Origin of the sequence: Streptomyces sp. VRA16 Mangrove soil, assembly GCF_017377775.1 — a bacterium.
In the GTDB taxonomy this organism is placed as follows: Bacteria; Actinomycetota; Actinomycetes; order Streptomycetales; family Streptomycetaceae; genus Streptomyces.
On sequence record NZ_JAFVLN010000009.1, the window covers coordinates 114,349 to 342,392 of the forward strand.

203 protein-coding genes and 1 pseudogene (2 of these 204 only partly in view) are annotated in these 228,044 nt (G+C 72.6%); 96 read left to right on the forward strand and 108 right to left on the reverse strand.

The window, feature by feature from the left end:
* A protein-coding gene (locus tag J3486_RS45005; protein WP_307804920.1) for a restriction endonuclease crosses the window boundary here: on the forward strand, positions 1-953 show its 3' portion. 631 nt of this gene lie to the left of the window's left edge; the window shows 953 of its 1,584 coding nt (coding positions 632-1,584); its start codon lies off the left edge, out of view; it ends in the stop codon at positions 951-953.
* A 1,151-nt stretch (positions 954-2,104) separates the two neighbouring features.
* Here J3486_RS45005 and J3486_RS24490 read toward each other — a convergent pair.
* The 6 genes from J3486_RS24490 to J3486_RS24515 all read right to left on the reverse strand — a co-directional run bounded on the left by J3486_RS24490 (position 2,105) and on the right by J3486_RS24515 (position 7,909).
* Positions 2,105-2,584, reverse strand: a complete 480-nt coding sequence (locus J3486_RS24490; RefSeq protein WP_307804921.1) for a DUF4238 domain-containing protein — start codon at positions 2,582-2,584, stop codon at positions 2,105-2,107.
* A complete protein-coding gene (locus J3486_RS24495) occupies positions 2,494-3,144 on the reverse strand; it encodes a DUF4238 domain-containing protein (RefSeq protein ID WP_207823755.1) in 651 nt (216 codons plus the stop codon). Before J3486_RS24495 ends, J3486_RS24490 begins: the two co-directional genes overlap by 91 nt.
* A 567-nt stretch (positions 3,145-3,711) precedes the next feature.
* Positions 3,712-4,194, reverse strand: coding sequence for an NUDIX domain-containing protein (locus tag J3486_RS24500; RefSeq protein WP_207823757.1), 483 nt, complete (start codon positions 4,192-4,194; stop codon positions 3,712-3,714).
* Between the two features lie 39 nt (positions 4,195-4,233).
* Positions 4,234-5,838 (reverse strand): apolipoprotein N-acyltransferase, encoded by a 1,605-nt coding sequence (gene lnt / locus J3486_RS24505; RefSeq protein ID WP_207823759.1) that lies wholly within the window; start codon positions 5,836-5,838, stop codon positions 4,234-4,236.
* Between the two features lie 45 nt (positions 5,839-5,883).
* Positions 5,884-7,533 carry a multicopper oxidase family protein gene (locus J3486_RS24510; protein ID WP_207823761.1) on the reverse strand — a complete coding sequence of 550 codons (1,650 nt, stop codon included), beginning with the start codon at positions 7,531-7,533 and terminating at the stop codon, positions 5,884-5,886.
* Positions 7,526-7,909, reverse strand: a complete 384-nt coding sequence (locus J3486_RS24515) for a hypothetical protein (protein WP_207823763.1) — start codon at positions 7,907-7,909, stop codon at positions 7,526-7,528. Before J3486_RS24515 ends, J3486_RS24510 begins: the two co-directional genes overlap by 8 nt.
* Before the next feature lie 167 nt (positions 7,910-8,076).
* Between J3486_RS24515 and J3486_RS24520 the strand changes: the two genes are divergently transcribed.
* On the forward strand, positions 8,077-8,958 hold the full coding sequence (locus J3486_RS24520; RefSeq protein WP_207823765.1) for a LysR family transcriptional regulator: 882 nt from the start codon (positions 8,077-8,079) through the stop codon (positions 8,956-8,958).
* Here J3486_RS24520 and J3486_RS24525 read toward each other — a convergent pair.
* The 11 genes from J3486_RS24525 to J3486_RS24575 form a co-directional block, all read right to left on the reverse strand.
* On the reverse strand, positions 8,955-9,632 hold the full coding sequence (locus tag J3486_RS24525) for a response regulator transcription factor (RefSeq protein WP_207823767.1): 678 nt from the start codon (positions 9,630-9,632) through the stop codon (positions 8,955-8,957). The genes J3486_RS24520 and J3486_RS24525 overlap by 4 nt on opposite strands.
* A 22-nt stretch (positions 9,633-9,654) precedes the next feature.
* A complete protein-coding gene (hypE, locus tag J3486_RS24530) occupies positions 9,655-10,689 on the reverse strand; it encodes a hydrogenase expression/formation protein HypE (protein ID WP_207823769.1) in 1,035 nt (344 codons plus the stop codon).
* The gene (hypD, locus tag J3486_RS24535) at positions 10,686-11,801 is read right to left on the reverse strand and encodes a hydrogenase formation protein HypD (protein WP_207823771.1); all 1,116 of its coding nucleotides are present in this window, start codon (positions 11,799-11,801) and stop codon (positions 10,686-10,688) included. The genes hypE and hypD overlap by 4 nt, the downstream gene beginning before the upstream one ends.
* Positions 11,798-12,436, reverse strand: a complete 639-nt coding sequence (locus J3486_RS24540; RefSeq protein WP_207823773.1) for a CBS domain-containing protein — start codon at positions 12,434-12,436, stop codon at positions 11,798-11,800. Before J3486_RS24540 ends, hypD begins: the two co-directional genes overlap by 4 nt.
* Positions 12,433-13,779, reverse strand: coding sequence for a Ni/Fe hydrogenase subunit alpha (locus tag J3486_RS24545; protein ID WP_207823775.1), 1,347 nt, complete (start codon positions 13,777-13,779; stop codon positions 12,433-12,435). The genes J3486_RS24540 and J3486_RS24545 overlap by 4 nt, the downstream gene beginning before the upstream one ends.
* Positions 13,776-14,555 carry an oxidoreductase gene (locus tag J3486_RS24550; protein ID WP_207823777.1) on the reverse strand — a complete coding sequence of 260 codons (780 nt, stop codon included), beginning with the start codon at positions 14,553-14,555 and terminating at the stop codon, positions 13,776-13,778. The genes J3486_RS24545 and J3486_RS24550 overlap by 4 nt, the downstream gene beginning before the upstream one ends.
* A gap of 5 nt (positions 14,556-14,560) precedes the next feature.
* Entirely contained in the window at positions 14,561-15,370 is an 810-nt protein-coding gene (locus J3486_RS24555; protein WP_207823779.1) for an FAD/NAD(P)-binding protein, read from the reverse strand.
* A complete protein-coding gene (locus J3486_RS24560; RefSeq protein WP_207823781.1) occupies positions 15,367-15,831 on the reverse strand; it encodes a Crp/Fnr family transcriptional regulator in 465 nt (154 codons plus the stop codon). Before J3486_RS24560 ends, J3486_RS24555 begins: the two co-directional genes overlap by 4 nt.
* The gene (locus J3486_RS24565) at positions 15,828-16,985 is read right to left on the reverse strand and encodes a 4Fe-4S dicluster domain-containing protein (protein WP_229378519.1); all 1,158 of its coding nucleotides are present in this window, start codon (positions 16,983-16,985) and stop codon (positions 15,828-15,830) included. The genes J3486_RS24560 and J3486_RS24565 overlap by 4 nt, the downstream gene beginning before the upstream one ends.
* A gap of 144 nt (positions 16,986-17,129) precedes the next feature.
* On the reverse strand, positions 17,130-17,501 hold the full coding sequence (locus tag J3486_RS24570; RefSeq protein WP_207823783.1) for a hypothetical protein: 372 nt from the start codon (positions 17,499-17,501) through the stop codon (positions 17,130-17,132).
* Positions 17,502-17,522: 21 nt separating this feature from the next.
* Positions 17,523-17,753, reverse strand: coding sequence for a hypothetical protein (locus tag J3486_RS24575; RefSeq protein ID WP_207823785.1), 231 nt, complete (start codon positions 17,751-17,753; stop codon positions 17,523-17,525).
* Between the two features lie 190 nt (positions 17,754-17,943).
* On the opposite strand from J3486_RS24575, the gene J3486_RS24580 reads away from it, so the two are divergent.
* The 5 genes from J3486_RS24580 (at position 17,944) to J3486_RS24600 (ending at position 23,800) form a co-directional block, all read left to right on the forward strand.
* The gene (locus J3486_RS24580) at positions 17,944-18,819 is read left to right on the forward strand and encodes a universal stress protein (protein WP_207823787.1); all 876 of its coding nucleotides are present in this window, start codon (positions 17,944-17,946) and stop codon (positions 18,817-18,819) included.
* Positions 18,820-18,861: 42 nt separating this feature from the next.
* Positions 18,862-19,608, forward strand: coding sequence for an HAD family phosphatase (locus J3486_RS24585; protein ID WP_207823789.1), 747 nt, complete (start codon positions 18,862-18,864; stop codon positions 19,606-19,608).
* A complete protein-coding gene (locus J3486_RS24590; protein WP_207823791.1) occupies positions 19,605-22,013 on the forward strand; it encodes a glycoside hydrolase family 65 protein in 2,409 nt (802 codons plus the stop codon). Before J3486_RS24585 ends, J3486_RS24590 begins: the two co-directional genes overlap by 4 nt.
* A 98-nt stretch (positions 22,014-22,111) precedes the next feature.
* A complete protein-coding gene (locus J3486_RS24595; protein WP_207823793.1) occupies positions 22,112-22,723 on the forward strand; it encodes a universal stress protein in 612 nt (203 codons plus the stop codon).
* A gap of 63 nt (positions 22,724-22,786) precedes the next feature.
* Complete coding sequence (locus tag J3486_RS24600) at positions 22,787-23,800, forward strand: nitroreductase (RefSeq protein ID WP_207823795.1); 1,014 nt, start codon at positions 22,787-22,789, stop codon at positions 23,798-23,800.
* A 36-nt stretch (positions 23,801-23,836) separates the two neighbouring features.
* Here the strand turns inward: J3486_RS24600 and J3486_RS24605 are convergent, their stop codons facing one another.
* From J3486_RS24605 to J3486_RS24635, 7 genes are read right to left on the reverse strand one after another with little or no spacing between them, the layout of a single operon-like run.
* Positions 23,837-24,400 (reverse strand): hypothetical protein, encoded by a 564-nt coding sequence (locus J3486_RS24605; RefSeq protein WP_207823797.1) that lies wholly within the window; start codon positions 24,398-24,400, stop codon positions 23,837-23,839.
* A 4-nt stretch (positions 24,401-24,404) separates the two neighbouring features.
* Complete coding sequence (locus tag J3486_RS24610) at positions 24,405-24,983, reverse strand: flavodoxin domain-containing protein (protein ID WP_207823799.1); 579 nt, start codon at positions 24,981-24,983, stop codon at positions 24,405-24,407.
* A gap of 28 nt (positions 24,984-25,011) precedes the next feature.
* The gene (locus J3486_RS24615; RefSeq protein ID WP_207823800.1) at positions 25,012-25,746 is read right to left on the reverse strand and encodes a CBS domain-containing protein; all 735 of its coding nucleotides are present in this window, start codon (positions 25,744-25,746) and stop codon (positions 25,012-25,014) included.
* A 43-nt stretch (positions 25,747-25,789) separates the two neighbouring features.
* The gene (locus tag J3486_RS24620; protein ID WP_207823802.1) at positions 25,790-28,495 is read right to left on the reverse strand and encodes a GNAT family N-acetyltransferase; all 2,706 of its coding nucleotides are present in this window, start codon (positions 28,493-28,495) and stop codon (positions 25,790-25,792) included.
* Between the two features lie 50 nt (positions 28,496-28,545).
* Entirely contained in the window at positions 28,546-28,896 is a 351-nt protein-coding gene (locus tag J3486_RS24625; protein WP_207823804.1) for a HypC/HybG/HupF family hydrogenase formation chaperone, read from the reverse strand.
* Positions 28,897-28,919: 23 nt separating this feature from the next.
* Positions 28,920-31,217, reverse strand: a complete 2,298-nt coding sequence (gene hypF / locus J3486_RS24630) for a carbamoyltransferase HypF (RefSeq protein ID WP_207823806.1) — start codon at positions 31,215-31,217, stop codon at positions 28,920-28,922.
* Positions 31,218-31,221: 4 nt separating this feature from the next.
* Positions 31,222-31,722: a hydrogenase maturation protease gene (locus J3486_RS24635; RefSeq protein WP_207823808.1), complete on the reverse strand. Its 501-nt coding sequence runs from the start codon at positions 31,720-31,722 to the stop codon at positions 31,222-31,224.
* A 170-nt stretch (positions 31,723-31,892) separates the two neighbouring features.
* Between J3486_RS24635 and J3486_RS24640 the strand changes: the two genes are divergently transcribed.
* From J3486_RS24640 to J3486_RS24650, 3 genes are all read left to right on the forward strand, one after another.
* Positions 31,893-32,756: a universal stress protein gene (locus tag J3486_RS24640; RefSeq protein ID WP_207823810.1), complete on the forward strand. Its 864-nt coding sequence runs from the start codon at positions 31,893-31,895 to the stop codon at positions 32,754-32,756.
* A gap of 257 nt (positions 32,757-33,013) precedes the next feature.
* Positions 33,014-35,377, forward strand: coding sequence for a phosphoketolase (locus J3486_RS24645; protein ID WP_207823812.1), 2,364 nt, complete (start codon positions 33,014-33,016; stop codon positions 35,375-35,377).
* Positions 35,378-35,400: 23 nt separating this feature from the next.
* Entirely contained in the window at positions 35,401-36,279 is an 879-nt protein-coding gene (locus J3486_RS24650) for a universal stress protein (RefSeq protein WP_207823813.1), read from the forward strand.
* A gap of 16 nt (positions 36,280-36,295) precedes the next feature.
* Here J3486_RS24650 and J3486_RS24655 read toward each other — a convergent pair whose 3' ends face one another.
* On the reverse strand, positions 36,296-36,577 hold the full coding sequence (locus tag J3486_RS24655; RefSeq protein WP_207824100.1) for an SHOCT domain-containing protein: 282 nt from the start codon (positions 36,575-36,577) through the stop codon (positions 36,296-36,298).
* A 186-nt stretch (positions 36,578-36,763) separates the two neighbouring features.
* On the opposite strand from J3486_RS24655, the gene J3486_RS24660 reads away from it, so the two are divergent.
* Both J3486_RS24660 and J3486_RS24665 read left to right on the forward strand, forming a co-directional pair.
* Positions 36,764-37,267 carry a MaoC family dehydratase gene (locus tag J3486_RS24660; RefSeq protein ID WP_207823815.1) on the forward strand — a complete coding sequence of 168 codons (504 nt, stop codon included), beginning with the start codon at positions 36,764-36,766 and terminating at the stop codon, positions 37,265-37,267.
* Positions 37,268-37,422: 155 nt separating this feature from the next.
* The gene (locus J3486_RS24665) at positions 37,423-38,505 is read left to right on the forward strand and encodes an O-antigen ligase (RefSeq protein ID WP_207823817.1); all 1,083 of its coding nucleotides are present in this window, start codon (positions 37,423-37,425) and stop codon (positions 38,503-38,505) included.
* Between the two features lie 141 nt (positions 38,506-38,646).
* On the opposite strand, the gene J3486_RS24670 is transcribed toward J3486_RS24665, so the two are convergent.
* Together J3486_RS24670 and J3486_RS24675 are read right to left on the reverse strand one after the other, a co-directional pair.
* A complete protein-coding gene (locus J3486_RS24670) occupies positions 38,647-39,210 on the reverse strand; it encodes a hypothetical protein (RefSeq protein WP_207823819.1) in 564 nt (187 codons plus the stop codon).
* A 76-nt stretch (positions 39,211-39,286) separates the two neighbouring features.
* The gene (locus J3486_RS24675) at positions 39,287-40,069 is read right to left on the reverse strand and encodes a glutamate racemase (protein ID WP_207823821.1); all 783 of its coding nucleotides are present in this window, start codon (positions 40,067-40,069) and stop codon (positions 39,287-39,289) included.
* 58 nt (positions 40,070-40,127) lie between these two features.
* Here J3486_RS24675 and J3486_RS24680 point away from each other — a divergent pair, with 58 nt between their 5' ends.
* Positions 40,128-41,294 carry a glycosyltransferase gene (locus J3486_RS24680; RefSeq protein WP_207823822.1) on the forward strand — a complete coding sequence of 389 codons (1,167 nt, stop codon included), beginning with the start codon at positions 40,128-40,130 and terminating at the stop codon, positions 41,292-41,294.
* A gap of 14 nt (positions 41,295-41,308) precedes the next feature.
* Here J3486_RS24680 and J3486_RS24685 read toward each other — a convergent pair whose 3' ends face one another.
* On the reverse strand, positions 41,309-42,598 hold the full coding sequence (locus J3486_RS24685; RefSeq protein ID WP_207823823.1) for a TerD family protein: 1,290 nt from the start codon (positions 42,596-42,598) through the stop codon (positions 41,309-41,311).
* Positions 42,599-42,864: 266 nt separating this feature from the next.
* On the opposite strand from J3486_RS24685, the gene J3486_RS24690 reads away from it, so the two are divergent.
* From J3486_RS24690 to J3486_RS24705, 4 genes are all read left to right on the forward strand, one after another.
* Positions 42,865-43,299, forward strand: coding sequence for a DUF6643 family protein (locus J3486_RS24690; RefSeq protein ID WP_207823824.1), 435 nt, complete (start codon positions 42,865-42,867; stop codon positions 43,297-43,299).
* Between the two features lie 75 nt (positions 43,300-43,374).
* On the forward strand, positions 43,375-44,202 hold the full coding sequence (locus tag J3486_RS24695; protein WP_207823825.1) for an MOSC domain-containing protein: 828 nt from the start codon (positions 43,375-43,377) through the stop codon (positions 44,200-44,202).
* 102 nt (positions 44,203-44,304) lie between these two features.
* Positions 44,305-44,910, forward strand: coding sequence for a hypothetical protein (locus tag J3486_RS24700; protein ID WP_207823826.1), 606 nt, complete (start codon positions 44,305-44,307; stop codon positions 44,908-44,910).
* A 127-nt stretch (positions 44,911-45,037) separates the two neighbouring features.
* Positions 45,038-47,449 carry a right-handed parallel beta-helix repeat-containing protein gene (locus J3486_RS24705; protein WP_207823827.1) on the forward strand — a complete coding sequence of 804 codons (2,412 nt, stop codon included), beginning with the start codon at positions 45,038-45,040 and terminating at the stop codon, positions 47,447-47,449.
* On the opposite strand, the gene J3486_RS24710 is transcribed toward J3486_RS24705, so the two are convergent.
* Positions 47,419-49,755, reverse strand: a complete 2,337-nt coding sequence (locus tag J3486_RS24710; RefSeq protein ID WP_207823829.1) for a hypothetical protein — start codon at positions 49,753-49,755, stop codon at positions 47,419-47,421. The genes J3486_RS24705 and J3486_RS24710 overlap by 31 nt on opposite strands.
* 227 nt (positions 49,756-49,982) lie before the next feature.
* On the opposite strand from J3486_RS24710, the gene J3486_RS24715 reads away from it, so the two are divergent.
* A complete protein-coding gene (locus J3486_RS24715) occupies positions 49,983-50,819 on the forward strand; it encodes a DeoR/GlpR family DNA-binding transcription regulator (RefSeq protein ID WP_207823831.1) in 837 nt (278 codons plus the stop codon).
* Positions 50,820-50,916: 97 nt separating this feature from the next.
* Positions 50,917-51,405: an SRPBCC family protein gene (locus J3486_RS24720; RefSeq protein ID WP_207823832.1), complete on the forward strand. Its 489-nt coding sequence runs from the start codon at positions 50,917-50,919 to the stop codon at positions 51,403-51,405.
* A 73-nt stretch (positions 51,406-51,478) separates the two neighbouring features.
* Here the strand turns inward: J3486_RS24720 and J3486_RS24725 are convergent, their stop codons facing one another.
* The gene (locus J3486_RS24725) at positions 51,479-52,576 is read right to left on the reverse strand and encodes a PLP-dependent cysteine synthase family protein (protein WP_207824102.1); all 1,098 of its coding nucleotides are present in this window, start codon (positions 52,574-52,576) and stop codon (positions 51,479-51,481) included.
* A gap of 318 nt (positions 52,577-52,894) precedes the next feature.
* Here J3486_RS24725 and J3486_RS24730 point away from each other — a divergent pair, with 318 nt between their 5' ends.
* Positions 52,895-53,212, forward strand: coding sequence for a hypothetical protein (locus tag J3486_RS24730; RefSeq protein WP_207823834.1), 318 nt, complete (start codon positions 52,895-52,897; stop codon positions 53,210-53,212).
* 226 nt (positions 53,213-53,438) lie between these two features.
* The gene (locus tag J3486_RS24735) at positions 53,439-53,936 is read left to right on the forward strand and encodes an ATP-binding protein (protein ID WP_207823836.1); all 498 of its coding nucleotides are present in this window, start codon (positions 53,439-53,441) and stop codon (positions 53,934-53,936) included.
* 32 nt (positions 53,937-53,968) lie between these two features.
* Here J3486_RS24735 and J3486_RS24740 read toward each other — a convergent pair whose 3' ends face one another.
* Genes J3486_RS24740 through J3486_RS24750 form a run of 3 tightly spaced genes read right to left on the reverse strand, consistent with a single transcriptional unit; the run spans position 53,969 to position 57,587 of the window.
* A complete protein-coding gene (locus J3486_RS24740; protein ID WP_207823838.1) occupies positions 53,969-56,530 on the reverse strand; it encodes an ABC transporter permease in 2,562 nt (853 codons plus the stop codon).
* Complete coding sequence (locus J3486_RS24745; protein WP_207823840.1) at positions 56,527-57,291, reverse strand: ABC transporter ATP-binding protein; 765 nt, start codon at positions 57,289-57,291, stop codon at positions 56,527-56,529. The genes J3486_RS24740 and J3486_RS24745 overlap by 4 nt, the downstream gene beginning before the upstream one ends.
* Complete coding sequence (locus tag J3486_RS24750) at positions 57,288-57,587, reverse strand: SHOCT domain-containing protein (RefSeq protein ID WP_207823842.1); 300 nt, start codon at positions 57,585-57,587, stop codon at positions 57,288-57,290. The genes J3486_RS24745 and J3486_RS24750 overlap by 4 nt, the downstream gene beginning before the upstream one ends.
* Positions 57,588-57,764: 177 nt before the next feature.
* On the opposite strand from J3486_RS24750, the gene J3486_RS24755 reads away from it, so the two are divergent.
* The 5 genes from J3486_RS24755 to J3486_RS24775 are packed head-to-tail and all read left to right on the forward strand — an operon-like array spanning position 57,765 to position 60,722.
* Positions 57,765-58,334 (forward strand): TetR/AcrR family transcriptional regulator, encoded by a 570-nt coding sequence (locus J3486_RS24755; RefSeq protein ID WP_207823844.1) that lies wholly within the window; start codon positions 57,765-57,767, stop codon positions 58,332-58,334.
* 49 nt (positions 58,335-58,383) lie between these two features.
* The gene (locus tag J3486_RS24760; RefSeq protein ID WP_207823846.1) at positions 58,384-58,785 is read left to right on the forward strand and encodes a cupin domain-containing protein; all 402 of its coding nucleotides are present in this window, start codon (positions 58,384-58,386) and stop codon (positions 58,783-58,785) included.
* 20 nt (positions 58,786-58,805) lie between these two features.
* On the forward strand, positions 58,806-59,390 hold the full coding sequence (locus tag J3486_RS24765) for a DUF4865 family protein (protein WP_207823848.1): 585 nt from the start codon (positions 58,806-58,808) through the stop codon (positions 59,388-59,390).
* A complete protein-coding gene (locus tag J3486_RS24770) occupies positions 59,387-60,307 on the forward strand; it encodes a phosphotriesterase (RefSeq protein ID WP_207823851.1) in 921 nt (306 codons plus the stop codon). The genes J3486_RS24765 and J3486_RS24770 overlap by 4 nt, the downstream gene beginning before the upstream one ends.
* Positions 60,308-60,353: 46 nt before the next feature.
* The gene (locus J3486_RS24775) at positions 60,354-60,722 is read left to right on the forward strand and encodes a hypothetical protein (protein WP_207823853.1); all 369 of its coding nucleotides are present in this window, start codon (positions 60,354-60,356) and stop codon (positions 60,720-60,722) included.
* A 25-nt stretch (positions 60,723-60,747) separates the two neighbouring features.
* Here J3486_RS24775 and J3486_RS24780 read toward each other — a convergent pair whose 3' ends face one another.
* The 11 genes and pseudogenes from J3486_RS24780 to J3486_RS24830 all read right to left on the reverse strand — a co-directional run bounded on the left by J3486_RS24780 (position 60,748) and on the right by J3486_RS24830 (position 83,031).
* Positions 60,748-62,004: an ROK family protein gene (locus tag J3486_RS24780; protein WP_229378521.1), complete on the reverse strand. Its 1,257-nt coding sequence runs from the start codon at positions 62,002-62,004 to the stop codon at positions 60,748-60,750.
* 69 nt (positions 62,005-62,073) lie between these two features.
* On the reverse strand, positions 62,074-62,718 hold the full coding sequence (locus tag J3486_RS24785) for an alpha-ketoglutarate-dependent dioxygenase AlkB (RefSeq protein ID WP_207824106.1): 645 nt from the start codon (positions 62,716-62,718) through the stop codon (positions 62,074-62,076).
* 83 nt (positions 62,719-62,801) lie between these two features.
* Entirely contained in the window at positions 62,802-65,801 is a 3,000-nt protein-coding gene (locus J3486_RS24790; protein WP_207823854.1) for a carbohydrate binding domain-containing protein, read from the reverse strand.
* 108 nt (positions 65,802-65,909) lie between these two features.
* Positions 65,910-71,252: a pullulanase-type alpha-1,6-glucosidase gene (pulA, locus tag J3486_RS24795; RefSeq protein WP_207823856.1), complete on the reverse strand. Its 5,343-nt coding sequence runs from the start codon at positions 71,250-71,252 to the stop codon at positions 65,910-65,912.
* A gap of 29 nt (positions 71,253-71,281) precedes the next feature.
* Positions 71,282-74,398, reverse strand: a pseudogene (locus J3486_RS24800) (alpha-amylase family glycosyl hydrolase); the annotation flags it as partial.
* 81 nt (positions 74,399-74,479) lie between these two features.
* Positions 74,480-76,192: a carbohydrate-binding module family 20 domain-containing protein gene (locus J3486_RS24805; RefSeq protein WP_207823860.1), complete on the reverse strand. Its 1,713-nt coding sequence runs from the start codon at positions 76,190-76,192 to the stop codon at positions 74,480-74,482.
* Between the two features lie 725 nt (positions 76,193-76,917).
* Entirely contained in the window at positions 76,918-77,979 is a 1,062-nt protein-coding gene (locus tag J3486_RS24810; protein ID WP_374194765.1) for a LacI family DNA-binding transcriptional regulator, read from the reverse strand.
* Positions 77,976-79,637 carry a glycoside hydrolase family 13 protein gene (locus J3486_RS24815; RefSeq protein ID WP_207823864.1) on the reverse strand — a complete coding sequence of 554 codons (1,662 nt, stop codon included), beginning with the start codon at positions 79,635-79,637 and terminating at the stop codon, positions 77,976-77,978. The genes J3486_RS24810 and J3486_RS24815 overlap by 4 nt, the downstream gene beginning before the upstream one ends.
* A 54-nt stretch (positions 79,638-79,691) precedes the next feature.
* Complete coding sequence (locus tag J3486_RS24820) at positions 79,692-80,603, reverse strand: sugar ABC transporter permease (RefSeq protein ID WP_207823866.1); 912 nt, start codon at positions 80,601-80,603, stop codon at positions 79,692-79,694.
* Between the two features lie 22 nt (positions 80,604-80,625).
* The gene (locus J3486_RS24825) at positions 80,626-81,633 is read right to left on the reverse strand and encodes a carbohydrate ABC transporter permease (protein ID WP_207823867.1); all 1,008 of its coding nucleotides are present in this window, start codon (positions 81,631-81,633) and stop codon (positions 80,626-80,628) included.
* Positions 81,634-81,753: 120 nt separating this feature from the next.
* Positions 81,754-83,031, reverse strand: a complete 1,278-nt coding sequence (locus tag J3486_RS24830; RefSeq protein WP_207823869.1) for an extracellular solute-binding protein — start codon at positions 83,029-83,031, stop codon at positions 81,754-81,756.
* Positions 83,032-83,429: 398 nt separating this feature from the next.
* On the opposite strand from J3486_RS24830, the gene J3486_RS24835 reads away from it, so the two are divergent.
* The gene (locus tag J3486_RS24835; RefSeq protein ID WP_207823871.1) at positions 83,430-84,461 is read left to right on the forward strand and encodes a LacI family DNA-binding transcriptional regulator; all 1,032 of its coding nucleotides are present in this window, start codon (positions 83,430-83,432) and stop codon (positions 84,459-84,461) included.
* Positions 84,462-84,482: 21 nt separating this feature from the next.
* On the opposite strand, the gene rfbB is transcribed toward J3486_RS24835, so the two are convergent.
* Both rfbB and J3486_RS24845 read right to left on the reverse strand, forming a co-directional pair.
* Positions 84,483-85,460: a dTDP-glucose 4,6-dehydratase gene (gene rfbB / locus J3486_RS24840; protein WP_207823873.1), complete on the reverse strand. Its 978-nt coding sequence runs from the start codon at positions 85,458-85,460 to the stop codon at positions 84,483-84,485.
* A gap of 67 nt (positions 85,461-85,527) precedes the next feature.
* Positions 85,528-86,601: a glucose-1-phosphate thymidylyltransferase gene (locus J3486_RS24845; protein ID WP_207823876.1), complete on the reverse strand. Its 1,074-nt coding sequence runs from the start codon at positions 86,599-86,601 to the stop codon at positions 85,528-85,530.
* A gap of 288 nt (positions 86,602-86,889) precedes the next feature.
* Between J3486_RS24845 and J3486_RS24850 the strand changes: the two genes are divergently transcribed.
* The 14 genes from J3486_RS24850 to J3486_RS24915 are packed head-to-tail and all read left to right on the forward strand — an operon-like array spanning position 86,890 to position 105,373.
* On the forward strand, positions 86,890-88,188 hold the full coding sequence (locus tag J3486_RS24850; RefSeq protein ID WP_207823877.1) for an aspartate aminotransferase family protein: 1,299 nt from the start codon (positions 86,890-86,892) through the stop codon (positions 88,186-88,188).
* Positions 88,185-89,210: an ATP-binding cassette domain-containing protein gene (locus J3486_RS24855; protein ID WP_207823879.1), complete on the forward strand. Its 1,026-nt coding sequence runs from the start codon at positions 88,185-88,187 to the stop codon at positions 89,208-89,210. Before J3486_RS24850 ends, J3486_RS24855 begins: the two co-directional genes overlap by 4 nt.
* Positions 89,207-90,022, forward strand: coding sequence for an ABC-2 family transporter protein (locus J3486_RS24860; protein WP_207823881.1), 816 nt, complete (start codon positions 89,207-89,209; stop codon positions 90,020-90,022). The genes J3486_RS24855 and J3486_RS24860 overlap by 4 nt, the downstream gene beginning before the upstream one ends.
* Positions 90,019-90,825, forward strand: coding sequence for an ABC transporter permease (locus J3486_RS24865; RefSeq protein WP_207823883.1), 807 nt, complete (start codon positions 90,019-90,021; stop codon positions 90,823-90,825). Before J3486_RS24860 ends, J3486_RS24865 begins: the two co-directional genes overlap by 4 nt.
* 6 nt (positions 90,826-90,831) lie before the next feature.
* Positions 90,832-92,274 carry a hypothetical protein gene (locus tag J3486_RS24870; RefSeq protein ID WP_207823885.1) on the forward strand — a complete coding sequence of 481 codons (1,443 nt, stop codon included), beginning with the start codon at positions 90,832-90,834 and terminating at the stop codon, positions 92,272-92,274.
* A 2-nt stretch (positions 92,275-92,276) separates the two neighbouring features.
* Complete coding sequence (locus J3486_RS24875) at positions 92,277-94,349, forward strand: glycosyltransferase (RefSeq protein WP_207823887.1); 2,073 nt, start codon at positions 92,277-92,279, stop codon at positions 94,347-94,349.
* The gene (locus J3486_RS24880) at positions 94,342-95,487 is read left to right on the forward strand and encodes a sugar phosphate nucleotidyltransferase (RefSeq protein WP_207823889.1); all 1,146 of its coding nucleotides are present in this window, start codon (positions 94,342-94,344) and stop codon (positions 95,485-95,487) included. The genes J3486_RS24875 and J3486_RS24880 overlap by 8 nt, the downstream gene beginning before the upstream one ends.
* Positions 95,484-96,413, forward strand: a complete 930-nt coding sequence (locus J3486_RS24885; RefSeq protein ID WP_207823890.1) for a carbohydrate kinase family protein — start codon at positions 95,484-95,486, stop codon at positions 96,411-96,413. The genes J3486_RS24880 and J3486_RS24885 overlap by 4 nt, the downstream gene beginning before the upstream one ends.
* 19 nt (positions 96,414-96,432) lie before the next feature.
* Positions 96,433-99,438 carry a Cof-type HAD-IIB family hydrolase gene (locus J3486_RS45010; protein WP_207823892.1) on the forward strand — a complete coding sequence of 1,002 codons (3,006 nt, stop codon included), beginning with the start codon at positions 96,433-96,435 and terminating at the stop codon, positions 99,436-99,438.
* Between the two features lie 43 nt (positions 99,439-99,481).
* Positions 99,482-101,659 (forward strand): 4-alpha-glucanotransferase, encoded by a 2,178-nt coding sequence (gene malQ, locus J3486_RS24895; protein ID WP_207823894.1) that lies wholly within the window; start codon positions 99,482-99,484, stop codon positions 101,657-101,659.
* Positions 101,640-102,845 carry a sedoheptulose 7-phosphate cyclase gene (locus J3486_RS24900; RefSeq protein ID WP_207823896.1) on the forward strand — a complete coding sequence of 402 codons (1,206 nt, stop codon included), beginning with the start codon at positions 101,640-101,642 and terminating at the stop codon, positions 102,843-102,845. The genes malQ and J3486_RS24900 overlap by 20 nt, the downstream gene beginning before the upstream one ends.
* The gene (locus J3486_RS44750; RefSeq protein ID WP_307804922.1) at positions 102,838-103,377 is read left to right on the forward strand and encodes a cupin domain-containing protein; all 540 of its coding nucleotides are present in this window, start codon (positions 102,838-102,840) and stop codon (positions 103,375-103,377) included. Before J3486_RS24900 ends, J3486_RS44750 begins: the two co-directional genes overlap by 8 nt.
* The gene (locus tag J3486_RS24910; RefSeq protein WP_207823897.1) at positions 103,374-104,429 is read left to right on the forward strand and encodes an ROK family protein; all 1,056 of its coding nucleotides are present in this window, start codon (positions 103,374-103,376) and stop codon (positions 104,427-104,429) included. The genes J3486_RS44750 and J3486_RS24910 overlap by 4 nt, the downstream gene beginning before the upstream one ends.
* Positions 104,426-105,373 (forward strand): sugar nucleotide-binding protein, encoded by a 948-nt coding sequence (locus J3486_RS24915; protein WP_207823899.1) that lies wholly within the window; start codon positions 104,426-104,428, stop codon positions 105,371-105,373. The genes J3486_RS24910 and J3486_RS24915 overlap by 4 nt, the downstream gene beginning before the upstream one ends.
* Here the strand turns inward: J3486_RS24915 and J3486_RS24920 are convergent.
* The 3 genes from J3486_RS24920 to J3486_RS24930 all read right to left on the reverse strand — a co-directional run bounded on the left by J3486_RS24920 (position 105,336) and on the right by J3486_RS24930 (position 108,653).
* Positions 105,336-106,706 carry a serine hydrolase gene (locus tag J3486_RS24920; protein WP_207823900.1) on the reverse strand — a complete coding sequence of 457 codons (1,371 nt, stop codon included), beginning with the start codon at positions 106,704-106,706 and terminating at the stop codon, positions 105,336-105,338. The genes J3486_RS24915 and J3486_RS24920 overlap by 38 nt on opposite strands.
* A gap of 167 nt (positions 106,707-106,873) precedes the next feature.
* Positions 106,874-107,734: a class II fructose-bisphosphate aldolase gene (locus J3486_RS24925; protein ID WP_207823901.1), complete on the reverse strand. Its 861-nt coding sequence runs from the start codon at positions 107,732-107,734 to the stop codon at positions 106,874-106,876.
* Positions 107,735-107,768: 34 nt separating this feature from the next.
* On the reverse strand, positions 107,769-108,653 hold the full coding sequence (locus J3486_RS24930) for an SIS domain-containing protein (RefSeq protein ID WP_207823903.1): 885 nt from the start codon (positions 108,651-108,653) through the stop codon (positions 107,769-107,771).
* Between the two features lie 135 nt (positions 108,654-108,788).
* Here J3486_RS24930 and J3486_RS24935 point away from each other — a divergent pair, with 135 nt between their 5' ends.
* The 4 genes from J3486_RS24935 to J3486_RS24950 all read left to right on the forward strand — a co-directional run bounded on the left by J3486_RS24935 (position 108,789) and on the right by J3486_RS24950 (position 112,381).
* A complete protein-coding gene (locus J3486_RS24935) occupies positions 108,789-109,568 on the forward strand; it encodes a DeoR/GlpR family DNA-binding transcription regulator (protein ID WP_207823905.1) in 780 nt (259 codons plus the stop codon).
* A gap of 25 nt (positions 109,569-109,593) precedes the next feature.
* Positions 109,594-110,121: a hypothetical protein gene (locus J3486_RS24940; RefSeq protein WP_229378522.1), complete on the forward strand. Its 528-nt coding sequence runs from the start codon at positions 109,594-109,596 to the stop codon at positions 110,119-110,121.
* An 81-nt stretch (positions 110,122-110,202) separates the two neighbouring features.
* A complete protein-coding gene (locus tag J3486_RS24945; protein ID WP_207823906.1) occupies positions 110,203-111,411 on the forward strand; it encodes an MFS transporter in 1,209 nt (402 codons plus the stop codon).
* A 226-nt stretch (positions 111,412-111,637) separates the two neighbouring features.
* On the forward strand, positions 111,638-112,381 hold the full coding sequence (locus tag J3486_RS24950) for a maleylpyruvate isomerase family mycothiol-dependent enzyme (protein WP_207823908.1): 744 nt from the start codon (positions 111,638-111,640) through the stop codon (positions 112,379-112,381).
* Positions 112,382-112,421: 40 nt separating this feature from the next.
* Here the strand turns inward: J3486_RS24950 and J3486_RS24955 are convergent, their stop codons facing one another.
* Entirely contained in the window at positions 112,422-112,838 is a 417-nt protein-coding gene (locus J3486_RS24955) for a MarR family winged helix-turn-helix transcriptional regulator (RefSeq protein WP_229378523.1), read from the reverse strand.
* 87 nt (positions 112,839-112,925) lie between these two features.
* On the opposite strand from J3486_RS24955, the gene J3486_RS24960 reads away from it, so the two are divergent.
* The 3 genes from J3486_RS24960 to J3486_RS24970 all read left to right on the forward strand — a co-directional run bounded on the left by J3486_RS24960 (position 112,926) and on the right by J3486_RS24970 (position 115,209).
* Positions 112,926-114,431 (forward strand): MFS transporter, encoded by a 1,506-nt coding sequence (locus J3486_RS24960; protein WP_207823910.1) that lies wholly within the window; start codon positions 112,926-112,928, stop codon positions 114,429-114,431.
* A 110-nt stretch (positions 114,432-114,541) separates the two neighbouring features.
* Complete coding sequence (locus J3486_RS24965) at positions 114,542-114,799, forward strand: DUF6332 family protein (RefSeq protein ID WP_207823912.1); 258 nt, start codon at positions 114,542-114,544, stop codon at positions 114,797-114,799.
* A gap of 23 nt (positions 114,800-114,822) precedes the next feature.
* On the forward strand, positions 114,823-115,209 hold the full coding sequence (locus J3486_RS24970; RefSeq protein WP_207823914.1) for a hypothetical protein: 387 nt from the start codon (positions 114,823-114,825) through the stop codon (positions 115,207-115,209).
* Here J3486_RS24970 and J3486_RS24975 read toward each other — a convergent pair.
* The 3 genes from J3486_RS24975 to J3486_RS24985 all read right to left on the reverse strand — a co-directional run bounded on the left by J3486_RS24975 (position 115,170) and on the right by J3486_RS24985 (position 117,919).
* Positions 115,170-115,835 carry a response regulator transcription factor gene (locus J3486_RS24975; protein WP_207823916.1) on the reverse strand — a complete coding sequence of 222 codons (666 nt, stop codon included), beginning with the start codon at positions 115,833-115,835 and terminating at the stop codon, positions 115,170-115,172. The two genes, J3486_RS24970 and J3486_RS24975, sit on opposite strands and share 40 nt — an antisense overlap.
* Positions 115,832-117,115, reverse strand: a complete 1,284-nt coding sequence (locus J3486_RS24980) for a sensor histidine kinase (protein WP_207823918.1) — start codon at positions 117,113-117,115, stop codon at positions 115,832-115,834. The genes J3486_RS24975 and J3486_RS24980 overlap by 4 nt, the downstream gene beginning before the upstream one ends.
* Positions 117,116-117,214: 99 nt before the next feature.
* A complete protein-coding gene (locus J3486_RS24985; RefSeq protein ID WP_207823919.1) occupies positions 117,215-117,919 on the reverse strand; it encodes a TetR/AcrR family transcriptional regulator in 705 nt (234 codons plus the stop codon).
* A 145-nt stretch (positions 117,920-118,064) separates the two neighbouring features.
* On the opposite strand from J3486_RS24985, the gene J3486_RS24990 reads away from it, so the two are divergent.
* Entirely contained in the window at positions 118,065-118,517 is a 453-nt protein-coding gene (locus tag J3486_RS24990) for a nitroreductase family deazaflavin-dependent oxidoreductase (protein WP_207823921.1), read from the forward strand.
* A gap of 20 nt (positions 118,518-118,537) precedes the next feature.
* On the opposite strand, the gene J3486_RS24995 is transcribed toward J3486_RS24990, so the two are convergent.
* The 3 genes from J3486_RS24995 to J3486_RS25005 all read right to left on the reverse strand — a co-directional run bounded on the left by J3486_RS24995 (position 118,538) and on the right by J3486_RS25005 (position 120,908).
* The gene (locus J3486_RS24995; RefSeq protein WP_207823924.1) at positions 118,538-119,179 is read right to left on the reverse strand and encodes a class F sortase; all 642 of its coding nucleotides are present in this window, start codon (positions 119,177-119,179) and stop codon (positions 118,538-118,540) included.
* Positions 119,180-119,192: 13 nt separating this feature from the next.
* Positions 119,193-119,612: an excalibur calcium-binding domain-containing protein gene (locus J3486_RS25000; protein WP_229378524.1), complete on the reverse strand. Its 420-nt coding sequence runs from the start codon at positions 119,610-119,612 to the stop codon at positions 119,193-119,195.
* A gap of 105 nt (positions 119,613-119,717) precedes the next feature.
* Complete coding sequence (locus J3486_RS25005) at positions 119,718-120,908, reverse strand: geranylgeranyl reductase family protein (RefSeq protein WP_207824114.1); 1,191 nt, start codon at positions 120,906-120,908, stop codon at positions 119,718-119,720.
* A gap of 172 nt (positions 120,909-121,080) precedes the next feature.
* Between J3486_RS25005 and J3486_RS25010 the strand changes: the two genes are divergently transcribed.
* Complete coding sequence (locus tag J3486_RS25010; protein WP_207823927.1) at positions 121,081-122,442, forward strand: dipeptidase; 1,362 nt, start codon at positions 121,081-121,083, stop codon at positions 122,440-122,442.
* A gap of 4 nt (positions 122,443-122,446) precedes the next feature.
* Here the strand turns inward: J3486_RS25010 and J3486_RS25015 are convergent, their stop codons facing one another.
* Complete coding sequence (locus tag J3486_RS25015) at positions 122,447-123,559, reverse strand: P1 family peptidase (RefSeq protein ID WP_207823929.1); 1,113 nt, start codon at positions 123,557-123,559, stop codon at positions 122,447-122,449.
* Between the two features lie 117 nt (positions 123,560-123,676).
* Between J3486_RS25015 and J3486_RS25020 the strand changes: the two genes are divergently transcribed.
* On the forward strand, positions 123,677-124,396 hold the full coding sequence (locus J3486_RS25020) for an MBL fold metallo-hydrolase (protein ID WP_207824116.1): 720 nt from the start codon (positions 123,677-123,679) through the stop codon (positions 124,394-124,396).
* Positions 124,397-124,399: 3 nt separating this feature from the next.
* Here the strand turns inward: J3486_RS25020 and J3486_RS25025 are convergent, their stop codons facing one another.
* The 7 genes from J3486_RS25025 to J3486_RS25055 all read right to left on the reverse strand — a co-directional run bounded on the left by J3486_RS25025 (position 124,400) and on the right by J3486_RS25055 (position 132,284).
* A complete protein-coding gene (locus tag J3486_RS25025; RefSeq protein ID WP_207823930.1) occupies positions 124,400-125,425 on the reverse strand; it encodes an ABC transporter ATP-binding protein in 1,026 nt (341 codons plus the stop codon).
* Positions 125,422-126,573, reverse strand: coding sequence for an ABC transporter ATP-binding protein (locus J3486_RS25030; protein ID WP_229378526.1), 1,152 nt, complete (start codon positions 126,571-126,573; stop codon positions 125,422-125,424). The genes J3486_RS25025 and J3486_RS25030 overlap by 4 nt, the downstream gene beginning before the upstream one ends.
* Entirely contained in the window at positions 126,570-127,493 is a 924-nt protein-coding gene (locus J3486_RS25035; RefSeq protein ID WP_207823932.1) for an ABC transporter permease, read from the reverse strand. The genes J3486_RS25030 and J3486_RS25035 overlap by 4 nt, the downstream gene beginning before the upstream one ends.
* A complete protein-coding gene (locus J3486_RS25040) occupies positions 127,486-128,472 on the reverse strand; it encodes an ABC transporter permease (RefSeq protein WP_207823933.1) in 987 nt (328 codons plus the stop codon). Before J3486_RS25040 ends, J3486_RS25035 begins: the two co-directional genes overlap by 8 nt.
* An 88-nt stretch (positions 128,473-128,560) precedes the next feature.
* Positions 128,561-130,384 carry an ABC transporter family substrate-binding protein gene (locus tag J3486_RS25045; protein ID WP_207823934.1) on the reverse strand — a complete coding sequence of 608 codons (1,824 nt, stop codon included), beginning with the start codon at positions 130,382-130,384 and terminating at the stop codon, positions 128,561-128,563.
* A 199-nt stretch (positions 130,385-130,583) separates the two neighbouring features.
* Positions 130,584-131,579, reverse strand: coding sequence for an NUDIX hydrolase (locus J3486_RS25050; protein WP_207823935.1), 996 nt, complete (start codon positions 131,577-131,579; stop codon positions 130,584-130,586).
* 90 nt (positions 131,580-131,669) lie between these two features.
* Positions 131,670-132,284, reverse strand: coding sequence for a TOPRIM nucleotidyl transferase/hydrolase domain-containing protein (locus J3486_RS25055; protein WP_207823936.1), 615 nt, complete (start codon positions 132,282-132,284; stop codon positions 131,670-131,672).
* Positions 132,285-132,474: 190 nt separating this feature from the next.
* Here J3486_RS25055 and J3486_RS25060 point away from each other — a divergent pair, with 190 nt between their 5' ends.
* Positions 132,475-133,674, forward strand: coding sequence for an MFS transporter (locus J3486_RS25060; RefSeq protein WP_207823937.1), 1,200 nt, complete (start codon positions 132,475-132,477; stop codon positions 133,672-133,674).
* Between the two features lie 373 nt (positions 133,675-134,047).
* On the opposite strand, the gene J3486_RS25065 is transcribed toward J3486_RS25060, so the two are convergent.
* Complete coding sequence (locus J3486_RS25065; protein WP_307804923.1) at positions 134,048-135,019, reverse strand: aminoglycoside phosphotransferase family protein; 972 nt, start codon at positions 135,017-135,019, stop codon at positions 134,048-134,050.
* 336 nt (positions 135,020-135,355) lie between these two features.
* Here J3486_RS25065 and J3486_RS25070 point away from each other — a divergent pair, with 336 nt between their 5' ends.
* On the forward strand, positions 135,356-135,799 hold the full coding sequence (locus J3486_RS25070; RefSeq protein ID WP_207823938.1) for an STAS domain-containing protein: 444 nt from the start codon (positions 135,356-135,358) through the stop codon (positions 135,797-135,799).
* Positions 135,800-136,022: 223 nt separating this feature from the next.
* Here the strand turns inward: J3486_RS25070 and J3486_RS25075 are convergent, their stop codons facing one another.
* The gene (locus J3486_RS25075; protein ID WP_207823939.1) at positions 136,023-136,664 is read right to left on the reverse strand and encodes a carbonic anhydrase; all 642 of its coding nucleotides are present in this window, start codon (positions 136,662-136,664) and stop codon (positions 136,023-136,025) included.
* A 291-nt stretch (positions 136,665-136,955) separates the two neighbouring features.
* Here J3486_RS25075 and J3486_RS25080 point away from each other — a divergent pair, with 291 nt between their 5' ends.
* The gene (locus tag J3486_RS25080) at positions 136,956-138,155 is read left to right on the forward strand and encodes a MalY/PatB family protein (protein ID WP_307804924.1); all 1,200 of its coding nucleotides are present in this window, start codon (positions 136,956-136,958) and stop codon (positions 138,153-138,155) included.
* A 10-nt stretch (positions 138,156-138,165) separates the two neighbouring features.
* On the opposite strand, the gene J3486_RS25085 is transcribed toward J3486_RS25080, so the two are convergent.
* On the reverse strand, positions 138,166-139,347 hold the full coding sequence (locus J3486_RS25085) for an epoxide hydrolase (protein WP_307804925.1): 1,182 nt from the start codon (positions 139,345-139,347) through the stop codon (positions 138,166-138,168).
* Between the two features lie 153 nt (positions 139,348-139,500).
* On the opposite strand from J3486_RS25085, the gene J3486_RS25090 reads away from it, so the two are divergent.
* Positions 139,501-140,088: an ABATE domain-containing protein gene (locus tag J3486_RS25090; RefSeq protein ID WP_207823943.1), complete on the forward strand. Its 588-nt coding sequence runs from the start codon at positions 139,501-139,503 to the stop codon at positions 140,086-140,088.
* Positions 140,089-140,242: 154 nt separating this feature from the next.
* Positions 140,243-141,130, forward strand: a complete 888-nt coding sequence (locus tag J3486_RS25095; protein WP_207823945.1) for an ATP-grasp domain-containing protein — start codon at positions 140,243-140,245, stop codon at positions 141,128-141,130.
* A gap of 14 nt (positions 141,131-141,144) precedes the next feature.
* Here the strand turns inward: J3486_RS25095 and J3486_RS25100 are convergent, their stop codons facing one another.
* A complete protein-coding gene (locus J3486_RS25100; RefSeq protein WP_207823947.1) occupies positions 141,145-142,098 on the reverse strand; it encodes an aldo/keto reductase in 954 nt (317 codons plus the stop codon).
* 83 nt (positions 142,099-142,181) lie between these two features.
* On the opposite strand from J3486_RS25100, the gene J3486_RS25105 reads away from it, so the two are divergent.
* The gene (locus J3486_RS25105; protein WP_229378527.1) at positions 142,182-142,787 is read left to right on the forward strand and encodes a TetR/AcrR family transcriptional regulator; all 606 of its coding nucleotides are present in this window, start codon (positions 142,182-142,184) and stop codon (positions 142,785-142,787) included.
* Between the two features lie 189 nt (positions 142,788-142,976).
* Positions 142,977-143,735: a polysaccharide deacetylase family protein gene (locus tag J3486_RS25110; protein ID WP_207823951.1), complete on the forward strand. Its 759-nt coding sequence runs from the start codon at positions 142,977-142,979 to the stop codon at positions 143,733-143,735.
* Here the strand turns inward: J3486_RS25110 and J3486_RS25115 are convergent.
* Entirely contained in the window at positions 143,695-144,750 is a 1,056-nt protein-coding gene (locus J3486_RS25115; protein ID WP_207823953.1) for an AraC family transcriptional regulator, read from the reverse strand. The genes J3486_RS25110 and J3486_RS25115 overlap by 41 nt on opposite strands.
* A 177-nt stretch (positions 144,751-144,927) precedes the next feature.
* Between J3486_RS25115 and J3486_RS25120 the strand changes: the two genes are divergently transcribed.
* Positions 144,928-146,418, forward strand: a complete 1,491-nt coding sequence (locus J3486_RS25120) for a long-chain fatty acid--CoA ligase (protein ID WP_207824124.1) — start codon at positions 144,928-144,930, stop codon at positions 146,416-146,418.
* Positions 146,419-146,454: 36 nt separating this feature from the next.
* Here J3486_RS25120 and J3486_RS25125 read toward each other — a convergent pair whose 3' ends face one another.
* Positions 146,455-147,918: a catalase gene (locus J3486_RS25125; RefSeq protein ID WP_207823955.1), complete on the reverse strand. Its 1,464-nt coding sequence runs from the start codon at positions 147,916-147,918 to the stop codon at positions 146,455-146,457.
* A 451-nt stretch (positions 147,919-148,369) separates the two neighbouring features.
* Here J3486_RS25125 and J3486_RS44350 point away from each other — a divergent pair, with 451 nt between their 5' ends.
* From J3486_RS44350 to J3486_RS25140, 3 genes are all read left to right on the forward strand, one after another.
* Positions 148,370-148,807, forward strand: a complete 438-nt coding sequence (locus J3486_RS44350; protein ID WP_374194766.1) for a phage holin family protein — start codon at positions 148,370-148,372, stop codon at positions 148,805-148,807.
* A complete protein-coding gene (locus tag J3486_RS25135; protein WP_207823957.1) occupies positions 148,804-149,100 on the forward strand; it encodes a DUF3618 domain-containing protein in 297 nt (98 codons plus the stop codon). Before J3486_RS44350 ends, J3486_RS25135 begins: the two co-directional genes overlap by 4 nt.
* 96 nt (positions 149,101-149,196) lie before the next feature.
* Positions 149,197-149,484, forward strand: a complete 288-nt coding sequence (locus J3486_RS25140) for a DUF4190 domain-containing protein (protein ID WP_207823958.1) — start codon at positions 149,197-149,199, stop codon at positions 149,482-149,484.
* 120 nt (positions 149,485-149,604) lie between these two features.
* Here J3486_RS25140 and J3486_RS25145 read toward each other — a convergent pair whose 3' ends face one another.
* Positions 149,605-150,267, reverse strand: a complete 663-nt coding sequence (locus J3486_RS25145; protein WP_207823959.1) for a class I SAM-dependent methyltransferase — start codon at positions 150,265-150,267, stop codon at positions 149,605-149,607.
* An 89-nt stretch (positions 150,268-150,356) separates the two neighbouring features.
* On the opposite strand from J3486_RS25145, the gene J3486_RS25150 reads away from it, so the two are divergent.
* The 3 genes from J3486_RS25150 to J3486_RS25160 all read left to right on the forward strand — a co-directional run bounded on the left by J3486_RS25150 (position 150,357) and on the right by J3486_RS25160 (position 152,982).
* A complete protein-coding gene (locus J3486_RS25150) occupies positions 150,357-151,085 on the forward strand; it encodes a TetR/AcrR family transcriptional regulator (RefSeq protein ID WP_207823960.1) in 729 nt (242 codons plus the stop codon).
* Positions 151,072-151,953, forward strand: a complete 882-nt coding sequence (locus J3486_RS25155; RefSeq protein ID WP_207823961.1) for an alpha/beta fold hydrolase — start codon at positions 151,072-151,074, stop codon at positions 151,951-151,953. The genes J3486_RS25150 and J3486_RS25155 overlap by 14 nt, the downstream gene beginning before the upstream one ends.
* Before the next feature lie 111 nt (positions 151,954-152,064).
* The gene (locus J3486_RS25160) at positions 152,065-152,982 is read left to right on the forward strand and encodes a helix-turn-helix domain-containing GNAT family N-acetyltransferase (protein WP_207823962.1); all 918 of its coding nucleotides are present in this window, start codon (positions 152,065-152,067) and stop codon (positions 152,980-152,982) included.
* A gap of 25 nt (positions 152,983-153,007) precedes the next feature.
* On the opposite strand, the gene J3486_RS25165 is transcribed toward J3486_RS25160, so the two are convergent.
* Both J3486_RS25165 and J3486_RS25170 read right to left on the reverse strand, forming a co-directional pair.
* Positions 153,008-154,150 (reverse strand): P1 family peptidase, encoded by a 1,143-nt coding sequence (locus J3486_RS25165; protein WP_207823964.1) that lies wholly within the window; start codon positions 154,148-154,150, stop codon positions 153,008-153,010.
* Positions 154,147-154,869 (reverse strand): GntR family transcriptional regulator, encoded by a 723-nt coding sequence (locus tag J3486_RS25170; RefSeq protein ID WP_207823966.1) that lies wholly within the window; start codon positions 154,867-154,869, stop codon positions 154,147-154,149. Before J3486_RS25170 ends, J3486_RS25165 begins: the two co-directional genes overlap by 4 nt.
* Positions 154,870-154,990: 121 nt before the next feature.
* Here J3486_RS25170 and J3486_RS25175 point away from each other — a divergent pair, with 121 nt between their 5' ends.
* Positions 154,991-155,986 carry an asparaginase gene (locus J3486_RS25175; RefSeq protein WP_207823968.1) on the forward strand — a complete coding sequence of 332 codons (996 nt, stop codon included), beginning with the start codon at positions 154,991-154,993 and terminating at the stop codon, positions 155,984-155,986.
* 10 nt (positions 155,987-155,996) lie between these two features.
* On the opposite strand, the gene ppdK is transcribed toward J3486_RS25175, so the two are convergent.
* From ppdK to J3486_RS25190, 3 genes are all read right to left on the reverse strand, one after another.
* Positions 155,997-158,684 carry a pyruvate, phosphate dikinase gene (gene ppdK / locus J3486_RS25180; protein ID WP_207823970.1) on the reverse strand — a complete coding sequence of 896 codons (2,688 nt, stop codon included), beginning with the start codon at positions 158,682-158,684 and terminating at the stop codon, positions 155,997-155,999.
* A 22-nt stretch (positions 158,685-158,706) separates the two neighbouring features.
* Entirely contained in the window at positions 158,707-159,579 is an 873-nt protein-coding gene (locus J3486_RS25185) for a universal stress protein (RefSeq protein ID WP_207823972.1), read from the reverse strand.
* 132 nt (positions 159,580-159,711) lie between these two features.
* Positions 159,712-160,524: a universal stress protein gene (locus tag J3486_RS25190; protein ID WP_207823974.1), complete on the reverse strand. Its 813-nt coding sequence runs from the start codon at positions 160,522-160,524 to the stop codon at positions 159,712-159,714.
* Positions 160,525-160,766: 242 nt separating this feature from the next.
* On the opposite strand from J3486_RS25190, the gene J3486_RS25195 reads away from it, so the two are divergent.
* Together J3486_RS25195 and J3486_RS25200 are read left to right on the forward strand one after the other, a co-directional pair.
* Positions 160,767-161,747: a hypothetical protein gene (locus J3486_RS25195; protein WP_207823976.1), complete on the forward strand. Its 981-nt coding sequence runs from the start codon at positions 160,767-160,769 to the stop codon at positions 161,745-161,747.
* Between the two features lie 85 nt (positions 161,748-161,832).
* Positions 161,833-163,056 (forward strand): hypothetical protein, encoded by a 1,224-nt coding sequence (locus tag J3486_RS25200; RefSeq protein WP_207823977.1) that lies wholly within the window; start codon positions 161,833-161,835, stop codon positions 163,054-163,056.
* 74 nt (positions 163,057-163,130) lie between these two features.
* Here the strand turns inward: J3486_RS25200 and J3486_RS25205 are convergent, their stop codons facing one another.
* The gene (locus tag J3486_RS25205; RefSeq protein ID WP_207823979.1) at positions 163,131-164,153 is read right to left on the reverse strand and encodes a LacI family DNA-binding transcriptional regulator; all 1,023 of its coding nucleotides are present in this window, start codon (positions 164,151-164,153) and stop codon (positions 163,131-163,133) included.
* Between the two features lie 175 nt (positions 164,154-164,328).
* Here J3486_RS25205 and J3486_RS25210 point away from each other — a divergent pair, with 175 nt between their 5' ends.
* The 5 genes from J3486_RS25210 to J3486_RS25230 all read left to right on the forward strand — a co-directional run bounded on the left by J3486_RS25210 (position 164,329) and on the right by J3486_RS25230 (position 171,003).
* Entirely contained in the window at positions 164,329-166,137 is a 1,809-nt protein-coding gene (locus J3486_RS25210) for a glycoside hydrolase family 2 protein (RefSeq protein ID WP_207823981.1), read from the forward strand.
* Between the two features lie 88 nt (positions 166,138-166,225).
* The gene (locus tag J3486_RS25215) at positions 166,226-167,569 is read left to right on the forward strand and encodes an ABC transporter substrate-binding protein (protein WP_207823983.1); all 1,344 of its coding nucleotides are present in this window, start codon (positions 166,226-166,228) and stop codon (positions 167,567-167,569) included.
* Positions 167,570-167,599: 30 nt separating this feature from the next.
* Complete coding sequence (locus J3486_RS25220) at positions 167,600-168,505, forward strand: carbohydrate ABC transporter permease (protein WP_207823985.1); 906 nt, start codon at positions 167,600-167,602, stop codon at positions 168,503-168,505.
* 1 nt (position 168,506) lies between these two features.
* Positions 168,507-169,448 (forward strand): carbohydrate ABC transporter permease, encoded by a 942-nt coding sequence (locus J3486_RS25225; RefSeq protein WP_207823987.1) that lies wholly within the window; start codon positions 168,507-168,509, stop codon positions 169,446-169,448.
* Positions 169,449-169,560: 112 nt separating this feature from the next.
* The gene (locus tag J3486_RS25230; RefSeq protein WP_207823988.1) at positions 169,561-171,003 is read left to right on the forward strand and encodes a family 43 glycosylhydrolase; all 1,443 of its coding nucleotides are present in this window, start codon (positions 169,561-169,563) and stop codon (positions 171,001-171,003) included.
* Positions 171,004-171,017: 14 nt separating this feature from the next.
* Here J3486_RS25230 and J3486_RS25235 read toward each other — a convergent pair whose 3' ends face one another.
* The 3 genes from J3486_RS25235 to J3486_RS25245 all read right to left on the reverse strand — a co-directional run bounded on the left by J3486_RS25235 (position 171,018) and on the right by J3486_RS25245 (position 172,742).
* Complete coding sequence (locus J3486_RS25235) at positions 171,018-171,236, reverse strand: hypothetical protein (protein WP_207823990.1); 219 nt, start codon at positions 171,234-171,236, stop codon at positions 171,018-171,020.
* Positions 171,237-171,365: 129 nt separating this feature from the next.
* A complete protein-coding gene (locus J3486_RS25240; RefSeq protein WP_307804926.1) occupies positions 171,366-171,812 on the reverse strand; it encodes a pyridoxamine 5'-phosphate oxidase family protein in 447 nt (148 codons plus the stop codon).
* Between the two features lie 120 nt (positions 171,813-171,932).
* Entirely contained in the window at positions 171,933-172,742 is an 810-nt protein-coding gene (locus J3486_RS25245; RefSeq protein ID WP_229378530.1) for a class I SAM-dependent methyltransferase, read from the reverse strand.
* A gap of 78 nt (positions 172,743-172,820) precedes the next feature.
* Between J3486_RS25245 and J3486_RS25250 the strand changes: the two genes are divergently transcribed.
* The 3 genes from J3486_RS25250 to J3486_RS25260 are packed head-to-tail and all read left to right on the forward strand — an operon-like array spanning position 172,821 to position 173,782.
* Complete coding sequence (locus J3486_RS25250; protein WP_207823992.1) at positions 172,821-173,411, forward strand: TetR/AcrR family transcriptional regulator; 591 nt, start codon at positions 172,821-172,823, stop codon at positions 173,409-173,411.
* A complete protein-coding gene (locus J3486_RS25255) occupies positions 173,408-173,545 on the forward strand; it encodes a hypothetical protein (protein WP_207823994.1) in 138 nt (45 codons plus the stop codon). Before J3486_RS25250 ends, J3486_RS25255 begins: the two co-directional genes overlap by 4 nt.
* A gap of 24 nt (positions 173,546-173,569) precedes the next feature.
* Positions 173,570-173,782, forward strand: coding sequence for a hypothetical protein (locus J3486_RS25260; protein ID WP_207823996.1), 213 nt, complete (start codon positions 173,570-173,572; stop codon positions 173,780-173,782).
* Between the two features lie 36 nt (positions 173,783-173,818).
* Here the strand turns inward: J3486_RS25260 and J3486_RS25265 are convergent, their stop codons facing one another.
* Positions 173,819-176,026 (reverse strand): MMPL family transporter, encoded by a 2,208-nt coding sequence (locus J3486_RS25265; RefSeq protein WP_207823998.1) that lies wholly within the window; start codon positions 176,024-176,026, stop codon positions 173,819-173,821.
* A gap of 780 nt (positions 176,027-176,806) precedes the next feature.
* On the opposite strand from J3486_RS25265, the gene J3486_RS25270 reads away from it, so the two are divergent.
* Complete coding sequence (locus J3486_RS25270; RefSeq protein WP_207824000.1) at positions 176,807-177,970, forward strand: alpha-hydroxy-acid oxidizing protein; 1,164 nt, start codon at positions 176,807-176,809, stop codon at positions 177,968-177,970.
* Positions 177,971-178,021: 51 nt separating this feature from the next.
* On the opposite strand, the gene J3486_RS25275 is transcribed toward J3486_RS25270, so the two are convergent.
* Both J3486_RS25275 and J3486_RS25280 read right to left on the reverse strand, forming a co-directional pair.
* Positions 178,022-178,801: an SGNH/GDSL hydrolase family protein gene (locus J3486_RS25275; RefSeq protein ID WP_207824002.1), complete on the reverse strand. Its 780-nt coding sequence runs from the start codon at positions 178,799-178,801 to the stop codon at positions 178,022-178,024.
* Positions 178,798-179,364 (reverse strand): PadR family transcriptional regulator, encoded by a 567-nt coding sequence (locus J3486_RS25280; RefSeq protein WP_207824004.1) that lies wholly within the window; start codon positions 179,362-179,364, stop codon positions 178,798-178,800. Before J3486_RS25280 ends, J3486_RS25275 begins: the two co-directional genes overlap by 4 nt.
* A 74-nt stretch (positions 179,365-179,438) precedes the next feature.
* Between J3486_RS25280 and J3486_RS25285 the strand changes: the two genes are divergently transcribed.
* Positions 179,439-179,834 (forward strand): nuclear transport factor 2 family protein, encoded by a 396-nt coding sequence (locus J3486_RS25285; RefSeq protein ID WP_207824006.1) that lies wholly within the window; start codon positions 179,439-179,441, stop codon positions 179,832-179,834.
* A 24-nt stretch (positions 179,835-179,858) separates the two neighbouring features.
* Here the strand turns inward: J3486_RS25285 and J3486_RS25290 are convergent, their stop codons facing one another.
* The 5 genes from J3486_RS25290 to J3486_RS25310 all read right to left on the reverse strand — a co-directional run bounded on the left by J3486_RS25290 (position 179,859) and on the right by J3486_RS25310 (position 188,783).
* On the reverse strand, positions 179,859-180,380 hold the full coding sequence (locus J3486_RS25290) for a flavoprotein (protein ID WP_207824008.1): 522 nt from the start codon (positions 180,378-180,380) through the stop codon (positions 179,859-179,861).
* The gene (locus J3486_RS25295; RefSeq protein ID WP_207824010.1) at positions 180,377-181,201 is read right to left on the reverse strand and encodes an N-formylglutamate amidohydrolase; all 825 of its coding nucleotides are present in this window, start codon (positions 181,199-181,201) and stop codon (positions 180,377-180,379) included. Before J3486_RS25295 ends, J3486_RS25290 begins: the two co-directional genes overlap by 4 nt.
* A 473-nt stretch (positions 181,202-181,674) precedes the next feature.
* Positions 181,675-184,182, reverse strand: a complete 2,508-nt coding sequence (locus J3486_RS25300; protein ID WP_307804927.1) for a fibronectin type III domain-containing protein — start codon at positions 184,180-184,182, stop codon at positions 181,675-181,677.
* Positions 184,183-184,474: 292 nt separating this feature from the next.
* Positions 184,475-187,669 (reverse strand): amidohydrolase family protein, encoded by a 3,195-nt coding sequence (locus J3486_RS25305; RefSeq protein WP_207824013.1) that lies wholly within the window; start codon positions 187,667-187,669, stop codon positions 184,475-184,477.
* A 154-nt stretch (positions 187,670-187,823) separates the two neighbouring features.
* Positions 187,824-188,783, reverse strand: coding sequence for a triacylglycerol lipase (locus J3486_RS25310; protein ID WP_207824014.1), 960 nt, complete (start codon positions 188,781-188,783; stop codon positions 187,824-187,826).
* Between the two features lie 333 nt (positions 188,784-189,116).
* On the opposite strand from J3486_RS25310, the gene J3486_RS25315 reads away from it, so the two are divergent.
* The 3 genes from J3486_RS25315 (at position 189,117) to J3486_RS25325 (ending at position 192,083) form a co-directional block, all read left to right on the forward strand.
* Entirely contained in the window at positions 189,117-190,352 is a 1,236-nt protein-coding gene (locus tag J3486_RS25315; RefSeq protein WP_207824015.1) for a helix-turn-helix domain-containing protein, read from the forward strand.
* Positions 190,353-190,445: 93 nt separating this feature from the next.
* Entirely contained in the window at positions 190,446-190,793 is a 348-nt protein-coding gene (locus J3486_RS25320) for a M48 family metallopeptidase (RefSeq protein ID WP_207824130.1), read from the forward strand.
* Positions 190,794-190,904: 111 nt separating this feature from the next.
* Positions 190,905-192,083, forward strand: coding sequence for a methyltransferase (locus J3486_RS25325; protein WP_207824128.1), 1,179 nt, complete (start codon positions 190,905-190,907; stop codon positions 192,081-192,083).
* Here J3486_RS25325 and J3486_RS25330 read toward each other — a convergent pair.
* The 3 genes from J3486_RS25330 to J3486_RS25340 all read right to left on the reverse strand — a co-directional run bounded on the left by J3486_RS25330 (position 192,051) and on the right by J3486_RS25340 (position 195,002).
* Positions 192,051-193,274, reverse strand: coding sequence for an MFS transporter (locus J3486_RS25330; RefSeq protein WP_307804928.1), 1,224 nt, complete (start codon positions 193,272-193,274; stop codon positions 192,051-192,053). The genes J3486_RS25325 and J3486_RS25330 overlap by 33 nt on opposite strands.
* Positions 193,271-193,864 (reverse strand): helix-turn-helix domain-containing protein, encoded by a 594-nt coding sequence (locus J3486_RS25335; RefSeq protein WP_207824016.1) that lies wholly within the window; start codon positions 193,862-193,864, stop codon positions 193,271-193,273. The genes J3486_RS25330 and J3486_RS25335 overlap by 4 nt, the downstream gene beginning before the upstream one ends.
* Before the next feature lie 82 nt (positions 193,865-193,946).
* Positions 193,947-195,002, reverse strand: a complete 1,056-nt coding sequence (locus J3486_RS25340; RefSeq protein WP_307804929.1) for an LD-carboxypeptidase — start codon at positions 195,000-195,002, stop codon at positions 193,947-193,949.
* A 106-nt stretch (positions 195,003-195,108) separates the two neighbouring features.
* Between J3486_RS25340 and J3486_RS25345 the strand changes: the two genes are divergently transcribed.
* Positions 195,109-195,786 (forward strand): AIM24 family protein, encoded by a 678-nt coding sequence (locus tag J3486_RS25345; RefSeq protein WP_207824017.1) that lies wholly within the window; start codon positions 195,109-195,111, stop codon positions 195,784-195,786.
* On the opposite strand, the gene J3486_RS25350 is transcribed toward J3486_RS25345, so the two are convergent.
* The 3 genes from J3486_RS25350 to J3486_RS25360 form a co-directional block, all read right to left on the reverse strand.
* Positions 195,758-196,243: an SRPBCC family protein gene (locus tag J3486_RS25350; protein ID WP_207824137.1), complete on the reverse strand. Its 486-nt coding sequence runs from the start codon at positions 196,241-196,243 to the stop codon at positions 195,758-195,760. The two genes, J3486_RS25345 and J3486_RS25350, sit on opposite strands and share 29 nt — an antisense overlap.
* 75 nt (positions 196,244-196,318) lie before the next feature.
* A complete protein-coding gene (locus J3486_RS25355; RefSeq protein WP_207824018.1) occupies positions 196,319-197,419 on the reverse strand; it encodes a Gfo/Idh/MocA family protein in 1,101 nt (366 codons plus the stop codon).
* Between the two features lie 138 nt (positions 197,420-197,557).
* Positions 197,558-198,784 (reverse strand): ROK family protein, encoded by a 1,227-nt coding sequence (locus J3486_RS25360; RefSeq protein WP_207824019.1) that lies wholly within the window; start codon positions 198,782-198,784, stop codon positions 197,558-197,560.
* 163 nt (positions 198,785-198,947) lie between these two features.
* Here J3486_RS25360 and J3486_RS25365 point away from each other — a divergent pair, with 163 nt between their 5' ends.
* From J3486_RS25365 to J3486_RS25380, 4 genes are all read left to right on the forward strand, one after another.
* A complete protein-coding gene (locus J3486_RS25365; protein ID WP_207824021.1) occupies positions 198,948-200,120 on the forward strand; it encodes a Gfo/Idh/MocA family protein in 1,173 nt (390 codons plus the stop codon).
* A complete protein-coding gene (locus J3486_RS25370) occupies positions 200,117-201,037 on the forward strand; it encodes a sugar phosphate isomerase/epimerase (RefSeq protein ID WP_207824022.1) in 921 nt (306 codons plus the stop codon). The genes J3486_RS25365 and J3486_RS25370 overlap by 4 nt, the downstream gene beginning before the upstream one ends.
* Before the next feature lie 71 nt (positions 201,038-201,108).
* Entirely contained in the window at positions 201,109-201,909 is an 801-nt protein-coding gene (locus tag J3486_RS25375; RefSeq protein ID WP_207824023.1) for a sugar phosphate isomerase/epimerase, read from the forward strand.
* Positions 201,910-202,151: 242 nt separating this feature from the next.
* Positions 202,152-202,841: a ThuA domain-containing protein gene (locus tag J3486_RS25380; RefSeq protein WP_207824024.1), complete on the forward strand. Its 690-nt coding sequence runs from the start codon at positions 202,152-202,154 to the stop codon at positions 202,839-202,841.
* Here J3486_RS25380 and J3486_RS25385 read toward each other — a convergent pair.
* Positions 202,838-204,280, reverse strand: a complete 1,443-nt coding sequence (locus tag J3486_RS25385; RefSeq protein ID WP_207824025.1) for an NAD(P)/FAD-dependent oxidoreductase — start codon at positions 204,278-204,280, stop codon at positions 202,838-202,840. The two genes, J3486_RS25380 and J3486_RS25385, sit on opposite strands and share 4 nt — an antisense overlap.
* 143 nt (positions 204,281-204,423) lie before the next feature.
* On the opposite strand from J3486_RS25385, the gene trxA reads away from it, so the two are divergent.
* Positions 204,424-204,819, forward strand: coding sequence for a thioredoxin (gene trxA, locus J3486_RS25390; protein WP_207824026.1), 396 nt, complete (start codon positions 204,424-204,426; stop codon positions 204,817-204,819).
* A gap of 22 nt (positions 204,820-204,841) precedes the next feature.
* Here the strand turns inward: trxA and J3486_RS25395 are convergent, their stop codons facing one another.
* The gene (locus J3486_RS25395) at positions 204,842-205,894 is read right to left on the reverse strand and encodes a LacI family DNA-binding transcriptional regulator (protein WP_207824027.1); all 1,053 of its coding nucleotides are present in this window, start codon (positions 205,892-205,894) and stop codon (positions 204,842-204,844) included.
* Between the two features lie 50 nt (positions 205,895-205,944).
* Positions 205,945-207,000 (reverse strand): glycosyl hydrolase family 18 protein, encoded by a 1,056-nt coding sequence (locus J3486_RS25400; protein ID WP_207824029.1) that lies wholly within the window; start codon positions 206,998-207,000, stop codon positions 205,945-205,947.
* 71 nt (positions 207,001-207,071) lie between these two features.
* Here J3486_RS25400 and J3486_RS25405 point away from each other — a divergent pair, with 71 nt between their 5' ends.
* On the forward strand, positions 207,072-207,527 hold the full coding sequence (locus J3486_RS25405; protein WP_207824031.1) for a type II toxin-antitoxin system PemK/MazF family toxin: 456 nt from the start codon (positions 207,072-207,074) through the stop codon (positions 207,525-207,527).
* Positions 207,528-207,558: 31 nt separating this feature from the next.
* Here J3486_RS25405 and J3486_RS25410 read toward each other — a convergent pair whose 3' ends face one another.
* Complete coding sequence (locus J3486_RS25410; protein WP_207824033.1) at positions 207,559-208,416, reverse strand: TIGR02452 family protein; 858 nt, start codon at positions 208,414-208,416, stop codon at positions 207,559-207,561.
* Positions 208,417-208,641: 225 nt separating this feature from the next.
* Between J3486_RS25410 and egtA the strand changes: the two genes are divergently transcribed.
* From egtA to egtD, 4 genes are read left to right on the forward strand one after another with little or no spacing between them, the layout of a single operon-like run.
* Positions 208,642-209,967, forward strand: a complete 1,326-nt coding sequence (egtA, locus tag J3486_RS25415; protein WP_207824035.1) for an ergothioneine biosynthesis glutamate--cysteine ligase EgtA — start codon at positions 208,642-208,644, stop codon at positions 209,965-209,967.
* The gene (egtB, locus tag J3486_RS25420; protein WP_207824037.1) at positions 209,964-211,331 is read left to right on the forward strand and encodes an ergothioneine biosynthesis protein EgtB; all 1,368 of its coding nucleotides are present in this window, start codon (positions 209,964-209,966) and stop codon (positions 211,329-211,331) included. Before egtA ends, egtB begins: the two co-directional genes overlap by 4 nt.
* Positions 211,331-212,086, forward strand: coding sequence for an ergothioneine biosynthesis protein EgtC (gene egtC / locus J3486_RS25425; protein ID WP_207824038.1), 756 nt, complete (start codon positions 211,331-211,333; stop codon positions 212,084-212,086). The genes egtB and egtC overlap by 1 nt, the downstream gene beginning before the upstream one ends.
* Positions 212,083-213,066, forward strand: coding sequence for an L-histidine N(alpha)-methyltransferase (gene egtD, locus J3486_RS25430; protein ID WP_207824040.1), 984 nt, complete (start codon positions 212,083-212,085; stop codon positions 213,064-213,066). The genes egtC and egtD overlap by 4 nt, the downstream gene beginning before the upstream one ends.
* A 17-nt stretch (positions 213,067-213,083) precedes the next feature.
* On the opposite strand, the gene J3486_RS25435 is transcribed toward egtD, so the two are convergent.
* Entirely contained in the window at positions 213,084-214,385 is a 1,302-nt protein-coding gene (locus J3486_RS25435) for an extracellular solute-binding protein (protein ID WP_207824044.1), read from the reverse strand.
* A gap of 167 nt (positions 214,386-214,552) precedes the next feature.
* Between J3486_RS25435 and J3486_RS25440 the strand changes: the two genes are divergently transcribed.
* The gene (locus J3486_RS25440) at positions 214,553-214,780 is read left to right on the forward strand and encodes a dodecin (RefSeq protein ID WP_207824046.1); all 228 of its coding nucleotides are present in this window, start codon (positions 214,553-214,555) and stop codon (positions 214,778-214,780) included.
* A gap of 23 nt (positions 214,781-214,803) precedes the next feature.
* Here J3486_RS25440 and J3486_RS25445 read toward each other — a convergent pair whose 3' ends face one another.
* Complete coding sequence (locus J3486_RS25445; protein ID WP_207824048.1) at positions 214,804-215,292, reverse strand: hypothetical protein; 489 nt, start codon at positions 215,290-215,292, stop codon at positions 214,804-214,806.
* Between the two features lie 64 nt (positions 215,293-215,356).
* Between J3486_RS25445 and J3486_RS25450 the strand changes: the two genes are divergently transcribed.
* Entirely contained in the window at positions 215,357-216,373 is a 1,017-nt protein-coding gene (locus tag J3486_RS25450) for an LLM class flavin-dependent oxidoreductase (RefSeq protein WP_207824050.1), read from the forward strand.
* Here the strand turns inward: J3486_RS25450 and J3486_RS25455 are convergent.
* From J3486_RS25455 to J3486_RS25465, 3 genes are all read right to left on the reverse strand, one after another.
* Positions 216,350-217,336 (reverse strand): alpha/beta hydrolase family protein, encoded by a 987-nt coding sequence (locus tag J3486_RS25455; protein ID WP_207824052.1) that lies wholly within the window; start codon positions 217,334-217,336, stop codon positions 216,350-216,352. The genes J3486_RS25450 and J3486_RS25455 overlap by 24 nt on opposite strands.
* A 30-nt stretch (positions 217,337-217,366) precedes the next feature.
* The gene (locus J3486_RS25460) at positions 217,367-219,013 is read right to left on the reverse strand and encodes a phosphodiester glycosidase family protein (RefSeq protein WP_207824054.1); all 1,647 of its coding nucleotides are present in this window, start codon (positions 219,011-219,013) and stop codon (positions 217,367-217,369) included.
* Positions 219,014-219,092: 79 nt separating this feature from the next.
* Complete coding sequence (locus J3486_RS25465) at positions 219,093-219,599, reverse strand: Rrf2 family transcriptional regulator (protein ID WP_207824056.1); 507 nt, start codon at positions 219,597-219,599, stop codon at positions 219,093-219,095.
* 131 nt (positions 219,600-219,730) lie between these two features.
* Here J3486_RS25465 and J3486_RS25470 point away from each other — a divergent pair, with 131 nt between their 5' ends.
* Positions 219,731-220,477, forward strand: coding sequence for an SDR family oxidoreductase (locus J3486_RS25470; RefSeq protein ID WP_207824058.1), 747 nt, complete (start codon positions 219,731-219,733; stop codon positions 220,475-220,477).
* A gap of 74 nt (positions 220,478-220,551) precedes the next feature.
* Positions 220,552-222,939 carry an excinuclease ABC subunit UvrA gene (locus tag J3486_RS25475; protein WP_207824061.1) on the forward strand — a complete coding sequence of 796 codons (2,388 nt, stop codon included), beginning with the start codon at positions 220,552-220,554 and terminating at the stop codon, positions 222,937-222,939.
* Here J3486_RS25475 and J3486_RS25480 read toward each other — a convergent pair.
* The 5 genes from J3486_RS25480 to J3486_RS25500 all read right to left on the reverse strand — a co-directional run.
* Positions 222,916-224,433, reverse strand: coding sequence for an acyl-CoA synthetase (locus J3486_RS25480; RefSeq protein ID WP_207824064.1), 1,518 nt, complete (start codon positions 224,431-224,433; stop codon positions 222,916-222,918). The two genes, J3486_RS25475 and J3486_RS25480, sit on opposite strands and share 24 nt — an antisense overlap.
* Before the next feature lie 44 nt (positions 224,434-224,477).
* Complete coding sequence (locus tag J3486_RS25485; RefSeq protein WP_207824065.1) at positions 224,478-225,803, reverse strand: nucleotidyl transferase AbiEii/AbiGii toxin family protein; 1,326 nt, start codon at positions 225,801-225,803, stop codon at positions 224,478-224,480.
* Positions 225,800-226,486 carry a hypothetical protein gene (locus J3486_RS25490; RefSeq protein ID WP_307804930.1) on the reverse strand — a complete coding sequence of 229 codons (687 nt, stop codon included), beginning with the start codon at positions 226,484-226,486 and terminating at the stop codon, positions 225,800-225,802. Before J3486_RS25490 ends, J3486_RS25485 begins: the two co-directional genes overlap by 4 nt.
* Entirely contained in the window at positions 226,444-227,481 is a 1,038-nt protein-coding gene (locus J3486_RS25495) for a hypothetical protein (RefSeq protein ID WP_207824067.1), read from the reverse strand. The genes J3486_RS25490 and J3486_RS25495 overlap by 43 nt, the downstream gene beginning before the upstream one ends.
* A gap of 118 nt (positions 227,482-227,599) precedes the next feature.
* Positions 227,600-228,044, reverse strand: the 3' portion of a protein-coding gene (locus J3486_RS25500; protein ID WP_207824069.1) for a succinate dehydrogenase/fumarate reductase iron-sulfur subunit. Its footprint extends 302 nt past the window's final position; the window shows 445 of its 747 coding nt (coding positions 303-747); its start codon lies beyond the right edge, outside the window; it ends in the stop codon at positions 227,600-227,602.

Here is a 228,044-nt window from a genome sequence, read left to right on the forward strand (position 1 = left end):
CCGCGTCCAAGTACCCGCATGGCTTCCCCAAGGCGCATCGGGTCTCGTATCAAGCAGACACAGGCGACCTGCTGGTCGAGATCGACCTCCCGCTGGAAGACGTCATTCCCGAGGCACGCGCGTACCGATACGTGAAATCCCGCGACGAGATGAATCCTGTGCCGCGCCCCGACAAGGAGCGCAAGGAGCTCTACGCCTCCGTCCTCGCCCAGACCGCGCTGCGCACCGTGCACGAACTGTTCGCCGCCGACACCGAGGGCGCCGTCAAATCCATCGCTCTCAATGGACATGTGGCCACCATCGACCGCGCCACCGGGCGCGAGGTGCACCCCTGCCTGATCACCCTCCAGACAGACCGGGAGGAGTTCGCGCAGCTCGTCCTGACCCAGGTGGACCCACGCGCCTGCCTGAAGCGGTTGCGCTCACTGATCTCGCCGAACCCGTACGAACTGGAGCCAGTGCGGCCTCTGGTCACCTTTGACCTCAGCAAGTTCCGGCTCATGGACAGCCTGGACGTTGTGGCAGGGCTGGACAGCCGCCCTGTGCTCATGGACCTGACGCCCACAGAGTTCGAGCACCTGATCCGGCAGCTGTTCGAGGCCATCGGCCTGGACAGCGTGAACACCCAGCCCTCCAAGGACGAGGGTGTCGACGCCATCGCGATGAACACCGACCCGGTGATGAAGGGACTGTGCGTCATCCAGGCCAAGCGCACCAAGAACGTGGTGCCGTTCGAGACTGTCTCGGCCCTGGCCGGTGTCGTGGAACACAAGCGGGCGGCCAAGGGCATCCTCGTGACGACCTCATGGTTCGGTCGGGCCAGCGAGGCGTTCGCCAACGAGCACGGACGTCTTGAACTGCTCGACGGCGCCAACCTGGTCCACCTGTTCAAGGAGCACCTGAACCTCGACGTGATCCCAGGACCGGTGCCGCCGAAGCGCCGGCCCCAATAAGCGGGGTGCCACGAAAGTCGTGCGGTGCCCCGCCTATCGCCGGTTGAGCACTACGCGACACACAGCACAGACCATGCCCGCGTCCCTGCCGTATCGCCTCATCAGCTGCCCGCATTCCGCACAGGGACCTGACGAACCAGCCCTCCTCTCCGGCACGGCAGGTCCGGTCGATCTCCTGGTCGGCGAATGTGGTCTCGTCGCCCTCTTCCTACTCTGGCACGGGAAGAGGCTTCTTCTCGCCGACGAGCTCCTTCCAGAGGTCACGATCGGTCGCAGTCACCCACATGTGCCTCCCTGCCCGCCCCCTGCCGCGGTTTGGCACATAGACCGGAACGCTTTCCCCTGTTGCACTCGACACGACGAGACCCTCAAGGTGCACAGGCTTCCTTTCCGACTGGCACAGGGCCAGCCGGAACCAGTCCGCGTGCATCCCGCCACAGTGACCGGCACCCTCACTCAATAGGCAATGACGGTCACTGCTGGACGCACCTCCAGACCTCAAGGTGGCGGTAGCCACCACGAATCACCATCTCCCTGCCGCTGGCGATGCCTTTCCACGGCATGTCGTCCACGCGTGCCCAGGGGCGCGGTCGATCAGTGAGGCAGTACGGTCCTTCGCGACCCAGAGCGGGGTGATACCGCTGTCCACCGCCGAGACGGAACGACGGTGCACGCTGCTCGGGGTGCTGTGGTGGTACTGGATCTCCCAACCAACGCGTATGCCGTCAGGCCCGGTCACCAACGCATCGCAAATACTCCGGCGCCCGACTGTCGGCACTTCGGGCTCCGCTCCAAGACCGCATCGCGCAGCTTCTCGTACGACGCGTTCCTTGGTGGCCTTCTGCTGCACGTTCTCCGCAGGAGTCGCACTGTGGGTCACGGGCAGATGAGAGGCCACCAGTGGCCGACGACCACCGATTCGACCTCGCCGGACAAACATCCACGGCGACTTGCCGCCGGACTCTGAAAGGCATTCCCTGCCCTCATGATGTGCCAGGCATTCAAGCAGCTGCGGGTTTCGCTCTGAGACGCTCGTCATGATCTCGTCCATCAGGCCGGGTCGGTCCGCGCGCCCTGGATCCGGTCTCGACAGATTGATCTCTATGCCGTATTCGGTGTGACAAACCCTGGCGGCCTCATCAAGCCGCCAGTCATCCGGTCCCGAACCGAGGTGGCTTGGCCCCTGGAGGCAGCTCGGGGATGTCGCTCATCGCGCGCTTGAAGGCGTCCGGGGGGCCATCGGGCATCAGAAACTTGCTAGGCGGTTGGCTGATCCGGATCTCACTGTTCCTCGGAGACGGCAGCTCGGCTCCCTCCAGGGGGTCGTCATCGGGGTGATGGAACAGCTCCCTGCGCGCGTTGAACGCAAAGCGCTGGTTCAGCTCCTTGGCCAGCTTGGTGTGCGTCCGTACGCAGAAGTCATCGTCGTCAGACGGGACCATCATGATGGCCACCCGCCGGTCGATCGGCATGAGGATCGCGCCCGCGGTCCCGATACCCACGCCGCGCCATGCAGGCGTATCTTCATCGCGCACCAGCGTCACCGGATGATCCGGAATGAGCAGGGCGCGGCGCTCGAACTTGATGAGACCCCATGCACGAGCCATGAACTCCGAGTACGCCGTCGCCATGGCGTTCCCATCGACACCATGTGACCGTTGACCGACATCTCGGCGTAGTAGCCGTCGAAGTCAGTCAACTCTGCCCACGCCGCGTCGACTTCCTCATCGGAGACAGGCCCTGTGGCCACCGCTTCAAGTCGTCTGCGAATCCCAGGCTTTCCCTCCATAGCGGTCATGATCTTTCCGCAGTAATCCCCGATCTCATTGCTGGCCTTGCGGGCAGCTGGGATTCGCGCGTACTGGGCTGCAATCCACTCGGCGTGTACCGCTCGTTGTTCCAACGGCAGGGGCCACACCCCGTCATCGACGGCCTTGCGGATGACCGCGGCCGACTTGCCCTCCAGCTCGGCAAGCAAGCTCTCCACGCTGTCGTCGAGTTGACCGTTCTCGCCCCGCATCGAGTAGAAGTCGTTATGAACGGTTACGTCCGCGATCCCCACCAGACGCTGTGCGTCGCCGTCAAGAGGCACGGGTAGGAGGCGCTTCCCGTCAGCGAAGCGTCGCAGCAGCAGGCGCGGCACGGTGTGATGCCGACGCTTCAGCTTCGGGTCGCCAGAGGACTTGCCCATGTCATGACGGTACGGCCACCCCTGGCATCACGCTGGCTATTTCTTTCCTGATCGGCAGCGTTCGTATCCCCCGATCAGGGTGCCGTACGCACCTCTCAAGCACCGGCGAGAGGGTCAGTGGCGCGATGTGCCGATTCCGTCCTTTCTCGAAGAGTTCACGGATCGACTGCCGATTTCTCAACGAGCAAGGAGGCCTACCCCACAGCGGCCTCGTGCGGAAATCCTGGTTCCGCGCCATCGAGCGGCTCGGTATGCCCCGATACAAGCCGCACGATCTCCGGCACAAATGGGCCATCCTCGTTCTGACCCAGGTGGCTTCGCTTCATGAAACCGCACGATGGTTGAGACACACGGCGATCAGTGTGACCGCAGCGACCTATGGCCATCTCACGCAGGACGGCCGCGAGCGTTGTCAGCAGATCCTCCACGCGACCTACGGGCCGTACGCGCCGAGCAGCACCACGAACGCGTGCTGACTCCGTGCTGACTCCAGCCTGCAACCCCCAGCATCCGTCACTGAGGGTGATCGATTTGGTCTCCCCGCCATGAGGCGCCCGGGACCGCCCCTCAGCCCGCCGAGCCGCCCTCGAACCAAGCCGGCCCGTCCTGCATGGCCTGCTTGATCCTGAACAGACCGTGCTCGTCCAGCGGCGGCAGCGCGTCCAGGTCGAACCAGCCGACCTCCAGCGACTCGTCGTCGTTGACCCGGGCCTCACCGCCGACGGCCCGGCACCGGAACGTGATGTCCATGAACTGGCACTGATCCCCGTTGGGATAGGTGATCGCCTTCTTGGTGGCCTGGACGAGGACGACGCGCTCGGCGACGCACTCGACGCCGGTCTCCTCGAACACCTCGCGGGTGGCGACGTCGGCGGGCTGCTCCCCCGGCTCGGCGATCCCCGCGGGCACGGCCCACTTCCCGGTGTCGGCGCGGCGGCCGAGCAGCACCCGGCCCTCGTCGTCGAAGACGACGGCGGTGACGCCCGGCAGGTAGAGGAGCTGGTGGCCCGCGGTGGCGCGGATCGCGCGGATGTAGTCGGGAGTAGCCATACGCGCGACCCTAACCGTTCGACCGGCCGAACCCGAAGGTCAGGCCGTGGTCCGCCGCCCGCGACGGGACCGTACGACGGCCCACGCCAGGCCGCCGACGCCGATGCCGACGAGCAGCGCCTCGGGCCAGACACCCGCGCGCGTGGCGAGCGTCTTGGTGGTGCGCCGGGGTACGTCGGCGAGGAGGGTGTCGGCCTCGAACATGCCGGTCTTCTGGGCGATGGACCCGTCGGGCCGGATGACGGCGCTGACGCCGCTGGTGACCGGGACCATCACGGCCCGGCCGTGCTCGACGGCGCGCACCCGGTCCATGGCGAGCTGCTGGTAGGTCATCTGGCTGCGCTCGAAGGTCGCGTTGTTGCTGGGCACGGACAGGATCTGGGCGCCCGCGTCGACCTGGTCGCGCACGACGTCGTCGAACGCGGCCTCGTAGCAGGTGACGTTGCCGACCTTGGTGCCCGCCATGTCGAAGACGACGGCCTTGGTGCCGGGCTTGAAGTTGCCCGCCCGGTCGACGTCCTTGCTGAAGATGCGGAAGAAGCCGCGGTACGGCATGTACTCGCCGAAGGGCTGCAGGTGCCGCTTGTTGTACGTGGCGCCGGGGCCCGTCTTCGGGTCCCACAGGATCAGCTGGTTGCGCTCGTCGCCGTTCTTGTCGGTGACGACGGCGCCCACCGAGATCGGGGCGCCGACCGCCTCGGCGGCCTTCTGGATCTCCTGGTAGGCGTCGATGTTCACGTACGGGTCGATGTCGGAGGAGTTCTCCGGCCACAGGACGAGGTCGGGCTTCTTGACCTTGCCTGTCTTGATCTTCGCGGCGAGCTTCATGGTCTCGCGCACGTGGTAGTCCAGCACGGCCCGCCGCTGGGCGTTGAAGTCGAGGCCCATGCGCGGCACGTTGCCCTGGATGAGCGCCACGCGCGCGGTGCCGGCCTCGGCGGAGGTGGCGACCAGCGGCATCGCGGCCGCTCCGGCGAGCACGGGCGCGACGGTGAAGGCGGCCGCGGCGACGACGCCCCGGTCGCGCAGCAGCCGTACGTCGGCACGGCCGCGGACCTTCTTGACGCGCAGCGCCAGTGCGCCGAGCCCGAATCCGCACAGCACCACGGCGAAGCCGAGCAGCGGGGTGCCGCCCAGCGAGGCCAGCGGCAGGAACACCCCGCTGGGCTGGCCGAAGGCCACCTTGCCCCACGGGAACCCGCCGAAGGGGAAGCGGGCGCGCAGCGCCTCGTCGGCGATCCACACGCCGCTCGCCCACAGCGGCCACAGCGGCAGCCGCGACACATAGGCGATGCCCATCCCGGCGAACGCGACGACGAGCGCCTCGGCGACGGCGAGCGCCAGCCACGGCAGCGGCCCGACGTCGACGCCCGTCCACGACAGCAGCGGCACCAGGTACGCGAGCCCGAAGACGAGGCCGAGCCCGAAACCGGCCCGCAGCCGTCGCCCGTGCACGGCGATGCCGAACAGCGCGAAGGAGAGCGGCGCCAGCCACGGCAGTTCGCGCGGCGGGAAGGTGACGTACAGGAGGAGTCCGGCCGCTCCCGCGAGGAGGAGGGGCGCGAACCGTCGCAGGTGGAAGCGGCGTACGGGCTGCGCTGCGGGCTCGTCCGACGGGGCGACGGGAGGTGCGGTGGCGGTCACCCGGGGAGTGTACGGCGCGCCTCTGTCAGCGCGGCAGGCCGGGCTTCAGGTGATCCGGAGGTTGGCCATCATGCCCATGTCCTCGTGCTCGGCGTTGTGGCAGTGGAAGAGATAGCGGCCGCGGTAGCCGTCGAAGCGGGTGATGATCTCCGCGGACTCGCCGGGTCGCAGCGAGACGGTGTCCTTGAGGCCCGCGTCGTGCGGCAGCGGCGCCTTCCCGCCGCGCGAGAGGATCTGGAAGCCGACCAGGTGGAGATGGACCGGGTGGTGGACGTCGGCGACGAACCGCCAGATCTCCAGGGCGCCGAGCCGGGTCGTGACGTCGGTGCGCTCCGGGTCGAAGGCCCGTCCGCCGATGAGCCAGCCGCGCCCGTGCTCCATGTGTCCGGCGCGGAAGGCGAACTCGCGCACGGCGGTGGCGTCCTCGCGGCGCCAGTCGGGCAGATCGTCGGCGAGGGTCTTCGGGACGTGGCTGTCGTCGCGGGCCGTGCGGGCGACGCGGAAGGCCATGACGTCGCGGGTGCGTCCGGAGCCGAGCTGGTTGCGCAGCCGCACCAGGCTGCCGACGGGCAGTCCGGCGAAGTCGATGATCACGTCGTACCGTTCCGCGGGTGCCAGCGGCAGCGAGGTGTGCGTGACCGGTGCCGCGAGCAGGCCCTGGTCGGCGCCGATCTGGACGAGGTCGAGGCGGCGTCCGTCCTCGGTGACGGCCTCCAGGTCGTAGTGGCGGGCGTTGGACGCGTTGAGCAGTCGCAGCCGGTGGCGGACGGCGTCGACCTCGTGGACGGGCCAGGGGGCGCCGTTGACCAGGATCACGTCGCCGAGGACCCCGGCCGCGTACGCGCCGCGCACCCCGGGGCGCTCGCGCAGGGTCGGATCGAGCGCGGGGTAGATCAGCGAGCCGTCGGCGGCGAACGCGCGGTCGGCGATCATCAGCGGCAGTTCGCGGGCGCCGCCGGGCAGGTCGAGGGCGTCCTCGACGGCGTCGCGGACGAGGTGCAGGCCGGCCAGGCCGCGCCAGATCGCCGGGGCGGTGAAGTCCATGCGGTGGTCGTGGTACCAGAGCAGGGTGGCGCGCTGGTCGAGCGGGAAGGTGTAGGTCCGCTCCAGGCGCGAGGTGACGGCGTGCGGGTCGCGCATCCCGCTCATGGCGGCCATGCCCGTCATGGACGCGGTACCGCTCGTCGTGGGGGCGCCGTGGTGCGGGTGCGCGGACGGCTCCGGCCAGCCGTCCGGCAGGACCAGATCGGTCGGGTAGCCGTCGGAGTCGGCCGGGGTGCGGCCGCCGTGGAGGTGCACGACGGTCGGCACGGGCAGTTCGTTGCGGTGGGTGACATGGACCGTGCGGCCGCGCCGGGATTCGACGGTGGGTCCGGGGAAGGTGCCGTTGTACGTCCACAGGCGTGTCCGGGTCCCCGGCAGCACCTCCGCGTCGACCTCGCGCTGGGTGATCTCGTACCGGTCGCCGCCCGCACGGCTCGCCGCAGGTCTCAGGACGGGCGGGATCGGGAGCGGCACGGTGTACGGGTCGGGCAGTGGCGCGGTACTGCGCAGTTGGCCGCCGGTGCGGGTCGGGTGCTGTGCCATGGCGCCGGACAGGGCCAGGCTGCCGGCGGCGAGCAGGCCGAGGCCGCCGCCGACGGCGAGGACGCGGCGCCGGGACAGCTCGGGGGCGGTGCCGCAACGGTCAGCCATCCGTGCCGTCCCGGTGTGCGCGCGGCAGCGGCCGCGTCCAGACGGTGACGCACAGGACGGTGAGCCCGGCGAGCAGGGCCACCCCGAGCGGGATGTGCAGCCACAGTGCGCCCGCGAGGCCCGCCGCGTACTGCCCGGACTCGGCGATCAGGATCAGGACCGAGGCGACCGCAGGCCACCACCGGCGCGAGCGCCGTGCGGCGACGACGCCGATCACGGCCTGGACGATGCCGAGGGAGAACGTCACGTCGGCGCCACGGGCGTGCCAGTCGAGGCCGCCGATGTCACCGCTCAAATAGGCTCCGGCGAAGGCCGGTTGGCCGAACGCGACGGCGGTGTGCACGGTGACGGCGAGCCGCAGAATCCGCGCGCTCACATCAAACGACTTGCCCGTTAGGGCAGTTGAGAGACGTTCGGAGGTGGACAGGGTTGTCATGCCCTCCACGGTCATGCCTCGCACGGCATCGGGTCAAAGATCAATATTGCTAACCTGTTATGCCTTCGGCGTTATGAGACCTGGTACGGGCCGCGGTGGGAGTCGCAATGGATCTGCACACGCTGGAACAGTTCCTCGTGGTCGCTCGGCTGGAGCACCTCAGCCGCGCCGCGACCGAACTCCGGGTGGCGCAGCCGTCGTTGAGCCGGACGGTCGCCCGGCTGGAGGCGGAGCTCGGCACTCCGCTCTTCGACCGCTGCGGCCGGATGCGGCTCAACGCCGCGGGGCGGCTCTTCCGCGACCACGTGGAGCGGGCCCTGGGTGAACTGAACGCGGGGCGGCGGGCCGTCGCCGAGGCGACCTGCAACGGCGTCGGCGGGGTCCGGCTCGCCGCGGAGACGTTCCTGACGGTCACCGGCCCGCTGACCGCGTTCAAGCGCGCCCACCCCGACGTCGACGTCGAACTGCACCAGATGGCGGCCACCGACATGCACCGGGCGCTGCGGGCCCACGAGGTCGACCTGTGCGTCGCCTCTCAGCCGATCCCCGGTGCCGGCCTGGACAGCGTCCATCTGCACGACGAGCCCGTCTGGCTGGCCGTGCCGCCCGAGCACCCGCTGACCTCGCGCGCCTCGGTGCGCATCGACGAGCTGCGGGACGAGCCGTTCGTGATCTCCCGTCCGGGGCACTGGCAGCGCCGGCTGCTGGACCAGCTCTTCGCCGCCCGGAACCTGAGCCCGCGCATCGTCTGCGAGGGCGACGAGCCCGCCGCGACGTCGATGCTGGTGAGCGCCGGCATGGGGCTGTCGCTCGTGCCGGACGTCGCCCGTCTGGCCGACGTGTCCGCGCCGGGGTCCTGGCTGCGCGTCGAGGACCCCGGCTGTGTCCGCACCCTCACCCTGCATCGCGCCGCGGGCAGCCGGTGGCCGTCCGCGGTCCGGCTGATGCACACCGCGCTGACCACCTGGGCGTGGGGCGGAACGTCCTAGCCCGGCTCCGGCTTGCCGTGGGTGGCGATCACGGCCGCCTGGATGCGGCGCTCGACTCCGAGCTTGGCGAGGATCCGCGAGATGTGGTTCTTCACGGTCTTCTCCGACAGGTACAGGCGCCGTCCGATCTGTCGGTTGGTGAGGCCCTCCCCGATCAGGTCGAGGATCTCCCGCTCCCGCACCGCGAGCCGGGCGAGCCGCGGGTCCTGTGCGGGTTCGGCAGGTGGCGGTTCGCGCAGGCTGCGCATGAGGCGGGCGGTGGTCTCCGGGTCGAGCATGGACTGCCCGGACGCCACCGTACGGATCGCGGCGAGCAGCTCCTCCCCCTTGACCTGTTTCAGTACGTAGCCCGAGGCGCCCGCCATGATCGAGTCGAGCAGCGCGTCGTCGTCGTCGAACGAGGTCAGCATCAGACAGGCCAACGTGTCGATCCGGGAGCGCAGTTCACGGCAGACGGTGATGCCGTCGATGTCCGGGACGCGGACGTCGAGCACCGCCACGTCGGGGCGGACGGCGGGCCCGCGCGCCAGGGCCTGTTCACCGGTCGCGGCCTCGGCCACCACGGTCAGGTCCGGTTCGCCGTCGAGCAGGTCCCGCAGCCCGCGCCGGACGAGTTCGTGGTCGTCGAGGAGCAGGATACGAATGGGGGCGGTGCTCGTGTCGGACGTGCTCATCACGCCTCCTCACCTTCAACCCTCAGCAGATACGGGGCAGTTGCTCCCCCATCGGCATCTCCACGATGCGCCCCGCACCGACCAGCGTACGCAGCTCGACCCGTCCGGGCGTCCCCTCGACGGCGGTTCCCAGACGCACCGCTTCGGCGCCCTCGGGCAGCGCACGGAGCGCGTCGAGGGCGGCATCCGCGGCGTCCGGGGCGACGAAGGCCACCATGCAGCCCTCGTTGGCGACGACGAGCGGGTCGAGGCCGAGCAGATCACAGGCGGCGCCCACGACTTCGGGCACCGGAAGGGCGCGTTCCTCGATCGTGACGCCGATCCGGGCGTCGCGTGCGATCTCGTTCAGCGCCGCCGCGAGTCCGCCGCGAGTGGGGTCACGCAGGGTGTGCACGGCCTCCCCGCAGCCCGCGAGCGCGCTGACGAGCCGGTGCAGGGGGCGGGTGTCGGAGGCGATGCCCGCTTCGAAGCCGAGACCTTCGCGGGTGGAGAGGATGGTGGTGCCGTGCAGGCCGATCGGTCCGGAGAGCAGGATCGCGTCACCGGGGCGAGCGCGGGTGACGGACGGGGTGAGGCCGGGGATGCGCCGGCCGACGCCCGTCGTGGTGAGGAAGAGCCGGTCGGCGGCGCCGCGCCCGACGACCTTGGTGTCCCCGGTGAGGACGGGGACGCCGACGTCGCGGGCCGCCTTGCCCGCGGACTCCAGGGCGGTGCGCAGCTCGTCGAGGGGCAGCCCTTCCTCGGCGATGACGGCGAGGGAGAGGGCGACGGGCAGGGCGCCGCGCATGGCGAGGTCGTTGACGGTGCCGTGCACGGCGAGGCAGCCGATGTCGCCGCCGGGGAACACCAGCGGGTCCACGACGAACGCGTCGGTGGACAGGGCGAGTTCACTGTCTCCGGGCAGCAGTGCCGCGTCCTCCAGGACACTGTCGGGCGGCGCGCCGAACGCGGGCAGGACGAGGTCGTGGAGGAGTTCGGCGGACAGGCGGCCGCCCGCGCCGTGGCCGAGGAGCAGGGTCTCCCGGTCGTGGTGCGGGGTCGGGCAGGCGAGCGTCATGGCGTGGTCCTCCGGGGGGTGACGGTGCGGGGGCGGCCCGCCGAGTGGAAGGCCGCGCAGGTGCCCTCGGTGGAGACCATGGGCGCGCCGAGCGGGGTGCGGGGGGTGCAGCGGGTGCCGTAGGCGGTGCAGTCGGTGGGCAGCGCGGCGCCGGTGAGGATGGCGCCCGCGATGCACTCGGGGTCCTCGACGGAGCGCAGTCCGGCGATGTCGAAGCGGCGTACGGCGTCGAACGTCGCGTACTCCGGGGCGAGTTCGAGGCCGCTGGCCGGGAGGATGCCGATGCCGCGCCAGGCCCGGTCCGTGACGCGGAAGACCCGCTCCAGGGCGCTCTGCGCCTCGGTGTTGCCGTCGCGGCGCACGGCCCGCGCGTACTGGTTCTCGACGGTGTGCCGCCCGCTCTCCAGCTGCCGTACGGCCATCAGGACGCCTTCGAGCAGGTCGAGCGGTTCGAACCCGGTGACGACGATGGGGACTCGGTACCGCTCGGCGATGGGTTCGTAGGCGCGCCAGCCCATGACCGCGCACACGTGTCCTGCGGCGAGGAACGCCTCGACCTCGCAGTCCGGGTCGTCGAGGAGCGCGGTCATGGCGGGCGGGACGAGGACGTGGCTGACGAGGACCGAGAAGTTGGTGAGGCCGAGCCGCGCCGCGTGCCGTACGGCCATCGCGTTGGCGGGGGCGGTGGTCTCGAAGCCGACGGCGAGGAACACGACCTGCCGGTCGGGCAGTCGCGTGGCGATGCGGACGGCGTCCATGGGGGTGTAGACGACGCGTACGTCGGCGCCGCGGGCGCGCAGGGTCAGCAGGTCGGTGCGGGATCCGGGCACGCGCAGCATGTCGCCGAAGCTGGTGAACACGGTGCCGGGGGTGGCGGCGATCGCCATGGCCCGGTCGAGCGTCTCCAGCGGGGTGACGCAGACCGGGCAGCCGGGGCCGTGGATCATGCGGATCCCGGCGGGCAGGAGTTCGTCGATGCCCTGGCGGACCAGGGTGTGCGTCTGTCCGCCGCACACCTCCATGATCCGCCAGGGCCGGGCGGCCGTGGCCGTCAGCTCGGCGAGCAGGCGGCGGGCCAGGACGGGGTCGCGGTACTCGTCGAGGTACTTCATGCCGCGGTGAAGTCCATCCGGATGTCGACGACGCCCTCGACGGCGCGCGCGAGCCGGGCCGCGACCGGCACCAGGTTGCGGTTGCGCAGGGTGCCGCCGAAGGTGACGACGCCGTCGGTGACGGCGACCGTGACGTGCTGGTCGGGGAAGAGGTAGGCGGCCACGGTGCGCCGCACCTCCTCGGCGATCTCCTCGTCGGTGCGCAGGAACACCTTCAGCAGGTCGGAGCGGCTGACGATGCCTTCGAGCATGCCCTCGGCGTTGACGACGGGCAGCCGCTTGACCTTGCGGTGGGCCATGATGCGGGCGGCCTCGGCGAGGGTGGCGTCGGGGCGTACGCAGACGGCGGGGGTGGTCATGAGCTCGCCCGCGCTGACCGCGCCGGCCTTGACGAGGTCGGTGAGGCGGCGCATCTGGTCGCGCCGGTCGGGGTCCATGTCGCGGAACTCCTCCTTGGGCAGCAGGTCCGCCTCGGAGACGATGCCGACGACGCGGCTCTCGCCCTCCAGGACGGGCACGGCGCTGACCTTCCACTGCTCCATGAGTTCCACGATGTCCTTGAACGGGGCGTCGCGGCCGACGGCCACGACGGTGTGGGTCATGACGTCACTGACGATGTGCGGGCTGACGCTCACGGCAGCCTCCTCCGGGCCGGTGGGACGTGTTCGACGGTGAGGTCGAGGAAGTGGGTGGAGCACGAGATGCACGGGTCGTGGTTGCGGATGGCCCGTTCGCACAGGTGGGTCAACTCGGTGTCGGTCACGTCCGGTTCGCGCAGTGCTGCCTCGGCCAGGCGGCGCAGGTCCTCCTCGATGGCGCCCTGGTTCTGTGCGGTGGGCGGGACGAGGCGGGCGTCGGTGACGGTGCCGTCGGCGTCCAGGACATAGCGGTGGTAGAGGGTGCCGCGCGGCGCCTCGGTGGCGCCGTGGCCGACGCCGGCGCGCGGGGGCACGTCCACGAAGGGCCGGTCGGGCGGCTCGTAGGCGTCGATGATGCGCAGCGCCTCCTCGACGGCGTACACGGTCTCGACGGCACGCACGAGGATGCTGCGGAAGGGGTTGCGGCACACGGCGTCGCCGAGTCCGGCCTCGTCGGCGGCCTGCCGGGCGACGGCCGACAGGCCGCCGCGGTTGATCGCGTAGCGGGCGAGCGAGCCGGTGAGGTGGCGGCGGCCGCGCAGGGTCGCCTGCAGGGCGGTGGAGTGCGGGACCTGGTGCTCGACGACCTCGTCGGTGAAGTCGGCGAGCGGGAACCGCCGCACGCCGTTGCCCTGTCGGGACAGGACGGTGGGAGTGCCGCTCTCGATGGCGTAGGTGCCCGGCTCGGACAGGGCGAGCAGGTCGTGGTCGCAGTCGGCGTCCGGGAAGTCGAAGTCGGCCACCCAGCGCACGGTGGCCCAGGCGTCGTCGAGGGCCCGTTTCAACCGGTCGGCGAGTGGACGGAGTTCAGCCTTCGCGGGAGCGCGGTGGAAGCCGCCGACGCGGACGTTGACGGGGTGGATGGCACGCCCGCCGAGCTGGTCGAGCAGGAGGTTCCCGGCCTGCTTGAGGCGCAGTCCGCGCTCCACGTCGGCGCGGTGGGTGCGGGCGAGGTCGATGGCGCCATCGCGGCCGAGGAAGTCGGGTGCGTGCAGCAGGTAGATGTGCAGGGTCTGGCTCTCGATCCACTCCCCGCAGTACAGCAGCCGCCGCAACTGCCGTATCTCGTAGGGTACTTGGACCTCGCACGCGTCCTCGATCGCGGCGCAGGCGCTCATCTGGTAGGCGACGGGGCAGATCCCGCAGACCCGGGCGGTGATGTCGGGCGGTTCGGTGTGGGCGCGGCCGCGCAGGAACGCCTCGAAGAACCGCGGCGGCTCGTAGATCTGCAGCCGGGCGGCGGTGACGTCGACGCCGTCCACGGTCAGGTGCAGGGCACCCTCGCCCTCCACGCGGGCCAGCGAGCCGACGTGCAGGACACGGGTTCCGCGGTGCGTCACGACCGGGGCTCCTTCGCGAAGGCGGCGGCGTTGAACGTGGACAGGAAGCGTTCGGTGGCAGGGTCGTCGAGGCCGTCGCGGTGAAGTACGGGGATCAGCGCGGGCAGGTTCACCGACCCCGAGGGGCCGAAGCAGCCGTAGCAGCCACGCCCGTACGCGGGACAGAGCGCCCCGCACCCGGCGTGCGTGACCGGGCCGAGGCAGGGGGCGCCGTGGGCGACGGTGACGCAGACGGTGCTACGGCGTTTGCACTCGAAGCAGACGCTGTGGTCCGGGATGTCGGGCTTGCGTCCGGCGAGGAACCCGGTGATCACTTCGAGGAGTTGACGCCGGTCGATGGGGCAGCCGCGCAGCTCGAAGTCGACGTCGACGTGCGCGGAGACCGGGGTGGAGGTGGCGAGGGTGTCGAGGTACTCGGGGCGGGCGTACACCACCCGCCGGAACTCCTCGACGTCCGCGAAGTTGCGCAGCGCCTGGATGCCGCCGGCGGTGGCGCAGGCCCCGATCGTCACGAGGTGGCGGGAGGCGGCGCGGATGTCGCGGATGCGGGCCGCGTCCGCCGATGTCGTCACGGAGCCCTCGACGAGGGTGAGGTCGTAGGGGCCGGGGAGCACCGCGCTGGACGCCTCCAGGAAGTGCGCGATCCGCACCTTCCCGGCCAGGGCGAGGAGTTCGTCCTCGCAGTCGAGCAGGGTGAGCTGGCAGCCGTCGCAGGAGGCCAGTTTGAAGACGGCCAGCGACGGCGTGGTCGTGGTCGTCGCGGCCCTCGTGGTCATGGTGGTCACAACTCCCTTACGGACATGAGGGGTTCGGCCCGGTCGAAGCCGATGACGGGGCCGTCGCGGCAGAGCAGGACGGGCCCGAGCTGGCAGTGCCCGCAGTGGGCGGTGGCGCAGCGCATGTTGCGTTCGAGGGAGACCCGGATGCGGTCGGCGGGCACGCCCCGGTGGACGAGGTCGCGGGCGGTGGCGCGGATCATCGGTTCGGGCCCGCAGACGAAGGCCGTGGTGCGGGCGGGTTCGAAGTGCGCGCCGTCGAGCAGCCGGGTGACGAGGCCGATCTCGCCGCGCCAGTCCGCGTCGGGGTGGTCGACGGTGACGCCGGTGTACGCGGTGGCCCAACTCCGGCTCTCGACGCGGGAGATGAGGTCGGCCGGGGTGCGGGCTCCGACCAGCACGTTGATCCGGCCGTACTCCTGCGGAGCGGCGACGGCGCGGCGGATCAGCGGCCGCAGCGGGGCGAGGCCGATGCCGCCGGCGACGACGAGCAGATCGCGCCCGCGCGCCCCGGCGAGCCCCCAGTCGGTGCCGAACGGGCCGCGCAGCCCGACCGTGTCGCCGATCCGCTTGCCGCACAGGGCGGCCGAAACCGCGCCGACCGCGCGCACGGTGTGGGCGAGTCCGCGTCCGGTGGTCGGGATCGAGCTGACCGACACCGGGATCTCCCCCACCCCGAACGCGTAGACCATCGAGAACTGCCCGGGCGTGAACGGCGGGAGCGGCCCGTCGGCCGGTTCGAGGCGCAGGGTGACGGTGTCGTGGGTCTCGTCCCAGCGGTCCACGACGCGGTACGGGACGGGGAGAGCCGTCATCGGGGCAGTCCGCTGCCGTGCGGCGCGTACAGGTCGAGGAGGCGGATGCGGGCCGCGAGCAGCCGGTGGGCGAGGACCGCGCCGACCCAGCGGCCGACCGCGCGGCCGAACTCCGCGTCGCTGTCGCACATCTCGCGCACTCGGGCCGCGTCGAACTCGTGGGCCCGCACCGGGCTCACCGTCTCGGCGCCGAGCTGCCACCGATACGGGACGAACAGCCAGGACCAGCCGACGAGTTCACCGAAGCCGAGAGTCTCGATGACGGCGGGCCTGCGCCCGGGGACGTGCATGTCGAGGGCGACGGTGCCGGTGCGCACGATCCAGAAGCGGTCGGCGCGCCCGCCCTCCTCGAACAGCCGGGTCCCTTCGTCGAAGTTGACCGGCTTCGCGCCGTTCATCAGCCGTTCTCGGTGCTCTGCGGGGAGTGCCTGTCCCAGGCGTGGCGTACTGGTCGCGATCATCGCCCTGCCTCCTTCGCGATGGCGGTGACTTCCTCGGTGATGTCGATGCCGACGGGGCACCACGTGATGCAGCGGCCGCAGCCGACACAGCCGGTCGAGTCGAACTGGTCGTGCCAGGTGGAGAGTTTGTGGGTGAGCCACTGCCGGTAGCGGCTGCGCGGGGTGGCGCGCACCGGCCCGCCGTGCAGATACGAGAAGTCGAGGTCGAAGCAGGAGTCCCAGCGCTGCCAGCGCTCGGCGTGGTCCCCGGTGAGGTCGGTGACCTCCTCGGTGGTGGTGCAGAAGCAGGTGGGACAGACCATGGTGCAGTTGCCGCAGGTCAGACAGCGGTCGGCGACATCGTCCCAGCGGTCGGCGTCCGGGTTCGCGGCGAGCAGGGCGCGCAGGTCGAGCGGGGGCATGGCGCGGCCCATCCGGTCGCGGGCCGCGTCGACGGCCGTCCCGGCCCGCTCCACGGTGGCCGGATCCCCTTTTTCGTGCGGGAGTCGGTCCAGGATCCGGGCGCCGTCCGGGCTTCCCGCGCGGGTCAGGTAACGGGGGCCCGCGGCGTCCGCGAGTTCGGTCAGCGCGAGATCGAAGCCCGCGTCCGCCGCGGGGCCGCTCCCCATCGACACGCAGAAGCAGGTCGCCCCCGGTTCGGTGCACTCGACGACGACGAGGAACGCTCCCCTCCTGCGTTCGGCGTAGCCGTCGTCCTTGAAGTGTCCGCCGGCCAGGACTCGGTCCTGAAGGGCGATGGCCCGCGCGTCGCAGGGGCGTACACCGAAGAACGCGTAGGACGGCTGCGTTCCCCGGGCGGCGGTGACGGTCAGGGAGCCGTCCGCCTCGTGTGTGGCGTCCCAGACCTTCTCCCGCTGCGGATGCAGGAAGTTCTTCCAGGACTGCGGTCCCGCGGTGTGGGCGAAGGCGGCGGCGTCGTCGCGGCGCACCAACCGGTAGCGTCCCGCTTCGAGTTCGGTGCCCCAGCCCCAGGGCAGGTCGGCGGCGCCGTCGAGGGGGGCGAGGACCACCGCGCCGTCACGGACGGTCGGTCCGACGACGGTGCGGCCTTCGGCGGCCAGGGCCGCGACGAGGGCGTCGATCCCGGACCGGTCGAGCACCACCGGTTCCTGTCCGGTCCGCTCCATGGCCTCGCGCTCCCCGGGAACCCGCATGGTCGTCTCCCTCGTCCGCAGTGTCGGGGCGTCACTTCCACCGTCGGCGTCCACGGCGCCGCACGGCAGGGGCCGACCGGTCCCTGCCGTGGCCCGGTCGTCGCGGGCCCGACGCCGTCCGGCCCGAGGGGCGCGGTATGCGGATCAGTACAGCGATCCGGGCCAGCCGGTGGCCACGGCGACGAGCACGCCCACGTCCAGGAGCAGCCCGACGACCAGCCACCGGTTGAACCAGAACGTCTTGAGCACGACCCCGATCAGGGCCGCGCCCACGGCCGCCGTCGCCCAGTCGGTGAGCCCGGCGAGGACGGCGGACCCGGCGATGCCGTACAGCGCGGCCGTGGTGCAGGCCAGCAGCACGGCGGCGGCGCCCGCCCGTGCCTGGGGCAGGCCCGCCGCGTGCAGCGCCCACGACCGGCGCGGGTCGAAGGAGCCCGCCCCGGAGGGCGCCAGCCACACCGGCAGATGCACGAGTCCGTGCAGGAGCAATGCCGCGACGACGAGTGAGGTGATCATGTCGCGCCCCCGGCCGGGCTCTCAACCCCGGTAGTGGGGGTCGTCACGGCGCTCACGACCGCCGATGTAGTGCCGCTCCTCCACGACGGTCTCCTGTTCGCCCGGCAGCCGGCGCGGCGTACGGCGCGAGATCGTGCTGAGTCCGACGATGCCGCCGATCAGCAGGACCAGTCCGACGACCTCGACGTGGAACCCGAACAGCAGGCCGGCTCCGAGGACGAGCGCGCCCAGCGACAGGATCGTGACGAACATGGTTGCCTCCTCACCTCGGGACGAGGGTGACGGCCCTCGGTCCTCGGATCCGAGCCTGCTCCCGCGCCGGACCGCGCGGCGCGGGGCCGAACGTCCTCGACAAGGGCCACTGTGGCCCTGCCGTCCAGCCGTGCGCGGTGTCACCGTGAAAGCGGGGCTCCGACGGCTTTTCCGAGAGGCGGTGCGCGCGATGGACCTTCCACTGGTCGTGGGTGTCGACGGTTCGGAGTCGAGCCTGCGCGCGGTCGACTGGGCCGCCGAGGAAGCGGCCCGCCGCTCGCTCGCGCTGTGTCTGGTCCACGCGTCGCTGTGGGAGCGCTACGAGGACGCCGAGCCGGCCGCCGAGCCGGGCGGCGACACGCGCGGCATCGCCGAGCGGATCCTGGACACCGCCCGCGACCGCGCGCACGCCCGCCGTCCCGAGGTGAAGGCCTCCGTCACGGTGGTCCCCGACGAGCCACCGGAGGCACTGCTGCGCGCGGCCCGCAACGCCTGGGCGGTCGTCACCGGGCAGCGCGGCCGCGGCCCCGTGCGCGAACTGCTGCTCGGCTCGGTCAGTCTGACGGTCGCGGCGCACGCGGCCTGCCCGGTGATCGTGGTGCGCGGCGACGCGGCCGCGCTGTCCGGGGCGCACGACCGGGTCCTGCTCGGCGTGGGCGCCCCGGACTCCGGCGGCTCCGCGCTCCGGTTCGCCTTCGAGGAGGCGGCGGTGCGCGGCAGTGTGCTGGACGCGGTACGCGCCTGGCGCGCCCCCGCGCACGAGACGACGGACCATCTGCTGCCGGCCGGTGAGTCGTCCAGCGGACAGCGCCGGCACGCGGTCCTGCTGCTCGCGGACGCGCTGCGCTCCCCGGCCCGCGCGCATCCGGACGTCTTCGTCCGCACCGACGTCGTGGAGGGTCCGGCGCGCCGGGTGCTCATCGACCGGTCGGCCGCGGCCGATCTGCTGGTGATCGGCGCCCGGCGGCGGCACGGCCATGTCGGGCTCCAGCTGGGCCGGGTGGGGCACGCGGTCCTGCACCACGCGCTGTGTCCGGTGGCCCTGGTGCCGCAGCACGGGGAGTGAGCCCCGGACCGGCAACTCCCCCAGTCAGGAAGGAGTGGACCCGTGAGCGAGATCGCCGCACCGCTGCGGAACGTACGGGCCGTGGTGCTCGACACCGACGGTGTGATCACCGATTCGGCGCATCTGCACGCGTCGTCCTGGAAGTGGGCGTTCGACGCGTTCCTGCGCGCGCATCCGCCGGAATCGGCTCAGGACCGGCGGCCGTTCGACGTCTACGTCGACTATCCGCTGTACGTGGACGGCAAGGCGCGGCGCGACGGCGCGGCCGCGTTCCTCGCCTCACGCGGGGTGCGTCCCGCACCGGCGGTGATCGAGGCGATCGCCACGGCGAAGGACCGTGCCTACTGTGAGCGGCTGCGGCTCGGCGCCCCGGTGCCCGCTTTCCGCGGCACCGTCGCACTGCTGCACGCGCTGCTGTCCGAGGGGGTGCTGCTGGCGGCCGCTTCGGCGTCCCGGCACGCCAGGGAGCTCCTGGAACGCGCCCATGTCCTGGACCTGTTCGACGCGGTGGTCGACGGCAACGAGGCGGCGCGGCTCGGGCTGCGCGGCAAGCCGCACCCCGATCTGTTCCTGGAGGCGGCCCGCAGGCTGCGGACCGATCCGGCGCGCACCGCGGTCGTCGAGGACGCGCTGTCCGGCGCGGAGGCGGCCCGGCGGGGCGGCTTCGCGCTCGTCATCGGTGTCGACCGCGTCGGCGCGCACGGGCACCACGATCAACTCCTCGCGGCGGGCGCCGACGTGGTCGTGTCCGACCTGGGCGAACTGGTCACGGAAGGCGCCGTCCGGTGACGTCGGGCGCGGAGGGCACCTGGTCGTACGAGGGGTACGTCCCCGGCGACGAGCATCTGCGGGAGGCCCTGTGCACGCTCGGCAACGGCGTCTTCGCCACACGCGGCGCGCTGCCCGAGTGCACGGCGGACGAGGTGCACTACCCGGGCACGTACGCCGCGGGCTGCTACGACCGGCTGACCTCGCACGTCGCGGGCCGCGACGTGGAGAACGAGGACCTGGTCAACCTGCCGAACTGGCTGACGCTGCGCTTCCGCCCCCGTGACCACCGGGGCCCGGCCGACTGGCTCCACCCGGACCAGGACCGGGTGCTGGAGCATCGCACGACCCTGTTCCTGGACAGCGGGATTCTGGAGCGCAGCACCCGGTACCAGGATCCGCAGGACCGCAGGACCGCCGTGCGTCAGCTGCGCCTGGTCCACATGGCGGAGCCCCAACTGGCCGCGCTGCGCTCGGAGTTCACCGCAGAGAACTGGTCGGGCGAGCTGGACGTGGAGTCGGCGCTCGACGGCACCGTGCGCAACGCGGGAGTACCGCGCTACCGCGATCTGAACGGCTCCCACCTCGTCGACGTGCATCCGGGGTTCGCCGCCCCGCGCCACATCACCCTGCGCTGCCGCACCCGCACCTCGGACCTGCGGATCGCGCTCGCCGCCCGCACCACGTCACCCGACCCGGTGCGCGCGCAGGTCGTCGACCACCACACGGGCCGCGCCGCCCATCTGCTGCATCTGCCGCTGACCCAGGGGCGGACGGTCACCGTGGACAAGACCGTGGCCCTGTACACGTCCCGGTCCACCGCGATCAGTGATCCGCTGTGGGCGGCCGTCGACGCGGTGGGCCGGGCTCCCGGCTTCGACGAACTGCTCGCCTCCCATCTGACGGCGTGGACCCAGCTGTGGCGGCGCGCCGAACTCGACGTGCCGGACGAGGCGGGCCACATCCTGCGGCTGCACCTCTTCCACGTCCTGCAGACGCTGTCGCCGCACACCGCGGAACTGGACGTCGGCGTACCGGCGCGCGGACTGCACGGCGAGGCCTACCGGGGCCACGTCTTCTGGGACGAGCTCTTCGTCCTCCCCTATCTGAACCTGCACTTCCCCGAGGTGTCCCGGGCCCTGCTCACCTACCGCCACCGCCGCCTGGGCGCCGCCTGCCGGGCCGCCCACGACGCCGGCCACGTGGGCGCGATGTACCCCTGGCAGAGCGGCAGCGACGGCCGCGAGGAGACCCAGCGGCTGCACCTCAACCCGCGTTCCGGGCGCTGGCTGCCCGACCACACGCATCTGCAGCACCATGTCGGCTCGGCGATCGCGTACAACATCTGGCGGTACGCGGAGGCCACGGGCGACGCCGAGTTCCTGCACACCAAGGGCGCCGAGACGGTGCTGCAGATCGCCCGGTTCTGGGCGGACCGCGCGGTCCACGACGAGGATCTGGGCCGCTACCGGATCCGCGGGGTGGTCGGCCCCGACGAGTACCACGACGCCTACCCCGGCGCCGACCGCCCCGGTGTCGACGACAACGCGTACACCAATGTCACGGCCGCCTGGGTGCTGGCCCGCGCCCTCGATCTGCTCGACACGCTGCCCGCGCCGCGCCGGGTCGAGCTCGCCGAGCGCATCGGGTTCGACGGCGGCGAGGCCGAGGCCTGGGGGGACATCGCGCGCCGGCTGTACGTACCGTTCCACGACGGCGTCATCAGCCAGTTCGAGGGGTACGAGGAGCTGGCGGAGCTGGACTGGGATGCGTACCGCAAGCGGTACGACGACATCCGGCGCCTGGACCGGATCCTGGAGGCGGAGGGCGACAGCGTCAACCGCTACCGGGCGTCGAAGCAGGCGGACGTGCTGATGCTCGGCCACCTCTTCCCACCGTCCGAACTGGGCGCGCTCATGCGCGGGTTGGGCTACGAGCTGGACGACACGATCTGGCGGCGCACGGTCGACCACTATCTGCGGCGCACCAGCCACGGCTCCACCCTCAGCGGGCTGGTGCACGGCTGGGTGCTGGCGCGGGCCCGGCGCGCGGAGGCCTGGAACTTCGTCCACGAGGCGCTGATCGGCGACATCGCCGACGTGCAGGGCGGCACCACCGGTGAGGGGATCCATCTCGGCGCCATGGCGGGCACCCTCGATCTGGTGCAGCGCGGTCTCACCGGGCTGCAGACCCGCGACGAGGCGCTGTGGCTGGATCCGGCGCCACTGCCCGAACTCACCGGATCCGGCTACGGGTTCACGATCCGCTACCGCGGCCACTGGGGCGTACGGCTGCGCCTGGGGCCGGGACGGGTGCATCTCACGGTGCCCGCGTCCGACCGGGTGCCGATCCTGCTGGAGCTGCCGGACCGGGCCGTCTCGGTGCGGCCGGGCGAATCGTGCGACCTGCTGCTGCCCCGCGGTTGAGGGTCTGCCCGATCGGCCTCCCCGACAGGGCCCCTCGGACTCTGCACCCCGGTCGCACACCGGCGCACCCTGGAGGCAACGAGAGGGGAGCGGCCACCATGTCCTCCGGACGCGGAACTCTGATCGTGGGCGTCGACGGTTCGCGCGGCGCCCTGGCGGCACTGCGCTGGGCCGTCGCCCAGGCGCGTCCGATGTACGCGGACGTGGTCGCCGTGCACGTCTGGCAGCCGAGCGCCCGGTACCGGGCCCCCTACGCCCCGGTGGACGGTCTCGCCTCACCCTCCGACGACCGCCGCAGGGCCCACCGCATCCTGGACGACACGGTGGCCCGGGTCCTCGCGTGGGAGCCGGGCGCCCGGCTGCGTCCGCTGCTGACCGAAGGGCCGACCGTTCCCGTGCTCGTGGCCCATTCGGACCGGGCCCAACTGCTGGTCCTGGGGCGCCGATCGAGCGAGGACCCTGCCCTCCCGGCGCTCGGCGCGGTGGCCCGCGCCTGCATCCGCAGGGCACGCTGCCCCGTGGTCACCGTGCCGGAGGCCGAGGCCGACGCGCCGCGCCCCACCGCCCCCGCTCTCCTCGTCCCGCACCGGACGGCAGCCGAAGGAGCGCCTTCCCGCACGCTCCTGAACCGGCGCGCGGACGACCCATGCGAGACCGCCACAGGCGCCGAGCGGCCGTCTCGCAACCGCGGCCACCGCCGGCCCTTCTGAACGGGCCGACGGTGGCCGCCTGACACACCGTCACGGCCCCACCCACCGCCGGAGGTGATCCCCGTGCACGTCCACCCCGAGCCCGAGACGGTCACCGCGCTCGTCCGCGACGCGATCACGGCTCCCTCGCTGCACAACTCCCAGCCCTGGGCGTTCCGTTACGTCCGTGACATCGGCACGCTCGAACTGCGCGCGGACCCGGACCGGGGCCATCCGGTGGTCGACCCGGCCGGCCGCGCCCTCCATCTCGGCTGCGGGGCCTGCCTGTTCGCGCTGGACATCGCCGCGCTGCACCGCAACCTGGATCCCGACGTGACCCTCCTGCCCGACCTCGAACAGCCCGAACTCGTCGCGTCCGCCCGGTTCCTGAGGCCACCGACGGCCGAGCGAATGCGGCTCGCCGCGCTCCAACCGATGCTGCGACAGCGGCACAGCAGCCGCTTCCCCTACGCGGACGCACCCGTCGATCCGCGGATCTGCGCCCTGCTCAGCGAGGCCGCCGCGCGGGAGGGTGCGACCCTGGACTTCCCGGGACCGCAGGCCACGGACACCCTGCTCGACCTGACCGAGGAGGCGTGGTGGCGGGACGCGCTCGATACGGAACGCGCCGTCGAACTGCGCCGCTGGACCCGGATCGGGCCGCGGGCGAGTGACACGGCGACCGACGGCGTCCCCGACTTCGCGTTCGGGCCGCGCAGGCGGTTCGGGCGGGCCCCGGTGCGCGACTTCGCCGCAGGGCGCCGGCTGCCGGGGCGGGCCACGGCGGACTTCGAGTCCGCTCCCCTGCTCGCCGTGCTGCTGACGGCGCACGACACCCGTGCCGACTGGTTGCGCGCGGGCCGTGCCCTGCACCGGGTCCTGCTCGTGGCGACCCTGTGGGACCTGGTGGCGTCGCTCGGCACCGAGGTGCTCGAACAGCCCGATCTACGGCATGAGCTGCTCAAGTCCATCGCCGGTCCGGGGCGTCCGGGCCCGGCGCGGACGATGTGGCCGCAGGCCGTGGTCCGGCTCGGCCACGGCCCGCGCGGTCCCGACTCGCCACGACGCCCCGTGCAGGACGTGCTGACCGTCGAGTGAGCCCGGGAGTGCGCCCGGGGCGGCGCCGCACGGGCCTCACACCCAGGCGGCCCACTCCCGGTCCCATTGCGCGAGCCGCTCGCGGTCCAGGCGGCGGCGCACCGACCAGCCCGCCAGCAGGGCCACGGTGGTGACACCGCCCGCGGCCGCCGCGCCGACCGACGCCCCGCGCAACCAGATGTCGGACTCGTCCAGCGGGGCCCCGGCGATCCGGCCGGCGTCGTCCAGCCAGATCCGGGCGCTCTCACCGCGCCGGGTGCCGGCCGGCACGCGCGCGATGCCGGAGTGCGTGACGCCGTCGGCCGTCGTCCAGCGCACCGGCACCTGGTAAAGAGTCCTGACCGAGCCCGAGCTGCCGGCCCAGGTCGCCATCGGCGGCGCGTCCTTGAGCAGACGGGCGCTCGCCGTGTGACGGTTCTCGTGCTGCGCGCGGGACTCCGCGCGCGCCGCGGCGACGGTCGGCGCCCCCACGGCGAGGGCGGCGGCCGGCGCGCCGACGGCCACGGCCGCGGTCACACACAGCACCGTCCACGCCTCGACGACGTCGGAACGGCGCCGCAGCGGGTTGTCGCGCAGGCGCAGGCGCCAACCGAAGCGCATGACGTCACTCCCCTTCCGTCACATCCGTCACATCCATCACATCCGTCGCATCCCCCGTCGCCCGCTCGCCGCCCCGGGCGGCGAGCAGTTCGCGGGCGATCCGCTCGGCCCAGCCGGTGATCTGTGCGATGTCCCGGAAGTCGCCGCCCTTTCCGGAGTCGACGAGCATCCGGGCCATCCGGCCGCGGGCGTGCTCGTCGAGCCGGCCGCCGAATGTGATGTGGCCGTTGGCGTCGAGCCGGTCCGCGATCCTGCGCACGCCCGGCACCGGCGGGATGTCGCGCTCGGCAGCCGACGGGTCGAGAGGTCCGCTGCTGAACAGCCACACCGGGCGGCTGCCCAGGGCGCGCCGGGCCCGCCGGGCGAAGCGGCGGGCGTCGCGGTGCCAGTGGCCCGCGTACAGGGCGCCGCCGAGCACCACGGCGTCGTACGCGGACACGTCCTGGACCGCCTCACGCGCGGGGCACACCGCGGTGGCACAGCCTGACTTGCTCAGCACGTCGCCGATCCGGTCGGCGATCTCCGCCGTGGAGCCGTACTTCGACCCGTAGGCGACCAGCACCCGGGGTTCCCTGCGATCCATGGCCGTGCGCCTCCTTCGGGCCGACAGGTCAGAGCTTGCGCAGCCAGTCGTCGGCGACCCCGTGCACCGCCGGTTCGTCGGGGCGCAGATGAGAGTCGTCGAGCCGGTAGGTCAACTTGTCGACGACACCGATCACGCCGTCGATGTGGGCGGTCATCCGCCCTGCGATGTCCTTCTCGCTGCGCCGCTCCATCTGCCCTTCGAGGGTGACGACGCCCTCGTGGACCTGGACGGAGACGACACCCGGGGTCAGCCAGAGGCTGCGTACGAGGACCTCGTCGACGACCTCGCGGCGGATCTCCTCGTCGGGCCGCAGGAACACCTGGAGCAGATCGCGGCGGGTGACGATGCCGACGAGCCGTTCCTCCTCGTCGATGACGGGCAGCCGTTCCACCTTGTGGTGGGCCATCACGCGGGCGGCCTCGGCGATCGTGTCCTCGGCGTGCACGGTGACCGGCGGCGCGGACATCAGCTGTCCGGCCGTGCGGGCCTGCCCCTTGCGGCGTTCGGTGCGCCCGGCGCGCCCCCAGGACCCGGGCCGGTGCGGCCGGCGCGCGTGGCCGAAGCGGTCCTCGGTCTGTGTCTCGCGGGTCAGCAGGTCCGTCTCGGAGATCACCCCGACGACCCGTTCGTTCTCGTCGACGACGGGCAGGCCGCTGATGCGGTGCCGGTTCAGCAGCCGCGCCACCTCCTTGAACGGTGTGCCGTCCTGTACGCGGATGACGTCGCCCACCATCACCGATCCGACCTTGCTGTGCTTCATCGCTCGTTCCTTCCTCTGTGGGCGGTGCAGGGGCTCACCGGGCTCAGCGCAGACGCCGCAGATGCGGGTCCTGGGCGCGGGCGGGCGTCAGCCGTACCCGTGCGTCGACGGCCGCGACCCCGTCGGGCCAGGCGAGGACCGGGTTGAGGTCGGCCTCGGCCAGTTGGGGCAGCTCGCTCGCCATCCGGGACAGCCGCAGCAGCAGCTGTTCGAGGCCCGCCAGGTCGACCGGTCCTGTGCCGCCCTCGCCGAAGAGCAGCGGGGCGCAGCGCGGCGCGGTGATCAGGTCGTGCACGTCGTGGTCGGTGAGCGGGGCGAGACGCGCGGCCCGGTCGGCGAGCACATCGGTGGCGGTGCCGCCGAGGCCGAACAGAACCAGCGGCCCGAACACGGCGTCCTGGACGACGCCGGCGAGCAGTTCGATGCCGCGCCGGGCGAGCGGCTGCACGACGACGCCGGTGAGCCGGCCGCTGAACCGGGTCTCGAAGTCGCGCCAGGCGGCCCGCACCTGGCTGTTGCCCCGCAGGTCGAGGTGGACGGCGTGCTGCTGGGTCTTGTGCAGCAGACCCGGCCAGTACGCCTTCATCACGGTCAGGCCGTCGGGCCCCTGGAGGCGTTCGGCGGCGATGACGGCCTCGTCCTCGGTCTCGGCCCAGGCCCAGGGGAGTTGGGGGATGCCGTAGCAGTCCAGGAGCGCGGCGCCGGTGCGCGGGTCGAGCCAGCCGCCGCTCTCGTGGGTGGCGAGCCAGCGGGCGACGAGGTCGTGGGCGCGGGCGCTGTCGATGTCGTCGAGGTCGGGCACGGTGCCGGCCGGGCGGGCCAGCCAGGTCGCGCGGGCCACCGCGTGGGCGAGAGCGCGGGCGGCGGCCTGCGGGTCGGCGTAGGCCGGGACGTGTCCCGCGCCGGAGGGCAGCAGGCGTACGGGTTCGGCCTGGTCGAGGAGGACCGCGGCGACGGTTCGGGTGCGCCTTGAGGAAGGGGGCCCGGGGGCGTGGGTGACGGATCGGACGAGGTCGTCGCCGGTCGCCGCGGAGACCGCGGTGGGCACGAGGGCGACCAGGACCGCGTCGACGGCGCCGGTGGCCGTCAACCGGTCGATGCAGGCCCTGAGTTCGCTTTCGGTGACGGCGGCGGTGGCGTCCACCGGGTTGGCGGCACTCGCGCCCTCGGGGAGCACGGCGAGCAGCTCTCCGGCGAGCGTGGCGTCGAACGCGGGCACGGTGAGTCCCGCCTCGGCGCAGGCGTCGGCGGCGAGGACTCCGGCGCCGCCCGCGTTGGTGACGACGGCGACGCGCGGGCCGGGGGGCAGCGGCTGGGCGTGCAACAGGGCCGCGGTGTCGAGGAGTTCGGGGATGGTGCGGGTCGCGGTGACACCGGCCTGGGTGAACAGGGCCTGCCGGGTCATGGTGCGGGTCGCGGCGGCCGCGGTGTGCGAGGCCGCCGCCCGTCGCCCGGCCTCGGTACGGCCCGCGTCCACGGTGAGCACGGGCATCCGGCGCGTGACGCGACGGGCGGTGCGGGAGAAGGCGCGCGGGTTGCCGAACGACTCCAGGTGCAGCAGGGCCAGGTCGGTCGAGCCGTCGCTCTCCCACCACTGGAGGAGGTCGTTGCCGCTGACGTCGTACTTGTCGCCGAGCGAGACGAACCCGGAGACGCCGATGCCGAGCCGGGCGAGCCCGCCGAGGAGGGCGATGCCGACACCGCCGGACTGCACGGCGACCCCGCAGGTGCCGGGCCTGGGGTGGGCGGCGGCGAAGGTGGCGTCGAGGCGGACGGCGTCCTCGGTGTTGGCGAGGCCGAGGCAGTTGGGGCCGACGAGCCGCATGCCGTGGCTGCGGCAGGTGGTGAGCAGCCCGGCGGCCTGGTCGGCGTCGAGCCCCGCGGTGACGACGAGCAGCGCGTGCACACCGGCCTTGCCGCACTCGGTGGCGACGGCGCCGATCTCGGCGGCGGGCACCGCGACGACCACCAGGTCGGGGGTCTGCGGCAGCGCGGTCACGGACGGGTAGGCGTGCACGCCGAGGATCGCGGTGGCCTTCGGGTGGACGGCGTACAGGCGGCCGGTGTACCCGCCGCCGCACAGGTTGCGCAGGATGGCGCGGCCGACCGAGCCCGGCTTGCGTCCGGCGCCGACCACGGCGACGGAGCGGGGGCGCAGGACGGGAACGAGGCTGGCGACGTCGGAGGCACGTCCACGCTCCTCGACGGCCGTCAAGTAGGTTTCGTCCTCGGTGAGTTGGACGGTGCAGTGGACCTCGGGTCCGTCGAACCGGCGGGCGGTGCGCAGCCCGAGGTCCGCGAAGACCTTGAGGACCTCGTGGTTCTCCGACAGGGCGTCGGCGGTGAACGCGGTGATGCCGGCGGCGCGGGCCGCGGAGACGAGGTGTTCGAGCAGGAGGGTGCCCAGGCCCCGGTGGTGCCAGTTGTCGCCGACGGCCAGCGCGATCTCGGCGAGTTCGCTCCCGTCGGCCCGCTCGTACTCGGCGAGGCCGACGAGCTGCCCGCCGATCTCGGCGACGAGGCCGTGGTAGCCGGCCGGGGCCGGGGCCTTGCACATCCGGTCGGCGGCCAGGCGGGCGGAGCCGCGGCTGACGCCGAAGAAGCGCAGTCGCAGGTTCTGCGGTGACATCTCCTCGTAGAACGCGCGCACCCGGGCGTGATCGGCGGGGACCGCCGGCCGGATGTGCGCCGTGGTGCCGTCGGTGAGCAGTGCGTGGACCGTGCGGATCGCCTTGGCCGTGTCCGACATGGCGGCTGCCCCTTCTGTCTGCGGCCGTCGTCCGGGCGGCCGTGGCCCTCTCATCCAGCGTCCGGCGGACGCCCGCCGGCCGTGAGGGGCTGCCCGGGCACGGGGGCGGGGCCGGGTGGCCCAGCGGGCTTGCCGTCCGGCCCGGGCGGCAGGGGCTCGCCGAGCTCGCTCTCGACGGCATCGGCCATGGCGCGCAGCACGTCGAGGGTGCGACGGGCCTCGGCCTCGTCCACGGTGGTGATGGCGAAGCCCACGTGGACGACGACGTACGTCCCCTCGGCCGCGTCGGGGGTGTACTCCAGACAGACCTCACGGCGCACGCCGCCGAAGTCGACGGTGGCCATGCGCAGGCCCCCGCTGTCGTGAACTTCCGTGATCCGGCCGGGAATTCCGAGACACATGGGCTCTCCCTACGTCGGTTGCGTCAGGCTCGTCCGTGGGTGGTGCGGGTGAGCCGTGCGGCGGCGACGGCGGCCTGTCCGTAGGCGATGCCGCCGTCGCCGACGGGCACGTCGCGTCCCACGAGGACGCGCAGTCCCCGGGCGCGCAGCAGGCGCCGTACGTCGGCGAGCAGCCGCCGGTTGACGAAGCAGCCGCCCGCCAGGCAGACGGTGCGGGGCGCTCCCGCGTCGACGGCGCGGGCGACGAGTTCGGCGGTGACGTCGGCCAGGGTGCGGTGGAAGGCCGCGGCGAGCTCCGCGACCGGTTCCCCGTCCGCCTGCCGGCGCAGCAGGTCGGCGAGGGTCGGGACGGGGTCGTACACCCACATCTGACCGTGCTCGACGATGCGTTGGACGAGCGGCACGCCCCGCCGGCGCCCGGCGGCCACTTCGAGGCGGACGGCCGCCTCTCCCTCGTACGTGACCTCGTCGGCGAGCCCGAGCAGGGCGGCGACGGCGTCGAAGAGGCGTCCCGCGCTGGAGACCCGCGGGCAGTTGACGTCCCGCGCGATCATGGCGCGTATCGCGGTCCGCGCTGCCGGGTCGAGGCGCTCGGCGAACCGGTCCGTCAACTCCCGCTCCGGGGGCGGGGATCCGAGGGGCTCGGCGCCGTGGAGGTAGCCGAGCGCGGTGCGCCAGGGGTGGCGTACGGCGGCGTCCCCACCGGGCAGCGCGGCGGTGCCGAATCGGGCGACGCGCCGGTAGCCGGCGAGGTCGGCGACCATCACCTCGCCGCCCCACAGCGTCCCGTCGTCGCCGAGGCCGAGGCCGTCGTAGGCGACACCGGTGAACGGGCGGGTCAGTCCGTGCTCGGCGGCGCAGGCGGCGAGATGGGCGTGGTGGTGCTGGACGGCGACGCGGGGCAGCGGCCGGGCGCGGGCCCACTGGGTGGACAGGTATCCGGGGTGCAGGTCGTGGGCGACGGCGCGCGGCTCGATGCCGACGAGGGGGCGCAGCAGGTCGTAGCCGGACAGGAAGGCGTCGTACGTGGCCGTGGACGCCAAGTCCCCGGTGTGCGGGGAGAGATGGACCCGGTCGGCCTCGGCGAGCGCGAAGGTGTGCTTGAGCTGGGCGCCGGCCGCGACGAGCGGGACGGGGGCGGGCCGGGGCAGCGGCAGCGCCGCGGGGGCGAGGCCGCGGGCCCGGCGGATCGTCATCAGGCCGCGTCCGGTGGGCTGCACCACGGAGTCGTCGTGGCGAGCGCGGATGGGCCGGTCGTGGTCGAGGAAGCCGTCGGCGACGGTGTCGAGGCAGTGGTGGGCGGCCTGCTCGTCGACGGCGATCGGTTCGCCGCCGGTGTTGCCGCTGGTGACGACGAGCGGCCGGTCGAGGGCGTGCAACAGCAGGTGGTGCAGTCCCGTGGTGGGCAGGAACAGGCCGATGCGGTCGCTGCCGGGATGGACGTCGGCGGGCAGCGGGCGCGGGCCCGCGGCCACCAGCACCACGGGCCGCACGGACGTGCTCAGCGCCCCGGCCGCGACCGATCCGACCCGGCCGACGCGGCGGGCCGCGGCGAGGTCGGACACCATCACGGCGAACGGTTTCGTGGGCCGGTGCTTGCGCGCCCGCAGTGCGGCCACGGCGCCCGCGTCGGTCGCGTCGCACACCAGTTGGTAGCCGCCGAGTCCCTTGACCGCGACGATGCCGCCCGATTCCACGGTCTTCACGGCGGCCCGCAGGGCGTCGTCGCCGTACAGGCCGTCCCAGGACAGGCGGGGGCCGCAGGCGGGGCAGGCGATCGGTTCGGCGTGGAAGCGGCGGTCGGCGGGGTCCGCGTACTCGGCGGCGCACGCGGCGCACATCGGGAAGCGGCGCATGGTGGTGCGGACCCGGTCGTAGGGCAGTGCCTCGACGATGGTGGCGCGCGGGCCGCAGCCGGTGCAGTTGATGAACGGGTAACGGTGGCGCCGGTCGTGCGGGTCGAACAGTTCGGCCAGGCATGCCTCGCAGGTCGCGGCGTCCGGCGGGATCTCGCGCGGCCCGGTGCGGGCGCCCTCGCTGCGCCGCACGGTGAAGCCGCTGCCGCGGGCCGGGGCCCGGCCTCGTACGGCGCGCAGCGCGACGCGGCGGACGCGGGCGAGCGGCGGGGCCTCGCCGCTCAGGCATCGCGCGAACGCGTCGACGTCCCCCTCCTCGCCGGCCACGGCCCCGTGGACGCTCCCGTCGACGTTCGCCACCCAGCCGTCGAGGCCGAGCCGGGCCGCCGTGCGGTGCACGAACGGCCGGAACCCCACGCCCTGGACGATGCCGGTGACCGCGAACTCCCGTGCGGTGCGGGCCACGTGGTCACCCCTGGGCGGCGGCCGCACGGTGCCGCACGATCTCGTCCTCCACCGTCCGCGCGAGGTGCTCGACGCTCGCCGCCACGTCGGGCGTCATCTGCGTACCGAGGGAACTGTCGGCGCCCTCGACGGCGTACACGACGAGCCGGCCGGGCAACCGGCCGAGGACGCGGGCGAGTTCGACGGCCTCGCCGAGGCCGAGGCCGTGCGAGCCGGCCTCGGGCGGCCGGTTCAGGCGTACGGCGTCCAGCTCGATGCGATGGACCCGTCCCGGTGTGCCGGGGTGTGCGTGCGCGGCGTCCAGGACGACCGCGAGTTCCGCGCCCTCCCACAGGCCGATCAGCCGTCCGGGGTCCCCGTCGCAGGTGGCGAGACGGGTGCCCGGCGGCAGTGGCCGCTGCCTGGCCCGCTCGGCCAGCAGGGCGACGGCGGCCCAGCCGACCCCGTCGTCACGCCGGAACTCGTTGCCCACTCCGATCACCGCGATGCGCGTGTGTCCCGCCATGGACGGCTCCCTCCGCTCCCTCTCACTGTCCGGCGCGTCCGACCCCTGGCACATGGGCCGAACGACCCATGCGGCGGGACCGGTTCGCCCCTCCACCGGGTGCGCCGCCGGTGCCAGCGTGAACACGGCGGCCCCCGTTGCCGGGGCCTGCCCGAAAGGAGGCGGGAACAGTGGAAGGTCCGCTGATCGTGGGGATCGACGGCTCGGAACCGAGCCTGCAGGCACTGGACTGGGCGGTCGACGAGGCCGTTCGCCGGGCGACCGCGCTGCTGGTGGTGCACGCCTCCCGCTGGGAGCGCTACGAGGGCCACCACCCGTCGTTCGGCCGGGACCGCGGCGCGGTGCAGCAGTACGCGGAGCACATCGCGGCGCAGGGCGCCGAGCGGGCCCGCAAGCGCGCCCCGGAGCTCAAGATCAGCACCGAGGTGGTGCCGCACGACCCGGCGGCCGCGCTGGTCGAGGCGTCGCGCGACGCCGGCGTCCTCGTCGTCGGCAGCCGCGGCCACGGCACGTTCGCCGGGCTGCTGCTCGGCGGGGTGAGTCTGCCGGTGGCCGCGCACGCGCAGTGCCCCGTCGTCGTTGTGCGCGGCAACGACAAGAACGTACAGGGCGGTCTCGGCCAGGTGACGCTCGGTGTCGGCGCTCCCGAACGGGCCTCCGCGGCGGCCGGGTTCGCGTTCCGCGCCGCGCAGACGCGCGACGCGACGCTCGTCGCACTGCGCGCCTGGCGCTGCCCGGCCCATGAGCTGCCCGACTATCCGACGGAGGACAGCGAGGCTCATGTGGTGCGCGCCGAGAACGAGTTGACGTCCGTTTTGCACGACCCGGTCGCGCGGTTCACGTCGGTGCCGGTGAGTGCCGTGCCGCAGGAAGGGCGGGCCCGTGACGTCCTGGTGGAGGCCTCGGCCCTGTCCGATCTGCTGGTCGTCGGTGCCCGCCGCCGCAGGACCGGCGTCGGCCTGCAACTGGGCCCGGTCGGCCACGCGGTCCTCCACCACTCCGCGTGCCCGGTCGCGGTCGTCCCGCACGACTGACGGTGCCGCGTGTGAGGGGGCTCGGGCGGCCCGGGTCGGCCGGCCCCGAGCAGCGCAGGGGCGGTTCGTCCGGGGGCTCGATCCGTGACGACCCGGGCCGTGGTCCGCCCATGGCGGATCACGTGTCGCGGGCCGCCGGCCGCCGATCGCCCGCGACACATCCCGCCCGGCCCACAGGCGCCCGACGACTGACGGCCTCTGAGCCGGACACCCGCACCCGTGTGTCCCCCGACACCCCCATCCCCTGGAGGAGCCCGATGGCGAAGGATCTGACGAAGCACCAGCTGGCCGCGCTCGACGCGCACTGGCGTGCCGCCAACTACCTTGCGGTGGGCCAGATCTATCTGCTCGACAACCCGCTGCTCACCGAGCCGTTGACCGCAGAGCACATCAAGCCGCGCCTGCTCGGGCACTGGGGCACCTCGCCCGGCCTCAACCTCGTGCACACCCATCTGAACCGGGTCGTCAAGGAGCGCGGTCTCGACGCGATCTGCATCTGGGGACCCGGGCACGGCGGCCCCGCCGTGCTGGCCAACTCCTGGCTGGAGGGCAGCTATTCACAGACCTACCCGGACGTGACGCGCGACGCCGCCGGGATGGCGCGGCTGTTCCGCCAGTTCTCCTTCCCGGGCGGCGTGCCGAGCCATGTCGCGCCGGAGACGCCGGGCTCCATCCACGAGGGCGGCGAGCTCGGCTACTCCCTGGCGCACGCCTACGGGGCGGCGTTCGACAACCCGGACCTGCTGGTGACCTGCGTGATCGGCGACGGCGAGGCGGAGACAGGACCGCTCGCCGCGTCGTGGCACGCGACCAAGTTCCTCGACCCGGTGCACGACGGCGCGGTCCTGCCGGTCCTCCACCTCAACGGCTACAAGATCGCCAACCCCACCGTCCTGTCCCGCCTCCCCGAGGCCGAGCTCGACGACCTGCTGCGCGGCTACGGGTACGAGCCGGTACACGTCGGCGGCCACGAACCCGGGCGCGTGCACCGGGAGTTGGCCCGTGCCATGGACCGCTGCCTGGACCGGATCGCCCGGATCCAGCACGAGGCCCGTACCGCGGGCACCACCGCGCGTCCGCGCTGGCCGGTGATCGTGCTGCGCACTCCCAAGGGTTGGACGGGCCCGCGGACGGTGGACGGCGACCCGGTGGAGAACACCTGGCGCGCGCACCAGGTGCCGCTCGCGAACGTGCGGGAGAACCCGGAGCACCTGGGCCAGTTGGAGAAGTGGCTGCGCTCGTACCGTCCCGGTGAGCTCTTCGACGCGCAGGGCCGGCCCACTCCCCTGGTCCTGGAACACGTCCCCGAGGGCACCCAGCGTCTGGGCGCGAACCCACACGCCAACGGGGGCCTGCTGACGCGTCGGCTGCCGATCGACCCGCTGGAGACGTTCGCCGTCCCCGTCGACAAGCCGGGCGCGACGCTCCACGAACCCACCCGCGTCCTCGGCGATCTGCTCGCCCAGGTCATGCGGGACACCGCGGAGCGCCGCGACTTCCGGGTGGTCGGCCCGGACGAGACGGCGTCCAACCGGCTGCAGGCCCTCTTCGACGTCACCGGCAAGGCCTGGCAGGCCGGGACGCTGCCGACCGACGAGCATCTGACGCGCGACGGCCGCGTGATGGAGATCCTCTCCGAACACGTCTGCCAAGGCTGGCTGGAGGGCTATCTGCTCACCGGACGGCACGGACTCTTCTCCTGCTACGAGGCGTTCGTGCACATCGTCGACTCGATGGTCAACCAGCACATCAAGTGGCTCAAGACGTCACGGCAGTTGCCGTGGCGGGCACCGATCCCCTCGCTCAACTACCTGCTCACGTCGCACGTGTGGCGCCAGGACCACAACGGCTTCTCGCACCAGGACCCCGGGTTCGTCGACCACATCCTCAACAAGAGCCCCGACGTCGTCCGGGTCTATCTGCCGCCGGACGCCAACACCCTGCTCTCCGTCGCCGAACACGTCCTGCACAGCCGCGACTACGTCAATGTGGTCGTCGCCGGCAAGCAGCCCGGCTTCGACTGGCTCTCCCTGGACGAGGCCCGCGCCCACTGCGCGCGCGGCGCCGGCATCTGGGAGTGGGCCGGCACGGAGGACGGCACCGGGGAGCCGGACGTCGTCCTCGCCTGCGCGGGCGACGTGCCCACCCAGGAGATCCTCGCCGCCGCGGGCCTGCTGCGGCAGCACCTGCCGGAGCTGACGGTCCGCGTCGTGAACGTCGTCGACATGACCCGGCTGCTACCCCGGGAGGAACACCCGCACGGCATGGCCGACTTCGAGTACGACGCGCTGTTCACCACGGACAAGCCGGTGGTCTTCGCCTACCACGGCTACCCGTGGCTGATCCACCGGCTCGCCTACCGCCGCACCGGCCACGCCCATCTCCATGTGCGCGGCTACAAGGAGTCGGGGACCACGACCACGCCGTTCGACATGGTCGTGCGCAACGACCTGGACCGCTACCGCCTGGTCATGGACGTCATCGACCGTGTGCCGGGACTCGCCGTCCGCGCGGGCGCGGTCCGCCAGGCGATGGCCGACACCCGCACCCGGCACCACGCCTGGATCCGCGAGCACGGCACCGATCTGCCCGACGTCGCAGCCTGGTCCTGGACCGGCTGACCCGCATCCCTGGAGGCCGACCCATGTCCACCCGTCATGTCACCGTCGGGGTCGACGGCTCCCCGCAGAGCGTCGACGCCGCCGACTGGGCCGCACGCGAAGCCGTGCGGCGCGGTCGGCCGCTGCGCCTGCTGTACGCGGGCCCCGCGGCCGAAGGCCCCGCGTCGCACCTGCCGGAGCTGGACGCCCCCGCCGAGCGCACGGCCGCGGCCCTGCACGACCTGCCGCGCCAACTCGCGTACGCGCACCCGTCGTTGGAGATCCGCTTCGACCACCTGGCCGGAGCTCCGGTGCCCGCGCTGCTCGCGGCGGCCGCCGAGTCGACCCTGCTGGTGCTCGGCTCGCGCGGCCTGTCCGGGCTGACCGGGTTCCTCGTCGGCTCGGTGGCGGCCGCGGTCTGCGCCCATACAGCCGGATCCGTGGTCCTGGTCAGGGCCGGGCAGCGACCCGAGGACGACCGTACGGGGCCGGGCAGCGCCCCGTACCGGCCGGTCCTGCTCGGCCTCGATCTGGGGCACCCGAGCGACGATCTGCTGACGCACGCCTTCGAGGCGGCGGCGGTGCGCGGCGCGGCGCTTCAGGTGCTGCACGCCTGGACGCTGCCGGTGCTCACGGACTACGCGCCCGGCGTGGTCCCGCTCGGTGACGCGCCGGGGCTGGAGGCGGACCGGCTGCGGACGCTGCACTCGACGCTGCAGCCCTGGCAGCACAAGTTCCCGGAGACACGGGTGGTGGAGCGCCTCGAGTACGGGCATCCGAGCCACCATCTCCTCAAGGCGGCCACAGAGGCGGGACTCCTGGTCATCGGGCGGCGGACGGCGGAAGGGCCGCACCTGGGGCACGTCACGCACGCGCTGATCCACCGCGCGACGTGCCCGGTGCTCGTGGTGCCGCACGCCTGACATCCGCCCGGGACCGTCACCTCTTGCGCAACCGTCCGGCATCGCCGGGCCCTGCCGTCCTCGTGGCCAGGACCTCCCGGCGGCGCCGGTACTCGTCCTCGTCGATGTCGCCGCGCGCGAACCGTTCGTCGAGCAGCTGCTCGGGGCCCGCACCGCGCGGCGGCAGCGTGCGCTCCGTACGGGACAGCGCGCGGAAGGCCAGCACCGCGGCGAGCCCGATCAGCAGCCAGAACAGCAGCATCCCGGCGGACATCGCGAACCAGCCCCAGCCACCGCCGTCGTGGTCGTACCAATACATCACGGTCGCTCACTCCCTCACGGGCTCACGGCACGAGAGGCCGGGCGCCCCTGCGCTGCCTGCGCCTCGCTCCCACCGTGGCCCCGGCCCCGGGCCCCGTCATGGGCCGAAGAGGGCAACGCCCCCGCCGACCGGCCCCGTCCGCGCGTCCACCGGCCGGGTGGACCCATCGGATACGGTGCGCCGATGACGACGACACCAGCCACCTCCGCCATCGGTCCGGACTTCAACACCCCCGTCGAGAAGCGGTACTTCGAGGACTACGTCCCCGGCGAGAGCCACCGCTACGGCAGCATCACCGTGACCGAGGCGGACATCCTCAGGTTCGCGGCCGAGTTCGACCCGCAGAGCATCCACACCGACCCGGTCGCGGCGGAGCAGGGCCCGTTCGAGGGGCTGATCGCCAGTGGCTGGCACACCGCGTCGGTGATGATGCGGCTCTACGCCGACCATTACGTCAGCAGCATCGCCAGCCTCGCCTCGCCGGGCATCGACGAGCTGCGCTGGACCCGCCCGGTCCGGCCCGGCGACAGCCTGTCGATCCGGACCACCGTGCGCGCGGCCCGCCCGTCCCGCTCGAAGCCGGACCGCGGGCTCGTGCACACCGCCGTCGAAGTGCTCAACCAGCGCGACGAGACCGTGCTCACGCTCACCGCGATGAACCTGCTGCGCCGCCGCGACGCCGCCTGACGGACGACACGACGCGTACGAGAACGCGTCAGGAACGTTCCTGCGCATCCGGGGCCCAAAGCGCCGCACCAGCCGTTACCGTGTGCCTCAGTCCCCGACGTACGGCCGGAACCGGCCATCGCGTCCGGGGCCCGTCACAGTCGGGGGGCGACGGGATGGGTTCGACGGGGTGGTCTTCGCGTTCGGAACCGGGAGCGGGCAGACGGCGGCGCGGTCTGTCCGACGTCGCGGGCATCGCGGTCCTGGGCGGCTGCGCGGCATGGGCCCTGATCACGGCAACCGCCCGCGCGGGCCGGCCCGAAGGGGTGCTGCTCGCCGTGCTGGCCGTCGCCGCGGGGTACGCGGGCGGCCGAATCGGCGGCGCGCTGGTCCCGGTCGCCACGTCCTGCACGGTCGCGGCCGGGGGCCTGTGCCTGGTCTTCGCGTCCCCGCAGGCGGTGCCCGCGCCGAACACCACGACGCCGCTGGGCGGCGCGGGTGCGACGGCCGCCCTGCTGGCGCTGTCGACCGGCGCCGCGTGCTGCGCGGCGTGGGCGGCGCGGCCCGGCGGCCTGCGCATCGCCCTGCATCTGTTGTCCGCCGGTACCGTCGCCGCCGCGGTGGTGGCGGGTTCGGGGGCCGGGGCAGCCGCGTGCGCGGGTGTCGTGCTCTGTTCCCTGGCGGCGGCCCGGCTGCGGCGCCGGGCGATCGGTCTCGCGGCGCTCGGCCTGGGCACCGTGCTGGTCGCCGGGCTCGGCGTCGCGCTCGCCCAGGGCGCCCTGCCGTCCGGGCTGGCCTCGTGCCTGGAGGGGCAGCTGTCCCAGCGCCGCGTCCTGCTGTGGCACCAGGCGCTCGATCTGGCCGAAGCCGACCCGGTGCTCGGCGCGGGCCCCGGCCGCTTCGAGGACTACAGCAGCCTGCCGACGCCGTACCCGCTCCCGGACGGCAGACCGCACTCGGCGGTGCTCCAGGTCGTCGCCGAACAGGGGGTGATCGGGCTCGCGCTGCTCGCGGCCGCGTACTGCTGGCTGCTCCACGTCCTGTGGCGCTCGGGCCGCTCGACCCAGGTGGTGCTGGCCGCGGGCGCGGCCCTGACGACGGTGGCGGTCCTCGCGACGGTCGGCAACGCGCTCAGCTTCACGACCGTCACGGCCGGGGCCGGGCTGCTGGCGGGCATCGCCACCGCGCAGCCGATGGGCGAGGAGCCGCCGGACGGCGACGCGGCCGCCCCGGCACGGGTCCGGGGCGGCCGCGAGTGAATCGTGGTCGGCGGGGCCGTCAGAGCCTGTCTTTGAACCCCCGTCGTCCGCCCGGAGGGCCGGCGCAGCGGCGGTCGGTGCGTGCGATCGTCGTGCGTCGTGCCGGGCGTCGGGCGCAGGCGGCGGTTCAAAGACAGGCTCTCAGAGGGCGGGCCCCGCGGCGGTCGGCTTCAGCCGGTCGCGGATGTGGCGCACCGCGCTCTCCGCGTCGTCGACGGTCACCGTGAACTTCCGGCCGTCCCCGAGGCTGAGCACGACGCCTTCGCCGCGCCGCACGACGACGGCGGTGCCGATCTCCGGCCGCCAGCGGTAGCCCCAGCCGCCCCACTGGCGGGGAGTGACACGCGGCGCGAAGTCGGCGTCGACGACGTGGGAGAGCGGGATGCGGCGGCGCGGCAGTCCTACATGGCCGCAGCGCACTTCGAGGTGGTCCTTGTCGACCTTCACGGCGACGTGCAGGAACGCGAGGGTGCCGAACAGGACGAGCAGTCCTACGGCGATCAGTCCGACCACGGACATCGCCAGGGCGGCGATACCGGTCGCCCAGGAGTTGTCCACGGCGAGCTCGATACCCAGGGCCAGACAGGCGAAGCCGCCCATGGCGAGCAGCCACTGCACACGGTTGTGCGCGCGGCCCGTCCAGATCTCGGTCACCGGGGCGGATTTGCGTCGCCCGGGGTGCGCGTCGGCGGCGTCGTCCCTCATGCACACGAGACTACTCAGGTTCCGCCACTCAGGCATCGCCTCGCGGGGAGTGACTGCTCCGGACCGGTGGCGTCGCTCACCCGGCGTGGCTGACGACCTGCAGGGCCCGGCCCTCGGCGTAGGTGAGCGCCGCCTGCGGAAGCGATTCCTCACGGCCGCTGAGGATCACGGTGAGGCCGCCTCGTCCGGTCGCGGCACGGGCCCGCTCGCCGGCCCTGCGCAGCGCCTGCGCGGCGACGGCGCCCGCGCTGCCGTGGAACACGGGCGGCTCGACGCCGGGCTGCCGCAGCGCCGCACGGATACGCTCCGCGACCAGCTCGTAGTGGGTGCAGCCGAGGACGACGGCCCGTACGTCACGCGGGGTGAGCGCGGCGGCGGCCGCGACGGCCCGGTCGATGGCGTCCTCGTCGGCCCACTGCACCGCGTCGGCCAGGCCGGGGCAGGGCACCTCCGTCACTTCGGCGCCGGCCGCGAAGTCGCGGATCAGGCCGCGCTGGTACGGGCTGCCGGTCGTGGCGGGCGTGGCCCAGATCGCGACGGGCCCGCCGGCCGAGGCCGCGGGCTTGATCGCCGGGACGGTGCCGATGACGGGGATCTCCGGCTCCAGGCGGGCGCGGACCGCGGGGAGGGCGTGCACGGACGCCGTGTTGCAGGCGATGATCAGGGCGTCGGGGCGGTGCGCGGCGGCGGCCTCGCAGACGGCCAGGGCGCGCTCGACGATGTCCTCGGTGGTGCGCGGGCCCCACGGCATGCCGTCCGGGTCCGAGGAGAGCACGAGATCGGCGTCGGGCCGCAGGGTCCGTACCGCGGCGGCGGCCGCGAGCAGTCCGATTCCCGAGTCCATGAGCGCGATCTTCACCCGGAAACCATAGACGATCGGTCCGACAGCGCCGCGCCGGTGGGGCAGACTGCGGCGGATGGACGTCGTTGTGTGGATCACCGCGGCCTCGCTCGCCGCATGGCTGTGGCTGCTGCTGTGCCAGGGTTACTTCTGGCGTACCGACCTGCGGCTGCCGCCGCGCACGGACCCGGCGCACTGGCCGGACGTGTGCGTGGTGGTCCCGGCCCGCGACGAGGCGGCCGTCCTCCCCGACAGCCTGCCCTCGCTGCTCGCCCAGGACTATCCGGGCCGGGCGGAGATCTTCCTGGTGGACGACGGGAGCACGGACGGCACCGGCGATCTGGCGCGCGCCCTGTCGGAGCGCAACGGTGGCCTTCCGCTGACCGTCGACTCCCCCGGCGAGCCGCCCGCGGGCTGGACGGGGAAGCTGTGGGCGGTGCGGCACGGCATCGCGCTGGCACGCACGCGTGGCCCGGAGTTCCTGCTGCTCACCGACGCGGACATCGCGCACGAGCCGGGGAGTCTGCGGGAGCTGGTGGCGGCCGCGCAGACGGGCGGTTTCGACCTGGTGTCGCAGATGGCGCGGCTGCGGGTGGCGAGCGTCTGGGAGCGGCTGGTCGTGCCGGCGTTCGTGTATTTCTTCGCGCAGCTCTATCCGTTCCGGTGGATCGCGAAGCGGGGATCGCGCACGGCCGCGGCGGCGGGCGGCTGTGTCCTGCTGCGCACCGATGCGGCCGAGCGCGCCGGGATCCCCGACGCGATCCGGCAGGCGGTGATCGACGACGTGTCGCTGGCGCGGGCCGTGAAGCGCTCGGGCGGCCACATCTGGCTCGGTCTCGCCGAGCACGTGGACAGCGTGCGGCCCTATCCGTATCTCGGGGACCTGTGGCGCATGGTGTCGCGCAGCGCGTACGCGCAGTTGCGGCACAACCCGCTGGTCCTGCTCGGCACCGTGCTGGGCCTCGCGCTCGTGTACCTGGTGCCGCCCGTCGCCCTGTTCGCGGGGCTGGTCACGGAGAACGCCGCCGTGGCCCTGCTGGGCGGTCTCGCGTGGGCGGTGATGACGGCGACGTACGTCCCGATGCTGCGCTACTACCGGCAGACCCTGTGGCTGGCCCCGCTGCTGCCGTTCACCGCGCTCCTGTACCTCCTGATGACGGTGGACTCGGCGGTGCAGCACTACAGGGGCCGGGGCGCGGCATGGAAGGGGCGCACGTACGCCCGTCCCGATGCCACGCACTAGACGGACCGCGTGGGCTACTTCCGGCCAGGTGTCCAGTTCATGCCCCACCCATAGGCGTGGTCCACGGTGCGCTGCGGGCTCACGCCCCGGCCGGGCACGAGGTAGCGGGCCTCACGCTGGACGGTGAGATCGCCGCCGTCGTGGGTGATGAGGGCGAGCGCGCACACGGTGGACGGAACGGTGCACTCGTCGAGGGAGAAGTCGATCGGCGCCCCGTGCAGGGGTGTCAGCGTGACCGTGGCGTGGAGGTCGGCGAAGCTGCGCGCGCCTTCGTAGATGGTCACGAAGATGAGGATGCGGCGGAACGCGTCCTTGTGGTCGAGATTGATGGTGAGGTTCTCGCCGGTGGCCACGCCTCCGGTGCGGTCGTCGCCGTCGAGATGGATGTACGGCGCCTGGTGCAGCGCCCCGAAGGCGTTGCCCAGCGCCTGGACGACTCCCTTGCGGCCGTCGGCCAGTTCGTACAGGGCGCACAGGTCGAGGTCGAGGTCCCGGTGCATCGCGGTCGCGCGGCCGCGCTTGCTGCCCCAGCCGCTGAACTGCTTGCGCACCTCCCAGTTGAGGTTCACCCGCATCGCGCCCGCGGTGCCGCCCTGCTTGGCCAGGGAGACCGAGGGCGCGGACTTGGTGAGCGTGATCTTGCTGAGGCGGACGGGCGCGGTGGCGGGCGGCGGCGTCGCGGGCATCGGCGGCGCAGTGGCGCGCTGCGGCGCCGGGGCGGTCGGCGGGTATGCGACCGGGGCCGGCGGCGTGTACTGCGGCGCGGTCGCCGGGGCCGTGCGCTGCGGCTCGTCGACCGTGATGCCGTAGTCCGTGGCCAGCCCCTCCAGGCCGCTGTCGTAGCCCTGGCCGACCGCGCGGAACTTCCAGGCGCCCTGCCTGCGGTACAGCTCCCCCAGCACGAAGGCCGTCTCCACGGTGGCGTCCGTGCTGTCGAAGCGGGCGAGTTCGGCACCGGAGGACGCGTCCAGGACCCGGACATACAGGCCGGGCACCCGGCCGAACGCGCCGCCGTCCGCCGACGCGGCGAGCACCACGCGCTCGATGGCCGGCTCCACGCGCGCGAGATCGACGAAAAGCGTGTCCGTCACGTCACTGCCGGTGTTCTTCTTTCCTTCGTGCCGCACCGCCCCGGAGGCGTGCGCGGGCTGGTTGTAGAACACGAAGTCCGCGTCGGAACGGACCTTTCCGGAGACGAGCAGGAGAGCGGAGGCATCCGCGTCGGGGACACCGGGCCCGCCGCGCCACCCCAATTCGACGCGCACCGCCGGAGCCGGCACCGCCACATTCGATCCTTTGGCCATTGTCATGTCTGCCCCCAACAGTCGTCTCCGGCTTCTCCGTCAACCTATTCCCCGCCCACGACGGAACCACAGAGGCACGTTCGAAGATCACTGGCCAACCCCCGGTAACCCACCGAGAACTCGGCCTTTACACGAATCCAGCGCGGCGTGACGACCGTTTTTGACGAGTTCGCTCGCATTGGGGACGCACGGTCACACCCGACACGCCAAAGAACCCTCTTATCGGGCTACCCCATCGACCACATCGTGGGCTTAACTTATGTGTCATGACCTCCCCCCGCTCCACCTATGGCGGCGGTTACTACTCCGCGCCGTCCTTCCCGGACACCCCGATCTACGACTCCCTTGTCGCCGAGCGGGGCACACCCCAGATCGCGCCGATCCGGGTGCCCTCCCCGTACGACACCGGAAGTCATCTCCCCGCGCTCCCGGCCGCGTTGCCCGCCCTGCCGTCGGGCCCGTCCGCGCCGGCGCCGCAGTACGGGTATCCGCCCCAGCAGCCCGCGCAGATGCAGCCGGCCCCGACCGCCTACATCCCGCAGCAGGCGACCGCCCCGCGCGGCTACCCGGGCCCGCAGGCCCCGCAGCAGCCCCGCCCGGCCGTGGGCACCGGGTACGAGGCGATGCGCCCGGCCGCCCCGCGGCCCGCGCCCGCCCCGTACGAGGACCCGTACAACCGCCAGCAGTACCGCGGCTACTGACGGACGCCCCACGCTCACGGACCACGCGTCCGGCCCCGGCATGGGGTCGTCACCGCCTGCTGGCAGGATGACCCCATGTCGCAGCATCCTGAGCTCAGTTCGATCCATGTCTACCCGCTGAAGGCGGTTCGGGGGCACGCACCGCGCACGGCGGTCGTGGAACCGTGGGGGCTCGCCGGGGACCGCCGCTGGGTTCTGGTCGACTCCGCGAACAAGATCGTCACGCAACGCCTGCATCCGCGCCTGGCGTTGGCCGCCGCCGAGCTGCTGCCCGGCGGCGGCGTTCTGCTGTCCGGGCCCGGCACCGAGCCCCTGGAGGTCGAGGTGCCCCGGCCGGAGCGGACGGGCACCGTCGAGGTGTGGGGCGACAAGGTGGAGGCCGTGCCCGCCGCCGACGCCGCGCACGCCTGGTGGAGCACGTACCTGGAGTGCGAGGTCCGCCTCATGCACCTCGACGACCCCGCGACCCGGCGCCCGATCGACCCGGAGTACGCGCGCCCCGGCGAGACGGTGAGCTTCGCCGACGGCTATCCGCTGCTGCTCACGACGCTCTCCTCCCTCGACGCCCTCAACTCCTTGATCGCGCAGGGTGATCACGCGGACGAGGGCCCGCTGCCCATGAACCGGTTCCGGCCGAGTGTGGTCGTCTCCGGCACCGCGCCCTGGGCCGAGGACGACTGGACCCGGATCGCGATCGGCGAGGTCACCTTCCGCATCACCAAGAAGTGCGGCCGCTGCGTCGTGACCACCACGAACCAGGACACGGCGGAGCGCGGCAAGGAGCCGCTGCGCACCCTCGCCCGGCACCGCCGCTTCGGCGACCAGCTCTGCTTCGGCACGAACCTGGTGCCCGAGTCGCCCGGATCCGTCCGGATCGGGGATCCGCTCACGATCCTCGAATAACGGTCACCCGGTCGGGGAACCCGGCAGCGCGGCACGCTCGTTGAGAGACAATGGCGGTGCCGGAACCACCGGTAGCGGGGGACGCGGAAGGGGGTGCAGATCGTGCGTGCGATCACCGGACTCTGGCGGTGGCGGCACAATCCACTGCGCCGCGGGACCGACCTGGCCGAGGCATGGGTGGCGCTGGTCGCGCTCGTCCTCGTCGTCGTCGCCGCGCCCGTGGTCGGCGTGGTGGCCGGGTCCCTCTCCCGTGACGCGCTGTACCGGTCCGTGGACCAGCAGCACCGGCACCGGCACGAGATCACGGCGACCGTGGTGCGCAAGCTGCCGCAGCCGCCGCTCGACCCCGACCCGGAGACCTCGACCGCCAGGGACGCGCACAGCCGCGTCATCGCCACCTGGACGGCGACGGACGGCACCGCGCACCGCGACCGCGTCGTCGCCGCGCTCAAGTCCCCGCACCAGGGCGACACGTTCCCGCTGTGGACCGACGACCGGGGCGAGGTCGCGGGCCGCCCGCTCGACCGTGCCACGGCGGCGACGCACGCGGTGCTCGCCGGATTCGGCGCGGCCGTCGCGCTCGGCGGGCTGGTCGAGGGCACCCGCCGCTTCATCGTGTGGCGCATGGTCCGTCGCCGGTACGCACGCTGGGACCGCGCCTGGGACATAGCGGGCCCCGATTGGGGCAGGACCGGCGCGGGCAGCTGACGGGGTCTCCACTCCGGTCAACTGCCGTGCTCCGCGCGCGCTACGGTGGACCCACCTTAGGCAGCAGCAGCCCCCGTCGGGGCGACAGCACGACCCGCGTACGACGAGGTGGGGACAGAACACCGCTATGGCACAGGGCACGGTCCAGGTGACGCACACCGGTACATCGCGGTGGCGGCGCCGCACAGGGGAGTACGCGTCGCTGGCCGCCGCCCTCGAAGCGGCCGGCGACGGGGACGTGCTCACCGTCGCCCCGGGCACGTACCGGGAGAATCTCGTGGTGCAGCGCGCGGTGACGCTGCGCGGCCCCGAGGGCTCCCCCGGTTCGGTGCGCATCGCCCCGGCCGACGGGGTGCCGCTGACCGTCCGGGCCTCGGCGACGGTGCAGGACCTGCACGTGGAGGGCCAGGACGCGGCGGCGCCCGCGCTCCTCGTGGAGGAAGGCGCTCCGGAGCTGATCGACGTCCGGGTCATGACGCGCTCCGCCTCCGGCATCGAGGTGCGCGGCGGGGCCCGTCCCACCGTGCGGCGCTGCACCGTCGACAACCCCGCGGGCATCGGGATCGCCGTCCTGGACGGCGGGGGCGGCGTCTTCGAGGAGTGCGAGGTCGTCGCCGCCGGTCAGGCCGGGGTCGCGGTGCGCGGCGGCGCGCACCCGCGCCTGGAGCGCTGCCGGGTGCACCACGCCTCCGGTTCCGGGCTCTCGGTGACCGGCGAGCACACCGGTCTGGAGGCCGTGGGCTGCGAGGTCTACGAGATCAAGGGCTCGGGGGTGCAGATCACCGGGCGGGCCGCCGCGCATCTGACGGACTGCGACGTGCACCGCACGACGGCCGACGGCGTGACCCTCGACACGGACGCGGTGCTCACCCTCGCGGACTGCCGCATCCACGACATCCCGGAGAACGCGGTGGATCTGCGCTCCCGGTCGGTGCTGACGCTGACCCGTTCCACGGTGCGCCGGTTCGGGCGCAACGGCCTGTCGGTGTGGGACCCGGGCACGCGCGTGGACGCCAATCAGTGCGAGATCCACGACAGTACGGGCGACTACCCGGCGGTGTGGGTCAGCGACGGGGCGACCGCGGTCCTGGAGGCGTGCCGGGTGCACGACGTGCCGGACGCGCTGTTCGTGCTCGACCGCGGCTCGCGCGTGGACGTCGTCGACAGCGACCTGTCGCAGGTGCGCAACACGGCGGTGTCGGTGAGCGACGGGGCCACCGCGCAGTTGGACGACTGCCGGATCCGGGAGGCCGCGACCGGCGCCTGGTTCCGCGACCACGGCAGCGGCGGCACACTCGCCAACTGCACGGTGGACGCCACACAGACGGGTGTGATCGTCACCAAGGGCGCCGATCCCACGATCGAGCGCTGCACGGTCACCTCACCCTCCGAAGCGGGTTTCTACGTGTCGGCGGGCGGCCGGGGCACCTTCCAGGGCTGCCGCGTGGCGGGCAGTGACGGCTACGGCTTCCATGTGATGGACGGCTGCCGCACGACGCTCAGGAAGTGCCGTACGGAACGGTGCTCCCGCGGCGGCTACGAGTTCGCGGAGGACGGTCCGGTCGTCGAGGAGTGCACCAGCGACGAGAGCGGCGGTGTGCGGCCCGGGGCGACCGCCGCGCCGGAGCCGGTCGTGCAGACGCAGACCGCGCCGCGGACCGTGGGCCTGCTGGGCGGTGTCCCCGAGCAGCGGGCCGTGCCGGAGCCGCCCGAGCCGCAGCCCGAGTCGCGCACGTCGAAGGCCGTGCTCGGTGAACTCGACGCGCTGGTGGGCCTGGAGAGCGTCAAGCGCGAGGTGCGGGCGCTCACCGACATGATCGAGGTGGGGCGCAGGCGGCAGCAGGCCGGTCTCAAGGCGGCGTCCGTACGGCGGCACCTGGTGTTCACGGGCTCCCCCGGCACCGGCAAGACGACGGTGGCCCGCCTGTACGGCGAGATCCTGGCGTCCCTGGGCGTCCTGGAGAAGGGGCATCTCGTCGAGGTGTCCCGGGTCGATCTGGTCGGCGAGCACATCGGCTCGACCGCGATCCGCACCCAGGAAGCCTTCCAACGGGCCCAGGGCGGCGTCCTGTTCATCGACGAGGCGTACGCCCTCTCCCCCGAGGACTCGGGCCGCGACTTCGGCCGTGAGGCGATCGACACGCTGGTGAAGCTGATGGAGGACCAGCGGGACTCGGTCGTCGTAATCGTCGCCGGGTACACGACGGAGATGGAGCGGTTCCTCACCGTCAACCCCGGTGTCGCGTCCCGCTTCTCACGGACCATCACCTTCTCCGACTACCTCCCCGAGGAGCTGCTGCGGATCGTGGAGCAGCAGACGGAGGAGCACGAGTACCGGCTCGCCCCCGGGACGCCGGAAGCACTCCTGAAGCACTTCACGGCGATCCCGAAGGGCCCGGCGTTCGGCAACGGCCGCACGGCGCGGCAGACGTTCGAGTCGATGGTGGAGCGGCACGCGGGGCGGGTCGCCCAGCTCGACGAGCCGAGCACGGACGACCTCACGCTCCTCTACCCGGACGACCTGCCCGAACTGCCCTGAGCCCGCGGGGTCGGCACCCCGTGCCCCAGCCGCGCCAGCAGGCGGGCCCGCTCCTCGGCGAAGACCGGGTCGGCCTGGTAGTCGCTGTGGCCGAGGATCGGCGCGGGCAGCGGGTGCCGCTCGGTGCGGCCGTAGGCGAGCGGGTCCAGGAGGGCGTCGTGGTCGACCTGGGGTCCGCAGTCGCCGGGCAGGTTGATCGGGCCGCCGATGGGGTCGGTCCCGCGGTGCAGATTGCGCCAGCAGTCGACCTGGCGGTGCAGCGACATCAGCGCGGCGGGCCCGAACTGGGCGGGGAACCACCGCCCGTACAGCCGCTCCAGCGGTGAACCGTAGGTGAGCAGTCCGACGCGGCGCCGCACGGACGGCGGCAGCTGCCAGGCTGCGGCCGCCGCGAGGACACTGCCCTGCGAGTGTCCGGACAGGATCAGCCGGCCGCCGGTGGCCCGGGTCCAGGTGGCCATGCGCCAGGTCAGGTCGGGCACGGCACGCTCCGCGTAGCACGGCGGCGCGAAGGGGTGTGCGGCGCGCGGCCAGAACGTGCCGACGTCCCACAGGATGCCGATGGTGCGGCGGGCGGACGGGTCCTTGTAGGCGCGCCGCCCCCAGGTGACGAAGAGTATGAAGCCGGCGCCGATCAGCCAGGAGCCGAGCGCCTGTGCGGTGTCCGCGGCGCCTTCCAGGAGCGGGAAGGTGCCCTCGGCCGCGGTCCCCGGGACCTTGCCGGTGGCCCAGGCCCCGGCGACGGCGAGGCCGCCGAGCAGCAGTGTCACGGACGAGATCACGCCGATCATCGCGGGCGCCCGGTCGGTGAGGGCGGCACGCGCGCGCGTGCCCGCGATCGCGGACGTCCGCGCGTGGTCGGGGCGCTCCCCCTCCGCATGCTCGCCCAGGTGGTAGTCGGTGACGACCCGGGCGGTCTCGGCCTTCTTCCTGCGGGCGGTGCGCACGCCGAGCACGGCGCACATGACGGCGAGGACGACCAGCAGCGGCGGGATGACGGAGGCCTGCCAGGACAGCAGCACCGGCGGGCCCTTGATCAGCCCGCCGGTCCCGTCCAGCCAGTCGGCGACGCGCTGCGCGATGCCGCCGGTCATCACGCCGCCCAGGGCGAAGGAGAGCATCGCCGTGGCGGGTCCGCCGAGGCCGCGCAGCGCGGTGCGGCGGTCGACGGCCGTGCGGTAGATCGCCTTCGCGACCACGGCCAGGGCGAGCACCAGGGCGCCCTGCACCAGGGCGATCCCGCCGAACGTCGTGTCGCCGGGCAGCCGCCCCGAGGAGTGCCAGTGCGGCCGCGACCAGCCCGCGTACACCATGACCAGGACGAGAAGCGCCAGCGCGCCGTAGGGCAGGACGCGCACCAGGACGCGGTCGACGACGAGGTCGATGCGCTCCTCGCTGCGCCCGCGGCTGACCACGACGACGAGCACGAAGACCATGCCCGCGGCCAGGGCGGCGACGAGGCCCCAGCCCAGCACGTCGAGCAGCGCGGCCCCACCGGGGCGCCGGTCGTAGCGGGCCGCCGCCGTGCCGACGGCCGCGGCCACGGTCAGCAGTCCCGCCGCGGTGTGCGCGGCGCGCAGCCGGGACACCAGACGCCGCCCGTACCAGAAGCCGGGCCTGGCCAGCGCGTTGCCCTCCGAGCCGTCGGTGCCGTCGGGGTCGAGGCCGTGGGTCGGCGGGCGCTGGGACTCGTACGCGCTCCACGTGCGGTGGGAGAGGTACCAGAGCAGGACGGTCAGCGCGGTCGGTACGACGGCGGCGAGCGCGAGCCGACGTCCGGGCTGGCTCCACCAGCCGTCGGCGAGGAAGCCGAGCCAGGACCTGCGGTCGGCGCAGGCCGGGGTGCCGGCGCACTGCCAGGCCGTCAGATCGAGCGCGACCTCGCAGGCACCGGCCACGAGCAGCACGGTGAGCGTGAGCCCGGCGAGCCTGACCAGCAGCCCGTACAGCCGCACGGTGCGGGTCCTGCGGCGGGCGTTGGGGCGCATCCAGTGCGCCAGATTGACGACCATGAAGGGCAGCAGCACGAGCCACAGCGCCCGTGAGCCGTTGCCCGACGTGAGGTTGCACCACACGTACGCCTCGGGCACGGGTCTGCCCCGGTAGTCGTCGGGTCGCGATTCCGCGTCGACGTCCTCGGCGCGGCGGAAGACGGCCGCCGTCGCGTCGCCCGACACGCGTACCGTGCGCGGGTCGTCGAGCATCTCCTGCGGTGTGGTGCCGCCCACTCCGTGGACGAGCAGTTCCAGTGCGGTCTCGTCGGTGCCGGCGTTCGTGTCGCCGTGGTGCTGTCGCGCCGTGTCCATCTGTGTGTCCCCCGTTCCTGACGGACACCAGGATTCCGGCTGTGGGCCCCCTCGCGCACCCCTCACGCACCCCTCGTCACGGAATCTCCCCCGACCCGTTCGTGTCCCCCGCCCAGGTGGCGTGTGCGGGCGGTGCCACGGGTGTCGGTGCCGCGTGCGAGGATGACCAGGACTTCGGCCGGACGGCCGTGGGGTCACGGTGACGAAGCGAAGGGACCCGACGGGACGTGAGCGAGAATCAGAACCTCCTCGCGGAGCAGCGCCGCGCCCTGATCCTCGACGAGGTCCGGCGCCGCGGCGGCGTCCGTGTCAACGAACTGACCAGGAAGCTCGGCGTCTCCGACATGACGGTACGGCGCGATCTGGACGCGCTGGCGCGGCAGGGTGTGCTGGAGAAGGTGCACGGCGGCGCGGTCCCCGTGGTCGAGGCGAGCAGCCACGAGCCGGGTTTCGAGGCCAAGTCGGGCCTGGAGCTCACCGCCAAGGAGGACATCGCGCGCGCGGCGGCCCCGCTGGCCGCGCCGGGCACGGCGATCGCCCTGTCCGGGGGGACGACGACGTACGCGCTGGCGCAGCAGCTGCTGGACGTGGCGGACCTGACGGTGGTGACCAACTCGGTGCGGGTGGCCGATGTGTTCCACACCGCGCAGCGCTCCGCGGGGACCCGGCAGGGCGCGGCCACGGTGGTACTGACCGGCGGTGTGCGCACGCCGTCGGACTCGCTGGTGGGCCCGGTCGCCGACCAGGCCATCGCGGCGCTCCACTTCGACGTGCTCTTCCTCGGCGTGCACGGGATCAGCCCGGAGGCGGGCCTGTCGACGCCGAACCTGGCGGAGGCGGAGACCAACAGACGCCTGGTGCAGTCCGCGCGGCGGGTGGTCGTCGTCGCCGACCACACCAAGTGGGGGACGGTGGGCCTGAGTTCGTTCGCCGCGCTGGACCAGGTGGACACGCTGGTGACGGATGCGGGGCTGCCGGTGGAGGCCCGTGCGGAGATCTCCGAGCACATGCGGCTCGTGGTCGCCGGGGAGGCCGATTCCGGTTCGGCCGGTGCAGACATCTGACGGGTCGACAGCTATGGTGACCGTGCCCGGTCGGCCGGCGTGCTACGGCTGCCGGTCGAGCGCCTGACCCGTCGTCCTGTCTGGGGGCTGAACGTTCATGGCACGCCGTCTTCTCCCTGTGGGCCTCGACTTCGTCGAGACCGCTCCGCTGCGGCTCGTGTTCGCCCGTGAGGTGTCCGCCTCGCCGGAGGCGGTGTACGCCGCGCTCGCCGACGACGTGGCCGGGTGGCCGCAGTGGTTCTCCGCCGTGACGCTGGCGCGGCCTGTTGAGGACGGGGCGGACGGCCCGCGGCGCGAGGTGCGGCTCAAGGGCGGCACGCGGTTCGTCGAGACGATCGTGGCCGCGGAGCCGGGCCAGGTGTACGCGTACCGGGTCGACGAGTCCAACGCCCCTGGTGTGCGGGCCCTGTTGGAGGAGTGGCGGATCACCGCGGTGCCCGGTGGGGCGCGGGTGCAGTGGACGTTCGCGGCCGACGGCGCCGCACCGTTCCGGATCGGCCTGAAGGTCGGCCGGGCCGGGTTCGGGCGGGCGTTCCGGGACGCCGTCGGGGCGCTGGAGCGGCGCCTGACCGCCGCCCGCACGTGACCTCACCCGACTGAACTCGGCGCCCGGCGACAGGAGTTGGCGTCGAGCGTCGCTCCTCGGTCGCCGCAGCGGGTCAGTCCCCCCACTCCCCCGTCGCCAGCAACCGCGTGACGGCCGCCGCGTACGGAGTGATGTCCAGGCCCTGCTGCGCCAGCCACTCGTCGGAGTAGTACTTGTCGAGGTAGCGGTCGCCCGGGTCGCACAGCAGCGTGACGACGCTCCCCTTGCGGCCCTGCGCCACCATCTCCGCGACGATCTTCAGGGCGCTCCACAGGCCCGTGCCGGTCGAACCGCCCGCCCTGCGGCCGATGGCGCCCTCCAGGGCGCGCACGGCCGCGACGCTCGCCGCATCGGGGACCTTCATCATGCGGTCGATGGCGCCGGGCACGAAGCTGGGCTCCATGCGGGGGCGGCCGATGCCCTCAATACGGGAGCCGCAGTCGCTCGTCGCGCCCGGGTTGTTCGTCGTCCAGCCCTCGAAGAAGCAGGAGTTCTCCGGGTCGGCGACGCAGATGCGGGTGTCGTGCTGCATGTAGTGGACGTAGCGGGCGAGGGTCGCCGAGGTGCCGCCGGTGCCGGCCGTGGCCACGATCCAGGTCGGACAGGGGTAGCGCTCCAGCTCCATCTGCCGGTAGATCGACTCGGCGATGTTGTTGTTGCCCCGCCAGTCCGTGGCCCGCTCCGCATAGGTGAACTGGTCCATGTAGTGGCCGCCGGTGCGTGCCGCGAGGGCCGCCGACTCCTCGTACATCTTTCGGGAGTCGTCGACGAAGTGGCACTGGCCGCCGTGGAATTCGATCAGTCGGCACTTCTCGGCGCTCGTCGTACGCGGCATCACCGCGATGAAGGGGACGCCGATCAGCTTCGCGAAGTACGCCTCGGAGACCGCTGTCGAGCCGCTGGACGCCTCGATCACCGGGCGTCCCGGTCGGATCCATCCGTTGCACAGGGCGTACAGGAACAGCGAGCGGGCCAGGCGGTGCTTGAGGCTGCCGGTGGGATGCGTCGACTCGTCCTTCAGGTACAGGTCGATGCCCCAGTGCTCGGGGAGGGGGAAACGCAGCAGGTGGGTGTCGGCCGAGCGGTTGCTGTCGGCCTGCACTTTGCGGACGGCTTCTTTGAGCCAGGTTCGATAGTCGGGGTCCGTGTGGTCGACATCGAGCGTCGGCATCGGCTCCACGGCCGCGCCCCCGCCCACCGGGCGGCCTTGTTCAATGGTGCTCACCGCGCGACTCCTTCGCGTCGTTCCGTCAGTCGAGAACTGACCGGACGCCTCGATCATAGACACCTTCCACACGCTTCTCACCTGCATAAACGCACCTTTGAGCACCTCAAAGGCACGCCTGGCGACACGGGGAACGCGCGTACGAGGGGGGCGCGAATTCCGTTTGCGCCCGCTGCTTCACACCACGTCCACATGCAGACTGGTGCTCCTGGCCAGGTGCGTGCAGACTGCACCGCACACAGGCACTCGAGGGGGCGAAGCGGCATGGCGGAGCCGGAGTTCACGGCGACGGGCGTGCAGATAGGGCGGCGACTGCGCTCGCTGACCCGGGCCGGACAGATCCGGATCACGGGCGGCAGGCTCGAACTGCTCACGAGTTACGGCAGTGAGATCGACAGCGCGCCACTGGGTGAAGTCCGTGCGGGCAAGCCCTGGTTCGGCTCCGACGACCGCGCGACCGCCGAGGTCGACGGCAGGCGATATCTGCTGCGCCTCGGCGGGGGTGAGAGCGGGGACGCGGGACCACCGGCGGCCCGCCGGTTCATCGACGCCGTGCGCAAGGCGGCGGCGCGCGCCACGTAGCGCCCCTTGATCGTTCGTACGCGGCCCCAGTACCGGGAGCGATCGCCGAAGTTGCACGCCCGCACCCCCTGGGTCACTCTGGTCACACATCACTACTCAGGGTTTACCGGCGATGACGCTGCGAACCAGCCCGCCGGACACTGCAGCGGGCGGTCCCGTCACAGCGCGGTCGCTCCGCTCGATCCGTACTCGTTCTCTTCCGGACTCAATTCGGGGAGTCGCAGCCGTGATCAGCCAGCCGAGCAGGCATTGCACGGTGGAGCTCCAAGCCCTGCCGTCGCGGATCGGACAGGTCCGCAGAATCGTATCGGCGCAATTGCGTTACTGGCATCTCGATCCGTTGATCGAGTTGGCCGCGCTCGGGGTGACCGAGCTGCTCACCAACGTCCATCGGCACGCCGAGCCGGACAAGATGTGCACCGTGGAGATCGAACTGCTGCGCGGCGCGCTCACCGTGTCGGTCCAGGACCACGACCCGCGGTTCCCGGTGGTGCGCGACGCGGATCCGCTCGCGACGTGCGGGCGCGGACTGGCGATGGTCGCCGCGGTGAGCGAGAGCTGGGGGGTGCGACCGCACGGTGAGAGCGGCAAGGTCGTCTGGTTCACCCTGACGGTGCCGTCGCCCGCGGTGGCCCTGTCGCCGCTGCCGGTGTACGGATCCGCGGCGGCGCTCCGTGCGGAGACGCCCCGACATGCTCCCGCCCGGTCGGCCGTCGCAGGCTGACCGGGCGGTGATCCTCGTCGTCGGGGCGTACGTCACTCGGTGGCGATGGCGCGCAGTACGTCCAGACGTGCCGCCCTGCGGGCCGGGCGCAGTCCCGCGAGGGCTCCGGCACTCACTCCGACCAGTGCGACCATCAGCAGTTTGACCGGTGGCAGTGCGAACGCGAACGCGGTGTCACCGGCCCCGTCGGAGGCCTCGACCAGGACCCAGCCGAGGAATCCGCCGAGCACGAGCCCGCCGGCCGTGCCGAAGGCGGCGACGAGCACCGACTCCCAGCGGACCATGGCCCGCAGTTGCGGCCTGGTCTGGCCCACGGCGCGCAGCAGACCCAGTTCCCTGGTGCGTTCGTGGACCGCGAGGGTGAGCGTGTTGGCGATGCCCAGCAGGGCGATCAGGACCGCGAGGGCGAGCAGCGCGTAGACGAGGGTCAGCATCATGTCGATGCCGCCGGCCGAGGACTGCGCGTAGTCGTCCCGGGTCTGCACCGACGGGTCGCCGTACGCCGCGGCGGTCTTCTCCACGGCGGCCTTGCCGTCGGACGTGGAGACGCCGTCCTTGAAGGTGACGGAGATCAGCGTGTCGGAGTCCTGGCCGCGGTGCGGGGCCCAGGCCTGGCGCGTGATCACGTAGTCGCCGACGAGTTCGGACTGCCCGTAGACGGCGCGCACGGTGAAGGGTTCCTTCGTGCCGTCGGTGAAGGCGAGCGTGGCCGTGTCGCCGACCGCGAGGTGCTGTTCGTCGGCCTCGGCGCGGGTGAGTGCGATGCCGTCCCCGCCGAGGTTCTTCAGGGAGCCCCGGACCGTGCCGAGGTCGAAGGTCCTGGAGAGGGCGGCAGGGTCGGTGACGGTGAGGGCACGGCCCTTGCCGTCGACGTCCGCGACGCCCTTGCCCAGACCGACCGCGGTGTCCACCTGGGGCAGTTGCGCGAGGGCCGGGGCCAGCTTCGGGCTGAGGCCGCTGCCGCCCGCGCCGAAGGACGGCGTGGACACGGCGACGTCACCGGCGAAGGACCGGTCCACGGTCTGGTTCATGGTGGCCTTGAGCGAGGCGCCGAAGACCGTGAACAGCGAGACCACCGCGACACCGATCATCAGCGCGCCGGCCGTGGCCGCGGTGCGCTTCGGGCTGCGCATCGCGTTGCGCCGGGCGAGGCGTCCGCTCATGCCGCGCAGTTTGTCGAGCGGGTCGCCGAGGGCGCGTACGGCCGAGGTCGAGGCGACCGGGCCCAGCACCACGAACGCGACGAGGGCCAGGACGGCGCCGATGCCCGCGAGCATGAGCGACGGGGAGACCCGGACGCCGACGAAGGTGGCGGTGAGGGCGGCCGCGCCGAGCACGGTGCCGATGACGGCGCGGCGCCGCGAGGCACCGGAGTCGTCGACGGCGGTCTCGCGCAGGGCGGCCAGCGGTGCGGTGCGTCCGGCGCGCAGGGCGGGCAGCAGGGCCGAGCCGAGGCAGACCACGACGCCGACCGCGAGCGGCAGCACCATGGACAGCGCGCTGACGACCAGGTTCCCGTCGGGGAACGGGAAGCCGATGGCGGGGAAGAGCGCCTGCAGTCCGGCCGCCACCCCGATGCCGCCCGCGAGGCCCGCCGCCGACGCGAGGACGGCGACGGCGCTCGCCTCGACGAGGGTGGTCGTGGTGACCTGGCGGCGGGAGGCGCCGATGGCGCGCAGCAGGGCGTTCTCACGGGTGCGCTGGGCGACGACGATCGCGAAGGTGTTGTGGATCGAGAACGTCGCGACGAGCAGTGCGATGCCGGAGAACACCAGCAGGAAGGTCGTGAAGAGGGTCAGGAACTGGCCGGAGATCATGTCGGTGTTCTCCTGGGCCGACGCCTGGCCCGTGATGGCCTCGACGCCCTTGGGCAGGTGGGGCGTCAGGGTGTCGACCAGCCGCTGCTGGCTGACGCCGGGCCCGGCCCGCACGGCGATGGAGGATGCCTGCCCCGCCTTCGGCGTGAGGTACTTCTCGGCGTCGGCGCGGGTCATGCCGGTGAAGGTCACCTGGGCCATGCCGTCCTCGCCGCCGAAGGTCGCGAGCCCGACGACGGTGACCTCGACCGGGTTCGGTGTGCGCAGCGTCGTGGTGTCGCCGATCTTCAGGTCGCCCTTCTCGGCGGCGCCCCGGTTGACGACGACCTCCCCGCTCTTGGCGGGGGCGCGGCCCTCGGCGAGCCGGTACGGGTTCAGCTTCGGGTCGGTGATCCAGTTTCCGGCGAGCGTGGGCGGTCCCTTGCCGCCGATGGGCTCGCCGTCGGCGCCGAGCAGCTGGCCGGCGCCCTGGATGCTGGGCACGGCCGCGGCGACGCCGGGCTGCCGGGCGAGCTCGTCGGCGAGCGAGCTCCGCACCGGCTGCCGCGTGCCCTGGCTCTCGCCGGGCGTGGTGATGACGTTCGTGCTGCGCACGACGGCGTCGGTGCCACTGGCGGCGCCCGCGAACATCGAGTCGAAGCTCGCGCGCAGCGTGTCGCCCATGACGAGGGTGCCCGCGAGGAAGGCAACGCCGAGCAGCACCGCGGTGAACGTGCCCGCGAAGCGCCGCTTGTGCGCGAGCAGCGACTTCAGGCTCAGGCGTACGGAGGTGTTCATGACGGTCGCGCCTCCTGCCCGGTGTCGAAGGCCTTCATACGGTCGAGGACCTTCTCGGCGGTCGGGTGCTCCATGCGGCCCGCGAGCCGTCCGTCGGCGAGGAAGACGACCTCGTCGGCGTGGGCGGCGGCGACCGGGTCGTGAGTGACCATGACGACGGTGCGGGAGGTGCGGCGCACGGTGTCGCCGAGCAGTCCGAGCACCTCCCCGCCGGAGCGCGAGTCGAGGTTGCCGGTCGGCTCGTCGGCGAAGACGACGTCGGGCCGGCCCGCGAACGCCCGTGCCACGGCGACGCGTTGCTGTTGTCCGCCGGAGAGTTCGGCGGGCCGGTGGTGCAGCCGGTCGCGCAGCCCCACCACGTCGACGAGGGCGTCCAGCCACTCCCGTTCGGGCCGCCGCCCGGCGAGATCGAGCGGCAGCGTGATGTTCTCGGCCACGGTCAGCGTCGGTACGAGGTTGAACGCCTGGAAGACGAACCCGATCCGGTCGCGGCGCAGCAGGGTCAGGCGCTTGTCGTCGAGGGCGCTCAGATCGGTGTCGCCGATGTACGCGGAGCCCTCGGTGAGGGTGTCGAGCCCCGCCGCACAGTGCATCAGGGTCGACTTGCCGGAGCCCGAGGGCCCCATGATCGCGGTGAACCGTCCGGCGCGGAAGTCGACGCTCACGCCGTCGAGGGCACGGACGGCGGTGTCGCCGGAGCCGTACACCTTGACGGCGTGCGCGACACGCGCCGCGGTGGCGGTGAGCGTCGCGGTGGTCACGCCGCACCGCCCTTGCCGCCACCGGCGTACTTCCCGAACTCCTCGTTCAGGACGGACAGCCGGCGCCAGTACTCGTCCTCGTCGATCTCACCGGCGGCGAACCGGCGGCCGAGGACGGCGATCGGCGACCGCTCGTCGACGCGGGGGTCGGGCCGCCACGGTCCGCGGCGCCCGCGCCACACCGTGCGGCGCAGCAGCGTGATGCCGCCGACCACGACGGCCGCCCAGATCAGCGGGAACAGCAGGATCCACGGGCCGGGGCCGCCGCCGGAACCGAAGTGCGCGAGGGTCTCCATCGGACTCATCTCCAAGAGGTCGGGCTCTGTCGTCGATGAGTCGAGCGTCGCGCCGCGAGGGGGTCCGCGTCGTCGTACGGCCAGCGGCACCGGGCGTACCACCGCGGGAGTACGCCCGGGATCTTCGGCTGCTCCCGGCGCCGGTCCCCGCCCGGCGTTGACTCTGTAACTACTAGTATGTACGGTGACGTCATGAGCACACAGGAGCGACTGATCGAGACGACCCGTGAGCTCCTGTGGGAGCGCGGTTACGTCGGCACGAGCCCGAAGGCGATCCTGCAGCGCGCGGGGGTCGGCCAGGGCAGCATGTACCACCACTTCGCCGGGAAGCCGGACCTCGCGCTCGCCGCGATCCGCCGGACCGGTGAGGAGATGCGGGCGACCGTCGACGGACTGCTGGGGGCGGACGGCTCGGCGTACGACCGGGTGTCGGCCTACCTGCTGCGCGAGCGGGACGTGCTGCGCGGCTGCCCCGTCGGACGGCTGACGATGGACCCGGACGTGATCGCCAGCGACGAGCTGCGCGCCCCGGTCGACGAGACGATCGCGTACGTGAAGAGCCGCCTGGCCGACGTCGTCCAAGAGGGCGTGGACAGCGGCGAGTTCGCGTCCGCCCTGAAGCCGCGCGAGATCGCGGCGGCGATCGTCGCGACCGTGCAGGGCGGCTATGTACTGGCGCGCGCCGCGGGCGACACGGACGCCTTCGACGCGGGCGTACGCGGCCTGCTCACCCTCCTGAAGCCCTGAACCCGCGCCCCCGTTCGCTTCCCCCTTCTTCGAGTACCGAGGACTTCCAGTGCAGATCACACGCAACCGTCCGGACACCCGGCAGGGCCCGGCCGAGAACTTCACCGGCACGGTCTGGCTCGACGAGATCGCGGGAGCCGGGCTCCCCTCCCGGCTGCGGATGTTCACCGTGCACTTCGCACCCGGCGCGCACACCGCCTGGCACACGCACCCGCACGGCCAGGTGCTGCACGTCCTGGAGGGTGAGGGCCGGGTGCAGCGCAAGGGCGGCGACGTCGAGGTGATCCGGGCCGGCGACACGGTCTGGATCGAGCCGGACGAATGGCACTGGCACGGGGCGGGACCGCGTACGTTCATGACGCATCTGGCCACGGTCGAGGCGGCCGAGGACGGGACGACGACCTGCTGGGGCGCACACGTCGAGAACGCCGACGCGTACGCGGCCGGCTGAGTCAGGAGGGACCACCGGCCATGCAGGTGATGCAGTACGAGATCACGCTCCCCGCCGACTACGACATGGACATCATCCGTGAACGGGTCGCCGCCAAGGGGCACTTGCTCGACGACTTCCCCGGCCTGGGCGCCAAGGCGTACCTGATCCGGGAGCGCGGGGTGCACGGCTCGCCGGTGAACCAGTACGCGCCCTTCTACCTGTGGAGTACGCCGCAGGGCATGAACTCCTTTCTCTGGGGCCCGGGTTTCCAGGGGATCGTCCAGGACTTCGGGCGGCCCGTCGTGCAGCACTGGACGGGCCTCGCCCACGAGGAGGGGCCCGCGTCCGCCGCGCCGGCCCGGACGGCGGTGCGCGCCCGCACCCCGATCGGGGCCGCCGACCACCTTCCCGACCTCGTGGCGGGCGCGGTCCGCGAGACGGCCGGCCTGGCCTCCCGGGACGGCGTGCTGTACGCGGCCGCGGGCATCGACCCGCGCACCTGGGAGCTGCTGACGTTCTCCGTCTGGGAGCACGACGCGCCCGAGGCCGACGGCGACGTCTTCCAGGTCCTGCACCTCTCCCGGCCCGAACGTGACCTCCTCCCGAAGGGACAGCAGTGGTGACCGCGCACTCCCCCACCGTCCGCAGCGTCCAAGGCGACCTGGAACCGACCGAGTTGGGGATCGTCGACGCGCACGACCACCTCTTCTTCCGCAGCCCGCTCCTCGCCGGGCAGGAACTGGACGACGTGGATCTCGCCCGGCAGGAACTGGCGGCGTTCGCCGCGGTCGGCGGCGGGACCGTCGTGCAGTGGACGCCGTACGGGCTCGGGCGGCGGGCCGCCGAGCTGCCCGCGCTGGCCGAGGCCACCGGGGTGCGCATCGTCGCGGCGACCGGCCTGCACCAAGCGGCGCACTACACCCCGGAGTTGCTCGCCGCGCGCGGGACGGATCTCGCCGAGCTGTTCGTGCGCGAGCTCACCGAAGGCATCGCGGGCAGCGGGGTCAGGGCCGGGCTGATCAAGGTGGCGGGCGGCTTCCACGCGCTCGACGCGCATGCCCGCCGGACCATGCGCGCGGCCGCCGAGGCGCATCACGCGACGGGCGCGCCGATCGCCGTCCACCACGAGCTGGGCACGGGCGCGCTCGACGTCCTCGACCTGCTCTGCGAGGAGGGGGAGGTGCCGGCCCACCGGATCCTGCTCGGCCATCTCAACCGCTCCCCCGACTTCGTGACCCAGCGGGAGGCGGCGCGCTCGGGCGCGTATCTGGCCTTCGACGGCCCGTCGCGGGCCAACCACGCGACGGACTGGCGGATGCCGGACGCGATGGCGGCGCTCGCCGACGCCGGGTTCGCGCACCGGCTGCTGCTCGGCGGCGACACCACGACGGCCGGCGCCCGGTCGGTCAGCGGCGGCCCCGGTATGCCGTATCTGCTGCGCCGGGTGCGGCCGCGCCTGGAGGAGTCCCTGGGCAAGGACGTCGTGGAGCAGATCCTCGTCGGCAATCCCGCCGAGGCGTTCGCGGTGGAGTGGCGCTGAGGGATCATGACGGCACGACCCGGGTCGACGAGACGGGAGAGCAGTCATGTTCGAAGGCGTACTGGTCGGTGAAAGTCTGCGCGCGGGCGCCGAGTTGAGCGGCGTCCCGCTGTCCGTGAACCGCGTGCGCAGGGTCGCCGGGGCCGGCGCCACCGACGCCCAGCCCGCCGACTGGACCCTCATCGACTTCACCGTGCCGGACTCGGCCGCCCCGGCCCTGGCCGCGGCGCTCGCCCGGTGCCTGTCCGCGGACGGCGGCTGGTACGCCGACTTCCGCAGCGACCAGGAGGTGTACGTCGTCCTCGCGGACCGCGTGTGCCGGTACCGGCGCGGGGACGCGGCGGGACGGGAGCGGGCGCGGGCGTACGCGCGCTCGGCCGGCGTGCCGGAGACGCAGCTCGACTGGGCCGAGTGACCGTGGCGGTTCCTCGACGACCCGGTCAGCTCGCGGTCAGCGCGCCGAGCGGGTCGTCGAGCACCGGCTGCCACGCCAACTCGGCCGCTCCGACCAGGCTGTTGTGATCGAGCGTGCACGCCAGGATGGGGACGCCGCCGCTGCGTCCCCACAGGCTGCGGTCGGCCACGACGGCCCGCAGGCGCTCGGGTTCGGCGTCGAGGAGCGTGCGGTGCAGGCCGCCGAGGATGATCCGGTCCGGGTTGAGGATGTTGACCAGGCCGGCGAGACCCAGGCCGAGCCGGTCGACCAGGACCTTGGTGGCCGCGCGGACGTCCGGGTCGTCCTTCGAGGTGAGCAGCAGTTCGCGGGCCTGCTGGAGCAGGGACCCGTCGGGGTCGGGGGTGCGTCCTGCCTCGGTGAGGAAGGCGAGCGGGTCGGCCTCGACGTCCAGGCAGCCGCGGCTGCCGCAGTGGCAGGGGCGGCCCTCCGGGTTCACCGTGAGGTGGCCGACCTCCAGGGCCAGGCCCGAACTGCCGGTGTGCAGGTGCCCGTCGAGGACGAGGGCGCCGCCGACCCCGCGGTGCCCGGTGGCGACACAGAGCAGATCGCGGGCGCCGCGCCCGGCGCCGTGCCGGTGCTCGGCGAGCGCGCCCAGGTTGACGTCGTTCGCGGCGAACGCGGGCACGTCGAGGCCCGCCTCGCGCACGCAGTCGGCGAAGGTCTGGCGGACCGGGGAGCCCACGGGCCAGGCCAGGTGGAGCGGGTTGAGGGCGGTGCCGTCCGGTTCGGCGACGGCGGAGGGGACGGCGAGGCCCGCGCCGACGCAGCGGCGGCCGGTCGTCTCCAGGAGCCGGACGCCCGCCTCCACCACGGAGCGCAGCACGTCGGCCGGGTCGGGGTCGATGATCTCGCAGCCGGGCGTCGTCGCCACGATGTTCCCGCCGAGCCCGACGAGCGCCGCGCGGTAGCCGTCGGAGTGGACCTGCGCGGCCAGTGCGACGGGGCCGTCCTCGGCGACGGAGAGCCGGTGCGAGGGACGGCCCTGGGAACCGGCGGCGGCGCTCGGCCGGGCGTCGATCCTGATCAGGCCGAGGGCTTCGAGCTCGGCGGCGACCGCGCCCGCCGTGGCCCGGGTCACACCGAGTTCGGCGGTGAGGACGGCGCGGGTCGGTGCCCGTCCGGTGTGGACGAGTTCGAGCGCGGGACCGAGTGCGCTGCGGCCCCGCTCCAGACGCGGTGGCCGCGCGGCGCCGCCGCCTGCCGTCTGGCTTCCGGTTCCGGAGGCCGCCCTGCCGCCCATCAGCAACTCCTCGCCCTGATCACGGTCTGGAATGGTAGCCGGTGAACGGCCCCGGCTCGTTCCGCGCGGTCACAGTCCGCTGACGCGCAGGGTGATGTTGAGCCGCCCGTCCAGGCCGAGTTCCGGCGGGGCGGTGCCCGGGTGGACGCGCGGCACCCCGTGGAAGGCGAGGCGGGCCGGGCCGCCGAAGACGAACAGATCGCCGCTGTGCAGGTCCACGTCGGTGTACGGCTTCGTGCGGGACTCCGTGTTCCCGAACCGGAAGACGCAGCGGTCCCCCAGGCTCAGGGAGACGACCGGTTCGTCGACGCTCTCGTCGCGGTCCTGGTGCATCCCCATCCGGGCCTGCGCGTCGTAGTAGTTGATGAGCGCGATGTCGTACGCGGCGCCGGGCGGCCGCCCGAAGGCGTCCCGCACCGCGCGGGCCCCCAGCTCGACGAGTTCCGCGGGCATCGCCTTGACCTGGGCTCCGTCACCGTCGACGGCGGTGCGGCTGTAGCCGCGCGGGGTCCAGTGCCAGCCGAGGCCGCACTGGCGGGCGCTCATCGTGCCGCCGCCGGGGGTGCGGACGGTGCGCAGTCCCGCCGGAGGCCTGGCCCACTCCCGGCAGGCCGCCAGGAGTGCGCGCTGCTGCTCCGGGTCCAGCCAGTCGGGGAGATGGACGGCGCCGGGTGCGATCTCACGGCGCTCGCGCGGGAACAGTCCGCTCACGATGCACCTCCCGCCTTCTTGGCCCGATCGGCTCCAGCCTAAGGCGGGCGGCGGGGTCTCCGCCGCCCGCCCCGGTCCGGCCGGTGCTACTTCAGGTAAGGCCCGTCCGTCCCCACCTTCCCGGGCGCGGCGTTCTTGCCGCCCAGGTCGAGGACGTAGACCCGCAGGTTCCCCTTGCCGGGGGCTGCCGCGGTCAGGGTGCCGTTGGTGACCGTCTTGACGTCACCGGTGACGGCGTCCTTGTACGTGCCGTTCGGGATGCTGTTGAACGTGGCGCCGTCGGTGACGGTGACCAGCGCGAAGCTGTCGACGCCGCTCGCCGCGTCCGTGTAGCGCCGCTTGTACGCCATGTTCCCGGAGATGTCGGCCGTGGAGTACTGGCCCGTCTGCAGGGCGGGGACCGCCCGGCGGATCTGGCCCAGCCGCTGGAGGTGCTTGACCAGGGGCTGGGCCAGCGTCGTCGCCACTTCGCCGGACGCGCTGGAGACCGTACCGAAGCCGGAGGCGGTGACGCTGCCCTCCAGGTGGTCTCCGTAGTAGGCGCGGCCGGTGTCGGCCAGCGGGCAGGTCGTCCCGCAGTCGATCTTCTTGCCCTTCTGGAACTCGATCTCCGAGCCGTAGTACAGCGTCGGGATGCCGCGGAACGTCCACATCAGGGACATGTTCTCGGCCCACGCGTCGGTGCCGCCCGCGTACCGTTCGGCGCTCTTGTTGGGGCCGTAGTCGTGGCTGTCGACGTAGACGACGTTGTACGTGGCGTCGTTGGTGGAGTCGTCGGAGTCCTTGCCGTTGTTGTACGCGTTGGAGGCGTCGCCGAAGTTCATGTGCATGCGCATGTCGATGATGTTCATGCCGGAGAACTTGCTGTGGTCGGGGGTGTGGTAGCTGTTGCCGTCGAGGAAGGCGTTGGTGGACGTGGGCTGGTTGCCGGTGCCCAACTGCTCTTCGTAGTCGTACTGTTCGAGGGCTGCCTTCTCGTCGTCGGCGGAGTACTCCTTGCGTTCCTTCCAGGTGTAGAACTGCGCCGAGTGGTTGACGGAGCCGCGGTTCCACTTGTCGTTGACGAACGCGCCGACCTCACCGAAGACGAAGAAGTCGTCGGCCTTCTCGGGGCCGAACTGCTGGGCGACGCGCTCCCGGATGGCGGGCAGGAAGCGGCGGTTCCAGGTGACGCGCGGGATGTGCACGGCGGTGTCGAGGCGGAAGCCGTCGACGCCCATGTCGATGTACTTGTCGTAGGCGCCGATCAGATAGTTCTGCACCTGGGTGTTCTCGGTGTTGAAGTCGGCGAGGTCCTCGTGGATCCAGCAGGACCGGGAGTCCTCGCCCTCCCAGTTGCCGAGCCAGCAGTTGTGGTAGAACGCCTTGGGGAACATGCCCGAAGTGGGGCTCGGCCATTGACAGTTGTAGATGGTGTAGCCCTCGGCGCTCTTGGCGCCGGTGGGCTTGCCCCAGTTGAGGCAGGTGTTGCCGGACGGCTCGGCCGTCGACCACAGGTCGCCGTTGTAGTACGACTTGCCGGAGACGGGCTCCACGGTGAGGCCGTCGTACTCGAAGCCGTCCTGCTTCTCGTCGTAGTACCAGCTCCACTGGGCGTCCCGCACCCCGTACACGGTCGGGGTGAACAGGCCCTTGGCGCCCCAGCGCGAGGAGTGGTTGTAGACGACGTCCTGGTAGATCTTCATGCCCTTGGCGTGGGCCGCGTCGATCAGGTCCTGGTAGGAGGCGCCGGTGGATTCGAGGCGCGGGTCGACCTTGTAGAAGTCGTAGCCGTGGTAGCCGTGGTAGTCGTAGTCGGAGCGGTTCAGGACGACCGGGGTGATCCAGATCGCGGAGAAGCCGAGACCCTTGATGTAGTCCAGCTTCTGGACGAGGCCCTTGAAGTCGCCGCGGAACATGGGGTCGTGGTGGGCGGCGTTGCCGGTCTTCACGTCCTGGCTGCCGCCGCGGTTGTTGGAGCTGTCGCCGTCGTAGAAGCGGGCGGTCAGCACGAAGTAGATCGGGTCCTTGCGGGGGTCGCCGCCGAGCGGGGTGCCCGTCGTCCGGGCGGCCTTCTCGCCGGTGGTGGCGGTGGCCTCGGCGCTGGCGTCGGAGACGTTGCCCGCGGCGTCCAGCGCCTTGACCGTGTACGTGTACGCGGTCTTCTCCTCAAGTCCCGTGTCGGAGTACACGGTCGAGGTGGCGGAGATGACGGAGGTGCCCGACGCGCCGCCGGTGCGGGTGATCTGGTACCCCGTGACGCCCGTGTCGTCGGTCGCCGCGTCCCAGGTGAGGACGACGGAGGTGCCGGTGGCGGTGGCCTTCACGTTCTTGGGCGCAAAGGGGGCGGTGGTGTCGGGTTCGGCGGCCGCGCAGGGGTCCTTGGCGCTTTTGGTGGCGGTGCCGGCCTTGACGGTGTTGATGCCCGCGCCGAGCTGGTAGTTGGACCCGTTGTTGTTGTCCCAGGTGCCGTTGCCGTTGTTGAACGTGGCCTGCCACGTGGTGGCGGTCCCGAGATCGACGGTCTTCTTCACCCAGCCGGTGCAGGCGGCCTCCATGCCGATGCCGGGGACGGTCGTCCAGGCACCGCCGGTCGGCGCCCAGTGCAGGTTGTAGACCGACCAGTTGGTGGCGCTCGTGTCGTAGTAGACGGTGGCGGAGGTGCCCTCGACGGGGGTGGTGTCCGCGCACGGGTCGCTGTGGGCGACGACGCCGTCCTTGACGGTGATCAGGCCGGTGCCCAGCTGGTAGTTGTTGCCGCCGTTGTTGTCCCAGGTGCCGTTGCCGTTGTTGAACGTGGCCTGCCACGTGGTGGCCGTGCCGAGATCGACGGTCTTCTTCACCCAGCCGGTGCAGGCGGCCTCCATGGCGACGCCGGGCACGGTGGTCCAGGAGCCGCCGGTCGGGGCCCAATGAAGCTTGTACGTGGCCCAGTTGGTGGAGGCCGTGGAGTAGTAGACGGTGGCGGTGTTGCTGTCGGCGGCGTGCGCCGTGGCGGTGCCGAGCGGCAGGCCGGGGAGCAGGGCCACCAGGAGGGCCACCAGGACGGCGCCCACCAGGTTTCTGTGGCGCGTCCTTGGACGGGAGGAACGTACGGGGAGGCGCATGTGCACTCCTCGGTCGGGGCCGCGACGGTGCGGCCGTCGGGGGGTGGGCCGGCCGCCCCTCTCGCGCGCCTCGGGAGGGGCGGCCGGATCGAACAGGAGGTGCTCAGGTCAGCGGGTGAACACCGCGACCGTCCGGGCGGGCACGGTGAAGGTGCCCGAGCTCGCCTTGAAGGAGGCAGACTTGACGACGTCGTCGGAGCCGTTCGCCTGCTTGGGGTGCAGGTGGTAGGCGGCGCCCTCGGTGTCCTTCACCGTCTGCTCCTGCGTCTTCGGGGTCGCGTTGAAGACGACCACGAGGTCGCCGAGGCGCATGGTGATGACACCCGGGGTCTCGTCCTTGCCGGAGAGCGGGAACGAGAGCGCCTTCTGGACCTGTCCTGTGGTGGACAGGTGGAAGGCGGACTCGTCGGTGCGGATCTTCAGCAGGTCCTGGTACGCGGCCGACGTGCCCGTGATGGCCGGGCAGTCGGGAACGGCGACCGACGTCAACAGGGGCTTGCCGAAAGGCCACTTGTCCTTGTTGTCGGCGGCCGGGGGCAGTCCCCGCCCGAAGCCGTTGCCCGCGCGGCAGTCCCAGTGGATGGCGTTGAACCAGTCGCCGCTGTCGAACGAGTTGCGGTCGAGGGACTTGGAGCGCAGCAGGTCGGAGCCGGCCTGGGAGAGCGCCGGGCCCTGCGACAGCGCGGCCGTCGCCAGGGCGAGGACCTGCATCCGGGAGCGGTCGGCCGTGCTGGTCGAGGCGGGCAGTTTGTAGGTGAGGGCGTCGTAGAGGGTTTCGTTGTCGTGGGCGTCGGCGTAGGCGAGGGCGTCGCCCGGGGCGTCCGCGTAGCCCGCGGCCGCGCCGTTGTAGTCGACGTCGGAGCCCTTGACCTGCTTCCCTTCGGTGTCCGTGAACGTGTATCCGGCGAGGTTCCCGGACAGTCCGACCTTGATGAGGTCCTGGTAGTGCAGGAGGCGGGCCTTCTGCTCGGCCGGGGAGCCGTTGGCGTCGGAGGAGTTGGGGTCGGTGTACAGGCCGCTCGCGAAGCCCTGGACGCCCGGGTCGGAGTCGAACGGGGAGCCGCCGCGCACGGCGTCGCGCGCACGGTCGTTGAACGTGGCGATGCCGGTGCCCGCCATGTTCTTCTGCGTGGCCTGCACGAAGCGGGCGTCGTCGGCGACCTCGCCGAAGTTCCAGCCCTCGCCGTACAGGATGATCTTCTTGCCGTCGACGCCGTCCTTCGCCGGGGTGAGCGCGTCGAGGGCCTTGCGGACGGCCAGGATGTTGGCCTTGGGGTGGTGCCCCATCAGGTCGAAGCGGAAGCCGTCGACCTTGTACTCCTTGGCCCAGGTGACGATCGAGTCGACGACGAGCTTGCCCATCATCGTGTTCTCGGGCGCCGTGTTGGAGCAGCAGGTGGAGTTGGCGACGGAACCGTCGGCGAGGAGCCGCTGGTAGTAGCCGGGCACGATCTTGTCGAGCACGGACGTCTTGCTCTGGCCGCTGCTGGTGGTGTGGTTGTAGACGACGTCCATGACGACGCGCAGCCCGTCGTCGTTGAGGGACTTGACCATCTTGCGGAACTGGACGGTGCGGGCCGTGCCGTCCGGGTCGGTGGCGTAGGAGCCCTCGGGGACCGTGTAGTGGTACGGGTCGTAGCCCCAGTTGTACGCGTCCTTGGCGGCGGCCGCGGCCACGCACTCCTGCTGCTTGTCGCTGTCGGCCGGGTACGACGTCAGGTCGCAGTCGGGCGTGGCCTGTTCGGACTTCTTCTCGGGGATGGTGGCGATGTCGAAGGCGGGCAGCAGGTGCACGTACGACGTGCCGGACTTGGCGAGCTCCTTGAGGTGCTTGGAGCCGTCGCTGTTCTTGTCGGTGAAGGCCAGGTAGGTGCCGCGCTCGTCCTTGGGGGTCGTCTTGTCCTCGACGGAGAAGTCGCGGATGTGCAGTTCCTGGATCTGGGCGTCCTTCATGGCGACGGCCTCGGGCTTCTTCAGGCTCGACCAGCCGCTGGGGGCGAGGGACTTGTCGTCGAGGTCGGCGACGACGCTCCGCTCGCTGTTCGCGGTGAGCGCGACCGAGTACGGGTCGGTGACCTCGTTGGTGACGACCTTCTGGACGCTGGGCGCCCACACCTTCACGGCGTAGCGGTACTCCTTGCCGCGCCAGGCGGACGCGGAGCCGGTGACGGACCAGACGCCGGTGGTGTCGTCACGGCGCATGGCGAGGTTCTTGCCGCCGAGTTCGAGCGCCACGTGCTGCGCGGTCGGCGCCCACACGGACAGGGTGACCTTGTTCCCCTTGAACACCGGGCCCAGAGCGGCCTGTTCGGCCTTCGAGCCGTACAGGTCGTCGAGAACGCCCTGGGTCTGCACCCCGGTCGCGGCGACGAGCGCGCCGTTCGCGAGGCGCTGGGTGAGTACGGTCTGCCCGGCGAGGGCGTCGCGCACCCGGTCGCGGTCGCGCGGGTCGACGGTGAAGGCCGTGTACTCCTTCAGGTGCGGGTACTTGGTCTTCTGCGTGTCCGTGAGCTGCGCCGGCAGCAGCCGCAGCCAGCGGCCCTCGTCGGACAGCGCGCCGTCCTTGACGGTGATGCCGCCGTCGCGGGAGTACACGAGCTGGGTAGAGGCGGCCGCCTTGGCGTTCACCGAGCCGGGCAGCACCACGGTGTCGGCGTCGATCCACTGGGCCTGCGCCTTGGTGACGTCGAGGTCGGGGGCCGAACCGACGGACGGCAGCAGGTAGTTGCTGTCCCCGGCGTTCAGCCACACCTCGTGGCCGTACGTGCTCAGGTCGAGGGAGCGGTCGGAGGAGATGTCCTTCTCGTCGCCCTTGTGGAAGATGTAGCTGAGCGAGGTCGCGCCGTCCGCGAGCGGCACCTCGAAGGTGACGCCGTAGGCGTCCTTGCCGGTCGGCTGGAGCGGCTTGGTCCAGTCGGTCTCCTTGGCGGCGCCGGTCCAGGTGTGCAGGCCCCAGCCGGCGTAGTCGCCGTCGGCGCGGTGGATGTGGATGACGGCCTTGGTCTTGTCCTGCGGGGGGTAGACGCCGTCGGGCCGGCTGGTCTCCTGGCCGTCCTTGCCCTGCTCGACCCAGACCTCCCCGGTCTTCGCGAGGTCGACGGTGCGCTCGGCCCCGTCGGCGGTGCCGTTCTTCTCGATGGTGTACGTCAGCGAGCTCGCCCCGTCCGGGACCTTCACCCAGGCGAAGGCTCCGTAGGCGTCCCGGCCGATGAACTCACCTTTGCTGTCACCGGACTTGAGGGTGACGCCGTCGTAGTCGCCGTCCGTGCGCTTGTAGTGGACGACGGCGTACGCGCGGTCGACGGCGCTGGGCTTCTCGGCCGCGGGAGCCTGCCCCGCCGCGCTCTCGGCGAGCGCGCTCGCGGTGCGTCCCGCTCTGTCGACCACAACTGCCTTGTACCGCAGGGCCGTTCCTGCGGCCACCGAGTCCGCGAGGGTCTGGGTCACCTGGTACGGGGCGTGGTCGGCGGTGCCGAGGGTGCGCCACGGGCCGTTGCCGACCTGGGCGGCGAAGACGACGCGGGCGCCGGTGGTGTTCCCCGGGTCGGCGGCGACGGTCACGGTGCCGGTGGCCCCGGCGTCGGGCGCCTTCAGGGTCACGGTGGGCTTGCCAGTGGCGGCGGACAGCTTGCCGTCGGCGCGCAGGACGAGGGAGGACAGGGCGGGGACGGTGACCTTGATCGTGCCGCCGTCGGCGCTGACCGCACCCGAACCACCGTACAGAGAGGCGAACTTGGCGGACTCCACCGGAAGCTCGACCGTCTTCCTCTCGGTGGCGTTGTTCACGGCGACGACGTACTCGCGGTCGTCCCCGGTGCGTGAGAACGCGTACACGGAGTCCTTCGCGTACAGCTCCTTCTGCACGCCGTCGGCGAGCGCCGGGTTCTGCTTGCGCAGCTTGGAGAGGGCGGCGATCGCCTTGTACAGCGGGTGCGCCGTGTCGTAGGAGTCGTCGGCGTGGGTCCGGTCGGTGCCGATCTCGTCGTCGTCGAGATAGTCGGCGACCTTCGACGCGAACATCGTCTGCCGGGCGTCCTTGTCGCCGCCCGCGCCGGTGAAGCCCTGCTCGTCGCCGGAGTAGATCACCGGGTTGCCGCGAGTGAAGAACATCAGCTCGTTGGCGAGCTGGTCGCGTCGGAGGAGTTCCGCGTCGCTCGCCTTGGGGTTGTCGGACTCCAGGAACGCACCGATGCGGCCCATGTCGTGGTTGCCGAGGAAGGTGACCTCGTTGTAGGCGTTGGCCTTGTCGGTCGTGTAGCGGTAGTCCTGTGCGAGGACGTCGGACAGGCCGGTCGCGGACTTGCCCTGGGAGGCGTAGCCGCGGATGGCGTCCTGGAGCGGGAAGTCGAGGGTGGCGTCGAGCCGGCCCTGGGTGACGTAGGGCGCGGTGACGGACGGGTCGGCGGAGAGCGTCTCACCGAAGATGAAGAAGTCGTCCCGGCCGTGCCGCGCGGCGTACGCGTCGAGGGCGGTCGCCCATTGCGTCCAGAACTTCATGTCGACGTTGCGGACGGTGTCCACGCGGAAGCCGTCGATGCCGAAGTCCTTGACCCACTTCTCGTAGATCCGCTCCATGCCCTCGACGACCTCGGGCCGCTCGGTCCACAGGTCGTCGAGGCCGGTGTGGTCGCCGTAGAGACCGCTCTCGCCGACGAAGGTGGAGTCGCCGCGGTTGTGGTACATCGTCGGGTCGTTGAGCCAGGACGGCGACTTGATGTCCTTCTCCGCCGCGGTGGTCGTCGGCGTGTACGGGAAGGAGTCGGCGTCGACCTTGCGCGTCGGGTCCGTGGTGTCGTCGAAGGGACGGCCCTCGGAGTCCAGGTAGGGGTAGGCGCCCTTGCTGCGGTAGCCGTGGGTCTGCTCGGTGTCGGTGACGACGTCGGCGGTGTGGTTGGTGATGACGTCGAAGTAGACCTTCATGCCCTTGGCGTGGGCCTTGTCGATGAGGGCCGCAAGGTCCTGGTTGGTGCCGAAGTGCGGGTCGACCTGGGTGAAGTCGGTGATCCAGTAGCCGTGGTAGCCGGCGCTCTCGCTGCTGCCGCTGCCCTGGACCGGCTTGTTCTTGAAGATCGGCGCCATCCAGATGGCCGTGGTGCCCAGGCCCTTGATGTAGTCGAGCTTCTTGGTCAGGCCCTTGAGGTCGCCGCCCTGGTAGAACCCCTTGTCGGTGGGGTCGTACCCGGTCGACGAACGGCTTCCGGTGAGGCCGCCCTTGTCGTTGGACGTGTCACCGTTGGCGAACCGGTCGGGCAGCACGAAGTAGTACTGCTCCCGGGTCGCGTCGTCGCGCGCGGGCTGCTGCGCGAGCCGCGCGTCGGACGGCGGCCTCGGCGGCGCCGGAGCGGCCGAGGCCGTGGTCGCGTGCAGCGCCGTGCCGAGCAGCGCGGCGACGGCCGCGGCGGCTGCCGCCCTCCTGCGTGACGCGCCGTGCGCGCCGCTTCTTCGGTTCACTGTGCCGTGCCCTTCTGCTGTGTTTCTGTCACTGCTGTGGCGCCCAACAGGGCGCCGCTGTCGGCCCGTTGGGTCGCCAGGAGCTGGGTGGCCCGGCGCGCCTCGGGGATCCGGTCGCGGTCGCGCGGGTCGATGGTGAAGGCGGTGGTGCCGGCGAGATCCGGGTGCGCCTTCTTCTGCGCGTCGGTCAGCTCGGTGGGGATCAGCCGCAGCCAGCGGCCCTCGTCGGACAGCGCGCCGTCCTGGAGGGTGATCCCGCCGTCGGCGGCGTACACGAGCTGCTGGCTGGCGACGCCGGCCCCGGTGCCGTGCCAGACGACGGTGTTCTCGTCCAGCCAGGTGGCCGCGGCCGCGCCGGGATCGAGATCGAGAGGGAAGGCGCCGCCGAGCGACGGGGTGAGGTAGGCGGCGTCGCCCGCGACGCGCCACACCTCGTGGCCGTACAGGGAGAAGTCGAGGGCCTCGTCGGCCGGGACGTCCTTCTCCTCCTTCTTGTGGATGATGTAGCTCAGCGAGCCGGCGCCGTCCTTGAGCGGCACCTCGAAGACCAGGCCGAACGCGTCGCGACGCACCGGCTCGATCGGGTCGTTCCACTCCGGGGGATGTGCCGATCCGGTCCAGGTGTGCAGGCCCCAGCCGTCGTAGTCGCCGTCGGCGCGGTGGTAGTGGATGACGGCCTTCGTCGTGTCCTGCGGCGGGTAGGCGTCGGCGGGGCGGGTCGCCTCCACGGCGGCCGTGCCCTCCTGGGTCCACACCTCGCTCGTCGCGGCGAAGTCCAGGGCCCGCTCGGGTCCTTCGGCTACGCCGTCGCGCTCGACGGTGAAGCGGATCTCGCCGGTGCCGTCGGCGGGGGTCAGCCAGGCGAAGGCGCCGTAGGCGTCGCGGCCGGAGAACTCGGCGCTGGTCCCGTCGGAGGTGCGCAGGGTGAGCCCGGTGTAGTCACCGTCGGCGCGCCGGTAGTGGACGACCGCGCGGTGCCGTTCGGCCTTGGGCTTCTGCGGGGCGTGGCTCGCACCGGCGGTGCTCCGAGCGAGGGCGCTAGCGGTGTGCCCGGCGCGGTCGACCACGACCGCCTTGTAGCGCAGGGCGGTTCCTCCGGTCACGGAGGACGGGAGGACCTGGGTCACCTGGTACGGGGCGTGGTCGGCGGTGCCGAGGGTGCGCCACCGTCCGTTGCCGACCTGGGCGGCGAAGACGACGCGCGCGCCGGTGGTGTTCCCCGGGTCGGCGGCGACGGTCACGGTGCCGGTGGCCCCGGCGTCCGGTGCCTGCAGCGACAGGGTGGGCGCGGATGCCGGCGCGGGCAGCCTGCCGTCGGCGCGCAGCACGAGCGAGGAGAGCGCGGGTACGGTCACCGCGATCGTGCCGCCCGCGGCGCGCAGGCTGCCCGAACCGCCGTACAGCGTCGAGAACCTGGCTGATTCCACCGGGAGTTCGACCGTCCTCGCCTCGGTGGCGTTGTTCACGGCGACGACGTACTCGCGGTCGTCCCCGGTGCGCGAGAACGCGTACACGGAGTCCTTCGCGTACAGCTCCTTCTGCACGCCGTCGGCGAGCGCCGGGTTCTGCTTGCGCAGCTTGGAGAGGGCGGCGATCGCCTTGTACAGCGGGTGCGCCGTGTCGTAGGAGTCGTCGGCGTGGGTCCGGTCGGTGCCGATCTCGTCGTCGTCGAGATAGTCGGCGACCTTCGACGCGAACATCGTCTGCCGGCTGTCGACGTCGTCGCCGGAGCCGGTGAAGCCCTGTTCGTCCCCCGAGTAGATCACCGGGCTGCCGCGCGAGAAGAACATCAACTCGTGCGCGAGCTTGTCCCGTTGGAGGAGTTCGGTGTCGCTCGCCTTCGGGTTGTCGGACTGCAGGGCGTAGCCGATGCGGCCCATGTCGTGACTGCCGAGGAAGGTGACCTGGCTGTACGCGTTCGTCTTGTCGGTGGTGTAGCGGTAGTCCTGGGCGAAGACGTCGGCAAGGTCGCTCGCGGGGCCGCCGCGCGAGGCGTAGTTGCGGGCCGCGGACTGGAAGGGGAAGTCGAGGGTCGAGTCGAGGCGGCCCCGGGTGACGTACGGGGCCGTGATCGCGGGGTCGGCGGAGAACGCCTCGGCGAACAGGAAGAAGTCGTCGCGGCCGTGGCGGTGCGCGTAGGCGTCGAGGGCGGTCGCCCACTGCGTCCAGAACTCCATGTTCACGTTCTTCGCGGTGTCCACGCGGAAGCCGTCGACGTCGAAGTCCTCGACCCACTTCTCGTAGATCCGCTCCATGCCGCTGACGACCTCGGGCCGCTCGGTCCACAGGTCGTCGAGGCCGTAGAAGTCGCCGTACAGGGCGCTCTCTCCGGCGAAGGTGGAGTCGCCGCGGTTGTGGTACATCGTCGGGTCGTTGAGCCAGGACGGGACCATCTCGCCCGTGTTGTGCGGCGTGTACGGCAGCGAGTCGGTGTCGACGGTCGCCATGCCGACGCTGTCGTCGAAGGGGCGGCCCTCGGTGTCCAGGTAGGGGTAGGCGCCCTTGCTGCGGTAGCCGTACTTCTTCTCCGCGTAGTCGACGGTGTCGGCGGTGTGGTTGGTGATGACGTCGAAGTAGACCTTCATGCCCTTGGCGTGGGCCTTGCCGATGAGGCGGGTCAGGTCGGCGTCCGTGCCGAAGTGCGGGTCGACGTGTGTGAAGTCGGTGACGGCGTAGCCGTGGTAGGACGCGGTGGCCTTGCCGTCGCGCACCTGGACCGTCTTGTTCTTGAAGACGGGCGCGAGCCAGATGGCCGTCGTGCCCAGGCCCTTGATGTAGTCGAGTTTGTCGGTGAGGCCCTTGAGGTCGCCGCCCTGGTAGAAGTTCTTGTCCGTCGGGTCGTAGCCCGTCGTCATGCGGTCGCCGGTCAGACCGCCCTCGTCGTTGGCGTGGTCGCCGTTCGCGAAACGGTCGGGCAGCAGCAGGTAGAACTGCTCGCGGCTGACCGCGGGCCGGGTGGGCTGTGCGGCGAGCCGGGCGTCCGACGGCGGCTTCGGCGGCGCCGTCGCCGCGTGGCCGGTCGTCGCGGGCAGCGTGGCCGCCAGGGCCGCGCAGAAGGCGAGGGCGGTGACGGTTCTTCGGGGCGGTCTTCGCAGCGATGTGCGGGATGAGCCGGACACGCGGGCGTGCTCCTCGTCTGTAGTCATGTCCAGATGGGCGGGTGTCGACCGCCCGGCGCCTGCGGGGAGGCGGGGCGCCGGGCGGTCACGTCAGGAGGTGCAGGGGCGTCAGCTGCGCCAGGTGTCGCTCAGGGTGAGGAGCCCGGAGGAGCCGACGGTCGCGGTGCGGTTGGCGCCGCTCTCCCAGGTGACGTTGCCGTCGGCGTCCTTGCGGAGGTACTTGTACTCGAAGGAGGTGCCGGCGGGCAGGGCCACGTCGAGCTTCCAGACCGGGTAGGCGGCCGGGTCGAGCTTCAGGGCGTCGGCGGTGTTCCAGTTGCCGAGCGCGGCCTTGTTGCCGGTGACGTAGATGTTCTCGCCCCAGTTGGTGGTGGCGTTGACGCTGAAGGAGGCGCCGGTCGCCACCGCGCCGCCGTCACTGCCGCCGCCGCTGTCACTGCCGCCGCAGGTCTTGGCGCCGACCTGGAGGGCGAGTGCCGTGTTGGCGCCGAGGGTCGCCGTGAACTGTCCGGAGGAGTTCACGGTGACGCCCTTGCCGCTCTGTACGTCGCAGTAGTCGCCGGCGGGCAGCGACGTCTGGAAGGTGCGGGTCAGCGACGAGGACTCGTGGTTGATGGCGACGTACGCCTTGGCGCCGCGGCCGAACGCGATCTGGTTGCCGCCGTTGTCCCACCAGTCGGTGACGGCCTCGCCGTGCGCGGTGTTGCGCCAGGCCACCATGCTCGCGACCTCGCGCCAGGCGTGCTGGCACTTCCAGCCGTCGGTGTAACAGGCGTTCACCTGGCGGCTGTTGGGGCCTCCGGCGGCGGTGTCGGTGAACTCGTAGCCGGAGTGGACGTCCGGGGAGCCGTACGGCCAGGCCAGCGAGAAGATCTGCGCGAGGGTGTAGGTGGCTCCGTCCTTGTAGGTGAGGGTGGTGCCGCCCCGCTCGGTGTCGTGGTTGGTGACGAAGACGGACGCCTTGTTGCTGGGCAGATAGCCCCAGGCCTCGCCGAAGTTCTTCAGGTACGAGAGCTTCTCGCTGCCGAAGACCCGCTTGAGGTCGTAGGCGTAGGTGAACTCCTGCGGGTCGCCGACGGCCTCGTACTCGCTGGGCCGCACGGCCTCGCCGGACGCGCCGATGGTCTCCAGCTTCATGTACGCGTTCGGGTCGGTGAGCCGGGACTTGATGTTCTCCAGGTCCTCCACCGCGATGTGCTTGGCGGCGTCGACACGGAACCCGTCGACACCGAGCGACAGCAGGTCGTTCAGGTATCCGGCGATGGTCTTGCGGACGTTCTCCTCGCCGGTGTCGAGGTCGGGCAGCCCGGACAGCTCGCAGTGCTGCACGTTCCAGCGGTCCGCGTAATTGTTGATGTCGGTGGTGCAGTCGTCCATGTCGGCGCTGGAGTACGTGCCAGGGTAGTCGTACTTGCTGTACGAGGAGCCTCCGGTGCCGGTGCCGGAGGAGTTGGCCATGTGGTTGATGACCGTGTCGGTGACGACCTTCACGCCGGCGGCGTGGCAGGTGTCGATCATGCTCTTGAAGGCGGCGCGGTCACCGAGCCGGGTGGCGATCTTGTAGCTGACCGGCTGGTACGCGGTCCACCACTGGCTGCCCTGCACCCGCTCGTTGGGCGGGGAGACCTGCACGTAGCCGTACCCGGCCGGGCCGAGCGTGTCCGTGCACTCCTTGGCGACGGAGGCGAAGTTCCACTCGAACATCACCGCGGTGACGTCCTTGTCGCCGGAGGGCGCGGCCTGCGCCGGAGCCGGGACCGTGACGGCGGCAGCGGCTCCCGCCAGAACGGCGAGTGCGGCAGCCACGGACTTTCTGGCCATGGTTCCTCCTGGTTCGAAGGGCAACGCGCCATGCCCGTAAGCCGGTGGGGGGATCTTACGAATCTTGCTGCAAGTGATTGCGGGCCGACGGTATGAGCCACTGCAGCCTCGGTCAACCCTTTGGACGCGGCCTCCACAACTCGGAGACAAAAGAAGGGGATTCTGCCTGCAAGGACTTACGCAAGCGTTCCAGCGGTGTTACGTTCAACCACGCTTCCGGTCCGGCGCCGAGGGCCCGGCCCCGCCGGGTTCCACGCGCCCGGCGTTCGGACCGGTGGCTCCAGCGCCCGACGAGACGGTCGGCGCGCAGCAGGTCCGCGTCCGGCGCGGCCCGACCGTGTATCTCCGTGACGCGGAAGGGGAGTTCGGTGCTGCGGGCGGGGTCCCGCTCCTTCAGCGGACCGACCGGGAACCGGGCCAGTTTCAGGCTCTGCGCGGCCGGCGCCCACGGCAGCTCCCGCAGGGCGTCGATCTCCGTCTGTGTGATGTCGAGCGAAGCGCCGGCCTCCCGGCCCCCTGGCCTCCCGGCCTCCCGGCCTCCTGGCCGAGCACGCCGACGACAGCCACGGCGGGTGCGCCCGGCCCGTCGATCTCGATGTCCATGGCCCCCGCCCCGCCCCCGCGCGTGCTCGCCGTGTGCGGGCCGGCGAACCGGGGCGGCGCCGGGCGGGGGACCCCGTGACCGGGGCTCGCGCGGTCCTCGCCCCGCCGGCGCCCGGGACGGGTCAGGGGCGGCGGGCCACCTGTGAGGTGGAGCCGCGCACGACGAGCTCCGGCTGGAAGACGAACTCCGTGCGCTGTACGGGCGTTCCGCCGATCTCTTCGAGGAGCGCTCCCACCGCGGCCGTCGCCATGGCCTGCACCGGCTGACGCACCGTGGTCAGCGGCGGGTCGGTGAACGGGATCAGCGGGGAGTCGTCGAACCCGGTGACGGAGATGTCGCGGGGCACGTTCAGGCCGCGCTCGCGCACCGCTCTGATGACGCCGAGTGCCATGGGGTCGGAGCCGCACACGATGCCGGTGCAGCCGAGGTCGAGCAGGGCGCCGCCGGCGGCGTGGCCGCCCTCGACGGTGAACAGGGTGCGCTGGATCAGCTTCTCGGCCTCGTCACGGGGCAGTCCGAGCATGCCGTGCAGGGCCGCCACGAACCCTTCCGCCTTACGCCGCGAGGGCACGAAACGGGTCGGTCCGATGGCGAGCCCGATGCGCTCGTGCCCCAGGTCGACGAGGTGACGCACGGCCATCCGCGCCGCCGACCGGTCGTCGGGCGAGACGAACGGCGCGTTGATGTGTTCGTTGAAGCCGTTGATGAGGACGAACGGCACCTTCCGCTCGGCGAGCCGGGCGTAGCGCGCCGAGTCCGCCGTGGTGTCGGCGTGCAGTCCGGACAGGAACACGATGCCGTTCACACCGCGCTCCTCCAGCTGCTCGACGAGTTCGTCCTCGGTGGCGCCGCCCGGCATCTGCGTGCAGAGCACGGGCGTGTAGCCGTATCCGGCCAGGACCTGCTCGATGACCTGCGCGAACGCCGGGAAGATCGGGTTCGTCAGCTCGGGGATGACCAGGCCGATCAGCCCGGCGCTGCGGCGGCGCAGCCGCACGGGGCGCTCGTAGCCGAGCACGTCGAGGGCCGCGAGGACCTTCTGCCGGGTGGCCGCCGCGACGCCGGGTTTACCGTTCAGGACCCGGCTCACGGTGGCCTCGCTGACCTGGGCCTGCGCCGCGATGTCGTGGAGCCGCAGGGTGCCGCCGTTCTCGGCGGCACCCCGCGGCGTCGGGATCGTCACGCGGCCCACCAGACCGTGCAGTCGGCGGGCAGTTCGACCTCGCCGTCCTCGACGGTGACCGGGCTCGACGCGAGCAGCACGGTGCCCGGCGCCGCGATCCGCACCGGGACGCCGGTGGTGTTGACGGTGCAGGCGAATCCGGGGCGCTCGAAGTGCAGCAGCCCGGCCGGAGCGTCATCGTGCCAGGTGACGCTGTCCCCGGCGCCGAGCCCGGCCTGCGTGCGCCGCACGGCCAGCGCGGAGCGGTACATCTCCAGCGTCGAGCCGTCCTGCCCGGTCTGCGCCTCGACGCTCAGTTCGCCCCAGCCCTCCGGCTGCGGCAGCCAGCTGCCGCCGTCACCGAAGCCGTACGAGGATCCGGCGCGGGTCCACGGGATCGGCACCCGGCACCCGTCACGGAACCCGTCCTGGCCCTGCGCCCGGAAGAACGAGGGGTCCTGGCGCACCTCGTCCGGCAGATCCGTGACGTCCGGCAGGCCGAGCTCCTCACCCTGGTAGACATACGCGGATCCGGGCAGCGCCAGCATCAGCAGCGTCGCCGCACGGGCCCGGCGCAGCCCCAGTTCCCGGTCGCCCGGCGTGCGGATCTGCGTACCGAGACCGGGCGGGTTGGCGTAGCGCGTCGCGTGCCGGGTGACGTCGTGATTGGACAGCACCCACGTCGCCGGCGCGCCCACCGGACGCATGGCGTCCAGCGAGGTGTCGATGATCTTCCGGAGCTCGTCGGCCTCCCACGGGGCGCCCAGGTACTGGAAGTTGAAGGCCTGGTGCAGTTCGTCGGGGCGGACGTAGTTCGCGGTCCGCTCGACCGTCGGCGTCCACGCCTCGGCGACGAAGATGCGCTCGCCGTCGTACTCGTCGAGGATCTTCCGCCACGAACGGTAGATGTCGTGCACGCCGTCCTGGTCGAAGAACGGCATGACATCGTTGCCCAGCAGCTTGAGCTGGTCGGCGCCGCCGAGGTCCGGCAGGCCCTCGGCCTTGACCAGGCCGTGCGCGACGTCGATACGGAAGCCGTCGACACCCATGTCCAGCCAGAACCGCAGGATGGAACGGAACTCGTCGGCGACCGCCGGGTGCTCCCAGTTCAGGTCCGGCTGCTCCGGCGCGAACAGGTGCAGATACCAGTCCCCGTCCGGCAGCCGCGTCCACGCCGGACCGCCGAAGATCGACTCCCAGTCGTTGGGCGGCAGTTCACCGTTCTCGCCCTTGCCGGGACGGAAGTGGTAGCGGTCGCGCAGCGGCGAACCCGGCCCCTCCGCGACGGCGCGCCTGAACCACTCGTGCTGGTCCGAGGAATGGTTCGGCACCAGGTCCACGATGATCCGCAGACCCAGCGCGTGCGCGTCACGGATCACCGCGTCCGCGTCCAGCAGGGTGCCGTACATCGGGTCGACCGCACGGTAGTCCGCGACGTCGTAGCCGCCGTCGGCCTGGGGGGAGGCGTAGAAGGGGGACAGCCAGACCGCGTCGACGCCCAGGTCGCGCAGGTACGGCAGACGGCGGCGGATGCCTTCCAGATCGCCGGTGCCGTCGCCGTCGCTGTCGGCGAAACTGCGCGGGTAGACCTGGTAGATGACGGCGTCCCGCCACCAGTCGGAGGCTTCGCGGGTCGTGGTGGCAAACACGGGTGACTGGTCCGTGGAGTGCTGGCTCATGGTGTCCTTGGGAGACGTGAGGGGCTGGACGACTGGTCGGTGGTGCGGGGCGGTTCAGCCCTTGGTGCCACCCGCCGTGAGGCCGGTGACCAGGTTCTTCTGGACGAGATAGAACACTGCGGAGATGGGGACGGCGATCAGCACGGCCGTGGCGGCCATGTACTGGCGCTGGGAGTCGTACTGGCTCACGAAGGTCTGCAGGCCGACGGCGAGCGTGTACTTCTGGTCGTCGAGCAGGAAGGTGTTGGCGAACGCGACCTCGCTCCACGCGGTGATCATGGTGTAGAACGCGGCGACGGCCAGGCCGGGACGGGCCAGCGGCAGGATCAGCCGGAAGAACGTACCGAACGGCGAGAGCCCGTCGACCCGGCCCGCCTCGTCGATCTCCAGGGGGATCGTGTCGAAGTAGCCCTTCATCAGCCAGGCGCAGTACGGCACGGCGGTCGTCAGATAGACGATGATCAGGCCGGCGTAGGTGTCGATGAGGCCGAGGTCCGAGAGGATCACGTACATCGGGACCATGAGGACCGCGACGGGGAACATCTGCGTGACCAGCAGGATCCACATGAACTTCTTGTAGCCGGGGAACTTCATCCGCGAGACGGCGTAGCCGCTGGTGGCGGCGACGAGCACGCCGATCACGGTGGTGCCGAGGGACACGATGAGCGTGTTGCCCAGCCACTTCAGGAAGTTGGTGTGCTGCAGCACGTGGGTGTAGTTGCTCAGCGTCGCCGTGTCGAGGATCCGCGACGGGTGCAGATAGTCGTCCTTGCCCGGGCCGAGCGAGAGGAAGATCAGCCAGGCGATCGGGAAGAGGGCGACGAGGCTCGCGACGATCAGGACGGTGTGGCTGGTCACCGACATCTTGGTGCTGCGCCGGCCGCGGCGCGGCGTGTTCACGCGCGCGGGCGACTCGGTGGCGTCCTTGACGGTGGTCGTGGCCAGGGGTTCGGTGCTCGTGGTCATGGCGGTGGCTGCTCCTGCTGCGTCAGATGGCGACTGAAACGTCATTGCGGTTCAGCCAGCGGCGGTAGACGGAGGTGAACACGATGAGGAGGGACAGGAGCAGGACGCCGTAGGTGGCGGACTGGGCGAAGTCGCGCGGCGTCTGGCCGAAGCCGAGGTAGTAGGCCCAGGTGACGAGGATCTGTGCGTCAGGCGCGGTGTTGCCGAACAGCAGGAAGATGATCGCGAACTGGTTGAACGTCCAGATGACACCGAGCAGGACGACCGTCGAGCTGACCGAGCGCAGACCCGGCAGCGTCACGTGCCGGAACTGCTGCCAGGCGGTCGCGCCGTCCATCTCCGCGGCCTCGTAGAGCGTGGAGTCGATGGACTGCAGTCCGCCGAGGAGCGAGACCATCATGAACGGCACGCCGCACCACGTGTTGACGATGATGGCGGCGAGCTGCTGGAAGTGCGGGTCCTCCAGCCAGGACGGCGAGGGCAGGCTCAGCGCGTCCAGGGTGGTGTTGATGACGCCGCCGTCGGCGAGCATGAACCGCCAGGCGAAGACGGTGACGAACGTCGGCACCGCCCACGGCAGGATCAGCACGAGGCGGTAGAAGGTGCGGCCGCGCAGCCCCTTCTGGTTGAGGAGCAGCGCCAGGCCGAGGCCGATGACGTAGTGCAGCGTCACACAGGACGCCGTCCACACGATCGTCCAGATGAAGTGCGACCAGAAGCGGTCGTACGACGTGGGCCCCCACAGGATGTCGGCGTAGTTGTCCAGGCCGATGAACTTGTAGGTCGCGTCGATGTGGTTGACGCCGATGGTGCGGGCCGAGTTGAGGCTGTTGGCGTCGGTGAGCGTCAGGTAGAAGCCGCGGACCAGGGGGTAGAGCACGATGAGGCCGAGCACGATCACCACCGGGGCGATCATGGCGTATGCGTACCAGTGCTTCTGGTAACCGTTCTTCAGCCGGGCTATCAGGCCCGGACGCCGGCCACGGTCACCTCCGCTGGAGGCGGCCGGACGCTCGACGGCGACAGTCATGGGGGAACACCTTCTGGGCTGCGGCTGGGTAAAGGCTTCGGGTGGTACGGGGTCGGCGGGTGCCGCGGTCCCACGCGCGGGGCGGGCTGATGGGTGGGACCGCGGCACCTGATCAGGGGATTACTCGGAGAAGCCGCTCGGCAGGAGCTTGCCGTACTGGGTCACCACGTCGGAGAGGGCCTTGTCGACGCCCTCCTTGCCGCTGGCGGCCTTGGGCAGCTCGGTGTCGAGCGGGCCCCACAGCGAGCTGTACTCGGGCAGCTCCTGGCGCGGGCTGGCGACGGAGAGCGCCTTCTGGAAGCCGGCGAGACCCGGGTCCTTGGTGACCTCGGCGGTGTACGCGTCGTCACGGGTGGGCAGCGTGGCGTTCTTCAGCGCGATCTGCGTCTGCGTCTTCGCCGACGTCATCCACTTCACGAACTTCAGGGACGCGGCCTGGTGGGCCTTGTCCGAGCCCGCGTAGACGGAGAGGTTGTGGCCGCCGGTCGGGGCGCCCGCCTTGCCGGAGGAGCCCGCCGGGACCGTGGCGACACCGAGGTTCGTCTTGTCCTTGAACGCGGAGCCCTTGTAGAAGTTCGTGACCTCCCACGGACCCTCGATCGTCATGGCGACCTTGCCGTTGACGAAGGCGTCCTGGCGGTGGGCGTACGAGTCGGCGGTGACGTCCGCCTTGTGCAGGCCCTTGCCGTTGAAGGTGCTCAGCCAGGTCTTGGCCGCCTTCTTGCCCTCGGCCGAGTTCAGGGTGATCTTCTTGCTCGCGGCATCGATGGTGTCGGTGCCCTCGCCGAGCAGGAACGGCTGGAAGTAGTAGCCCTTCTCGGAGCCCCAGTAGCCGTCGACGCCGGTCTTCGCCTTGATGGTGGCGGCGTCCTTCTTCAGCTCGTCCCAGGTGGTCGGCGCCTCGGTGATGCCGGCCTTCTTGAACAGGGCCTTGTTGTAGACGAGACCGAGGGTGTCCGTGAGGAGCGGGACGCCGTAGGTCTTGCCCTCGTACTGGGCCTGCTTGAGCAGGTTGGGCTTGAACTTGTCCTTGTCCGTGAGCGCCTCGGTGCCGTCGAGCGGCAGCAGGTAGCTCTTCTTCGCGAACGCGGGGGTCCAGCCGACCTCGGCGCGCAGCACGTCCGGGGCACCGCTGGCGCCGGCCGCGGTGTCGAACTTGTTCTGCGCCTGGGCGAACGGCACGTTGACGTACTTGACCTTGATGTCCGGGTTGGCCTTCTCGAAGTCCTTGACCAGGGCCTCGTACGTGGGCTGCTCGTTGGTGGCGTTCGACGTGTCCCACCACGTGATGGTGACCGGCCCTGACGCCTTGCCGCCGTCGTCGTCACTTCCGCCGCAGGCCGTCGCCGCGAGTGCGAGGGACGCCACCACCGCGGTGGCCGCTATGCCACGCCGCATGAGATCTCCTAGAGAGTGAAAGCCCGTGAGTGGGCGGAGAGCGGTCCCGACCGCTCTCCTGACCGACTTGCCGGCTGCGCCGCTGCGGCCGCCGGGCGACGTGAACGTAACAGTGTGGAAAGCCCGGCGAAAGACCTTGCGCGAAATTTCTGCAAGGACGGGCCATCGTTACATCGCCGTGTCCGGAAGGTTGCCGAAGAATCGCTTGACAGGTGGGGGCAGACAGGGACATAAGCGGGCAGAATTCTCGCAACCCCCGTCGCAAGAACCGAAGTTGGGCCATCAGGGCGATGGATTCACGCCGTGCAGAGCTCTGCAACACCTTCCAAGAAGGTTGCGGACAGCGGTTTCCTCCGGTCGGTGGGCATTCCCCCAGGTAACCGGTACAGTCCAATGCCATGACCGCGCGGCTCTCCGACATTGCAGCCCAGGCGGGGGTCAGTGAAGCCACAGTCAGCCGCGTGCTCAACGGCAAGCCCGGTGTGGCCTCCGGCACCCGCGAATCCGTCATGGCCGCGCTCGACGTGCTCGGCTACGAGCGCCCGCCCAAGCTGCGCACACGCAGCGCGGGCCTGGTCGGCCTGATCACCCCGGAGCTCGACAACCCGATCTTCCCCGCGCTCGCCCAGGTCATCGGCCAGGCGTTGACGCGGCAGGGCTACACACCGGTGCTCGCCACGCAGACGCCGGGCGGCTCCACCGAGGACGAGCTCACGGAGATGCTCGTCGAGCGCAGCGTCTCCGGGATCATCTACGTCTCCGGACTGCACGCCGACACCACGGCCGACACCCAGCGCTACGACCAACTGCGCGGCCAGGGTATCCCGTTCGTGCTCGTCAACGGCTTCTCGGCGCAGATCAAGGCGCCGTTCGTGTCGACCGACGACCGGGCCGCGACCCGGCTCGCCGTCGCGCACCTCGCCTCGCTCGGGCACACCCGGATCGGGCTCGCAGTCGGCCCGCGACGGTTCGTCCCGGTGCAGCGCAAGATCGAGGGGTTCCAGGCGGGCATGGCCGAGCACCTGGGCCTGACGTCGGAGCAGAGCGAGGCCCTGGTCCAGCACTCCCTCTACACGATGGAGGGCGGTCAGGCGGCGGCCACCTCACTTCTTGCGCAAGGTTGCACGGCGATCGTCTGCGCCAGCGACATGATGGCGCTGGGCGCGATCCGCGCCGCCCGCCAGGCGGGGCACCGGGTCCCGCAGGACGTGTCGGTCGTCGGGTTCGACGACTCGCCGCTGATCGCGTTCACCGACCCGCCGCTGACCACGATCCGCCAGCCGGTGCAGGCCATGGGGCAGGCGGCGGTGCGCGCGGTCCTGGAGGAGATCGGCGGCACGCCCGCTCCGCACACCGAGTTCGTGTTCATGCCGGAGCTGGTGGTGCGCGGTTCGACGGCGGCGGCGCCGGAGACGGGCCGCCGCGCCTGACCTCCGGGCGGCGCCGCCCGCTCAGGCCGCCGCGTGCAGCGGCGCCCACCACTCCTCGTGCTCCCGGTACCACCGGGCGGTCTCGGCGAGCCGGCGCTCGAAGTCGCCGGAGGGCCGGTAGCCCAGTTCCTCGCTGATCCGGCTGTGGTCCACCGCGTACCGGCGGTCGTGGCCCTTGCGGTCGCTCACGTGCCGGATCCGGTCCGGACCCGCGCCGCACAGGGCGAGCAGCCGGCCGGTCAGATCGAGGTTGGTCAGCGAGGTGCCGCCGCCGATGTTGTACGTGCGTCCCGGGCGCCCCGCGGTGCGCACCAGCTCGATGCCGCGGACGTGGTCGTCGACGTGCAGCCAGTCGCGGATCTGCAGACCGTCACCGTAGACGGGGACGGTGCCGCCGCCGAGCAGCGCGGCGAGGAAGCGCGGGATCAGCTTCTCGGGGTGCTGGTACGGCCCGAAGTTGTTGGAGCACCGGGTGACGCGGACGTCGAGGCCGTGGGTGCGGTGGTGCGCGAGGGCCAGGTGGTCGGCCGCCGCCTTCGACGCCGCGTAGGGCGAGTTGGGGCTGAGCGGGGACTCCTCGGTGGCGGCCCCGGTCGGCAGGTCGCCGTACACCTCGTCGGTCGAGATCTGCACGAAGGTGCGCACCCCGTGCCGCAGGGCCGCGTCCAGCAGGGTCTGCGTGCCGAGGATGTTGGTGCGCGCGAAGGCCGCGCCGGACTCGATGGAGCGGTCGACGTGCGACTCGGCGGCGAAGTGCACGATCTCGTCGTGCCCGGCGGCGAGCCGGTCGACAAGGCGGGCGTCGCACACGTCGCCGTGCACGAACGTGAGGCGAGGGTCGCCGTGCACGGCGTCGAGCCGGGCGGTGCTGCCCGCGTAGGTGAGGGCGTCGAGCACGGTCACCGCGACGTCCCGCGGCCCCGTCGGGCCGAGCAGCGCGCGGACGTGGGCGGAGCCGATGAAGCCGGCGCCGCCGGTGACGAGGAGACGTCTGGTCATGGGGTGTGTCGCACCTTGCTGTGGTCGCCGCCGACGCATCGAAGCACGCGTTGGTCCGCTGGTCGGTTCACGGGGTCAGTTGCACCTTGCTGTGGTCGCCGATGACCAGCCGGTGGGCGCGCGTGGGAGTGGGCGCGGACGCGACGACCGCGCCGCGGCCGATGAGGGAGTCCTCGATGCGTGGGGCGCCCGCCACCCGCGCGCCGGGCAGCAGCACCGAGTGGGCGATCACGCTGTCCTCGATGCGGCAGTCCTCGGCGACGGCAGTGTACGGGCCGATGTGGGAGCCGGTGACGACCGCCCCCGGGCCGATGATCGCGGGCCCGGTGATCCGCGAGCCGCGCACCACCGCGCCCTCGGCGATGCGGACCCGGCCGCGGACGGTGCTGCGCTCGTCGACCTTGCCGTCGATGGCGCCGACGAGGGTGTCGAGCACGTGCCGGTTGGCCTCCAGCATGTCGTCGACGTTGCCGGTGTCGCGCCAGGGCGCGGAGGTGGCCTCGGCGCGCACCGACAGGCCCCGGTCGATCATCCACTGCACGGCGTGCGTGAGTTCGAGCTCCCCGCGCGCGGACGGAGTGATCGCCCGCACCGCGTCGTGGACGGCGGCGGAGAACGCGTAGACGCCGACGAGGGCGAGGTCGCTGCGCGGCCGCTCGGGCTTCTCCTCAAGGCGCAGCACCCGGTCGCCGTGCACGGTGTCGACCTCGGCCACCCCAAAGGCGGTCGGGTCGGCGACGCGAGTCAGCAGGAGACGGGCGGCGGCGGGTTCGGCGCGCGCCCGGTCGAGGAAGCCGTGCACCCCCTCGGGCAGGTAGTTGTCGCCGAGGTAGAGGAGGAAGTCGTCGTCGCCGAGGAAGGCGCGGGCGACGAGCACCGCGTGGGCGAGACCCAGCGGGCGCTCCTGGCGGAGGTAGGTGAGGCGCAGTCCGAACGCCGAGCCGTCGCCCGCGGCGCGGCGGATCTCCGCCTCGTGGGCACCGACGACGACACCCGCATCGGTGACGCCGGCCGCGGCCAGGGAATCCAGCGCGTAGAAGAGGACGGGCCGGTTGGCGATCGGCAGGAGCTGCTTGGCTCCGGTGTGCGTGAAGGGGCGCAGTCTGCTGCCCGTGCCGCCCGCCAGGAGCAGGGCCTTCACGTGTGCCCCCGGCGGGGTGGGCCTGCCGGTGGCTGTGGGCGCAGCGGTCGCAGTGGTCGCGGTGGTCGCAGTGGTCTCAAGGGAGTTCCTCCTCGATGACTCGGACGGGCCCGGAGAACCCGTCGGCCCCGACTCAAGCAGAGCCCGCAACTCTTACGCAAGACCACTCTGAAATTTTCAGCAACTACTTGCTAGAGCTGTCATCACGGTGTTTCACTCGGTGGCCGCACCACTCAACAGCCCTTCCAGCATGGCCAGTTCCGCCCGTTCGGACCCGAGGGAGCCGCCGTGAGGCAGCAGCACCGCCAGCTCGCCCAGTTGGAGCGGGAGGGCGCACATCTGGCGCCGGGCGCTTCCGAGGAGGCGGCCGTGGGGCGCCGGGTGTTCACCGAGGGGCGCGGCCCGGTCCTCACGGACCTGGACGGCAACCAGTACCTGGACTTCGCCTCGGGCACGCTGACGCAGTCCCTCGGCCATGGGCATCCCGAGGTGGTGCGGGCCCTCACCGAGCAGGCCGCACGGCTGTGGAACGTCCACGACGCGGCGACCCCGGACCGGGCCGCGCTCCTGGACACGCTCGCGCGGCTGCTGCCCGAACACCTCGACACGTACGCGCTGTTCTCCACCGGCGCCGAGGTCGTCGAGGCCGCGCTGCGCGTCGTGCAGGCGACGGCGCCGCCGGGCCGCAACCGGATCGGGGCGCTGCGGCACGGCTTCCACGGCAAGACGATGGGTGCGCGGATGCTGGTGCACTGGGACATCGGACACCAGTCGTTCGCGGGCAACAGCGTGCTGGGCTACGCCCCGTACTGCTACCGCTGCCCGCTGGGCCTGACCCGTCCCACCTGCGAGCTCAGATGCGCCGCGCTCGTGCGGCGGCACATCGCCGACAAGCCGAGCACGGCGGCGCTCGTCTTCGAGCCGGTGCTCGGCGCGGCCGGGGTGATCGTGCCGCCGCCCGGCTACTGGGAGCAGGTCGCGGACGCCTGCCGGGAGAACGGGGTGCTGCTCGTCGCGGACGAGGTACTGACCGGCGGCGGCCGTACGGGCGCCTTCCTCGCCAGTGAACTGGTCGGTGTGGAGCCGGACTTGGCGGCCCTGTCGAAGGGCATGGCGAACGGCTTCCCGTTCGCGGTGCTGGCCGGCCGCCACGAGCTGCTGCACGATCCGGCGGCGGCGACGCCGGGCGCGTACGCGTCGACGTACGCGAGCAATCCGCTCGGCATCGCGGCGGCGCGCGCCACCCTGGAGGTCATCGAGCGGGATCAGCTGCTCGAACAGGTGCGAAAGCTCGGGGAGTTGCTCGACGGGCGGTTGCGCGGCCTGAGCGACCGGTTCGAGAACCTGGGTGACGTACGCGGCCTCGGGCTGCTGTGGGGCCTGGAGTTCGTGACCGACCGGGCGCGCCGCACCCCCTCCCCCGAGCTGGCCCGCGCGGTGTACGCGGCCGCTCTCGATCTGGGGCTCAGGGTCGCGCTCGGCGGCCATGTGCTGCGCCTGGCACCGCCGTTCACGATCGACGAGGCGCTGCTGGACGAGGGCGTGCGCCTCCTTGAGCGGGCGATCGAGCGGGCGGTGACCGCGTGATCGTCGCGCACGAACTCGTCAAGGAGTTCCGGATCCCCGAGCGCGGACCCGGCCTCGCGGGCAGCGTCTCGACGCTCTTCACCCGCCGCCACCGGATCGTACGGGCCGTGGACGAGGTGTCGTTCGAGATTCCCGCGGGGTCGCGGACCGCGTACATCGGGGCGAACGGCGCCGGCAAGTCGACGACCATCAAGATGCTCACCGGGATCATGACGCCGACGTCGGGGTACTGCCGGGTGCGCGGCATCGAGCCGTACCGGGACCGGCAGCGCAACGCCCGCTCGATCGGCGTGGTCTTCGGGCAGCGCAGCCAGCTGTGGTGGGACCTGTCGGTGCCGGACTCGTTCCGCATCCTGCGCCGGATCTACGACATCCCCGCCCCTGTCTACGACCGCAATCTGGCCCTGTACCGCGAGCTGCTCGACATCGACGCGCTCGGCACGACGCCCGTACGCCAGTTGAGTCTCGGGCAGCGGATGCGCGCCGAGATCGCGGCGAGCCTGCTGCACGATCCGGCGGTGGTGTTCTGGGACGAGCCGACGATCGGGCTCGACATGGTCCTCAAGGAGGCGGTGCGCGAGCTGGTGCTCCGCGCGCACCACGACCTCGGTACGACGGTCGTGCTGACCAGCCACGACATCGCCGACATCGCCGCGATCTGTGACAGCGCCCTGGTCGTGGACCGGGGCCGGGTCGTGCACCAGGGCACCATCCAGGACCTGCTGCGCACCGCCGACCGGCGCTCGGTCCTCTTCGACCACCGCGAACCGCTCGCCGCGGAAGCGGTGTGCGCGCTCGTCGAGGCGCAGCTGCCGGGGGTGCGGGCCGTGCCGGCCGACGGCGGACGCGTCCAAGTGGACTACCCCGCAGAGGAGTTCACGTCGCGGCAGGTGCTCGCGTTCCTCCTGGACCGGTTCGACCTCGTGGACTGCTACGCGCCCGAGCCGGACCTGGAGGACGTGCTGCGGCAGATCTACGGGCGCAGCACGGCGACGGCGCCCGCCGAGGTGAGCGGCGCATGAGGCCACGGACTCTCAGGGCGTACGTGCCGTTCGCGACGGGCGGCCTTCAGTCGCTGCTCCAGTACCGCTCGATGTTCGTCGTCACCGGTGTGACGGCGGCGGCGGGGGCGGCCGTCACGGTGTTCCTGTGGCGGGCCGTGTACGCGGACGCCCCGGACGGCGGCGGCCCCGGCGGTTTCACCCTGGCCGGCATCACGACGTATCTGCTGGTCGCGCAGGTGCTCCAGGTGCTGCACACGAACCGGGTGGACGACGAGGTCGCGGCGGAGGTGTACCGCGGGGACGTCGCCGTGATGCTGGTGCGGCCGGTCAGCTATCCGCTGGTGCGGTTCTTCGCCTGTCTGCCGGTGGTCGTCGCGAACGCGCTGCTGGTCGGGGTGCCGGTGCTCGCCCTGTTCGCGCTGCTCGTGCCGCTGACCGCGCCCCGCCCCGCCGACCTGGCCCTGTTCGCGGCGTCGACGGTGCTGTCCGTCCTGATCGCGTTCTGCGTGAACCTGCTGACCGGCATGACCGGCTTCGTCACCACGAACACCTGGGGCGTGCGGATGGTCAAGCAGAGCGTGGTCGCCTTCTTCGCGGGGCAGCTCGTGCCGATCGCACTGATGCCGGGCCCGCTGGCGGCGCTCGCGTACGCGCTGCCGTTCCGCGGCATGGTCGACGGCCCGCTGACGCTGCTGCTCGGCCGGTACGACGGGGCGGGTGGCGCCGTGTCGGTTCTCGCGCAGCAGGCGGGCTGGGTGCTGGGGCTCGCCCTGCTGTGCGCGCTGTTGTGGCGGGCGGCGCTCGGCCGGCTGGAGGTGCTCGGCGGATGAGTGCGCTGCGCACGGCGCTCCGGTACGCGCGTCTGTCCTGGTTCCTGGGCGGAGTGGGTCTGCACCGGCTGACCGCCTACCGGCTGGACTTCGCGCTCGGCGCGGGGGCGTTCCTGGTGCGGGTCGGGGTGCAGACGGCGGTGGTCGGCCTGGTCTTCCGGCAGGTGCCGGTGGTGGGCGGCTGGTCGTACCACGAGGTGGTGTTCCTGCTCGGCTTCTCGCTGCTCCCGCGCGGCCTCGACCATCTCTTCACCGACCAACTGTGGGAGCTGGGCCGCAAGTTGGTGCAGCGCGGCGAGTTCTACCGGCATCTGGTGCGTCCGGTCGGCCCGCTGTTCTCGCTGCTGTCCGAGCGGTTCTTCCATCCGGACGGGTTCGGCGAGCTGATCGTGGGCGCGGCGCTCGTGACCTGGTCGGGCTCGGAGCTGGGCCTGGACCTGAGCGCCGTCCAGTGGGCGCTCGCCCCGCTGCTCGTGCTGTGCGGGGCGCTGATCCACACGGCGGTGAAGCTGCTCTTCGCTTCGCTGTCGTTCTGGACGGTGACGAGTCTGCCCGCGATGTACGCGACGAACCAGGTGTCGGAGTTCGCCGCCTATCCCCTCGACATCTACCACCCGTCGCTGCGCGCCCTGCTCACCTGGGTGCTGCCCTTCGCCTTCACCTCGTACGTGCCGTGCGGCTATCTGCTGACCGGTGACACGGGCCTCGTGGTGTGGCTGCCGCTGGTGACGGCGGGGGCGCTCGCCCTCGCCCTCGCGGTGTGGCGGCGCGGCGTCAACACGTACGAGATGACCGGGAGTTGAGCCGCCATGATCCGTGAAGAAGAGCTGGACGCGCTGCTGCGCGGAGCACCCTGGATGCCGCAGGACGGTCGCGCGGCCGACCGCTACGAACGGGTCGACCACGCCGTGCTCGGCTCGGCGGCGCTGCTGCTGATCGTGGCGGCGGTCGGCGGGCCCGCGTCGGGCCGGCGGTTCTTCGTGCCGGTGCGCGCCGACGACGAGGGCCGTCCGCAGGAGGCGCACGGCAGTGACGCCTTCGACGTGGCCACCGTCACCAGGACCCTGAGCGGGGGCCGACTGCACACGGCGCGCGGCGGCACGATCGAGTTCCGGGGCCCCGGCGGCCCCGCGGCCGAGGTGCGGCGCCTCCCCTTCCAGCAGGGCTGGTCGTCCAACGCGCTGTCCCTGGTGGACGTCGCGGGCACCCCGTGCATCCACAAGACGTACCGCCGCCTCGACGAGCCGGTGCACGAGCCGGAGCTGCTGCGCCGGATGAACGGCACGGGCCGCACCCCGCAGTGGATCGGCGACTACGCCTACGTGCACCCCTCGGACGGGGTCCGCCGCCCCTTGGGCGTGATCTACCGGTACGCGCCGGGCGACGGCATCGACGTACCGCTGCGGGAGAACCTGCGGTCGTTGTGGCCCCGGCTCGGGCAGCGGGACGACGCGGACGAGACGCTCGTACGGGAGCATCTGCGGCCGATGGAGGAGCAGTTGAGCCGGGCCGGGGAGTTCCTGTACGCCTTCCACCGCGATCTGGCCGGGCGGCTGCCCGGGGCGGCGGTCTACCCGGTGGGAGCGGCTCTGGAGCGCGCGGCGCGGCGGGTCGACGTACTGGAGGACGAGGACGGGATGACCCTCCCGCCGCACGCCCGTACGGCCGCCTTCGCCGCACTGCGCGCCGAACTCTTCCTGCTGGAGGGCGAGTTCGAGGGCCGGGGCCCGCTCCCCGGGGCCGCACCCTGCCACGGCGACCTGCACCTCTCTCACCTCCTGTGCGAGCGCGACGGGACCGACTGGCGAATGTCCGTCATCGACCTGTCGACGCCCGCCCTCTCCCCCGCCGACCCCGGGGGCGCCGAGCAGTCCCCGCTCCAGGACCTGGTCGCCGTCCAGCGGGCCCTGGAGTACTTCGCGGCCGACGAGGCGGCGTTCGAGAGCGCGCGCCGGCTGGGGGTGGACTCGCTGGAGACGATGCTGGGCGCGCTCGACGGCGCCCCGCACCTGTCCGCGTCCCGACAGGCCGTGCTGCGGCGGGTGTTCGCTGTCGCCGACGCGTGGCGCGAGCGCGTGCTGCGGCTGCTGCTCGGCACCGCCGCCGCATCGCCGCTCAGCCGCCTCCTCTACGTCCGGCGTCTGCTGCACGAACTGGCCTACAACCAGGCGCACGCCCGCCCCTACCACGCGGCCATCGATCTGCGACATGCGCGTGCCCTCGCCCCGACCGCCGCCTTCGCAAGGAAGTGACCATGCACATCATCGAGACGTACTTCGAGTGCTGCGGCTTCGACCACACCTTCATCCAGGGCGGGACCTCCGTCTATCTGTGGAACCTCTCCCGGACGTTCGCCGCGCGCGGCCATCGCGTCTCCATCGTCACGCCGGCGCACGGCCGCCTCGACGACCTGCGGGCGCGGTACGAGGTCGAGGACCTGCCGTACGAGGACGTGCACACGCTGCCCGTGCCGCTCGACCCCGAGGTGTGGCACGGCTTCCCGGCACAGGCCGAGCTGCCGCTGCGCACGACGGCGCACCGCATCCGGCTCGACGGCGTCGACCTGTACTTCCTCGCCGACGAGTGGCTGGACCGGCTGCCGGACACCTTTTATCCGCCCTACGACAGCAAGGGCCGTGACCTGGTCTTCTTCAAGCCGCTGGTGTTCCAGGTCGACGCGGTGCGGTTCCTGCGGTCCTGGTTCGGCGACGAGAAGGCGCTGGTGCACGCGCACGAGCCGTACTACCACTACCTGCTGCCGGCGGCGCTGCGCGACGACCCGACGAAGCTCGTCGTCAGCAATGTGCAGAGCAACATGCCGGTCGCGAAGAAGGTGTACGCGCCCGAAGTGACCGCACTGCTGGGCCTGTTGGGGGCGGACGTGCCGCTGCCGGAGCCCGATCCACCGCTGACGGCGCCGCCCGCGATGGTCCAGTACCAGCAGCGCACGCATCTGCACTACACGTACGGCCCCGACCATGTCGCCCTGTACGAGCTGACCGCCGAGCACGCCGATCTGATCGACTTCCTGTCGGCGGGGCAGCTCGACTTCTACGCGTCGTTCCGCGACACCCCGTTCGAGGCGCTGTTCGCGCGGCTGCCGATCGCGGACGTCGTGCGGCGCAACGCGCACAAGATGTTCGTGGGCGGCTGCGCGATCTCGGACCAGTGGCTGGCCTGGGACCCGGCGGACGTGGACCGTGCGGAGGTGCTCGGTTCGCTCGGTCTCGACCCGGCCCTGCCGACGTTCTTCCACAACGCCCGGTACGCCGTGCACCACAAGGGCCAGGTCGAGCTGGTCCGGGCGATCGACCGGGTCCTGAACGCGGGGCTCGCCGCCAACTTCGTGGTGCGGTGCATCTCCGGCAGCGGCATCGACGACCCGCTCTTCCACGAGATCGCCGCACGCCACAAGGGGCGGCTGCACCTGGAGTGGGAGCGGGTGCCGGAGCGGCAGGTGTTCGGGTACGCGGCCGCCTCGGACTTCTGTCTGTTCCCGTCGAAGTTCGAGATGGACACGTTCCTGATCGCGCAGGGCGAGGCGATGGCGGTCGGCGCGGTGCCCATCGCCACGGACCAGCGGGGCATGGAGCACTTCCGGCACGCGGACGGGCCGCGGACGACGACCGGGTTCGCCGTGAACCGTTCGTTCGCCGAGGACGACGAGCTGCTCGTCGCCGCGCTCGCCGCCCGTATCGACGAGGCGGTCGCGCTGTGGCACGAACGGCACGACGCGTACCGGGAGTTGGCGCGGCGCTCGGCGGAGGTCGCGCGGGCCTTCACGTGGGGGCACTGCGCGGATCTGCATCTCGCGGCGTTCGAGCGGCTCTGGCGTGGCGAGCCCGCCCGACTGGATCCGCAACTCGCCCTGCGGCACGGCTGGTTCGACCTGCTGGCGGACGGCGAGGTGACCACGGAGGCGGCTGTCGCCCACGGCGACCTGGACGCGTACGAGCGGTGCGCGCCGCTGGACGACGCGGCGGCCCGGCGGATGTTCGGCGCGGCGTGGGCGCGGGCCGACTTCACCACGTGCGCGCGGGTGGTGGAGCGCCGCCCCGGCGCGGTCGACGAGGACGCCCTGCGGCTGCTGCGCGAGCGCGCGACGTCCGGACCCGACGGCGCCCTGGTCTACCACCTTCCGCACGCGGCCCGCGTCGAGGTCGTGTCACCGGCCGCGCAGCCCGGCGCCCGCGCCCTGCCGGGCGTACGCCCGCTGCGGCGCACGGCCGCCGGCACCTTCACGGGGCCTGCGCCCGACCCGGAGGACCTGCTGCTCCTCACGCTCGACTCGGGCCGTGTGACCTGGGACGAGGTGCGGCATGGCTGAGCGCGACGGAGTGCGGGCCGTGCTGCTCGCGGGCGGCGAGGGCCGGCGCATGGGCCCGCTCGGCACGGGCCGGCTCAAACCGCTGATCCCGTACGGCGGGGCGTGCCGCCTGATCGACTTCAGCCTTGCCAACGCGCATACTTCCGGGCTCGGCGAGGTGCTGCTGCTCTCCCAGTTCGAGGAGCGGCAGCTGATGGACGACCTGCACCGGGTGTGGCACGCGCGCCCGGGGCTACGGGTGCACTTCGGCCCGTACGACTCCGCGTACCGGGAGGCGGGGCCCGGCCGCCTGCCCAAAGAACTGCCGCCCCGTACGGGCGAGTTGGAGCGCGGCACGGCCGACGCCCTGATCCGCAAGGCGCGGTACATCTTCACCCCCGGCAGCACCGAACAGGTCCTCGTGCTGCACGCCGACCACGTCTACCGCTTCGACCACGGCCCGCTGATCGCCGCCCACCGGGCGTCGGGCGCCTCGCTCACGATCGCGTACCAGCGCATCGAACGGCGCTGGGTGCATCTCTTCGGGATGGTCGACTTCGACGCGCACGGGCGGCTCACGCAGTTCGTCGAGAAGCCCGAACTTCCCACGTCCGACCTGGTGTTCGCGGCGTTCTGCGTCTTCGACGCCGGCGTCCTGCACCGCTACCTTGAGCTGCTCGACGGCACGGACTGGCAGCACGACATCAGCCGGGACGTGATCCCGGCGATGCTGGCCGCCGGGGAGGACATCCGCGGCTACGAGGTCCGCGACCACTGGGCGGACATCGGCACCGTGGAGCGCTACCACCGCGCCCATCTGGCCCTGGCCGACGCGCCGCGCGACGGGCTCCCGGTGGACCGGATGCCGTGGACGGTCCGGCCCGACGTGCGGCGTGCCTGGGTCGCGGACGCGCCCGGCGTGCGCACCTCGTGGGTGCCGCGGGACCTCGTCAACGCCGGGCACGTGGAGCGCAGCGTGCTCTTCCCCGGGGTGCGGATCGGGGCGGGCGCACGGGTGAGCCGCAGTGTCGTCCTGCCCGGTGCCGTCGTTCCCGCCGGTGCGGACATCGACGCGGCGGTCGTCCTGGAGGACGGCACCGTGCAGCACGTGCCGCAGTCCCGCACCACCCCCGCACTCACCGAAGGAGCACTGACATGACAGCCCCCACGCCCTCGGCCGCGTACGACATCCTGGTGGCGGGCGGCGCCGGAGTGGACACCATCGTCCGGGTCGCCGAACTTCGCGTACCGCCCGGCGACTCGGTGTTCGTGCCGCCGGTGCACGACTACGTGGCCCACACCGGCAACGGCGTGGCCCGTGGTGCCCGCGCGCTCGGCATGGCCACCAAGTTCATCGACTTCGTCGGCGACGACATCCAGGGCCGCACCATCCTGGAGGCGTACGCCGCCGACGGGCTCGACTTCAGCCATGTCGTCTCCCCGCACGGCACCCCGCGCGGCGTCAATCTCGTCGATCCCCAGGGCCGCCGCTTCTCCTTCTACGACGGCCGCCACCCGGCGGACCTGCGGCTGCCCCGCGCCTTCTACCTGCCGTACCTGGAGCGCGCCCGGCACGTGCACCTGTCCATCACGGGTGTCACCAAGGACATGTACGACGACGTCCACCGGCTCGGCGTGCCCAGCTCCACGGATCTGCACGACTGGGACGGCACGAACCCGCACCACCTCACGTACGCGCTCGCGTCCGACTACGTGTTCCTGAGCGCGGCCACGATCCACGACCGGCTCGACGAGGTGCTGCGCTCGATCGTCGACCGGGGCCGGGCCCGGCTCGTCGTGGCCACCGACGGCGCCGCGGGCTGTCACGTCCTGGAGCGCGGGGACGAGAAGGTGCGGCACTTCGCGGCGGTGCGCCCGCCCGCCCCGGTCGTCGACAGCAACGGCGCCGGGGACGCGTTCGTCAGCGCCTTCCTGTACGCGCTCGCGCGCGGCGAGACCGTCGAGGAGTGCGTGCTGGCCGGTTCGGTGTCGGGCGCGTTCGCCTGCACCAGCGCGGGCACGCACACCGAGTTCATCGACGCGGACGGGCTGCGGGACGGCCGCGCCGCCGCCGCGGCCGGCTGAGGGCGGGGACGACACCGACGTGCACATCATCGCGTTCTCCTTCGAGTGCGGCGGCTTCGACCTGCGGCTGATGCGCGGGGGTCTGTCGCCGCTCGTGTGGCAGCTGGCCCGCCAGTACGCCGCCCAGGGCCACCGCGTCTCGCTCGTGACGCCCGCGCACGGCCATCTGGAGCGGCTGCGGGCCACGTACGCCGTCGAGGACCTGCCGGAGCGGACCCTGCGGCACACGGTTCCGCTGGTGCCCGACCCGAAGACCTGGACGGACCGACCGGCCGAGATCCCGCTGGAGTTGGAGACGACGGCCCATGTGCTGCGGCTCGACGGTGTCGACGTGCACCTCCTCTCCGACACCCATCTCGATCTACTGCCCGACCGCCTCTACCCGCCGCCGGGCGCGGAGGGTCACGACCTGGCGCACTTCAAGCCGCTGGTGTTCCAGGTCGCGGGACTGCGCTACATACGGGAGCATCTGCGCACCCCGGGCGAGCCGACGGTCGTGCACGCCTTCGAGCCCGGATACCACTACCTCCTGCCGCCGGTGTTCGCCGGCGACCCGCTGCTGCGCACGGTGAGCACGGTCGCGGCGAACGCTCCGATCGGGCTGAAGGTGTACCGCCCGCAGGTGGAGCGGCTGCTGGGCCTGTTCGGCGCCGACGGCATCGACCTGGACGCCCTGGACGGGCCGCTGCCCGCCGAGGACTCGGCGCGCGCCGTGATGGGGCGCGCCCTGGCCGGGACGCGGCTGCACGTCGAGTACGGGCCCGATCATGTCGGTCTGTTCCCGCTGGTCGCGGCGCACGCCGATCTCGTGGACTTCGTCTCGCCGGGGCAGCGGGCGTACTTCAGCACGTTCCGGGACGCGCCCGTGGAGGCGCTGTTCGAGACACTGCCGGTGTCGAGGGTGCTGCGCGCCCGCGCGGACCGGCTGCTGACGGGCGGCTGCGGAGTCACGGACAGCTGGCTCGACCGGGACCCGGCCGCGGTGGACCGCGAGCGGATACGCACCGGTCTCGGCCTGGACCCGAGACGGCCGGTCTTCTACCACGCGGCCCGCTACGCGGTGCACCACAAGGGGCAGTTCGAGCTGATGCGGGCCGTGGAGGCGGTGCTCGACGGCGGCCTGGAGGCGAGTTTCCTGATCCGGTGCGCGGCCCCGGGCGGGACGCCGGCGAACGCGTACTTCCGGTCCGTGGCCGAGCGCCACCCGGACCGGCTCCGTCTCTCCTGGGACTTCGCCGACGAGGACACCCTGTTCCAGGAGGCGGCGAGCGCGGATTTCTGTGTCTTCCCCTCGAAGTTCGAGCTCGACGGGTTCCTCATCGCGCAGGCCGAGGCGATGGCGTGCGGCGCCGTGCCCGTCGCGACCGATCAGCAGGTGACCGCGCACTTCCGGCACGGGCTGCCACTGGACGACCCGCGGGCGACGGGCTTCTCGGTGCCGGGCTCGTTCCGCGACGACGATCCGGAGCTGGCCCGGCGGCTCGCGGACCTCCTCCGTACGGCGGCGGCCGTGCACACCGAGCGGCCGGACACCTACGCCCGGCTGTCCGCCAACTCCCGTGCGCTGGCGCGCGGGTTCACCTGGGCGCGGGCCGCCGCCACCCGGCTCGACGCGTTCACCGGGCTCGTCCACGACCGGCCGCCCGCCTTCCCCGTAGGGGAAGCGGTGGCCGCCGGCTGGTTCGACGTGCTGCCCGCCTCGGCCTGGCGGGATGCGGCCGAGGAGATTCGGGCGTCCGCGCTGACGCACGGGGACCTCGACGCCTTCGAGCGCGCGGGTGGCGTCCCCGACCGGCAGACGTACGAGCGGCTCTTCGAGGCGGCGTGGGAGCGCGCGGACTTCGCCCGCTGCCTGCGCACGGCGGTGGCCGCCGACCGTCCCGCCCTGGCCGCCCGCGTCCACCGGCGGGGCGAGGCGCGCAGGACGCCGGACGGCCGCCTCCACGTCACGTACCGGCACGCCGGGGCGTCGGCCGTGGAGATCGTTCGGGAGGGGGCGCCCGAGACCGCCCGCGGCACGCTGGAGACCCCGGCGGAGACCCTGGCCTCGGACGAGCCGGCGCCCGTCGGCGACGGCGCCGCCTTCCTCGCGCTCTCCCCCGGCGCACCGGACGGTTCCGGTGTCTTCACCGGCACCCTGGACGGGCCGCCCCTCGGCCGTGACCTGGTCGCCATGGTCACCCTCGCCTCGGGGCGGGTCGCCTGGGACACCCTGCCGCTGCACCGGCCGCCGTTCCGGCTCGTCGCCACCGATCTCGACGGGACGCTGCTGCGCGACGACCAGACCGTCTCCGAGCGGACCCGGCGCGCCCTGGCGGCGGTGGCCGACGCGGGTGCGCACCACGTGGTGGTCACGGGCCGTCCGGCCGCCGCCTGCACCGGGGTGCTGGACGCGCTCGGCTACCGGGGGCTCGCCGTGTGCGGGCAGGGCGCGCAGCTCTACGACGCCGGGTCGGGGCGGCTGCTCTCCTCCTCGCGACTGCCGCGGTCGACGGCCCGGAGGATCGTGGCCCACGTGGAAGAGGCACTGGGACCGGTGGAGCTGGGCGTGGTCACGGCGCCACCGGACAGCCGCTTCAAGGTCACGGAGCGGTTCGGGGACCGGATCCGGCACGGCTGGGACGTGACCGCCGACCGGGCCCGCCTCTGGGACGACCCCGTCGACAAGCTGATCCTGCACCATCCGGACCTCCCCGAGGACGAACTGGCAGCCGCCGTGCAGGAGTTGTGCGGGGACCGGGCGACCGTGGTGCACTCCGTGCGGGGCATGGTCGAGGTGCTGCCGCCCGGCACCACCAAGGCGGTCGGCATCGCCCGCGCCGCGCGCCTGCTCGGCTGCACCGCCGCGGACACCCTCGCCTTCGGCGACATGCCCAACGACATCCCGCTGCTCACCTGGGCGGCGCACGGCGTGGCCGTGGCCAACGCCCATCCCTCGCTCCTCGCCGTCGCCGACGAGATCGCGCCCGCCAACGAGTCGGACGGCGTGGCGCGGGTGCTGGAGCGCCTCTTCACCCGCGACTGAGCCCGCCCCTCCGTTGAGCACGGCCCAGGAAAGGCCCACCCCTATGTCCCCACCTGTCCGAGATGCCCTGCACCTGCTGGCCCGAGCCCATGGCGTGGCCACCTCCTACACGACGGACCGGGGCGTCCGTACCGACGTCTCGCCCGACACCCTGATCGCGGTACTCGCGGCGTGCGGTGTCGAAGCGGCCACGCCCGCCGCCGCGTCCTCCGCGCTGGCCGCGCACGAACAGCGGCGCGCCGCACGGCTGTTGCCGCCGTGCGTGGTGCGGACCGCGGCCGAAAGCCTGAGCCTCGACGGGCTCGGGCTGCCTCACGGCACCGAGGCGTACGTGGAGCTGGAGGACGGGGCGGGTTCCGTCCCGGTCACCGCGGCACGCCCGGCCGGCCTGCCGGTCGGCCTGCACACGCTGCACGTCGCCGGCGCGGCCGAGAGCGCGCCGCTCCTGATCGCCCCCGAGCGGGTCACGCTCCCCCAGGGCCGGCACTGGGGCTTCCTCGTGCAGCTGTACTCGACGCTGTCCCGGCGCTCCTGGGGCATGGGCGACCTCGGCGACCTGGCCGAACTCGCCGAGTGGTCGGCGCGGGAACACGGCGCGGGATTCGTCCAGCTGGGCCCGCTGCACGCGGCGGTCCCCGGCCCGCTCACCGACCCGTCCCCCTACCGCCCCAGCTCCCGCCGCTTCCCCGACCCGCTGCACCTGCGCGTCGAGGCGGTCCGCGAGTACGCGTACCTGCCCGAGGAGGAGCGGCGCGCCGTCGACGCGTGCGCGGGGCGTGCCCGTGCCCTCAACGGCGCGGTGCTGAACGGCAGTTCGCTGATCGACCGCGACACGGTGCGCACGCTCAAGCTGACGGCGCTGCGGCGGATCCACGCGGCGGTGCCGCTGACGCCGGGACGCGCCGCCGCGTTCGACGCGTTCGTCCGGCGCGAGGGCCGTGATCTCACCGACTTCGCGACGTGGTGCGCGCTCGCCGAGGTGCACGGCGACGTCTGGCGGTCCTGGCCCGCCGGGTTGCGCGATCCGCGCTCCGGCGCCGTGGAGCGCGCCCGCGCCGAGCACGCCGACGCCGTCGCCTTCCACCGCTGGCTGGCCTGGGTCACGGACGAACAGCTCGCCGACGCCCAGCACCGGGCCACGGCCGCCGGGATGCCGATCGGTCTCGTCCACGACCTCGCGGTCGGGGTCGCGCCGGACGGCGCGGACTCCTGGGCTTACCAGGACTTCCTCGCGTCGGGGATGAGCGTGGGCGCGCCGCCGGACGACTTCAACGCGCGGGGCCAGGACTGGAGTCAGCCCCCGTGGCGCCCCGACGCGCTGCGGGCGGCGGGCTGCCGTCCGCTCGCCGGGGTGCTGCGCGCCGGGCTGCGGCACGCGGGGGCGCTCCGCGTCGACCATGTGATGGGCCTGTTCCGGCTGTGGTGGATCCCGGAGGGCCGCCCGCCCGCCGAGGGCACCTACGTCCGCTACGACGGCGACGCGCTGCTCGGCACGCTCCTGACGGAGGCGCACCGGGCGGGCGCCGCCGTGATCGGCGAGGACCTCGGCACCGTCGAGGCGGGGGTGCGGGAGCGGCTCGCGCGGCGCGGCGTCCTCGGCACCTCCGTACAGCGCTTCGAGTACGTGGGCGGGTCGGAGGGCCGCCACGGGCCGCTCCCCGCACGGGACTGGCGGCCCGACTGCCTGGCGACGCTGACCACGCACGACCTGCCCGGCACGGCGGCGTGGCTGAGCGGCGAGCACGTCGAACTCCGCTCCCGTCTGGGCCTGTTGACCCGGCCGGAGCCGGAGGAGAAGGCGCAGGCCGCGGCGGAGCGGGACGGGTGGCTCGCCGAGCTGGCCCGGTCCGGGCTGCTCGCGGACGGCGACCCGGGGCCGGAGGCGGCGCTGCTCGCCCTGCACCGGTTCCTGCTGAGCACGCCGTCCCGGCTGCTCGGCGTATGGCTGCCGGACGCCGTCGGGGACCGGCGGCCGCAGAACCTGCCGGGCACGTCCGACGTGCACCCGAACTGGCGGCTGCCGGTCGCGGACGGGGCGGGGCGCCCGGTCCCGCTGGAGGAGCTGGCGGACCACCCGCTCGTACGGAAGGTCACCGGGCTGTTCGCGGCGCTCTCCGGGCGGTCGGACGAGCAGCACAACGACCCCGAGAACACCGAGAACACCGAGAACGCTGAGGACACTGAGGACACCGAGGAGACAGATGCCAGGCCAGCTTCTTGACCAGGTCGGGTCGGGCGTGCGCGAGGACGCCGACGGGTTCGGCCTGCTCGCGCCCGACGGCACGGCGTACCGTGTGGACGTCACCGAGGGCGTGTTCGACCAGGACAATCCGCTCCTCGCGCGTGCTCTCGCGGGCCGCAGGGTCGTCGCCTTCGTCAGCCCGACCGTCGACCGGCTGTACGGGGACCGGCTCCGCGCCTACCTCGACACCCAGATGGCGGCGGGCAGTTGGAGCGTCCACCGGCTCCGCACCGGCGAGCACCACAAGACGCTCGCCTCCGTCGAGGAGGTCTGCGCCACCGCCAAGGCGGCCGGGCTCGACCGGCACGGCGTGATGCTGGCCGTGGGCGGCGGGATCGTGGCGGACGTGGTCGGGTTCGCCGCGTCGATGTACGCGCGCGGTATCCGCTACATCAAGGTCAACACGACGCTCGTGGGGCAGGTGGACGTCGGCGTCGGCGTGAAGACGGGGGTCAACGCGCTGCGCACGAAGAACATGTTCGGCGCGTACCACCCCGCCCACGCCTCGCTCAACGACCCGGCGTTCCTGCGCACGCTGCCGCCGCGCGAGATCCGGTGCGGGCTCGCGGAGATCGTCAAGATGGCGGTGATCCTGGACGAGGAGCTGCTGCGGACGCTGGAGCGCCGTCCGCACCTCTTCCTCGACTCGTCCGCCGCCGACGGCGCGTCGGAGACGTACGTCCTGCGGACGTCGATGCGGCTGATGATGGAGGAGCTCTGCCCGAATCTGCGGGAGCACGAGCTGGCCCGGCTCGTGGACTTCGGGCACACCTTCAGCCCGGTGATCGAGACGGCGGGCGACCACGTCCTCGAACACGGTGAGGCGGTCGCCGTCGACATGGCTCTCTCCGCGCACATCGCGCGGCTGCTCGGCCTGACGGACGCGGACACGTGCGAGCGGATCGTCGGACTGCTGCGCCGCATCGGGCTGCCCGTTCACGACGCGCGGACCTGCACGCCCGAGCTGATGACCCATGCCCTGCGCGCGTCCTGGGAGCGGCGCGGCCGCAGGCTGCATCTGGTGGTGCCGACGGCGCCGGGCAAGGCGGCGTTCGTCGACGAACTGGAGGACCTGCCGGAGTCGTTGCTGCGGTCGGCCCTGGACGCGCTGGCGCGGGACGGGGAACGGGACGGGAAGCGGGAAGGTGCGGGGAACGGTGAGTGACGCGACGGACGCCAGGGACACCATGGACTCCAGAGACGCCGTGGACACCAGGGACGCAGGGGACCCCGGGAACGGCGTGGACTCCACGGCCGGGATCGGCGGCCCGGACACTCCAGTCAGCCCAGACACCCCAGGCGGCGCGGCCCCCACGGGCGGCCTCCCGAATCTGCGGGACCTGCTCACCGGGAAGGCGCACGACCACGGCGGCGAGGGCACCATCAGGGCCTATCGCGCCTTCTCCCGCGCGCCGGAGGGCCGGGGCGCCGCGTTCGTCGATCTGGCCGTGCTGCCGCCGGGCACCTCGATCGGCCGGCACCGGCACGGCGCGGACCGGGAGACGTACATCGTGCTCAACGGCAGCGGGCTGATGTTCCGCGACGGCGAGCGCTTCCGGGTCCGTGCGGGCGACATCGTCGTCAACCGGCCCTACGGGGAGCACGGCCTGGTCAACGACGGGACGGCGGAGCTGCGCCTGCTCGTCTTCGAGGAGCCGCTCCCGGCCGCCACCGCTCCCGAAGGGGTCACCACGTGAACTCCCCAGTCCCCGAGGCCCCGTTCACGGTGCTCGACGTCGGCGGCACGACCCTGCGCATCGCGGAGTACGCCCCGGCGACGGGCACGCTGTCCCGGGTGCGCCGGGTCCCGGTCGACGGGATGGCGCGCGATCCGGACGCGCCCGTAGCCGTCCTCCAGGAACGCGTCGTCGCCCAGCTCGTCCGGGAGATCGAGGCGCACGCCTCGACCGGTCCCGCGCCGCGCGCCGTCGGTGTCGCGTTCGCCGGGCCGATCACCGCGGGCGGTCTGGTGCTGGCCGCGCCGACGGTCTGGGGCAGGCGTGGCGCGCCCCTGCCGTTGGGCGCGCGGCTGTCCGAGCGGCTCGGCGTCCCCGTGATCGTCGTCAACGACCTCACGGCCGCGGCCTGGCGGTACGCCGCCGGCGAGGACGAGCCGTTCTGTCTGTTGACGGTCAGCTCGGGGATCGGCAACAAGGTGTTCCGGGGCGGCGAGATCCTGCTCGACGCGGACGGGCACGGTGGCGAGCTGGGGCACTGGACGTGCGACACCTCGCCGGACGCGCCGCTGTGCGACTGCGGGGGCCGCGGCCACCTCGGGGCGATCGCGTCGGGGCGCGGGGTGCTGGCCGCGGCCCGCCGGGCGGCGACGGCCGAGCCTTCGGGGTTCGCTTCGTCGCTGCTCGCCGGGGAGCACGGCTCCCCCGAGGCGCTGACGAACGAAGCGCTCGCGGCGGCGATCCGCGCGGACGACCCGTTCGCGACGGCCGTCCTGCGCGGCACGCTCACGCCGCTCGCCCAGGCCATCGGCTCCGTGTTCACGTCGATCGGGATCTGCCGCTACATCGTGATGGGCGGTTTCGCCCTGGCCGTCGGAGAGCGCTACCGGCGTTTGCTGGTCGGCGAGTTGACGCGGCTCGGCTGCTTCGGCCTGGACGCGGCGGCCGTGGACGCGATGGTGTCCCTGGGTGTCGCGGACGACGACCACGGCCTGATCGGCGCGGGCCGGCTGCTGGCCCGGCGGCTGCCCGCGCCGCTGCCCGTCCCGGCGGGACCGGGGGTGGCCCGATGACCGGCACCCTCGTCATCGGCAGCGGCTTCGTCGGCACCGGTGTCGCCCGGCGGCTGTGCGCCGCGGGTTCCCCGGTGACCCTCGCCTCGCGCGGGCGGCCCACCACGCCGCCTGCCGGCTACGGGGCCCGCTGGTGCGCTCTCGACGCCACCGACACCGAGGCCTGCGGACGGCTGCTCGCGCAGGTGCGGCCGGAGCGTGTCGTGCTGGTGCACGGCCCGTCGGACGTGACGTGGTGCGAGGCGCACCCGGCCGAGGCGGAGCGCGCGCACGTGGCGGTCGCCGACAACGTGGCGTCGCTGGCGCCGGACGCGCGGATCGTGCTGATCTCCACGGACAACGTCTTCGACGGCGCCGCGCCGCGCAACACCGAGTCCACGCCGGTCTCCCCGGCGAACGCGTACGGGCGGGCCAAGCGCAGGGCCGAGGAGGTGCTGCTGGGCACGGCGGCGGACGCGGTCGCGCTGCGGGTCAGTCTCGTCTACGGTCACGAGCCCGCCGACGCCGGCAAGTGGCTCAACTTCTTCGCGGCCTGCGCGCACCGGCTGCTGGCCGGGGAACCGGTGCGGGCCCCGGACGACCACTGGACCACTCCGGTGGCGGTGGACGATGTCGCCCGGGTCACGGCCGCCCTGCTGGACGCGGCCGCGCCGCTGCCGCCGGTGCTCCACCTGGGCGGCCCCGACCGGGTCACGCGCGCCGAGTGGGCGATGACGATCGCGGACGCGCTGGGCGCGGACCGGCAGTTGGTGGAGCCGGTGCCGAAGGCGCGGACCCGTTATGCGTCACGGCCGCGGAACGCGTGTCTGGCGAGCGAGCTGACCGCGACGCTGCCGGGCCTGGCCGGACTGCGGGTCCGCGGCATCGACGCGGCGGCCCGCGCGCTGGCCGCCGACTTCGGGCCCGTCACCCGCCCGCCGGCGCCGGCCCGGGATCGCGGGTGAACCGGGCGCCGGTGAGTTCCAGCGCGACCGGACGCCCCTCGGGGTCGCGGCGTACGCGCAGTTCCTCACCGGCGTAGGCGCCGTCGAGCCCCACCAGGCCGCCCTGCGGGGTGGGGCCGAAGCGGCAGGCGGGCGCCCGGAACCGGGACGGCCTGGTGCGGGTGCTGACGGGCTGGAGCAACAGGCCGCCGTCCGGCTCCAGTTGGACGGCGTGCGGGCGCGGGCCCTGGTACCAGTAGCCGGTCAGCGCCAGGGTCCGGGCGGGCACGTCGGCGGGCCGCCACTCCTCGGGCAGCGGGAGGGTCTGCTCGCCCAGGACGTCCAGCAGGTCGAGGGCGCGGCTCGGGCTCAGTCCCGTGCTGGCGTTGCCGAGGACGACGGCGCCGGTCCGCCGCTCGCGGTCCACCCAGACCGTGGCGAGGTGGCCGGGGATGCCGCCGGGGTGGCCGACGAGGGTGCGGCCCTGGTGGCGTACGACCTGGAGGCCGAGGCCGAAGCCCGCTCCGGGTCCGTCGCGGCGGGCGGACAGCTCCGTCGGCTCGGCCATCTCGGCGAGCGTGTCCGGGTGCAGCACCCCTGCGCCGTCGCCGAGCAGGAACTCGGCCCAGCGGGCGAGGTCGGCCGGGGTGGACCACAGCGCGCCCGCGGCGGCCATGGCGCGGCTGTCGCCGACCGTCTCCGGGACGAGCACGGGGGCCCAGGGGTGGACGGCCCAGCCGGGCGCGGCGTCCGGTCCCGGGTCCGTGCCGGTGCCGCGCAGTCCGAGCGGCGCGAGCACCTCCTGTCGCAGGACGTCCTCCCAGGGGGCCCGGCGGATCCGTTCGACCAGTGCTCCCAGCACGGCGTAGCCGATGTTCGAGTACTGGAACCGTTCGCCGGCCGGGCCCAGGACGCCGTCGGCGGACGGCAGCGCGTCGGCCGGCCCCGGTCCGCTGTGGGGCCAGTCGCAGCCGGGGGTCATGGCGGCCAACCCCGCCGTGTGGGTGAGGAGTTGCTCCGCCGTGCGGTCGCCGGCGGGCGTCCCCGGGAGGTACCGCTCCAGCGGTACGTCCGTCTTCAGCTCGCCCAGGTCGCGCAGCCGCAGGACGAGGACCGCCGTGAACGACTTGGTGAGGGAGCCGATCCGGTACCGGGTCTGCAGCGTCGGCGGCCGGTCGCCGACCCGGCCGCGCACCCCGGTCCACGCCGTCCGTCCGTCGACGAGGGCGCAGCCGACGACCGACGGCACGCGGCCGTCGGCCTGTGCGGCGGCGAGCCGGTGCAGCAGAAGACGCCCGACGCCGCCGAGCGGCTGCTCGGCGGCGTCGGCGCGGGGCTGGGGCAGCTGACGCATGGGGCGGCTCTCCCTGGGTCGGTCGCACGAGGTCGCGGAAGGGTGCGCACGGCCGCGCGCGGCGGCGGGCCGCCCCGACTCAACCAGGCGCACCCCACCCCTGCAAGACCCTTCTGCAATTTTCAGCAGCCAATTACGGCCGCCCTGCGCGGAGTTGCCCGTGCGCCTCAGCCGCGCAGCACCGTGATGAACTCGCGTACGGTCCGCGCCATCGCCTCCCGTCCCACGGTCAGGTACGTGCGGGAGTCGACCGCGTCGGGATGCGCCGCGAGGAACTCCCGGATGGCCCCGGTCATCGCGATGTTGAGGGCCGTGCCGACGTTGACCTTGGCGATCCCGCCGCGGACGGCCGCGGCCAGCTCGGTGTCCGGCACCCCCGACGAACCGTGCAGCACGAGCGGCACCCCGAGTTCACCGACCCCTTCCGCGAGCCGCTTCAGCAGCTCGTGGTCGAGGGCCGCGGTCCGCGTCGTCATGGCGTGCGAGGAGCCGACGGCCACGGCGAGCGCGTCCACGCCGGAGTCGGAGACGAACGCCCGCGCCTCACCGGGGTCGGTGCGGGCCCCGGGCGCGTGCGCGTCGAGCGGTGCGGCGCCGCCCTTGCCGCCCACCTCCCCCAGCTCGGCCTCCACCCAGAGCCCGTTGGCGTGCCCCCAGTCGGCGGCGGCGCGGGTCGCGGCGAGGTTCTCGTCGTAGGACAGACGCGCGGCGTCGTACATCACCGAGCCGAATCCGGCGTCGGCCGCCTGCCGCAGCAGGTCGTCGCTCTGTACGTGGTCCAGGTGCAGGCCGACGTCGACGCCGGCCCGCTCGGCGACGGCCACGGCCGCGCGGGCCAGCGGCAGCAGCCGGCCGTAGCGGTAGCGGACGGCGTTCTCGCTGATCTGGAGGACGACGGGGGCGCCGGCCGCCTCGGCGCCCGCGACGACGGCCTCGATGTGTTCGAGGGTGATGACGTTGAACGCGGCGACGGCGCCGCGGCGGGCCGCGGCCTCCGTCACCAGGGTCCCTGTTGCTGCGAGGGGCACTGCCCCTCCCTTCTCAAGTCCGGCGCCGGTGGCGTCAGTTGGCGTCGAGGATCACCGAGCGGGTGAGGTGGCGCGGCTGGTCGGGGTCGAGCTCCTGGCGGGCCGCGACGGCGACCGCGAGGCGCTGGGCGCGGACGAGTTCGGCCAGCGGGTCGAGGCGGCCCTCGATCCACAGCGCGCCGGTCGCGGCGACCTGCGCGGCGAGCCCCTCGGGCGCCTCGCCGAACATCCAGGTGGCGGTGCCGGTGGTGGTGACGCTGATCGGGCCGTGGCGGTACTCCATCGCCGGGTACGCCTCGGTCCACGACAGGGACGCCTCGCGCATCTTCAGCGCGGCCTCGTTGGCGAGCCCGACGGTCCAGCCGCGGCCCAGGAACGTGAACTGGCCGCACTCCGCGAGCCCTTCGGGCAGCGGCTCGGCGAGCGCGGTGCGGGCGTCGGCGACGGCCTGTTCGGTGTGCAGGCCGAGGTGAGCGCGGAGCAGGGTCAGCGCGGTGGTGGCGAAGCGGGTCTGCACGACGGACTTCTCGTCGGCGAAGTCGAGCACCACGAGGTCGTCGGTGGCCGTCCTGATCGGGGTGTCCGGGTCGCCGGTGATCGCCGTGGTGCGCGCCGTGCCACGGACCGCGGCGAGCAGGTCGAGCACCTCGGTGGTGGTGCCGGAGCGGGTGAGGGCGATCACCCGGTCGTAGGCGCGCCCGGCCGGGAACTCCGACGCGGCGAACGCGTCCGTCTCGCCCTGCCCCGACTGCTCCCGCAGTGCGGCGGCCGCCTGCGCCATGAACCACGAGGTGCCGCAGCCGACGATCGCGACCCGCTCCCCCGCGGCCGGCAGCGCCGCCTCGTGCTGCGCGGCCAGACCCGCCGCGCGCGTCCAGCACTCCGGCTGGCTGTTCAGCTCGTTCTCGACATGACTCATGCCGGCCCCACTCCCTCACTCACAGCTGATGCTCGTTAATGCAAGATATAGCTAGCTTTCGATCAACATCAAGCATTCGTGCGCACAGCGGCTAGGGTTTGCCCGACCGAGTCGATCGACGATTGGAGGCCGCGGATGTCCCGCGACGCCCGCTGGAAGTCCCTCCTGGAGCTGCTCGTCGAGCGCGGCCGCCTCGACGTCGAGGACGCGGCGGCCGAACTCGGGGTGTCCGCGGCGACGATCCGCCGCGACTTCGACCAACTCGCCGAGCAGCAGATGCTGGTGCGCACCCGGGGCGGCGCCGTCGTGCACGGGGTCAGCTACGAACTCCCGCTGCGCTACAAGACCGCGCGCAACGCCTCCGAGAAGCAGCGCATCGCCAAGGCCGTCGCCGAACTCCTCACGCCCGGCGAGGCGGTCGGCCTCACCGGCGGCACGACGACGACCGAGGTGGCTAGGGCGCTCGCCGTGCGGCCCGAACTCTCCTCCGGCAGCCCGACCCTGACGATCGTCACGAACGCCCTGAACATCGCCAACGAGCTGGCGGTGCGCCCCCAGTTCAAGATCGTGCTGACCGGCGGGGTCGCACGGGCGCAGTCGTACGAGTTGATCGGCCCGCTCGCCGACGGCGTGCTCAGCCAGATCACCCTGGACACCGCGGTGCTCGGTGTCGTCGGCCTCGACGTCGTGCACGGCGCCTCCGCGCACGACGAGGCCGAGGCCGCGATCAACCGGCTGCTGTGCGAGCGCGCCGAGCGCGTGGTCGTCGCGGCGGACGCCAGCAAGCTGGGCCACCGCGCCTTCGCGCGGATCTGCGACGCGGAGCAGGTGGACGTCCTGGTGACGGACGCGTCCGCGGACCGGGCGGAACTGGAGCGGTTCGAGGAGGCGGGCGTCCAGGTCGTCGCCGTCTGACCGGACACCCACCCGCCTTCGGCCCATGACGTCCCCCTGCTCGCCCCGCCGGCTCGCCCAGTGGCACGCCGGGATCACACACGCGGTGAGCCGCCTGCTCGCGACGTTCGAGGAGACCTACGGCCACCCGCCGGGCACGAACGCGATCCGCCCGGCCGACGAGGACGACCTCGCGGCCGCCCGCGCCTACGCCCGCGAGTCACTCGGGTTCGAGGATCTGCAGACGTTCTACGCGTCGATCGGCGAGGTGTCACTGCCCGACGTGGGCAACGGCTTCTTCCTCCACTCGGCGCGCGACGTCCTCGACCGGCTCGCCCAGGACGGCCCCGTCGCCCTCCCGGAGGCCGACGACCCGCTCGGCATGGTGATCGCGTCGAACGGCGGGGGCCGTCTCTACGTCGCCGACCGGGGCGGCGCCGTCCACCGCTCCCGGACCGCGTCCGTGGACGACGGGGCGTTCGACAAAGTCGCCGGGAACCTCCCGGAGTTCCTCGATCTCGTGCTCCGCTCGGTCGTCCGCTTCGTGGAGACGGGCGAAGCCGGCGACCTGTAGCGCCCCGCCGCCTTCCACCGCGCCCCGTCCCGCCCGCAACCCCCCTTGTCCCGTGGGCGACTCCACCCCTAATCTGACTTTGTGCCGCTACTAAACAAACTCGGGACCGTCAGCGCCGACAGTCCCCGCCTCCCCTCCCTGACCCGACTGCGCATCGCCCTCACCGTGTTCTTCGCCCTCGACGGCTTCGTCTTCGCGGGCTGGGTGGTGCGCATCCCCGCCATCAAGGCGCAGACCGGCGCGTCAGCCAGCGGGCTCGGGCTCGCGCTGCTCGGCGTCTCGGCCGGTGCCGTGATCACGATGATGCTCACGGGACGGCCGTGCCGCCGCTTCGGCAACCACCAGGTGACGGTGGCCTGCGGCGTACTGCTGCCGCTCACCGTGGTCCTGCCGCCGCTGACCCACTCACCGGTCACGCTCGGCCTCGTCCTGCTGGTGTTCGGGGCCGCGTACGGCGGCATCAACGTGGCGATGAACAGCGCGGCCGTCGACCTCGTCGCCGCGCTCGGCCGACCGGCCATGCCGAGCTTCCACGCCGCGTTCAGCCTGGGCGGCATGGTCGGTTCGGGCCTGGGCGGCCTGGTCGCGGGACAGCTGTCGCCGACCCGGCACCTGCTCGGGATCATGGTGATCGGCCTCGCGGTCACGGCCGCCGCCGGTCCCACGCTGCTGCGGCAGCCGTCCCCGCGCCCCCAGGAACGTATACGGACGCCCTCCCCCGAACCGTCCCACCGGATCGACCGCGGAACCCGGCTGCTCGTCCTGGTCTTCGGCCTGATCGCACTGTGCACGGCGTACGGCGAAGGAGCCCTGGCCGACTGGAGCGCGCTCCACCTGGAGCAGGACCTGCACGCGCACCCGGGACTCGCCGCGGCCAGCTACTCGTGCTTCGCGTTCGCCATGACCGTCGGCCGGCTCACCGGCACCTCGCTGCTCGAACGGCTCGGCAGGACGCGGACCTTGGTCTTCGGCGGCGCGACGGGGGCCGTCGGGATGCTGCTCGGTTCACTGGCCCCCTCGGTGTGGCCGGCCCTGATCGGGTTCGCGGTCACCGGGCTCGGCCTCGCGAACATCTTCCCCGTCGCGGTCGAGCGGGCCGGGGCGCTCGCGGGCCCCACGGGCGTCGCCGCGGCCTCCACGCTCGGCTACGGCGGCATGCTGCTCGGACCGCCCGCGATCGGCTTCATGGCGGACTGGTTCTCGCTGCCCCTCGCCCTGACGAGCGTGGCGCTGCTGGCGGCCGTCGCGGCGACGATCGGGTTCGCCACGCGCCGCGCGACCGTCGGCTGAGAGCCTGTCTTTGAACCCCCGTCGTCCGCCCGGAGGGCGGGCGCAGCGGCGGTCGGTGCGTGCGATCGTTGTGCGTCGTGCCAGGTCATGTGGCGGAGCCACCTGTCCAGGCACGACGTGCGGCGAGCGTGCGTGCCGGGCGTCGGGGCGCAGGCGGGGGTTCAAAGACAGGCTCTGAGACCCGCGAAGCCACGTTGAAGCGCACTCCAGGCGGCAGACTCACCCCATGGAGATTGCCGAACACATTCAAGTCGTGGACGCCGAGGGCCGATTGCTGGCCGCGGCCGCCGAGAAGGCCGGGACCGACGCGCAGGTCGCCACCTGCCCCGGCTGGCAGATCCGCGATCTGGTGCGCCACCAGGGATCGGTGCACCGCTGGGCCACCGCGTTCGTGGCCGAGGGGCTCACGGAACGCCGCCCGATGCCCGAGGCCCCTGCCGACACGGACGGGGACGCGCTCCTCGCCTGGTTCCGCGAGGGACACCACCGACTTGTCGACACATTGACGAACGCGCGGCCCGGCCTGGAGTGCTTCGCCTTCCTGCCCGCCCCGTCACCACTGGCGTTCTGGGCGCGGCGGCAGGCGCACGAGACGACCGTGCACCGGGTGGACGCCCAGTCGGCGCTGCACCCGGTGACCGCACAGGAAGCCGCCCCGATCGGCGCGGAGTTCGCGGTCGACGGGATCGACGAGCTGCTCCTCGGGTTCCACGCCCGCCAGCGCAGCCGGATGCGGTCGGACGCACCGCGGGTGCTGCGGGTGCGGGCCACGGACGCCGACGTCACCTGGACCGTGCGCGTCACGCAGGACCCGCCCGCCGCCGAGCGGGGCGCCACGGCGGACGCCGAGTGCGAGGTGTCGGGGCCCGCGGCGCGCCTGTATCTGGCGCTGTGGAACCGGCTGCCGTTCCCGGCCGTCAGCGGGGACTTCGCGCTGGCCGAGCAGTGGCGCGAGCGCGCGGGCGTCTGATCCCGCGGCTCGTCCCGCGACCGTCGACCGCGGCGGGCCGTCACTCGGCCGCGTCGGACTCCAGCATCCGGCGCAGCACGGCCCGCTGCAGCGGCCGCACCTGCGTGTGCAGGGCGCGGCCCTTGTCGGTGATGCAGACCCGCACCCCGCGCCGGTCCTCGCTGCACATGCCGCGCTCGACGAGGCCGTCCTTCTCCAGCCGGCCGATGAGCCGGGACAGGGCGCTCTGGCTCAGATGGACCTGGCCGGCGATCTCCTGGACGCGGTACCCGGACGTGCCGTCCTCCGCCGCGCCCTCGGCGAGCACGTCGAGAACCTCGAAGTCGCTGGCGCCCAGACCGTACTGATGCAGCTCACGGTCGAGCTCGCACAGAGTGCGCGCGTGCACCGCGAGAATGCCCCGCCACTGTTCCACGAGACCGGTCGACGTCTCGACCATCGCATTTCCTGCCGCCATGACCGCACCGTAGCAGAGAAGCCGCCATTTGTTGCATCGGAATTAAATGCACTTGCAGTCAATGCATGTGCATGTACTGTGCTCCGCATGACTTCTCCGCTCTCCTCGGCTCCGTCGTCCCCGGAGTCCCCCGCCTCCTCGGCGGACCGCTGGTCCCCACGGCTGTGGGGCACCCTGCTCGTGCTGTGCGCGGCGATGTTCCTGGACGCGCTCGACGTGTCGATGGTGGGGGTCGCCCTGCCGTCGATCGGCTCGGAGCTCGGCCTGTCGACGTCCACCCTGCAATGGGTCGTCAGCGGCTACATCCTCGGCTACGGCGGTCTGCTGCTTCTGGGCGGTCGCGCGGCCGACCTGCTCGGGCGGCGCCGCGTCTTCCTGATCGCGCTCGGCGTCTTCGCCCTCGCCTCGCTGCTCGGCGGGCTCGTCGACTCGGGCCCGCTGCTCATCGCGAGCCGCTTCATCAAGGGACTGAGCGCCGCGTTCACCGCGCCGGCCGGTCTGTCCATCATCACGACGACGTTCGCCGAGGGCCCGGTCCGCAACCGCGCCCTGTCCATCTACACCACCTGCGCCGCCACCGGCTTCTCCATGGGCCTCGTCCTCTCCGGCCTGCTCACCGAGGCCAGCTGGCGCCTGACCATGCTGCTGCCCGCGCCGATCGCGGTGATCGCGCTGCTGCTCGGCCTGAAACTGATCCCGCACAGCGCCAAGGAGGAGAACCGCGGCGGCTACGACATCCCGGGCGCCGTCACCGGCACCCTCTCGATGCTGCTCCTGGTCTTCACCGTGGTGCAGGCGCCCGAGGCCGGCTGGGGTTCGGCGCGCACCCTGCTCTCGTTCCTCGCGGTGGCCGTGCTGCTCACCGTCTTCGTCCGCGTCGAACAGCGCTCGGCCTCGCCGCTGATCCGGCTCGGTGTGCTGCGCTCGGGGTCCCAGGTGCGCGCGCAGCTCGGCGCGATGACGTTCTTCGGCTCGTACGTCAGCTTCCAGTTCCTGGCGACGCTCTACCTCCAGTCGCTGCTCGGCTGGTCGGCGCTGAGCATGGCGCTGGCGTTCCTGCCGGCGGGCGCGCTCGTGGCGCTGTCGTCGACGAAGGTCGGCTCGATCGTGGACCGCTTCGGCACGCCCCGTCTGATCGCCGTCGGCTTCACCTTCATGGTCATCGGCTACGCGCTCTTCCTGCGCATCAACCTCGACCCGGTCTACGCGGCCGTCATCCTGCCCACGATGCTGCTGATCGGCGCCGCCTGCGCCCTGGTCTTCCCGTCGCTCAACATCCAGGCCACCAACGGCGTGGACGACGACGAGCAGGGCATGGTCTCCGGTCTGCTCAACACCTCGGTCGAGGTCGGCGGTGCGATCTTCCTGGCCGTCGTGACCGCCGTGGTCACCGCGAACGCCCCCGAGGGCGCCTCGCCGCAGGCCGTCCTCGACAGCTTCCGTCCGGGCCTGGTGGTGGTCACCGCCATCGCCGTCGCCGGTCTGCTGATCACCCTGACCGGTCTGCGCCCGCGGCGCCGGTCGGAGTCGGTCGTGGTCGCCGGGTCCACGACGGCGGAGGCGGAAGTGCCACAACCCGCCCTGCTCGACTGACGCCCGGGCCCCCGCCGCGCCGGACGGGCCCCAGGAGCGACGCGCGAACGCCGTCGCCCCTGGGGCCCGCATTTGCGACAATCGCCGACAGGACACGAACGGGGGACACGATGAACGGGACAGGGACCCGCAGGACCCAGGCCGAGCGGGACGCGACGACCGTCGAGATCGGCTACGCGCTCCTCACCGGGGCGCTGCAGGCCGGCGTGGCGTTCGCCCTGCTCGGGATGCCGGTGCTCTACGACCGGGTCACCGGGGTGGCGGCGGACCGGCTGCTCGCCGCGGCCGGAGCGGTGGCGGCCGTGGTCTTCCTCGTCCGGGTGGTGCGGGTGCTGACGCGGTTCCGGCAGCGCGACCCGGACGCGTAGAGCAGGCGGGGACAGGACGTTTCGTGCACCACACCCTCACCGAGCACGCGCGCTGCCTCTACGGCGACGAGTACCGGCCCGCGCCCGCGTGCGACGTGGGCCACGACGAGCACGGCTTCATCGAGAAGCTGACCTTCGCCGACGCGGACACCCTCGTCGCCCTGCTGGACGAGCTGTGCCCGTACCTGGTCGACGGCCACCTGCCGGTGCGGATCCGCAATCTGGCGTACCGCCTGGCGGTGCTCCAGCGCCCCGACGACGCGGCCCTGCTGCGCCGCGCCGCCGAGAGCCTGTGGATGCACGGGCCCGACTGGGACGACATCGCCACCGGACTGGTGCAGCGGGCCGACGCGCTCGACGCCGCCCCGGTTCAGCCCAGCCAGCCGGGCCGCACGAGCCCCGACTCGTAGGCCAGGACGACGAGTTGGGCCCGGTCGCGGGCGCCGAGCTTCACCATCGTGCGGCTCACGTGCGTCTTCGCGGTGAGCGGGCTGACGACGAGCCGCCGGGCGATCTCCTCGTTGGACAGACCGATCCCGACGAGGGCCATCACCTCCCGCTCCCGCTCGGTCAGTTCGCCCAGGGACCCGGCTGCCGCAGGCTCCTTGGAGCGCGCCGCGAACTCGGAGATGAGCCGCCGCGTCACCCCGGGCGAGAGCAGCGCGTCCCCGTGCACCACGGCCCGCACCGCCCGCAGCAGTTCCTCCGGTTCGGTGTCCTTGACGAGAAAGCCGGAGGCTCCGGAGCGGATCGCCTCGAAGACGTACTCGTCGAGTTCGAAGGTGGTGAGCATGACCACCTTCACCGCTGTGAGCTCCGGGTCCCTGCCGATCGCGCGGGTCGCCGCGAGCCCGTCGAGCAGCGGCATCCGGATGTCCATCAGGACGACGTCGGGCCTCAGCTCGCGCACCTTGCGCAGCGTCTCCTCACCGTCGGCAGCCTCCCCCGCGACCTCGATGTCGGCCTGCGCGTCGAGGAGCGCCTTGAAACCGGCGCGGACCAACGACTGGTCGTCGGCGAGAAGTACGCGGATCAACGGGGCTCCTCCGATGAGGCGGCGGGCGGGGCGGCCGGGGCGAGCGGCAGTTCGGCGACGACCCGGAAGCCGCCGTCGGGGCGCGGGCCCGCGTCGATCGTCCCATTCAGGGCGGCGGCGCGCTCGCGCATTCCCGCGAGTCCGTTGCCGCTGCCGCCCGCCTCGGCGTGGCTCGCGGGCCCGTCGTCGTCAACGGTCACCGTCAACGCTCCTTTTCCGTAACGGAGTTGAACTCTCGCATGCCGCGACTCCGAGTGCCGCACCACGTTCGTCAGCGCCTCCTGCACGATCCGGAACGCGGCGAGGTCCGCGCCCGGCGGCAGCGCGACCCGCTCACCGCCCGTGGTGACGTCGACGGTGAGTCCGGCACCCGCCGCCTGTTCGACCAGCTCGGGCAACCGGTCGAGGCCGGGTGCGGGGGCACGCGGCGCGGCCCCGGGGGCCCGCAGGGTGTCGAGCACCTGCCGCACCTCCCCCAGCGCCTCCTTGCTGGCGGCCTTGATGGTCGTCAGCGCGGTGCGCGCCTGCTCCGGATCGGAGTCGAGCAGCGCGAGCCCGACCCCTGCCTGCACATTGATCACGGAGATGGAGTGGGCGAGCACGTCGTGCAGTTCGCGGGCGATCCGCAGCCGTTCTTCGTCCGCCCGCCGGCGCGCGGCCTGCTCCCGCTCACGACGCGCCTGCGCCCACTGCTCGCGCCGGACCCGGGCCAGTTCGGCGACGGCGACGACGGCGAGCACCCAGGCCGCGATGATCCCTTCCTGCCCCCAGGGCACGGGCCCGTCACCGGACGGCGGCAGATACCGGTAGAGCCAGTGCCCCACCAGGGCGTGCACCGCCCAGAACAGGGCGACGGCCCCCCATGCCGCCCGGCGGCGCCCCGCGACGATCGCCGAGAAGCAGCCGAGGGCCACCGGGAGGAAGACCGGCCCGTACGGATATCCGGCCGCCAGGTACACCGCCGCGCACGACGCCGTACCGAAGGCGACGGTCACCGGAAACCGCTGCCGCCACAGCAACTGCGCCCCGGACACGAAGAGGAGCACCCGCGCGAACGCGTCGAGGTCGAGGCGATCGCCCGCCTCCCCGTGCGCGGCGAAGTGCGAACCGACCAGCACGAACACGGTGACCAGCACCGTCGACCGCCACGGCAGCCGGCCGCCCTCGGTCCCGGTCCACCACGCGGCACCGCGGCCCCACGCCGGTGGCCCGCCGCGCATCCACGGTGGTCCGTCCCCGGCCGGGGGCGGACCACCGTCCTGCTCCTGCTGCTCGTCCATGCCGCCACGCTAAGGGTCACGGGCCGTCACGGGCGTCAGCCGGGCGAGGTGATCACACGTACTCCCCACGGAGTACCGGCCGCTCGGGCGCGGCCCGCGCTACTTCACGAGGCCGACCGCGTGAGCGAGCTGCGCCGTGGCGTGGTCGAAGAACGCGGCCCGGTCCTCGACGACCCCGTTGAACTGGCCGAACAGCTCGAAGCCGACGAGGCCGAACAGCTGGGCCCAGGCGGCGACGAGCGCGGCCACGACCTCCGGCGGCAGGTCGGGCGCGAGCTCGGCGGCCATCCGCTCCGCCTCGGGGCGCAACCCGGCCGGCAGTTTCGGCAGGGCCAGGCCCTTGCCCTCGTACGCCTCCCGCACGATGCCGACGAGCAGCAGTCCGACCCGTGCCGCCGACTCGATCGTGCTGGTCGGCGCGGTGTAACCCGGAACCGGGGAGCCGTAGATGAGGGCGTACTCGTGCGGGTGCGCGAGGCCCCACTCGCGTACGGCCCCGCAGACGGCGACCCAGCGCCCGGCCGCGGAGATCCGCTGCGGGCGGTCGGCGTCCGCGCGCTCCGCGGTCTCGCCCAGCGAGTCGTACGCGTCGATGATGAGTGCGGTCAGCAGTTCGTCACGGCTGGGGAAGTACCGGTAGAGAGCCGAGGAGACCATGCCGAGTTCACGGGCCACGGCCCGCAGTGAGAGCTTGGCGGCGCCCTCGGCGGCGAGCTGTCTGCGCGCCTCGTCCTTGATGGCGGCGGTGATCTCCTCGCGGGCGCGGGCGCGGGCGCCCTGGACTGTGCGGCGGCTCGTACTCATACGGGCCAGTGTTCCACGAAGCGCGATCGATGCACACGTTCCGGAGCGCCGCACAAAATGGAGAGCACTGCTCTTGATGTGGATCATTGATCGGGTGCACACTGCTCTCAAGCGAGAGCACCGCTCTCACGTCCTGGAGGTCCAGATGTCCGCGTCCGTCCACATCCAGAAGCCCGGCTGGTTCACCGTGAACGTCCTCAACCGCTCCGTCGCCTGGCTGACGCGGCGCGGGCTCAGCGTCTGGGGTTCGCGGGTCCTGGCCGTGCGAGGCCGCAAGAGCGGGGCCTGGCGCACGACTCCGGTGAATCTACTGACTTTTGAGGGTGAGCAGTACCTCGTGGCTCCGCGCGGCCACGTCCAGTGGACGCACAACATGCGGGCCGCGGGCGGCGGCCGGCTCCACCTGGGCAAGCGTTACGACGAGTTCAGTGCCACCGAGGTATCCGACGACGACAAGCCTGCCGTGCTGCGCGCCTATCTCAAGCGCTGGAAGGCCGAGGTAGGTGTCTTCTTCAATGGAGTGGGCCCCGACTCCTCCGATGAGGAGCTGCGTCGGATCGCCCCCGACCACCCGGTCTTCCGGATCACCGTCTCCTGAAGCCGCGGCCCGTCACCGTTTCAGGCGGCGACCATCGACGCGTACACGACCGTGTTGGCGAGATAGCGCCCCGCCGTGCGGTCGTACACCCCCGCGCAGGTGATGAGCCGCAACTGGGCGTCCCGCGTGGGCCCGTAGACCACGTCCGAGGGGAAGGCGTCCTGGGGGAACTCCATAGTGCCCAGCACCTCGAAGACCGCCGAGCTGCGATCGGTGCGGGTGATCTCGATCCGGTCGCCGGGCCGCAGTTCCACGAGCCGCGCGAAGACGGCGGGTCCCGTGGGCGTGTCCAGATGCCCGGCGAGCACGGCCGGTCCCGCCTCCCCGGGCGAGGCGCCCTCGCGCCACCATCCCGCACCGTCGTACCCCACGGGAGCGGGCAGCCGCCGGTCGCCGTCCAGGGACAGCGGACCGACGACGGTGTCGACGCCGATCGCCGGGATGCGCAGCCGCACGGGGTCGGCGGCCCGGCCCACGGGCGCGAGCGGGGTGCCGGCGGCGCGGCGGGCAGCCGGCGGAACGGAGCCCGAAGGCCCCGGGCTCACGCCGGATGACGCCCCGCCCAGCCAGGTCAGCACGGCGGACGCGGCGAGCAGCAGGCAGAGCACCGCGGCACCGATCCACGGGAGATCGCGACCTGCGCCGCGGCCGGGCGCGGGCACGGCGGTCCCGGCCTCAGCCGTCGCGCCGGGTCCGGCGGCGCAGCGCGACGGCGCCGCCGCCCGCGAGCAGCGCCGCGGCACCGAACCCGACCGGCAGCGCGGAGGCGGACTTCCCCTCGGCGAGACCGCCGGAACCGGTGCGGACACCGCCCTGCGGCATGGTCGACGTACCGATCGACGACGACGGGGTCGAAGTCGGAGTCGGAGTCGGGGTCGAGGCCGACGAGTAGCCGGTGTAGTCCTCGCAGGCCTGCCCGTCGCCGTCGCGGTCGAGCCGGTCCGGGTCGCCCGGATGGCTGTCGTACCAGGCCTGCGCCTGAGCCTGGGAGGCGAAGTCCGCACAGTCTTTGTCGGCGGCGTACGCCGTCCCGGCCACCGGCACCAGGGCGGCGCCCGCCACCGCGGACGCGAGCAGAACCGATCCCATACGCATGAATTCCTCCATCGTCACAGCGTGTCGCTTGACCATCACTGGATGTAGAAACTCAACGTAGGAACCCGTCGCACGGCCCGCGACCCGGTGCGGGCCATGCGGGTCTCAGCGCTCGAACCGGGCCAGTGCCTTCCCCGCCATCGGGTGCGAGCGCACCAGCTCACCGAGGGACGACGAGCCGCGCGTGATCCTCGCGAACGCGTTCCACGCCGGGCGGAACCCGGTCAGGGCCGCGTGCAGCAGGCCGGGCTTGCGCTCGAAGACGGTCAGCATGCGCTTGCCGACGGCCATCTCGACGCCGAGGCCCGCCTTGATGGCGAACGCGTAGTTCAGTGCCTGGCGGCGGGCGTCCACCGCGTCGTGGGACTCGGCGACGCGCACCGCCCACTCCCCCGCGAGCCGGCCCGAGCGCAGGGCGAACGAGATGCCCTCGCGGGTCCACGGCTCCAAGAGCCCCGCCGCGTCACCGCACACCAGGACCCGGCCGCGCGAGAGCGGCGAGTCGTCGGCGCGGCAGCGCGTCAGGTGGCCCGAGGAGATCGACGGCTCGAAGCCGGCGAGGCCGAGCCGGGCGATGAAGTCCTCCAAGTACCGCTTGGTGGCGGCGCCTTCACCGCGCGCCGAGATGACACCGACGGTGAGGGTGTCGTCCTTGGGGAACACCCAGCCGTAACTGCCGGGCATCGGGCCCCAGTCGATGAGGACCCGGCCGCGCCAGTCCTCCGCGACCGTCTCCGGCACCGGGATCTCCGACTCCAGGCCGAGGTCGACCTGGTCGAGCTTGACCCCGACGTGTGCTCCTATCCGGCTGGCGCTGCCGTCGGCGCCGACGACGGCGCGGGCCAGGATCGTCTCGCCGTCCTGGAGGACCACCGCGACGGTGCGCCGGTCGGGGACCTCCGGGCCGTGCTGCTCGACACGCGAGACCGTCACTCCTGTGCGCAGCTCGGCGCCCGCCTTCTGGGCGTGCTCGACGAGCTGGGCGTCGAACTCGGGCCGGTTGATGAGCCCGAACAGCATGGTGCGGGAGCGACGGGTGCGCGCGTACTTGCCGTTCAGGGAGAACGTGACCGCGTTGATCCGGTCCTTGAGCGGCAGCTCGAAACCGGGTGGCAACGCGTCGCGGGACGGGCCGATGATGCCGCCGCCGCACGTCTTGTAGCGCGGCAGTTCCGCCTTCTCCAGGAGCAGCACGCGGCGTCCGGCGACCGCGGCCGCGTACGCGGCACAGGCTCCGGCGGGGCCCGCGCCCACGACCACGACGTCCCACACGCTCATGTCCCGCTCGTCGCCCATGTCGTTGCCCGCCGCACTCTCGGGGTTCTCGCTGCTCACGATGGTCTACTGCTCCGTATCCAGCCGCCTGCCGCCTGTGTCCCAGGCATCCTACGGCGGGCGGCGCCGTGACCCTCTGTGGGAGGATCATCCGCACACCCTGCACAACGTCGCACCCACGAGGAGCGTGCCCATGTCGCCGCATCCGATCGCCGAGACCGTCGCCTCCCTGCTGCCCGCCGCCAAGGCGGAGCTGGCCGAACTGGTGGCCTTCAAGTCGGTGGCGGACTTCGACCAGTACCCGAAGAGCGAGAGCGAGGGCGCGGCCAATTGGGTCGCCGACGCGCTGCGCGCCGAGGGTTTCCAGGACGTGGCGCTGCTCGACACCCCGGACGGCACGCAGTCCGTCTACGGCTTCCTGCCCGGCCCCGAGGGCGCGCCGACGGTGCTGCTGTACGCGCACTACGACGTGCAGCCGCCGCTGGACGAGGAGGCGTGGGTGACGCCGCCGTTCGAGCTGACCGAGCGTGAGGACGGCCGCTGGTACGGGCGTGGCTCGGCCGACTGCAAGGGCGGCGTGCTGCTGCACCTGCTCGCGATCCGCGCCCTGAAGGCGAACGGCGGCGTGCCGGTCAACGTCAAGGTGATCGCCGAGGGTTCGGAGGAGATGGGCACCGGCGGCCTGGAGCGCTACGCCGAGCAGCACCCCGAGCTCCTCACCGCCGACACGATCGTCATCGGCGACGCGGGCAACTTCCAGTGCGGGCTGCCCACCGCGACGGCGACGCTGCGCGGCATGACGCTGGTGCGGGTGCAGATCGACACGCTGGAGGGCAATCTGCACTCCGGTCAGTTCGGCGGCGCCGCACCCGACGCGCTGGCCGCCCTGGTCCGTGTCCTGGACTCGCTGCGCGCCGAGGACGGTTCGACGACGGTCGACGGTCTGGACGCGGCCGAGTCGTGGGACGGCATCCAGTACGAGGACGACGCGTTCCGCAAGGACGCGAAGGTGCTCGACGGGGTGGAGCTGATCGGCTCCGGCACGGTCGCCGACCGGATCTGGGCGCGGCCCGCCGTGACCGTGCTCGGCATCGACTGCCCGCCGGTCGTCGGCGCGACGCCGTCCGTGCAGGCCGGCGCCCGCGCGCTGGTCAGCCTGCGGGTGCCGCCGGGCGCGGACGCCGCCGAGGCGACGAAGCTGCTGATGGCGCACATCGAGGCGCACACCCCCTGGGGCGCCCGCGTCAAGGTCGAGCAGGTCGGTCAGGGCCAGCCGTTCCGCGCGGACACCTCCAGCCCCGCGTACGCCGCGCTGGCGGACGCGATGCGGGAGGCGTACGACGGCCAGGAGATGCAGTACGCCGGTCAGGGCGGCTCGATCCCGCTGTGCAACACGCTCGCCACGCTCTACCCGCAGGCGGAGATCCTCCTGATCGGTCTGAGCGAGCCGGATGCGCAGATCCACGCGGTCAACGAGTCGGTGTCGCCCGACGAGTTGAAGCGGCTCTCGGTCGCGGAGGCACTGTTCCTGCAGAAGTTCGCCACCGCCGAGTAGGAGTTCACTGCCGCAGCAGCTGCCGCACGCGTGCGTGCGGCAGCGCCGGCATCCGGTGTCCGTTGCGGCCCGTCATCGCGTCGGCGGCGCACAGCGCGTTGAGCACGGCCTCCTCGACGGCCTGGACGACGGCCTCGTAGAACGGGTCCATGCGCCCCCACGGCACGAACCGCATCCTGTCGTACGTGTCCGCGGTCGCCTCGCCCTTGGGGAACGTGCTGTTCAGGGCGCCTTCGTTGGCGGTCGAGAACGCCAGGAAGATGTCGCCGGAGAAGTGTCCGCCGCTGGTCCCGGTGCGGCCCAGGCCGATCGGGACGCGGCGCGCCAGGGCCTTGCACTGTCCCGGCAGCAGCGGGGCGTCGGTGGCGACGACGACGATCACGGATCCGGCGCCGCTCGGCACCCGCGAGCCGGTGCCCATCGGGTCGTCGTCCAGCAGCTCGCGCCCCATCGGGACGCCCGCGACGGTGAGTTCGCGGCGCTGTCCGAAGTTGGCCTGGACGAGGGCGCCGACGGTGTAGCGGTCGGGGCCGTGCGTCACGATCCGCGAGGCGGTGCCCGAACCGCCCTTGAATCCATAGCAGTTCATGCCGGTGCCGCCGCCGACGCAGCCCTCCGCCAGGGGGCCGGTCGCCGCCGCGTCGAGGGCGGCGACCCCGTGCTCGGTGCGCACGTGCGGGCCGTTGATGTCGTTGAGGTAGCCGTCCCAGGTCTCGGCGACCACGGGCAGCAGCCACTGGGCGGCGACGCCGGGATGGCGCTCCGCGACCCAGTCGATGACGCCGCGGTGGACGGTGCCGACGGCGTGGGTGTTGGTGAGGGCGACCGGCAGGCTCAGGGCTCCGGACTCCTCGATCCAGGTGGTGCCGGTCATCTCCCCGTTGCCGTTGAGGGAGTACCAGCCGGCGGCGCAGGCCGAGCCGACACCGTCCCGGCCGCGGGGCAGCAGGGCGGTGACCCCGGTGCGGACGTCGTCGCCCTCGATCAGGGTGACGTGCCCGACCTCGACGCCGGGGACGTCGGTGATCGCGTTCCACTCCCCCGGGGTGCCGTCGAGGGGGATGCCGAGGCCGCGGGCCCGGGGCCGGTCGTGGGGTGCGGTGTTCTGGCTGCTCATCGGTCCATCCTTCGCGTCCGGCGGGCACCGATCAAGACCTCGCTCTGCTCTGGGCCAAGTCGTGCCCGGCGCGGGCCGCCCGGCTCGTACGGTCGCGGTATGACGACCTACGACCTCATCGACGCGTTCGACGTCACACCGCGGCTGCGCCTGCTGCGCTTCCCCGTGGGCCAGGCCTATCTGTGGCGCGACGGCTCCGCCCTCACTCTGATCGACGCGGGCGCGGCCGGCGCGGGTGTGCCGATCGCCGATGCCGTACGCGGATGGGGGCACGCCCCCGAGGACGTGCGGCGCGTCGTGCTCACCCACTTCCACGAGGACCACGTGGGCGGCGCCGCCGAGTTCGCACGGCTCAGCGGCGCCGAGGTGTACGCCCACCGGCTCGACGCCCCGTACATCCGCGGCGAGAAGCCGGGCCCGCCGCCGGTCTACGAGGACTGGGAGCGTCCGCTGCACGCCCAGGCCCTGACGCAGCTGCCGGAGCCGCTTCCCGAGCCCGATCTGCCGTCCACCGTGGTGGAGTTGGAGGACGGCGACACGCTCGACTTCGGCGACGGGGCGCGGATCGTCGGCGCGCCGGGGCACACGGACGGGTCGATCGCCGTGCATCTGCCGCACCACGGGGTGCTGTTGACCGGCGACGCCGTCGCGGCCTCGCCGGTCGACGGGCAGGTCGTCCTGGGCGTGTTCAACCTCGACCGGGAGCGGGCCGTCGCCTCCTTCCACCGGCTCGCGGAGCTGGAGAGCGACGTCGCGTGTTTCGGGCACGGGGATCCGGTGGTCGCAGGGGCCGCCGAGGCGCTGCGGACCGCCGCGTCCGGGTACCCGCTCGCCTGAGGGTCACAGGAGTTCCAGTGGCTGGGCGTAGTGGCAGGCGACCGGGTTGCCGGTGCCGCGGTCCGTCAGCTCGGGCACCCGCTCCACGCAGGCCGTGCGCTCCTCCTGCGTGAGCTCGTTGGCGAACTTCGGACAGCGGGTGCGGAAGCGGCAGCCGCTGGGCGGCCGGATCGGGCTCGGCACGTCGCCCTCGACGGTGATACGGCGGCGGGCGCGTTCCTTGCGCGGGTCGGGCAGCGGGATCGCGGAGATCAGGGCCTGGGTGTACGGGTGCGAGGGGTGGGCGAACAGCTCGCGGGTGGGCGCGAGTTCGACGATCCGGCCGAGGTACATGACCGCGACGCGGTGGGCGACGTGCCGCATCACCGACAGGTCGTGCGCCACGAACAGGAAGGAGAGCCCGAGCTCGGCCTGCAGGTCCATCAGCAGGTTGAGCACTCCGGCCTGGATGGAGACATCCAGGGCGGAGACGGGCTCGTCGAGGACGACGACCTTCGGTCGCAGCGCCAACGCCCGTGCGATACCGATGCGTTGACGCTGTCCGCCGGAGAACTCGTGGGCGTAGCGGTTGCCGTGCTCGGGGTTGAGCCCGACGAGCCGCAGCAGTTCACGGACCTCGCGGCGCCCGGCCTCGTCGTAGCGGCCGTGGATCCGCAGCGGTTCGGCGACGATCTCGTGGACGGAGACCCGAGGGTCGAGGGAGGCGTACGGGTCCTGGAAGACGATCTGCAGTTCCTCGCGCAGCGGCCGCATCCGGCGACGGCTCAGCGCGGTGAGTTCGTGGCCCTGGTAGGTCACCTTGCCGGACGTGGCCCGCTCCAGGTTGAGCAGCGTTCTGGCCGTCGTCGTCTTGCCGGACCCGGACTCGCCGACGAGGCCGAGCGTCTCGTTGGCGTACAGGTCGAAGGAGACCCCGCACACGGCGTGCACGTCGCCGATCGTGCGGCGCAGGACGCCGCGGGAGCGGACGGGGAAGTGCTTGACCAGGTCGCGGACCTGGAGGACCGGCTCCGTGCCGACCGTGCTCATGCGTGGTCCTTTCCGGCGCTGCCAGTGTCCTGCGGGGTATCGGTCGCGGTCAGCCGGGCGAGCGCCTCCGCGTCGGCGCCCGCCACCTCGAAGACCTCCTCCGCGGCGGTCCCCACGAGCCGTTCGGTGAAGTGGCAGGCGCCCCGGTGGCCGGGTCTGCCGGTCTCGCGCAGGGCCGGTTCGTCGCGGTCGCACACGTCCTCACGCATCGGGCAGCGCGGGGCGAACGGGCAGCCCGGTGGGAGGTTGAGCAGGGACGGCGGCGTCCCGGTGATCGGGGTGAGGCGGTCCTGGTCGTGGTCCGCACGGTCCATGCGGGGCAGGGAGCCGAGCAGGCCCAGGGTGTAGGGCATGCGCGGGGCGTAGAAGATGTCCTCCACCGAGCCGGTCTCGACGACGCGTCCTGCGTACATGACGGCGACCCGGTCGGTGTGCCCGGCGACCACCCCGAGGTCGTGGGTGATCAGGACGAGGGCGGCGCCGGTCTCGGCCCGCGCGGTCTCCAGCGCGTCGAGGATCTGCGCCTGCACGGTGACGTCGAGGGCGGTGGTCGGCTCGTCGGCGATGATGACCGCCGGGTCGTTGGCCATGCCGATGGCGATGACGACGCGCTGGCGCATCCCGCCGGAGAGTTCGTGCGGGTAGTCGTCGACGCGCCGGTCCGGGTGCGGGATGCCGACGGTGCCGAGCAGATCGACGGCGCGGGTGCGCGCGGCCTTCTTGGACAGGCCCGGGTTGTGCCGCAGCAGCCCTTCCTCGATCTGGTGGCCCACGGTGTAGACGGGGTTCAGGGACGTCATGGGGTCCTGGAAGATCATGGCGATGCCGCTGCCGCGCACGTCGGAGAGGGCGGAGTCGCCGAGGCCGAGCAGCTCGGTGCCCTGGAAGCGCACGGATCCCGCCACCCGTGCGGTCTTCGGCAGCAGTCCCATCACGGCGAGCGCGGTCACCGACTTGCCGGAGCCGGACTCGCCGACGATACCGAGGGACTCGCCCCGCTCCAGACGGTAGGAGACGCCGCGCACGGCCCGTACGAGACCGTCCTCGGTGGGGAACTCCACGCTCAGGCCGTCCACTTCGAGCACGGTGTCCTCGGTGGGCAGCGCGAGCTCGGGCCGCCCGTCGGCGGCCCTGCCAGATGCGGTCATTGGCGCACCCTCTGCTGTCGGGGGTCGAACGCGTCGCGCAACCCGTCGCCGATGAAGTTGATGGTCAGCGCGATCACGATGATGAACGCGCCGGGGATGTAGAACAGCCACGGCCGGGTGTCGACGGCCGTCTGCGCCTGGGAGACGAGCAGGCCGAGCGAGGTGTCCGGCGGTTGCACGCCGAAGCCGAGGAAGGAGAGCGCGGTCTCGGTGAGGATGCCGGTGGCGACGAGGATCGTGGCGTTGACGATGATCGGGCCCAGCGAGTTCGGCAGCAGGTGCCGGAAGATGATCCGCGCGTCGGACGCGCCGAGCGCGCGGGCGGCCTCGATGAACTCCTTCTCCCGCAGGGACAGCACGGTGGAGCGCACCACGCGGGAGACGTACGCCCAGGTGAGTCCGGCGACGACGATCGCGATCCAGTACCAACTGCCGCCGCTGCGGGAGGAGATGACGAGCGCGATGGCGAGCAGCGGGAGGGTGAGCACGAGGTCGGAGATGCGCATCATCACCGCGTCGACGACGCCCCGGTAGAAGCCGGCGACGGCGCCCCAGATCGCGCCGACGACGGTCGACCCGAGGGCGATCATGATGGCGATCTTCAATGAGGTCTGGGTGCCCCGCATCACCTGTGCGTACGCGTCGTACCCGGAGGAGTTGGTGCCGAACGGGTGCTTGGCGGACGGGGGCTGGGAGTTGTCCGGGGTGTACTTCTCGTAGGAGTAGTGCCACAGATGCGGTCCGACGAACGCCCACAGCACGATGAGCACGAAGATCACCAGGCTGGCCATCGCCGCTCTGTGCCGCATGAACCGGCGCAGGACCAGCTGGGTCTGCGTCCGTTCCTTGACGGTGAACTCGCGGTCGACGCGCGGAAGTTCGCCGCCCGTGGCGCCCGCTGCCTGAGTGGTGTCAGTCATAACGGATCCTCGGGTCGAGTACGGCGTAGAGCAGATCGGCGACGAGATTGAACACGATGACGATCACCGCGGAGAGCAGCAGCCACGCCATGGTGCGGTAGACGTCCACCTTGCTCACCGCGTCGACCAGCATCTCGCCCATGCCGTGCCACTGGAAGATGGTCTCGGTGATGACGACGCCGCCGAGCAGGCTCGCCACGTCCAGGGCGGTGACGGTGGTGAGCGGGATCAGCGCGGTGCGCAGCGCGTGATGGGTGAGGACCTTGCGGCGACGGATGCCCTTGGCGCGGGCGAGCCGGACGTAGTCGGAGTCGAGGACCTCCAGCATGGAGGCGCGGGTGTAGCGGGTCCAGGAGGCGAACGAGACCAGCGCCAGGGTGATGACGGGGAGCGCCAGGTGCCCGATGCGGTCGCTCAGCTGGTTGCCGAAGGTGTTGGACTCCAGGTACGGGGACCGGTCGCCGATGGTGCCCAGGAAGGCGGATCCGGTCTGGTCGTTGTACCAGATGCCTCCCTGCTTGAGCAGGACGGCGAACCAGAAGACGGGCATGGCGAGGAACAGGAACCCGATGAAGGTGATGACGTAGTCGGAGGGCGAGTACTGGCGTACGGCGCTGTAGACGCCGAAGACGACGGCGAGCACGAGGGCCAGCAGCATCGAGGCGATGACCAGGATCACCGTGACCCGGAAGCGGGTGAACAGGTCGTGCCCGATGTCGAGGTTGGGGTCGACGGACGGTCCCCACTCGCCGTGCAGGACGCCGACGATCCAGTTCCAGTAGCGCGTGGCGACGGGCTGGTCGGCGTGGATGTGGCGGGCGAAGGCGGCGACGGCGGCCTTGTTGGGGGCCGGGTTGCGGGAGGTGGCGAAGTTGGCGACCGGGTCACCGGCGTTGACGACGACGAGGAACACGATGAACGTCGACGCGATCAGCACCGGGATGGAGACGAGGACGCGTCGCACCGCGTAGGCGAACATGCAGGACTCCTCGGGTGGCGGTGGACGGCCCCGGCGGCGTACCGCCGGGGCCGAACTGCGGTCGCGGTGGAAGGAGTGGAGAAGTGAGCTACTTCTTCAGACCCCACTCGGCGACGTTGTAGGGCGGACCGATGATGGTCGAGTTGTTCCGCATCCCGACGAAGCGGTCCTGCACCGCGAGGAACGTCGGCTTCTGGTACAGCGGCAGCACGTACGCGTCATCCGTCATGATCTTGTCGGCCTGGTTGAGGAGGGACATCGCCTTGGCGGTGTCGGTCTGGCCGACGGACTCGTCGAGCAGCTTGTCGACCTGCTTGTTGCTGTAGCCGCCGTAGTTGCTCGCCTGTCCGGTCGACCAGGTGCCCTGGGCGTTGGACGTCGGCGTCGGGCCCTGGATCCAGGCGAAGACGATGATGTCGTACTGGTGCCCGGTGAGCACCGTGCCGAGGTCGGCGGCGCCGATCGGCTTGATCGTCACCTTGATGCCCAGGTCGCCGAGCGCGGACTGCAGGATCTGGCACTCGCTCTGCCGGATCGCGTTGCCCGTGGTGTAGCGGCAGTTGAACGGACCGACGGCCTTGCCGTCCGGTGTCTTCAGCGAGGATCCGACTCCGGTGAACTTGGCGTCGGTGAGCAGCTTCTTGGCCTTCGCGATGTCACCCGAGCCCTGTCCGGTACCGGTGACGACGTCCTGGTAGCCGGTGAGTCCGGGCAGCAGCATGTGGCTGCCGAGCTGCTTCACACCGCTGTCGAACTGACCGACCGTCTTGTCGATCATGTCCTTGATGCTGATCGCCGTGAACATCGCCTGCCGCAGCGGCTTGTACTTGCCGATCACCGGGTTGTGCAGGTTGAGGTCGAAGTGCTCCCACTGCAGTCCCTCACCGATGGTGTACGAGACGCCCGGGATGTCCTTGATCTGGTTGACCAGGTCCACCTGCGGCTGCGGGTAGATGGCCTGTACCTCGTTGTTCTTCAGAGCGGTCGGCTCCTGGGTGGCGTCCGAGATGACCTTGAAGATCAGCCGGTCGAGCGTCGGCTTGGTCTTCCCGTACCACTTGGCGTCGGGCTCGAAGGTGGCGTGGTCGTTGTCCTTCCACTCCGTCATCTTGAAGGGGCCGCCCGTGGCGTACTGCGTGGGCGGAGTCTTCATGAAGTACTGCCAGCCCTTGGTGAGTTGATCGGCCGTCATCTTGGCGGCGCTGCCGGCCGCCGCGCCGGCCGCCTTCTCCGCGACATGGGCCGGGTAGAGGCCGTAGCCGCCGCCGAAGAAGGACTTCCAGTCGGTGTACGGCTTGTTCATGACGACGGTGACGGTCTTGCCGCCGTCGGAGCCGGTGACGGACTTGATGCGGTCCCAGCCGGAGGTGGACCAGGGCAGACAGCCCTTGGTCTGGGTCTCGTCGCTGGCGGGCGGCGGCGGGCAGTCCTTCCCGTTCATGGTGCGCCACAGGAAGATGAAGTCGTCGGCGGACATCGGAGTGCCGTCGTTCCAGGCGGCCTTCGGGTTGATCTTGTAGACGAAGGTCTGCGGGCTGGAACCGGTCTGCTCGGCCGAGGTGACGAAGTCGGTGTTGAGCTTGAGGCTGAAGTCCGGCTGCGGCACGAAGACCTGCGGCAGCACGGCGGTCATGGCCTCGCTGTTCTCGAACGTGTTGCCGTTCGAGTCCTCGATGTTCCAGGCCTGGATGTTCTTCTCGATGGTGTAGGTGAACGTTCCTCCGGACTTGCGTTCCCCGGAGTTGCACGTATTGGCCTTGCCCTGGGAGCTGCATGAACTCAGTCCGGACGAGCCGCTGCTGCCGTTGTTGTCGTCCTTGCCGCCCGAGCCGCCGCTGCACGCGGCGAGGACGAGCGTGAGGCCGGCGGCAAGCGTCAGACCCTTCGCGACGAATGATGAAGGCGCGCGCATGTCCCTCCGTTCAGCCGGCTGACAGTCCGGCTCAGTGAGGCGGCTGTGAACCGCAAGAGGTGAGCTGCGCCTTCACGGTAAGACCATTGCGCCCCTTCGGCGGCTGCCGTGCCATTCCAGAAAGATGACGTTCCGGCTTAGTTTTCCCCTTGAAAATCACGGGAGTTGGCAAAGAAGGCCAAGACGTACACCTCCGCCCTCAGCCGAGCGGCACACCGGCTTCGAGGTAGTACGCGGCGCCACGTTCGCGCGCGCGAAGGGCCCAGCGCAGCCGCGCGTACCGCACGGGCGGCAGCAGCCGCTCGGCCTCCGCCTCGCCGACGAACCGCCAGCCTCGCAACTCGGGTCCGGGCAGCAGCACATGGGCCGCGACGGAGCTGTCGAGCAGCCCGCCGTCGAAGAGCAGCCGCAGCCCGCCGAAGCCGGGCGGCACCGGCCGCTCCCAGTCGATGACCAACAGCCGCGGTACGTCCACGAGTTGGATGCCGGTCTCCTCCAGGACCTCCCGCATGCCCGCGCGCGCCGGCGCCTCGCCGGGCTCGACGACACCGCCGGGGAACTCCCAGCCCGGCTTGTAGGTGGGGTCGACGAGCAGCACCCGGTCCTGTTCGTCGAAGAGCAGCACGCCCGCGGCGACCGTCTCCGCGGTCGGCTCGGCCGTCTGCACGATGTCGCAGGGGGCGGCCTCGCCGCTGCGCACGGCGGCGGCGATCCGCACGGCCGTCTCGTACGGGGAGAGCGCGCCGTTGTCGACGAGGTAGGCGTCCGCGGCGAGCCAGCCCGCGAGCGCCGCGCGGTAGGGCTCGATGTCGGCAGGGACCTCGCCACCGGGGTCCCGTCCTCGCAGGATCGTTTCCCCTGGAGCAAGGACCACATGGCACACAGGGATCCGCCGGGCGGCGAGCCCCCCGAAGATCTCGTCGCGGTACTCCTGACGCATCAGCCCCATCGGCACCACGAGCACGCCGCCCAGCTCGGCGAGGAGCGCCGCGGCGGTGTCGACGACGAGCCGGCGCCAGATCGGCAGGTCCTGATGGTCGCTGACCTCCGCGAGCCGCTTGGGCGGCAGCAGCCGCTCCAGCTCGGCGTCGATCACCTCGGGGTCGAAGAGCGTGCAGTTCGGGATCAGATCGATCAGCTCCCGCGCTGCGGTGGTCTTGCCCGCACGGGACGCCCCGTTGACCCAGACGATCACGGTTCCCCCTCTTCCGTCGGCCCCCTGAGGCTTGCCCGCAACACCCTGCCGGGGAAACCCGGTGCTGATGAGGGCCGGTGCCGGGGGCGCTCACACGCTCCCGAGCAGGTCGGCGAGGGGCGCGGGCACCCGGTCCAGGTCCAGGGCCGCCACCAGCAGATCCCCGTACCGGATCTTGCGGCCCGATCTGGTGCTGAGGAAGCGGCGGATCTGGTGGTCGCGCGGGCGGCCCTGCTGGGCGGGCTGGTTCACGAAGGTCCGCCAGGCCCGCAGCTCGTCCTCGCTCCGGAAGATCTCCTCGACCCGGTCGGTGCCCAGCGCGCGGATCAGCTCGTCCTCCAGGTCCGCCACGCACACGTAGAAGTCCTGCGGCGCCCCGGCCCGCTCCAGGCCGCGCGCGTAGTAGCCCTGCTCCCGCTCGTCGCACAGGCCGGTCAGCCGCAGGCCGAGACCGTCGGGACCGAGCAGCGCCGCATAGCGGCCGACGCTCATCGCCCCGCCCATCGGCACGACGCAGACGCCGTCGACGGCCAGGTCGCGGCCGAGCCGCGCGGCCAGGGTCTCCACGGCGGCGAGATCGCTCGCCCCCTCGACGAGGACCGCCGTCCGCAGCCCCAGCTGCCGGGCCAGCTCCCCCGCCGGTTCCGCGGCGCCGCCCGCCGCCCAGCCGCCGACCGCGTCCCGGAACGCCCACACGTCTCCCATGGGGCGAGTCTGCACCGGCGTCGCACGGAACGGCACCGATTATCGAGCGTTCCGTCCCGACGGCGAGGCACGCACCGCCCGCACCGCAGACACATGTACGAGCCCGGTACCTCGGGTGGCATAGTGACGCCCCGGTGCGGTCCGCCGCGTCAACTGCCCTGCCGGCCGCACCATATGAGGGAGACCCGCGATGCCGAGTGGACTGATCGCGCTGGCGCTCGGCGGGTTCGGGATCGGGCTGACGGAGTTCCTCATCGCCGGTCTGCTGCCTCAGGTGGCCGCGGGTCTCGCCGTGTCCGAGGCGGCCGCGGGCCTGCTGATCTCCGGGTACGCGCTGAGCGTCGCCGTCGGCGCCATCGCGCTCACCGCGGCGACGTCCCGGTTGCCGCGCAAGTGGGTCCTGGTCGGTCTGGTCGCCCTGTTCGTCGTCGGCAATCTGCTGTCGGCGCTCGCGCCCGGCTACGGGGTGATGCTGGCCGGCCGGATCGTCGCGGCACTGTGCCACGGCTCGTTCTTCGGCATCGGCTCCCTGGTCGCGCGCAGCCTGGTGCCGCCGGAGCGCAAGTCGCGCGCGGTGGCCGTGATGTTCGCGGGGCTCACGGTGGCGAATGTGCTCGGTGTTCCCTTCGGGGCGCTGGTGGGTGAACGCTGGGGCTGGCGGTCGGCGTTCTGGGCGGTCACGGCGATCGGTGTCCTCGCCCTGGCGGGGATCGTCGCCCTCGTGCCCGCCCGGGCGGGGTCGGCGCCGGACGGTGCGCACGCCGCGGCGCCCACGGGGCTGCGCGAGCAGTTCCGGGCGTTCCGTTCCGGGCAGGTCTGGCTGACCCTGGTGGCGACCGCGCTCAGCTACGGCGGCATGTTCGGCGCGTTCAGCTATATCGCCTACACGTTCACGGAGGTCGGCGGGTTCTCCGCCGGCGATGTGTCGTGGCTGCTGATGGTGTACGGCGTCGGGCTCGTCGTCGGCAACGTCGTCGGGGGCCGCGCGGCCGACCGGGACCGGGACCGCGCCCTGCTGTACGCGCTGGCCGGGCTCACGGTCACGCTGACGGCCTTCGGCCTGCTCGCCGGGAGCGCCGTCGCCTCGGTGGTCCTGGTGTTCCTGCTGGGCGTGACCGGGTTCGCGAGCGTCCCTGGCATGATCACGCGGGTGACCGACGCGGCCGGCGGCGCCGCGCTCGCCGCCAGCGCCAACGTCTCGGCGTCCAACGTCGGCAACGCGCTGGGCGCCTGGCTCGGCGGCCTCGCCATCGGCGCGGGCCTCGGCTACGCGTCCCCGCTGTACGTGGGAGCGGGCATCGCCCTCACGTCCGTACTGGTCATGGCGGTCGCGGCGCGCGGGACGCGACGGTCGGCCGGGCTCGTCGACGAGCCCGCGCACTCCGTGTGACCCGCGCACTCCGTGTGAGGGGACGGAGGACGCGACCACAAGGAAGAGGGCCTCGCCCTGACCCTGCCGCCGCCCCAGCGGCGCTGGGCGGCGCCCGCCTGCCGTCTCAGGGAGATCGGAGATGTCACGGCAGACGGGCCATCCGTAACAGGCGGATGCAGTGACGGCACCGCCCGTGCGCCTCCAGGACCGGGGGGTGATCCCGGAGACCGTCGCGGGAGGACCGAGGACCATGTCGGCCACCGCTGCCCGACGGTGGCGTCCGGCCCTCGTCCGGCCCTCGTCCGGCCTCCCGCTGTTCCCTGAATATGCAGTCAAGCGCAGCCGGACGACGGGCGCACCCGTGTGCGCGCACACTGTCGCGGCGTAGCGTTCACACGGGGTGTGCGGTGCGCACACGGGGCGGGTCCGTGCCCGGGTCGCTCGCGGGGTCGGCGAGCGCGGCGCGGATCTGGCGGGTGGTCGCCGCCGCGATCCGCTCGTCGCTCGCGGCGTACGCGGTGTACGCGAGGAGACCGGACGTCAGGGCCCAGCCGCGCCCGCGCAGCCAGGTCGCGTCGTCGACACCGAGCGCGTCACGGAAGACGGCGGCGGCGCGCGGCGACAGCAGGGTGAAGGCGATCATCAGGTCGACCGCGGGGTCGCCGGGACCCAGGCTCCCGAAGTCGATGACCGCGCTGAGGCGGCCGTCGGCGGTGAGCAGATTCCCGGTGTGGAAGTCGCCGTGGCACAGCACGGGCGGGCCCTGCCGGGCGGGGGCGGCCAGCGCCGCGTCCCACAGCGCGGTCAGCGCGGCCGCGTCGAAGGCGTCGGCCGCCCGCGCGATGGCGTCCCGCGTCGCGGTGTCCCGGTCGGCGAGCGTCTCGCGTGCCCCCACGACTCCGGCGATGTGCGGGTCGACGGCCTGCAACGCCCGGAGGAACGCGGCCAGTTCGAGAGCGGCGTCCGTGGACTCGGCCAGGCCCGCCACCGTCGCGACCTCACCGTCCAGCCAGCGGGTCACCGCCCACGGCCACGGGTAGCCGAGCGCGGGCCGCCCCACCGCCACCGGGACGGGCACGGCGAGCGGCAACTTCGGTGCCAGCAACGGCAGTTGGTCGCGCTCCTTCTCGGCCTGCCCGATGGCGCCGGAGTGCCGGGGCAGGCGGACGGCGAGTGCGTCGCCGAGCCGGTGGATGACGTGATCGGAGCCGGCCGGGTCGACGGGTGTCAGCGGCAGCCCGGCCCACTGCGGGAACTGCCGGTCGACGAGGGCGCGCACCAGCGCGGTGTCGATGAAGGGCCGCCGGTCCGCGCCCCCTTCCGGTGCCGCCCCGCGTTCCGGTCCGTCGTGCGGTGTGGCCACGTTGGTCGCTCCTGGGAGGGAGGGGGTGTCGGTGCCCCGCGGATGCCTGTGCGTCGCCGTCCATGACACGGCACTCGTCCCACCCTTGTCGACCGGTTTCTCCAGGGGCTCACGACTCACCCGTCAAGCCCTTTGCTTGAAATTCATCCAATCCGGTGATGCAGGTGCACCGGGAATCGTTACGGCACGACGCGGCGCCGCCTCTGCCGATACCGTGACCGCTCAGGCGCCCCAGCCCCCGGTGACCTCCCGATTCGTTCGCACACCGACAACAAGTTCGCGTCAACGCGATCGGCTCCCCTCCCGGAGCCGGACAGTGCTCGGGCTGGGGGGCCGATGCGACAAGGCAATCATCAGGACTACGTCCACGACGACTTCGGCGACTTTGAGGGTTCAGGGCTCTTCCGCGACATCGGTGTCGTGGCGGGCCTGACCGACCTGGACGACGTCGCTCCCGAACCCAGGATCCGCACGGTGGACGACTGTGCCGTCGTCGAACTCGCCGGCGACATCGACCTCATGGCGCTCCACCGGTTGGCCCCGCTGCTCGACGCGGTGGCGGCGGGCCCCTACCGCGTCGTGGCGGTCGACCTCACCGCGACCACGTTCTTCGACTGCTCAGGACTGACGCTCCTGGTGCGCACCCATCGAAGAGCTGCTGAGCGCGGGGGCCGGGTCACCGTGGTGTGCCGGCACCGGCTGACCCTGCGGATCATCGAACTGGCGGGGCTCGACGAGGTGTTGTGCCCCGCGACGACCGTGGAACAGGCCCTGCTCTGAGAGCGGGGCCTTCGGCCAGGGCGGGCCTGCGGCGGCGGGCCCGTCGACGAGGCGGCGCGGGCCGCCACCATCGGGGCCCGCGCCGCCGGCGGCCCGGCCACGTCGGACCGGCGCCGGAGGCCGGGATCGGGGCCGGGATCGGGGCCGGGGGCCGGGGCCGGGGCCGGGGCGACGAAAGCCTGCGCGGGCCCGATGGAGGGGGCGCCCCCGGTGCCCGGCGTCACTACCGCCCGGTGAGCGACTTGCTCAGGCCGTGCGCGGCGACCAGCTCCGCGGTGCCGTCGGCAAGCTGATAGGCCATGCCCACCACGGCCGTCCGCCCTGAGGCCACACCGTCGGCGAGCGCGCGGGAGCGCTCCACGAGCAGGTCCACCGTGTTGCGGATGTGCTCGTGCAGGATCTCCCGCTCCTCCGTGTGCCCGGCGGCGTGCGCGGCCAGGACGCTGGGAGTCACGCGCTCGACGACGTCGCGGACGAAGCCGCCGGGCGCCGTGCCGTTCTCGACGGCGGCGCGGGCGGCGGCGACGGCACCGCACGAGTCGTGGCCGAGCACCACGACGAGCGGGCAGTCGAGCACGCTCACGCCGTACTCGACGCTGCCGAGGACCTCGGTGCCGACCACGTGGCCCGCGGTGCGCACCACGAACAGGTCGCCGAGGCCCTGGTCGAAGATGATCTCCGCCGCGAGCCGGGAGTCGGCGCAGCCGAACATCACGGCGAAGGGGCTCTGCGCCGGCGCGATCTCGGCGCGGCGCGCGGCGTCCTGGTTCGGATGCGACGGTGCCCCGGTCACGAACCGCTGGTTGCCCGCCAGCAGCTTGTCGAAGGCCTCGTCGGGAGTCGTGGGTATCAGCGCATCGGTCATGGTCGAAGCCTACGATCCGCTTCCGGCACACCCACACAGAAGGGTCCCTCCCGCACGTCCGCCACGCCCGCCCGGTGCCCGGCCGATCCCGTCGGAGCCCCGCTGCCCGGCCGCCAGGCGCACCTGACCCGCCGGTTCGGTGCGGCGGCCACCTATCCGCCTGTCTGCCGGAGGCCGACCCTGAGGTCACGGACTCCGTCGTGCGCATGGCTGTGATCTTCCGCGGCTTCCGGACACCCTGAGGACGGCCGCCCCGGCCCACGCGATGATCACCCACCCCGAGGAGGACCCGTGAGCGCCCCGTTCTCGATCTTCGACGAGCCCGTCGACCGCAGAAAGTCGAACTCCATGAAGTGGGCGGCCGCCGCGGAGTTCCTCGCGCCCGACGAGGCGGCGGCCGAGCCCCTGCCCATGTGGGTGGCCGACACCGACTTCAAGGCACCGCGCGCCGTTCTCGACGCGCTCCACGAAGCGGTGGAGCACGGCGTCCTCGGTTATCCGGCCGGTGCCACGGACAGCTACCTGGACGCGGTGACGGGCTGGCAGGCCAAGCGGTTCGGCTGGGACGTGGACCGGTCCTGGACGGTGCAGACCTCGGGCATCATCACGAGCCTGAAGACGGCGGTCCAGGCGTTCTCGGCGCCGGGCGACTCCGTACTCGTCCAGCCGCCGGTCTACGTCCACTTCCACGAGGACGTCCGGCTCAACGGCCGCCACCTTACCTACGCGCCCCTGGTGCGCACCGCCGACGGCTACGCCTTCGACGCCCGTACGTTCGAGGCGGCGATCCGCCCCGACACCAAGATCTTCATCCTGAGCCATCCGCACAACCCGACCGGCAGCGTGTGGTCGCAGGACGAACTGCGCACCATGGGCGAGATCTGCGCCCGGCACGAGGTGCTCGTCATCGCGGACGAGATCCACCAGGACCTGATCATCAACCCGGCGAAGCGGCACATCCCGTTCGCGTCGCTCGGCCCGGAGTTCGCCCGGAACTGCATCACGTGCACCTCCCCCAGCAAGACCTTCAACCTGCCCGGACTGCAGAGCGCGAACGTCATCGTTCCCGACCGGCGGCTGCGCGAGGAGTTCGCCCGGCAGTACGACCGCAACGTCTTTCCTCTCGTCAACGTCCTCGGCATGGTGGCCGCCGAGGCCGCGTACACGCACGGCGAGCCGTGGCTGGAGGAGCTGCTCACGTATCTGCGCGGCAACCACGAGCACTTCGCCCGGTCGGTGAACGCGGCGACGTCGCGGGTGCGGGTGCTGCCCGCCGACTCCCTGTACCTGGCGTGGACGGACTTCCGGGGCCTGGACCTGGACGCGGCCGCCCTCGAACGGTTCCTGCTGCTCACCGCCCGGCTGTGGTTCGACAGGGGGCCGAAGTTCGGGCAGGAGGGGCACGGCTACATGCGGGTGAACCTCGGCTGCCCCCGGGCCACGGTCGACGAGGCGATCCACCGTCTGACGACGGCGCTCGCCGGGCTCTGACCGGGCGCGGTCAGCGGCGGGCGGCCAGCACGGCCGCGAGGCCCTCCCGCAGATCCTCGACGAAGTACGCGGGCACCTCCAGCGACGGGAAGTGTCCCCCGACGTCGGCCGCCCGCCACCGGACGATCCGCCGGTAGCGCCTCTGCGCCCAGGGCCGCGGGCACTTCTCGATGTCGTGCGGGTACACGACGACGGCCGAGGGCACGTCGACCCGCAGTTCGGGGTCGAGCGAGAGGTGGCTCTCGTAGTAGATGCGGGCGGACGACGCACCGCTGCGGGTCAGCCAGTACAGGGTGACGTTGTCCAGGAACCGGTCCAAGGAGATCGTCTCGAACGGGCTGTCCTCGGTGTCCGTCCACTGGGCGAACTTGTCGAGGATCCAGGCGAGCAGTCCGACCGGTGAGTCGACGAGGGAGTAGCCGATGGTCTGCGGCCGGGTCGCCTGCTGCTTCGCGAACGCCGCGGGAGGCCCGTTCCAGAAGTCGTGCGTCTCCTCGACCCAGGCGAGCTCGGCCGCCGTCAGCCCGTCCGTCGACAGGCCGGGCGGTGCCTGTGCGGTCGTCGTGTGGATGCCGAGCACGTGCGCCGGGAAACGTCCGGCGAGGACGGTGGTGATGGGGCCGCCCCAGTCGCCGCCGTGGGCGAGGAACGTGCCGTAGCCGAGCCGGTCCATGAGCTCCACCCACGCGGCCGCGATCTTCTCGATGCCCCAGCCGGGAGCGGTCGGCTTGTCGCTGTGGCCGAAGCCCGGGAGCGACGGGACCACGACGTGGAAGGCCGGCGCGTCCGCGTCCTTCGGATCCGCCAGTTCGTCGATGACGTCGATGAACTCGGCGACGCTGCCGGGCCAGCCGTGCGTCAGGATCAGCGCGGTGGCGTCCGCGCGTGCGGACCGGCGGTGCAGGAAGTGGATCCCCAGGCCGTCGATGGTCGTGCGGAACTGCCCGATCCGGTCGAGCCGCGCCTCGAAGGCCCGCCAGTCGTACTCGGTGCGCCAGTAGCGCACGACATCGACGAGGTCGGCGAGCGGAACGCCCTGGTCCCATCGGCGCGGGCCGGGTGCGGCGTGCCGCACCGTCTCGGCCTCGGGCAGCCGCGCCGCGGCCAGTCGTGCGCGCAGGTCGTCGAGTTCGGCATCGGTCGCGCGGGCTTCGAATGCCTGCACGTCCCTGGTCGGACGAGTACGGGACACGGAACCTCCTGGCCGTCGCGGCACCGGCTCCGCCCTCGCTCGAACCGGCAATGCCGGTTCTAACATGTCGGCTCGCAGGGGACAACCACGTGCCCGGCGGGCAGCCGTCCAGCGACCGGCCGGACCTTCCGCGCCCCCGGCTAAGCTGGTTCCATGCGCGCTGAGTTCCCCGACTTCCGCCTCGGCACCGTGCTGGCGACCAGCTTCACCGGGACCTTGACGGAGCGTCACGGCGATGCCGTGGAGCGCATTCCCACCCCGCGACGGCTCCTCGACTGGCTGGCCGTCAACGGTCTGGCGGCGGCCTCCTGCACCACCGCCCAGCTCGAACTCGCCCGGGAACTGAGGGAGTCGATCCACGCCGTCGCGACCGCGGCCGCGCTCGCGCAACCCCTCCCCGCGTCCGCCGTCCGGATCATCAACGACCGCAGCGCGCAGGGGCGGGCCTCGGCGGTCCTGACGGTCGAGGGACATCGTCAATGGCGGCTCGGCCCGGCGTCCCGTGTGCAGGACGCCCTCGGTGTGATCGCCGCCGACGCGATCAGCGTCGTCGCGGGCGAGCGGGACGGCAGACTGGCCCTGTGCGCGTCGCCGACGTGCCGGGCCGCCTTCTTCGACGCCAGCCGGAGTCGCACCCGCAGATGGTGCGACATGAACACGTGCGGGAACCGCGAGAAGAAGGCGCGCTTCCATGCCCAGCGCCGCGGCAGCGGGACCAGCGCACCGACGGACGTCGGCTGACCGGCCCCCGGCGGAGCGGCCGAGGAAGCTCGCACCGACGGACGTCGGCTGACCGGCCCCCGGCGGAGCGGCCGAGGAAGCTCGCACCGACGGACGTCGGCTGACCGGCCCCCGGCGGGGCGGCCGAGGAAGCTGCGACGTCTAAGCTGCCCGCATGCCGGCCGCCCTGTTGACCTGCCACGACCCGCTGCGCCCGCGCCGCCCCGATCCGCACTTCGCCGCCGCTGCCGCCGCCGTCCGGGAGCGGGGCGGCGTCGTCACGCTCCTCGACCACGAGGCCCTGATGCGCGGACGTGCCGCGGACGCGGTGGCCGCGGTCGAGCGGGGGCTCGGTCCGCTCTGGTACTGCGGGTGGATGCTGCCCGGCGACCGCTACGCCGACCTGGAGTCCGCGCTGGCCGAACGGGGCAGCGGCCTGGTCACCGACGCCCGCCGGTACCGCCGGGCCCATGAACTGCCCGGCTGGTACGCGACGTTCGCCGAGGTGACACCGCGCAGTGTCTGGCTGCCGGTCGAGCCCGGCGCCGCGCTTCCCGCGGACGGTCCGGCCGGGCTGGCCGCCCTCCTGGGGCCGGGCCCCGCCGTCGTCAAGGACTACGTCAAGTCCCGCAAACACGAATGGGACGAGGCGTGTTTCGTCCCCGACACCGCCGACACCGTACGGCTGACCGGCGTGGTCGAACGGTTCCTGGAGCTCCAGGAGGACAGCCTCGTGGGCGGCATCGTGCTGCGCTCCTTCGAGGAGTTCCGCGGCGACGAGCTGCGGGTGTGGTGGATCGACGCGGCCCCGGTCCTCACCACCGCGCACCCGGACGCGAGGAATCCGCACGGGGCGGCGCTGCCCCAGCCCGATCTCGACGCTCTCGCGCCGCTGGTCCGCGCCCTCGGCAACCGCTTCGTGACGACGGACCTGGCCCGGCGCGACGACGGCGTGTGGCGTGTCGTCGAGGTCGGGGACGGGCAGGTCAGCGATCTGCCCGAGGCCGTGGACCCGCGACGACTCCTCGGGCCTCTCCTGGACGCCCCGGTCGGCCGGGACTGACGCGGCCGCGTCGCTCAGCCGGCCAGGATCTCTCCCGCACGCGTCGGTACGGCGTCCAGCGCCGCCAGTGTCTCCTCGTCGAGGGCGACCGAGCCCGCGGCGACATTGGCCGCCAGATGCCCGGGGTCGGCGGTGCCCGGGATGAGCAGCACGTTCGGGGCATGGTGCAGCAGCCAGGCCAGGCCGACCTGGGCCGGGGTGACGCCCACGGCCTCGGCGGCGGCGCGGACGGCGGGTTCGTCGGTCACCTTCGGCATGCCGGGGAAGGCGCTGCCCAGCGGGAAGTACGGCACCCAGGCGATGCCCTCGGCGGCGCAGAGGCCGAGCATCTCCTCGTCGTCCCGGGCCACGAGGCTGTACGCGTTCTGCACGCAGGCGAGGCCCACCGGGAGCGCCCGGCGCAGCTCGTCCATGCCGACGTGGCTGATGCCGATCTCGCCGATCTTGCCCTCGTCGCGCAGGGCGGTCATGACGGCGAGCTGATCGTCGAGGTCGACGACCTGGTCGCCCTCCGCGATCAGGCCGGGGGCGCGGGCGGCGCGGCGCAGGTTGACGAGCTGGATCTGTTCGACGCCGAGGCTCTTGAGGTTGTCCTCGACGGCGGTGCGCAGCTCCTCGGGGCGCTGGGCGAGCCGCAGCGGATGGGCACTGCCTGAGGAGGTGTCGGGGGTGGCGCCCACCTTGCTGACCACGACCACGCCGTCCTCGGGGCGGAGCGCCTCGCGGATGACGTCGTTGGAGAAGCCGTTGCCGTAGAAGTACGCGGTGTCGATGTGGTCGATGCCCAGCTCGACGGCTCGGCGCAGGATCGCGACGGCGGCGCCGCGGTCCTCGCTCAGACGCGGCAGCTGCATGGCACCGAACCCGACGCGGGAGACGGTACGGCCGACGAGCCGGCCGGCGCCTCCGGCGCGGGGCGCGCCCGTCGCGGTGACGGGCACATCGGAAGAAGATGCGTGAGAGGTCATGGGTGTCCCACCTCATGCGAGAATAGATGAAACGGAGGAGCCTCCGTTCCCTTGACTGTAGCACTACCGGAGGAGCCTCCGTTTTGCCTGAGCCCGCACCGCACCCCGACCAGCGGCCCGCCCGCGCGCCCCGCGCCGATGTGCGCCGCAACCGCGAGAAGCTGCTCGCGGCGGCCAGGTCCGCCTTCACCGCCGCCGACACCGCGGTGCCGCTCGAGTCGATCGCCCGCGCCGCGGGGGTCGGCATCGGCACCCTCTACCGGCACTTCCCGACCCGCGAGGCGCTCGTCGAGGCCGTCTACGCCGCGGAGCTCGACGCGGTCACCGAGAGCGCCGCGTCCCTCCTGGAGGAGCTGCCGCCCGAGGCCGCCCTGCGCGCGTGGATGGACCGGTACGCGGAACTGGTGTCGGCCAAGCGCGGCATGATCGGCGGACTCGGTGGCGGCTGGGCCCCGGGCCGCGGCGCGACCGTGTCGACACGGGAGCGGCTCACGGGCGCGATCGGCGCACTGCTCGAAGCGGGCGGGCGCGCCGGCACGCTCCGGCAGGACGTCGACCCGGACGATGTGATCACCCTGCTGCTCGGGGTGTTCCTGTCGACCGCCGCGGGCGACAGGACCGAGCGCACCCGGCAGTTGCTCGATCTGGTCGCCGATGCCCTGCGCGCACCCGGCCCCCCTCCGGCCTGACCTGCGGCCCGCACCGAAAACGGGTCAACTGGTGCGATCCCGCCCGCTGTTCGGGAAGAGTTGTCCGCGATCTTTCCCGGGAATGTCCGTGATCCGTAACGGAGGGATCCGCAGCCCCCGATCCGTCGTCCTGCCTGTTGGTCGCAAGGTGACCGGGATCGGCGAGCAACTGGGCGAAAAGGGGCGGACATGGCGCGGCACGGCGGGCGGGGCTGGAACGGCAAGGTGCTCGGGGCGGCGCTCGGGGTGACGCTGCTCGCGACCGGCGCCTCGGTGTGGGCCGCGCAGGCCGGCGTCGCCGTCGGCACCCCGCCCAAGGCCTCCGCCCCGGCCACCCCGAAGCCGGTCGACACGACCATCGCGCATGCCTCGGACGCCGGGGCGCGCGGCGTCAACATCACCATCGACGACGGCCCGGACCCCGAGTGGACCCCGCAGGTCCTCGCCGTTCTGAAGGAGTTCGGGGTGAAGGCGACGTTCTGCATGGTGGGGACGCAGGCGCAGGCCCACCCCGACCTCGTGCAGCAGGTCGTCGCGGCCGGGCACCGGCTCTGCGACCACTCGGTGTCGCACAACACCGGCATGGACAAGGCACCGGAGAGCTACCAGTCGAAGGAGATCCTCGACGCCGAGCGCATGATCACGAAGGCGTCCGGCGGCGTGCGGCCGATGTACTACCGGGCGCCGGGCGGCGCCTTCACCCCGTACAGCCGCAAGCTCGCCGCCGACCGGGGGATGCGGCCGCTGGGCTGGAACGTGGACACCAAGGACTTCGAACGCCCCGGCACGGACGCCATCGTCGCCACCGTCGAGCGGGAGCTGCCCAACGGGCCGACGCTGCTCTTCCACGACGCGGGCGGCGACCGGTCCCAGACCGTGGCGGCGCTGCGCCGGATCCTGCCCGAGCTCAAGGAGCAGGGCTACTCGTTCGGCTTCCCGGTGCGCTGAACCCCTGCTCCCGGGCGGCCGCGAGCGCCTCTCGGTGGGCGGCCGGCCCCCGGCCGAACCAGCGCTTGCACGAGCGGGTGAGCACGCTCTGGTCGGAGTAGCCCAGGAGCCGGGCGACGTGCGTCATGGTCAGGTCGGTGTCGCGGATGTAGCGCTCGGCGTTCTCCCTGCGGACCTGATCGACGAGTTCGTTGAAGGACACCCCCTCGGTGGCCAGGCGGCGCTGGACGGTGCGGGGGTGCATCGCGAACCGCTCCGCGACGAGGTCGAGCGTGGTCCGGCCGGTCGGCAGGAGCGGGCGCACCAGCCGTCGCACGCGCCCGGCCAGGCTGCGGTCGCGGCCGCCGACGACGGTCTCCAGGTAGTCGACGAGCGCGTGGTGGGCGAGGTGGTCCTGGCTCACCGGCCGGGCCAGGTCGGCGGTGCGCAGGGTGAATCCGGCGCGCGGCTCGCCGAAGCGCGCGGGACAGCCGTAGTAGTCCCGGTAGGCGTCCTCGGGGGTGACCGGGGCATGCGGGAAGTGCACGGCGAGCGGGCGGCGGTCGGGGCCCCACAGGCGCCGCAGAACAGCGATCACGACGCCGAGGGCCAGTTCGAGCGACTGCTGGTGCGCCGGGAGCCGGTCGACGAGGATCTCGAACTCGAAGAAGCACCGCTCCGGGTCGTCGAGCGGCTGCACCTCGACGCGGAGCGCGGGCGCGTAGGCGGCGAGGTACGTCTCGGCGATGGCGAAGCCCTCTCCGACCGTGGCCGCGGTGCGTACCGCGACGCCGACCGCCCCCAGGACGTCGATGTCCCGGCGCAGGGCGAGCCGACGGCCGAAGTCGGGGGTGCCGGTGACGGCCGCCGCCGTCTCGACCGCGCGGACATGACTCACGTACGGGATGAACGCGTCGGGGTTCCCGACGTCGTCCGGGTCGATCCCCGCGTGCCGCAGCAGTGGCTCGGGATCGGCTCCCAGTGCGCTGACGAGCTCGCGGTATCCGAGCAGACCGGTCCCCTGTATGACGCTCACGGCCTCAAGATCCGCCGCGATGTCGCAGAATGTCAAGAACTTGTCGTCTCAGATCAAGCCCTGCCGGCCGCGGCCGGGAGAACGTACCTACCGACAGCAACGCCGGCCGCACCGCACGCGGACGGCCCGGGCGGCTGTCGCGGACAAGCCGGTGGACTCGCACGAAAGAGGTCGATGGTGACCAATCTCGCCCGCAATCTGGTGCACACGGCGGGGGTTCACCCCGACCGTCCCGCGCTCCGGCTCGACGACCACGTGCTCGACTACCGGGGGCTCGACGAGCGCAGCGCCAGGGTCGCCGGCTGGCTCACCGAGCAGGGCGTCGCGCCGGGCGACCGGGTCGTCGTGATGCTGCCGAACATTCCGCAGTTCGCGGTGGTGTACTACGGCGCGCTGCGCGCCGGAGCCGTGGTCGTACCGATGAACCCGCTGCTCAAGACGGACGAGATCGCGTACGGGGCGGGCGACTGCGGGGCGCGGGCCGTCCTCACCTGGGCCGCGTCGGCGCAGCACGCGTCAGCCGCCGCCGAACGGCTCGGCATCCCCTGTGTCGACGTGACGGACGAGGCCTTCGCGGCGCTGCTCGGCTCCGTCGCCGCGCAGGCCGAGCCGGTGGAGCGCGCCGACGACGACCCGGCGGTGATCCTCTACACGTCGGGCACCACGGGCCGTCCCAAGGGCGCCGTCCTCACCCACGCCAACCTCGGCAGCAACACCCGCACCGTGTCCCGGCTGCTCGGGCTCACGACGGAGGACACCGTCTTCGGCGGTCTGCCCTTCTTCCACGTCTTCGGCCAGACCTGCGGGCTGAACGCGGCCGTGCTGAACGGTGCCTGCGTGACGCTCCTGCCCCGTTTCGACGCCGCCGCCGCGCTGCGCATCCTGGCCCGCGACCGGGTCACGCTGATGGAGGGCGTGCCCACCATGTTCGTGGCGCTGCTCGCCGCGGCGGAGGCGGCGGGCGGGGCGGGCGTGGACACCGTACGGGTCGCGGCGACCGGCGGTTCCGCGATGCCCGTCGACGTGCTGCACCGGTTCGAGGCCGCGTTCGGCTGCCCGGTCGTCGAGGGGTACGGCCTGTCGGAGACCGCGCCCGTGGTCACGCTCGGCTCCGTCGACGGGGTCCGTAAGCCCGGCTCGATCGGCACGCCGGTCGAGGGCGTCGAGGTGCGGCTGATCGACGACGAGGGCAAGGACGTCGCCGAGGGCGAGGTCGGCGAGATCGCGGTCCTGGGGCCGAACGTCATGTCCGGCTACTGGAACCGCCCCGAGGCCGACGCGGCGGCCTTCGTGGACGGCTGGTTCCGCACCGGTGACCTGGCCCGCCGCGACGAGGACGGCCACTACTTCATCGTCGACCGCAAGAAGGACATGATCATCCGGGGTGGCTACAACGTCTACCCGCGCGAGATCGAGGAGGTGCTGTACACCCACCCCGCGGTCGCCGAGGCGGCCGTGGTCGGTGTGCCGCACGAGCTGCACGGCGAGGAGGTCACCGCGGTGGTGACCCCGCGCCCCGACGCCACCGTCACGGCGCAGGAGCTCATCGAGTACGTCAAGGCGCGCGTCGCGCCGTACAAGTACCCGCGGGTCGTCCGGCTCGTCGACGCCCTGCCCAAGGGCCCGACCGGCAAGATCCTCAAGCGGGAGCTCACCGGCCGGACGTGACGGCCGGGGCGGCAGCGGCGCCGCCCCCGGCCCGGTCTAGCTGTCGGTTTTGGCGCGCACCCCTTGCTCGATGCGCTCGCCGACCGACTTGTCGATGTTCTTCCAGTAGGTGAACGCGCGGGCCAGCACCGGCTCGCTCACCCTGTTCAGCAGGTGCCCGACGACGTTGTCCACGAGCCGGTCGCGGGCGGCGTCGTCGAGGACCTCGCGGACCATGGTGCCCGCCTGGCCCCAGTCGTCGTCCTCGGGGTGGTCGACGTAGGCGGTCCGGGTGATGTCGCCGTCCGCTGACCAGCTGGGCGGGGTGCCGTGGCGGTCGGTGTCCGCCGCGGGGCCGCCCTTGGAGTTCGGCGCGTACACCGGGTCCTCGGTCTTGCGGTAGGCCATCGCGCCGTCCTTGGAGTACGTGTGGACGGGCGCGACGGGGGCGTTGACCGGGAGCTGCTGGTAGTTGCCGCCGATCCGGTGGCGGTGCGCGTCGGCGTAGGAGAACAGCCGGCCGAGCAGCATCCGGTCGGGGCTGGGGCCGATGCCGGGGACGAAGTTGTTGGGCTGGAACGCCGCCTGTTCGATCTCGGCGTGGTTGTCCGTGGGGTTGCGGTCCAGGGTCATCCGGCCGACCTCGATCAGTGGATAGTCCGCGTGCGGCCACACCTTGGTCAGGTCGAACGGGTTGAAGCGGTACCCGGGGGCGTCGTCGTACGGCATGACCTGCACGAACAGCCGCCAGCTCGGGAAGTCGCCGTCGCGGATGTGCTCGAAGAGGTCACGGGTGTGGAAGTCGGTGTCGACCGAGCACATCCGGTCGGCCTCGTCCTGCGTGAAGAACTCGATGCCCTGCTCGGTCTTGAAGTGGTACTTCACCCAGAACCGCTCGCCCTGCGCGTTGATCCACATGTACGTGTGCGAGGTGTAGCCGTTCATGTGGCGCCAGGTCCGCGGGATGCCGCGGTCCCCCATCAGCCAGGTGACCTGGTGGGCGGATTCCGGCGACAGGGTCCAGAAGTCCCACTGCATGTCGTGGTCGCGCAGGTTGTTGTCCGCGCGGCGCTTCTGGGACCGGATGAAATGCTGGAACTTCATCGGGTCCTTCACGAAGAAGACCGGGGTGTTGTTCCCCACCATGTCGTAGTTGCCCTCGGTGGTGTAGAACTTCACCGCGAATCCGCGCGGGTCGCGCCAGGTGTCCGGGCTGCCGCGCTCACCGGCGACGGTGGAGAACCTGGCGACCAGATCGGTCCGGGTCCCCGGCTGGAAGAGCGCCGCTTTCGTGTACGCGCTCACGTCCGCGGTGACCTCGAAGCGACCGAACGCTCCGCTTCCCTTGGCGTGTGGCTGCCGCTCGGGAATCCGTTCCCGGTTGAACTGTGCCATCTGCTCGATCAGATAGGAGTCCTGCAGCAGAATCGGGCCGCCTGCCCCGACCGTGAGCGAGTGTTCATCGCTTTCGACCGGAGCGCCGGAATCCGTGGTGGTCGCCTTGCCTGTGACCTCACTCATGGGGTGTGCGCGCCTTTCGACGGGGATGTTCTCTGCCTCTGAAGGGCCTCTCCCATCCTGCGTGCCCTTTCGTGACACGGCCATTCGTCGGAATCGCCTCCCCGCCTGTACCGGCCGGTAGCGGCGAGGGCCGTTCGGCCCCTGTGGCGGCGGACCGTGACACGAGTACGGTGCGCACGCGAGGCCGGGCCCGGAAGGACGGGCCTGCTCGGGGCGTCGCTTGGGCAGACAGGCGACGGTCCGTCGATGATGCGGGACCATCGACGGCCGCGCGTCCGACCGGTTCATGTCGTCGGCGGCCGGCCGGGCGCGTCCCGGCCTCTCCCACGGGCCACCGCACCCCCGTCCGTCCCTGCGTCCGTGCCCCGGTAGCGAGCGGCGCCTCGGGGTACTCGTCCCCTCTCATGCCCGCGTCGCGGCCCCGGCCGCGACCGATCCGGAGAAGTGGGAGGTGACCGCCGTGCCGGACACCCGGCAGCATGCCGAAGCGGAGCGCCGCGACATCGGTCAGGAACCGGTCGGTGAACTGGTCCAGCGGGCCTCGCACCAGCTGACCGAGCTGGTGCGGGGCGAACTCCGCCTGGCCCAGGCGGAGATGAAGGAGAAGGGCAGGCGTTACGGCAGGGGGTCGGGAATGTTCGGCGGCGCGGGCGTCGTCGGGTTCCTGATGCTGCAGGCGCTGGTGGCCGCCGCTGTCGCCGGACTGGCCGTCGCGCTGCCGGTCTGGGCGGCCGCGCTGATCGTCGCCGGTGTGCTCGGTGCGATCGCCGCGGTACTGACCGCCCGCGGCAGGCGCCAGTTCGGCCGGGCCGCGCCGCCGACCCCCGCCCGGACCGTCGAGAACCTCAAGGCCGATGTGGCCGAGATCAAGGAGAGTGCACGCCGATGACACCGCCCGCGCACGACCGGCCGACCGCGGCCGCCCCCGAGGAGCTGCGCGCACAGATCGAGCGGACCCGGGCCGACCTGGGCGACACGGTCGAGGCCCTCGCGGCCAAGGCCGACGTCAAGGGCCGCGCCAAGGACAAGGCCGCACAGGTGAAGGACCAGGTGCGGGAGCAGGCGGCCGCCGGGGCCGAGGCGGCGCGGGAGCACCGTGTCGTCCTCGTCGCGACCGCCGTCTGCACCGTGTCCGCCGGAGCCCTCGCGCTGTGGCTGACGCTGCGCCACCGCAAGCGCTGAACCGCCACCGAATTCAGTTCGTTGATTGGGGGTTCGATTCCGGGGCACCTGAACTGCGTCGGACGAGACAGGAATTCTAGAGGCAAGGAGTGTCTCATGGCGGGATTCGGCAACTCTTCGACCGCTTCCTCGGGCTCACGGACCAATGGATTCGCGGTCGCCGGCCTGGTGTGCGGAATCGTCGGAATCTTTTTCCTCAACATCGTTCTGGGCCCGCTGGCCATTGTCTTCGGTGTCCTGGGCCTGCGTCAGGCAGCGGCCAAGGGTGGCACCGGAATGGCGAAGTCAGCCGTCGTTCTCGGTATCGTCGATCTCGTCATCTTCGGCGTGCTGCTCGCGGTGGCCGCGTCCTCCGGCGGATTCACCTGGTACGTGGGCGGCTGACGTGAACGCCGGCCCGCCGCTTTCCGCGGCGGGCCTTTACCCTTCTCTTTACAGACCCCTTTTCCGATCGCCTTCCAGCCGTATCTCCGGCCACTTTTCCGGTGGGTTTTCCGGTGGGTTTCAGTCACCCTCACGCACGCCCTGCACATAGCGCAGCCACGGCCGTACGTCCCCGCTCCCCCGCACGCCGAACCCGGCGTCGGCGACGAGCCGGTCCAGCGCGTCGACGGCGTTGTGCGCCATCTCGGGGGCGGTCGCCGCGCTCACGGCGTGCCGCAGCAGCCGGCTGCGCGGGGGCCGGAAGTCGGCGACCAGGAGACGTCCGCCGGGACGCAGGACCCGATGGATCTCGCGCATCGCCTCGGCCCGTACCTCTTCAGGGATGTGGTGCACGGCGAGGCTGGTGACGGCGACGTCGAACCGGCCGTCCTCGTAAGGGAGTTGCTGGGCCACCCCGATGTCGTACGAGCATCCGGGCTCGCGGGTACGCCGCCGGGCGTAGGCGACGAGCGACTCGGACGGGTCGACGCCGACGACCGTGCCGCCCGGCCCGACCGTACGGGCCATACGTCGGCTCAGATACCCCGTTCCACTGCCGACGTCGAGGACGGCGTCGCCGGGGCGGGCGCCGCTCAGGGCGGCGAGACGCCAGTAGGCGCGCGGTCGCAGGCCGGCGAAGCAGACGGCCCCGCACAGTTCGTAACCGCGGGGATGGTCGAGCGTGAGCCCTACGGCGTCCTGCCGATGAGCCCCTTCATGTTGGAGCAGTCGCCCAAGTCCCATGGGAATCCTCCTACTTAGTGGAGACTAAGTACATGCCGACGAGCTTAGTCACGACTAAGTAGCGGCGGCAAGAGGTCTACGATGGCGTCGTGAACCAGCCGACCCGGCCGCGCGCGGCCCGCACCCGACTGACCCCGGCGGCCCGCCGGGAGTCGATCCTGGACGCCGCGACGGACGTGTTCTGCGAGACCGGCTACCACCGGGGGAAGACCTCGGCGATCGCCGCGCGTATCGGCGTGAGCGAACCCGTCGTGTTCCAGAACTTCGGCTCCAAGAGCGCCCTGTACCGGGCGGTGCTCGACCGGGCCGTGACCACGGCCACCGGCCTGCTCACCGTGGACGCGGCGCACGAGGGCGCGGAGGGTTCCGTGTCCGCGCTGCTCGCCACCTTCTTCGATCCCGGGCACATGGAGCGCTTCCACGCGCGCGGCTCGCTCGGCTTCCTGTTCGCCGACGCCGCCACGCTCACCGAGGACCCCGCGCTGCGCGACGCCGCCCTCGATGTGCACCGGCGCTTCGCGCGGACCCTCACCGAACTGCTCCGCGAAGGGCAGCGGGCGGGCGACGTCCGCGCCGACCTGGACCCGCACGTCGGCGCCTGGTGGCTGCTCTCGTCCCTGCACGCGCGCACCTTCCGAGCGGCCGTGCTGCCCGAAGGGGAGCGCCTGGAGCGGCAGTTGACGGATCTGACGCTCGGCGCCCTCGCCGCCCCCGGCCCGCAGACCGCCGCGGCAAGGGAACGAGCAGGTCAGAGCGGGGAAAACGCGGATGCGCCGAACCCCGGGGCGCTGAGACACTCGCACCATGCCGATCACTGAAGCCGCCCCCGGAATCTCTCTCGCCTACGAGACGTTCGGTGACCCCGCCGATCCCGCCGTCCTGCTCGTCATGGGCTTCGGCGCCCAGATGATCGCCTGGCACGAGGACTTCTGCCGGGAGCTGGCCGGGCGCGGCCGGTACGTCGTCCGCTACGACAACCGCGACTGCGGTCTGTCCACCAAGTTCGACGAGCACCCGGTCGACATGGGGCGGTTCATCGCGGCCGTCAGCACGGGGGACGTCCCCGCGGCCCGCGCGATGGTGCCGTACACGCTGCGGGACATGGCCGACGACGGGCTCGGCCTGCTGACCGCCCTCGGCATCGAGCGGGCGCACGTCGTGGGGGCGTCGATGGGCGGCATGATCGCCCAGACGATGGCCGTCGCGCATCCCGAGCGGGTCCTCACGCTCACCTCGATGATGTCCTCGACCGGCGAGCCCGAGTACGGACGGTCGAGCCCCGAGGCGCAGGCGCTGCTGCTCCGGCCGAAGCCCGCGGACCGCGCGGGCTACATCGCCGCGGCCGAGGCGGACATGGCGTGGGCGTCGAAGCGGTACGGCGACCCCGCGCTGCTGCGCGAGCTGGCCGCGCAGAGCTACGACCGGGCGTACTACCCGGCCGGGGTCGGCCGGCAGCTCGGCGCGATCGTGCTCGGCGGTTCACGCGCCGACGCCCTCCGCGAGCTGCGCGTCCCGACCCTGGTGATCCACGGCCTGGACGACACGCTGATCGACCCCAGCGGCGGCAGGCGCACCGCCGAGCTGGTGCCCGGGGCGCGGCTCCTGCTCCTGCCCGACATGGGGCACGACCGGCCCCGCCCGCTGTGGCCCGAGATCATCGACGCCCTGGTGGCGCACACCGGCTGACAACTCCACCGGCCTCCGGCCCCGGGGCCGGAGGCCGGGGCCGATCTCCCAGCCGTCCGATCCCCCGGTCCGGCGTTCGCCATGAACTCATTCTCTGACTACAGTCAGGGAATGACCGCGGATGCTTCGGACCCGACCCACCTCTCACTGGTGCGGCACTTCAACCGCACCGTCACCGAACGCGTGGGCGTCCTCCACGACCGCTACCTGGGCCTCGACCGGCCGATCGGCGAGGCACGGCTGCTCTGGGAGATCGGCGAACAGGGCCAGGACGTACGGCGGTTGCGGGAGCGGCTCGGCCTCGACTCCGGTTACGTCAGCCGTCTCCTGCGGGCTCTGGAACGCGACGGGCTCGTCACGGTGGAGCCGCACCCGCAGGACCGGCGCGTGCGCACCGTCCGCCTCACCGCGGCGGGCCGCGCGGAGCGCACGGTGCTCGACGGCCGCAGCGACGACCTGGCCGCCTCCCTGCTGGCGCCGCTCAACGCCGACCAGCGCGCCCGGCTCGTCGCCGCCATGACGGACGTCGACCGGCTGCTGACGGCGGCCACGGTCACGCTGGACACGGTCGACCCGGACCATCCCGATGCGCGGCACTGCCTGCTCTCGTACTTCACCGAGCTCCAGGACCTCTTCGACACCGGCTTCGACGAGGCCCGCAGTCTGCTCCCCGACGCCGGTGGGCTGCGACCGCCGCACGGCCTGTTCCTGGTCGCCCGGCTGCACGGGGAACCCATCGGCTGCGCCGGTCTCAAGCTGCCCGCCGACGCCCCGGCCGAGGTCAAGCGCATGTGGATCGCGCCGCACGCCCGCAGGCTCGGCCTGGGCCGTCGCTTCCTCGCCGAGCTGGAGCAGCGGGCGGCGCGGCACGGCTACAGCGCCCTGCGCCTCGACACGAACAAGGCGCTGGACGCCGCGATCGGTCTCTATCGGGCGGCCGGGTTCGAGGAGGTCGCGGCCTTCAACGACGAGCCGTACGCGCACCACTGGTTCGAGAAGCGGATCGGGGACGGCGACGGATCCCGCTGACCCGGGCCCAGGGACCGTCCACCGCTCATTCCCCCTGGTCGCCGCTCAGCGCTGACGCGCGCACGAGCCCCGCGACGCGGTCCGTGGGCAGCGCCGGTGCGTGGTGGCCCCGTACGCCCGTGACCGGCCGGGCGGCGAACAGTGCGGCGAGGACGGCCTCTTCGGTGGCCTCCGCGGTGGCGCGGAAGAGCAGGTCCATCAGGGGGCCGTTCTCCGCGAGGGCGAAGGCGGCGCGGGTCGGGCGCGTCGGGGTGTGCGGGGTGCGCTGGGTCGTCGACCAGGCGAGGGCGTACTCGCCGCTGCCGTGCTGGACGATCCCTCCGGTGCGGGCCAGACCGACCGTGCCGCGTTTGGCGATACGGCGCAGCTGGCGGGCGTCGGCCGGGGCGTCCGTGGCGACGAGGACGACGCAGGAACCGGCGCCGCGCGCGAACTCGGCCTGCTCCTGCGCCTGTCGGGGCGTGAGCACGCGGCCGACGGGTGTGCCGAGGACGGTCAGGTCCTCGGCGAGACCGAAGTTGGCGAGGACGAGGACGCCGAGGGTGTAGCCGCCGCCGTCACCCGCGTCGACGAGCCGGGAACTGGAGCCGATGCCCGCCTTCCAGCCGAAGGAGACCATGCCGGTGCCCGCGCCCACCGCGCCCTCCTCGACGGGCCCCGCGGACGCCGCCTCCAGCGCGTCGAGGACGTGATGCGGACGGACGTGCAGGCCGCGGATGTCGTTCAGCCAGCCGTCGTTGCACTCGAAGACCGCCGGGTTGACGGTGCCCGTGGTGGTGCCGATCTCGGGATGCCCCGCGAGGGCGTGCCGGACGATCCCCTCGAAGGCGGTACCGACCCCGAGGGTGTTGGTGAGCGCCAACGGGGTCTCCAGGACGCCGAGTTCGGCGATCTGGCTGAGTCCGGCCGCCTTGCCGAAGCCGTTGACGACCTCCAGGCCCGCGGTCGGCTTGTCCCGGAACACGGAACCGGCCGCCGGGACGACGACGGTCACCCCGGTGCGCACCGGGAGCTCCGCGTCGTCGTGGTCGAGCGTGACATGGCCGACGCGTACGCCCGGCACATCGGTCAGGGAGTTCGCCGGGCCGACGGGCAGAACACCGGGGACGATGCCCAGATCGCGGGGGCGAGGGCGGTCCGGCACGCGGTCCGGTACGCGGTTCGTCATCGGGCGGTACGTCCTGTGCGGGGCGCTCCCCCGTCCTTCGCGCGGGGCGCTCCCGGCGGGGCGGCGTCCTCCTGCGCCCGGAGCGACTGCAGCAACTCGGTCTCCACCAGGGCGAGATGTGCCGCCATCAGGTTCTCGGCGAGATCGGCGTCGCCGGCCGCGACCGCCTGTGCCATCGCCTCGTGATCGCCCAGCGACGTCTCGGTGTGCGCCGTGTGCGAGGTGAGACCGCTGCGCAACACGATCACCTGCTGCTGCACGAGCCCGACCTGTTCGGCGATGCGCGGGCTGTGCGCGGCCTGCAGGAGCGACCGGTGGAAGTCCAGGTCCAGGGCGTACGGGAGCTTGCGCCCCGTCGCGTGTGCCGTGCGGGAGCGCTCGCACACCTTGCGCATCCTGGTCACCTCGCCCGGCGTGCGGCGGTGCGCCGCCAGGCGGGCCGCGGCGCACTCCAGCGCCGAGCGGAGTTCGAAGAGGGCGATCACGTCGTCGGGGCGGGCCGCGTAGACGACGGCGCCCTTGTTGGGTACGTGGACGAGGAGGCCCTCGCTGACCAGTTGGCCCATGGCTTCGCGGAGCGGGCCGCGGCTGGTGCCGAGATCGCGGGCGGTCTCCACCTCGTTGAGCCGGGCCCCGGAGGGCAGCTCGCCGGTCAGGATCCGCTCGCGCAGCATGTCCACGATCTGTCCCGCAAGGCCGCGGTGGACCAGTCCCGTCATGGGGCGCCTCCCAAGGAATCGCGAGGTCCGAAGCGTAGCGAGCGGGCTGACAACTGTCGACAGTCGACCGCTCTCGCTGATACCTGTGGACAGTTGACGACGAGCCCCTGGAGGAACCGCCATGTCCACCGACGCCACCTCACCCACGCCGCCCGCCCACGAGGTGCTCGCGGAGGTCTGGCGGGGTGACTTCCTGGAGTCCGTGCATCACGGGGCGGTGCTGGTCGTCGGTCCGGACGGCGGTACGAAGTTCAGCGCGGGCCAGGTGGACGTGCCCCTGTACCCGCGGTCGTCCAACAAGCCGTTGCAGGGCGTCGGCATGCTGCGTGCGGGGCTCGGCCTCGACGGTGAACTGCTCGCGCTCGCCTGTGCGAGCCACTCCGGCGAGGCGTTCCATCTCGACGGGGTGCGTCGCATCCTCGCGGGTGCGGGTCTGACCGAGGGGGACCTGCGGTGCACGGAGGGGCTGCCGATCGGGGCCGAGGCCCAGCCCGCGCATCTCGCCGCGGGGCGCGGTCCGACGCGTACGACCATGAACTGCTCGGGCAAGCACGCCGCGATGCTCGCCACCTGTGTGGCGGCGGGCTGGTCCGTGGAGGACTACCTCGACCCCGGCCACCCGCTCCAACTGGCGCTGCGCGAGACGCTGGAGGATCTGGCGGGCGAGACGTCGGCCGCGGTCGGCGTGGACGGCTGCGGCGCACCGCTGTTCGCGCTCAGCCTCACCGGTCTGGCGCGCGCCTTCGCCCGGATCGCGACGGCGCCCGCGGGCAGCCACGAGCAGCGGGTGGCGGCGGCCATGAACGCGTACCCCGAGTACGTCGGCGGCACCGGCCGCGATGTCACCGACCTCATGCGGGCGCTGCCGGGCGCCGTCGCCAAGGACGGTGCCGAGGGGGTGTACGCCCTTGCGCTGCCGGACGGTTCGGCGGTCGCGCTGAAGATCGCCGACGGCGCGGCGAGGCCGCGGCCCGTCGTGATGGCCGCCGCCCTGCGTCACCTGGGCGTGGACATCGACGCCGACCCCCGGCTCGCCGCGCTCGCGGAGGTTCCGGTGCTCGGGCACGGCGAGCCGGTCGGCGCCGTGCGGCCGGCCGGGCCGCTCGCCCGGGCCTGACGCCGGCCCGTCACCTGCTGTCGGGGCCGCCGTCCCCGGTCAGTGCCGCCCGGCCCGCTTCGAGGCGGGCGGCCGGGATCCGGTACGGCGAGCACGAGACGTAGTCCAGGCCCGTCCGGTGGAAGAAGTGCACGGAGTCCGGGTCGCCCGCGTGCTCACCGCAGACACCGGTCTCCAGGCGGGAGTTGGCGGCGCGGCCCTCGCGCACGGCCAGCGCCACGAGCCGTCCGACGCCGTCCTCGTCGAGGCGCTCGAACGGCGACACGGCGAGCAGTCCCTGGTCGAGGTACTGCGGCAGGAAGGACCCTTCGGCGTCGTCGCGGGACAGGCCCCAGGCGGTCTGGGTCAGGTCGTTGGTGCCGAAGGAGAAGAAGTCCGCGGCGCGGGCGAGTTCGCCCGCGACGAGCGCCGCCCGGGGCAGTTCGATCATGGTGCCGACGGGCAGCTGCAGCGGGCGGCCCGTCTCGGCGGCGACCTCGGCGAGGGTGTGTTCCACCAGCGCCCGGGTGTGCCGCAGTTCGTCGGCGGTGGCGACGAGCGGGATCATGATCTCGGCACGCGGGTTCCCGCCGTCGCGCAGTCGGCGGTCGACCGCCTCGGCGACGGCCCGTACCTGGGTCGCGACGAGGCCCGGCACGGTGAGGCCGAGGCGGACGCCGCGCAGCCCCAGCATGGGGTTGCGTTCGTGCAACCTGCCGACGGCGGCGAGCAGTTCACGGTCGTGCGCGGTGGGGTGCGCCGCGCCCGCGACCCGCACGGACAGATCGGTGAGGTCGGGCAGGAACTCGTGCAGCGGCGGGTCGAGCAGCCGGATGGTGACGGGCAGTCCGTCCATCGCCTTGAGGATGCCGATGAAGTCGAGGCGCTGGAGGGGCAGCAGGGCGGCGAGGGCGCGGCGGCGTTCGGTGTCGTCGGCGGCGAGGATCATCGACTCGACGAGGGCCTTGCGGGTGCCGAGGAACATGTGTTCGGTGCGGCACAGGCCGATGCCCTGGGCGCCGAGCCTGCGGGCGACGGCCGCGTCCTGCGGGGTGTCGGCGTTGGCCCGCACCTCCAGGCGGCGGACCTCGTCGGCGTGGGTGAGGGCGCGGTGCACGGCGACGGTGAGCGGGCTGGTGCGCACCCCGGTCACCAGGGCCTGGCGGACGTCGGATTCGGTCAGCGGCAGTGCGCCCAGGTGCACGGTGCCCGCGGTGCCGTCGACGGAGATCGTGTCGCCCTCGTGGAGGACGGCGCCGGTGGGCGCGGTGAGGGTACGGGCGACGGGGTCGACGGTGAGGCTGTCGGCGCCGCAGACGCAGACCTTGCCCATGCCGCGGGCGACCACGGCGGCGTGGCTCGTCTTGCCGCCGCGGCTGGTGACGACGGCCTCGGCGGCGATCATGCCGGGCAGGTCGTCGGGGCTGGTCTCGCGCCGCACGAGCACGGTCTGCTGGCCGGCCCTGGTGCGGCGCACGGCGGTGGCGGAGTCGAAGACGACGACGCCGACGGCCGCGCCCGGCGAGGCGGGCACGCCGCGGGCGAGCGGCACGTCCGTGGGGCGGGCGGCGAACCGCGGGAACATCAGCCGGGTCAGGGCGGCGCCGTCGACGCGGCCGAGCGCCTCGTCGTCGGTGAGGGTCTTCTCGTCGACGAGGTCGTAGGCGATGCGGAAGGCGGCCTCCGCGGTGCGCTGGCCGACGCGGGTCTGGAGGATCCACAGGCGACCGCGCTCGACGGTGAACTCGACGTCGCACAGGTCGTGGTAGTGGCGCTCCAACGTCCGCAGGTGGGCGTCGAGTTCGCGGTAGGCCTCGGGGACGAGGTCGCGCAGGGCGTCGAGCGGGCGGGTGTCGCGCACGCCCGCGACGACGTCCTCGCCCTGGGCGTCGGGCAGGTAGTCGCCGTAGGGCCCGTACGCGCCGGTGGCCGGGTCGCGGGTGAAGGCGACGCCGGTGCCGCTGCCTTTCGATGTCACGGTCGCGCCGAGGTTGCCGAAGACCATGGCCTGCACGGTGACGGCGGTGCCGAGGTCGTCGGGGATGTGGTGGCGGTCGCGGTAGAGGCGGGCCCGTTCGCCGGTCCAGGAGGTGAAGACGGCGCGGACGGCGCGCTCCAGTTGTTCGGCGGGGTCCTGCGGGAACTCCTCGCCGGTCTCGTGCCGGATGATGGCCTTGAACTCCTCGACCAGGGCGGGGAGTGCGCCGTTGTCCGTGCCGTGCCGGGCTGCGGCCCGCGCGAAGAGGGCGCCGTCGACGCCCAGGACGGTCCGGCCGAACATCATGAGCAGCCGCCGGTAGGAGTCCCAGGCGAACCGCTCCTGTCCCGTGGCCTTGGCGAGTCCGACGACCGAGGTGTCGTTGAGGCCGATGTCGAGGATGGTCTCCATCATGCCGGGCATCGAGAAGCGGGCGCCGGAGCGCACGGACACCAGCAGCGGATCGTCGGCCGCCCCGAGTGCGCGGCCCATCGTCCGCTCCAACTCGGCGAGCGAGTGGGCGACTTCGACCCCGAGCTCGGGGGGTTCGACACCGGTGCCGAGGTACCTGCGGCAGGCCTCGGTGGTGATGGTGAAGCCGGGCGGCACGGGCAGCCCGAGGCGGGTCATCTCGGCGAGGCCCGCGCCCTTGCCGCCGAGCAGGTCGGCGAGCTCCCGGCTGCCGTCGGCGAACGGATACACGTACCGCACGGGTACCGGCGTCGTTTCGATCGCATGCATGACGGGCCTCTCAGGGGTGGGTTCAGTCGTGCGGTACGACGGCCACGGCGCAGGGCGCGTGATGGATCACGGCGTGCGTGACGGGTCCTGTGCGCGGGCCGAGTCGGGGTTCGGGCCTGCGGCGGTTGCCGATGACGAGGAGGGCGGCGCCGGTCGCGGAGTCGAGGAGCGGCGCGGTCACGGGTCCCTCGACGACGGAACGTACGACGGGCACGTCCGGGTGCTTCTCCTTCCACGGGCACAGCAGGGCGTCCTGGAACCCCTCCCATTCATGGGCCTGTTGGGCCGCGTCGGCGAGCGCGACCTCGCCGGGCCCGAGGGTCAGGACGTTCGGCTCGTGCCAGGCGGACAGGATCCGCAGCGGTGTCCCGCGCACCCCCGCCTCCGCGAAGGCGAACTCGATGACGTCGTCGCAGGGGTCGCCGAGGTCGAGGCCGAGGACGACGTCGTGGCCGTCGGCGCTGCCGGTGCCGGTGGTGTCGGCGCGGACCAGGACGACGGGGCAGGGCGCCCGGGCGATGACGCCGGCCGCGACCGAGCCGACGAACGCGCCGGAGAGCGCGCCGAGCCCGCGGGAGCCGAGCACGAGCAGCCCGGCCCGCGCCCCGGCGTCGAGCAGCGCCGCCGTGGCGGGGCCGGGGACGGAGGCGACGGTCAGCCGGACGACGGGCACCTCGATCGCGAGGCGTTCGACGACGCTGCGCACGAAGAGTTCGCCGCGGCGGCGTCGTGCCGGTGCGTCCGCCTCGTCGGCCGTCGTGCGCGGCGTCCAGTTGCCCACGTGCAGCAGCTTCAGCGGAGCGGCCCGCCGGACGGCCTCCCGGGCGGCCCAGACCACTGCGGCGGCGCTCTCCTGCGACTGGTCCACTCCGACGACGATCAGCGGATGGGGCACGAGGTGTCACCTCCGACCGTGACGTTCTCCTCCGTCTGCCCTTCCATCGTTCTGCCGGGAGCCCGGTCGGCAGCAGGGCCCACGGGGGTCCGGCGCCGGGGCCACTCGGCCCCCGGCGCGAGCCGACCGCGCTCAGTGCGGCACCAGTACCACCGGCCCGCGCGCCGCCCTCATCAGCGCCCGGACGGTGACGCCGAGACGGCTGTCGCGGCGTCCGACGACGAGCAGGTCGGTGTGGTGCGAGGCACGGATCAGCGCCTGCGCGGGGGCGAAGCGCACCACGTCGAGAAGGAGCGGCACCCGTGGGTACTTCTCCCGCCAGGGGTGCAGCGCGTCGCACACCCGCTGCACCTCCTGGTCCTCCCAGCGCGCCCGGTCCGCCTCCGGGATCGCGAACGGCCAGGCGGACGCCTCGGGTTCGGGGTACGCCCAGGCGTGCACGGCGCGCAGCCGTGCTCCGGTCCGCTGCGCCCGGTCGAACGCGAGGCCCAGGGCCGCGCCGTCCGGGCTGTGCACGTCGACACCGACCGCGATCCGGTCCGTGCGTCCGGCATCCGCTGCCGGAAGGATTCCGCCGGGGACGAGGGCCACGGGGCAGCCGGCCCGGCCGGCCACGTCGGCGGCCAGGGTGTCGGCCGCCCCTCCGGTGCCGTCGGTGCCGAGGACCAGCCACGACTCGGGCGTGAGCTGTGCGAGGAGTGCGGGGACGGGCGCACCGATGACGTCGACCAGGGTCACCGTCAGTTCGTGGTGGGCGGCGGCGAGACGGCGTACCGACTCCACGACCGCGCGGTCCGCGCGGGCCCGGCCGGAAGGTTCCGTGCGGCGCACCCGGACGGCGTGCACCGGAACGCCCCGCCACAGTGCCTCGCGGGCGGCCCAGCCGGCCGCGGCCCGCCCGGACCCCGTACCGTCGACCGCCACCACCACGCGTTCCTGCCCCATGCCGGTTCACCTCCGTCGCACGTACCCGTCAGGAGTCACGCTCGTACGACCGCCCCCGTGCGCGACAGGGGCCGTACGGTCCGCGCGCGGGCCTCCATGTCCCGGACGAGGGAGCGGACGACGCCCGGAGGGGGTACGGGCCGCTCGGCCCACGCCGGATGACGTCCGGCCCCTGCGTGCGGGAGCGGTCAGCGGTCACGCTGGGAAGCGGAACACCGGATCCCACGAGGGGTGGTGCCGTCATGGCAGCTCTGCGGACGCCCGGGAACCATGCCGTGCGGCACCTGGTGCGCGCGGCCGTCACCGCGCCTTCCCTGCACAACTCCCAGCCCTGGCTGTTCTCCGGCGACGCCACCGGTGTCGATCTGTACGCCGATCCCACGCGCCGGGTCCCGCTGGCCGACCCCGACGGGCGTCAGCTCGTCATCGGCTGCGGCGCGGCGCTGTTCAACATCCGCCTGGCCATGCGGCATCTGGGGTTCCGGGCCGTCGTCCACCCGTTCCCCGACCCGTGGCGGCCCGCGCATCTCGCGCGCGTCGACTGGGGCGCGTACGAGCCGGCCGACCGGGAGGCCGAGACACTGCACCGCGCGTTGCGCAGTCGGCGCACGCACCGGGGGCCTTTCCAACCCGGCGAACTCTCCGAGGAGTTCACCGACGCACTGCGGGAGCGGGCCCGCGCGGAAGGGGCCGATCTGAACCTCGTCGCTCCGGGCCGGCAGCGCGCCCGGCTCGCCGAACTGGTCCGGGCGGCCGAGGACCTGCAGCGCACCGATCCCGGCCGGCGGGCCGAACTCGTGCGCTGGACGCAGGAGTTCAACGGGGTGCGGCGCGACGGCGTGCCGCTGTCCACGTGCACGTACCACCCCGATTGTGTCTCCCTCGCGGGGCGGGACTTCCTGGGGCTCACCGCCACTCTGCCCCGGGCGCCGGAGGTGTGGCCCGCCAGAACTGGCGCGGTCGCCGTGCTGACCACCCGTCACGACACCCCGGCGGACCGGCTGCGCGCCGGTCAGGCGCTGCAGCGGATGCTGCTGTACGCCGCCGCGCACGAGGTCTCGGCAGCCTTCCACACCCAGCCGCTGGAGGTGCCCGAACTGCGGGTGGAGGTGCGCGCGACACTGCTGTTCGGGCAGTTCCCGCAGATGATCCTGCGGCTCGGGCACGCGCTGCCCGGTCCGGTGACGCCGCGGCGGCCGGTGTCCGAGGTTGTGCGCGCCTGATCCCGTACCCCTGCCGGGTACGTCGCCCGCTCGCCGTGATCCGTAAGGTGGGCGGCGCCGGGGCGAGGGGATCGAGGGAGCGGTCATGCGGGGTGGAGAAGGGGTCCGTTCACGGGCTGTGGCGGTCGGTGCCGTGCTCGCGGCGGTGTTCGCTGCGGCCGGGTGCGGTGCGGACACCGAGCCGCGGGGGGACCGGCCCACGGGCGGTGCGCACTCCTCCCCCGGATCCCAAAACGCCGCGCTCACCTGGGAGTTCGCGCACATCGCGGACTTCAGCGGCCGGTTCACCGATGTCGCCGCGCTCGCCGAGGACGACGTCTGGGCGGTCGCGACCGAGAACGACGGCGGCACGGGACCGTTCCTGATGCACTACGACGGCGCCCGGTGGACGCGCGAGTCGCTGCCCGACGCCATCGGCCCCTCCGACGCACCGCCCGCGCTCGACGAGATCGGCGACGACACGCTGTGGCTGCGGCCGAAACCGACGGGCCGGAGCTCCGGTGCGCAGGGCTGGGCGCGGTGGGACGGCACGCGGTGGTCCGCCGTGCCGAGCCCGCCGGCCGGCACCGTCGGCGACCTGGAGGCCGCCGGCCCCGACGACATCTGGGCTCTCACCGGCGAGCGGACCGCCGCGCACTGGAACGGCGACCGCTGGACGACGACCCGGCTGCCGTACGAGGCCGCGGACCTGGCGGTCGTGGGGCCGGACGACGCCTGGGCGGTGGGCCGGCGCTCGACGGGGCCCGGGACCGAGGGCTCCGGCGGCCTGCCGTACGACCAGCCGGCCTCGATGCACTGGGACGGCACGTCGTGGCGGGCGGTCGACACCCCCGTGTCCCGCTTCGACGACCCGGTACCGCCGGAGGCGAGCGCCTCCCTCGGCAAGGTCTTCGTGCTCGACGGCGGCGAGGTGCGCGCGTACGGCGAGAACACCTTCGACCACGGCGAGACGGACGACGAACCGGAGGACAAGTACATCCGGCTGCGCTGGACCGGCTCGGCGTGGGTCGCGCAGGATCCGGCACCGGGCGGCTGCGAGCGGCGCGTGCCCCTGGCCCAGGACGCCAAGGGGCTGTTCCTCGACGGCAACCGGTATCTGACCGACACGGGCCGCTGTGTGACGATCCAGCGACCCCGGCTGCCGCGGTCGACGGGCGCCCGCTCGTCGTCGAACCAGTCCCTGTGGCTCTCGGAGATCCACCGGGTGCCCGGCACCGGCAGTTGGCTGGGCGCGGGTCACGTCCAGGTCAACCAGTCGGGCGCCCCGTTCGACGCGCCCGTGGTCGTGCGGCTGGAGCGGAGCGCCTGACCGAACGGCCCGGACCACCTCCGGCACCGGGTCCCGCCCCGCTCGGGAACCGGGTCCCGCCCCGCTCCGCCGCCTCACCCACCGCTGCTCTCCCGCACGATCACCTCGTGCCCGACGACGTGGTCCACCAGCGGCCCGTCATCGGGGCCGTCGATGCGGTCGACGAGCAGGGCCACGGCGGCCCGCGCGATCTCCTCCTTGTCGGGGGCCACCGTCGTCAGGGTGGGCACGCTGAAGCGGGACGCCTCGATGTCGTCGAAGCCGACCACGTCGATGTCCTTGGGCACGCTCACCCGCTTCTCGTGCAGGGCGCGCAGCGCGCCGAGCGCGAGATGGTCGTTGAGGCAGAGCAGGGCGTCCGGGTGCGGGTCCCGTTCGACGAGTTCGGCCGCGGCGCGCGCGCCGTCCCGCCAGTGGTACGCGTCGACGGGCACCACGAGGTCGCTGTCGAAGGGGACCTTGGCCGCCCTGAGCGCCTCGCGGTAGCCGTCCGTGCGCAGCCGGTCCGTGCCCTGGCGGCCCCTGACCATGCCGCCGACCACCGCGATCCGGCGCCGGCCGCGCTCCAGCAGATGGGCGGTGGCCTCGCGCGCGGCCCGTACGTTGTCGATGGCGACGTGGTCGGTGCTGCCCTCGGCGGGGCGTTCGCCGAGCAGGACCACGGGCAGTCGCCGGTCCCGGGTGGCGAGGTCGCGGGGCTGCAGCGCGAGCGGGCTGAGGATGATGCCGTCGGAGAACTGGGCGTCGAAGCCGTGCAGCGCCGCCAGTTCCCGCTCGCGCGAGCCGCCCGTCTGGTGCAGCAGCACCGTGAGTCCGCGCCGGTCGGCCTCGGTCATCACGTGCTTGGCCAGCTCGGCGAAGTACGCGACGTCGAGTTCGGGCACGGCGAGGGTGATCATGCCTGTGCGGCCCTGCCGCAGCTGGCGGCCCGCCATGTTGACCCGGTAGCCGAGGGCGTCGATCGCCTCACGGACGGCCTCGCGGGTCCGGTCGGAGACATGCTCGAAGTTGTTGATCACGTTGGAGACCGTCTTGGGCGAGACGCCCGCGTACTCCGCAACGTCCTTGATCCTGGGTCTGGCCGCCACGCTCTTCATTCCTTCCGTCTGCCGTCCGCGATCGTACCGACCATCACGAATCGGTTTCGGGCCGGATCCCACCCCGTCCCGGATATTTACAACGATGTAATCGTCATGGTGCCATGAGCCTCGCACCGCCCGGCGCACCCGTCGCACGGCGCTGCGCCGCACCCCACCCGAGGCAAGGAGCACCATGCCTGTCCCCCGTCCCGAGTACCCGCGCCCCCAGTTCGCCCGTGACGCCTGGCTGAACCTCAACGGCACGTGGCAGTTCGAGATCGACCGTTCCGACACGGGCCTGGAACGCGGCCTGCGGGAGCGGGAGTTGACCGGCGCGATCACCGTGCCGTTCTGCCCCGAGTCGGAGCTGTCCGGGATCGGCGAGACGGACTTCCTGGAGGCCGTCTGGTACCGGCGCACGGTGACGGTACCCGCCGGCTGGACGGACGCCCGGGTGCTGCTGCACTTCGGCGCCGTGGACCACGACACGACGGTGTGGGCGAACGGTGTCGAGGTGGCCCGGCACCGCGGCGGCTTCACCCCCTTCACCGTCGACCTCGGCGAAGCGGCGGCGCCCGGCGCCGAGTTGGCCCTGGTCGTCCGGGCCCGTGACACCCGGCACGGTCCGCAGGCCCGCGGCAAGCAGGCCACCTGGTTCGCCAACTCGCACTGCCACTACACCCGTACGACCGGCATCTGGCAGACGGTGTGGCTGGAGCCGGTTCCGCGCACGGTCGCCCTGAAGCGCCCCCGGATCACCCCGGACCTGGCCTCGGGCTCCTTCTTCCTGGAACTGCCGCTGACCGGCAACGCCCCGGGCCACCGCGTCCGGGCCACGCTCTCGGACAGCCGGGGCACGGTCGTCACCGCCGAGGCCCGCGCCGACCTCGACCTCGGCCCGCGCCTCGCGCTCGCCGTGCCCGCGGACCGGCAACGCGTGTGGTCGCCGTCCGACCCGCACCTGTACGACCTCGTGCTCGAAGTCGTCGGCCCCGACGGGCAGCCGGTCGACCGGGTGACCTCGTACGCGGGTCTGCGCTCGGTCTCCGTCGACGGCAAGCGGCTGCTCCTGAACGGCGAGCCGGTCTTCCAGCGTCTCGTCCTCGACCAGGGCTACTACCCGGACGGCCTGATGACGGCGCCGAGCGACGCCGATCTCGTCCGGGACATCGAGCTCGGCCTCGCGGCCGGCTTCAACGGGGCCCGGCTGCACCAGAAGGTCTTCGAGGAGCGCTACCTGTACCACGCGGACCGGCTCGGCTATCTGGTGTGGGGCGAGTTCGGCGACTGGGGCTGCGAGGTCGGGGTCCGCGACGACAACCAGCGGCCCGACGCCAGTTACGTCGCCCAGTGGCTGGAGGCCGTGGAGCGGGACTACTCGCACCCCTCGATCGTCGGCTGGTGCCCGCTCAACGAGACGTACCAGAACCTGCACGACCGCATCACGCAGCTCGACGACGTGACGCGGGCGATGTTCCTGGCCACGAAGCAGGCCGACGGCACCCGCCCGGTGATCGACGCGTCCGGCTACGCGCACCGGGTCCCGGAGACCGACGTGTACGACTCGCACTGCTACGAGCAGGACCCGGCGGCGTTCGCGAAGACGATGCAGGGCCTCGCGGAGAACAAGCCGTACGTCAACACCGGCCCCGAGGGTCGCACTTGGTCCGTTCCCTACGCCGGGCAGCCGTACTTCTGCAGCGAGTTCGGCGGCATCTGGTGGGACCCCGAGGCGGCCGCGGAGGCGGCGGGCAACGTGCTCGACGACTCCTGGGGATACGGCGAACGGCCGCGCAGCGCGGAGGAGTTCATCGAGCGGTTCACCGGTCTGACGGGCGTGCTGCTCGACGACCCGGACATGTTCGGCTACTGCTACACCCAGCTCACGGACGTCTTCCAGGAGCGCAACGGCGTCTACCGCTTCGACCGGAGCGAGAAGGTCGACACCGCCCGGCTGCGGGACGCCCAGCTCCGCCCCGCCGCGTTCGAGGACACGAAGTAGCTCTTCACCCCTGCCTGCAATTTACATCGATGTACAACTGTGGCCGACGGAGTCGGGACGACTCCGCCGGCCACCGGGAAGGAGCCATATGACCGGCACACCCGCCCCCGTCGGTCGCCCCGCGCTCACCAGGCGGCGCGTTCTGACGGGCGCGTTCGCCGCCGGCGCCGCGGTGCTCGGCGCGGGCGCGCTCAGCGGCTGCGGCAGCGCGCTGGCCGCGGGCGACTCGACGGTCCGGCTGTGGGACCTGTTCCAGGGCGCCGACGGCGGACTGCTCAACGACATGGTGCGCAGGGCGCAGCCCGACATGCCGGGCACGCACATCGACCGCACCGTCCTGGAGTGGGGCACCCCGTACTACACGAAGCTCGCCATGGCCTCGGCCGGCGGGCGCGGCCCGGACGTCGCCGTCGCGCACATGTCGCGGCTCGCGGGCTACGCGCCGACCGGGCTCGTGGACCCGTGGGACATGGATCTGATGGCCGAGTTCGGCATCCACGAGAGCGACTTCGCGGACGCCGTGTGGCAGCGCACGCAGTACGACGGCGCGACGTACGCGATCCCGCTCGACACGCACCCCTTCATCGTGTTCTTCCATCCGGAGCCGACGAAGAAGGCGGGACTGCTCACGGCGGACGGCACGCTGGACCTGGACGCGTTCTCGTCGCCCGACCGATTCCTCGCCGCAGGCCGGGAGTTGGCGAAGGCGTCGGGCAAGCAGGGCATCTCCTTCGGGTACGTCAACGACACCGCGCAGGGCTGGCGGCTCTTCTACGGCCTGTACCGGCAGACGGGCGGCACCTTCGAGCTGCCGCCGGGCGGCCCGGCGAAGGCCGACATCGACCGGATGGCCGAGGTCATCGCGTTCATGGCCAAGCTGGTCGACGGCAAGGTCAATCCGAAGCGGCTCGACTACAACTCCAGCGTCGCCGCGTTCACCAACCGGCAGACGGCGATGGCACTGTCCGGCGAGTGGGAGCTCGGCACGTTCCGCACCGCGGACAAGAAGGTGGACGCCGCCCCGTTCCCGACCGTCTTCGGGACCCCGGCGATCTACGCGGACTCGCACTCGTTCGTGCTCCCGCACCGCGACCATCCCGACGCGGCGCACCGCAGGCGCACCCATCAGGCGGTCGCGGCGCTCCTGAAGGCCGGACAGACCTGGGCGACGGCCGGGCACATCCCGGCGTACACGCCGGTCACCCGTACCGAGGCGTACGCGGAGCTGCTGCCGCAGGCGCATTACAAGTCGGCCGCCTCGCAGGTCGTGCTCGACCCGGCCGTCTGGTTCGCGGGCGCGGGCTCCGACTTCCAGAACGCCATGTCGCAGGTGCTCCAGCAGGCCCTGCTCGACGGTCTCGCCCCGGTCCGCGCGGCGCGCGCGATGGTGCGGCGCGTCAACACCTTCCTCACCAAGCCCAGCCCGGCCTGACGGCCGCGCACCGTCTCAGGAGGCACAACGATGTCCTCTCGTCCCGCCCCGGCCGGGCCGCGACCGCTGTCGGTCCGGCGGCTGCTGCCCCCGGGCCTGCTCTTCGCCCTGCCCTTCCTCGCGCTGTTCGCGGTCTTCCTGCTGTGGCCGCTCGGCCAGGGCCTGTGGACGGCGTTCACGGACAAGGCACTGTCCGCGCACACCCCGTCCTTCGTCGGCCTCGACAACTTCTCCGAGGCGTTCGGGGACGCGGAGATGTGGCGCGCCCTGTGGCACACGGTCCTGTTCACGCTGATCTCGACGGTCCCGCTGGTCGTGGTGGCGCTCGGCATGGCGCTGCTCGTGCACACCGGGCTGCCGGGCCAGTGGGTGTGGCGGCTGTCCTTCTTCGCGCCGTACCTGCTGCCGGTCGGCGTCGTCAGCCTGCTGTGGCTCTGGCTGTACCAGCCCGATCTCGGCCTCTACAACCATCTGTTGAGCGCGCTCGGCCTCGACCAGATCGCCTGGCTGAGCGACGAGTCGGTGGCGATGTGGGCGATCGCGCTGACGACCCTGTGGTGGACGGTCGGCTTCAACTTCCTGCTCTACCTGGCCGCCCTCCAGTCGATCCCGGACCACCTGTACGAGGCGGCGGCCATCGACGGCGCCGGGGCCTGGCGCCGGCTGTTCTCGATCACGCTGCCGCAGCTCAGCCGGATCACCGTCGTGATCGGCGTGCTGCAGATCCTGGCGTCCCTGAAGGTCTTCGACCAGGTGTACCTGCTGACGAAGGGCGGCCCGAACAACGCGACGCGGCCGGTCGTCGAGTACATCTACGACGTCGGCTTCACCGGCTACCGGCTCGGCTACGCGTCGGCGATCAGCTACATCTTCTTCGCCCTCGTCGTGCTCGCCTCCGCCGCCCAGTTCGCCGTACTCCGCCGCCGGGAGAAGTGACATGACGACCACCACCACCGAGTCCCCCGCCCGCCGCGCGTCGGGGCGGATCGTCCCCGTGCGCCCGCCCGGCGCCCGTCGCGGCCCGGCCCGGTCGACCACGAACCTGACGCTCGGCGCGAGCCGCACCGCGCGCACGCTCGCTCTGACCGTGCTCGGCCTCGCCTCCCTGGTCTGGCTGCTGCCGATGGCGTGGGCCCTGCTCACGGCGTTCAAGTCGGAGCAGGACGCGAGCGATCCGCTGCACTGGGTGTGGCCGAAGCACGGCTTCTCGCTGCAGGCGTTCCGCACGGTGTGGGAGCGCGGCGACCTGCCGCTGTGGATGCTCAACAGCTTCCTCGTGTCCGCCGCCGTCACGGTGATCACGGTGCTGGTCTCGGCGATGGCCGGATACGCCTTCTCGCGCACCCTGTTCGCCGGCCGCAGGTGGCTGTTCGCCCTGACGATCGCGGCGGTGATGGTGCCGCCGCAGATCCTGATCGTGCCGTGGTTCGAGCAGATGCTGACGCTGCACCTCCTCGACACGTACGCGGCGGTGATCCTGCCGCAGACGGTGGCGCCGGTGATGGTCTTCATCCTGAAGAAGCACTTCGACTCGCTCCCCGTCGAGCTGGAGGAGGCGGCCCGGATCGACGGCGCGGGCCACTGGCGGATCTTCTGGTCGGTGCTGCTGCCGCTGTCCCGGCCGATGCTCGCGGCCGTCGCGATCTTCGTGTTCATCGGGGCGTGGAACAACTTCCTGTGGCCGTTCGTCTCCACGTCCGACCCGTCGCTGATGACGCTGCCGGTCGGCATCACCACGGTGAAGGACGCGTACGGGATCCAGTACGCGCAGTCGATGGCCTCGGCCGTGCTCGCCGCGCTGCCGCTCGTCGCCGTGTTCGTCTTCTTCCAGCGGCACATCGTGAAGTCGGTGGCGACGACGGGCCTCGGCGGGCAGTGAGCGGGCCCGGAACCACGGTCAACTCCCGTCACGGTGTGCCCCGTTGACACCGTGACGGCCCTTCCCTACGGTCCTGGAGAGCTGGGACTTACATCGATGTAAGGAGCCGCTCGTGCGCGCACGGTCCCGTACCGCCCTCGTCTTCGCCCTGCTCGCCCTGCTCGCCGGTCTGGCCTGCGCCCCGCAGGCGGTCGCGAAGCAGCCGGCGAGACCCGCGGCCGCGAGCGGCACCTTCCGCAATCCCTTGAACACCGGCCCCGACCCTTTCCTCACGTACGCCGACGGGGCCTACCACCTGACCACCACCCAGGGCGACAGCATCCGGATGTGGAGCTCACCCTCCCTGGCCACGCTGCTCGACGCGGACCCGGTGACGGTCTGGACGGACACCGACACCTCCCGCGACCAGCACATCTGGGCCCCGGAGTTCTACCGCTTCGGCGACCACTGGTACCTCTACTACACGGCCGACGACGGGACGGACGATCACCACCGCCTGTACGTCCTGGAGTCGTCCGGCGACGACCCGACGGGCCCGTACCACTACAAGGCGAAGCTCACCCCGCCCAACCACGCGAACGACTTCGCGATCGACCCGGGCATCCTCCAGCACGACGGCAAGCTGTATCTCGCGTACAGCGGCATCAACCCGTACCAGCACAACGGCCTGAACATCGCGCCCATGTCGAACCCGTACACCGTCTCGGGCGACGCGGTCGCGATCGACGCGGCGGGCGGCTGCCCCGAGGTCCGCGAGGGCCCCGAGTTCCTCAACCGCAACGGCCGTACATGGATGACGTACTCGACGTGCGACACCGGAAAGCCGGACTACCAGGTCTGGATGATGTCCCTGGCGAACGGCGCCGATCCGCTCGTCCCCGGCAACTGGACGCAGCACCAGGGGCCGGTCTTCTCCCGCGCCGACGACCGGGGCGTGTTCGGCCCCGGGCACCACGCCTTCTTCACGTCCCCCGACGGCACGGAGGACTGGCTGATCTACCACGCGAAGACCACGTCGGCGTACACCTACACGGACCGCACGACCCGCGCGCAGAAGATCGGCTGGAACGCGGACGGCAGCCCGGACCTGGGGACGCCGCTCGCGATGGGCGCGACGCAGGACCTGCCGTCGGGTGACCCCGGCTCGGGCAACCACTGGATCAACGACGACGGCCGGTCGAGCGGCAGCGGCACCGTGACGTACACCGGGGCCTGGAACTCGGGCACCGGCTGCGCCGCGCAGTGCTTCTGGGGCGACGACCACTGGAGCGAACAGGCCGGCAACACGGCGACGTTCACCTTCACCGGCACCCGTATCGCCCTGCTGTCGGTGAAGGACACCGGCAACGGCATCGCGGCCGTCAGCGTCGACGGCGGCCCCGAGCAGCGCGTCGACTTCTACGGCGCGATCCGCACCGGCGAGACGCTCCAGTATCTGAGCCCGCGCCTGAGCAACGGCCCGCACACCTTGCGGGTCCGCGTCACCGGCGAGCACAACGCCTCGTCCGGCGCCTCGTTCGTGAGCGTGGACCGCGCCGAGGTCTACACGGACTGAGCGCTACCGCATCCTCACTCCCCTTCGATCTCCGCGTCGATCTCTATCTCCAGCAGGCAGAAACCGACGCCGTTGCAGGAAGCGCAGACGGTGCCGCCGTCGCGACTCCCGCTGCCGTGGCACGCGCCGCACAGTCCGTCGTGCCACGTCGTGCCGTCCAAGGCGTAGTGCGGGCGCGGATAGTGCGTGTCCGCGAGGACGCACTCCACCTGTGTCTCCGGGTGCCGCCGCACGCACAGGTCCTGCCCGGAACGCCGCGGTCGACCGTCCTGGCTGATGGCCGCCTCCTTTGGTCGTGTGCTGTCGGATGCCGAGTGTTCTTGCCCTTTCCAGGGATAGCACCCGGCACTGACAACGCCACTTCAGCCGGGCACGGCGTAGCTCAGGTCGTGGGCCGTGAGCGAGGCCGGCGCCAGACGCAGCCAGACCGTGCCGCGTTCGGCGGGATCGTCGTGGAGGTAGTGCCGGAAGCGGTCGTCCCACAGGGATGCGTCGGCCCCGAGGTAGCGGACGAGCTTGCGGCGTCCTCGCGGTACGTCGAAGGGGAGGAGTTCGGCGCGGCCACGGGCCAGGACCTGGCGCACGCGGCCCGTGGCCAGGTCGCACTCGTCCACGACCAGGGCGACGCGCGGGTCCTCCCGGACCCGGTGGAACAGCCGGGCCCACGGCCCGGTCAGCACCCAGAACGCCCCGTCCTCCCACAGGTACCAGACGGGGCGGACCGTGGGCCCTTCCGTGGCCAGACGGGCGGTGAGGGGGCGGGCGAGGAAGGCGTCCGTGTCGAACGGGGCGGTGTCGTGATGTGTCACGGGCGCCATCATCCGGCGCACCGCGCCCCCTGCCCACCGTCTGCCGAACCAGGTCTTCCGACCCAGGACTTGAGGCCTCGGCGGCTCCCCGCCCCTCCCGTCCCCTCCCCTCCTGTCCCCCTAGTCGGCCTTCCGCACCGCCGTCACCGCCACCGTGACGTACGGCAGCGTGAACGCGCCGCCCAGGGCGTCGATTGCCGCGCCCGTGCGTGCGTGCAGGTCGGCCGACTGCTCCGGGGTGCACAGGGCGGCCCCGCCGCTGGTGCTCATGAACTCCAGCCAGGCGTCCCGGGTGTAGCGGCCTTCCCAGCGCTCCTCCCAGCGCTCCGGTTCCTCGAAGGAGCCGGTGCCGCGCAGCCCGTCGGCGACCTTGTCGAAGATGCCGCCGTACGCGTTCAGGGCGGCGCCCTTCCAGGGGTTGAGCGGGGTCTTGGGGAGAGCCTCGCCGTAGGCCCGGGCGAGGGCGTCCGCGAGCTCGGGTGCGGGCTGGTGGACGTTCCACAAGAGAGCGACGCGGCCCCCGGGGTGGAGCACCTCGGCCGCCTTGGCCGCTCCCGCCGCCGGGTCGATCCAGTGCCAGGTCTGTCCGGCGACGACCGCGTCGAAGGTGCGGCCTGCCGGGTCCCAGCTCTCGAACTGCCCGACCTCGGCCGGGACTCCGCGCCCGCGCGCGTAGTCGGCCATGCGGGCGTCGACGTCGACGCCGAGCACGGTGCAGCCCGCCCCCTGGAACTGCCGCGACACGATGCCCGTACCGCAGCCGACGTCGAGGACGTCGGGGCCGGGCGCCGCCGCGGCGATCCGGCGCACCAGGGCGTCGGGGTAGCGCGGACGGCTGCGGTCGTAGCGGTCGGGGTCGGTGCCGAAGGACTCCGCCATGCGGCGCGCCTTGTGGGGTTCGTCCGGGGTCGCCCCGGAGTTAGTGGGCATGCGCCCACTCTAGTGGGCACCTGCCCACTCGTCTACGGTTGCTGCATCCGACGCAGGGCCGACGAAGGGGAGACGCAGGTGCCGACCGGGGTGGCCATCCGCGATGTGCGCACGCAGTTGTTCGACGCGGCCGAGCGCGTCCTGCTGCGGGACGGCGCCGCCGCGCTCACCAGCCGGGCCGTCACCGAAGAGGCCGGGTGCGCCAAGGGCGTGCTGCACCGGCACTTCACGGATTTCGACGCGTTCCTGTGCGAGCTGATCCTCGACCGGGTCGGGGGGATCGACGCGCGGGGCGCGACGCTGGTGGCGGCCGCGGGCACCGGCTCGCTGGTCGACCGGCTCACGGACGCCCTGACCGGTCTGTTCAGCCCGGTCGCCCTGGCGCTGGTCAGCCTGATCACCTTCCGGGACGGGCTGCGCGCACGCCTCCGGGCCGCGGGGCGGCCGGGGGTCACGGTGCTCGCGCAGGGCACGGCGATGGTGATCGCCTATCTCGGCGCGGAGCGCGACGCGGGCCGGCTCGCCCCCGGCACCGACCTGGACACGCTCGCGCTGAGCCTGGTCGGCACCGGCCATCTGCTGTTCGCGGGCCGCGACGAAGGGCCGCCCGCCCGCGCCGAGGTGCGCAGGGTCGTGGAGTCTGTCGTGGCCCCGGCGCTGCCCCGATGACGACGGACGCGCGGGCCGTGCCCCGGGGCATCATGGGCGCCATGGACAACATCCCGCCCACGGAGTGGATCAGCGTCGCCGCGTACGAGAATCTGCCCGGCCGGCTCCGGCCGATGGCGGCCGCACGGGCCTGACTGCGCGAGCGCGGGATCGACTGGATGCCGTTCGCGCCGGGCGAGATCCGGGTCGACCTCGCCTGCGGGATCGGGCCCGACGGCCACTGGCACGGCTGGTACGACGTCCGGGTCGCCGGCGCCGCGCTGCACCGGCTCGGCCTGCATCCCGCCCAGCCGACGGCCGTGGTCGAAGGCCCTTCCCCGCCCACCTGGTGGCACGCCGCCGCCGAACGCGCGGCGGGCCCGCCCCGATGACCGGAGCGGGCCCGCACAGCTCTGCGGCGTCGCAGCTCAGCCGCGTACCGTCTCCAGCTCGCGGTCGTCCTCCGCGGAGGGCGACCGCGGCGTGAGCGACTTGTGCAGCTTCTCGCCCTCGACGTCGACGTTCGGCAGCGCCTTGTCGAGCCAGCGCGGCAGCCACCAGGCGGACTTGCCGAGCAGCGCCATGACCGCGGGCACGATCGCCATGCGGACGACGAACGCGTCGAAGAGGACGGCGACGGCGAGACCGAAGCCCATCATCTTGATCATGTCGTTGTTCTCCATGATGAAGCCGGAGAAGACGCTGATCATGATGATCGCGGCGGCGCCGACGACCCGGCCGCCGTGCCGGAACCCGGTCACGATGGCCTCACCCGGGCGCGCCCCGTGGACGTACGCCTCGCGCATGCGCGTCACGAGGAAGACCTCGTAGTCCATCGCGAGACCGAAGACCACGCCGATCATGAAGATCGGCATCATCGACATGATCGGGCCCGGCTGGTCGACGCCGAAGACGTTCGCGAGCCAGCCCCATTGGAAGACCGCGACCACGGCGCCGAGCGCCGCCGCCACCGAGAGCAGGAAGCCGAGCGCGGCCTTGAGCGGGACCAGGATCGAGCGGAAGACCAGCATCAGCAGGAGGAAGGCGAGGCCGACCACCAGGAGCAGATACGGGATCAGCGCGTCGTCGAGGGTCTGCGAGAAGTCGATCGTCATGGCCGTGGCGCCGGTGACGAGGACTTCGGTGTCGGTGTCGGCCGACCAGGACGTGGCCTCGGAGCGGATCGTCCTGACCAGTTCCTCGGTCTTGTGGTCGCTCGGCCCGGTCTTCGGGACGACCGACATGATCGCGGTGTCACCGGCCTGGTTGACCTGGGCCGGGGCCACGGCCACGACGCCCTCGACCTTGGCCAGTTCGGCGCCGACCGTCTTCGCGGCGCCGGCCGCACCCTTGCCGTCGACGGTCACCATCAGCGGGCCGTTGAAGCCCGCGCCGAAGGACTCGGACAGCATGTCGTACGCCTTGCGCTGCGTACTGTCGGGCGCGGACGAGCCCTCGTCGGGCAGGCCGAGTTCGAGGCTGGTCGCCGGGACGGCGATGGCGCCGAGGCCGAGCACACCGACCAGGAGCACGGTGAGCGGGCGGCGCAGCACGAAGCGGGACCAGCGGGTGCCGAGGTTGGGCTTGCCGGCCTCGGCGATCGGGCCGGTCTTCTTGCGGTCCTTGCGGCGCAGCACCTTCTTGCCGGCGAAGCCGAGCAGCGCCGGAATCATGGTGAGCGCGATCAGCACGGCGATGGCGACGGTCGCCGCGGCGGCCAGGCCCATCTTGGTGAGGATCGGGATGTTGACGACGGAGAGGCCGGTCAGCGCCACGATCACGGTCAGACCGGCGAAGACGACCGCGGATCCGGCGGTGCCGACGGCGCGGCCCGCCGCCTCCTCGCGTTCTCGGCCCTCGGCCAGTTCCGCGCGGTAGCGGGAGACGATGAACAGGGCGTAGTCGATGCCGACGGCGAGGCCGATCATCGAGGCGAGCGTCGACGTGGTGCTGGACAGGTTCAGCACGCTGCCGAGCGCCGCGATGCCGGAGACGCCGATGCCGACGCCGATGATGGCGGTCAGCAGCGGCATGCCCGCGGCGATCATCGAACCGAAGGTGAGGACGAGGACGACGGCGGAGATGGCGATGCCGATCATCTCGGCGCTGCCGCCCATCTCCTGCTCGGCCTCGATCGCGTCACCGCCCGCCTCGACGGTGTAGCCGCCGTCGCGCGCGTCGTCGATCGCCTTCGTCTGCGCCTTGTGGGCGGCGTCGGTCAGCTCGGTGCCCGCGACCTTGTAGGTGACGGAGGTGTAGGCGGTGGTGCCGTCCTTGCTGACGGCGTTCGCCTTGTAGGGGTCGGCGACCGAGGCGACCTGCGGTCCGTCGCCGAGTTCCGTCACCAGCTTCTGCACGTCGGCCTTGGCCGCGGTGTCCGTGAGCTTCTGGCCCTCGGGGGCGCGTATGACGACGCGGGCCGTGGCGCCCTCGGCGCTGGCGGCCGGGAACTTCTGGTCGAGGAGGTCGAAGGCCTTCTGCGACTCGGTGCCGGGCATCGAGAACGAGTCCGCGGGCGGCGCGGGCGCGGCGGACGACGCGAAACCGATTCCGCCGAGCAGCAGCACCCACAGCAGGGCGACATAGCGGCGGCGTCGGAACGACAACCGGCCGAGTTTGTACAGGAACGTGGCCACGGCGAAAGGGGCTCCCGTCGGATGTGGTGAGAGGTCCCTCGGGCAGCCTCTCGGGCAGGAGCGACCGCCCCGCGGTGCGTCGTTGCACGTCAGGGAGGTCGGCAGGATCAGCTTCTATCCTCGCCGCCCGCGCGGGCCCGGAGGTCCGCCTCTGAGCCACAGTCCGCGCCCACGTCCGCGGTAGGCGCACGGCGGCGGTGTCATACCCGGGGAGGAGTCGTGCCCTATAGGTGTAGACCCCACGGTGGAGCGCGTCCGTGCACACCCTCAGAGGCCGCCCCCCTGGCGCCGCCCGGGTCTCCCGCGCGCTGCCGGCCGTCGCGCCGAGACCGCAGCCGCGTGATCGCCACCGCCGAGCAGGGCGGGCCGCGCGTCTGCGACCTCGCCGCCCGCCAGGTGCAGTCGCTGCCCGCGCCCGCCGCCCCCGGCGCGGGCCGGTTCACCAGACGTCGACCTGGTGCACCGTGCCCGCCTGCGCTACCTCGCCGCCACCACCGACCGCGGCAGCGACCGGCTGCGCGTGTACCGCGTCGACCCGAGCTGCTCCGGCAGCCCGCTCACCGAGTCACCGCCCCGCAGGCCCTCGCGATCTTCTCCGCCGCACAGCACGAGATCAACGAACAGCGCACCGCGTACGGCCTGGCCATCCGGACCGGCCGGTCCGCCGTCGGCGACTGACGCCTGCTCACGGCGTTCCCCGCCGAAGTCGATCTCTTTCCCGGGCGCCGGACTGCTGGCAGATTGGACCGCGTCTTTGTCCACCACAGAAAGAGGTGCGCCATGAGCCCGCAGTTCGGGGACTACCAGTACGAGATCTATCTCGACGGGCTGCGAGGTGTCGTACCGGACCTGCCGATGGAGTTCGGGGAACTGGAGCGGCGCGCACAGTCGGCGCTCTCCCCCTCCGTGTGGTCGTACGTGGCCGGGGGCGCCGGTGACGAGACCACCCAGCGGGCCAATGTGCGGGCCTTCGAGCGGTACGGGCTGATGCCGCGGATGATGGTGGGCGCGGCGCAGCGGGACCTGTCGGTGGACCTGTTCGGGATACGGCTCGCGTCGCCGCTGTTCATGGCGCCGGTCGGGGTGATCGGGCTGTGCGCGCAGGACGGGCACGGGGATCTGGCGACGGCGCGGGCCGCGGCGCGCACCGGGGTGCCGATGGTCGCCTCGACGCTGTCCGTCGACCCGATGGAGGACGTGGCCGCCGGGTTCGGGGACACCCCGGGCTTCTTCCAGCTGTACACGCCGACCGACCGGGCGCTCGCCGAGAGTCTGGTGAAGCGGGCGGAGGCGGCCGGTTTCAAGGGCATCGTGGTCACGCTCGACACCTGGGTGACGGGCTGGCGCCCGCGCGATCTGTCGACCGCAAACTTCCCGCAGTTGCGCGGCCACTGCCTGGCCAACTACACCTCGGACCCCCGTTTCAAGGAGCTCGTCCCCTCCGGCGATCCGATGGACGCCGTCCGCACCTGGGTCGGCGTCTTCGGCAACCCGCTCACCTGGGACGACCTGCCGTGGCTGCGTTCCCTGACCGATCTGCCGCTGATCCTTAAGGGCATCTGCCACCCGGAGGACGTGCGCCGCGCCAAGGACGGCGGCGTGGACGGCATCTACTGCTCCACGCACGGCGGCCGCCAGGCCAACGGCGGCCTGGCGGCGCTCGACGCGCTGCCCAGCGTCGTCGAGGCGGCCGACGGGACGCCGGTGCTCTTCGACTCCGGGGTCCGCTCGGGTGCCGACGTCGTCAAGGCGCTCGCACTGGGCGCCACGGCGGTGGGTGTCGGCCGCCCGTACGCGTACGGCCTCGCGGTCGGCGGCGAGGACGGCCTCGTCCACGTCCTGCGTTCCCTGCTCGCCGAGGCCGACCTGACTATGGCGGTGGACGGCTATCCGACGCTCGCGGATCTGACCCCGGAGGCACTGGTCACGCAGGCGCGGCAGTAGTCCCGGCAGGTCGGGTGGCGGGCACCGCGCCGGTGCCCGCCGGTCCCGGGGCTACGCCTCCGCCGCCCCGACCGGGAGCAGATCCGGGCGGCGGGCGGTGCGGCCGTCGCCCGAGGAGCGGCCGCGCAGTCGGCGGCCGAGCCAGGGGCCCAAGTAGGCCATCAGCCAGCGGAGTTCCGTGAGCGCCGAGTGCTGGTTCGGCGTCTCGCGCGGGGCGGGCAGCGGGCGGGTCCAGGTGGTGTCGCTGCCGGGGAGTTCCAGGGCGTGGGCGACGGCGTCCGCGATGCGGGCGTGGCCCAGCGGGCTCGCGTGCAGGCGGTCGGCGCTCCACAGGCGCCGGTCGGTGAGGGCGGGGGCGAGGGCCATGTCGGCCACGGCGACGTCGTGGCGGTCGGCGGCGGCGCGGATCCGGGCGTTGAGCGCGGTGACCCGGCCGGCGAGCGGGCGGGCCACGGGGATCATCCTGCCGACGTCGGGGAAGGTGACCGTGGCGACCTTGGCCCCGGCCTCCGTCAGCGCCGCGAACATGGCCTCCAGGTGACCGGCCACCTCGTCGGCGTCGAAGGACGGCCGCATCAGGTCGTTGACCCCGGCGACGACCGTCGCCAGGTCGGGGCGCAGGGCGAGCGCGGGGCCCAGCTGCTGCGCGCGCACCTGTCCGGCGAGACGGCCGCGCACGGCCAGGTTCGCGTACCGCGCCTCGGGGTTCAGCTCCGCGAGGCGCTCCGCCAGACGGTCGGCGCAGCCGCGCAGCCCCGTCGTGTCGTCGCCGTCGCCGACGCCCTCGGTCTGGCTGTCGCCCAGGGCCACGTAGCGCAGGTAGGTGCTCATCGGTCGGCCCCCGCCGTGCGCAGGTCGAGGATCTCCAGGGCGCGGCGGCCCCAGCGCAGGTTCTCCTCCTCCAGGCTGATGCCGCGCAGCAGCGTCAGATACGGGCCGACCCGCTCGCCCTCGCGCAGGAACCGCTCCTCGCTCATGCCCTGGAGCAGGTGGGCGCGTACGCGCTCGTAGCGGGCGAGCTTGCCGGTCGCCCACGCCATCCGTTCCTCGATGTGGGCGCGGACGGCGGCGGTGTCACCGATGTCGGCGGCCTGCACCTTCACCATGAGTTCGTCGCGCACGGCGGTGGGCCGGGGCTCCTTCGCCGTGAAGGCGACGAGGTCGGCACGGCCCGCCGCGGTGAGCGTGAACAGTCGCTTGTTGGGCCTGCGTTCCTGGGGGACGACCCGGGCCTCGATCAGGCCGTCCGCTGCGAGCCGCTCCAGCTCGCGGTAGAGCTGCTGCGGGGTCGCGGCCCAGAAGTTGGAGACCGACACGTCGAAGATCTTCGCCAGGTCGTAGCCGGACGCCTCGCCCTCCAGCAGGGAGGCGAGCACCGCGTACTTGAGAGACATCTGGACACCGTACAGCGATGCGATTACTTTCATCCACACCTATTCAACAAGTTGACCAAAGGGATGGTGTCGCCGTGCAGGCGTTCCGCAAGGCCGTGGAAGCGAACGACCACGACGCGATCGAGGCGCTCCTCGCCGACGACGTCGTCTTCACCAGCCCGGTGGTCTTCAAGCCGTACCCGGGCAAGGCGATCACCGCGGCGATCCTGCGCGGGGTGACGCGGGTCTTCGAGGACTTCCACTACGTACGGGAGATCAACGACGCGGGCGGCCGCGACCACGCCCTGGTGTTCGCGGCGCGCGTCGGCGACCGTGACCTCACCGGCTGCGACTTCCTGCACGTGAACGACGAGGGCCTGATCGACGAGTTCACGGTGATGGTGCGGCCGCTGTCGGCGGCGCAGGCCCTGCAGGTGGCGATGGCCGAGCAGTTCGACCGGATCGCGCAGGAGGCCGCCGGGGCCCGCTGACGCGGGCGGCCGGAGCCCGCGCGGTCAGGCGTCCGCGCGCAGCCCCGTCAGCAGGTCCGTCGCCGCGCCCCAGGAGAAGGCGCCCTCGGTGAACCGCACCCCCATCGCGCGCAGCCTGCGCAGGCTCGCCCCGTACGCGGGGTGCGTCGCCAGCTGCTCGCTCACGCACGGGGCCGCGGCGACCGGGACACCGGCCCCGTACGCCTCGCAGAGCGTGGCCACGGCGAGGGTGTCGGCGATTCCTCCGGCCCACTTGTTGATCGTGTTGAAGGTGGCGGGCGCGACGACGACCGCGTCCGCCGGCGGGAACGGGCGCGGCGTCGCGGGCGTGCGCCACGCCGACCGGACGGGCCGGCCGGTCCGCTCCTCCACCCCGGGCAGGTCGAAGAAGCCGTTGAGCGCGGTGGGGGTGGCGATGACCCCGACGTCCCAGCCGTCGTCCAGGGCCCGCCCGATCAGCTTGTCCACGCCGTCGGCGATCCCCGCCGCGCACACGACGAGGTAGAGGAAGGGCCGGGTGGTCGGGTCCTCGGAGCGCTTCGTCACGGGCGGCTGCTCACTCTCTCGATCAGGTCGGTCAGGGCGGCGGCCACGGCGTCGAGGCCCTCGTGCGGGGTCACGGGTTCGTCGAGGTACACGTCACGCCGCACCTCCAGCATCAGGGCCGTGACGCGCGGGTCCTTGCCGTAGTGCCGCAAGGGTACGTACGTGCCCGCGAACGGGCTGTCGAGGCCGGTCTCCCCGAGCGGGGCGAACGCCGTGCGGGCGTCGGCGAGCAGGGCGTCCGTGGTGTGGAACGGGTCGGTGCCGAGACAGACCGGCGGCCGCGGCCCGGCGCCGTGGAGTTCGTAGGGCAGGGCGCGGCTCGGGTAGGAGTGCACGTCGATGACGACGGCGCGGCCGGTCGCGGCGAGCCGCTCGTCGACCGCGCGGGTCATCGCCTCGGCGTAGGGCTCGAAGTAGCGGGTGATCAGGGCGGATTCGTCCGGTGCGGGTTCGGGGCGCAGCGGCGCGCGGCCCGTGGTGCGGGTGTAGACCGCGCCCATGCCGACGGCCCGCATCTCCTCGCGCTCGTCGGGGAACCGTTCGGGGTCGACGACGAGGCGGGAGCGTTCGTTGACGAAGCGCCACGGCCCGAGGGACGCGGCGCGTGCGGCCCGTTCGGCGATCTCCTGGGTGTGTGCGTCGGTGATCAGGTCCAGCTCGTGCTCCAGGGCGGCGTCGTCGAGCACGATGCCGGCGCGGACGTGCGGCGGGACGGTCCGGGAACCGTGCGGCACGTGCAGGATCACCGGCGAGTCCGCCGCGCCGGGGACCAACCGGTGCGCGGGGCCGTGCTCTTGGGCGGATCTGTCCGTGGTGTCCATGGCCCCAGCCTCTCCCACCGTCCCCATTTCCGAAACGCGGGTTTCCAACCTGGACCCCGGGTAGGGCGCCCAGCCGTCAGCTACTGAACGACTGTTGAGTAGTGCGGGTGCGACAGGAGTACGTCACCTTGCCCGATGCCCGCTCAGAACGTGTGCGCCACCTGGGTCCGCTCGGCATCGGCTTCGTGAACGTGATGACGGCCCTCGTCGTCATGGCCGTGCCGCCCGTGCTCACGCACGCCTGTCTGCACGCACGCCGATCGGGCGGTGGAACAGGTCGACGCGGATCTCGTACGGGCCGTGCGCGGCATGGGCCTGACGGTGTGGCAGATCCTGTGGCGGGTCCGTACGGCCTGTCGGGGGTGATCGCCGCCGCGCTGTGGGTGGCGGTGCCGGCGCTGGCCGCCGACGGCCTGTTCGGGCCGTCGGCAACCGGCTCGCGTCCCGTGGGACGCGCCTGCGGGGGTGAGCGGTCAGCTCGTGCGCGTCGTCGCCGTGGCGGTGGCCGCGGGGCCGGTGCCCGCCGCGGTGACGGCCGCGACCGTCACCGTGTACGACGTGCCGGGCTTCAGCCCGTCGAGCACCCGGAACATGCCCTTCGCGGTCGGCTGGGTGACCAGGGTGTCCCGTCCGGTGACCTCGACCGGCGCGCGCCCGTCGGAGACCGTGACGCGGTAGCCGACGACCTTCGCGTCGCCGGTGACGGTGGGCGGGGTCCATGCCACGGTGGCCTTCGTGGCCTCGGTGCGCAGCTTGGCGCCGGTGGGCGCGGCGGGCAGCGTGCTCACGGCCGTCGCGGCGAGCGGCAGTGAGGCGATCGACGGCGCGCTCTCGCCGTGGGCGCCCCGCGCGGTGACGGTCGCCGTGAACGGTCCGCCGGAGTCCGGCAGCGAGTCGACCCGCACATAGGCGGTCCGCTTGAACTCGGCAGCCGTCACGTCCCGTCGGGCGACCTGGGCGCCCTGTGCGTCGTACAGGCGCACCGAGTAGCCGGTCACCGGGGAGCCGCCGTCGGCGAACGTCGGGTTGAAGGTGACATACAGGGCGCTCGCGCCGGCGGCGCTCAGACCGACGCGGGACGGTGCCTCCGGGGCCGCGAGCGCACCGACGCGCCGATCGAGCAGATGCTGGTAGGACGGCTCAAGTCCGGCGTCCTCCAGCACCTTTGACGGTACGTCGGACGGGCTCGCCATCAGCCGGTTGCCGGTCGTCACCAGGCCCTTGTTGTCACCGTCGGACGTGCCCTCCTGCCACCAGTTGTCCTTGATCAGCGTAGGGTCGTTGTTGCCGAGGTCGTCGCGGTAGTCGGTGTGGCGCGAACCGACGTTGGCGTACACGGCGTTGTAGAGGACGTTGCCCTCGACCGTCTCGTAGGTGCAGCCGTTGTCGGTGTAGACGTTCTTGCCGAGGCCCAGCTGGTCGTGGATGACGTTGCCGGTGACCTTCTCGCCGTCGGCCATCGAGGTGCCGGTCAGTCCCTGCGTGTAGATGCCGCCGCCGTCGTCGAGCATCTGGAGGTAGTCGTAGATGAGGTTGTCGCGGACGGCGTTGTCGTGGCTCGGGTTGGGGGTGGCGATGTCGCCGATCTTGTCGGGCCAGCCGCCCCAGCCCATGGAGATCGCCGAGTAGCCGACGTGGTCGATCTGGTTGTGGGCGATGGTGTTGTGCTGGGTGTAGCCGTTCAGGACGGCGACGCCGCCGTGAAACTCGCGGGGCAGCCCGTAGAGGTGATTGTTCGTCACCTCCACACCGGACGCCGGGGTCCGACCGTCGACGCCGCCGACCTCGAGGCCGTTGCCGGAGATGTCGGTGAAGATGCCGCCGTCGACGGTGGTGTCCTCGGTGCCGGCACCCAGGTCGAGGCCAGCCGCGCCGAGGTGCGCGAAGACGTTGTCGCCGAAGTCGAGGCGCTGCCCGTACGTGACCGAGACATTGCCCGGCATCTTGGTCCACGACGCGAACGGGCAGGTGCCGCCGTCGACATAGCCGCACAGGCCCTGGGTGGCCCAGCCGCGGTCGCCGGTGATGGTGTAGCCGGCCTGGATCTCGGAGAAGCCCTCCGGCCGTGACGGCGTGAGCCAGGTGGCGTAGCTGAACTGCAGCCCGCGGAAGGCGACGTCGTGGACGGGCGCGTCGGCGGTGCCGCGCACGTCGAGCAGCTTCTCGGCCTGGGCGACCTCGACGTCGGCGCGGCCGAGGTCCTCGCCCTTGCGCGGCATGTAGTACACGCGCCCCGCGTGCCGGTCGAGGTACCACTCGCCGGGCTGGTCGAGCAGTTCGTAGGCGTTCTCGACGTACGTGGCCTTGCCGCCGTTGGTGAGTTTGCCGGGGCCGACCATGCTGACGGAGCGGCCGGGGATGTCGGGGAACTCCACGCGCTTGTTGGAGTTGTCCCAGCACGGCTGGACCATGGTGATCGTGGTGCCCTGCGCGGAGTCGATGCGGCAGCGCGGCTCGGTCCACTGGCCGAGGCCGTTGCGCTCGACGTTCCACAGGGCCTCGCCGCTGGTGTAGACGAACTCGGCGTCCTCCGGGTGCTTCCAGTGGGCGAGCGTGTCGGCGGAGGCCGTGTAGCCGGTGGCGGTCTGGGTGAGGCCGACGGGGACGGTGCCGCGGGCCCGCTGGGCGCGCACCCCGTCGACGTACAACTGCCGTGAGTCGGTGAGGCTTCGGGGCGCGGGGGCCGACCACAGGCCGAAGCGGCCCCGCACCGGGCTCCATCCCCCGACCTGCCGGCCGCCGCTGACGACGGTGGCGCCCTCGCCCGCACCCTGCCAGACGATCTTGTGGCCGTTGGATCCGGAGTCGCGGGCGTCGAGGACCAGCGGCTTCGTGCCTCGGTAGGTGCCCGGGGCGAGGTGGACGGTCAGATCGGCCGTCAGGTCGTGGGCGCGGGCGCGGACCAGGTCGCGGGCGCGTTCAAGGGTGCGGACGGGATGCCGGGCGGTGCCCTGCGCACGGTCGTTCCCGGAAGGAGCCACGTAGAGATCGGATGTTCCGGCCTGGGCCATGGATGCGGTGGCCGGTAGCCCGAGGGCCAGGGTTGCGGTGACCAGTGCTATTTGAACGGCTCTTCGGCGTGCGGGCATGGGTGCCCCTCCCCTGGGATCAGCCAGTAGCCAACCCGAGAAAAGGTAGGAGCTCTCAGAGGGGTCGTCAATCACTCATGTGAGATTCGTTCAGACATGTGGACATCGGCTGGCTGCGAACGTGCGGGAGAGCCCACGCCACCCAGGCCCTCCCGCACCCGGCCCCTCCCGCGCCCGGAGCCGTCTAGTACCCGGGGTCGCAGCAGCCCTCGCGTCGCATCAGGCGTCCGACCTCCAGCCAGTCTTCGGAGGCCGCGCGCGCCCTCGGGGCCACCTCCTCGAACGCCCCGACCAGGTCGGACTGGTGGAAGGCAGTGCCGCCGCGGAGCACGGCCGTCGTACGGATCAGGTCGTCGAAGTCGGTGAACGGGTCACCGTCGACGAACGTGAGGTCGGCGAGCTTGCCCTCCTCCACCGTGCCCAGGTCGGCGTCCGCGCCGAAGACCCGGGCGGGCAGCAGGGTCGCGACGCTGAGCGCCTGGGCCGCCGTGAGACCGCCGCGGTGCAGTGCGCGCAGCGCCAGGTGGAGGTGCAGGCCCACCGGGACGAGCGGGTGGTCGGTGCCGAGGGCGACCAGACCGCCGGCCGCGAGGACGCGCCGGTAGACGGCGATCTCCCGGTCCAGGGTGGCGAGTTGGGCGTCAGTGGGCGGGGTGGCCGCCGCCTTCCCGACGGCCGCGGTGTCCCAGGGCGGCATCAGGACGGTGACGCGCGGGTCGGCGGCGGTGGACGGGTCGGCGCCGGTGAGGGCCTGGGCCGTGAACGGTGTCGCGATCAGATGGAAGCCGCCGCCGCGTGTGTAGATCTCCTCGACGTCCTGTCCCGCACGGCCGCTCGCGGTCGTCGCGTGCCCGAACTCCAGGCGCTGAGTGGCCTGGAGATGGGTCGTCAGGTCCTGGCCGAGCTGGATGCCGGGCGTGCACAGGTGACTGCCGCTGCGCACGCCGAGCCGCTCGTGGGCGAAGCGTGCCGCCTCCTCCATCACCCAACCGGGTGCCCGCACATAGGTCTTGACGAAATCCCAGTCGAGACCCGCGGCCCGGTCCAGGGAGCGGCGCAGGCCCTCGCGGGTGCGGTGGGCGCGGCCCATGCTGTACGCGACGCGGGCGCCGTCGAGCAGTTCACCGGCGGCGAGCAGGCGCGGGCCCGCCAGCGCCCCGCACTGCACGGCCTCGCGGATGCGGGCCTGTTCGTAGGCGAAGCCGCCGAGGGCGACGGCGGTCGTGATGCCGTACGAGAGTTGCAGCGCGGTCTGCCGTCCGCCGTAGGTGGACTGCCAGGGGTGGGTGTGGGCGTCCCACAGTCCCGGGAGCACGGTCCGGTCGGAGGCGTCGATGCGGCGGGCGGCGCCGCGCGCGCTCACGCGGTGGGCGGTGACGTCGGTGATCCGGCCGTTCTCGACGACGATGTCGACGTCGTCGCGCACCTCGGTGCCGGTGCCGGCCCAGAGGCGGCCCGCGTGCACGACGGTGTCGGCGGGGCGGGGCGCGCGCTGGTCGAGGGGGAGGCGGACGGTGCGCGTGTCCCCGGTGGTCACGTCCATGAGGCGGAGCCGTCCGGCGGACAGGTACAGCAGCCTGCGGCCGTCGCCGGACCAGCTCGGATGGTCGGCGGCCTCGTCGGTGACGCGGCGCGGGTCGCCGTCGGGCGTGCCGTCGGGGCGTACGGGCAGCAGCCACAGCGCGGACTCGACGACGACGGCGAGGGTGCTGCCGTCCGGGGACCACACGGGCCCGGAGTCGTAGCGGTCGGCGATCGACACGTGTGGGGCGACGGTGTGCAGGGCGGCCTTGCCGGTGGTGGTGTCGACGACGCGGATCAGGTTGTAGCCCTCACGGAAGCGCTGGTTGAGGCGGCCCCGGTCGCACAGGGCCAGGTACCGGCCGTCGGGCGACCAGCTGGGCCGGCCGGGCAGTCCGCCGCTGCCGAGGGGGGCGGAGAGGACCTTCTCGGTGCCCGCGGCGAGGTCGCGGACGATCAGATTGCCGCTCATGTCGAGGCATGCGAGCCGGGCGCCGTCGCGCGCGAGCGCGGGGAAGACCCGGCCACCGTCGGCGAGCACGGTCTCGTGGCCGGTGGCCAGGTCGTGCCGGCGCACAGAGAAGAGGCCCGCGCGGTCGTCCGCGTACACCAGGGCCGTGCCGTCGGGGGTCCAGGTGGGGCCGAGGACATAGCGGGTCGGCGGGGCCTGCACGATCCTGCGTGGTGCGCGCCCGCCGGACGTGGCGCCGATCCAGAGGGAGTTGAGGGCGGCGAAGGCGATCCGCCGGCCGTCCGGGGAGAGTGCGGGCAGGTGCGGTGCGCGCACCGGGCGCACTCCCCCGGGCTCGAAGTCGTAGCGCTTGACGCGGTAGCGCGGCCGCTCGACGGGGAGCCGCGCGGCGAACGGGATCTCGGTGCCGTCGGCGGGCGCGTCCGGGCGTACGAGCCGGAACCGGCCGTCGACCGTGAGCAGCAGCGTGTCGCGGCCGGTCCAGCGCGGCGGTACCGGAGCGACGTCGCCGGGCACCGCGACGGGCTCGCCGTCGACGACGAGCGTGCAGGAGGCGGCGGGCGCGGGCGTGGTGCGCAGATGGGCGAGTCTGCCGCCGGGCGAGACCGCGGGGGTCATGACCTGGGCGCCCGAGGTGTCAGTGTGCTCGACGGTGACGGCTCCGGTGCCGTCTGCGGCGACGGAGGCGACGGTCGACGACTGGAGCGTTCCGGCGGCCGTGACGGTGCCGCGTACGAACAGCACGCGCCGCCCGTCGGCCGACCAGGTGGGGTCGAAGTCCTCCCAGGCGCCGTCCTGCCCGGGTCCCGACTGGCCTTCCGTGCCGGTGAGTCGAGTCATCGAGCCGCCTCGCACGTCGACGGTCCAGATCCGGTACGGGCTGCCGGTGACCGGGTCGCCGCCGCGTTCGGAGGCGAACGCGATGCGGGTGCCGTCGGGGGACCAGGCGGGCCCGCGGTCGTCCCACGGCCCGTCGGTGAGCTGTCTCGGTGTGCCGCCGTCCGCGTCGAGGAGCCAGAGGTGGAAGCCGCCGCCGCGGTAGGCGCAGACGACGAGACGCTCGCCGTCGGGGGCGAACTGCGGGCGGGTGGGCTCCAGTTCGGGGGTGGTGAGCGCGGTGGCGGTGCCACCCGTGCGCGGGATGGACCAGAGCACGTTCTGGATCTCGGCGACGATCCGGTCGCCGGACGGAGCGAGCGTGGCCGCGCCGTTGGTGGCGGCGGTGAAGGAGAGCGTCGTGGTGCGGGGCGCGGCGCCCGCCGCGGCGTCGGGCAGGGCGAGTGCGGTGCCCGCGGCGGCGACGGCGGTCGTGGTCCGCAGGAAGCTGCGGCGGGAGAACGGGAGGCCGGTGACAGCGGGGCCGGGGGTGGTGGAGGCGGTGTCCATGGAGCTCCCAAGGGTCGAAGGGACGTACAAGACCTAGGGGTGCACGAGTGGAACGCGAGAGGGGTGTGGACCACAGCAACATACGGGGCGAGGCCCTCGAACGGCCCCGCCCCGTACGGGTTCGGCTGGATCGCGGCCCCCGCCGGGCCGGTGACTACCCGACGGGCCCGGTGAGCGGCAGTACGGTGCGGCACGGCACCGGGCGCGGGTGCGCCGGGTCCAATGCGTTCAGCACGTACGTGAGGACGATCGGGTCGTACGCGGCTTCCAGGTGATCGGTGAGGTCCTTGGCGCAGGCGTCCTGGACGCGGATGTTGGTGACGGTCGCGCCGGGGCCCGCGGTCAGGAAGCTGTTGGTGTAGGGCGTGACGACCTCGTCGTACTTGGTGGCGATGACCGTGTAGTCGACGCCGGGCACGGTGTCGCCGCCCGCGTCGAGCCGCTGGTTGAAGTCCGAGCCGATCTCCTGCTCGACGAGGGCCGGGCCGATCTTGGTGAGCAGGTCGTTGGCGGGCTCCAATACATGGAGGGCGGCGCCGAGTTGGGTGATGCCGCTGAGCGTGGTGCCGTGGTTGGACGGGGTGATGCCGATGAGTTTGTCGACCTTGCCCGCGGCGCCCGGGTCGTTCTTCAGGTAGGAGCGGGGCAGGGGACCGCCGCCCTGGGAGTGGCCGACCAGGTCGACCTCGGCGGCGCCGGTGGCGGCCCGCACCTTGTCGACGAACGTGCCGAGCTGTGCGGCGCTGTCCGCCATCGCGCCGGTGCCCTGGACCGGGTTGCTCGCGCTGTCGGCTCCGTAGCCGAAGGCGTAGACGCAGTAGCCGTTGTTCGCCAGCAGGGGTGCGGCGCCGCGCCAGTTGTCGTTCATGTTCTCGAGCGTGCCGTGGATGAGGACGACGGGCCGCGGATGCTCGGCGCTCGGCCGGCAGCTCCAGTCGTTGGCTCCGGGCGGGGCCTGGTCGGCCTTGAAGAAGCCGTTCAGGAAGCCGCTGGTGAAGTTGTGCTCCACGGGCCGTTCGCTCTCGGTCGCCGTCGCGTTCGGCGCACCCAGTGCGACGAGGCCGGAAATCCCGAGTGTGCTCGCGGCGAGCGCTCCGAATATCTTGCGTCTCATTTCCAGTACCGTCCCTCGTCCTGAAAAATCGCTGCCTGGAATACCGCGGCATTCGCGGCGTCGGACGGCGAGAAGCTAGAAGGAGGTGCACGGCGACGGCAACGGTGGGGGCGACGGGTTTCGTGGGGCGCGCAGGACGGTGCCAGGATTGCCGGGCGGCCGTCGGCGAAGATGTCACCGAGGTGAGTGCTTTGCCGCGAGTTCGCCTCGACCGATCCGCAATATCGCTGGTGAACGACCTACTAGCAGCGGTAGTTAACTTGCCGTCAACACCTTGACCCGCGAGTGGCACCGGCTCATACTCGGCGGGACGGACGGACCACGAGGTGGGGCATGAACGCTTCCGGCACGGCCGGCGCGCCGGGCTTCGGTGGCGCGTGGGTCGTCTTTCCGCAGCGGCTCGGAGCGGAACTCCGCAAAGAGAACCGCACGCTCGCGGCCGAGATCATCCATGAAATCCGGCAGCAGATTCCAGAATTCTCCCGGCCCCTGTCGGGACAGTTCGGCACCGCCATCCAGAACGGCGTGGAAACCGCGCTCGCGGAATTCGTCGACCGGATCGAGGAGGGCGGCGGCGAACTCGACGCGCAGCGGCTTCCGGTCTATCGCGCCCTGGGCCGCGGCGAGCTGTCGGAGGGCCGCAGCCTGGACGCGCTGCAGGCGGCGTACCGGCTCGGCGCCCGGGTCGCGTACCGGCGCTATGTGCGGGTGGCCCGGCGCCTGTCACTGGGCACGGAGGCGGTGGCCCAGCTCGCGGAGACGGCCTTCACGCACATCGACGAGATCGCGGCCGCGTCCGTCGCCGCGTACGCCCAGGCCCAGGCGGACGCGGCCGGGACGCTCGGCCGCCGCCGGCACCGGCTGCTCGTGCTCCTGGTGACGCCGGACCCGGACCACGCGACGACCGACGACGCGCTGCTCCAGGCCGCGCGGGACGCGGAGTGGCCACTGCCGCGGACCGTGGCGGCGGCCGCCCTGGGCCCGCGCGCGCCGGTCCCCCGGGACGGCGCGGGGCCGACGCCGCAGGGTGCGGTGTCCCGCGGTCTGCGGCTGCCCGCTCCGGTGCTGGCCGATCTGGACGGGCCCGCGCCGTGCCTGCTCGTGCCCGAGCCCGCCGTGCAACTGGCCGACCCCCGGGTGCGGCAGCTGCTGCACGACCGGGCGGGCACCACCGGCCCCGTCGTGCCGCTGCGGCAGGCCGCCGACTCGCTGCGCTGGGCCCGCTCGCTGCGCGCGCACGCCCCGGGGTGCGGGCCGGACGACGCGGACCGACGGCTCACGGATCTGCTGCTGCTCTCCGATCCGCCGCTGGTGCGGCTGATGGCGGCCCGGCGCCTGGCCCCGCTCGACGCGCTCACGCCGAAGCAGCGCGACCGGCTCGCCCACACCCTTCTCGCGCATCTGCAGACCCCGCACGGCAGCGCCCCCGAGCTGGCCGAGCGCCTCGCGATCCATCCGCAGACCGCTCGGCAGCGGCTGCACCATCTGCAGCGACTGTTCGGGGCGCAGCTCACGGACCCGGACGCGCGCTTCGAACTGGAGGCGGCGCTGCGGGCGGAGCTGGCCTGACCCGCCCCGGCGGCGCCCGCGCGGGCCTGCGGAATATGCCGCGGGCCTGCTCGGTTGACGGCCCCGAAGGAGGCGACAGTGGAGCAGAAGCACATGGAGCAGGAGTACTACTCGCAGGGGACGGCCGCGGAGCGCTGGGAGCGGGCGCGGATGTTCTTCGACGCGAAGGAGTACACGACCGCCGCACGGATCCTGGACGGACTCGTCGCGGAGGTCCAGGAGCAGGTCGGCCTGCGTCTGCTGCTGGCCCGCTCGTACTACCACTCGGCCCAGCTGCGGCGCGCCGAGACGGAGTTGCGCACGATCGTGGAGCGTGACCCGGTGGAGCACTACGCCCGCCTGATGCTCGGCCGCACGCTGGAGCGGCAGGGCCGGGCCGATGAGGCGGCCCCGCATCTGCGGATGGCGGCGGCGCTCGCCGGGGACTTCCCGGAGGCGTGAGCGACGACGGGTGCGGCCGGTTCCGGGAACCGGCCGCACTGCTGTGAGCTGCGGCTCGGCTAGCCTTGCTGGACGATGAACCGCACCGACACGGCCGCCCCCGCTCCCGTCCTGACCACCCCCTGGTCGGACATCGCGCTCACCCGCCACCCCCAGGACCCGCGCGACCCGCTGCGCGCCTGGGACGCCGCCGACAGCTACCTGCTGAAGCACCTCGCCGAGCAGGACGTCGATCTGTCCGGCTCCGTCGTGGTGGTCGGGGACCGCTGGGGCGCGCTGGCCACGGCGCTCACCGGCACCGACGGCTGCGCGCCCGCGCTGATCTCCGACTCGTACCTGGGCCGGCAGGCCACGCGCACCAACCTGGAACGGGCCGGGCGCACGGGCGCCACCCTGCTCACCACGCAGGACGCCCCGCCGGACCGGGCCGACGTGCTGCTGGTCCGCGTGCCGAAGAGCCTGGCGCTCCTGGAGGACCAGCTGCACCGGCTGCGGCCCGCCGTCCACGCGGGCACGGTCGTCATCGGCACCGGCATGGTGAAGGAGATCCACACCTCGACGCTGAACCTGTTCGAGCGGATCATCGGCCCGACCCGCACCTCGCTCGCCGAGAAGAAGGCGCGGCTGATCTTCGCCACGCCCGACCCCGATCTGTCGCCCGGCCCGAACCCCTGGCCGCACAGCTACCGGCTCCCGGACGGCATCGGCCCGTTGGCGGCCCGCACCGTCGTCAACCACGCGGGCGTGTTCTGCGCCGAGCGCCTCGACATCGGCACCCGCTTCTTCCTCCAGCACCTTCCCGCGGGCACGGACGCCCGCCGGATCGTCGACCTCGGCTGTGGCAACGGCGTCGTGGGCACGACGGCCGCCCTCACCCACCCCGGGGCCGAGGTGCTGTTCACCGACGAGTCGTACCAGGCGGTGGCGTCGGCCGAGGCCACGTACGAGGAGAACGCGACAGGCCGGCCCGGCGGCGCGAGCTTCCGCACGGCCGACGGCCTGGAGGGCGTCCCGGACGGCAGCGTGGACCTCGTCCTCAACAACCCGCCGTTCCACACCCATCAGGCGACGACCGATCGGACGGCCTGGCGGATGTTCACGCAGGCGCGCGCCGCGCTGCGGCCCGGGGGCGAGCTGTGGGTGGTCGGCAACCGGCATCTGGGCTACCACGTGAAGCTGCGCCACCTGTTCGGCACCAGTGAACTCGTCGCCGGTGACCCGAAGTTCGTGATCCTGAAGGCCGTGAAGCGCGAGGGCTCACGACCGGGCCGGGGCGACCGGCGCCGCTGACGCGGCGAGCGCGGCGGCCACCAGGCACACCGCGCCGCACCCGGCGAGAAACACCCCGACGCCCCAGGCCGCCGCGACGACACCGGCGAGCGGCAGCAGGAGCGGGCTCAGACCGAGGGTGCACAGCGAGGTGACGGCGGTGACCCGGCCGAGATACTCGGGCGCGGCCCGCTGCTGCAGCAAGGCCTGCCCCAGCACCATGGGCACCCCGCTGACTGCGCCGAGCAGCGCGCACAGGGCGACGGCGGCGCCGGGTCCCGGCCGGGCGAGCCCGAGGGCGGCGATGAACACCGCGGTGGCGGACAGGCCGGCCGCGGTCAGGGCGCGCGGCGCGGGCACACGCCGTACGGCGGTCAGCGCGACGCCCACCACCGCGCCCGCCACGCTGAAGGAACCCAGCAGCAGCGACAGGGTCGCGGGCCGCCAGCCCCGCTCCTCGGTGAGCAGCACGAGTGCGGCGCCGACGGGTCCGCTGAAGCACATCTCACCGAGCGCGACGACGGCGACGAGGCGCGAGAGACCGGGCCGGTCGGCCAAGTACCGCAATCCGTCACGGAATTGGGCCCAGGGGGACTTAGATCGGCGGCGCTCGGGGAGATCGGGCACGCGAACCCGTACTCCGGCGATCAGCACCAGCGACACGACGAAGAGCACGCCGACCCCGGTGAACGCTCCCGGCGCGCCGGCCCCCGCCAGCGCGGCACCGGCCGCGAACGGCCCGGCCGTGTTGGCGAACCGCACGGCGAGCGACCGCATGCCCTGGACGCGCGTCAGCTGGTCCGGCGCGGTGAGCCGCGGCGGCAAGGCGCCCACGGCGGGCAGGAACAGGGCGTCGGCCACACCGAAGCAGACGGCCAGCGCGCACAGCACCGGCACGGTCGCCCCACCCGCGTACAGGACGCCGGCCACCGCCAGCACGGCCAGACAGCGCACGAGATCACTGCCGATGAGTACCCGGCGCGGCCCGAACCGGTCGGCGAGCACGCCCCCGCCGAGCAGCAGTACGGCCCGCGGCACGGCGCCCACGGCCAGTACGAACCCGGCCTGCGCGGGGCCCGCGACGTCGGCGGCGGCCCAGGTCAGGACGGTCATGTAGAGGACGTCGCCGGTGACGGACGTGGTGTAGGCACCGAGCCAGCGCAGCACGTTCGGGTCGCGGTGGGCGGCGGGCGCCTGGACCACCGCGCTCACGTCCGTGCCACCTCAGCGGCGGGGAACACCTGGATCTGCACCGTGGCGCGCGCGGCGCCGCGGGACGGCGGCCTGTCCCGGTAGCGCGCGACGACCGCGTGCAACTCCTCCTTGAGCCGGCGCAGTTCATCGGGCGTGACGTCGACGTCGACATCGCTGAAGGCGGACGCGGCGAACCACGCGTCGGGCATGCCGGGAACGGCGTGCGCGGCAACCCTGCGCAGGGTCTCGGCGGCGGCGAGGGCGACGGCCTGCGCGTACGCCCGCCCTTCGCCCCCGCCGCGCTCCGCCGGATCGTGCTGGGACGCCCGGTGCAGCGCCCGCCACCACCGCTCACGCCGGTTCCCGCGCCCGGTGTCCTCCTCGATGAGCCCGCCCGCGGCGAGCCTGCGCAGGTGATAGCTGGCGGCCCCGGAGTCCAGCTCGAACCGGCGCGCCAACTGCCGTGCGGTGGCCGGACCTTGCCGGCGCAACTCGTTGAGCAGGGTGATCCGCATGGGGTGGGCGAGCACGCGCAGAGCGGCGGAGTCGAGGGTGAACTCCCCCGCGGGGTCCGGCACTTGGGTGCGGTCACTGTCGGAAGCACTCATGCCCGTGGAGCGTAGACGCAGAAGACTTCTTCGGGAAGATTCCTTCGCGAAGAAATCTTCGCGAAGAAGTCCTCGCGGATGGTCAGCGCCCGTCCGGTACCCCGTGCTGTGCGGCGCGTACGGCCGGTTCGAGCAGCGCCAACGTCCGTGCCCCCGCGTCGAGTTCGGCGCGGAGACCGACCGGCATCGGCAGGTTCGGGACCGCGTGGCCGAACTCGACGTTGCCCAGGACCGGGATGTCGCGGTCGCCGAGGGCGTCGAGGACCAGCTCGGCCAGGTTCGGCGAGCCGTCGGACGAACCGGGCGAGGCGAGTCCGGCGATGTCCTTCGGAACGCCCACGACCATGCCGGAGATCCGGTCGAGGACGCCGCTGTGCCGCAGGATCTGCAAGAAGGTCCAGACATGGGCCGCGAGGCCGCCCAGCTCCTCCCAGAACAGGACCGCGCCGTCGAAGTGTTCGAGCGGCAGCGCGAAGGGCGTCGCCTGGAGCAGCACGACGCGGTTGATGACCCCGCCGATCAGGGGCCCTTCGGTACGCCCGGCGCGCCAGCACTCCCACGACGGACTCGCGGGCAGCGCGCCGATCGGTTCCGTGCCGGTCAGCAGCTGCGCGTAGAGCTTCCCCAGCTCCGCCCTGCGCGCGGCGGACGCCCGCTGCCAGGACCCACCGAGCCCGGGCGTCGCCAGGTCGGTGTGGAAGCCGACGAGACCGGTGCGGGCGTGGACGGCGAGGTGCAGCAGGGAGATGTCGCTGAGGCCGAGGATCGGTTTGGGGTCGGCCCGGATCGCGTCGTAGTCGATCAGGTCGAGGTAGCCGAAGACGGTGTGGCCCCCGTCGTGCGCGACGATCGCGCGGACCTCGGGATCGCGCAGCAGCCCGTTGAACTCCTCGGCGATCTCGTCCGGCCGCGCCGCACTCCACCAGCGCCGCCGCCCGGGGTCCTGGAGGATCGGCGCGAGACGGACCCGGAAGCCCATCCGTTCGAGCTCGGCGACGGCTCGTTCCAGATCGGGTGCGTACGCGTGGTGGAGCGGGCCGGAGAGCGCCGCGACGACGACGAGGTCACCGGCCACGAGGGCGCGGGGACGCAGGAGTTGAGGCAGGTGGGGAGCGCGGAGCAGCGCGGTGGAGGTCACCGGGGAAGTGTCGCGACGCGGGCGGCGGCGCGCCACGCGTTTTCGATCACCGCCCGGTCGCGAAGGGGCCTTGTCGGAGCGGAACCCTCCGGGTCACGATGCCCCGATGAAGGGTGATCTTTTCGCCGGCGAGTTCATGGTGCGGGCAGCCGTGGCGCCGGGCATGAGTGTGCAGAACGCCAAGTCGATCCGGTACGTGGTGAACGGGGAGATGCTGGCGCGGCAGGGGGCGATGATCGCCTACCGGGGGAATCTCCAGTTCGAGCGGAAGGGCCAGGGGGTGGGCGGCATGCTGAAGCGGGCCGTCACCGGCGAGGGGCTGCCGCTCATGAAGGTGCGGGGTCAGGGGGAGGCCTGGTTCGCGCAGGAGGCGCAGAACGTGTTCGTCGTGGATCTCGAACCCGGCGACGTGTTCACCGTCAACGGGCGCAACGTGTTGTGCTTCGACGCCACGCTGTCGTACGACATCAAGACGGTGAAGGGCGCGGGGATGAGCGGCGGCGGCCTGTTCAACAGCGTGTTCACCGGGCACGGGCGGCTCGGGCTGATATGCGAGGGCCATCCGCTGGTGCTGCCGGTGTCGCCGCAGCAGCCGGTGTACGTGGACACGGACGCGATCGTGGGCTGGACCGCCGATCTGCGGACGTCGTTGCACCGTTCGCAGTCGATCGGTTCGATGATCCGCGGCGGGTCGGGCGAGGCGGTCCAGCTCAAGCTGGAGGGTGAGGGGTTCGTGGTGGTGCGGCCGAGCGAGGCTACGCCTCAGAAGCCGCAGCAGCACTAGGCGGAGCGGCCGTGCGGGCCCGGGCCCGTTCGGCCACCGCGATCTTCGCCAGTTTCGTGAGCATCATGCCGTTGCGGACCTTCACCAGGTAGTCCACGGGGAGGCCGTGCATCCGGGTGCCGGGTCCGCGCAGGGGGTGCCAGTCGAGGACGAACAGGGTGTGCTCGCCCCACGGGACCAGGTTCATGGCGACGCGGGCGGCGCCGAAGGGCTCCGCCTTGGCCTCCAGTTCCAGTCGCCGCCCCGGCTCGCAGATCCGCACGACGCTGGTGTCGTCGGTGGTGAGCGGGCCGATGCCGACCCGGAAGCGGAGGGTGGTGCCCACCGCGGGCCAGCCGGGGTCCACGGCGAGCACTTCCTGGTTGCCGGTGACCCACTCGTCGTAGCGCCGGCCGTCGCACAGCAGCCGCCAGACCTCGGCGGGCGGGCTCAGGATCAGTCTGCGGTTGCGGGCCACGGTGATCACGCTCCTTCCGCGGACAAGCGTTCACCTCCGCCACGCCTCCGGCAACCGCAGATCCCGGGGCCGCGGTCAGACGTGCGGGACCGCGGCCGGCCGGTCCACCGTGCTGGTGACCCGCAGCGCCCCGCTCTCGAACGAGGCGGCCTGCATCAGTTCGAGCACGTCGAGCACGTGGTAGGCGAACTCCGCGGAGGCGCGGTGCGGGCCGCCCCGCAGGTGCTCGGCGAGGTCGAGGACGCCCGGGCCGCGGAACGGGGTGCCGGCCGGGGGCGCGACCGGCGGGCACACCGGCTTCAGCTCACGCCACTGCGACTCGTCGCGCCGCCGGATGCGTACGGGCAGGTCGAAGTGGTTGGGGTCGGGCAGTTGCAGGGTGCCCTCGGTGCCGTAGACCTCGATGCTCGGGGTGTCGCTGTCCCAGACGTCGAAGCTGTACATGGTGGTGGCGAGGGTGCCGGAGGCGAACCGCAGCACCGAGGTCGCGTGCGTGGCGACCTGCACGTCGACCGTGTCCACCCGGCGGTCCTGCGAGGTGACCGCGATCGTCTCCTGCGCCTGGCCGGAGGCGCCCAGCACGTCGGTGACCGGGCCGAGCAGGTTGACCAGGGCGGCGACGTGGTACGGACCGAAGTCGAGGACGGGTCCCCCGCCGGCCTGGAACAGGAAGGTCGGGTCGGGGTGCCAGGTCTGGGCCCGGGAGGAGCGCACGAAGCTGGTCGCCGCGAACGGCGTACCGATGAGTCCCGCGTCCAGGGCCGCCCGCGCGGTCTGTCCCGCGGCGCCGAGGAAGGTGTCGGGGGCGCCGCCGAGCACCCGGCCGCTCGCCTCGGCGGTGGCCATGTTCCGGCGGGCCAGCTCGGTGGTGGCGGCGAGCGGCTTCTCCGTGTAGACGTGCTTGCCGGCGCGCAGGGCCGCGTCGGTGAGCGGCGCGTGTGCGGCGGGCGGGGTGATGTTGACGACGATGTCGACGGAGTCGTCGGCGAGCAGCTGCTCGGTGGTGCCCCAGGCGGGGATGCCGAACTGCTCGGCGGCCGCCCGTGCCCGGTCCTGGTCGAGGTCGGCGACGCGGACGACCTGCAGCTGCGGCACGGACGCAAGACCGGCCGCGTACGCCTTGAAGATGGAGCCGGTTCCGAGGATGCCGACGGTGAACTTCCTGCTCTCGCCCATGGGGTGACTCCTGGTCACTGCGGGGGCCGCGGTCCGCGGGGAACGGGGGCCGTGGCTGCGGATGATGTCCGGGACGAGATCACCGCTGCGGAGCCGCATCAGGAAATACCCCCGGGCCGCGGCTGTCAAGCGGCGTGATCAGCGCGCCGGCGTCATCAGACCGGTGATCCCGTCGGGCGACAGGGCGTGCTCGACCGCGAGGACGCCGCCGCCGAGGCCCGCCGCGTCCGGGCCGAGGAGGCTGGGTCCGAGGGTGAGAGCGCGGGTGGCCAGCGGCAGGGCGCGGCGGTAGACGACCGACCTGATCCCGGCGATCAGGTCGTCCCCGGCGTCGGCGACGGCGCCGCCGATGACGATCCGGGCCGGGTTGAGGACGTGCACCAGGAGGGCGACGACCTCGCCGATCGGGGTCGCGGCGGCCCGCACGACGCGCAGCGCGTCAGGGTCGCCGCGGCGGGCCAGTTCGACGAGGTCGGCCTCAGGGCCGCGTGCCTCGCTCAGCCGGGCGCGCATGGCCCGGGTGGAGGCGACGGCCTCGACGCAGCCGGCCTTGCCGCAGGGGCACTCGGGGCCTTCGGCGCCGGGCACGGTGAGGTGGCCGATGTCGCCGGCCGCGCCGTCGGCGCCGCGGTGCAGCTCCCCGTCGGCCGAGACGAAGCCGCCGCCGATGCCGGTGCCGACCTTGATGTACAGCAGGGGCGCCTGATCGGCCGGGAGCATGCGGGCCTCGCCCAGAGCCATCAGGTTCACGTCGTTGTCGACGAGGACCGGGCAGCCCAGGTGTCCTGCGAGGGTCTCGGCGACGGGGTGGCCGTCCCAGCCGGGCATGATCGGCGGCCGGACGGGGGCGCCGGCCGCGTGGTCGACGGGTCCCGGCACCCCGACGGCCGCCGTGCACAGGGCCGCGTCCGGCAGCCCCGTCCGCTCCAGCAACGTACGAAACTCCTCGGCGAGACGCGCCAGCACGGCGTCCGGGCCGTCCGTGAGAGCGACGGGGAACTCGGTGCGGGCCAGGACCTGTTGCGAGAGATCCGCGATGCGCAGTCGGGCACTGTGCGCGCCCAGGTCGGCGACGGCGACCACGCCGGCCCGGGGGTTGAGGGTCAGGCGCAGCGGCGGCCTGCCGCGGCCCGGCCGCTCCAGCACACCGCCCTCGACGACCACTCCGGCGGCGATCAGCGCGTCGAGGTGCCGGGTGACGGTGGAGCGCGCGAGCCCCGCGGTGGCGACGAGTTCGGCGCGGTGGGCGGCCGTGCCCGAGGCGATCAGCCGGGCCAGGGTGCTGTAGAGCAGGCCACCGCCGTCGCGGAAGCGCAACTGGGGCACGGCGAGGCGCGGCGCGGCGGCGAGGGGCGGACGGTCCATGCCGGGAACCGTACGCTCCCGCACTCGATTTGAGTATCCCAAGAGTCAAAATAAGTTCTCTTGTCATTCGTAATTCGTGGCCGTACGGTCATGTCCGGGACGAGAGACACCAACGCCGACGGAGTGCGCACCACTGGCACGAGTCGAAGGGAAGGCGGCCACCATGGCTCCGCCCGCCACACCATCCGCAGCACCCGACGTACGGCCGCCGCGCGCGGCGGTCATCGGTACGGGCACGATCGCGGACGTCCACCGCAGGGCGATCCGCGCCGCGGGCGCCGACGTCGTCGGCGTGCTCGGGTCGAGTCCCGCACGCGGCGAGGAGGCCGCCGCACGCTGGCAGGTGACCGGATACCCGGACCTGGCCGCGCTGCTCGCCGACGACCGCGTCGACGTCGTCCACGTCTGCACGCCCAATCACACCCACGCCGCGTACACCGAGCAGGTGCTCGCGGCCGGCCGACACGTCGTGTGCGAGAAGCCGCTCGGCGTGAACGCGGCGGAGGCGGAGCGGCTCGCGGCCGCGGCCCGGGCGAGCGGCCTGGTCGCCACCGTGCCGTTCGTCTACCGCTACCACCCGCTCGTACGGGAGATCAGACAGCGCCGCATCGACGGCGAGTTCGGCACCTGGCATCTGCTGCACGGCAGTTACCTCCAGGACTGGATGCTCTCGCCCGAGGCGTCCGGTTGGCGGGTCGACCCGGCGCGCGGCGGCCCCTCCCGAGCGTTCGCCGACATCGGTTCGCACTGGTGCGACCTGGTCCAGTGGGTGTCGGGCGAGACGTTCACCGAGGTGTCCGCGGCCGCGTCGGTCGTCGTCGACGAGCGGCCCACGGCCGACGCCGCGTCCTTCTCCGCGGATTCGGCGGCCGACGCCGCGGACGGTCCCCGCGCGCGGGTGGAGACCGAGGACTGCGCGGCGCTGCTGCTGCGCACCCGGCGCGGCCGGCTCGGCACGGTGACGGTCTCGCAGGTGTCCGCGGGCCGCAAGAACCGCCTCTGGTTCGAACTGGACGGCTCCCTCGGCAGCGCCGTCTTCGACCAGGAGAACCCGGAGACCGTGTGGCTCGGCGCCGAGTACGGCAGCCGCGTCGTGCACCGCGACCCGGGCCACGGCAGCCCGGAGCAGCGCAGGCTCTCCGTCCTGCCGCCCGGCCACCCGCAGGGGTACGCCGACTGCTTCACCGCGTTCGTGGCCGACACGTACGCGGCCATCGGCGGCGCCCGCCCCGAGGGTCTGCCGACCTTCGCCGACGGGCTGCGCGCCGCACGCCTCGTCGACGCCTTCCTCTCCTCCTCCCGCACCGGCGACTGGACCAAGGTGGTTCCCGCATGAAGCTCGGATTTCTGACGGCCTGTCTCCCGCAGTGGGAGCTCTCCGACATCGCCGCGTGGGCCGCCGCGCACGACTACGAGGCGCTGGAGGTCGCGGTCTGGCCGGGCACGGGCGGCCGTGACTTCGAGGCGTCGCACCTGCCCGTCGCCACGTTCGGCGAGCGCGAGGCGGACGAGACGCGCGCCCTGTTCGACAAGCACGGCCTGGAGCTGTCCGCGCTGGCCTACTACGAGAACAACCTCCACCCGGACCAGGACCGCCGCGCCGAGATCCGTACCCACCTCAAGCGCGCCATCGACACCGCGCAGCGCCTCGACGTCCCGTACGTGGGTACGTTCGTGGGCCGCGACTGGACCCGTCCGGTCGCGGAGAACCTCGCCGAGGCCGAGCGGATCCTGCCCGAGCTCGTCGAGTACGCGGGCGAGCGCGGCGTACGCATCATCATCGAGAACTGTGTGATGGAGGGCTGGCACCCCGACGGCTATCCGGGCAACCTCGCCTACTCCCCCGAACTGTGGGAGTGGATGTTCGACCTGGGCCTGTATCTCAACTGGGACCCCTCGCACCTCACGTGGATCGGCATCGACCCCGTCGAGACGATCGCCCCGTACATCGACCGCATCGTGCACGCGCAGGCCAAGGACGTGCAGCTGCGCCCGGCCGACCGGCTGCGCCACGGCCACTTCGGTCCGGCCCGCGACCGCTCGGCGAACCCGTGGGACATGGGCTGGTGGCGCTACCGCGTCCCCGGCCTCGGCCAGATCGACTGGTCCTCCGTCGTCGACCGGCTCTACGAGGCGGGCTTCACCGGCACGCTGTCCGTGGAGCACGAGGACCCGGTGTGGGGCGGTACGCCCGAGAAGGTCACCCAGGGCCTGGAGATCGCCCATCGCACCCTGCGGCCGCTGCTCGTCTGATCCGAGCGGCCCGCCGCGGCCGCCGACTCCCTTGCTCCGCACACCACTTACCGCACTCTTGTGGAGAGCTCATGTCCAGCCCCGCCCGTCTGTCCGTCCAGCTCTACAGCATCCGCGAGGCGCTCGCCGCCGACCGCGACGGCACCCTGGCCCGCCTCGCCGCACTCGGCTACCGCCATGTCGAGCCGTGCGGCCTGGGCCAGTGGGACCTGTCCCCCGCCGAGCGCGCCGAGGAGGCCCGCGCGCTGCGCGCCGCCCTGGACCGGGCCGGTCTCGCCGTGTCCTCGGTGCACGCCGCCGTCGCCGCCGGTGACCTCGCGCCGCTGGTCGAGGAGTGCCGCATCCTCGGCGCGGACACCGTGTTCGTGCCGGTCCCGCAGATGGTCGAGGGCTTCGACGGCTCCGTCTTCAGCGACGCCGACCAACTGCGCGCGTTCGCCGCCCGGTTGACCGAGGCGGCCGAGGAACTGGCCGCGTACGGCATCCGGCTCGGCTACCACAACCACGCCTTCGAGTGGGCCGAACTGCCCGACGGACGCACCGGCTTCGACGTCTTCTGGGAGCTGGCGGGCGAGGCCGTCCTCGCCGAGCTGGACGTCTACTGGGCGACCGTCGCGGGCCAGGACCCCGCCGCCGTCCTGGAGCGTCTCGGCGGGCGCGCGGTCGCCGCCCACCTCAAGGACGGGCCCGCCCGTCAGGGCGCGCCGCAGACCCCCATCGGCACCGGCGACGTCGACATCCCCGCGGCCCTCGCCGCGGGACGCCATCTGGCCTGGCACATCGCCGAGATCGACGAGACGGAGCTGGACGTCTTCGCGCTCCTGGAGACGAACCGGGCCGCTCTCCTCGGCCTCGGCTCAACGGCCGGCTGACGGGCCCCGCGGGCCGTCCGGCGCGTGACCCGATGTGCGGTCGGCCGTGCGGCCTTGTCCGGTACATCGCGTGCGGCCGGGTCTCGGTGCGACACCGCACTCACTCGCTCGTTCGCTGCCGACGCCACCACAGTGCCGCGCAAACCGCTGCGACAGTGCGGGACGCTGTGGTGGCGGTACCCCGACGACCCGGTGCTCCAGGGAAGCGGGCCGCCCCGAAGACCACCGAGAGGGAAGCGACCATGACCGCACCTCCTGCCCCCGCCGGACCTCGTCGCGGGCTGCTGCTCGGCGGCGTCGGACGCTACACCGACCCGTGGCACCCGTTCCCCGTCACGAACGCGGCCCTGGTCTCCGTCGCCCGTGAGGCGGGCGTCGACCTCACGGCGGCGACGGACATCGACGCGGCGCTGGCCGACCTCGCCGACGGCCCCCTGCCGGAGCTGGTCGTCATGAACCTCGGACTGCCCCAAGACGACGCCCCCGTCCCCGCCGGTCCCCGCCCCGCGGCCGGACTCGCCCGGCTCCTGGAGAGCCGCACGCCCGTCCTCGCCGTGCACGCGTCGACGACCTGCTTCCCCGGGGACGCGACCTGGGAGGCCCTGCTCGGCGGCACCTGGGTGCGGGACACGACGACGCACCCGCCGTACGGCCGCGCCCACGTCCTGGTCACCGACCCCGGCCACCCCCTCACCACCGGACTCACCGACTTCGACCTCGACGACGAGCGCTACACGGACCTCCGTGTCTCACCGAAGGTCCGTGTCCTGCTCACGCACGAACACGAGGGCGGCCGGCACCCGTTGCTTTGGGTGCACACGCGTCCCGGGGGCGGCACCACCGTGTACGACGCGCTGGGGCACGACGGGCGTTCGTACGAGTCCGAGGAGCACCGCCTCGTACTGCGGCGCGCCGTCGGGACCCTCCGCTAGCCGCGATACGTCTCCAGCAACCGCAGCCACACCTCGCTCACCGTCGGATACGCCGGCACCGCGTGCCACAGTCGGTCGATCGGGACCTCGCCCGCGATCGCGACCGTCGCCGAGTGGATGAGTTCGCCGACGCCGGGGCCGACGAAGGTGACGCCGAGCAGTACCTCGCGGTCGAGGTCGACGATCATGCGGGCGCGGCCGGTGTAGCCGTCGGCGTACAGGCCCGAGCCCGCCACATGGGCGAGGTCGTAGTCGACGGCGCGGACCCGGTGCCCGGCCGCCTCGGCCTCGGCGAGGGTGAGGCCCGCGCTCGCCGCCTCGGGGTCGGTGAAGACGACCTGGGGGACGGCGGCGTGGTCGGCGGTGGCGGCGTGGGCGCCCCAGCGGTCGCTCTCCAGGATCGGGACACCGGAGGCGCGGGCCGTGATGGCCGCGCCCGCGATCCGGGCCTGGTACTTGCCCTGATGGGTGAGGAGCGCGCGGTGGTTGGCGTCGCCGACGGCGTACAGCCAGTCGCTGCCCTCGACGCGCAGCGACTCGTCGACGTCCAGCCAGGAGCCCGGTTCAAGGCCCACCGTGTCGAGGCCGATGTCCTCGGTGCGCGGGGCCCGGCCGGTGGCGAAGAGGATCTCGTCGGCCGTCAGGGTCGAGCCGTCGTCCAGGGCGACCGAGAGGACGCCGTCCGTGCGCTCCACTGCGGTCACGGAGACGCCGGTGCGCACCTCGGCGCCGGCCTCGCGGAGCGCGTCGGCGACCAGTTCCCCGGCGAACGGTTCCATGCGGTTCAGCAGGCCGCCGCCCCGGACGAGCACGGTGACCTGCGAGCCGAGCGCCTGCCAGGCCGTCGCCATCTCGGTGGCGACGACGCCGCCGCCGACGACGATCAGGCGGCCGGGCGCGTGGTCGGCGCTCGTCGCCTCCCTGCTGGTCCAGGGCTTGGTCTCGGCAAGTCCCGGCAGGTCGGGCAGGGCGGCCCGGGTGCCGGTGCAGACGGCGACGGCGTGCCGGGCGGTCAGCACGGTGACGGTGCCGTCCTGCGCGGTCACCGTGACCCGGCGCGGGCCGTCGAGGCGGCCGTGGCCGCGGTAGAGGTCGGCGCCGATCGACTCGATCCAGCCGACCTGTCCGTCGTCCTTCCAGTGCGAGGTGTAGTCGTCGCGGTGAGCGAGGACCGCCGGCGTGTCCAGGGGGCCCTGCACGGCCTGGCGCAGTCCGGGGACCCGCCGGGCGTCCGCGCGGGCGATCACCGGGCGCAGCAGCGCCTTGCTGGGCATGCACGCCCAGTACGAGCATTCGCCGCCGACGAGTTCGCTCTCCACGATCGCCGCGCTCAGCCCTCCCGCCCGCACCCGGTCGGCGACGTTCTCCCCGACCGGTCCCGCTCCCACCACTACGACGTCGTACGTGATGGCATTCGTGGCATCCGTGGCATGTGTCATGAGGCCCAGTGTGGTCAAAGGTGTGCCTGCGGGCCACATGGGTACGTGCGCGGAATACGTCCGGCGTGCGGACGGTTGTGCACAGCGGCTTTGCCCCCTACGGCTTCGCCCCGAACCCCGGAAGCAGGAAGAGGGAAAACACCATGAGCAGCACCACTGTGGAGCTGACCAAGGAGAACTTCGATCAGACGGTCACGGAGAACGAGTTCGTGCTGATCGACTTCTGGGCGTCCTGGTGCGGGCCGTGCCGGCAGTTCGCCCCGGTCTACGAGAAGGCCGCCGAGGCCAACCCCGACCTCGTCTTCGGCAAGGTCGACACGGAGGCGCAGCCGGAGCTGGCCGCCGCGTTCGGCATCCAGTCGATCCCGACGCTGATGATCGTCCGTGACCAGGTGGCCGTGTTCGCCCAGCCGGGCGCGCTGCCCCAGGAGGCCCTGGACGACGTGATCGGGCAGGCCCGCAAGCTGGACATGGACGAGGTCCGCAAGTCCGTGGCCGCGCAGCAGGCCGAGCAGGCGCAGCAGTCCGAAGAAGCCTGATCCGGGCGGGGTGCGGCGCGGGTCAGGTCGACTCGCGCCGCACCAGACTCGCGGCGAGGACCTCCCGGGCCTCCGGTTCGGCCGCGGGGTCGCGCACCAGCCGGTCGACGAGCTCCGCGAGCTCCTCCCCCGAGGGCATGGCGAGACGTACGGTGCTCAGCCGCGGTCGCAGCAGCCGGCCCAGCATCAGATCGTCGGCGCCGATCACGGCGACGTCGCCCGGGATGTCGACGCCCGCGTCCTGGAGGGCGCGCATCAGCAGCATCGCGTACTCGTCGTTGTACGCGAACACGGCGTCGAGGCCCGACTCACGTACCTCTTCGGCCACTTGGGCCGCGTCGTCCTCGGTGTAGGCGAGCGGCACCGGGACCACCTCGGCTCCGGTCGCGCGGACGCCCTCCAGGCGCGGCTGCGCGAACACGTCGAGGCCCTCTTCGCGCGGCATCACGACGCCGATCCGGTCGTGGCCGCGCTCGCGCAGATGTTCGCCCGCCACCCGGCCGACCTCGCGATGGTCGGTGAGCAGGGCGTGCGCGCCCTCGACCGGTTCGGGACCGAGGGTCATGACGGCCTTGGCGCCGGACCGCTTGAGCACGTCGATGCCGCGCCGCCCCATGCCGAGGGGGGCGAGGACGGCGACGGGCCGCAGCTCGGCCCAGGCGCGGGCCGCTTCGTCGCCGACGACGCCTACACTGCCGTACTGGACGACGGTGTAGTCGAGGCGGCTGAGCGCCCACTGGAACTCGTTGAGGAATCCGCTGTACAGCGGGCCGATGGGCACGTCGGGCGTCGGCATGAGCACGATGCGGGTGTGTCCGGCGCGCAGACTGCGGGCTGCGGCGTGCGGGACGTAGCCGAGCTCTCTGGCGGCCTCGTGGACGCGGCGCCGGGTCGGCTCGCTGATCCGTACGGCGCTGGTGTTGTTCAGGACGTAGCTGACGGTGGCGCGGGACACCCCGGCCAGGCGGGCGACGTCCGCGCTCGTCGGGGCGGAGCCGCGGGCGGTTCCCGTGGCGTCGGCGGATGCGGGCTGCTGATTCGGTATCTGCGGTTTCTGCACCATGGCGTACGGCATCTTTCCAGAAGCGGCCCCCGGCGCGGGGGCCGCTCCCCTGTCGGCCCCCGCTAACCGTTCGCGAGGACCTTCCACAGCTGCGGGTCCTCGAAGCCCAGGGCCCACAGGACCGTGTCGGGCACGCCGTGACTGCGCAGCGCGGGCAGATGGGCGGCGATGCCGCGGGCGTCCTGGTACCAGACGGTGCGACGCGTCGCGCCGTCCCGGTACGTGAAGTACGGGGTGCCGGATCCGGGGTCGAGGGTGTAGGGCGCCTTCTCCTTGCGGCGCAGGGCGTCGGCCTCCTTCCACGTCACGTGTTTCGAGGGCTTCTTGCCGTCGGCGTCCCAGTCCCAGCCGTAGGCCGGGATGCCCATCTCCAGCTTGGCGCGCGGGACTTGGGCGGTCGCCGTGTCCAGGATCCGGTCGTACCACTCGGGGGACGAGAGCGGGCCGGGACCGCCTTCGGCGTAGTGCAGGTTGTAGCCCATGATCCGCATCCGGTCGACGGCGGCGCCGATCCGCTCGTAGTCCCAGATGCGGCCGCTCGTGGGGGTCTTGGGGGTGACGGAGACGAAGCACTGCTTGTTCAGGGCGTGCAGCCGGGCGCACAGGTCGGTGACGAAGGTGGCGTAACCGTCGCGCACGGCGCGGTAGTCGGCGTCGGGGGTCGGCGCGATGGTCTCGTAGTCGATGTCCAGGCCGTCGTAGGAGCGGCTGCGGACGACGGCAAGGAGCGCCTCGACGTGGTCGGCGCGGCGGGCCGGGCTGGTCAGGACGGCGGCGAGGGCGCCGGGTTTCAGCTGTTCCATCACGGTCGGGACGACCTGGATGTCCTTGGCGTGCAGCCCGTCGATGATGCGCCGCTCGCCGGCGCCCGGGTGGCCCGCGACGCGGGTCGCGGACTTCGTCTCGTACCAGAAGGGGCTGATGGTGCGCAGTTGTGCGGCGTGCGCGAGGGCGTCGCGGTAGGCGGCGTCCTGGTCCCAGTACGGCAGCCAGGCGGAGACCGTACGGGGCGGGGGCGGCGCGGTGTCGTCGGCGTGCGCGCCGGCCGGGGCGAGTCCCGTGGCGAGCAGAACGGCCAGGGAGGACAGGGCGATCGGGGGTATGCGTCGTCGTGCCATGGTCCGAGCCTGTGGGTCATCCACCGCCCCCGCCGCGCGGATTGGGCCGTCCAGGCCCTAACGTGACCCGCGTGACTGCCTTTACGGATGACCACACGAACGAACACCCCGGCCGCTTCGGCGCGACGGCCACGGTGGAGGCCCGGCCGGACCGCGTGGGCCCGGTGCGCACCGAGTACGCGCCCGCGCACGACGGCGACCCCGATCCCGGCGAGATCGTCTGGACGTGGGTGCCTTTCGAGGAGAACGACGGCCGCGGCAAGGACCGGCCGGTGCTCGTCGTCGCCCGTGAGGCGGCCGGCACGCTGCTCGCCGTGCAGCTGTCCAGCAAGCGGCACGACCGCGACCGCGAGTGGGTGGCGCTGGGTTCGGGCCCCTGGGACCGCGAGGGGCGCGACTCGTGGGTGGACCTGGACCGGGTGCTGCGGGTGCACGAGCAGGGCATGCGCCGCGAGGCGTGCGCCCTGGACCGCGGCCGGTTCAACACCGTGGTGCTGCGCCTGCGGGAACGCTACGGCTGGAAGTGACCCCGCGCCCGGTACGCGAGCCGCGGCCGCGCTATGGCCGGATCCGTGCGCTCTCGCCGAGGACCCGCTCGAACGCCGAGCGGGTCGTCGCGGCCGGGGTGCGGTCCAGGACCGCGAAGACGACCTGGTCGAAGCGCCCGTGGAAGCGGTCGGCGCGCAGGGCCGTGCGGAAGGCGTGCGCGACCTGCTCCGGGTCGTTGCGGAACACTCCGCAGCCCCAGGCGCCGAGCACCAGGCGCCGGTAGCCCCCGGCCGCGGCCACTTCGAGGACGCGCTCGGCGCGGACGGCCAGCGCCGCCGGGATCTCGGCGACCCGCTCCGGGGTGCGGCGGGCGATCACCCCGGCGTTCGGCGCCGGTGACGTCAGGAAACCCACCTCGTACGGGGCGTCGAGCAGCCGGCCGCGGTCGTCCCGGAACACGGGCACGCCCGGCGCGTGGATGACGCGGTCGCTGTAGAAGACGTCCCGGTCGGCGCGGTGGTGGTCGTAGAACTCCGGGACCTCGATCAGGCACGTGTACAGCGCGGAGGCCCGGCAGACGGCCTCTTCCTGGGCCTGTGCGCCGTTCAGGAAGCCGCCGCCCGGGTTGCGGGCGGACGCGAAGTTCAGCACCGCGATCCGGCCCGCCCGCTCCCCCGTCATCCGGCGCGCCGCTTCGAGGCTGCTCTCCCCCGTGACCTCGACCGACGGCGCGGCCGCGGCCGCCGTCCGCGGCGTACCGGGCGGATCCGGCAGCGGCACCGGGTCCGGCCCGTACATCCGCGTCCCCGCCCTGGCCCGGGCCACGGCGGCGGCCACGGACACCGTCCGGCCGTCCTGCGTCACGTACTCCCCCGCCGTGACGATCTCCTGCGTGCGCTGCGCCAACCCGCGCAGGCGTGCGCTCACGGCCGTTCCCCCGTCGTTCTCATGAACCCATCGTGTGGTGCCTGTGACCGCGCGGACAACAGGTTTTCGATGTCTCGGCCAACCTTCCTGGGCACCCTTGTGCGATGGACGGGGAAGGTCTTGGGTGGGACGAGCGTTGCCCGAAAAGGCCCGACCCGGGCCGAATCGACGCCATGGCCCGCACCAGGGACCATGGGAGGCGTGAGGACCAGGAGGAATCCCGGTATGAGCGAGGCAGACTGTACGAGCCCCGGTGTGCTGATCACCGAGGCCGAGGTGGAGGCCCTGGTACGGGGCATCTGCTTCAAGACCGGACCGCCCCGCGCGGTCGGTGTCGAGCTGGAATGGATCGTCCACGAGCCGCGTCCGCCCTGGCAGCCGTGGCTCCCGTTGCCCCCCGAACGACTCGACGCGGCATACGTCGCACTGCGCGCCCTGCCCCTGCGCTCGGCGCTCACCGTGGAACCCGGTGGCCAGCTGGAGCTCAGTTCGCTCCCCGCCGCCACCCTGACGGAATGCGTCTCGGCCATGCGGGCCGATCTGACCGCCGTCCGCACCGTGCTCCGCGACCACGGACTCGTCCTCTCCGGCCGGGGCACCGACCCCTGGCGGCCCCCGCGGCGGGTGCTGCGCCAGCCCCGCTACGACGCTCTGGAGGCATCGCTCGACCGGGCAGGACCCGCCGGCCGTTCCATGATGTGCTCGTCCGCGTCCGTCCAGGTCTGCCTGGACGCCGGGCACGAGGAACCGGGGCCCCTCGGCCACAGCCGACGCTGGACGCTCGCACATCTGCTCGGCGCGGTCCTCGTCGCCGCCTTCGCCAACTCGCCCATGCTGTCCGGCCGTTCGACGGGCTGGCGCTCCACCCGGCAACTGCTGTGGGAGCGCATCGACGTGGGCCGCTCCGGCGCACCGCCGCTGGACGGCGACCCGCGCACCGCCTGGACACGGCACGTGCTGGACGCGCCGGTGATGTGCGTGCGCACGGACAGCGGGCCGTGGCACGTTCCGGACGGCCTGTCGTTCCGCGAGTGGGTGCGCACCGGCGCGCCGCGCCCGCCGACCCGCTCGGACCTCGACTACCACCTGACCACGCTGTTCCCGCCGGTGCGGCCGCGCGGCCATCTCGAACTGCGCATGATCGACGCCCAGTCCGGCGACGAGGGCTGGCTGGTTCCGCTCGCCGTGACGACCGCGCTGTTCGACGACCCGCAGGCCGCGGAGAGCGCGTACCGCGCGGTGAAACCGCTGGCCGAGCGGGCCGGGCCGCTGCCCGCTCCGCACAATCCGCTGTGGCGGGACGCGGCCCGGTACGCCCTCACCGATCCGGAGCTGCGGGAGGCGGCCACGGTCTGTTTCGCCACGGCCCTGGAGGCGCTGCCCAGGATCGGCGCGGGCCCCGACGTGCGCCAGGCGGTCGCGGACTTCACGCACCGCTATGTCGTACGCGGCCGCTGCCCCGCCGACGACGTGCTCGACCACCTCGACGCAGGTGCGCCCGGGCAGGAGAACGCGAACACACCCGCACAGGGGAGGACCGTCCGCTCATGACCACCCGGCACCATCCTCAGGAGCACGTGACCGACGACCCGGAGAGGCTGCGGTCCCTCGCGGCCGACGCGCTGGAGCGGGCGCGGCGCCGTACGACCCTGCTCACCAGCTGTGTCGACGAGTCCGAACTCACCGCGCAGCACTCGCCGTTGATGTCCCCGCTGGTGTGGGACCTGGCGCACATCGGCAACCAGGAGGAGCAGTGGCTGCTGCGGGCGGTCGCGGGGCGCGAGGCGATGCGGCCCGAGATCGACCCGCTGTACGACGCGTTCGAGCACCCGCGGGCCGAGCGCCCGAAGCTGCCGCTGCTCGCGCCGCGGGAAGCCCGCGGTTACGCGGCCGAGGTGCGCGGGCGCGCGCTCGACGTGCTGGGGAGCACGTCGTTCGAGGCCGAGGGCGGGGCCCGGCTGACCCGGTCGGGTTTCGCGTTCGGCATGATCGCCCAGCACGAACAGCAGCACGACGAGACGATGCTGATCACCCATCAGCTGCGCAAGGGGGCCGCCGCGCTGACCGCTCCGGACCCGGAGCCGCTCACCGAGCCGTTCCGCGGCCCCGCCGAAGTCCTCGTGCCCGGCGGCCCGTTCATGATGGGCACGTCGGCGGAGCCCTGGGCGCTGGACAACGAACGCCCCGCGCACCGCTGTCTCGTGCCGCCGTTCCACATCGACACAGCGCCGGTGACGAACGCCGCGTATCTGGAGTTCATGGCCGACGGCGGCTATGAGGAGTCCCGCTGGTGGACGCCCGCGGGCTGGGCGACGGTGCGCGACCACGCCCTGCGCGCGCCGCTGTTCTGGCACCGGGACGCGGGCGGCCAGTGGCTGCGCCGGCGTTTCGGCGTCACGGAGGTGGTGCCGCCCGACGAGCCGGTGCTGCACGTGAGCTGGTACGAGGCCGACGCCTACGCCCGCTGGGCGGGGCGCAGGCTGCCCACGGAGCAGGAGTGGGAGAAGGCGGCCCGCTTCGACCCGGCGACGGGCCGCTCGATGCGCTACCCGTGGGGCGACGCCGACCCGACGCCGGACCGCGCGAACCTGGGCCAGACCCATCTGCGCCCCGCCCCCGCCGGCAGCTATCCGCGCGGTGAATCCCCGCTCGGTGTGCGGCAGTTGATCGGCGACGTGTGGGAGTGGACGGCGAGCGACTTCCTGCCCTACCCCGGTTTCGTCGCCTACCCGTACAAGGAGTACTCGGAGGTCTTCTTCGGGTCCGAGCACAAGGTGCTGCGCGGCGGTTCGTTCGCCGTGGACGCGGTGGCCTGCCGCGGCACGTTCCGCAACTGGGACTATCCGGTGCGCCGCCAGATCTTCTCCGGCTTCCGCACGGCGCGCGACACCCGTACCGACGAGGACGGTTCCTGATGTGCCGTCATCTCGCCTATCTGGGGCCGCCGGTACCGCTCGGCGAGGTGCTCAACGCGCCCGCGCACAGTCTGTTCCGGCAGTCGTGGGAGCCGCGCAGGCAGCGGCACGGCACGGTCAACGCCGACGGTTTCGGGGTCGGCTGGTACGCGGACGAGGACCCGGTGCCGGCCCGCTACCGCCGCGCGGGTCCGGTCTGGGGTGACCAGTCCTACGCGGATCTGACCCGGGTCGTGCGCTCCGGCGCGTTCCTCGGCGCCGTGCGGGACGCGACGCTCGCGGGCGCCGACGGGGAAGCCGCGGCGGCCCCGTACGCGTACGGCCCCTGGCTGTTCAGCCACAACGGGGCGGTGCCCGGCTGGCCCGGCTCGCTGGCGGATCTGGTGCCCACGCTGCCGCCCGCCGATGTGCTGTCCATGGAGGCGCGCTGCGACGCGGCGTTCCTGTGGGCGCTCGTCCTGCGCCGGCTGCGCACCGGTGACGAACCGGCCGAGGCGCTCGCGGCGACCGTCCTGGAGGTGGCCGCGGCGCAGCCCGCCGCACGCCTCAATCTCCTTCTCACCAACGGCGAGACGATCGCCGCAACGGCCTGGGGCGACACCCTCTGGTGTCTCGCCGAGCCGGGCCGTCGCACCGTCGTCGCCTCCGAGCCCTACGACGACGATCCGCACTGGACCGAGGTGCCCGACCGCACCCTGCTCGCGGCGAGCCGTACCGACGTCCTGCTGACCCCGCTCAAGGAGCCCTCCGCGTGAGCCCGCACCCCGCTTCCCCGTCCTTTCACGTCACCCGCACCCTGGCCGAGGACGCCACCGAGGCCGCCCTGCGCGCCGACGTCCTGCACGGCCTGACCGGCACCCCGAAGACGCTGCCGCCGAAGTGGTTCTACGACGCGCGCGGCAGCGAACTGTTCGAAAGGATCACGACGCTGCCCGAGTACTACCCGACCCGCGCCGAGCGGGAGATCCTGCTGGCCCGCGCGCCCGAGATCGCGGCGGCGACCGGGGCCCGCACCCTGGTCGAGCTCGGTTCGGGCTCCTCCGACAAGACCCGTCATCTGCTGGACGCGCTGCCGCAGCTGTCGGCGTACGTCCCGGTGGACGTGAGCGAGAGCGCGCTGCGGGGCGCCGCGCGCACCCTGCTGGCCGATTATCCGGCCCTCGACCTGCACGCGCTCGTCGCCGACTTCACGCGCGAGCTGACGCTGCCCGCGACGCCGGGGCCGCGCCTGGTGGTGTTCCTCGGGGGCACGATCGGCAATCTGCTGCCCGACGAGCGGTCGGCGTTCCTCGCGGCCGTGCGGGCGATGCTCTCCCCCGGCGACTTCCTGCTGCTCGGCACCGACCTGGTCAAGGACGAGGCGGAGCTGGTCGCCGCGTACGACGACGCGTCCGGTGTGACGGCCGCGTTCAACAAGAACGTGCTGTCGGTGATGAACCGCGAGTTGCACGCCGACTTCGACCCGGGCGCCTTCGAGCACGTCGCGCTGTGGGACGCACGGGCCGAGTGGATCGAGATGCGGCTGCGTTCCGTGCGGGATCAGGTCGTGAAGATTCCGGCGGTGGACCTCGTGGTGGACCTAGCGGCGGGCGAGGAGATCAGGACCGAGGTGTCCGCGAAGTTCCGGCGGACCGGGGTCGAGCGTGAACTGCGTTCCGCAGGGCTGGAGTTGACGCACTGGTGGACCGATGCCGCGGGCCGGTTCGGCCTGTCGGTGAGTACGGTGAGCGGCTGACCGGCCCGCGCCCGCCGTCACTCGCCGCTCTCGTCGAGCCTCCGTGTGATCTCCCGGGACGCCTTGCGGGCCACGGCCTTCGGGTCCTGGCCCGTCAGGACCCGCGACATGTAGGCCTTGATGGGGTTGCCGGAGGACTCCACGTTCACCCAGAGCGGTGAGGCCGGGGTCGCCTTGCCGTGGGCCGCGCCCACGGCCATCGCGGCGACGCCCGGCTCGTCGGCCACCGCGGCGGCGAGCTTCGTCTTGTTCGGTACGTAGTTCATGGTCCTGGCCAGCTCGGTGTTCCACTTCTTGCCGGCCAGGGCCTCCACCACCGCGACCGCGCCCGTGCGGGCGTCGGTGTTCGCCGGGACGACGAGGTCCGAGCCGCCGGTGAACACCGAACCGGCGCGCGCCGCGGTCTTCCCCGGCACGGGGAAGAAGCCCAGCTTCCCCTTCAGCGAAGGGTTCTTCTGCAGGATGCGCTGGACGGTGCCCGGCACCGCGATGATCTGGGCGACGTCCCCCTTGGCGAACCGCTCGGCCTGCGGGGGATGTTCCTCGTCGGCGTCCACCGGGCCGTCGCCGAGCGCCTGGAGCTGCTGGTAGAAGGCCATGCCGCGCAGGGCCGCGGGGCTGTCGAGGGTGCCGGTCCAGTTGCCGCTCGACTCCACGGCGAGGTCGCCGCCCTCGTCCCAGATGAACCCGGACAGGGTGTACCAGTCCTGCCCGGCGAGGTAGATCCCCTGCCGGCCTCCCGTGTCGAGGCGGCGCGTCATGTCGAGCCACTCGTCGCGCGTCCTGGGCGGCTTGGTGATGTCGGCCGCCGCGAAGAGGTCCTTGTTGTAGATGACGACGCGGTTGGCGGCGTACCAAGGGATGCCGAACTGGCGGCCGTTGTCGGCGGCGGGCTCGGCCAGGCCGGGCAGCCAGTCGTCCATGCCGAGGTCGCGCGCGGACTCCAGGGACAGGTCGAGCAACCCGTTGCCGTCGCCGTACCCCGGGACCTGGGTGTTGCCGACCTCGATGACGTCGGGGGCGCCGGCGGCCTTGGCCTCGCTGTCCTCGTGGGCGAGTGCGGTGGTGACCTTGGACCCGATACCGGCCCAGTCCTGGATCCGGATGTCGAGCTTCAGATCGCTGTGCTGCGCCTCGAACTCCTTGGTGAACCGCTTGAGGAAGGTGTCGGACGCGCTGTCCCGCATCAGCCACACGGTGACCGTGGTCCGCCCCGCGTCACCGCCCGGCAGGACGTTGCACCCTGTGGCCAGCAGGCCGGTCACGGCGATGAGGGAACCGAGGGAGTGTGCGGTACGGGGGGATCTCACGTGGGTCACTTTCTTCCTGCGGACAGGGAGGCGAGCCCGACGTGGGGGACGAGAGTGAACTCGGCCGGGTGTGGCTGGATTTTGGTATGGACCAATGCCGTGGTCAAGGGTTACCCGCGGGTAAGTCGACGGTCGGTGCCCTCGCGGAACCCGGCGCCCTGCGGCACCGTGGAAGCATGTCGAACCACACGTACCGCGTCACGGAGATCGTCGGCACCTCGCACGAGGGAGTCGACCAGGCGATCCGCAACGGCGTCGCACGCGCCTCGCAGACCCTGCGCAACCTCGACTGGTTCGAGGTCACGCAGGTCCGGGGCCAGATCGTCGACGGAGAGGTCGAGCACTACCAGGTGGGCCTCAAGGTGGGCTTCCGCCTGGAGGACGCAGGGGACGCGGACTCCTGAGGCACGGGGAGCGCCCGCGCCGCTCAGGTACGGCCTTCGCGCTCCTGTGCGTCCTTCAGCGCCGCCGACGCGCTCGCCCAACGGGCGCGGACGACGGTGAATCCGGCGTGCTCCGCCTCGTCGCAGACCAGTTCGTCGTCGTCGACGAGCCTGCGCACGGTGCGGCCGCGGGCCAGCCGGCGCAGGATCTCCAGCTTGGTCCTGCGGGCGGGGCGGCGGTCGTCGTCGCGCCGCATGTGCAGCCGCCCGTCGGGCAGCCCCTGCGCGGCGAGCCAGGCCAGCGTGTCGGCCCGGCAGCGCTCGGGCCGCCCGGTCAGATAGACGATCTCGCACTCCTCGGCGCTCTCCCGCGCCAGGGCGACACCCTCGGCGAGCGGCGGGTCGTCGGGGGCGGCGGCGAAGAATCCGTCCCAGTCCCGCGGCTTGCGCTCCAGGAACCGCTGCCGGTGCGCCGTGTCGGCGAGCGTCCCGTCGAGATCGAAAACGGCCAGGGGCCTCGCGTCGCTGGTCACGGCACCACCCTAGGCGAGCCGGGCGGTCCGGGAATCCCCGGCGGGCCCACGCGTTGAACAAGACGTGACCTCCGTGATCGAAACGACCCGCTTCTCCGTCCTGGACCGCTCCCGCACCCGGGAGGGGCACTCGGGCCCGCAGGCGCTGCGCGACACCGTCGCGCTGGCGCGGGACCTGGAGCGCCTCGGTTTTCATCGTCTCTGGGTCTCCGAGCACCACGGGGTGCCGGGCGTTGCCGGGTCCGCGCCGACCGTGCTGGCCGCGGCCGTCGCCGCGGCGACCCGCACGCTGCGGGTCGGCACCGGCGGCGTGATGCTGCCCAACCATCAGCCACTGGTCGTGGCGGAACAGTTCGGGGTCCTGGAGTCGCTGTTCCCCGGCCGGATCGACATGGGCCTGGGCCGCTCGGTCGGGTTCACGGACGGGGTGCGCAGAGCGCTCGGCCGGGACAAGGACGTCGCCGACGACTTCGCGGGACAGCTCGACGAGTTGCTCGCCTTCTTCACCGGTACGTCGTCGACGCGGGCGCACGCCCGGCCGTCCGAGGGGCTGCGTGTGCCGCCGTTCGTGCTGGCGATGGGCGAGGGCGCCTCGATCGCCGCCCGCGCGGGCCTGCCGATGGTCATCGGCGACCTGCGCGGCCGGGAGAAGATGCTGCGTGGCATCGACCGCTACCGCGCCGAGTTCCGGCCCTCCGCCTGGGCCGAGGAGCCGTACGTGGTGATCTCGGGCACGGTCGCGGTCGCGGGCAGCGAGCCGGAGGCCCGCCGGCTGCTGATCCCCGAGGCCTGGTCGATGGCCCACTCGCGCACCCACGGCACGTTCCCGCCGCTGCCGCCCGCCGAGCGCGTGGCGGCCCTGGAGATGACCGAGAAGGAGCGCGGCTTCTACGAGGCCGGGCTGCGCGGTCACATCGCGGGCGCCGAGGAACAGGTCGCCGACGAGCTGGAGACGGTGATCAAGGAGAGCGGGGCGCAGGAGGTGCTGGTCACGACCAGTACGTACGACCGCGAGGGCCTGCTGGAGTCGTACCGGCGCCTCGCCCGCATCGCCCGTCTACCGCACTCCGAGCCCGTGTAGCAGCATCGGCAGCGAGGCGTGCAGCTCGCGCTCCCAGTAGGGCCAGGAGTGGGTGCCGGGACCGTAGAAGTTCGTGGTGAGGTGCTGGGCGCCCACCTTCCGCAGTTGGTCGGCGAGGGCGTGGTTCTGCCGGTTGAAGTCGGCTTCGAGGGCGTTGGTGGCGCCCGGCGGGTCGAACGGGCCCGCGGTGCCGTCGCCGCAGGAGAGGTAGACGGGCAGCGACTTGAGGCGCTTGGCGAGGTGATACGGGTCGTGGGCGGCCCAGATGTCGCGCTGGGCCACGGGGTCGCCCCAGACGCGCAACGGGTCGTTGCCCTGGCCTGCGAAGAAGCCCATGATCCGGTTCGTCGACTCGTCGTTCAGGAGCGGGTGCACGGAGCCCGAGTAGGCCGCGGCGGCCTTGAACATGCCGGGGTGCCGGGCCGCGTAGAGGAGCGCGCCCTGGCCGCCCATGGAGAGTCCGGCGACGACACGGCGGGAGCCCGCGCCCCAGTCGCGTTCGAGGAGGCGGCGCAGGTCACGGGTGTGGAAGGTGTCCCAGGCGGGGTCGCCGCCCGCTCCGTGGTTCCACCAGTCGCTGTACCAGCCGTTCCAGCCCGCCTCGGGCATGACGACGAGGACGTCGCGCAGGCTGTCGAGGGAGGCGACGTCGGTCTTGGCGGTCCAGGACGTGTAGTCGCCGCAGCAGCCGTGCAGCAGCCACAGGGTGGGCCAGTGCCGCGTGCGGTCGTTCGGGTTCCAGCCGTCGGGGGTGAGCAGGCGGACCTTCACCGTGCGGCCGCCGAGCGCCGACGCCCGCACGGAGAGATCCACCTGCCGGTCGGCGACCTGGGTGACGGCGACGACCTCGGCGGCGGGCGGCGCCGTCGTGGCGACGGCCGACGGGACCGCCCCCAGGGTGAGCAGCAGCGCGGCGACGACGAGCAGCAGGCGTCCGGCGCGGCGGGCGAGGGCGGCGGTCATGGCGGCTCCCGTGGGGTCAGGCGGGCACGGTCACTTCTTCGCGGGGCTTCCGGGAAGGATCAGCAGGGCGTCTCCGACGGGGCGTTCACCGGCCGCGTCGGACGGGTCGTTGATCACCTGTCCGTCGACGACCATCGTGGTCGAGCCGCCGCCGTCGAGGTTGATGGCGTCCCGCAGGCCGAGGGCCCTGGCGACGTCGGCGCTCTCCTTGATGCTCAGGCCGAGTGATCCGGTGCTGCGGCCGTCGGCGGTGACGAGCACGGTGCGTCCCGCGGCGTCGGTGCCCGCGAGGGTGCGCGGGTTCCGCTTGTGCACCCAGCCGTAGTAGAAGCTCGGGTTGCCGGCCTGGACCATGCCGTCGGTGGCGGGCGTGACGTGCAGGCGGCCGTCGCGGACGAGTTCGGGGCCGCCGTTGAGGACACTGGTGGTGCGGGACGTGGCGACCGGCCGCCCGTGACGGTCGGTCAGTTCGCTTGTGACGCGCAGGGGTTGACCGACCTTGGCGAGGGCGGTCAGCCGTGCGGCGTACGAGCCGGTGGCCTGGACGCTGCGGCCGCCCGCGGGCAGGGCGCCACCGCGCGGGGAACGCACCTCGACGACCCGGCCGGTCCGGTCGAGGACGGCTTCGGCGCCGTCGCCCTTCGGGGTCTCCTTGCCGAACTCCGCCGTGAACGCGACGAGTTCGTCGGGGTCCGTGCACGTGGTGTCGTGCAGCGGGCGGGCGGTCGGCAGGTCGTCGGCGGTGCCGCCGCAGTTGCGGATCAGGCCGGGGACGCGGTCGATGCCGTCGAGGGGCAGGGTGGTGCCGTCGGCGCCGACGCTGCCCCGCCAGGCGAAGCGGGTGACCGCGGTGCCGCGCGCGGAGTCGTGGACGACGAGGCCCGGGCGGCCGTTGACGGCCTCGCTCAGCAGACGGCCGTCGTAGACGCCGACGCCGGCCGGGTCACCGGGAGCGCCGGCTTTGGGGTCGAGGACGAAGAAGCCCGCGTTGATCCCGGCGCTCGCCCCGTCGGCGGCGGCCAGGGCGCTGGTCGTCTCGCGGTTCTCCAGGTCGGCACCGAAGGATGCCTTGAGGTCGCCATGGAACTTCTTCGGGTCGACGGTGAGGACGTCGACGTGCCAGGGGCCGCGGTCCCCCGCGTTCCCGTCCCAGCCGGTGTACCAGGCGGATCCGGTGTATCCGGCGGCGCGCAGCCGGGTGCGTTCGGCGGTGGCCGCGGCCTCCGTGGTGAAGGTGCCGACGCGGACGCGCCAGCCGAGCGTGCCGCCCGCGTAGTCGGCCGTCGCGGCGGTGGTGACCTGCTCCGAGCGGGCGTCGAACCCGGCGGCGTGCAGCGCGGTGACGAGTTCGCCCGCGCTCTCCTCGTCCTTCAGCGCGGTCGGCGGTGCGTCCGGGTCGGGCGATCCGGCGCCGCCGGGGATGGAGACCTCGACGGTCCACGCCATGGCCGGGGCGTCGGCGCCGCGCACGATGCGGGTGAGCGTGACGCCGGGCTGCAGGGTCCGGGTCGTACGGGTCTCGGACAGATCGGCGGCGCCGAGCGGCAGGCCGTGCCGGGCCTGCGCCGATGCCGATGCCGATGCCGACGGGGACGACGCCGAGGCCGGAACCGGTGCCGCGCCCACGAGGGCGAGCACGCACAACGTCGCGCCCGCACCGAACAGTCTGCTGTTCACGAACCCCCCACAGAACGGAAGACGACCCCCGTAACGGTGCGTGGGCCGTCGACCACCCGTCAAGGCATGTGCACATCATTCATCGGACGTTCTCCGGACCGTCGGGGTCGGCGGGCTCGCTCAGCCAGGCACCGACGCCGTCGAGGGCCCCGGGGCCGTTGTCCCGCTCCAGGCTCGCCCGGAGGTCGGCGACGGTCGTCTTGCGCAGCGACGCCCGCCAGGCCCCTTCCGCCGCGGCCATCGCGCGGGCGATGCCGCACGGTTTCGTGCACTGCTCGGGCGGGGTCGCGAGGGGGCCGCGCTGCCGGATCTCCGTGCAGACGAAGGCGGGCGCGGGGCCGTCGACCGCCTGGACCACGTCCAGCAGGGTGATGTCGACCGCGTCCCTGGTCAGCACGTACCCGCCGGTCTTGCCCTGCACCGACTTCACCAGGCCCGCCCGCGACAGGGCCTGCATCTGCTTGGCCAGATAACTGGGCGAGACGTCGTGCAGCTGGGCCAGGCGCGCGGCGGGCACCGGTTCGCTCGCCGCGGTGAGCACGACACAGCAGTGCAGCGCCCACTCCACGCCACCGGACATCTTCATGCGCTCCGCGCTCCCTCCGGCGCGCCCGGGGCGCGCCTCGACTTGACTCGGACAGAGAATATCCGAGTACTATCTCGGATATCGGGTGTCCGAGTTTGGATGCCCGGAAACGCTCAGGAAAGGGCATCGCCATGAAGATCACTGTCATCGGGGGCACCGGACTGATCGGCTCGCAGCTCGTCACCCGGCTGCGCGACGCGGGCCACGAGGTCGTCCCCGCGTCCCTGTCGAGCGGGGTCGACCTGCTCACGGGCGCCGGACTCGACAGGGCCCTGGCGGGCGCCGAGACGGTCGTGAACGTGACGAACTCGCCGACCTTCGACCAGGACTCCCTCGCCTTCTTCCGCACCACGGTCGGTCATCTGCTGAGCGCGGGCGAGCAGGCCGGCGTGCGCCACCACGTCGCGCTCTCCATCGTCGGCGTGGACCAGGTGCCGCAGCTGGACTACTACCGGGCCAAGACGCTCCAGGAGGAGCTGCTGCGCGAGGGCCCGGCCGCGTACTCGATCCTGCGGGCGACGCAGTTCTTCGAGTTCATGGAGCCGACCATGTCCTGGACCTCCGACGACCGCGCGGTGCGGCTGCCCGCCACGCCCCTCCAGCCCATCGCCACCGCCGACGTGGTCGCCGCTCTCGCCGACGTGACCACGGGTACGCCGCTCGACGGCACCCTCGACGTGGCGGGCCCCGACGTCTTCACCCTGGACGAGCTGGGCCGGATCACGCTGGCCGCGCGCCGGGACCCGCGTCCGGTCGTCACCGACCCGCAGGCCGGGCTCTTCGCCGCCATCACCGGGAACGAGCTGATCGCGGGCGAGGGCGCACGGATCGCCCCGACCCACTACCGCGACTGGCTGACGGCCACCGCGGGCCGCTGAGGGGCGTCCCCCGGCCCCGGGGGTGGATCATGGAGGGCGGAACACAGCCGTCCGTACGACCTGGAGCCCGCCCCATGCACCACCCCACCGCCCCGACACCCGGCCCGCACCATGACGGCCTCGACGGTCTCGTGCGGGTGCGTGGCGCCCGGGAGCACAACCTCAAGGGTGTCGACGTCGACATCCCGCGGGACGTCCTCGCGGTGTTCACCGGGGTGTCGGGCTCGGGCAAGTCGTCGCTCGCCTTCGGGACGGTCTACGCGGAGGCGCAGCGCCGCTACTTCGAGTCGGTCGCCCCGTACGCGCGCCGCCTGATCCACCAGGTCGGGGCGCCGAAGGTCGGGGAGATCAGCGGGCTGCCGCCCGCGGTGTCGCTGCAGCAGAGCCGGTCGGCGCCGACGTCACGGTCGTCGGTGGGCACGGTCACGACGCTCTCCAACTCGCTGCGGATGCTGTTCTCGCGGGCGGGCCGCTATCCGCAGGGGGCCGAGCGGCTCGACTCGGACGCGTTCTCGCCGAACACGGCGGCGGGGGCGTGCCCGGAGTGCCACGGCCTGGGCCGGGTGCACCGCACCACGGAGGAGCTGCTCGTCCCCGATCCGTCGCTGTCCATCCGCGAGGGAGCCATCGCGGCCTGGCCGGGCGCCTGGCAGGGCAAGAACCTGCGCGACGTCCTGGACGCGCTCGGCCATGAAGTGGACCGGCCCTGGCGGGAGTTGAAGCAGGCCGACCGCGACTGGATCCTGTTCACCGACGAGCAGCCGGTGGTGACCGTGCATCCGGTGCGGGACGCGGGCCGTATCCAGCGCCCCTACCAGGGCACGTACATGAGCGCGAACCGGTACGTGCTCAAGACGTTCTCCGACTCCAGGAGCCAGTCGCTGCGCACGAAGGCGGAGAAGTTCCTGCAGAGCGCGCCGTGTCCGGCGTGCGGCGGGGCCCGGCTGCGGGCGGAGGCGCTCGCCGTCACCTTCGCGGGCCGGACGATCGCGGAGCTGGCGCGCCTGCCGCTGGCCGAGCTCGCCGGTGTCCTGGACCTGCCCGACGCGAGCGAGACCGTGCGTGTCCTCACCGACGATCTGCGGGCCCGTATCGCCACGGTCACCGAGCTCGGCCTCGGCTATCTGAGCCTGGACCGCGCGACGCCCACGCTCTCCGCCGGGGAACTCCAACGCCTGCGCCTGGCCACGCAGTTGCGGTCGGGCCTGTTCGGGGTCGTGTACGTCCTCGACGAGCCGTCCGCGGGCCTGCACCCGGCCGACACCGAGTCGCTCCTGACGGTCCTCGACCGTCTCAAGGCAGCCGGGAACTCGGTCTTCGTCGTCGAGCACCACCTCGACGTGGTGCGGCACGCGGACTGGCTGGTCGACGTGGGACCGCTCGCCGGCGAGCACGGCGGCGAGGTGCTGCACAGCGGCCCGGTGGACGCTCTGAGGAGCGTCGCGGGTTCGGCGACGGCCCGCTTCCTCTTCGACACGGACCCGGTGCCGGAGCGTCAGGTCCGCGAACCCCGGGGCCGGCTGACGATCGGTCCGGTGACCCGGCACAACCTCCGGGACGTGACCGTGGACGTGCCGCTCGGCGTCTTCACCGCGGTCACCGGCGTCTCCGGCTCCGGCAAGTCCACGCTCATCGGCGCGATCACGCAGGACGTGGAAGGCGTGGGCCGGCTGGTGGTCGTCGACCAGAAGCCGATCGGCCGCACCCCGCGCTCCAATCTCGCCACGTACACCGGCCTGTTCGACGTCGTCCGCAAGCTCTTCGCGGCCACCGACGAGGCGAAGGAGCGCGGCTACGGTGTCGGACGGTTCTCCTTCAACGTCGCGGGCGGCCGCTGCGAGACCTGTCAGGGCGAGGGCTTCGTCAGCGTCGAGCTGCTCTTCCTGCCGAGCACGTACGCGCCGTGCCCGGACTGCGGCGGCGCCCGCTACAACCCCGAGACCCTCGAAGTGACGTACCGGGGGCGGAACATCGCCGAGGTGCTGGACCTGACGGTGGAGTCGGCGGCGGAGTTCTTCACCGCCGCGGACGACGAGGCGGCCCGCCCCGTGCTGCGCAGCCTGCGCACGCTCCTCGACGTCGGCCTCGGTTATCTGCGGCTGGGCCAGCCCGCCACCGAGCTCTCCGGCGGCGAGGCCCAGCGCATCAAGCTGTCCGGCGAGCTGCAGCGGGTGCGCCGCGGGCACACCCTCTATCTCCTGGACGAGCCGACGACGGGACTGCACCCGGCGGACGTCGAGGTGCTGCTGCGCCAGCTGCACGGCCTGGTCGACGGGGGCCACTCCGTGGTCGTCGTGGAGCACGACATGACCGTGGTGGCCGGTGCCGACTGGGTGGTGGACATGGGTCCCGGCGGCGGCGACGCGGGCGGGCGCGTCGTGGTCGCGGGCCCGCCCCGGGAGGTGGCGGCCGCCTCCGGCAGCCGCACGGCGCCCTGGCTAACCCGCGCCCTGGGCCGCTGACCGCAGCTTGCCCTTGGCCAGTTTCCCGGTCGGGGTGCGCGGCAGGGAGGTCACGAACTCGACGTCCCTGGGCACCTTGTAGTGCGCGATCCGCTCCCGCAGGTACGCGATGAGCCGCTGCCCCAGCTCGGGCCCGGGAGCGGCCCCCTCGGCGGCCTGCACCACGGCGTGCACCGACTCCCCCATCTCCTCGTCCGGTACGCCGATGACGGCGACGTCGGCCACCGCCGGGTGCAGCACGAGGCAGTCCTCGATCTCCTGCGGGTAGATGTTGACGCCACCGGAGATGATCGTGAACGCCTTGCGGTCGGTGAGGTAGAGGTAACCGTCGTCGTCGACGTGGCCGATGTCGCCGGTGGTCGTCCAGTTCGGGTGGTCGGGATGCTGGGCCTCACGGGTGCGGTCGTCGTCCCGGTGGTAGCGGAAGGGCAGCTCGTCGCGCTCGAAGTAGACGACGCCCGTCTCCCCCGGCGGCAGCGCCTTCCCCTCCTCGTCGCAGATCCGCAGCTCGCCGAGGAGCCCGGCGCGGCCGACGGAGCCGGGCCTGCGCAGCCACTCCTCGGGGCTGATGAACGTGATGCCGTTGCCCTCGGTCGCCGCGTAGTACTCGTACAGGACGGGCCCCCACCACGCCATCATCCGCCGCTTCACCTCGACGGCGCAGGGCGCGGCCGCGTGGATGGCGACCCTCATCGACGAGGTGTCGTACCGCTCGCGCATGTCCCGGGGGAGCTTCAGCATGCGCACGAACATGGTCGGCACCCACTGGCTGTGCGTGACCCGGTGCCGCTCGATCGCCTCCAGCGCCCCTTGCGCGTCGAAGGACTTCATCAGGACGACGGTGCCGCCGGTGGCGTGGATCGTGCCGCAGAACCGCAGCGGCGCCGCGTGGTACAGCGGCGCGGGACACAGGTACACCGTGTCCTCGCCGAAGCCGTACATGGGCTGGAACAGCAGCTGGTACGTCGTCGGGTCGGTGCGGATGTCCCCGTCGGGCAGGGTGGGCTCGATGCCCTTGGGGCGTCCGGTGGTCCCGGACGAGTACAGCATGTCGGCGCCGCGCGGCTGTGCGTCGGGCGGCTCGGCGGACGCGGCCCGCAGCGCCGCGTCGTAGGTCCCGTCGTCGAAGCCGAGCCGGTGCGTCACCTGCGGCACCGACTCCGCGACGCGGTCGCCGAGTTCGCGCAGCGCACCGGAGACGATCAGCGTGCCCGCTCCGCAGTCGCGGACGATGTACGCGGCCTCCTCCGCGGCCAGGTGGTGGTTGACGGCGGTGAGGTAGAGGCCGGAGCGCATGGCGGCCCAGTAGACCTCCATCACGCGCGGGTCGTTGTCGGAGAGGAGGGCCAGATGATCACCTCTGCGCAGCCCCTGGGCGCGCAGATGAGCGGCGAGCCGCAGGGAGTTCTCCTCCAGCTCGCCGTACGTGAGGGTGGTGGTGCCGTCGGCGGTGACGACGGCCGGCCTGGCGGGGTCGTACGCTCCCGGGTACATGCGGGGGACGTTACCTCCCCCGCATGACGCACCGTCAGGGGTCGTCAGCGCAGTTCCTCCAGGAACCGTGAGCTCAGGTCGGGGCGCCCGCGCAGGTACGCCCAGTTCTCCTCGTCCCGCAGCACGGCGGCGCACGCCTCCTCCAGGGTCGTCGTGCCGCGGCCGACGACCTCACGGACGACGACGACCGTCGCCACGAAGCCCCAGCGTCCCGAGGCCGACAGCCGGCGGCCGACCGCTGCCGCGGGGGCGTGCGGAGCCGTCGCGCGGACATGCTCGACGAGCGGGGCCAGCCAGTGCGCCCACCGGTCGTACGCGTCCGCCCGTGCCTCGTGCTCCGCCCGGTCGGCCAGCGGTTCGAGGACGGCTCGCAGTCGGCCGACGTACTCGTCCACCTCGCCCGTCACCTGCGGGTACTCGCCCTGGAAGTGCTCCCATCCGACGTCCGCGCACTCGGCGAGCTCCGCCAGCCACCAGCGCCCTCCCGGCCGCAGCAGCTCGTCGCCCGCGAGGACGAACGCGCGCTGCAGCACGTCGAAGGAGGGCGTGGCCCGCTCGGCGAGCAGCACCGCGTCGTAGAGGTCCTTGCCCTGCGGGTGGATGTCGCTGATCAGCCACATGATCTTCCAGGCCAGCGACAGTTCGGGCGTGACCGCGTCGACGACCGTGCCCGGTCCCGCGCCGAGCGGGCGCAGCGGGGTGCGGACGGCCGGGACGGCGAGGAGTTCGTGGTACACGACGTCGATCTGGACGGTGCCGCCCGCCGTGCCCGGCGCGGTCCACGGCAGCAGCAGGCGTCGCCCCGGAACCCGGTCGTACGTCCAGATGTCCTCGGTCACGGCGCCGTCGGCGTCGATCCGGACGCCCCCGTCGGGCAGGGCCTCTGCGGTCCGCCGCGCGGCCTGCGCAAGCTGGCCGAACAGCTCCCGGGCCTCGGGGCCCTCGCACTCCCAGTCGGCGGGCGCCACATAGTCGAGGTCGCCCGGCTCGCGGGCGGCTGCGCCGAACCAGGTGGCCATCAGCGCGCTGCCGCGCAGCACGAGGCGGCCGCCCAGCGGGGTCCCGGCGACGGCGGAGAGCACCAGGTCGAGCGCGGTCCTGCGCGCGAGGAACCAGGCCCGCGCCTCGTCCTCGCTCGCGAACCGGGGGTCGCCCGCCCGGTACGCGTACGAGAACTGGAGCAGCGCCGGGTCGAAGACGGCCGGCTGGTCGAGGCCCTCGGGGGCGGGGACGAGGGTGCGCGGCAGGGCGAGGCCCCGGCGCACCTCCTCGTCGGGCGGGGTGTGCGGGATCGGGGCGCCCTCGTGCAGGGCACGCCGCCAGACCCACTCCTGCGGCGGTCGCGAGGACGGTGTGCCGGACGATGTCATGACGGCTCTCCTTCCGTGATCCACCCCGCGTCGAGCCCGAGCCGGGTGTCGTGCAGGACGTACTCGCGCTCGGTCTCCAGGATCCGGACGCCGGGTGCGGCGGCCAGGGCCCCGACGAGCTCGTCGAGTCGCCGCCCCGCCGTGGCGTTGCCGACGCCGTGGCAGCGCTGGGTGACGAAGCGCTCGTGGCGGCCGTCGGCGCGGACGCGGCGGGCGTTCCACGAGACGTGCGCGGTGTGGCCCTCGACGCGGGCGGCGAGCGCCCGTGGGGCGCAATCCTGGTCCAGGAGCACCTTCACGTGGTGCTCGAAGTGCAGGTGCGCGGGGGCCTGTCGGGCCTGCGCGTCGGTCGCCGGCACTCCGGTGGCCCACGGCGCGGCCTCCGTCTTGGTCCGCACGACGGGGAACCCGGCCCGGGCGAGGTCCTCGGCGGTGCGCGCGACGCGGCCCACGAGCCAGGCGTCGGCGCGCCCGCGGCCGCGCAGCGTCACCATCGGCTGGGAGCGGTGGGCGCCCCGGGCGAGCACGATGTGCGTGAAGCCGTGGCCACGGGCGGCGGCCCAGGTGGCGAGCCGCTCGACCGCGCCGGCGTCGGCGGCCTCGACGGTGAGGTGGGTCTCCAACTCACCGTCGTAGCGCTTCAGTTGCCCGGCTTCGTCGCCGGTCGGACGTGGGCGGACCACTGCGCCGTCTCCTCCGCTGTGAGCACCCGCTCCAGCACCAGGTCGCCCGTCATGCCGGGGAAGAACCGTCCGGCCGGCCAGCCGCGCTCGTACGGCGGCGGGTCGAGGACGAGCAGGCGGGCGCCGTCGACGACGGGGATGTCGCTGGGTGTGCCCTCATTCCATATCCAACTGCCGTCCGCCGCCAGCAAATTAAAGGTGCCCTTGGTGGGGACCTGGCCGGGAGCGTCCCGGCACACGGCGACCTCCTGGGGCGCGGGCGCGTACCCGGGCAGGTGGCCGCCGCCCGCCAGGCGGTCGGCGAGCAGGGTGTGGAGCTGGAAGGTGTCGCCGAGGCCGGTCATCCGCAGGGCGTATCCGGTGCCGGTCGGCCGGTCGATGACGATCAGCGGCTCGTCGTCCAGGACGAGCAGGGCGTACGTCAGGCACTTGAAGTCGTGGCCCGACGCCTCCTCCACGGCCCGTAGCGAGGTCAGCAGCTCGGCGCGCCGGGCGGCGTCCAGGCCGGTGCGCACGGAGGCGTGATTGAGCATCGCGACGGACGCCATCTCCCACTGCGGCAGCGTCCACCAGGCCATCGCCTGCTCGAAGCCGACCCGCTCGAACAGGGCCTCGTCCGGGCCCGATTCCTCGGGCTCGGGCAGTTCGCCGCCCCCGGTGGCGGCCCAGCGCTCGCAGAACTCGCCGGCGGCACGCACCGCGTCCGCGAGCCCGTCGAGGATCGCCGGTGCGCACGCGCGCGGGTCTGCACCGCGCTCGACGCACGCCCCGATGACCACCGCGACCGTGCCGCGCGGCCCCGGCGGCACGCTGGGCAGCAGCCCGGCCAGGCGCGCCGCCCCCGTCGCCAGCTCCTGCTCCCCCGCCTCCTGGTAGTGCTCATGCAGGTGCTGGAAGCCGCGCTCGGCCCCCGCGCTGTCCTGCTGTTCCACAGCGGCCTCGAAACCGGTGACGGCGTCGAGGAACCGCTCCCTCCCCTTGCGGTTGAAGATCATGCGCGCAGCGTACCGAGCGGCACCGACCACACGATGACGGGACCGGGGGTTTGAGCACCACTCCCGGTCCCGCCCACCCCGCGCTGTTCGCGGGACGCTCAGGTGGAGACGCGGAAGGTCAGCGGCTGACCTTCCGGTTGGCGCGCAGCCACTCCTTGTTCATGCTGGTGATGGAGAACAGCGGGATGCCCTTGGGGCAGGCCGTCGCGCACTCTCCGGTCAGCGTGCAGCCGCCGAAGCCCTCCTCGTCCATCTGCGCCACCATGTCGAGGACGCGGGTCTCGCGCTCGGGGGCGCCCTGCGGCAGCACGTTCAGGTGGTTGATCTTCGCCGAGGTGAAGAGCATGGCCGCGCCGTTGGGGCAGGCCGCCACGCACGCGCCGCAGCCGATGCACTCGGCGTGCTCGAAGGCGAAGTCCGCGTCCGGCTTGGGGACGGGCGTGGCGTGGGCCTCCGGTGCCGTCCCCGTCGGGGCGGTGATGTAGCCGCCCGCCTGGATGATCCGGTCGAAGGCCGAACGGTCGACGACCAGGTCCTTGATGACCGGAAACGCGGAGGCGCGC

Excerpts from the sequence above, each read along its gene's own strand:
- J3486_RS25470 (WP_207824058.1), top strand. The coding sequence starts at position 219,731 with ATGAAGATCACTGTCATCGGGGGCACCGGACTGATCGGCTCGCAGCTC.
- J3486_RS25135 (WP_207823957.1), top strand. The coding sequence starts at position 148,804 with ATGACACCGCCCGCGCACGACCGGCCGACCGCGGCCGCCCCCGAGGAG.
- rfbB (WP_207823873.1), bottom strand. The coding sequence starts at position 85,460 with ATGACCAGACGTCTCCTCGTCACCGGCGGCGCCGGCTTCATCGGCTCC.
- J3486_RS24980 (WP_207823918.1), bottom strand. The coding sequence starts at position 117,115 with ATGGACGAGCAGCAGGAGCAGGACGGTGGTCCGCCCCCGGCCGGGGAC.
- J3486_RS24555 (WP_207823779.1), bottom strand. The coding sequence starts at position 15,370 with ATGACGGCTCTCCCCGTCCCGTACCGCGTCGTGGACCGCTGGGACGAG.
- J3486_RS24955 (WP_229378523.1), bottom strand. The coding sequence starts at position 112,838 with ATGGCGGCAGGAAATGCGATGGTCGAGACGTCGACCGGTCTCGTGGAA.
- J3486_RS24560 (WP_207823781.1), bottom strand. The coding sequence starts at position 15,831 with ATGATCGCGACCAGTACGCCACGCCTGGGACAGGCACTCCCCGCAGAG.
- J3486_RS25280 (WP_207824004.1), bottom strand. The coding sequence starts at position 179,364 with ATGTCTCTCAAGTACGCGGTGCTCGCCTCCCTGCTGGAGGGCGAGGCG.
- J3486_RS24550 (WP_207823777.1), bottom strand. The coding sequence starts at position 14,555 with ATGACCACGAGGGCCGCGACGACCACGACCACGCCGTCGCTGGCCGTC.
- J3486_RS24830 (WP_207823869.1), bottom strand. The coding sequence starts at position 83,031 with ATGCGGCGTGGCATAGCGGCCACCGCGGTGGTGGCGTCCCTCGCACTC.
- J3486_RS25015 (WP_207823929.1), bottom strand. The coding sequence starts at position 123,559 with ATGAGCAGCCAGAACACCGCACCCCACGACCGGCCCCGGGCCCGCGGC.
- J3486_RS25190 (WP_207823974.1), bottom strand. The coding sequence starts at position 160,524 with ATGGGGCAGGAACGCGTGGTGGTGGCGGTCGACGGTACGGGGTCCGGG.
- J3486_RS25100 (WP_207823947.1), bottom strand. The coding sequence starts at position 142,098 with ATGACCTCTCACGCATCTTCTTCCGATGTGCCCGTCACCGCGACGGGC.
- J3486_RS24990 (WP_207823921.1), top strand. The coding sequence starts at position 118,065 with ATGTCCGCGTCCGTCCACATCCAGAAGCCCGGCTGGTTCACCGTGAAC.
- malQ (WP_207823894.1), top strand. The coding sequence starts at position 99,482 with ATGTCCCCACCTGTCCGAGATGCCCTGCACCTGCTGGCCCGAGCCCAT.
- J3486_RS24690 (WP_207823824.1), top strand. The coding sequence starts at position 42,865 with ATGACCTCCCCCCGCTCCACCTATGGCGGCGGTTACTACTCCGCGCCG.
- J3486_RS24870 (WP_207823885.1), top strand. The coding sequence starts at position 90,832 with ATGATCCGTGAAGAAGAGCTGGACGCGCTGCTGCGCGGAGCACCCTGG.
- J3486_RS25165 (WP_207823964.1), bottom strand. The coding sequence starts at position 154,150 with ATGACGAACCGCGTACCGGACCGCGTGCCGGACCGCCCTCGCCCCCGC.
- J3486_RS24615 (WP_207823800.1), bottom strand. The coding sequence starts at position 25,746 with ATGAAGCACAGCAAGGTCGGATCGGTGATGGTGGGCGACGTCATCCGC.
- J3486_RS24565 (WP_229378519.1), bottom strand. The coding sequence starts at position 16,985 with ATGCGGGTTCCCGGGGAGCGCGAGGCCATGGAGCGGACCGGACAGGAA.
- J3486_RS25395 (WP_207824027.1), bottom strand. The coding sequence starts at position 205,894 with ATGCCGTACGCCATGGTGCAGAAACCGCAGATACCGAATCAGCAGCCC.
- J3486_RS25380 (WP_207824024.1), top strand. The coding sequence starts at position 202,152 with ATGACCGCACCTCCTGCCCCCGCCGGACCTCGTCGCGGGCTGCTGCTC.
- J3486_RS24605 (WP_207823797.1), bottom strand. The coding sequence starts at position 24,400 with ATGCGCTTCGGTTGGCGCCTGCGCCTGCGCGACAACCCGCTGCGGCGC.
- J3486_RS24570 (WP_207823783.1), bottom strand. The coding sequence starts at position 17,501 with ATGATCACCTCACTCGTCGTCGCGGCATTGCTCCTGCACGGACTCGTG.
- J3486_RS24500 (WP_207823757.1), bottom strand. The coding sequence starts at position 4,194 with ATGGCTACTCCCGACTACATCCGCGCGATCCGCGCCACCGCGGGCCAC.
- J3486_RS24610 (WP_207823799.1), bottom strand. The coding sequence starts at position 24,983 with ATGGATCGCAGGGAACCCCGGGTGCTGGTCGCCTACGGGTCGAAGTAC.
- J3486_RS24665 (WP_207823817.1), top strand. The coding sequence starts at position 37,423 with ATGGGTTCGACGGGGTGGTCTTCGCGTTCGGAACCGGGAGCGGGCAGA.
- hypD (WP_207823771.1), bottom strand. The coding sequence starts at position 11,801 with ATGAAGTACCTCGACGAGTACCGCGACCCCGTCCTGGCCCGCCGCCTG.
- J3486_RS25005 (WP_207824114.1), bottom strand. The coding sequence starts at position 120,908 with ATGGGCGACGAGCGGGACATGAGCGTGTGGGACGTCGTGGTCGTGGGC.
- J3486_RS25140 (WP_207823958.1), top strand. The coding sequence starts at position 149,197 with ATGGCGGGATTCGGCAACTCTTCGACCGCTTCCTCGGGCTCACGGACC.
- J3486_RS24780 (WP_229378521.1), bottom strand. The coding sequence starts at position 62,004 with ATGGGCGGCAGGGCGGCCTCCGGAACCGGAAGCCAGACGGCAGGCGGC.
- J3486_RS25160 (WP_207823962.1), top strand. The coding sequence starts at position 152,065 with ATGACCGCGGATGCTTCGGACCCGACCCACCTCTCACTGGTGCGGCAC.
- J3486_RS25245 (WP_229378530.1), bottom strand. The coding sequence starts at position 172,742 with ATGCCCACTAACTCCGGGGCGACCCCGGACGAACCCCACAAGGCGCGC.
- J3486_RS24950 (WP_207823908.1), top strand. The coding sequence starts at position 111,638 with ATGGAGATTGCCGAACACATTCAAGTCGTGGACGCCGAGGGCCGATTG.
- J3486_RS24930 (WP_207823903.1), bottom strand. The coding sequence starts at position 108,653 with ATGAGTCATGTCGAGAACGAGCTGAACAGCCAGCCGGAGTGCTGGACG.
- J3486_RS24775 (WP_207823853.1), top strand. The coding sequence starts at position 60,354 with ATGTTCGAAGGCGTACTGGTCGGTGAAAGTCTGCGCGCGGGCGCCGAG.
- J3486_RS25315 (WP_207824015.1), top strand. The coding sequence starts at position 189,117 with ATGAACGCTTCCGGCACGGCCGGCGCGCCGGGCTTCGGTGGCGCGTGG.
- J3486_RS24750 (WP_207823842.1), bottom strand. The coding sequence starts at position 57,587 with ATGGAGACCCTCGCGCACTTCGGTTCCGGCGGCGGCCCCGGCCCGTGG.
- J3486_RS25355 (WP_207824018.1), bottom strand. The coding sequence starts at position 197,419 with ATGGGCGAGAGCAGGAAGTTCACCGTCGGCATCCTCGGAACCGGCTCC.
- J3486_RS25125 (WP_207823955.1), bottom strand. The coding sequence starts at position 147,918 with ATGAGTGAGGTCACAGGCAAGGCGACCACCACGGATTCCGGCGCTCCG.
- J3486_RS25375 (WP_207824023.1), top strand. The coding sequence starts at position 201,109 with ATGTCCAGCCCCGCCCGTCTGTCCGTCCAGCTCTACAGCATCCGCGAG.
- egtA (WP_207824035.1), top strand. The coding sequence starts at position 208,642 with ATGAGCGAGGCAGACTGTACGAGCCCCGGTGTGCTGATCACCGAGGCC.
- J3486_RS24885 (WP_207823890.1), top strand. The coding sequence starts at position 95,484 with ATGACAGCCCCCACGCCCTCGGCCGCGTACGACATCCTGGTGGCGGGC.
- J3486_RS25205 (WP_207823979.1), bottom strand. The coding sequence starts at position 164,153 with ATGAAGAGCGTGGCGGCCAGACCCAGGATCAAGGACGTTGCGGAGTAC.
- J3486_RS24705 (WP_207823827.1), top strand. The coding sequence starts at position 45,038 with ATGGCACAGGGCACGGTCCAGGTGACGCACACCGGTACATCGCGGTGG.
- J3486_RS24490 (WP_307804921.1), bottom strand. The coding sequence starts at position 2,584 with ATGGCGACGGCGTACTCGGAGTTCATGGCTCGTGCATGGGGTCTCATC.
- hypE (WP_207823769.1), bottom strand. The coding sequence starts at position 10,689 with ATGACGCTCGCCTGCCCGACCCCGCACCACGACCGGGAGACCCTGCTC.
- J3486_RS24875 (WP_207823887.1), top strand. The coding sequence starts at position 92,277 with ATGCACATCATCGAGACGTACTTCGAGTGCTGCGGCTTCGACCACACC.
- egtC (WP_207824038.1), top strand. The coding sequence starts at position 211,331 with ATGTGCCGTCATCTCGCCTATCTGGGGCCGCCGGTACCGCTCGGCGAG.
- J3486_RS25260 (WP_207823996.1), top strand. The coding sequence starts at position 173,570 with ATGCCGTTCGCGCCGGGCGAGATCCGGGTCGACCTCGCCTGCGGGATC.
- J3486_RS24835 (WP_207823871.1), top strand. The coding sequence starts at position 83,430 with ATGACCGCGCGGCTCTCCGACATTGCAGCCCAGGCGGGGGTCAGTGAA.
- J3486_RS25045 (WP_207823934.1), bottom strand. The coding sequence starts at position 130,384 with ATGCGCGCGCCTTCATCATTCGTCGCGAAGGGTCTGACGCTTGCCGCC.
- J3486_RS24650 (WP_207823813.1), top strand. The coding sequence starts at position 35,401 with ATGTCCACCCGTCATGTCACCGTCGGGGTCGACGGCTCCCCGCAGAGC.
- J3486_RS25090 (WP_207823943.1), top strand. The coding sequence starts at position 139,501 with ATGCGCGCTGAGTTCCCCGACTTCCGCCTCGGCACCGTGCTGGCGACC.
- J3486_RS24790 (WP_207823854.1), bottom strand. The coding sequence starts at position 65,801 with ATGCGCCTCCCCGTACGTTCCTCCCGTCCAAGGACGCGCCACAGAAAC.
- J3486_RS25320 (WP_207824130.1), top strand. The coding sequence starts at position 190,446 with ATGGAGCAGGAGTACTACTCGCAGGGGACGGCCGCGGAGCGCTGGGAG.
- J3486_RS25000 (WP_229378524.1), bottom strand. The coding sequence starts at position 119,612 with ATGCGTATGGGATCGGTTCTGCTCGCGTCCGCGGTGGCGGGCGCCGCC.
- J3486_RS24635 (WP_207823808.1), bottom strand. The coding sequence starts at position 31,722 with ATGGCGGGACACACGCGCATCGCGGTGATCGGAGTGGGCAACGAGTTC.
- J3486_RS25475 (WP_207824061.1), top strand. The coding sequence starts at position 220,552 with ATGCACCACCCCACCGCCCCGACACCCGGCCCGCACCATGACGGCCTC.
- J3486_RS25145 (WP_207823959.1), bottom strand. The coding sequence starts at position 150,267 with ATGGGACTTGGGCGACTGCTCCAACATGAAGGGGCTCATCGGCAGGAC.
- J3486_RS24580 (WP_207823787.1), top strand. The coding sequence starts at position 17,944 with ATGGACCTTCCACTGGTCGTGGGTGTCGACGGTTCGGAGTCGAGCCTG.
- J3486_RS25040 (WP_207823933.1), bottom strand. The coding sequence starts at position 128,472 with ATGTTCGCCTACGCGGTGCGACGCGTCCTCGTCTCCATCCCGGTGCTG.
- J3486_RS25210 (WP_207823981.1), top strand. The coding sequence starts at position 164,329 with ATGCCTGTCCCCCGTCCCGAGTACCCGCGCCCCCAGTTCGCCCGTGAC.
- J3486_RS25170 (WP_207823966.1), bottom strand. The coding sequence starts at position 154,869 with ATGACGGGACTGGTCCACCGCGGCCTTGCGGGACAGATCGTGGACATG.
- J3486_RS25455 (WP_207824052.1), bottom strand. The coding sequence starts at position 217,336 with ATGACCGCCGCCCTCGCCCGCCGCGCCGGACGCCTGCTGCTCGTCGTC.
- J3486_RS24965 (WP_207823912.1), top strand. The coding sequence starts at position 114,542 with ATGAACGGGACAGGGACCCGCAGGACCCAGGCCGAGCGGGACGCGACG.
- J3486_RS24805 (WP_207823860.1), bottom strand. The coding sequence starts at position 76,192 with ATGGCCAGAAAGTCCGTGGCTGCCGCACTCGCCGTTCTGGCGGGAGCC.
- J3486_RS24915 (WP_207823899.1), top strand. The coding sequence starts at position 104,426 with ATGACCGGCACCCTCGTCATCGGCAGCGGCTTCGTCGGCACCGGTGTC.
- trxA (WP_207824026.1), top strand. The coding sequence starts at position 204,424 with ATGAGCAGCACCACTGTGGAGCTGACCAAGGAGAACTTCGATCAGACG.
- J3486_RS24825 (WP_207823867.1), bottom strand. The coding sequence starts at position 81,633 with ATGACTGTCGCCGTCGAGCGTCCGGCCGCCTCCAGCGGAGGTGACCGT.
- J3486_RS24880 (WP_207823889.1), top strand. The coding sequence starts at position 94,342 with ATGGCTGAGCGCGACGGAGTGCGGGCCGTGCTGCTCGCGGGCGGCGAG.
- J3486_RS25255 (WP_207823994.1), top strand. The coding sequence starts at position 173,408 with ATGACGACGGACGCGCGGGCCGTGCCCCGGGGCATCATGGGCGCCATG.
- J3486_RS25465 (WP_207824056.1), bottom strand. The coding sequence starts at position 219,599 with ATGAAGATGTCCGGTGGCGTGGAGTGGGCGCTGCACTGCTGTGTCGTG.
- J3486_RS24625 (WP_207823804.1), bottom strand. The coding sequence starts at position 28,896 with ATGTGTCTCGGAATTCCCGGCCGGATCACGGAAGTTCACGACAGCGGG.
- J3486_RS25480 (WP_207824064.1), bottom strand. The coding sequence starts at position 224,433 with ATGTACCCGGGAGCGTACGACCCCGCCAGGCCGGCCGTCGTCACCGCC.
- J3486_RS24510 (WP_207823761.1), bottom strand. The coding sequence starts at position 7,533 with ATGGCTGACCGTTGCGGCACCGCCCCCGAGCTGTCCCGGCGCCGCGTC.
- J3486_RS25055 (WP_207823936.1), bottom strand. The coding sequence starts at position 132,284 with ATGGGAGACGTGTGGGCGTTCCGGGACGCGGTCGGCGGCTGGGCGGCG.
- J3486_RS24820 (WP_207823866.1), bottom strand. The coding sequence starts at position 80,603 with ATGACCACGAGCACCGAACCCCTGGCCACGACCACCGTCAAGGACGCC.
- J3486_RS25010 (WP_207823927.1), top strand. The coding sequence starts at position 121,081 with ATGTCGCCGCATCCGATCGCCGAGACCGTCGCCTCCCTGCTGCCCGCC.
- J3486_RS25370 (WP_207824022.1), top strand. The coding sequence starts at position 200,117 with ATGAAGCTCGGATTTCTGACGGCCTGTCTCCCGCAGTGGGAGCTCTCC.
- J3486_RS25270 (WP_207824000.1), top strand. The coding sequence starts at position 176,807 with ATGAGCCCGCAGTTCGGGGACTACCAGTACGAGATCTATCTCGACGGG.
- J3486_RS25310 (WP_207824014.1), bottom strand. The coding sequence starts at position 188,783 with ATGAGACGCAAGATATTCGGAGCGCTCGCCGCGAGCACACTCGGGATT.
- J3486_RS25075 (WP_207823939.1), bottom strand. The coding sequence starts at position 136,664 with ATGACCGATGCGCTGATACCCACGACTCCCGACGAGGCCTTCGACAAG.
- J3486_RS25025 (WP_207823930.1), bottom strand. The coding sequence starts at position 125,425 with ATGAGCACGGTCGGCACGGAGCCGGTCCTCCAGGTCCGCGACCTGGTC.
- J3486_RS25070 (WP_207823938.1), top strand. The coding sequence starts at position 135,356 with ATGCGACAAGGCAATCATCAGGACTACGTCCACGACGACTTCGGCGAC.
- J3486_RS24685 (WP_207823823.1), bottom strand. The coding sequence starts at position 42,598 with ATGGCCAAAGGATCGAATGTGGCGGTGCCGGCTCCGGCGGTGCGCGTC.
- J3486_RS24710 (WP_207823829.1), bottom strand. The coding sequence starts at position 49,755 with ATGGACACGGCGCGACAGCACCACGGCGACACGAACGCCGGCACCGAC.
- J3486_RS25095 (WP_207823945.1), top strand. The coding sequence starts at position 140,243 with ATGCCGGCCGCCCTGTTGACCTGCCACGACCCGCTGCGCCCGCGCCGC.
- J3486_RS24740 (WP_207823838.1), bottom strand. The coding sequence starts at position 56,530 with ATGAACACCTCCGTACGCCTGAGCCTGAAGTCGCTGCTCGCGCACAAG.
- J3486_RS24900 (WP_207823896.1), top strand. The coding sequence starts at position 101,640 with ATGCCAGGCCAGCTTCTTGACCAGGTCGGGTCGGGCGTGCGCGAGGAC.
- J3486_RS24680 (WP_207823822.1), top strand. The coding sequence starts at position 40,128 with ATGGACGTCGTTGTGTGGATCACCGCGGCCTCGCTCGCCGCATGGCTG.
- J3486_RS24985 (WP_207823919.1), bottom strand. The coding sequence starts at position 117,919 with ATGAGTACGAGCCGCCGCACAGTCCAGGGCGCCCGCGCCCGCGCCCGC.
- J3486_RS25365 (WP_207824021.1), top strand. The coding sequence starts at position 198,948 with ATGGCTCCGCCCGCCACACCATCCGCAGCACCCGACGTACGGCCGCCG.
- J3486_RS25345 (WP_207824017.1), top strand. The coding sequence starts at position 195,109 with ATGAAGGGTGATCTTTTCGCCGGCGAGTTCATGGTGCGGGCAGCCGTG.
- J3486_RS24670 (WP_207823819.1), bottom strand. The coding sequence starts at position 39,210 with ATGAGGGACGACGCCGCCGACGCGCACCCCGGGCGACGCAAATCCGCC.
- J3486_RS25440 (WP_207824046.1), top strand. The coding sequence starts at position 214,553 with ATGTCGAACCACACGTACCGCGTCACGGAGATCGTCGGCACCTCGCAC.
- J3486_RS24730 (WP_207823834.1), top strand. The coding sequence starts at position 52,895 with ATGGCGGAGCCGGAGTTCACGGCGACGGGCGTGCAGATAGGGCGGCGA.
- J3486_RS25400 (WP_207824029.1), bottom strand. The coding sequence starts at position 207,000 with ATGGCACGACGACGCATACCCCCGATCGCCCTGTCCTCCCTGGCCGTT.
- J3486_RS25200 (WP_207823977.1), top strand. The coding sequence starts at position 161,833 with ATGCGGGGTGGAGAAGGGGTCCGTTCACGGGCTGTGGCGGTCGGTGCC.
- J3486_RS24645 (WP_207823812.1), top strand. The coding sequence starts at position 33,014 with ATGGCGAAGGATCTGACGAAGCACCAGCTGGCCGCGCTCGACGCGCAC.
- J3486_RS24865 (WP_207823883.1), top strand. The coding sequence starts at position 90,019 with ATGAGTGCGCTGCGCACGGCGCTCCGGTACGCGCGTCTGTCCTGGTTC.
- egtB (WP_207824037.1), top strand. The coding sequence starts at position 209,964 with ATGACCACCCGGCACCATCCTCAGGAGCACGTGACCGACGACCCGGAG.
- J3486_RS24860 (WP_207823881.1), top strand. The coding sequence starts at position 89,207 with ATGAGGCCACGGACTCTCAGGGCGTACGTGCCGTTCGCGACGGGCGGC.
- J3486_RS25035 (WP_207823932.1), bottom strand. The coding sequence starts at position 127,493 with ATGACTGACACCACTCAGGCAGCGGGCGCCACGGGCGGCGAACTTCCG.
- J3486_RS24725 (WP_207824102.1), bottom strand. The coding sequence starts at position 52,576 with ATGCCGACGCTCGATGTCGACCACACGGACCCCGACTATCGAACCTGG.
- J3486_RS25360 (WP_207824019.1), bottom strand. The coding sequence starts at position 198,784 with ATGGACCGTCCGCCCCTCGCCGCCGCGCCGCGCCTCGCCGTGCCCCAG.
- J3486_RS25225 (WP_207823987.1), top strand. The coding sequence starts at position 168,507 with ATGACGACCACCACCACCGAGTCCCCCGCCCGCCGCGCGTCGGGGCGG.
- J3486_RS25220 (WP_207823985.1), top strand. The coding sequence starts at position 167,600 with ATGTCCTCTCGTCCCGCCCCGGCCGGGCCGCGACCGCTGTCGGTCCGG.
- J3486_RS24575 (WP_207823785.1), bottom strand. The coding sequence starts at position 17,753 with ATGTTCGTCACGATCCTGTCGCTGGGCGCGCTCGTCCTCGGAGCCGGC.
- J3486_RS25305 (WP_207824013.1), bottom strand. The coding sequence starts at position 187,669 with ATGGACACCGCCTCCACCACCCCCGGCCCCGCTGTCACCGGCCTCCCG.
- J3486_RS24595 (WP_207823793.1), top strand. The coding sequence starts at position 22,112 with ATGTCCTCCGGACGCGGAACTCTGATCGTGGGCGTCGACGGTTCGCGC.
- J3486_RS24935 (WP_207823905.1), top strand. The coding sequence starts at position 108,789 with ATGTCCCGCGACGCCCGCTGGAAGTCCCTCCTGGAGCTGCTCGTCGAG.
- J3486_RS24660 (WP_207823815.1), top strand. The coding sequence starts at position 36,764 with ATGACGACGACACCAGCCACCTCCGCCATCGGTCCGGACTTCAACACC.
- J3486_RS24655 (WP_207824100.1), bottom strand. The coding sequence starts at position 36,577 with ATGTATTGGTACGACCACGACGGCGGTGGCTGGGGCTGGTTCGCGATG.
- J3486_RS25295 (WP_207824010.1), bottom strand. The coding sequence starts at position 181,201 with ATGGACACCACGGACAGATCCGCCCAAGAGCACGGCCCCGCGCACCGG.
- J3486_RS25060 (WP_207823937.1), top strand. The coding sequence starts at position 132,475 with ATGCCGAGTGGACTGATCGCGCTGGCGCTCGGCGGGTTCGGGATCGGG.
- J3486_RS25195 (WP_207823976.1), top strand. The coding sequence starts at position 160,767 with ATGGCAGCTCTGCGGACGCCCGGGAACCATGCCGTGCGGCACCTGGTG.
- J3486_RS24815 (WP_207823864.1), bottom strand. The coding sequence starts at position 79,637 with ATGAGCCAGCACTCCACGGACCAGTCACCCGTGTTTGCCACCACGACC.
- J3486_RS24720 (WP_207823832.1), top strand. The coding sequence starts at position 50,917 with ATGGCACGCCGTCTTCTCCCTGTGGGCCTCGACTTCGTCGAGACCGCT.
- J3486_RS25495 (WP_207824067.1), bottom strand. The coding sequence starts at position 227,481 with ATGATCTTCAACCGCAAGGGGAGGGAGCGGTTCCTCGACGCCGTCACC.
- J3486_RS25110 (WP_207823951.1), top strand. The coding sequence starts at position 142,977 with ATGGCGCGGCACGGCGGGCGGGGCTGGAACGGCAAGGTGCTCGGGGCG.
- J3486_RS24940 (WP_229378522.1), top strand. The coding sequence starts at position 109,594 with ATGACGTCCCCCTGCTCGCCCCGCCGGCTCGCCCAGTGGCACGCCGGG.
- J3486_RS24520 (WP_207823765.1), top strand. The coding sequence starts at position 8,077 with ATGGATCTGCACACGCTGGAACAGTTCCTCGTGGTCGCTCGGCTGGAG.
- J3486_RS25175 (WP_207823968.1), top strand. The coding sequence starts at position 154,991 with ATGTCCACCGACGCCACCTCACCCACGCCGCCCGCCCACGAGGTGCTC.
- J3486_RS25335 (WP_207824016.1), bottom strand. The coding sequence starts at position 193,864 with ATGAGTGCTTCCGACAGTGACCGCACCCAAGTGCCGGACCCCGCGGGG.
- J3486_RS24920 (WP_207823900.1), bottom strand. The coding sequence starts at position 106,706 with ATGCGTCAGCTGCCCCAGCCCCGCGCCGACGCCGCCGAGCAGCCGCTC.
- J3486_RS25155 (WP_207823961.1), top strand. The coding sequence starts at position 151,072 with ATGCCGATCACTGAAGCCGCCCCCGGAATCTCTCTCGCCTACGAGACG.
- J3486_RS25030 (WP_229378526.1), bottom strand. The coding sequence starts at position 126,573 with ATGACCGCATCTGGCAGGGCCGCCGACGGGCGGCCCGAGCTCGCGCTG.
- ppdK (WP_207823970.1), bottom strand. The coding sequence starts at position 158,684 with ATGCATGCGATCGAAACGACGCCGGTACCCGTGCGGTACGTGTATCCG.
- J3486_RS24620 (WP_207823802.1), bottom strand. The coding sequence starts at position 28,495 with ATGTCGGACACGGCCAAGGCGATCCGCACGGTCCACGCACTGCTCACC.
- J3486_RS24525 (WP_207823767.1), bottom strand. The coding sequence starts at position 9,632 with ATGAGCACGTCCGACACGAGCACCGCCCCCATTCGTATCCTGCTCCTC.
- J3486_RS24960 (WP_207823910.1), top strand. The coding sequence starts at position 112,926 with ATGACTTCTCCGCTCTCCTCGGCTCCGTCGTCCCCGGAGTCCCCCGCC.
- J3486_RS24695 (WP_207823825.1), top strand. The coding sequence starts at position 43,375 with ATGTCGCAGCATCCTGAGCTCAGTTCGATCCATGTCTACCCGCTGAAG.
- J3486_RS24495 (WP_207823755.1), bottom strand. The coding sequence starts at position 3,144 with ATGGGCAAGTCCTCTGGCGACCCGAAGCTGAAGCGTCGGCATCACACC.
- J3486_RS25275 (WP_207824002.1), bottom strand. The coding sequence starts at position 178,801 with ATGAGCACCTACCTGCGCTACGTGGCCCTGGGCGACAGCCAGACCGAG.
- J3486_RS25485 (WP_207824065.1), bottom strand. The coding sequence starts at position 225,803 with ATGACATCGTCCGGCACACCGTCCTCGCGACCGCCGCAGGAGTGGGTC.
- J3486_RS25215 (WP_207823983.1), top strand. The coding sequence starts at position 166,226 with ATGACCGGCACACCCGCCCCCGTCGGTCGCCCCGCGCTCACCAGGCGG.
- J3486_RS24755 (WP_207823844.1), top strand. The coding sequence starts at position 57,765 with ATGTACGGTGACGTCATGAGCACACAGGAGCGACTGATCGAGACGACC.
- J3486_RS25385 (WP_207824025.1), bottom strand. The coding sequence starts at position 204,280 with ATGACACATGCCACGGATGCCACGAATGCCATCACGTACGACGTCGTA.
- J3486_RS24765 (WP_207823848.1), top strand. The coding sequence starts at position 58,806 with ATGCAGGTGATGCAGTACGAGATCACGCTCCCCGCCGACTACGACATG.